We start from the raw sequence: 229,642 nt of genomic DNA on the forward strand, positions 1-229,642 counted from the left end.
CCCTCGCCTGGACGCCTGTCGACGGCGCCACCGACTACCAGATCGAGCGCACCCCGGTCGCCGCCGACGACACGGCCACCGGACCGGCGGTGATCACCGGCGTCTGGCGGCCGAACCGCCAGATCAACAACTCCTCCCCCACCTTCGCCGACGCCGGCTTCAACCCGGGCGCCCGGTTCCAGTGGCGGGTCCGCGCCCGCTTCGGCGCCACCGCCGAGCCCTACTCGGCGCCGGTCGCCGACACCACCAGGGCACCCTGGGGTGACCCGGCGGTGCCCGGCCAGAACCTCCGGACCCAGTGGGAGACCACCCTCGCGGCGCAGTACACCAGCGACGTCAACGAGTACGCGTACACGGCGGCTGTCGACGAGGCGAGCGACCGCGTCCGGGTCACCGAGATCGGCCGGACCGCGCTGGGCCGCCCCATCAACATGTTCGTCATCGGCTACCCCACCCCGCCGGCCACCCCGGCGGCGGTGGCCGCGACCTCGCCGCTGATGGTCAACTGCAACGTGCACGGCAACGAGCCCGGTGACCGGGAAGCCTGCCTCATCATGGCGCGCCAACTGGCCTTCAGCGACGACCCGCGCACGCTGGACCTGCTGTCGCACACCACAGTGCTGATCGTGCCCACCATCAACGGAGACGGCCGGGCGGCCAACACCCGGGGCAACTCCACCGGCCAGGACCTCAACCGGGACTACTCGCTGGTGCGGCAGCCGGAGACGTTCGCGCTGGTGCGGATGCTGCGCGACTACCGGCCGGTGGCCGGCTACGACGGGCACGAATTCGGCAACTCCAGCGCCGGCGACCTGCCGATGCTGCCGCCGCGGCACCAGAACGTCGCCCAGCCGATCTTCGACGAGTCGCAGCACATGATCGAGGGTCACATGTACACGCAGGGCGCGAAGGACGGCTGGTGGCCCTGCCCGTACGGGTGCAACGGCGGTGGCAACGTCGGGCTGAGCGAGGAGACCATCCTGCGCAACACGCTCGGCCTCAAGAACGTGGTGAACTCCCTGCTGGAGCTGCGCAGCGCCGGCGGCACGACCCGGCCGGACGAGGGCAACACGGCGAACAACCGGCGGCGCAAGACGTTCTCGGCGCTGTGGACGTTCCAGCAGTTCCTCGACTACCACCGGGCGAGCCTCAAGGAGATCACCACGGCGCGGGCCGACGCGATCACCTTCCAGGTGTCGAACACCGGCCGGATCGTCTTCCGCGGCTCCCGGCCGATCGCGGCGTACCCGTCGCCGCACCCGGGCGAGGCCCCGCCGCCGCTGGACGCCCCGCGTGAGGACCAGATCCTCACCGACGCGCCGTGCGCCTACCGGCTCACCGAGGAGCAGTACCACGGTGAGCGCACCGACGGCCCGGCCGGCCAGCGGACCACCGTGGCGCAGCGACTCGCCGCGCACGGCCACAAGGTGGTGAAGGTCGCCGACGGGTACGTGGTGCCCCTCGCCCAGCCCGAACGGGGGCTGATCCCGCTGCTGCTCGACGGGCAGGCCGTGGAGAAGCTGGTCGACGCCGAGCGGGTGTACCCGACGGTGACCGGCTCGCACGACGGCCCGCTCGTGGTCTCCGGCGTCACCTGCCTGCGGGACGCCACGGTGACCGGTCCGGTCCGCGTCCGGCCCGGCGGCACGCTTGTCGCCACCGGCTCCTCGATCACCGGCCCGGTGGACGCGACCGGCGCCGCCGGCGTGTTCCTGACCGACAGCACGGTCGAGGGCCCGGTGCGGGTCGCGCAGTCCAGCGGCCCGGTGGTGATCGTCGACGCGACGGTCACCGGCCCGGTCGACGTGTCGGGCAACCGCGGTGACGCGCCGCTGGTGGCGGCCAACACCGTGACCGGTCCGCTGAGCTGCGGTGGCAACACCCAGGCACCGGAGAACCTCGGGCTGAGCAACTCGGTGGAGGGCCCGAAGAGCGGCCAGTGCGCGAGCCTCTGACCCGTTGATTGTCGTACCGGCAGGTCCGGCCTGCCGGGCCTGCCGGTACGACCTGGACCGAGCGGAGAACGCCGTGGAACCGCCCGTCATGCCCCCGCGATCCCTCCCCCGGTTCCGGTGGCCGACCCGCCGGCGACGGACCGCCGCGCTCGGCGCGGTCGCACTGTCCCTGGCGCTCGCCGCCACGGGCTGCTCCGGCGCCGGCACCGCCCCGCCGGCCGGGGCCGGTGGCGGCGCCGCGCCGAAGGCGCCCCCCGCCGTGAGCGGCCCGCTGTGCGACCTGCTGCCCTCCGGCAGCGAGCCGGGCAACCCGGCGGCCCTCACCGGCCAGCCGGCCGAGGTCGCGCTGCAGTGGCTGCCCGTCCTCACCACGTTCGAGGCGGCGGTGCGGGCGTCCGGCATGTCCGCCGACCTGCACGGCGGCTCGGGAGTGACCATCCTGGCCCCGACCGACGACGCGTTCGCCGCCAAGTTCTCCGAGGACGACCTCGACCGTCTGCTCCTCGCCGACCGGGACACGCTCCGCGGCCTGCTCCGCGAACACCTCGTCGCCGGGTCGCGGTCGCTGTCCGACCTCGTGGCCGCCGGGAAGGTCACCACCCTCGCCGGCACCACGGTGACGGTCACCGGTGGCGGAGGGAGCGCCCGCCTGGCCGACCAGGCCGACACCGTGTGCGCCGACTACCAGGTCGCCGGCGCGCGGATCCACATCATCAACCACGTGCTCGGCAGCCTGCCCACCACGGGCGGGCCGGGCGGGCACCGCGCCCACTGACCCTTGCCCACCGAAACCGCAGCTCATACGTTCGATCCAGCTCGCTCGATCTGCCCCCGAGTGAAACGAGGCATCCCGATGCGCCTGTCGAAGCGTCCACGCAGGGCGGTCCCCACGAGAAGAACGGCCGGCGTCGCCGCGCTGCTCCTGCTGGCCGGCCTGACGCCGTTGCTCGGAGGCACGCCGGCCGGCGCCGCCCCCACGGCGCCCGGCTGCAGCGACGACCCGACCGCCCGGCTGTCCACGGTGCCCAGCCCCGAGTCCGCGCTGGGCTTCCCGCTCGGCACCGGCCAGGAGCGGGTCGTCACCAACGACGAGGTCCGGAGCTACCTCACTGCCGTCGACGCCGCCTCCGACCGGGTCGTCACCGGCGTCATGGCGACGAGCGTGCTCGGCCAGCCGCTGCCGTACGCCGTCGTCTCGAACGAGCGGCACGTCCGGCCGGGCGCGCTGCGGCAGATCGCCGACGACATCCGCGACCTGCGGGACCCGCGCCGGACGAAGCCGACGAAGGCCGCCGAGACCGCGACTGACCGCCCGGCCATCGTCTGGGTGACCGCGAACGTGCACGGCGGGGAGAAGAGCGGCACGGACGCCGCGCTCAAGACCCTGTACGAGCTGGCGTCCGGCCTGTCCTGCGCGGTCGCGCAGCGGAACGACAACCTGGTGACCGTCATCGTGCCGACCCAGAACCCCGACGGCCGCGACGCCGGCCGCCGGCAGAACGAGTACGGCTTCGACATGAACCGGGACTGGTTCGCCCGCACCCAGCAGGAGACCGACGGCAAGATCGAACTACTGCGCCAGTACCCGCCGCAGGTGTTCGTCGACGCGCACGAGATGGGCGGCCGGCAGTACTTCTTCCCGCCCAACGCCGACCCGATCCACCACGAGATCGCCAGCGAGAACGTCGACTGGATCAACCGGATCGGCGAGGCCAACAAGGCCGGCTTCGGCTTCAACGGCGCCTGCGGCGGCGCCGTCACCACCGAGTGCTACTTCAACTACGCCACCTACGACCTGTTCTTCATGGGCTACGGCGACACCGTCCCGGCCGCCGGCTTCGGCGCCGCCGGCATGACCTTCGAGAAGGGCAGCGCGTCGGCGGTGGCCGACCGGGTCCAGCAGCAGTTCCACACCCAGTGGTCCACCCTCGGCTGGGCCGCGGCGAACAAGCACGAGGTGCTGACCGGCTACTACAAGATCTGGACGGACGCGCTCGCCGAGGGCCGGGCCGGGACGCTGGAGCCGAACGAGGTGGTCCAGCCGACCAACACCGTCCAGTTCCCGGTGCCGGACATCAGCGTCCGCTCGTACTTCCTGCTCCCCGACCGCCAGCTCGGCGACGTGCGCCGGCTGGTCGAGCGGCTGCGCGGGATGGACGTCGAGGTCTACGAGGTGACCAGACCGACGACGGTGCCCACCGCCCGGGTCTTCGGCGGGCGCACCGCGACCGACGTCACGGTGCCCGTGGGCGCGTACTGGATCCCGATGGACCAGCCGCAGAAGCACTGGATCCAGGCGATCATGGGCGAGGACCCGTACGTGCCGTTCCCCTACTTCTACGACGTGTCGTCCTGGAGCAACCCGCTGCTCATGGGCGTGGACACCATCTACACCGGCGACGACGTCCGGCCGCACGCCAAGCTGGTCCGGCAGATCAGCGGCGGCACGACCTCGGCGGCCGGGGCGAAGGGGTCGTACGCGTACCCGCTGGACTCGGCGGCGGCGGCCGAACTGACCTTCCGGCTGCTCGGCCGGGGCGTGCCGCTCGTCCGCGACCTCGACACCGGCGTGGTCGGCTTTCCCGCGAAGAGCCTGACCCCGGAGATCGACCGGCTGGCCCGGTCGCTCGGGGTGAGCCTGAGCCCGAGCGGCGCGGCGGCCACCGGCAGCCCGGTGGACCTGCCGGACGTCGGGCTGTTCCAGGGCACCGGCATCTCCACCACCTCCGGCTCGCACGGCGAGGCACGGTACGTGCTCGGCAAGCGGTGGGGGCTCGACCTCACGCCGGTGACGACCGCCGACATCAACGACAACACCCCGGCGTTCACCGGGCGCACCGTGCTGCTCGTGCCGGACGGCAGCAGCGCGACCGGCGGGCTCACCGCCGCCGGGCAGGCCAACCTGCGGAACTGGATCGCCCAGGGTCACACCTACGTCGGCCTGCGCAACGAGGGCACCCGGATGGCCCGGGCCGCCGGCCTCACCTCCACCACGGAGAAGGCGAAGCCGGCGGACTATCGGATGATCGGGTCGCACCTGCGGGTCGACGTCGACAGCAGCAGCCCGGTCGCGCTGGGCCGCCCGGCGGAGGACTTCGAGTTCAACAACAGCGACTCGATCCTCAACCCGAGCAGCACCGGCACCAACGTGCTCAGCTACCCGTCCGGCGACACCTTCTGGGCCAACGGCTACACCGTGCGCAGCGACGTGCTGAAGGGCACCGTCGCGCTGGTGGACGAGCCCACCGGCGCCGGTCGGGCCGTGCTGTTCGCGTTCAACCCGCTGTTCCGGGCGTACAACGAGAACGGTCTGCACCTGGTGGCCAACGCGCTGCTCTACCCGTCGGGCGCGGCGGCGGACCGCGGCGCCACGCGGCGGACGACAGGTGTCGACCCCGCCCGGGCGGCCGCGGCGGCCCAGCCGGTGGCGGACGACCTGGGCGGCGAGTGGCGCCCGATCACGGTCGAGGTGGCGGCCGGTGACCGCGGTCGCGCCGAGGCGGTCGTCGCCCGGTACACCGACACCGCCCGGGTCTCCGAGGTGAACGGGTCGGCCTACCTGGTGATCCCGAACCCGGCCGGCCTCCAGGCCGACGAGCACCCGTTCCTGCGTGACCTGGTGGGCGCCCTCCGGGACGCGCGGATCCCGCTGCGTTCCCTGGTGGGCTGACGCACCGGCCCGCACAGACGAAGGCCGCCGACCCGCGCGGGGTCGGCGGCCTTCGGCGTCGGGACCGGGCTCAGCGCTCCGTCGCGGGGACGTAGTCCCGCTCGGCGTAGCCGGTGTAGATCTGCCGCGGGCGGCCGATCTTGGTCTCCGGGTCGTTGATCATCTCGCGCCACTGCGCGATCCAGCCGGGGAGCCGGCCCAGCGCGAAGAGCACCGTGAACATCTTGGTCGGGAAGCCCATGGCCTTGTAGATGAGGCCGGTGTAGAAGTCCACGTTCGGGTAGAGCCGGCGGGAGACGAAGAAGTCGTCGGCGAGCGCGATCTCCTCCAGCTGCACCGCGAGGTCGAGCAGCGGGTCCGGCTTGGCCATCCGGCCGAGCACGTCCTGGGCGGCCTTCTTCACGATGGCGGCACGCGGGTCGTAGTTCTTGTAGACCCGGTGGCCGAAGCCCATCAGCTTCACGCCGTCCTGCTTGTCCTTGACCTTCTGCACGAAGGACCGCACGTCGCCGCCGTCGGCCTGGATCTTCTGGAGCATCTCCAGCACGGCCTGGTTGGCGCCGCCGTGCAGCGGGCCGAACAGCGCGTTCACGCCGGCCGAGACCGAGGCGAACAGGTTGGCGTTGCTGGAGCCGACCAGCCGGACGGTCGAGGTGGAGCAGTTCTGCTCGTGGTCGGCGTGCAGGACGAACAGCATGTCCAGCACCTTCGACATCACCGGGTCGACCTCGTACTCCTCGGCCGGAACACCGAAGGTCATCCGCAGCAGGTTGTCGACGTAGCCCAGCGAGTTGTCCGGGTAGAGCAGCGGCTGGCCGATCGACTTCTTGTACGCGTACGAGGCGATGGTGGGGACCTTCGCCATCAGCCGGATCGTCGACATCTCCACGTGCTCGGAGTCGAACGGGTCCAGGCTGTCCTGGTAGAAGGTCGAGATGGCGCTGACGGCCGACGAGAGCACGGCCATCGGGTGCGCGTCGCGCGGGAAGCCGTCGAAGAAGCGGCGCATCTCCTCGTGCAGCAGCGAGTGCCGCCGGATCCGGTCGCTGAACTCGGTCAGCTGCGTCTGCGTCGGCAGCTCGCCGTAGATCAGCAGGTACGAGACCTCCAGGAAGGAGGACTTCTCGGCCAGCTGCTCGATCGGGTAGCCGCGGTACCGCAGGATGCCCGCGTCACCGTCGATGTAGGTGATCGCGGACGAGCAGGACGCGGTGTTCACGAAACCGGGGTCGTACGTCGTCATCCCGGTTTCCTTCAGCAGCTTGCCCACCCCGATCCCGGCGGGCCCCTCGACCGCGGGCTGTACCGGCATCGACAGCTGCCCACCGGGGTGGTCGAGCTTGACTTCCGTCATCTGTTCCTCGCTTCGCCGGCAAGATCTTCGTTGAATTGCCTTCGCTTTTACCGTAATCACGGTGGGGAGGACACCGCTCGTCATGGTTCTGTGGTGAGGTATGCGTCACCCGATTCCCGACTTGCCGACTCGGAAACCCCGTGGAAGCGCGTCCACACCGAGCTGGGAAGGCTACCCGCCGAAGCTGTGGATGATCACGACAGGGTGAGCCGGCGCAGCGTCCCGTCGGCGTCGACGCGGTAGAGGTCGAGCCGGTTGGACCCGGGGGCGAAGAGCCGGTCGTCGGGCAGGAGCGCGGCGAAACGCCGGCCGCCGGGATCGGGCCGGACCACCGGCACGACCGCGCCGACCGTGCCGTTGACCGCCACCGCGAGCCGGGTGCCGTCCGGGACCGAGGCGGGCACCGTCCCCCAGACCAGCGCGGGCAGTTCGCCGTGCGCGGGGTCGACGTCGCGGAACGCGGCGAGGTCGGCCACCGTGGCCGTACCCCCGGAAGGCTTCTCCCCCACGTGGGTGCCGAGCAGCGGGTCGGGCGGCGGTGGGGCGGGCGGGGTCGGCACGCCTCCGGTGATCGTCAGCGGCTGGCCGGGCCGGTCGTAGAAGCGCTTGTCGGCGCGCTCGCGCGGGGCCTGCCGCGCCGAGCGGCCGTCCATCCGCCAGGGGATCCGCACGTGCGTCTCGTCGGCGATGGTCGGCAGCAGGTCCACGTGCTCCCAGTTCCGGTCGTCGACCCGGCCGGTTCGCTGGCCGGGTTCCTTCACGAACATCGGCACCCAGGCCACCTGGTCGGCCGCGTGGTTGATGGCGTCCAGCCCCCGGCCCTGCCAGTCCCGGCGGAAACTCACCCCGTGGTCGGCGGTGACCAGCACGAGCGCCTTGTCGTAGAGGCCGGTGGCGCGCAGGGTGCGCAGCGTCTCGCCGATCAGCCGGTCGGTGTAGCCGAGCTGGGCGAGGTGCCGGGCCCGGGCCAGGTCCACCCAGCCGGCCCCGTCGTTGGGCAGGTCCTCCGGGGCGGCGTAGTGCGCGCCGGACGGCAGGTACGCCCACGGCGAGTGCGGCATGAGCAGGTGCAGGAAGTGCAGGGTGGGGCGGGCGGCGGGGCGCAGCCCGGCGAGGAAGGCGGTGAACCGGGCCGGCTGGTTGTCGTCGAGGGTGTCCCAGCGGAACTTCGGGTCGGCCGGCACCGGCTCGGCCGCGTCCAGCCCGGCCTCGGCCCGGGTCTGCTCCCGGTAGGAGTCCTCCGGGTCGATCCGGCTGTCCACCGGGGCGGTGACCTGCCGCAGCAGCTTGCCGCTCTCCCGGACCAGCACGCCGAGCCCCTGCTCGGGGCTGACCGGCTGTTCGCAGCGGCTGGGCGGGCAGAGCCGGGTGATGCTCTCCTCGGCCTTGATGTCGTACAGGCCGCCGAGCGCCGTGAACAGGTTGTCCGGGTACTGCGAGTAGTGCGGGGCGAACGGTTCGGCGGGGTAGCGCCCGGTGAGCATGGCCGGCAGCGCGTAGGGCGTCCAGCCGCTGACGCCGGTGGCGTTGCGGTACCAGGTCGAGCCGCCGGCCAGCTCGGCGAAGTGCGGATACCGGGTGGCGTCGATCCGGCCGTCCGGGCCGAGCAGGGAGACCAGCGGCAGCTCGTCCAGGACGATCATGACCACCGGCGGGTGGGCGCCGGCGCCGGCCACCCCGGCGGCGCCGCCGTGCCCCTTGGGCAGCACCACGGCCGAGGCCGGCGACGCGAACAGGAACAGGCCGACGAAGACCAGCGGGCCGACCGCGGCCACCCGCAGCACCCGGCCCGGGGCCCGCCACCGCCGGTGGGCGGCCGCCGCGGCGGCGCCGGCCACACCCGCCACGAGCAGCAGGGGTACGCCCCGAAGCGGCGTCACCTGCCGGCCCACCTGGACCGCGAGCGCGGCCAGCAGCAGCCCCACGACAAACGTGTGCACGGCCGCCCGGGCGAGTCGACCGGCGACCAGGCCGACCGCGCCGAGCAGGGCGAACGGCACGGTCGGCGCGATCGCGATCAACGCCACCAGCAGCAGCACGTCGGCCCGGGAGGCGCGGTGGAACAGGAAGAAGTCGGGGCTGCGGCCGAGCACGTCCAGCAGCGGCTGGGTCACCACCAGCCCGACCAGCGCCACCACCTCCAGCAGCCGGCCCGTCTCGCCACGCCAGCGGCCCCGGGGCCGGTCCGGGGTCGCCGGCGGCGCCTGCGGGGGCGCGAGCGTTCCCTCAGCCACCCACCACCACCTGGTAGAGGGTGCGGGTGCCCGACGGCAGGTCGGTGCGCGCCACGACCCGCCCGCGCGCCGCGAGCAGCGACTCGAACGCCTCCCGGTGGTAGTCCGGGAAGAGCCCGTCCGGCTTGTTGGCCAGCAGCCGGCGGGCCATCGGGTCCTCCGGGTGGACGAACTCGACCACCAGGCTGCCGCCCGTCACGGTCAGCGCGGCGAGCTGGTCCAGCACCTCGGGCAGCGGCACGTTCCGGCCGATCGCCAGGTGGTGCACCACGGCCAGCGCGAGCACCACGTCGGCCCGGGCCCGGTCGGCGAAGGAGGCCCGCTCGACGCCCCGCCAGCCGCCACCCGGGGACGGGTCGGCCAGGTCCATCACCAGCGGCAGGATCCGCCCCTCACCCTCGTCGCGCAGCGCCCGGTAGAGGGCGTCCACCACGGCGGGGTCCTGCTCGACGGCGACCACGTGGTCGGCGTGCCGGGCGGCGATCCGGGCGTACCGGCCGTCGTTGGCGCCCAGGTCGAGCACCCGGCCGGGCCCGGTCGCGGCCACCGCCCGGTCGACGAAGTGCTCCTTGGCCTGCCGGTCCGGAACCGAGTACGCGCAGGTCCGCTGGTAGTCCGACCAGTGGCTCTCCCCCGGCCGGTGGTCCAGCCGGCGGACCAGCTTCGCCAGCCCGCGCACGGTGGCCAGGGCCAGCTCGCGCGAGTAGCCGGCGGCCCGCAACTGGGCCCGCACCGCGCTGGTGCTGGCCTCGGCGTTGCGGTTCTGCATGGCGCCGTGCAGGTGCACGTGGGTGAGCACCCCGGCCCGCCAGCGCCGGGCCCCGCCGAACAGGCGGCGCATCTGGTCCGGCTCGATTCCGTCGATCCGCGCCCGCAGGAACGGCTGGAAGTCGAGCCCCAGGTGGGCCTGGACCAGCAGCGGGTAGAGCAGGGTCTGGCAGAACTGGCGGTAGCCGGCCCAGGGCTCGCCGTCGCGGGCCGCCTCGAACGAGCCGACGTCGATGAAGACCGGCGCGGCGCCCCGCCACTGCACGTTGTAGGCGGAGCCGTCCTTCGTGGTGAAGCCTGCGGCCAGCGCGGCGCGCAGCACCTCCAGGTGCAGCAGGGCGGCGTCCCGGAGCATCCCGTACGACCATTCGTAGGGGTGCGAGACGAACGGGATCCGCTCGTGCCGCAGCACCGCGGCCCAGGGCACGTCGACCGGGGTGGGGAACACCTCCTCGGTGCCGCAGACCTGACCGGTGGCGAGCAGGTCCCGGAAGAAGTCGCTGGCCGCCAGGGCGCGCCAGTCGCGCGCCGACCGCTCGTCGAGCCCGCGCAGCACCTCGCCGGCGCGGTGGAAGACCCGGTTGCCCGGGTCGCGGAAGGAGCCGGGCTCGGCGCGCAGGCCGGTGTCGGGAAGCGCCACGCCGGTCAGCCCTGGTCGGTGGGCTGCCGGCGGAACCGGGCCACCAGCCGTCGCCAGTAGAGCTTGGCGGCCACCGCCACGCCGGCCACCCCTCCGACCACCGCCTGCACGATCAGGCTGCCGGATCCCGCGTCCAGGTAGGCCAGGTGCGTCACGGCCAGCTCCCTTCCTTCGCCAGTCATCGGAGTCCGGCCCGATATGAGAGCTTTACCGCTCTAAGCCGGACTTGTCCCACACCGTACGCTCCCGCTCCCGGCCGTGAGGCCACACCGGTCACTCGTCCCCCGTCCGATCCGTTCAAGACGGCCCGGCCCGCCGGCTCCTACCGTGGCGGCATGACACCGCAGTTCGATCTCATCGGAATGGTCGTCACCGACATGGGGCGCACCCTGGACTTCTACCGCCGGATCGGGCTGCCGGTCCCACCCGGCGCGGAACACGAGCCGCACGTGGAGATCACCCTCGACAACGGCGTCCGGCTCGCCTGGGACACGGTCGAAACGATCCGCGGCTTCGACAGCGGCTACGCACCGGCGACCGGCGGCCCGCGCGCCGCCCTGGCCTTCCGCTGCGCCGACCCGGCCGAGGTGGACCGCTGGTACGCCGAGATGACCGCCGCCGGCCACCATGGTCACCTGGCGCCGTGGGACGCCTTCTGGGGCCAGCGGTACGCCGTCCTGCACGACCCCGACGGCAACGGCGTCGACCTGTTCGCCCCACTCAAGCCCGAGTGAACAACTGCCGCTGCGGCGAGCGGAGACGCTCAGGCGGCGGGCGGCAGCAGGCGGGTCGGGGGGACCCCGGCGAACTCCTTCACCTCGCGGGTGAGGTGGGCCTGGTCGGCGTACCCGGCCAGGACGGCGACCTCGGCCAGCGGGGTGCCGGCGCCGGCCAGGTCGAGGGCGCGGCGCATCCGGAGGATGCGGGCGAGGGTCTTCGGGCCGTACCCGAAGAGGAGCCGGCTGCGCCGGTGCAGGGCCCGCGCGCCCAGGCCGACCTCGGCGGCGGTGGCGGCGACGGTCGCGCCGGCCGCCAGCCGCGCGGCGACCCGGGCGCCGAGCGGGTCGGGCCCGCCCGCGGCCCGCAGCCGGCGCAGCGCCACCTCCTCCAGTACGCCGCCGACCGGCCATCCGCGCGCCTCGGCCGCCGCGACGCGGTCGGCCAGGTCGGTGGCGGCCGGTCCCCACAGGTCGTCGAGGGGCACGCGCAGGTCGCGCAGTTCGTCGGCGGGGATCCCGAACACGGCGGGCCCGATGCCCGGCGGAAGCCGCAGCCCGACCCACCGCTCCCCCGGCACGCTCACCGACAGGTGCGCCTGCCGGTCCGGCCCGGCCACCAGCAGCCCGGACCGGCTGGACCAGAGCAGGTCCAGGCACCCGTCCGGCAGCACCCGCACCGGCCCGTCGCCGCGCGAGACGCTCGCCCACCGCACGGCCCCGGGGATTCCCGGTGCCGCCTCCTCCCGGTACATGCCCCCACCCTGCCACGCCGGGGCGCGGTCGCCGCTGCGGATCGTGGCGAGTTTCCGTTCCCCACGAACGGAAACTCGCCACGATCGGGCAGTCAGGCGCGGTGGTGCATGGCGAGGCGCAGCAGGGTGAAGCGGAGGGCGGTCGCCGCCAGGTTGGCGGCGATCAGCACGGTCAGCTCCAGGGCGCGGGGCGGAGTGCCGGCGGTGGCGTGCAGCACCGCCAGGGAGCCGCTGGTCAGGGCCAGGCCGAGGGCGAAGGCGAGCAGGCCCTGAAGGTGGTGCCGGCCGGCGTGCCGGCGGCCGGTGACGCCGAAGGTGAGCCGCCGGTTGGCCGCCGTGTTGGCCACCGCCGTCACCAGCAGGGCCAGAAGGTTCGCCGGTTGCGCCCCGAGCGGGCCGCGGGCCAGCAGGAACAGCAGCAGGTACGCGAGCGTGCTGCCCACCCCGACCGCCGCGAACCGGGCGAGCTGCCGGGGCAGCCCGGCCGGCACCTGCGCCGGTGGCGCCTGCAGCGGCGCCCGGCCGAGCTGGGCGCGCAGGTCGGCCAGGGGCAGCGCCCCGGTGACCAGGGCGCGGCCCAGCCGCCAGATGCCACGCAGGTCGGCCATCGCGGTGGCCACGATGTCCACCCGGCTGTCCGGGTCGTCGACCCAGTCGACCGGCACCTCGTGGATCCGCAGCCCGGACCGCTGGGCCAGGACCAGCAGCTCGGTGTCGAAGAACCAGCCGGTGTCCTGCACCAGAGGCAGCAGCCCGGCCGCCACGTCGGCGCGGATCGCCTTGAACCCGCACTGCGCGTCGGAGAAGCGCACCGCGAGGGTGCCGCGCAGCAGCAGGTTGTAGCCGCGCGAGATCACCTCCCGCTTGGCACCCCGGACCACCCGGCTGGTCCGCGCCAGCCGGGTGCCGATGGCCAGGTCCGAGTGGCCGGAGATGAGCGGGGCGACCAGCGGCAGCAGCGCCGCCAGGTCGGTGGAGAGGTCGACGTCCATGTACGCGAGCACCGGCGCCGGCGAGGCCGACCAGGCGGCCCGCAGCGCCCGGCCCCGCCCCTTGGCGTCGAGGTGCAGCACCCCGACCTCAGGCAACTCGGCCGCGAGCGCCTCGGCCACCGCGAGGGTGCCGTCCACGCTGGCGTTGTCCGCCACGGTGATCCGGAACGGGTACGGGAAGTGCGCCGTGAGGTGCGCGTGCAGCCGCCGGACGCAGGGGGCGAGATCGGCCTCCTCGTTGTAGACGGGCACCACCACGTCCAGCACCGCCGTGGGCGCCGTGGGCCGGGCCTGCACCGCGGCCCGGGGTTCGCGCGTGTCGGTCATCGCTCAGCCCTGCTTCCCGCTGCTCAGGTCGTACACGGTCACGCCGCCGACGGTCTGCGCCGTGAAGTTCTCGGCGACCCAGCCGGCGATCTCGGATGAGGCGCTGCTGCCGCCGTTGGCCCGGAACCCGCCGCCGCCGATGAAGTAGTGGATCCTGCCCTCGGCGACGTACCGCTGGAACTGGGCGAGGGTCGGCGACGGGTCGCTGCCGTTGAAGCCGCCGATCGGCATCACCGGCTCGCGAGTGGCGAGCTGGTAGCCGGAGGCGTTGTTCGAGCCGACCGTGGCGGCGACCCAGGTGTAGTCGTCCGCGTCGGCCTCCAGCAGCGCCTTCAGCTCGGCGCTCGGCTCGCGGGCGTCGAGCAGCCCGCCCATGCCGCCGCCCTGCGACCGGCCGCCGCCGGGGAACTGCTGATTGCCGCCGCCCGGGAAGCCGGTGCCGGTCTGGCCGCCCGGGAAGCCGGTGCCGCCGCCGGGGAACGCGGGGAACTGGCCGTTCTGGCCGGTGCCGTCGGGCGCGGTCCCGCCGTTCTGGGCCGTGCCGCCGGTCTGGCCGCCCGGGAAGCCGGGGAACCCGCCCGGGAACTGGCCGCCGGGGAACTCCATGCCGCCGGGCATCCGGCCGCCGCCCGGGAACCCGCCGCGACCGCCGGGGCCGAAGCCGCCCTGCACGAACGGGCCGGCGCTGGGGATCGAGCCGGTGTGCGCGGTCGCCGCCGTCTGGAGCGAGTAGGCCACCGGGCCGGCGAGCGCGGCCGCCGCACCGAGCGCGAGCAGCACCGGGGCCACCCGCCGGGGCAGCCGGTCGGCGAGGAGCAGCAGCGCGGCGGCGGCCAGGCCGACGACGAGCACGGCCGTGCGCAGCCACGGGTACCAGTCGGCGCTGCGGCCGAGCAGGCGCCAGGACCACCAGGCGGTGACCGCGAGGGTGCCGGCCAGGATCACGGTCGCGGCGAACCCGCGCCGCCGTCCCCGGGCGAATGGCCCACCCACCAGGGCGACCGGGGCGACCGGGGTGGTCAGCGCGCCACCGGTACCGGTTGCGGGCACGCTCGACGGGTCCACGACGGGCTGGCCCGGCACTCCGGCCGGAGCGGCTGTCGCGCCACCTGGCGCCTCCGCCACGACGGCGGCCGGCGGGAGAGGGCCGGTGGCGGTTGCCGGGGCGTACCCGGGGCTGGGCGCGGCGGCGACGGCCGGTGTCGTCCGGGCGCGCCAGAGCAGGGTCGCCCCGATGCCGACCAGCGCGCCGACCGCCGGCGCGAGGGCCACCGTGTAGTACGCGTGGAAGATCCCGGACATGAAGCTGAAGATCAGCCCGGTGACCAGCAGCCAGCCACCCCAGAGCAGCAGCCCGGCCCGCGTCCGGTCGGTACGCGCCGCCCGACCGGCCAGCCACAGCCCGGCGACCAGCAGGATCAGCGCGGCCGGTAGCAGCCAGGAGATCTGGCCGCCGACCTCGGTGTCGAACATCCGCAGCAGGCCGGTCTGTCCGGAGAACGGGCCCCCGCCCCCGCCGCCCATCCGGCCGGCGCCGCCGACGCTGCCCTCCTCGTCGCCGGTGATCCGGCCGAGGCCGTTGTAGCCGAGGGTCAGCTCCAGAATGCTGTTGTGCTGCGAGCCGCCGATGTACGGGCGGGCGCTCGCCGGCACCAGCTCGACGATCGCCACCCACCATCCGGCGGCGACCACCACGGCCAGCCCGGAGAGCAGCAGCTGGCGGATCCGCCGCCAGAAGCCGGTGGGCGCGGCCAGCAGGTAGACCCCGGCGAAGACCGGGATCACCAGGAACGCCTGGAGCATCTTGGTGAGGAAGCCGAGGCCGACCAGCGCGCCGGTCAGCGTGATCCACCGGGTGCTGGCCGTCTCGACGGCGCGCACCGTCGCGTACGCGGCGGCGACCAGCAGGAACACCAGCAGGGCGTCCGGGTTGTTGAACCGGAACATCAGCGTGGCCACCGGGGTGACGGCGAGCACGGCGCCGGCGAGCAGGCCGGCGACCGGCCCGTACCAGCGGCGCACGGCGGCGTACAGGACGCCGACCGAGGCGACGCCGAGCAGCGCCTGCGGCACGAGGACGGACCAGCTGCTCAGCCCGAAGAGGCGGACCGAGAGGGCCATCAGCCAGAGCGAGCCGGGGGTCTTGTCGACGGTGATCGAGTTGGCCGCGTCCGAGGAGCCGTAGAAGAACGCCTTCCAGCTCTCCGAGCCGGCCTGCACGGCCGCCGAGTAGAACGCGTTGCCCCAGCCCGAGGCGCCCAGGCCCCAGAGGTAGAGCAGGGCGGTGGCCAGCAGCAGGCCGAGCAGCGCCGGTCGCGTCCAGCGCGGGTCGCGACGGGGCGGCTCGGCCGGCGGCGGCGCCGCGGTCGGGACCGGTTCCGGGGCGGGCGCGGGGGCCGGGTCGGTCGCGGGCGACCCGGCCGTGGGCGCGGTCAGGAGACTCTCTGTTCTGTCCATGCCGGCAAGCCTCGGGCGGCCCGCTGACCCGGCCCCGTGAGCGACCTATGCGTCGCCTGTGCGTTCGGGCAGCCGCACCGTGAAGACGGTCCGGCCGGGGCGGCTCGCCACCTCGACCTCGCCGTGGTGGGCCTCCACCACGGCGGCCACGATGGCCAGGCCGAGGCCGGTGCTGCCGTGGGCGCGGGAGCGGGAGCTGTCGCCGCGGGCGAACCGCTCGAAGACCTCCGGTTGCAGTTCCTCGGGGATCCCGGGGCCGTCGTCGCTGACGCTCAGCTCGACGCCGCCGGCCACCGGCGTGAGCCGGGTGGTCACCGTGGTGCCGGGCGGGGTGTGCACGCGGGCGTTGGCGAGCAGGTTCGCCAGCACCTGGTGCAGGCGGTGGGCGTCGCCGGTGACGCTCAGCGGCTCGTCGGGCAGGTCGAGCTGCCAGCGGTGCTCGGGGCCGGCCACGTGGGCGTCGCTCACCGCGTTGACCACCATGGCGGTGAGGTCGACCGGCTCGGCCGCGAGCGGGCGGCCGGAGTCGATCCGGGCGAGCAGCAGCAGGTCGTCGACGAGGCTGGTCATCCGGGTGCTCTCCGACTCCACCCGGCGCAGGGCGTGGGCCACGTCCGGCGGGACCTCGTCCCGGCCGCGCCGGGCCACCTCCGCGTAGCCGCGGATCGCGGCGAGGGGGGTACGCAGCTCGTGGCTGGCGTCGGCGACGAACTGGCGTACCCGCGTCTCGCTGGCCTGCCGGGCGGCGAGCGCGGCGGCGACGTGGCCGAGCATCCGGTTGAGCGCGCCGCCCACCTGCCCCACCTCGGTACGCGGGTCGGTGTCGGCCGCCGGCACCCGCACCGACAGGGCCACCTCGCCCCGGTCGAGGGGCAGTTCGGTGACCCGGGCGGCGGTGGCGGCGACCCGGTTCAGCGGGCGCAGCGCGGCCCGGACGATCAGCGCGCCGAGCCCACCGGCGATGATCAGCCCGGCGGTGACCAGCCCGGCCTGGGCGACCAGCACCCACATGACCGTCTCGTTCACCGAGGAGAGCGGGATGGCGACGGCCGCCACCACGCCGTCCGAGGGCCGATGGGCCACCGCACGGAAATCACCCCGATCGCCCAGCTCGACGGTGCGGGGCTGCCCGTCCGGAGGCACCGCGGCGAGCGCGGTGATGTCGCTGGCCGGCACCGCCTCGGCCTCCCCGGATTCGGCTCGCACCGTGGCGGTGGTGGTGCCGCAGGCCGTCCACAGGGCGATCGAGCCGGGTGGGAAGCCGCGCGGCGGCTCCGGCTGCGGTTGGTCGCAGGGGTCCGTCCGTCGCGGGTCACCGGGCGGACGCAGCCACGGCGGCATGTCACCGATGCGCCGGTCGGCCATGGTGAGCTGCTTGTCCACCTCGCCGACCAGGAAGTGGCGCAGGGCGATCGTGGTCAGGCCGCCGATGCCGACGCTGACCAGGGCCAGCAGCGCCACCACGGAGAGCACGAGGCGGCGGCGCAGCGACCAGCCGGCCAGCCGGCGCCGCAGCCGACCGCCCCGGTCACTCCGCGGGCTTGAGGACATAACCCGCGCCGCGCAAGGTGTGGATCATGGGCTCGCGGCCCGCGTCGATCTTCTTGCGCAGGTACGAGATGTACAGCTCGACCACGTTGGCCTGGCCGCCGAAGTCGTAGTTCCAGACCCGGTCGAGGATCTGCGCCTTGCTGAGCACCCGGCGCGGGTTGCGCATCAGGTAGCGCAGCAGTTCGAACTCGGTGGCCGTGAGGTTGACCAGGTCGCCGCCGCGGCGTACCTCGTGGCTGTCCTCGTCGAGGCTGAGGTCGCCGACGGTGAGCACGGCCTCCTCGCGGGCGGCGACCGCGAACCCGGAGCGGCGCAGCAGGGCGCGCAGCCGGGCGATCACCTCTTCCAGGCTGAACGGCTTGGTGACGTAGTCGTCGCCGCCGACGGTGAGCCCGGCGATCCGCTCCTCCACGGCGTCCCGGGCGGTCAGGAAGAGCACCGGCACGGTGGGGGCCTGCTCGCGCAGCCGGCGCAGCACCTGGAAGCCGTCCAGGTCCGGCAGCATGACGTCGAGCACCACGGCGTCGGGCTTGAACTGCCGGGCGGCGCTGATGGCCGCCATTCCGTTGCCGGCGGTCGTCACCTGCCAGCCCTCGTAGCGCAGCGCCATCGAGAGCAGGTCGGTGAGCGTCGGCTCGTCGTCCACCACCAGCACCCGCACCGGTTCGCCGTCGGGTCGGCGCAGCTCGATCCGGCCCTGCGCGGCCTGCCCGTTCATGACCATGACCCCCATCGTGGGCGCACCCGCTGTGCCGGTCCTGTCCTGATCCTGTGTACCAGCTGTGCGGGTCGGCCGCGGGGATCCACGCGGCGCCGCTGGGAGAACGCACAGCCGGAGCACAGGCACGGCCCACGTCCTCTCCAGCCTCGCCGGGGACGCTCGGCCCATGAGCGTGGACGGGGCCTTCGAGGTGCGCTGGTGGAGTCGTGGTGCGGCGGTCCGGGTGGCGGTGTCCGATCGTACGGCGCTGCCGGCGGCCCGCCGCGCGGTGGCGCGCCGGCTGGCCGGGCTGCGCGCGGTCGACCTGGAACTGTCCCGGGCGCACCGGGCGGCGGGCCGGGCGGTGCCGGTCGGCCCGCTGCTGCGCGACCTGGTGGCGGTGTCGCTGGGCGCGGCGGAGGCGAGCGGCGGTGCGGTGGACCCGACGGTCGGCGCGGCCCGGCTGCGCCGGTCGGTGGTCCCGCTGCCGGCCTGCGGCTCGGCCTGGGGGCGGCTGGACCGGGGCGAGGGCTGGCGGGCGGTGTCGCTGCGCGGGGACCTCCTCGCGGTGCCCCCGCCGCTCTGGCTGGACCTGGGCGCGACGGCCGGGGCGTACCTGGTGCAGCGGTGCGCCGAGCAGGTGGCGGCCCGGCACGGGGTCGGGGTGCTGGTGGCGGTCGGATCCCGGGTGGCCGTCGCGGGGCCGGCGCCGGCGGGCGGCTGGCGGGTGGCGCACGGGCCGGCCACGCTGACCGGCGGCGCGCTGGTCACCGCCGACGTCCTACGCCCGGACGGCGGCGGGGTACGCGATCCCCGCACCGGCGCCGCGCCGGACTCGCCGTGGGCCGCCGTGACGGTGGCCGCGCCCGACGCCGCGCGGGCCGCGATGCTGGCGGTGGGCGCGCTGGCCCGCGGCGCCGACGGCCCGGAATGGCTGGCCGGACAGGACGTCCGGGCCTGGCCACGGACACGCCGGACGGGCCTTCCCCAGCCTGCTACCCGGTGGTAACTTGCCGGCATGTCCATCGACGGTCGTCCCCCCGGCCGGCTGGCCGGCAAGGTCGTGCTGGTGACCGGGGCGGCCCGGGGCATCGGTGAGCACACCGCCCGGCTCGCCGCCGCCCGGGGCGCCCGGCTGGCGCTGGTCGGGCTGGAGCCCGACCGCCTCGCCGCGCTCGCCGCGGAGCTGGGTCCCGGGCACGTGTGGTTTCCCGCCGACGTCACCGACCAGGCCGAGCTGGCCGCCGCTGTCGACGGCACGGTCGCGGCGCTGGGCGGAATCGACGCCGTGGTGGCGAACGCCGGGGTGGCCAACCGGGGCACCATCGCCGTCGGCGACGTCGAGGCGCTGGTCCGCACGGTCGAGGTGAACCTCATCGGTGCGATGCGCACCGCGGCGGCGACCGTGCCGGCGCTCACCGCCCGCCGGGGCTACCTGCTGATCGTCTCCTCCGCCGCCGCGTTCGCCGCGCTGCCCGGAATGGCCGCCTACTGCGCCTCGAAGGCCGGCGTCGAGCACTTCGGCACGGCCATCCGGCTGGAGCTGGCGCACCGCGGGGTGGCCGTGGGCACGGCGCACCCGTCCTGGGTGGACACCGACCTGGTCCGGGAGGCCCGGGCCGACCTGCCGGCGTTCGAGGCGGCGCTGGCGAAGCTGCCCTGGCCGATGCGGCGGACCACCACGGTGCAGGAGTGCGCCGCGGCGTTCGTCCGGGCGATCGAGCGCCGCCAGCGGCGGGTCTACGTGCCACGAGCCGTCGGCGCCGTGCAGGCGGTCCGGTCGGTGCTGGTCAGCCCGCTCGCCGACCGGCTGATCGGCCGGACCGCGAGGGACACCGTCCCGCTCATCGAGGAGCAGGCCCGGGCGCTCGGCCGGGGCTTCGGAGCGAGCACGCCGGAGGTGCGGCGGTGAGCGCGGGGCGTGAGCCGGTCCGGCCGCGAACGGGAGGTGACACATGAGTCAGGTGGGGGTGGTCTTCGAGCGGCGCGGGGCGGGCACGCCGCTGGTGCTGCTGCACGGCATCGGGCACCACTGGGCCGCCTGGTCGCCGGTGCTGGACCGGCTGGCCGAGGCGCACGACGTGATCGCCGTCGACCTGCCCGGGTTCGGCCGCTCGCCGGTGCCCGCCGCCGGTCTGCCCGCCGACATGCCCGGCCTGGTGGCCGCGGTGGTGGAGCTGTTCGCCGCGCTCGGGCTGGACCGCCCGCACGTCGCGGGCAACAGCCTCGGCGGCGCCATCGCGCTGGAGCTGGCCGCCGCCGGTGCGGTCTCCTCGGCCACCGCCCTCTCCCCCGCCGGCTTCTGCACCCCGCGCGAGCTGCGCTGGGCGCTCACCGTGCTCACCCTGCACCGCAACGCGGCGCGGCTGCCCGAGCCGGTGCTGCGCTCACTGTTCGGCAACCCGGCGCTGCGCACGCTCGCGCTGGGCATGATCCTGGCCCGGCCGAACCGGATGGCGCTCGCCGAGGCGCTTGCCGACGCGCGGGCGCTCCGCGAGGCGCGCGCCTTCCGCGCGGTGGCCCGGGCCGGCCGCGGCTACGCGTTCGCCGGCGCGCCGACCGTGCCGGTGACGGTCGCCTGGGGCACCCGGGACCGGATCCTGCCCTACCGGCAGGCCGCACTGGCCCGGACCCGGCTGCCGGCGGCCCGGCACCTGGACCTGACCGGCTGCGGGCACGTGCCGATGCACGACGACCCGGAGCTGGTCGCCTCGGTCATCCTCGACACCACCGGCGCGCGGGCGGCCTGACCGGGCTCACTCGGTGGCGCCGAAGGGGTCGGTGCGCACGTAGCGCATCGTCCAGTCGCCCCCGTCGTGGTGGTGGTCGCGCTCGTAGAGGTGGTCCGCCTCGCCGCCGGGCGGCCGGTCCGGATGGCGCAGGATCCACCGCGGCGGCGGCGCCCCGTCCGGGTCGGCGGGCAGGTCCCGGACCAGGTCGTCGGCCGGCCCGCCGACGAACCGCACGCGCACCAGACCCACGGTCACCCTCCGTCTCGCCGTCGTCACGATCCCCTGCCCGCGAAGCTACCCCGCCCGGAGGCGGGAACCCCGGCGGTTTGCCCTGCTCGGGGCCCGGGTAGCGAGACCGGAGGTGACCGGACGAGGGCGAGGAGTGGTCGATGAGGACGCTGGGCGGGCGGTACGAGCTCGAACGGCGCGTCGGCATCGGCGGGATGTCCGAGGTGTGGCGGGCGCACGACCTCGTGCTCGACCGGACCGTCGCGGTGAAGCTGATCTCGCCGGGGCTGGACGGGGAGGCCACCTCGGTGGAGCGCATCCGGGCCGAGGCCCGGTCGGCGGCCCGGCTGGTGCACCCGAACGTGGCAAGCGTGCACGACTTCGGCACTGCCGCCCTGCCGGACGGGCGCGCGGTGCCGTACATCGTGATGGAGCTGGCCGAGGGGGAGACGCTCGCCGCCCACCTGCGCGGCGGCCCGCTCGACTGGCGGATCGCGGTGCGGGTCTGCGCCGAGGTGAGCGCCGCCCTGGCGGCCGCGCACGCGCACGGCATCGTGCACCGGGACGTGAAGCCGGCGAACGTGATCCTCACCCCGGCCGGGGTGAAGGTGCTCGACTTCGGGATCGCCACCCCGGCGGGCGCACCGGACCACACCCCGGACGGGATCGTGGTCGGCACGCCCGCGTACCTGGCGCCGGAGCAGCTCGACCGGCAGCCGGCCACGCCCGCCGCCGACATGTACGCCCTGGGCGTGCTCCTCTACTACTGCCTGACCGGTCGCCTCCCGTACGCGGCCGACACCACCACCCAGCTGCTCGGTTCGGGGCGGCGCCGGCCACCGGAGCCGCTGCCGGAGATCGACGGGTTGCCGGCCGAGGCGGCCGACCTGTGCCGGCGCTGCCTCGCCACCGACCCGACCGGCCGGCCGAGCAGCCTGATGGCCGCGCTGCTGCTCGCCGAGGTGGTGGACGCCCGTGTCTACGTGCCGATGGTCGCGACGGCTCCCCGGCAGCGGCGCGTGCCCGTGTCGCCGTGGACCGACCGGGCGGCCGCCGAGGCGACCGAGGCGATCGCCGTCGACGCGTACCCGACGGGTCGGGCCGGCTGACGCGCTGCCTGCTCAGGCGCGGTTTCGCCGGCCGGGGGCCGGGTAGCCGGGCGGGTGAGTGACGGGAGGAACGCGATGCCGGATCCGAGTTCCTGGCTGGCCGAGACGGCCACGGCGACCGCCGCGGGCGGTCACGTACGCACCGAGGACGGCGGTCTCTCCTCCGCCCTGGCGTCCCCGTTGGCGCCGCACTGCACCGGCCTGACGCCCGAACAGCTCCTGGCTGCCGCGTTCGCCTCCTGCCTGCACCACGCGGCGGTGGAGGCGGCCGGTGAGATCACCGACGAGGCGCACACCGTCGAGGTGACCGCTGCGGCGAAGCTGGGCCGCGACGACGACGGCCGCTACCGGGCCGACGTGCACGCCGAGATCTCCTCGGCCGGCCTCACCCGGGAGCAACTGGCCGACCTGGTGGCGCACGCGGACCGGCTCTGGCCGTTCTCCAGCGGCGACAACAGCCGGCACCGGCTGACGGTCACCCCGGCGGAGAACGGCCGGCACTGACCGCTCACCAGCGGAAGCCGGCGGTCACCGCCCGGTGGTCGCTGTCGGGGGTGTGCAGCACGCCGGCCGCGGTGGGGGTGAGCCCCCGGAAGAGGACGTGGTCGGGGCGGGTCACCGGAAGGCCCGCCGGCCAGGTGAAGCCGAAGCCCTGTCCGGCGTCGGCCTGGGCGTCGCGCAGCAGGTGGGTGAGCGGCGCGAAGACCCGGTCGGTGGTGGCGGTGTTCAGATCGCCGAGCACGACGAGCCGGGGCGCGTCGTCGGCCCGGACGGTGGCGGCGAGGGCGGCGACGGTCTCGTCGCGGGTGGCGGTGTGCCCGGCCCGCGCCGAGCCGAGGTGGACCACGTACACCGCGAGGTCGCCCTGCGGGGCGGCGACCACGGCCCGCAGGGCCCGGTCCCAGCCGAGGCCGGTGTCCACGCCGTGCGCCTCGCGGATGGGCCAGCGGCTCCACAGCGCGACGGTGGAGACCGTGGCCCGGTGCGGGTAGCGGCCGCCCAGCGCGGCGGCGACCCGCTCGCCGTCGTCCACCTCCTGGAGCCCGATGAGGTCCGGGTCGGCGTCGGCGAGCGCGTCGACCGTGGCGGCCGGGTCGGGGTTGCCGGAGCGCAGGTTCTGGCTGGCCACCCGCAGCGAGGTGGCGCCCGCGCCGGCGGCCTGCGGCAGCCAGGCCCCGCCGTAGAGTGCCGCCCACACGACCGCCGGCAGCAGGACCACGAGCAGGGCCGGCCGGGACCGGCGCAGCAGCGCCGCGAGCACGAGCGGGGGTACGCCGAGCCCGAGCAGTGGCGTGGCGCTGTCCACGAGGCTGCCCAGGCCGTGCACGTTGGGCACCGCGCGGTGGCCGACGAGCAGCACGGTGAGCAGGACGGCGCAGACGCTGACGACCAGTCCCCGCCGACCCCGGCGGCCGGCGGGTTCTCCGGCGGCCCGCTCATCGACCATCTGCTCCGTCACCGTCCGCATCGTAACCAGCCGCCGGCCCACGGATGGCGGCGATCCGGGTACGCCCCCGGACCCGGCGGTCTGGGCTCTCCGGCCCAGGCGGGCACCCCCAGGTGACGGGCCTGCCCCTCCCCCGAACGGAGGAGGCCGGCCGGAACCGCCGAAAAGATGATCATGCGCGCGTTCCGTCCGGGAGTTCCCGACATGACCGGAAAATGCGAAAGGCGAGAGAGATCGAATTCATGTTCTACCGAGCGTAATGCGCGGGCAGATAGCGGCAAATTGTGACGCATGCCACCAACTACCCCGATGGCAAGCGCCGGGAAGCTTTCTAGCCTCGGCGGGTGCATCCCGACGACCCCGCAGAGCAGCAGCCGACCGAGAACTCACCCGTTCGCCGTACGATCGACCCGGCATCAGCCGAACGGACGATCGGCCGGCACCGGGCCCCGGAGCCGGCACGGCGCGGGCCGATCCGCTCCACCCCCGCCCGGGTCGCCGTCGCCACCGGCGTGACCTGCTGCCTCGGCCTGATCGGGGTCGTCGGCGCACGGTCGACCGGGCAGGCGCACGAGCCGCTCCGCGAGGCGCTCGCGGACCGGGCGGCCGCCGCCAGCGAGCAGCGGGCCTCCCGCGACTTCGAGCGGAGCGCCCCGCCGGTCGCCGTGCCGGTCACCCCGATCCCGGCCGCCACGCCCAGCCCGACGCCCGCGAGGAAGGCGCCGAAGAAGCCCGTCCGGCCCAAGCACCCCCGGCCCGTCGCCGGGCTGGACCAGCGGCAGATGGACAACGCCAAGGCGATCGTCGACGCCGGCCTGGCCCTGAAGATGCCCCGCCGGGCCCTCGTCGTGGCCGTCGCCACCGCCATGCAGGAGAGCGATCTCTACAACCTGGCCAGCGACGTGCTGCCCGAGTCGTTCGACTACCCGCACCAGGGCAGCGGCTCCGACCACGACTCGATCGGCCTGTTCCAGCAGCGGCCCAGCAGCGGCTGGGGCACCGTCGCCGAGATCATGCGGCCCGCGTACGCGGCCCGCGCGTTCTTCACCGCGCTCAGGGAGGTGCCCGGCTGGACCGAGATGAGCCTCACCGAGGCGGCCCAGGCGGTGCAGGTCTCGGCCTTCCCCGACGCGTACGCGCAGCACGAGGACCGGGCCACCACCGTGGTGGCGGCGCTGGTCTGAGCGGCGCTCAGGCCGCGCTGCGCTCGGCGGCGCCACCGGTCGGCAGCCCCGCAGCGGCGGTCGGGGTCTCCGGCGGCACCACGTCGCCGCGTACCCCCGCGAGGACCTCGTCGACGCGGGCCTCGCGCCGGCGGCGGGCCAGCAGCGCCGCCTCGAAGTCGCGACGCGCACGGACCGCCTCGGCGTACGCCTGCTCGCGGACCTGGCGGGCCTCCTCCCGGGCGGCCTCCAGCTCGCTGCGGGCCTGGGCAAGCAGCGCGGCGGCCTCCCGCTCGGCGGCCGTCCCGGCGACCACCTCCGCCTCCACGACGGCGGTGCGGCGGCGCAGGAAGTCGCAGAGGTGGGTCGCGTCCTCCCGGATCTGGTCCCACTCCCGGCCCGCGCCGGCGGCGCTCTCCGCGCGGGCGGCGAGCCGGACCAACCGGATTCCCAGCTCGTCCAGGCAGGAGTCCACCTGCCGCTGGTCGTAACCGGTCTCAACCACGGAGAACCTCATGCGTGTCGCCCCCCAGGCAGCTGGTGTCACTTCCCCACCTGACGATCCTGGGCGGCGAGCGGCCACGCCCGTGGCCGTTCCCACAAAATGTTCAGCATCCGGATGCCCGGACGAAGGTGGTCAGGGGTGCTTGGGAAGCACGACCACCCGGCCGAAGAACTCGTCGATCCGCCGCACCACGTCGTTGAAGTCGTCCAGGTCGATCGGCTTCGTCACGTACGCGTTGGCCTGGAGCGTGTAGCTGCCGAGGATGTCGGTGTCGGCGTTGGAGGTGGTCAGCACGACGATCGGGATGGTGCGCAGGTTCTCGTCCCGCTTCACCTCGCCGAGCACCTGACGCCCGTCCATGCGCGGCATGTTGAGGTCGAGCAGGATGACGTCCGGCCGCTGGGCCTCGGTGTGCCGGCCCTCGCGGCGCAGGAACTCCATCGCCTCCTGGCCGTCGTTGACCACGTCGATGATCTTCTCGACGTCCGAGTCCTCGAGCGCCTCCTCGATCATCAGGACGTCACCCGGGTCGTCGTCCACCACCAGGATACGAACGGGGCTCGGGGTGCCATGACCCATGGGAAAACCTGCTTCGTCTCGGAGGTGGAGGCGTCGACGGCGAGGTCGACCACCGGCGGGGAAATCTATCCGATCAGGAGGCGGCCGGCGTGGCCGGGTCGGCCCTGCCCGCCTCGTAGCGCAGCACCTCGTCCAGCCCGGTCATCCGGAGCACCCGGGCCACCCGCCCGGTCGCCCCGGTGATCCGCAACCAGCCGCCCGCGGCGGTCGCGAGGTTGTCGCCGCGGACGAACGCGGCGATGCCCGTGGAGTCGCAGAAGGTCAGCTCCGTGAGGTCCAGCAGCAGCTCGCGGTGCCCGTCGGCGGCCAACCGGTCGATGGCGGCGGTGAGCTCCGGCGCGGTGCTCAGGTCGAGCTCACCCGCGAGCCGGAGGCGGGCCGGGCCGCCGTCCAGCCGGGCGTGCGTGACGGTGAACGTCACCGTGGCCCCCCTCGCTCCCACCGCAGGCCGACCCTTGCAGTTCAGCAAGTATACGCACGGTTCCGGGCAGCTCGGCGGTCACCGTGCCGGGGCGGCCGGCAGCCCGCTGACCAGGGCACGAGCCCGGTCGAGGAAGCGCCCGGCGCGGGGAAAGTCGCGCAGCAGGTGTCCATAGTGGTCGAGGGTGAGCCCCACGGCGCCCGCCGGGACCCGGCGGCTGACCAGGATCGCCACCAGCCACTCGACGAACTCGCCGAAGAGGGTCTCGTCGTCGACGTAGAGGGCGGCGGCGAGGAAGTCGACGATGTAGCCGAGGTCGCTCACTGTCGAGTCGAGCTGCGCCGGGGTGTAGTCGCGTACCCCCGGCACCCGCTCCCGCAGGTCGGCCAGAGCGCTGTCGATCAGCTCGCCGCGACGCTTCGTGAGGCTCGCGTACTCGTCGTCGGCGAGGTGGTCGAGCCGGGCCGGCGGCACCGCGCGCAGCGCCCGCTCGTCGGCGAGCAGGTCAGCCGCGCTGGGCGCGTCCGGCGCCCAGGCCACCCCGAGCACCCGGGCCCAGCGGCCGTCGCCGCCGAAGCCGCGCCCGCCCACCACCACCGGCACGTCCGAGCGGCGGCACGCCTCGATCATCCGGTGGGCGTGCGGCAGCCGCATCGGCAGCGCGCAGGCCAGCGCCACCGCGTGCGCGTCGTAGCGGTGCAGGTAGGAGACCAGGTGCGCGGCGGGCACGCTGGCCCCGAGGAAGGTCACCTGCCAGCCGCGCAGCCGCAGCACCTCGGCCACCAGCCGGGCCGGCAGCGCGTGCCACTCCCCGTCCATGCAGGCCACCACGATCCGGCCCCGGGTCGGGCGGGGATCGGCGTACGCGGCGACGGCGGCCACCACCCGCTCGCTGACGTGGGTGGCGGCGTGCTCCTGGGCCACGCTCCACTCGTCACGCGCCCACCGCTCCCCCACCTCGGCCTGCGCGGGGGCCACCAGGTCCAGCAGCACGCGCTCGGCCGGCACGCCGGACTCCAGCAGCCCGACGGCCACCTCGACGGCGCCGTGCTCGTCGGCCTCCGCCAGGAACTCCAGGTAGCCGGGGAAGGCGTGAGCCGGGTCGGCCACGGTGGTCGTCGCGGTCACGCGGTGGTCTCCCTCGGTCGGTCGGCGCCGGTCGGGCCCTGCACCGCGTGCAGGTGACGGCCCGGGCGGCCGGGGCCGGTGGCCCGCAGCGCGAGCACCGCGATGTCGTCGTGGTCGCCGTGGCCCAGCCAGTCGCAGGTCACCTGCTCGATCCGCTCGGCCAGTGCCGGGGCGGGCATCCGGTGGCAGCCCGTCACCGCGTGGAGCAGCCGCTCGGCGCCGAACTGCTCGTCGCCGCGCCGGCCGCCCCGCGCCTCGGTCACGCCGTCGCTGTAGAGCAGGCAGGTCTCGCCCGGCGCCAGGTGCACGGTCACCTCGCCGATTCGTGGATCCGGCACCACGCCGATCAGCATGCCGCTCAGCGGCACCACCTCGACCTCGCCGGAGGCCCGCAGCACCAGCGGCGGGAGGTGGCCGCCGCCGGCCATGGTCAGGGTGAGGCTGCCGTCGCGGTGCGGGCGGACCACACCCAGCACCATGGTGGCGAAGCGACCCTGCCCGTGCGCCTGGGTGGTCTCCAGCAGCGCGTCGTTGAGGAGCTTCAGCAGCCGTCCCGGCTGCGACTCGACCCGGTGCAGCGCGTGCAGGCACTGCCGGAGCTGGCCGGTGAACACCGCCGCCTCGACGCCCTTGCCCGAGACGTCGCCCAGGAAGAAGACCGAACCGCCGTCGACGAGCCGGTGGGAGCCGTAGAAGTCACCGCCGATCCGCAACCCGGCCTGCGCCGGCCGGTACGCGGTGCCCCACTGCACGCCGGTAGCCGCCGCCGGCTCGACGGGCAGCAGGCTGGCCTGGAGGGTGTCGGCGACCTCCGCCTGGTCGCGGTAGAGCACGGCGGTGGTCAGCGCGGCGCCGGCGCGGGCCGCGAAGGCGCGGACCAGGTCGAGGTCGGCGTCGTCGTACCAGCGGCCGGCCCGGCGGGCCACCAGCAGCACGCCGGCCGGCATCTCCCGCCCGGGCAGCGGCACCACCCGCGCGGTGGCTCCGGCCGCGTCGAGCCCCGGCAGCCAGCCGGCCTCGACGGCCTGCTCGACCAGCCAGTCCAGGGCGTGCGGCTCGGCCCCGCCGAGGCCCTCCGCGATCGCCGACGGCAGCGCCGTGGCGGCGAGCATGCCGCTGTCCACGGCGGGCGCCTCGTCGTCCGCCCGTACCGCCCGCCACCAGCGGGCCCGGCCGGAGCGCGGGGCCAGCACCAGCACGGCGGCGTCGGCCAGGGTCGGCACGGCCAGCCGGACCACCGCCGCGGCGGCCCGGTCGGGGTGCAGGGGGTTGCCGAGCTTCTCGCCGACCACGGCGAGGAACGCCGAGCGGGCCCGCTCGGCGAGCAGCGCGTCGGCCCGGCTGACGCTCTCGGTGACGTCCTCGACGTACCAGCAGCGGCGGGCCGCGGAGAGCGAAACCCGCCGCAGCCGCAGCCGACGCCCGTGATGGGCGAACTCGCCCGGGTCGGCGGCGAGCAGCGCGGGCACGCTGGCCGCGGCCAGCACCTCGCCGGCCACCACCTCGGGAACCAGCCGCTCGGCAACCGGGCTGAGGTGCCGCACCACGCCGTCGGCGTCGCAGACGATGAGGCCCTCGCGGAAGTGCTCCACCACCTCCGACCAGTCGGGGGTGGGCAGGTCGCGGTCCGGGGCCAGGGGCGGCAGGGCGGGAGCGGCGACGGACCTCGGGCGAGCCCTTCCGGCGCCCGGCCTGGAGACCCGTCCGTCGCCCGGGTCAGCACCCCTGACGTCGGCAGCAGTCACCAGATGAGCCCCACTCCTTGTCGACACCCCGCGGCGCGCCCGGAACGGCGCGTATGGTCAGATCTCTCCACCCCACCCTACGCCGGTGTGCCGGGACCGCCACCCCACGGCCTGCGCCCCGGCCTGCGGACGCGCCATCCGGCGAGGCCGTGCCGGGGTTGTTACGATCCCTGACGACCGGCCCCCGACCGGGAGCCGCGGAAAGGTGTGATGGTGGCACCCCGACGGAACACGCCCGAGGCGACGCCGCTGACCCTCTCCGTGGACCGGTCCGACCCCGTGGCCCCGGTCGTGAAGGTCGGCGGTGACCTGGCCTTCACCACGGCCACCCCGCTGCGCGTCGAGGTCGACCGGCTGCTGGCCGAGGGCCCCGCGACGCTCGTGCTGGACTTCGGCGACCTGCTCTTCATCGACAGCACCGGCCTGTCGGTGATCGTGCACGCCTGGCGGGAGGGTCAGCAGCGGGGCACCGCGGTCCTGCTCCGGGAGCCGCCCCGCTTCCTCACCACGATCCTCGACATGACGGGGGTCACCGGCCTGCTGTCCCGGCCACGGCCGGAGGACCGGCCGGCGACGGATTCGTCCGCGTTCGCGTGAGCACCCCGGGGGTTTCCCGATCATCCCGACCTGGGAACATGGCGACATGCCCTCTCAGCTGTTGACGATCGAGGTGGACCGGCTCGCCGCCGGACGTGCTCGGCTCCGGCTGACCGGCGAGCTCGACTTCGACACCGCGCCCGACCTCGTGGCCGCCGCCGCCGAGCTGCGCCGCGACGGCTGCCAGGAGCTGCTGCTCGACTTCGCCGGGGTGACGCTGTGCGACTCCTCGGGCCTCAGCGCGCTGGTGGTCGTCCACCGGGCCGGCGCCGGCGCGGTGCGGCTGGACTCCGTGAACCCGCCGGTACGCCAACTGCTGGACCGCACCGGGCTGACCGAGCTGCTGGCCGTCCCGCCGTCCACGGCGACCGGGGACGCCCGCCAGGTCGGCTGACCCCCGCCCGGAACGGGGGGTGGCCCCCGACCCTGGGACCAGGGGCCGGGGGCCGGGGAGGGTGGCTCAGGCGGCCGGGATGGCCTGCAGGCGCGGCCCGGATTCGCGCAGCTCCCCCACGGTGGGCGAGGCCGCGTCCTCGGGCGCGCCGGAATCGGGCGTCTGGAACAGGTAACGGACGAACTCCCCACCCACCTCGTTGTCGTCCGCTCCCGGCCACTGCCCCACACAGTCGACGCCGACGACCTCGCGTCCGCTGCCGTCGCTCTCCTCCAGCAGCGCCCAGAGGGTCACCGGATAGCAGCGCGTGCCCTCCGGGTCGACCTGCCACCGCGCGTACCAGCCGGGCCGGGCGGGGACGATCTCCACGATCCGTTTCATGACGACCTGCCCTTCCGCGTGCGTCGGAAGTTCTTCCGGTCCACCCCGATGGTGCGGGCCCGCCGGGTGACCGGTCCTCACCCGCAGCGAGTGAAGCTGGCCGGTCCGGCCCCGCCCGTTTCCTTCCCAGCGGCGCCGGGAAGGCGACCGGCGCAAGCGCAACCGACCAGGAACGAGGTGCGACGATGCGCAAGCAGATGGAGGGCGACAACCAGCGCCGCCGGGCCCTGGCCCGGGACGCCCGGGAACGCGGTCTGCGGCCCAGCCAGACCGGCGCCAGCCTGAGCGCGTCCAAGCAGATCACCTCGCTGGACCAGCGCGAACGGTCCGGCCCGCCGCCGGCCGGCCGGCACAAGCCGGACACCACGCGCGGCGGTCCCGCGCCGCCGCCCGCGGCCGTGGCGGAGCGCCCGCGCCCGCTGCCCGACGAGCGGCCGGCCCGGGTGACCACGATGGGCTACCGGGCTCTCGTCGACGACGTGAGCCGGCGGGCCGGGGTGGACTTCTCCACCGCCAAGGTGGCGGCCGAGGCGACAGTGCTCGCGCTGGCCCGGGCGCTCGACGAGGCCGAGCGGGAACGGCTGCTCGAGGCCGTGCCGGTGAAGCTGCACGACGTGGTGCCGGTGGACGGCATCGAGCGGCGGCAGGACCTGCCCGGCTTCCTGGCCGAGGTGGGCCGGCGCAGCCGCCTCACCCCGGAGCAGGCCCGCTACCAGGCGCAGGCCACCCTCGCCGCGCTGGCCGACGCGGACGGCGACCTCGTCGAGTCGCTGCGCGTACCGGACGGGTTGCGGGACCTGCTCGCGCCGCCGGTGGCCGGCGGCGGCCTGGTGGGTGCGACGTCCGCCACCGCTCCGCTGGACGAGCAGGAACTGCGCGACGCGCTCGCCCAGCTGCCGTACTGGTCCAGTGACCGGCAGTCCCTGGTGCGCACCATCGAGCTGCCGGCCGGCAACCTGGACCGGGTGCTCGACCGGCTCGACCAGCTCCGGGGCGAGACCGGGCGCGGCCCGCAGATCGGGCGGCCCGACCAGGACAGTGCCGTGCTCACCGTGCGCACCCAGCAGGTCGACGGGGTGACGGCGGTGGACGTGGACCTGGCCCGGCGGGTGGACGACGCCATCGACGAGGCCGGCGCCGGGATGGCCGCCGGCTGAGCGGCCTGGCGTGCGGGCCGGCGGGCGCTCCGTCCGCCGGCCCCACGCGGCCCGGGTACCGTTGGCCGCCGTGGAGAGCGACGCCGAGGCCCTGGAGATCGTCGTGGACCCGGCCCGGCCCACCGGCCGGACGCTGCTCGCCGCCGGGGTCGAACAGTCCTACGTCGACGTCACGGACCCGCGCCACCTGCACTTCGAGTACGTGCGGCGGATGGCCGCCGTTGTCGACCTGGCCGCCCCGCCGGGCCGGCCGCTGGCCGCCCTGCACCTGGGCGGCGGGGCGCTCACCCTGCCGCGCTGGCTGGCCGCCACCCGCCCCGGCTCCCCGCAGCGGGTGATCGAGCGCGACCCCGCGGTGGTCGAACTGGTCCGCCGCGATTTGCCGCCGGCACCGCCCGAGGTGGTCGTGGAGGTCGGCGACGCCCGGGACGCGGTGACCGCCGCGCCGGCCGGCGCCTACGACCTGGTGCTGGCGGACGTCTACCGCGCGGCCCGGATGCCCCGCCACGTGGCCAGCGTGGAGTTCGCCGCCGCGGTGGCCCGGGCGCTGCGCCCGAACGGCGTCTACCTGGTCAACGTCACCGACCTCCCGCCGCTGGCGCACACCCGCACCCAGGTGGCCACGCTGCGGGCGGTCTTCGCCGACGTCTGCCTGGTCGCCGACCGGCGGATGCTGCGCGGCCGGCGGTACGGCAACCTGGTGCTCGCCGCCGCGACCCGCCCCGACCGCCTGCCGGTACGCCGGCTCGTCGCCCGCGCCGCCGGCGACCCGGTGCCCGGCGGGGTGCTGCACGGTGCGACGCTCGACGCGTTCGTCGCCGGGACCCGCCCGGCCACCGACGCCACCCTGTCCGAGGGCTGACCCGGCGGGGTTCCCTAAGGGTCGACGGCGGGCGGCCGCGCCGGGTTTCCGAGGGGCGGGGGCGGGTAGCCGCGCCGGATGAGCAACGCCGACGACCGGGCCACCGCCCGCCGGGCGCTCATCGTGATCGGTCTGGTGCTCGCCACGCTTGTCGGGCTGGCGCTGCTCTGGGCGACCCGGCGGGTGCTGGTCTGGGGCCTGGTCGCCGCGTTCCTCGCGGTCGCCCTGAAACCCCTGGTGGACCGGGTGGAGCGGCGGATGGTCCGGCGCCGGGCGCTGGCCACCCTGCTGGTCTTCCTGGCCACCTTCGTGGTCCTGGCTGCGCTGGGCGCGATGATCGTGCTGCCGCTCGTCGACGAGCTGGGCCGCTTCGCCGACCGGGCTCCGGACCTGATCCACGAGGCCCGGGCCGGGCGGGGTCCCGTCGGCGAGGCGCTGAACCGCTTCCACCTGCGCCGGTACGCCGACACCCACGCCGAACAGATCCAGCGCTACGGTTCCCGGCTCGGCGAGCCGGCGGTCGGGGTGCTGCGGGGCGTGCTCCAGATCGTCGCGGCGGTGGTCACCGTGGTGGTGCTGGCCTACCTCATGGTGCTGGAGGCCCCGAAGATCATCTCAGGCACGCTCAAGCTCGTGGGCGACGGCGCGGCGGAGCGGCTGCGGCGCATCGGCCGGGACTCCTCCCGGATCATCACCGGCTACCTCAGCGGAAACCTGCTGATCAGCGTGATCTGCGGCGGGCTGACCTTCGGCGTGCTCTTCCTCCTCGGGGTCCCCTTCGCCGGGGTGATCGCCCTGGTGGTCGCCCTGGCCGACCTGATCCCGCTGGTCGGGGCGACCCTCGGGGCGATCGTCGCGGCCGGGGCCGGGTTCCTGCACTCCCCCACCGCCGGTGTCGTGGTGCTTGTCTTCTTCGTGGTCTACCAGCAGGTCGAGAACCACCTGCTCCAGCCGGTCATCATGGCCCGCGCGGTCCGGCTGAACCCGTTGACCGTGCTGGTCAGCGTGCTGCTCGCCGCCGAGCTGGCGGGACTCGTGGGCGCCCTGCTGGCCATCCCGGTGGCCGGCATCGGGCAGGTCCTGCTGCGCGAGTTCGCCCGCACCGGCCGACAGGCCCTGCCCGTACCGGCCCCCGACGTGCCGGTCCGACGTCCGGCCGGCAGACGGGCTCCCGCGGACGGGAACCCGCCGCCGGCCGGCGGGTGAGACGGGCGGACCCGGTCAGCGGCGGTGCACCACCTCGGGCGACTCGCTCTCCAGCGGCACGGCGTGCGCCGGGACCAGGCCGAGCTGCACGGCGGGCCGGGGCAGGGTGGCGTCGAGCAGCCAGTCCGCGCCGACCCGGGCCCGGTTGCTGGGCATGGCGTACAGGTGGTAGCCGCGGGTGACCACCTTGGCCGGCAGGCCGCCGAGCGGCACGTGCAGGGGGTTGGCCGCCGCCTCCTTGCCGCCCAGGTCGACCACCCAGCCCAGGTCGCGGTGCTTGTACGGCTTCCGGTTGCCCTGCCCGTAGGAGGCGGCGATGTTGTGCGCGGCGAGCTTGCCCTGCCGTTGCGCGTGCTGGGCGGTCATCGCGCAGATCTGCCCGGGGCGGGTCGGGTCGGGCACGGCAGCCGCGTCGCCGCAGGCGAACACCTCCGGGTAGCCGGGGACGTTGAGGTACTCGTCGGTCACCAGGCGGCCCTTCTCGGTGCGCAGCCCCAGCTCGGCAACGAACGGGTCCGGGCGTACCCCGACGCACCAGACCAGGCTGCACGTCGGGACGTACTCGCCGTCGGTGAGCAGCACCCCGTCCGGGGTGGCCTCGGAGACCGAGGTGCCCATCCGCACGTCGACGCCGCGCCGGCGCAGCACCCGGTCGGCGGTGGCGGACAGGCGCTGGTCCAGCTCGGGCAGGACGCGCGGGGCCACGTCCAGCAGCATCCAGCGGGGACGCACCTTGAGGTGCGGCCGCTGGGCCATCATCCGGTCGGTGAAGAGCTGCCCGTGCGCGGCCACCTCGGTGCCGGTGTAGCCCGCGCCGACCACCACGAACGTGGTCCGGGACCGCTGCTCGACCGGGTCCTCCGCCAGCTCGGCCAGTTCGAGCTGGCGGATCACGTGGTCGTGCAGGTAGAGCGCCTCGGGCAGGCCGCGGAAGCCGTGCGCGTACTCGGTCACCCCGGGGATCGGCAGCAGCTTGTTGACGCTGCCGACGCAGAGCACCAGCCGGTCGTACGCGAGCTGGCCGTGGTCCCCCTCGGCGGAGCGGTAGCCGACCCAGCGGTTCTGGAGGTCGACCCGGTCCGCCTCGCCGATGACCACGCGGACGCCGTCGAGCGTGCCGGCGAGCGGCACGGAGATCCGGGTGGGCTCGACCACCCCGGCGGCGACCTCGGGCAGCAGCGGCAGGTAGAGGAAGTAGTCGGTCGTGTTCAGCAGGACGATCTCGGCCCGCTTGCCGGCCAGCCGGCTCAACGTCTTCGCCGCGTGGTATCCGGCGAACCCGGCCCCCACGATCACCACACGAGGTTTCGTCATGCCTGCTGCCGTTCCCGTCGAGGACCCCGACAAACGTGGGCCCGCGCGCGCCGCGGCTCAGCCCGGGCTGAGCCGGACGTACCCGTCGCGGCCGACGGCCTCCATCTCCCAGCAGTGACCGAAGGCCCGGACCCGCTCGGCGGTGATCCGGCCCAGCTCGGCCGGGATGTCCGGGTCCAGGTGCAGCCGCCCGTCCACCGGATCGGCACCCAGCATCGCCCGGACCAGGGCGAGCGGGGTGCCGGTCGCCCAGGCCTGCGGGCTGCACGCCGTGGGGTAGGGCACCGCGAACGTCAGCCGGTCCCGCGGGTAGCCGCTCAGCGCCTCGGGCAGCCGGTGGCCGAACTGCTCCGCCGCCTCGAACAGCGCCAGGCTGATCCGGTTGGCCTCGGCCCGGAAGCCGTAGCGCGCCAGCCCCAGGACGGCGAGGGAGTTGTCGTGCGGCCACACCGTGCCGAGGTGGTAGCCGAGCGCGTTGTACAGGCGTTCCTCCCGGGACAGGGTCCGGATCCCCCAGCCGGAGAACATGTCGTCGGACATGAGCTGGGCCACCACCCGGCCCGCCCGCTCGGCCGGCACGATGCCGCTCCAGAGCAGGTGGCCCATGTTCGACGTCTTCGCGTCGATCCGGTTCTTGTCGCCGTCCAGGCCGACCGCGTAGTAGCCGCCCCGTTCGGGGATCCAGAAGTCCCGGTTGAAGCGCTCGTACAGCTCGGCGGCCTCGACGCGCAGCCGGTCGGCCAGCGCCGGGTCGGCGAGCGGACCGTCGGCCAGCTGCGCCAGCCGCAGCTTCGCGTCGTACGTGTAGCCCTGCAGCTCGCACGTGGCGATGGGCAGCACCGGGATGCGGCCGTCGGCGAAGCACACGCCGTCCGGCGAGTCGCGCCAGCACTGGTTGCCCAACCCCTCCGGGGAGCGGGTCCCGTACTCGACGTAGCCGTCGCCGTCCCGGTCGCCGAAGTGGTCGATCCAGTCGAGGGCCGCCAGGGCGTTGCCGCGCAGCTCGCGGACCAGGTCGTCGTTCCGGGTCCAGCGCCAGTACTCGGAGAGCAGGATCAGCCAGAGCTGGGTGGCGTCGGCGCTGCCGTAGTACGGGCCGTACGGCTTGACCCCGGTTCGGGTCAGCTCGCCGCTGCGGACCTCGTGCAGGATCTTGCCGGGTTCCTCGTCGCTGAAGTCGTCGCAGCGGGTGCCCTGCAACCGCGCGAGCGCGAGCAGGGCACCGTGGGCCAGGGACGGTCCGGCGACCAGCGTCTGGTACGCAGTGATCAGGGTGTCCCGGCCGAACACGGTGAGGAACCAGGGCAGGCCGGCTCCCGGCAGCAGGATGCGCTGCCCCTTCACCTCCAGGTCCAGCCGGAGGGCGGCGATGTCGTCCCGGGACTTCCGGACGGTCCGCTCCAGCACCTGGTTGTCGCTGCGCAGCACGGCCCGGTCGACCGCCCAGCGGCGCAACGGGTCGGCGGCCCGCCCCTGGACCACGTCGACGATGTCGCCGGTGACCGGCTCCACCACCCCGGGCCCGGGAGGCAGCGGCACGTGCAGATCCACCCGCCACTCCTGGCGCGGCTGCAACGCCACGTCCCAGACCAGTTCGTCACCCTCGATCCGGCCGGGTGCCGGCGTGGCCCGCACCTCGGTTCGCGCCGTGAAACCCTCGTTCTCGTACACGAAGGTGAGGGCCTGGCCCTCCGATGTCTGCCCGCGGGTGATCTGCGCGGACCGGTCGCGGGCGCCGGACTTCACCTCGAACAGGTCGGCGAAGTCGGCGGCGACCGCGAGCCGCGCCTCCAGCCGCACCGGTTCGGGACGGAACGACACCAACGAGATCCGCTCGTGGAAGCCGTCCCCGACGTAGCGGATCCGGTTCACCGAGATGCTGTCCGGCGGCAGGTCGGGCAGGGCGGGAGTGGTCAGCACGAACTGGGCCGAGTAGTGCTGCACGACCTGCGAGCGCAGCACCAGCAGGCGAGCGCCGTTGATGGTGAGCACCCAGCCGCTGACCATCCGGGTGTCCAGGTGGACCAGCCCGCCGATGGAGCCCGGGGGCACGTCCCCGGCGGGGTCGGAGTACATGAAGGTGGGGCCGCTGAGCACCGCGATCGACTCGCCCAGCTCCGGCGGGGCGGCCCGCTGGTCGCCGGGCCCGGCGGCGGCGGCCAGGTCGGGCGTCGGATCGGCGGGAGTCGGACGCACGGCAGCCATGCCGCCCACCGTAGGAGGAGCGCGGGCGAAGGCGGCATCACCCGTTCCGGATGATTCCGCCCGCATCCACCCCCGACTATATGGACAAACGTCGCGGTCCGGGGTGAGGATGCCCTGATGGGAACCCACGAGACCGCCGGGGGTCGGCCCACGAGGTCCACCCGGCGCACCTTCCTCACCGCCTCCGCCGCGGCCACCGCCGCCACCGTCGCCGCCCCGCTGGCCGCCTCGCCGGCCGCCGCCACCGACACCGTCACGCCGCCCGGCCCCGGCCACCCGGTCCGGCCGCAGCCGCCGGACCGCGAGCTGACCGCGCTGCTGCGCGAGATCGACCGGGACCGGATCGAGGCCACCGTCCGTCGGCTCGCCGCCTTCGGCACCCGGCACACCCTCTCCGACCAGAACGATCCGGTACGCGGCATCGGCGCCGCCCGCGACTGGATCCACGCCCAGCTCACCGGGTACGCCGCCGCCTCCGGCGGCCGGATGACAGTCGAACTCCAGTCGTACGTGCAGCAGCCGGCCTCCCGGATCCCCACCCCCACCACCATCACCAACGTGGTGGCCACCCTGCGCGGCGACACCGCGCCCGACCGGGTCTACGTGATCACCGGCCACTACGACTCCCGGGCCACCGACGTGATGGACGCGGTCAGCGACGCCCCGGGCGCCGACGACGACGCCTCCGGCGTGGCGGTGGTCATGGAACTGGCCCGGGTGCTGGCCACCCGGCGCAGCGAGGCGACAATCGTCCTGGCCGCCGTGGCCGGCGAGGAACAGGGGCTGTACGGCTCGGCGTACCTGGCCGGCCGACTCAAGGCGGCCGGCGTGGACGTCCAGGGCATGTTCAGCAACGACATCGTCGGGAGCAGCACGGCCGACGACGGCACCCGCGACCCGCGCTCGGTCCGGCTGTTCGCCGAGGGTGTGCCGACGGCCGAGACGCCGGCCGAGGCGAGCGTGCGCCAGTCCGTCGGCGGGGAGAACGACTCGCCGTCGCGGCAGCTCGCCCGGTTCGTGTCCGACGTCGCGTGCAACGGCGCGACCGGCATGCGGGTCCGGGTGATCTACCGGCGGGACCGCTACCTGCGCGGCAGCGACCACATCTCGTTCCTGCGCGAGGGCTGGCCGGCCGGGCGGTTCACCGAGCCGAACGAGGACTTCGCCCACCAGCACCAGGACGTCCGGGTGGTCGACGGCGTCCAGTACGGCGACCTGCCGGAGTTCTGCGACTTCGACTACATCACCCGGGTGGCCCGGGTGAACGGCGCGACGCTGTGGTCCCTCGCGCAGGCGCCCGGCACCCCGAAGGGGGTCACCGTCGTCACCACGAACCTGACCAACGACACCACCCTGCGCTGGCAGCGCGGCACCGAACCGGACCTCGCCGGATACGAGGTGGTGTGGCGGGAGACCACCGCCCCCGAGTGGCAGAAGGTGCTGCCGGTCGGCGACGTCACCGAGGTGACCATCGACCTGTCCAAGGACAACGTGTTCTTCGGCGTGCGGGCGGTGGACCGGACGGGGCACCGCAGCCCGGTGGCCTTCCCGAAGCCGGGCAGCTGACCGCCTGCTCACCCCGATCGGGTGAGGTGCCCTCACCCGCCTGCCCGGGACGGTGGTGAGTAGGGCGAGAGTCGATTCCGAGCGAGGGGAGCCCCGCCATGAGCATCCTGCCGTCCGACCGACGTGTCTCGCACTACCGGCAGCAGAGCGGCCGACCGCAGCTCACGCCCCGCCAGCGCCGGCGCGTCGAGCACAAGGAGGCCAAGCTCCAGCGCCTCACCGGGCAGCGGCCGCAGGATCGCGGGCCGGGGCGCTGAGCCGACGACGCCGGTGGCGGTCGCCGTTCGGCGGCCGCCACCGTGCCGTTCAGCCCGCCAACGGCGCGGTGATCGCCCAGCGCTCGTGGTCCCGCCAGGCGCCGTCGATGAACAGGTAGTCCGGCGAGAAGCCCTCCAGCCGGAACCCGAGCCGCTGGGCCAGCCGCTTCGACGGCTCGTTGCCGGGCTGGATGTTCGCCTCCAGCCGGTGCAGTCCGAGCGCGGTGAACGCGTGCTCGATCACCAGCCGGACCCCGGCGCCGGCGTGCCCGGTGCCGGCGTACGGCAGGAAGGCGGCGTAGCCGAGGTAGCCGCCGCGCAGCGCGCCCATGACGATGCCGCTGATGTTCGCGTACCCGGCGATCTCGCCGGTGGCCCGGTCACAGAGCAGGTACCCGGAGCTGTCCCGCCCCCGGATCTTGCGCAGGTAGGCGGCGTACTGCCCGGCGTCGTTCGGCGCGGCGAGCCACGGGTGGTGCAGGTCGCGGCTGCGCCGGGCGGCGGCGACGAACTCCGCCTCGTCGTCGGGGCGGGGGCGGCGGATGGCGACGCGGCCGTCGCTGCGCAGGTACCTCACGGTGATCCACTCTCGGTCACCCGCCCCGCCGATGTCCAACCGGGTTCGCGTCACGTGCGGGTGTCCCGGGTCACCGCTCAACCGCCTCCTCTCGGTCACCTTGCCGTCACGTCGGCGTAGCCCCGGCGACGGATGGCTCCACCAGCGTGGTGTCGCGCCGGGACGGCCGGCCGACCAGCGGAGGACCAGCAGTGGAACACGACGAGGCGACGCCGCCGCCCCGCGGCCGGATCGTCATGCTCGTCGACAACAAGGTCGAGGGCGACTCCCGGGTGCAGAAGATCGCCCGGTCCGCCGCCGAGGCCGGCTGGGACGTGACGCTGCTCGGCCGCTCGCCGGACGGCACGGAACGGACCTGGCGGCTCGGGGCCGCCGAGGTGCGGCTGCTGCCCGTGCCGGAGCCGCTGCACCGGCGCCGGCACGAGTTCCGCCGTTCGCTGCGCTGGCCGCTGGCGTACCGGTCGGGCGGCATCGCCGAGCACCGCGCCCAGTGGGTCCGCGCCTGGCGGGCCGACCTGGTCGTCCGGTCCGCCCTCGTGACGCGGCGCGCCGCGGCCGGTGAGCTGGCCGGCGGCCCGTTGCGCCGGGCCCGGCGGGCGCTGCGCCGGCGGGAGGTCGCCGCGCGGCTGCTGGACCGCTGGGTGTGGCTGCGCACCAAGATGATGAACAGGGTCCGGTACGGCCGCCGGTTCCGCAGCCCCTGGGACCGGGCGTACACACTGTTCTGGCAGCTCGCGCTGGGCGACCGGGCGTGGCGGCGGCTGGAGCCGGGGCTGTGGGACTACGAGCTGGCCTACGGTCCCGAGGTGGACCGGCTGCGCCCGGACCTGATCCACGCGCACGACTTCCGGATGCTCGGCGTGGGCGCCCGCGCCAAGATCCGGGCGGGCGGCGAGGGCCGGCGGGTCGCGCTGGTCTGGGACGCCCACGAGTTCCTGCCCGGCATCAAGCCGTGGCGGGACCACGCCCGCTGGCTGCCCGCCCATCGCGCCCACGAGCGGGAGTACGCCCCGTACGCCGACGCGGTCCTCACCGTCTCGGCGGACCTGGCCGCGCTGCTGCGCCGCGAGCACGGGCTCGCCGAGGCGCCTGGCGTGCTGCTCAACGCCCCCGCCGACGACCACCGCCCGGCCGACGACGCGCCGCCGCCGGACCTGCGGGCCGAGTGCGGCATCGGCCCGGACGTGCCGCTGCTGGTCTACAGCGGCGCGGCGGCCCCGCAGCGCGGGCTGGACAGCCTGGTCGAGGCACTGCCCCGGCTGCCCGGGGTGCACCTCGCGCTGGTGGTCAACCCGGCGCTGCGCTACGTCGAGCGGCTCGCCGACCGGGCCGCCCGGCTCGGCGCCGCCGACCGGCTGCACGTGCTGCCGTACGTGCCGCACTGGCAGGTGGTGCCGTTCCTGTCCGGCGCCGACGTCGGGGTCATCCCGATCCACCGCTGGCCCAACCACGAGATCGCCCTCATCACCAAGTTCTTCGAGTACGCGCACGCCCGGCTGCCCGTGGTGGTCAGCGACGTGCGCACCATGGCCGCCACCGTCCGGGAGACCGGTCAGGGCGAGGTCTTCCGCGCCGGCGACGTCGACGACCTCGTCCGCGCGGTGACCGCCGTGCTGGCCGACCCCGCCCGGCACCGCGCCGCGTACGACCGGCCCGGCCTGCTCGCCGGCTGGACCTGGTCGGCGCAGGCCGAGGTGCTGGAGGCGGTCTACCGGCGGCTGCTGCCTGACGCCCCACCCCCGCCCCACGCGGACCCGCCCGCCCCGCCGACTCCACGAGGAGCGCTCCGGTGCACACCCCCGACGTGAGCGTCGTCATCCCGGTCTACAACACCCGTCCCTACCTGCGGGCCTGCCTGGACTCGCTGCTGCGCCAGACCATCGGCCGGGACCGGCTGGAGATCGTGGCGGTGGACGACGGCTCCACCGACGGCAGCGGCCGGCTGCTGGACCGGTTCGCCGTCCGCCACCCCGGCACCGTCAAGGTCATCCATCAGGCCAACTCCGGCGGCCCCGCCGCCCCCTGCAACCGGGGCCTGGAGCTGGCCATCGGCCGGTACGTCTTCTTCCTCGGCTCCGACGACCACCTCGGCCCGGAGGCTCTCGAACGGCTGGTCGCCGCCGCTGACCGGTACGGCTCGGACGTGGTGCTCGGCAAGGTGGTCGGTGTCAACGGGCGGCACGTCTTCTCCGACGTCTTCGCCGCCGGCAACGCGGTCGACGTGAGCCTGTTCGACTCGGCGCTGCCCTGGTCGCTGGCGAACACCAAGCTCTTCCGCCGGGAGCTGGTGGACCGGCTCGGGCTGCGCTTCCCCGAGGACATGCCGGTGCTCAGCGACCAGCCGTTCACGCTTGCCGCCTGCTACCACGCCCGGCGGATCTCGGTGCTCGCCGACTACGACTACTACCACGCGGTGCGCCGCCTGGACGCCCGCAACATCACCTACCACAGCCGGATCGAGCAGCGCCTGGTCAGCGTGGAGCGGCTGTTCGCGTTCGTGGCCGGCCTCATCCCGGCCGGCCCGCGCCGGGACGCGGTGCTGCGCCGGCACGTCGGGCTGGAGCTGGCCAACCTGGTCGGCGACGACTTCCGCCGGCTGGACCGCGCCGCGCAGGAGCGGGTGCACGCGGCGGTGCGCCGGCTCGTCGAGCGGTACGTCACCGACGGGCTCCGGAACCGGCTCGACATCGAGGCCCGGCTGCGGCTCGGCGCGGTGACGGCCGGGGGCGTCGACGAGCTGCTGGCCGTCATCGACCAGGACGCCGAGCGGGGCGTCCCGGCCACGGTGGTCGCGCACGGCCGCTGGCACGCCGGCTACCCGGGGGCGCCGGCCGCCTGGACCGACGTCACCGAGGTACGCGCCGACTGGCTGGCCCGGCTGGACACCGTGACGGTGAGCTGGGCGGACGCGCACACCCTCGCGGTGACCACGCGCAGCCCGTACCCCCGGTTCGCGGCGGAGGCGGGACCGGTCCGGCTGGTGGCCGGCCCGCTCGCCGGCACCACCCTGCTGGACGCCACCGACCCGACCGGCCGGACCGTGCGGACCGACTTCCCGGTCGACCGGCTCCTCGCCGGCAGCGCGGCCAGCGGCCAGCGCCACCCGGTGCGGGCCGAACTCGACGGCGACCACGGCCGGGGCAGCGCCCCGGTCCGCGCGCCCCGGCTCGCCGCCGGCCGTCCCCGGCTGGTGCGCCGCGGCGCCCGCCTGTACGGGGTGGCCGCGACGGTCGACCCGCGCAACGGCCAGCTCGTCCTGTCGGTGGTGCCGGTGACCGTCGGGCAGCTCGTCAGCCGGCTGCGCCGCCGCTGGTGGCGGGGCGGGCCGGCGGCGCCTCGCCCGCTCACGGCCCCTCCCGTCCGGCCGGCCGGCGCCCCGGCTCCCACCGGCCCGCACCACGCCGAGCCCAGCCCGGCTCAGCTGGGCCAGCTCACCGTCGCGCCCTGACCCGCGCGGCGACCCGCACACACCGGGACGCCCGTCGACCGGCGGCGACGGTCAGAGGGGGCGGGGGTGGGGCTGGTCGAGGGGCATGGGGATCTGGAGGTAGGTGGTGCCGCGCAGGTCGAGCCAGGCGCGCTCGGGGGCGCGCACCAGGCGCACCATCACCCCGGTGCAGGCCGGGCAGCGCCCGACGAGCCCCGGGGCGTGCGAGTAGACGTGCAGCCCGGCCACCGGGCCGGTCGTGCCGCAGTGGTCGCAGCGGCCCATGGCGGAACTCAGGTCGACCGCGAAGAGCTCGCGCATCGGCCCGTCGAGCATGTTGCCGTCCAGGTAGGACATGTCGGTCATGCGCTCTCCTCGGGAGGTCAGCCGGTCGGGCCGAACCGTTCGGTCTTGACCCGCCGGGTCGGGTGGCCCAGCCCCACCAGCAGGTCCGCGACGGTCTCCACGAAGCCGGTCGGGCCGCAGACGTAGCAGAGCGGCTCCAGGTCGGGCGGCCAGCCGTGGCTGTTCACGTCGGCCAGACCGATCCGGTGCGGCTCCCCTCGCCAACCCTCCGGCGCCGCCCGGGTGTAGACGTACGCCACGTCGAGGCCCTGGTCGTCGCGGGCGCGGCGGCGCAACTCGTCGGCGTAGATGACGTCGTCGGGGGTGCGCACCGAGTAGATGAGCCGGAACGGGGCGCGGCTTCCGGCGGCGCGCCGGGCCCGGACCATCGCCATGAGCGGCACCACCCCGGAGCCGCCGCCCACCAGCAGCACGGGCGCGGTCTCGTCGGCACGCCAGACGAACCAGCCGCCGACCGGCCCGCGCACCTCCACGGGGTCGCCCTCGGCGTAGGTGTCGGTGAGGTACGGCGACACCTCCCCGTCGGGCACCCGCTGGACGGTCACCGCGATCCGCTCGCCGTCGGCCGGCCCGGCGAGGGAGTACGAGCGGGCCGCCTGGTAGCCGTCGGGGGCGGTGAGCCGGATGTCGACGTGCTGCCCGGGCTCGTGCCCCGGCCAGCCGGGCACGTCCAGCACGAGGGTCTGCGCGGTCGGCGTCTCGACCCGCCGCTCCACCAGCCGGGCCACGCGCCAGGTCAGCGGTGCGACCACGCGCCCGCCGGTCGCCGGGGCGGCCACCTCAGTCGCCCTGGTAGCGCTGCTCGCGCCACGGGTCGCCGTAGTCGTGGTAGCCGGCGGTCTCCCAGAAGCCCGGCTGGTCGTCGGCCAGCAGCCGGATGCCGCGGACCCACTTGGCGGACTTCCAGAAGTAGAGGTGCGGGACGAGCAGCCGGGCCGGCCCGCCGTGCTCTGCCGGCAGCGGGCCGCCCTCGTAGGTGTGCGCCACCCAGGCCCGGCCGCCGCGCAGGTCGTCGAGCGGCAGGTTGGTGGTGTACCCGCCGTAGGAGTGGACCAGGGCGTACCGGGCGCTGGTGTCGATGCCGTCGAGCAGGGTGTCCAGCGAGACGCCCTGCCAGTTGGTGCCCAGTTTGGACCAGCGGGTGACGCAGTGGATGTCCACGTGCGGCGTCTCCTGCGGCAGGCCCATCATCTCGTCCCAGGACCACCGGTACTCGGCGCCGCCCTCGCCGGTGACCACGAACTCCCAGGTGTCCAGCGGCACCCGGGGGGTCGGCCCGGCGGAGAGGACCGGGAAGTCCTGGGTGAGGTACTGCCCCGGCGGCAGGGCCGGTTCGGCCGTACGGGGCCGGCCCTGGAAGCCTGGCGACACGATTCCCACGCGTCAGTCGTACCACCTCGGGTGGGTCGGGGCGAGGGGTTCGGCCGGGAGCCGCCGCGGTGGGTGACCACCGCGGCGGCCGGGTCACTGCCGTTCGGTGACGACGTGCCGCTCGCCGGGGGCGCGGTCGCGGGTGGCGCGCAGGCTGGTCAGGGTGACGACCACCAGGACGCCGATGATGACGCCGAGCGAGGCGAGGGTGGGGATCTGCGGCACGCCCGGCCAGATGCCGTGCGCCCAGTGCAGGCCCAGCTTGAGGCCGATGAAGGCCAGGATGGCGGCCAGGCCGTAGCTGAGGTGCACGAGGCGGCTCAGCGCGGCGTGCAGCACGAAGTAGAGCGCCCGCAGGCCCAGCAGGGCGAAGGCGTTGGTGGCGAAGACCAGGTACGGGTCCTCGGTGATGCCGTAGACGGCGGGCACCGAGTCGACGGCGAAGACCACGTCGGTGGCGAGGACCGCGACCACCACGAGGGCGAACGGGGTGAGCGCCCGCCGGCCGTCCCGCTGGATGGTCATCTTCGGGCCGTGGTACTCGTCGACCACCGGCATGACCTTGCGGAGCAGCCGCACCGATCGCATCTTGTCGATGTCGACCTCCTGCTCGTGCCCGGTGAGGGCGTCGCGCAGCAGCTTGACCGCGGTGGCGATCAGGATGAGCGCGAAGAGCAGGAAGGCGAAGTCGAGGGTCTGGAGGGCGGCGGCGCCCAGGGCGATGAAGATCGCGCGCAGCACCAGCGCGCCGGCGATGCCGTAGAGCAGCACCCGCTGGGCCAGCACGGCGGGCACCGCGAACGCGGCCAGCAGCAGCATGAAGACGAAGAGGTTGTCGACCGAGAGCGACTTCTCCACCAGGTAGCCGGTGAGATACTGGACGCCCTGCTCGGAGCCGTAGCGGCCCCACACCCAGGCGCCGAAGGCCAGCGGCAGGGCGATGTAGAAGGCCGACCAGCCCAGCGCCTCCTTGAGGGAGACCTCGTGCGGCTTCCGGGTGACCAGGAAGTCCAGCACCAGCAGCGCGAGCACGCCCGCGATGGTCACCGCCCAGAGGGTGGGGGTGCCGACCGACGACAGGTCGGCGGCGGACAGGTACGACAACTCGGTCATGGAGCCTCCTCGAACACGGTGCCATGTCCGAGGTCTCCTTCACCCACCGATCGTGGGCAACCACCCGAGGCGAGCCCGGGGCCCGCCGTACTGACCGGAATGGTTCGTGGGAAGTACTCCCCTCGCGGCTCCAAGGTTAGGGCAACCTCAACCCGCACGCCAAGTTTCGACGCGGATGATTGCCCTGGTCAACCGCTGTGCCGGGCGGTGGGGCGTGGTGCCCGGGCAGCCGGGGCCCTATGGTGACGCGATGGACAACGGGCCCCTGACCGGCGTACGGGTGATCGAGCTGGCCGGCATCGGCCCGGGGCCGTTCGCGGCCATGATGCTGGCCGACCTCGGCGCGGACGTGGTGCGGGTGGACCGGATCGGCGGGGGCGGCTTCGGCGACCTCCCGGGTGACCTGCTGAACCGCAACCGCCGCTCACTCGCCGTCGACCTGAAGACGCCCGAGGGGCGCGAGGTGGTGCTGGCCCTGGTCGCCGGCGCCGACGCGCTGATCGAGGGCTTCCGGCCCGGGGTCACCGAGCGGCTCGGCCTCGGCCCGGACGACTGCCACGCCACCAACCCCCGACTGGTGTACGGGCGGATGACCGGCTGGGGGCAGGACGGCCCCCTCGCGCACACCGCCGGCCACGACATCGACTACCTGGCGCTGACCGGTGCGCTGCACGGCGTCGGCCGGGCCGGCGAGCGCCCGGTGCCGCCCATGAACCTGCTCGGCGACTTCGGCGGCGGCGGGATGATGCTGGCCCTCGGCGTCGTCGCGGCGCTGTACGCGGTCCGCGCCGGCGCCCCCGGCCAGGTGGTCGACGCGGCCATCGTGGACGGCGTGTCGGTGCTGGCCACCCAGATCCACGCGCTGCGCCGTGTCGGGATGTGGCAGGACCCGCGCGGGGTCAACCTGCTCGACGGCGGTGCGCCGTTCTACGACACGTACGAGTGCGCCGACGGGCGGCACCTCGCCGTCGGCGCGCTGGAGCCGCGGTTCTACGACGAGCTGGTCCGGCTCACCGGCTTCCCGCTCGACGGCGACGAGGCCCCGGACCGGCACGACCCGGCGAACTGGCCGGCGCTGCGCGCCGCCTGGGCCCGGCTGTTCCGCACCCGCACCCGCGACGAGTGGGCCGCGCTGCTGGCCGGCTCGGACGCCTGCGTGGCGCCCGTGCTCGACTGGGCCGAGGCGCCGGAGCACCCGCACCTGGCCGCCCGGAAGGTCTTCGTCGCACCCGACGGGGTTCCCCAGCCGGCACCCGCCCCGCGCTTCTCGGCCACCCCCACCTCGGTACGCCGGCCGCCGCCGCGGCCCGGTGAGCACACCGACGAGGTGCTGGCCGAGGCGGGCCTCGACGCGGCCCGGATCGCCGCCCTGCGCGCCGCCGGCACGGTCGCCTGACCGGGTCCGCGCGGCGGGTCAGCGGCGGGCCGCGGCGGGCGCCAGCGCGGGCTCCACCATGTCCCGGAAGTCGCGGGGCAGCTGGACCACCACGTCCTGGAACTCCCCGCCCGTGATCGCCTCGCGCAGCGTGCAGAACACGGCCCGCACCCCGCCCCGGGCGGTGTCCTCGTCGACGCCGGCCCGCACGGACACCCGGGCCACGAACTCGGCCGCCCCGAAGCGGTCGGCCGCCTCCTGGCGGGGGTCCGGCTTGAGCAGCCCCTGGAGGGGCTTCGGCATCTGGGCCGCCAGGTCCAGCACCTCGCCCCCGGTCAACCGGTCGGTGAGGGTCGCCAGCGTGGCCCGGGTCAACTCCGCGGCGCACTCCTGGGACGTCCCGGTCCGCCGCGCCACCCGGCCGACGAAGGTGAGGTAGTGCATGGGTGGTACCTCCTTCGCTGCTCAGCACCGCGCGGCTACCCGCCACGGCGGCCCGGAAACGGCTGCCGGATTTTCCGCCGGCCCCGTGCGTGACAGGCGGTCCGGCGGGTATCCGCCGCCGGTCGTGACCGCAACTACAGGCGCGAGGAGCCCGACCCATGGCGAGTTACACGGACGTCCTTGAGTACCTGTCGGCGCTGGACTATCCGGCCGGCAAGGACGACGTCATCCGGGAGGCCGAACGGGAGGGCGCGCCGCCGGAGGTGTTGCGGGCGTTGCGGGCGCTGCCGCCGGTGGACTACGCCAACGGCACCGAGGTGGCCCGCTCGGCCGGCATCGACGCCGCACCCGAGGTGAGCCGCTCGCAGCGCGCGGCGCAGGCCCGGGACAGGCACCCGCGGGTGTCGCAGCACCTGCGCGGCATCTGACCCGACGGTGCGGCGCCGGACGGCCGCCCGGGTCCACGGGCACGTGCCGGCGGCGGTCCAGCTCGTCGTGATGGCGCTCGTCGGCGCCGTCACCGGTGGCGCCGCCGCCGTCATGCTGGCGCCGACGCTGGCCCCGCTGGTCGGGTGGGACGGCGCCGCGCTGAGCTGGCTGGCGCTGCAGTGGGGACGGCTGTCCCGGCTGGACGCCGCCCGCACCGCGCGGCTGGCGAAGCTGGAGGACCCCAACCGGGCCACGCGCGACGCCCTGCTGCTGGCGGCCTGCCTGGCCAGCCTGGTCGCGGTCGGGCTGGTGCTGACCACGGCGCACACCATCCCGCCCGGACTGCCCCGGGACCTCTACGGGGCGCTCGGTGTGCTCAGCGTCGTGGTCGCCTGGTTCGTGGTGCACACCGTCTTCACCACCCGGTACGCCCGGCTGTACTACAGCGGCGAGCCGGGCGGGATCGACTTCCACCAGGCGGAGCCGCCCTGCTTCTCCGACTTCGCGTACGTCGGCTTCACGGTCGGCGCGACCTTCCAGGTCTCCGACACCGACCTGTGCAGCTCGGAGATGCGGCGGACGGCGCTGCGGCACCTGCTGCTGTCGTACCTGTTCGGGGCGGTCATCATCGCCGCCACCGTGAACCTGCTCGCCAGCCTCGCCCAGTGAACCCCGGAGACAGGCGGGCGCCCCGGGTCACGAACCGCGACCTGGGGCGCCACGCAGCACCTGTCCCCGCCGGTCCGCGCCCGAACCGGGTCGCGACCGACAGGCGGTGGATGTTCGCCCGAACCGGGCGGGCATCGCTGCCACGATCATCATACGACAGGACATCAGCCGAACGGGTGAGTATCGCGGGATTGTGGCGACCGGCACGTCCGCCTCAGGCGCTCAACTCCGCGTACCGCTTCTCCAGGTCCACCCGGGCCAGCGCCCCGACCAGCCACGCGAGCCGCTCCGATTCGCCGCTGCCGGCCAGCCCGGCCAGGTCGTCGGCGGAACGGCCCAACCCCAGCCGGCGGGCCGCCGCGAGGGCCCGCCGGTCGGCCACCGGCGCCACCTCCCGCCACACCGCCTGCGCCTCGCGCAGGAACAGGTCGGTCACCTCGTCGTCCACACCGGGCAGCGCGGTCAGCAACCGCCGCTCCCGGGCCGGATCCTGGTGCGCCTCGGTGCGGAGCCGCCGCAGGTCACCCCGGTACGCGTCGACCACCTTCCGCGCCAGGTCACCCAGCGTGGCGGCGAGGGTGTCCACGTCGCCGCGCTGCCCGGCGGCGCGCAGCACGCGCACCCGGTCGGCGTGCAGGGAGCGGGCCAGCCGGGCGGCGCTGTCCCAGCCGGCGTCCCGCAGGCCCGTCGCGGCGTCGACAGCCTTGTGGAAGTCGCCGCGCCGCGCCAGCAGAACGGACAGGTAGAGCACCTGGAACAGCTGGGACGGGTTGTTCGTGACCCGGAACCCGTACCGTTCGGCGAACCCCCGGCCGTCCCCGGCGAGCCGGCGGACCAGCCGCTTCTTGTCCTCGACACTGGAAATCGCACTGGTGGTGGGCATGCCCGCCGTCTACCCGGGGTGGGGCGGGGCATTCAGCCCAGGGTGCCGCCGCGCCGGTCCCGCGCCTTGAGCCGGGTGGTGGGCAGCGCCGGCGCCGGCAGCGGAGGCGCCGGGTCGTCGGCGACCGTGCCGAACCGCCGGCCCGCCATCCAGTCCTCGCGGGCGGCGGCGACCTCCTCGTGCGACCGGCCCACGAAGTTCCACCACATGACGAGCGGCTCCTCGAACGGGGTGCCGCCGAGCAGCAGCAACCGGCTGCCCGGGGCGCCGCGCAGGGTCAGCGACTCCCGGCCGGCGCCCAGGTAGAGCAGCGCGCCGGGGTCGACCGCCACGCCGTCCACCTCGGCGGAGCCGGACATGGCGAGCAGCCCGTACTCGAAGTCGTGGCGCAGCGGCAGCGTGGCCGGCGCCGGGCCGTCGACCTCGAGCTGCGCGCCGACCAGCGGGGTGTGCACCACGGCCGGGGAGCGTTCACCGGCCATCTCGCCGACGAGCAGGGTGCCGGTGAGGTCGCCGTCGCGCCACCGGGGCAACTCCGCGTGGTGGGCGAAATCGGCCGCGCCGGCCCGGGCCGGGTCGGGCAGCGCCACCCAGAGCTGCACGCCGTGCATGACCGGCGGATGCACCAGGGGCGAGCGTTCCGAGTGGGCGATGCCGTGCCCCGAGGTCATCACGTTGAGCTGGCCGGGGCGGATCGGCTGGACGTTGCCCAGGCTGTCCCGGTGCAGGATCTCGCCGTCGAGCAGCCAGGTGACCGTCTGCAACCCGGTGTGCGGGTGCGGCGGCACCTCCATGCCGGGCCGCTCGGCCACGTCGTCCGGTCCGAAGTGGTCGACGAAGCACCAGGCCCCGACCAGCCGCCGCTGCCGCTGCGGCAGCAGCCGGCGCACGGTGGTGTAGCGCCCCAGCGGCACGTCGTGCCCGGGCAGCAGCACGCTGCCCGGATCGGTGGAGCCCACGCCAGGTGGGAGGGTCTGCGCCGGCAGGGATTCGGTACGGTCCACCGCCCGACTCTACGCTCAGCCGGCCGCGACGCCCGTAGACGCCGAAGGCCGGCACCCGCTCGGGGTACCGGCCTTCGTGCGTGTGTCAGCTGTTCCAGTTGTGGGCGACGATGTCGGCGGCCTGCTGTTCCCACTGCGCGTACGCGTCCGGGTAGGCGGAGACCTGCACGGTCTGGGCGGCCTCGGTCAGCGGCATGTCCTGCCACCCGTCGACCTGCTTCAGACCCTTCAGGAACGCCAGCGTCGAGTACTCCGGGTCGGTGATCTGCTCCGGCGTGCCCCAACCCGAGGACGGGCGCTGCTGGAACAGGCCCAGCGAGTCATGGTCGTTGCGGTCGCCGAGGTGACCCAGGTTCTCCAGCTTCGACTCCTGCAGCGACGTGGCGATCGAGATGACCGCCGCCCGCTCCGGCAGACCGGCCTTCTTCGTCGCGGCGATGATCGCCTTGGCGTTGGCGGTCTGCTCATCGTTCAGGTCGATGTGCGACTGCGCACCCTGCACGCTCACCGCGACCGGCTTGCTGCCCTGCACCGGCTCGGCGGCGTGAGCGGCGATCGGACCGGCGAAGATGCCGCCGGTGAAGGCCAGACCAGCAATACCGAGAACGCTCTTACGCAGCATCGTGTTCATGGGGGAAAGCTCCATTCGGGGGTTGGCGCACAGTGCCGATGGGGGTCGGCGTGTGCGCAAGCACCGTCAGGCGCTCAAAAGGGGAAAGTCTTGGGGGATCATCCGGCGTGCGGGGCGGGGCCTCTTCGTCGCGCCGGGACCATGTACAACGACCGCCGGCCCACCATCATTCCGGGCCCGACCACCCCGCCTGGCGGGGCGCCTTCCTCGGCCGTTCACGGGGATACAACGACGCCCACCCGCCCGCCATTCCGCCGCCGGCCACCCCGGAAACGGACATCCGGCGCAGCACACCCGCGGGTCGGTGGAACACCATGGGTGTATCCGGACGCCGACGACACCCGTGGCGTCCACTCAGCGGCCGGGCTGACGGACGTTCGGCCCGGACGGGTCACGCCAGGCGGGTGCGGGCCTTCTCGGCGCAGGCCGACACCACGGTCCGGGCGTCCAGGCCGAGGCTCTCGATCGCCACCAGGGCGGTGAACGCGACGTCGGCCAGTTCGGCGGCCACGTCCTCACGGGTGTGCGTGACGCCCTTGCGGGGGTTCTGGCCGAGCACCCCGATCCAGGCGGCGGCCGCCTCCCCCGCCTCCTCGCTGAGCTTGAGCAGGCGGACGGTCACCTCGGCGTCCCCGGTGCCGTTGGCCGCGTCCAGCCAGGCGCGGGCGTCCCGGGCCGTGTCCCAGATCAACTCGTCCATCCGACAAGTGAACCGGACGGCGGTGACGATCCGTATCCGGGGGCGGTGCGGCGACGAGGCCGGCACCGGGACCCGGAAGGGGCGTGTCGGTGATGCCGGAGACCGTCGAGACGGTGTTCGCGAACGTGGTCAGGCGGAACCCGGGTGAGCCCGAGTTCCACCAGGCGGTCCGGGAGGTGCTGGAGAGCATCGGGCCGGCCCTGGCCCGCCACCCCGAGTACGCGCACGCCCGCGTCATCGAGCGGATCTGCGAGCCGGAGCGGCAGGTCATCTTCCGGGTGCCGTGGGAGGACGACCACGGCCGGGTCCGGGTCAACCGCGGCTTCCGGGTGGAGTTCAACAGCGCGCTGGGCCCGTTCAAGGGCGGCCTGCGCTTCCACCCGTCGGTCTACCTGGGCATCGTGAAGTTCCTCGGCTTCGAGCAGATCTTCAAGAACGCGCTGACCGGCCTGCCGATCGGTGGCGGGAAGGGTGGCGCGGACTTCGACCCGAAGGGCCGCTCGGACCGGGAGGTGATGCGGTTCTGCCAGAGCTTCATGACCGAGCTGTACCGGCACATCGGCGCGCAGACCGACGTGCCGGCCGGCGACATCGGGGTGGGTGGCCGGGAGATCGGTTACCTGTTCGGCCAGTACAAGCGGATCACCAACCGGTACGAGTCCGGGGTGCTCACCGGCAAGGGGCTGGCGTACGGGGGCGCGCAGGTGCGGCGGGAGGCGACCGGCTACGGGGCGGTGTTCTTCGCCGAGGAGATGCTGAAGCAGACCGGTGACAGCCTGGACGGCAAGCGGGCGGTGGTCTCCGGCTCCGGCAACGTGGCCATCTACGCGATCGAGAAGGTGCACCAGCTCGGCGGCACGGTCGTGGCCTGCTCCGACTCGGACGGCTACGTGCTCGACGAGAAGGGCATCGACCTGGCCCTGCTGCGCGAGCTGAAGGAGGAACGCCGGGCCCGCCTCGACGACTACGTGCGGCACGTGCCGCACGCCGTGGCGGTCTCCGGCCGTACCGTCTGGGAGGTGCCCTGCGATCTGGCGCTGCCCTGTGCGACGCAGAACGAGATCGGCGGCGCGGAGGCCGCGGCGCTGGTGGCCGGCGGCTGCGTCGCGGTGGTGGAGGGGGCGAACATGCCCACCACCCCGGAGGCGGTGCGGATCCTCGGGCGGGCCGGGGTGCGGTTCGCTCCCGGCAAGGCGGCCAACGCCGGCGGGGTGGCGGTGAGCGCGCTGGAGATGCAGCAGAACGCCAGCCGCGACTCGTGGACGTTCGCCCAGTCGGAGCAGCGGTTGCGCGAGACGATGCGGGACATCCACGCCCGCTGCTGGGCCACCGCCGAGGAGTACGGCCTGCCGGGCGACTACGTGGCCGGGGCGAACATCAACGGGTTCCGGCGGGTCGCGGAGGCGATGCTGGCGCACGGGCTGGTGTGAATGGCCACTGTGGGCGGACCGGGCGGACCCCGCTGACCGTTCGGTCAGTCAACGATTGACAGGCGTCGAGGCCGCGCTTAGGTTCAGGGCGCTACCGGCCGGTAGGCATCCGTCCCGCCTGGCCGCCCCCGTCCCGGGGCGGCACCCGTCCCCGGGGGAGCAACGATGCTGACCTCATCCACCCGCCTCCTGCGCCGGCTGCTCGCCGCCGGCGCGGCCCTCACCCTCACGGTCGGACTCGCCGGCGCCGCGCCCGCCCTCGCGGCGGACGACGGCGGCGAGCCGCTGCCCGGCTACACCATCAGCAACCCGCCGCTCGCGCCGCTGGTGATCGACGGCGCCGCCACCACCGTCCGGCAGGGCGTGCACGAGCACGCCGGCTACGTGATCGAGACCCCCGCCCGGTGGAACGGCGAGCTCGTGATGTGGGCGCACGGCTATCGCGGCCAGGGCACCGTGCTCTCGCCCGAGCCGCCCGGCTACGACCTGCGGCAGCGGCTGCTGGCGCAGGGGTACGCGTGGGCGTCGTCCTCGTACGACCGCAACGGCTACGACATCCGCTCCGGCGTGCTCGGCACCCGGGCGCTTGCCGACTTCTTCGCCAACACGGTGAAGCGGCCGAAGCGTGTGTACATCGCGGGCGTCTCCATGGGCGGGCACATCATCGGCCGCTCGCTGGAGCAGTACCCCGGTTACTACGACGGCGCGCTGCCGATGTGCGGTGTGCTCGGCGACCACGAGCTGTTCGACTTCTTCCTCGACTACAACCTGGTCGCGCAGGCCCTCGCCGGGGTGCCCGCGTACCCGACGCCGGACGACTACCTGACCAACGCCGTCCCGCGGATCCAGGTGGCGCTCGGGCTGGTCGGGCTGAAGCCGGGCGGCCCGGACACCACGAACGACCTCGGCAAGCAACTGCGGGCCATCACCGTCGAGCGCTCCGGCGGCCCGCGGCCCGGCGCCGACGCCGCCTTCGCGGTGTGGAAGGACTTCCTGTTCAGCATCGCCACCACCGACGGCGGCGACTCCCCCGCCCAGCGGCCCGGCCAGCTCGCCACGAACCTGCTCACCCGCTACTCCCCGAACAGCCCGGTGAACGTCAACGCCACGGTGCAGCGGGTCGCCCCGGAGAACCTGCGGCAGCGCCTCTCCCCGACCCTGACCGAGGTGCCGCGGATCAGCGGCCGGCCGACCGTGCCGGTGCTCAGCCTGCACGACCTCGGCGACCTCTTCGTGCCGTTCAGCATGGAGCAGGCGTACGCCCGCGACGCGGCGTGGCACGGCCGCAGCCGGCTGGTCGTGCAGCGGGCGGTCCGGGCCGCGCAGCACTGCGAGTTCAGCCCGGCCGAGGCCGGCGCCGCCTGGGACGACCTGGTTTCCTGGGTACGCACCGGCCAGCGCCCGGCCGGCGACGCGGTGACCGACCGAAAGGCGGTGGCGGCGCCGGACTTCGGCTGCCGGTTCAGCGACCCGGCCGCCTGGGCCGCCGGCTCGGGGACGCGTCGCCTGTACCCGCCCTGCTGACCGGTCCGTGAGACGCCGAAGGCCGGCACCCGCTCGGGGTGCCGGCCTTCGTGCGTGTGTCAGCTGTTCCAGTTGTGGGCGACGATGTCGGCGGCCTGCTGCTCCCACTGCGCGTACGCATCCGGGTAGGCCGACACCTGCACGGTCTGGGCGGCCTCGGTCAGCGGCATGTCCTGCCACCCGTCAACCTGCTTCAGACCCTTCAGGAACGCCAGCGTCGAGTACTCCGGGTCGGTGATCTGCTCCGGCGTGCCCCAACCCGAGGACGGGCGCTGCTGGAACAGACCCAGCGAGTCATGGTCGTTGCGGTCGCCGAGGTGACCCAGGTTCTCCAGCTTCGACTCCTGCAGCGACGTGGCGATCGAGATGACCGCCGCCCGCTCCGGCAGACCGGCCTTCTTCGTCGCGGCGATGATCGCCTTGGCGTTGGCCAGCTGCTCGCCGTTCAGGTCGATCTTCGACTGCGCGCCCTGCACACCGTGCGGGATCAGCTTGTCACCCTGCACGCTCACCGCGACCGGCTTGCTGCCCTGCACCGGCTCGGCGGCGTGAGCGGCGATCGGACCGGCGAAGATGCCGCCGGTGAAGGCCAGACCAGCAATACCGAGAACGCTCTTCCGCAGCATCGTGTTCATGACAAAGCTCCTTGGGGGGTTGGCGCACACGCCGACGGGGGAGGTCGGCGGCGCGCAAGCACCGTCAGGCGCTCAAAAGGGGAAAGTCTTGGGGGGATCCGGCGTGCGGGGCGGGGCCTCTTCGTCGCGCCGGGACCATGTACAACGACCGCCGGCCCACCATCATTCCGGGGGCCTGCCACCCCGCTGGGCGGGGCGCCTTCCTCGATCGTTCACGGGGATACAACGACGCCCACCCGCCCGCCATTCCGCCGCCGGGCCACCCCCGAACCGGACATCCCGCCCAGCCGACACCCGTCGGTGGAACGCCATGGGTGTATCCGGGCGTCGGTGAAACCCATGGCGTTCCACTCATGCCTGAGGTGGGGGCGGGGACCGGACATTCACCCCACGGTTCAGGACGGGTGCGGCGGCTCAGTGGTCGTCGCGCTCCTCGGGGACCCACCAGCCGCCCCGGTAGAGGGTGCCGCGGGGCGGCTCGGCCGGGGCGGGACGCGGACGGCGCGCGCGGCGTACGCGGCTCACCACGAACCAGCCGACCGCGCCCACGCAGACCACGATGACCACGTTCTGCAGCGTCCCGACGTACGCCTCGACGACGTGCCAGTTCTCGCCGAGCAGGTATCCGGCGAGCACGAAGGCGCTGTTCCAGATGAGGCTGCCCAGCGAGGTGTAGAGCAGGAAGACCGGTACGGGCATCCGTTCCACGCCGGCCGGGATGGAGATGAGACTTCGGAAGATCGGAATCATCCGGCCGAAGAACACGGCTTTGACGCCGTGCCGGAGGAACCACGCCTCGGTGCGGTCGACGTCCTCCAGCTTGACCAGCGGCAGCCGGCCCGCGAGGGCGCGCATCCGGTCCCGGCCGAGGGCCGCGCCGACGTAGTAGAGGGCCAGCGCGCCCAGCACCGAACCGAGGGTGGTCCACGCGATGGCCCCGGCCAGGCTCATCCGCCCCTGGCTGGCGGTGAATCCGGCCAGCGGCAGGATCACCTCGCTGGGGATGGGCGGGAAGAGGTTCTCCAGGGCCACCGCGAGACCGGCGCCCGGGCCGCCGAGCCGTTCGACCAGGCCGGTGACCCAGCCGACGGGTCCTTCGCCGGCCGGTTCCGCGGCCCGTGGAGCCGCGACACGGGGACCGACGAGGAGCTGTGCGTTTCCGATCATCCGACAACGTTACGAGGCGACCCGGTCGGCGACCACGGAAACCGGGGCCCACTACCCTGCGGGCATGCGTACGCCCCTGCGTCTCGCGGTCGCCCAGCCGCTCTGCCGCTCGCACGACGTCGCCGGCAACGCCGAGCGGCACGCCGCCGCGGTCCGGGCCGCCGGGGCGCGGGTGGTGGTCTTTCCCGAGCTGTCGCTCACCGGCTACGAACTGGACGCCGCGCCGCTGGACCCGGCCGACGCCCGGCTCGCCCCACTGGTGGCGGCCTGCGCCGACACCGGTGCGCTGGCGTTGGCCGGCGCGCCGGTGGCCGGGCGGCACATCGCGGTCCTCGCGGTGGACGGGGACGGCGCGCGGGTCGCGTACCGGAAGATGTGGCTGGGTGGCGCGGAGCCGCGGCACTTCCGGCCGGGGCCGGAGCCGGCGGTGCTCGAGGTGGACGGTTGGCGGCTGGGCCTGGCGGTGTGCCGGGACACCGGCGTCCCGGCGCACGCCGAGGCCACGGTGGCCCGGGGCGCGGACGCCTACCTGGCCGGCGTGCTGGAGTCGGACGACGACGCGGCGGTCCCCGAGGAACGCGCGCGCCGGATCGCCACCGCCCACGGGGTGTGGGTGGCGGTGGCCAGCTTCGCGGGGGCCACCGGCGGTGGCTACGCGCGGGCGGCCGGCGGTTCCGGCGTCTGGTCGCCGGCCGGGCTCACGGTCGTCCGGGCCGGGACGGCCGTCGGGGAGGTCGTCACGGCGACCCTCCTCTGAGGAGGGGCAGCCGGCGTCGGACCGGTCGCCTACGGTGGGGCGACGGGCCGCCGGCCCCGAGTCCGCCGCCCGGCCGATCCCTGCGGGCAGCGCGCCCGGCGCGGTGGTCAAATCCGCGCGGGCAGCGCGGCCGGCGCGGTGGTCAAATCCGCGCGGGCAGCGCGGCCGGCGGGGTGTTCGTACCCGGGCGGGAGGTGAGAGGCCGATGACGGGCGCCGACTTGGACCGCGGACCGCACGGGGTGGACCGCGAGGTCGCCGGGTTGCCGGCGCCGGCCGGGGAGACCGGCGGGCCGGTGACCGTGCGGCGTACCCCGACGACGGCGCCGCTCGCCTCGGGCCGGACCGCCGACGTCTACGCGCTGGACGGCGACCGGGTGCTGCGCCGGTACCGGGCCGGCGGCGACGTGCGCGGGGAGGCCGAGGTGATGCGACACCTGCACACCGCCGGCTACCCGGTGCCGAGGGTGCACCACGCCGACGGTCCGGACCTGGTGCTCGAACGGGTCGCCGGCCCGACCCTGGTCGAGGCGTTCGTCGCGGGCGACGTGACGCTGCCCGTGATGGCGCGTCTGCTCGTCGACCTGCACAACCGGCTGCACTCGTTGCCCGCTCCCCGGTCGGCCGACCCGGCGGTCCGGCTCCTGCACCTCGACCTGCACACGGAGAACGTGCTCCTCACCCGGACCGGGCCGGTCGTCATCGACTGGGCCACCGCCGCCGAGGGGCCGCCCGCGCTGGACCGGGCGTTGACCGCGCTGATCATCGCGGAGGCGGCCGTGGACCCCGCCCTTCCGTTGCGGGCCGCGGCCGGTGAGCTGCTGCCGGCGTACGTGGCCGAGGCGGGACCCCTGGCGCCGGTGGCGGCGGCCGTTGCCCGGCGGTCCGGGTTGGGGCCGATCGAGGCCGCCCGGCTGCCCGAGGCGGCTGCCCTGGTCGAGGCGACGGTCCGGGCAGGTCGCGGCCGGTGAGCGGGCATGTGGTGGGCATCCGGCGTTATCCGGTGAAGTCGCTGCTGGGCGAGGAGCTGGACGCGGTGGTGGTGGACGCGGCCGGCCTGGCCGGGGACCGGCGGCTGGCCCTGCTGCACCGGGAGACCGGGCGGGTGGCGAGCGCGAAGAACCCGTACCGGTGGCGGGCGTTTACCACGCTGCGGGCCCACCGGCGCCGACGGCGTCGTGCGGATCGCGCTGCCCGACGGCCGCAGCGTGGCGGCCGGCGACGAGGGCGTGGACGCCGTCCTCTCCGAGGTGCTCGGCGAGCCGGTGACCCTGGTCGACACGCCGCCGCCGGACGCGGTGCTCGAACGGTCCCGCCCCGAGGAGGTGCTCGCCGCGGGGGTGGCGGTGCCGGTGCCGGTCGACGAGGGGCGGCTCGGGGCGGCCGCGCCGCCCGGCGGCTTCGTCGACTTCGCCCCGGTGCACCTGGTGACCACGGCGACGCTGCGGCGGATCGGGGCGGAGCTGCCATCGGGGGTGGTGGACCCGGTGCGATACCGGCCGAACCTGGTGCTGGACACCGCCGGCCCGGGGTTCGAGGAGAACGACTGGCTGGGCCGGGAGCTGCGGATCGGCGCCGACGTGGTGCTGCGGGTGGTGGCCCGCACGCCCCGCTGCGCGGTGCCGACCCTGGCGCACGGTCGGCTCCCCCGCGACCCGGAGGCGCTGCGCGTGCCGGCCCGGCTGAACCGGGTGGTGCCGCTGGACGGCCTGGCGCCGCAGCCCTGCGTCGGTGCGTACGCCCAGGTGGTCCGGGCGGGGCGGGTGCGGGCGGGCGACCCGGTGCGGCTGGCGTGAGCCGGCGGGCTCAGCCCTCGTCGCGGCCGCCGACGCGCAGCACCGCGTACGCGTCGAGCAGGTTCTGGAGGGCGCCGGCCGTGGCCTCGTCGAGCTTGCCGTCGTCGGCCAGGTCGCCGATCCGCTCGCGCAGGTCCTCGACCCGCTTGGCGCGGTCCCTCGGCTTGCCGCGGTCCAGCTCGGCGGCCTTCTCGCGCAGGTCGTTCGCGGTCTTGCGGTCGATGCGCCCGTCCGCCACGGCCTGGTCGACCACGTCGGCGAACTGCGCGGCGAGCTGGCGCAGGGTGACCGGCGCCGGCAGGGTGCTGGCCGGGCCGGAGGTGGCCGGCTCGGACGGGGTCGGTTCCTCCGCCGGCGCCGTGCCGGTCGACGGGCCGGCGACCGGCCCGGTGCCCGCCGGGGTGTCGGAGTTGTCGCCGAGCAGCAGCGTGCCGGCCAGGGCGAGCAGCAGCACCACCCCGGCGGCCACGAGTGCCCCGATGAGCCGGTTCGACCGGGTGGCCGGCCCCACGGGCGGTGGTGGGACCGGGCGGGGGGCCCGCTCGACAAGCGTCGGCGGGTGCTCGGGGCGGGCCACCGTGGGCAGGATCGCGGTCGGCGGGTCGGCCGGTTGGCCGGCGCCGAGCCGGGTGGCGAGCTGGGCGGCGGTGGGCCGCCGCACCGGGTCCACGGCCAGGCAGGCCAGGGTGAGGTCGGCGATGTCGGCGGGCAGCCCGGGGACGCGCAGCGGCGGCACCGGGGGCCGGTGGGCCTGGACATCGAGCACGTCGTCCCAGGTCTGCACGGGCAGCGGGGCGCGCCCCGTGAGGGTGCGGTAGAGCAGGGCGCCGAGGGCGTACACGTCGCTGGCCGGGTTGGCCGGGCCGGGGGTCATCCGCTCCGGCGCGAAGTACGCCGGGGTGCCCATGAGCAGCTCACCGGTCTGCCCCGCGAGGGGGTGGTGGGGGCCGGCCAGCGTGGCGATGCCGAAGTCGAGCACCTTCGCGCCGGTCTCGGTGAGCATCACGTTGCCGGGCTTGATGTCGCGGTGCACCACGCCGATCCGGTGCGCGGCGGCGAGGGCGGCGGCGATCTGCCCGGCCAGCCGGACGGCCTCCGGCCAGGCGAGCGGCCCGCCGGTCAGCCGGTCGGCGAGGGTGCGCCCCTCGACCAGCTCCATGACGAGGTAGGGCGCGACCGAGCCGTCGGGCAGGGTGGCCTCGCCGTAGTCGTACACCTGGGTGACGTGCGGGTGGGTGAGCCGCGCCGCCGCGCGGGCCTCGCGCTGGATGGTGGCGCGGAGCTGCGGGTCGGCGGCGAGCTGCGTGGCGAGGGCCTTGACCGCGACGGGGCGGTGCAGGACCTCGTCGTCGGCGCGCCACACCTCGGACATCCCGCCGAGCCCGATGCGCTCGCGCAGGACGTACCGATCGTGCAGCCGGAGCGAGGGCGTGAACGGCGACATGGTGGTCCAGTGTGCCTGGCCGGTGGGGCGCCCCACCAACCCGGTGCCGGGTTCCGCGCCGTTCGGGCGGTTCCGGGTCGAACGGGGTGCCGTCCGGGTGGCGCCGGCCACCCGGACGGGCCGCCGACCGGGGTCAGGACTGGCAGGTGGGCACCCGCGCGGGGCGGGGCTCCATCCGGTCGGCGAGGCGGCGCAGCGCCGCCGCGGCGGCCAGCCGGGTGGGCGCCAGCCGCGGCTGCCGGGGCCGGTCGGTGCGGACCGGGGCGTCGGGGCGGGCGGAGTTCACGTGCCGGGTGACGGCGTCGACGGCAAGGACGAAGCCGGTGGAGTGTTCCATGGTCAACTCCTGGGGACGGGACCGGTGGAGGTCCGGACGACAAGTTCGGTGGGGAGCAGGAGCTGGCCGTCGGCCGGGTCGGCCGGCGGCTCCAGCAGCAGTGCGGCGGCGAGCCGGCCCTTGTCCTCGGCCGGTTGCCGGACGGTGGTCAGCCCCGCGGCGGCGGCCTCGGCGACGTCGTCGAAGCCGGTGACCGAGAGGCCGGAGTCCGGGCCGGCCGCGTCGAGCACTCCGAGCGCCAGCACGTCGGAGCAGGCCAGCACGGCCGTGGGCGGGTCGTCGCCGGCCAGCGCCGGTGCGACGGCCGCGGCGGCCGCCGCCCGGCTGTTGCCGGTGGCGTTGAGCACGGTGATGGCCGGCCACGGGACGCCGACGGCGGCGAACGCGTCGGCGAAGCCGGCGAGCCGGTCGCGGGTGGTGGGTCGGGGCGCGTCGCGTGGGTCCGCGAGCCGCAGGGGCCCCGACGGCGCGTCGGGCAGCACGGTGTCGCCGAGCAGGGCCACCCGCCGGTGCCCGAGGCCGGCGACGTGCGCGGCGACGGACCGGGCGGCGGCCCGCTCGTCGATGCCGACGAAGCGGTCGGCCGGGCCGGCGGCGCCGGGTGCGGTGGTGACGAGGGGCAGCCCACGGTCGCGGATCGCGGCGAGCACGTGCTCCTCGTCGCCGACGCAGTAGACGCAGAACCCGTCGACCGCGGCGTTCTCGACGGCGGCCCGCGTCCGGTCGCGGTCGCCGGACAGCGGCACCAGCAGCAGGCTGGTGCCGTGCCGCTCGGCGGCCTGGCCGACGCCGGCGAGGAAGCGCACGGCGAACGGGTCGGTGAACGCGTAGGAGAGGTCGGAGGTGAACAGGACGCCGATCGCGCCCACGAAGCCGCGGCGCAGCGAGCGGGCGGTCGGGTCGGGGCCCGGGTAGCCGAGGCGGCGAGCGGCGTCGAGGATCTTCGCCCGCAGCGTCGCGGAGAGCTGGTCCGGCCGGCTGTAGGCGTTGGAGACGGTGCTGCGGGACACGCCCACCGCGTTCGCGACGTCCTGCAGGGTCGGCTTCGCCACCGGTCTGCCCTTCTGGATCGATTCAGTGCTGTATCGATTCAGAAGCTACTCCGGCGATCGGCGGGAGTCAACGGGAGACGGTCAGGCGGGGTACAGCTCGTCCCGGATCCGGGCCAGCAGCTCGGGGGTGCGCTCCGGCGGCGCGGCCTCGCCGCAGAGCCGGTCCATGGCCCCCGCGTAGTGGTCGAGGTCGTCGCGCCGGTCGAGGTAGACCGCGCTCGTCAACTGCTCGATGTAGACGATGTCCGGCAGGTCCTGGTCGCCGAAGCGCAGGATGCTGAAGGCGCCACCCGCCGCGGCGTGCCCGCCGGCGTCGAAGGGGACGATCTGCAGCCGGACGTGTGGCGCGCCGCTCGCCTCGATCAGCGCGTCCAACTGCCCGCGCATCACCTCGCGGCCACCGACGGGCCGGCGCAGGGCGGCCTCGTCGACCACCGCCCAGAGCTGCGGCGGGTCGCTGCGGCGCAGCAGCTCCTGGCGTTCCATCCGCAGGCTCACCCGCCGCTCGACCTCCGCCGGCGGGGCGCCGCGGTGGCCCAGCAGGATCACCGCCCGGGCGTACGCGGGGGTCTGGAGCAGGCCCGGGACGAACTGCACCTCGTACGTGCGGATCAGCGCGGCGGCGGCCTCGAGCCCCAGGTAGGACTGGAACCAGCCGGGCAGCACGTCACCGTAGCGGTGCCACCAGCCGGGGCTGTTCGCGTCGCGGGCGAGCGTGAGCAGCGCCGCCCGCTCGTCGGGCGCGGTGACGCCGTAGAGGGTGAGCAGGTCGGCGACGTCGCGTTCCTTGAAACCGACCCGGCCGAGCTCCATCCGGCTGATCTTGGATTCGGAGGAGCGGATCTCCCAGCCGGCGCTCTCCCGGCTCACCCCGGCGGCCTCGCGGAGCCGGCGCAGCTGCGCCCCGAGCAGCATGCGCAGCACGGTCGGGCCGCTGGTCGGGCCTCCCTCGACGGGCACCGTCGTCACCTGGCCGTCCTTCGCATGCCGACTGTCCTGACCGGACGCCCCAGCCCGGCCGAGGAGTAAGCATGTCATGGACCGACAGTGATGGGTACTCCCCCGGACGGAGGATTCGGTCCCGTCAGCGGGACGGCGACCGGGCGATCAGGTGGTCGAAGTCGCCGTCGCGGGCACCCAGCACGAACGCGGCGATCTCGTCGACCGTGTAGATGAGCGCCGGGCCCTCCGGGTGCCGGGAGTTGCGTACCGCGATGCCGCCGCCGTCGGGCAGCTCGGCCAGCTCGACGCAGTTGCCGCTCGGGTTGCTGCGCCGGCTCTTGAGCCACCGCACCGGCGGCAGGTCGGTGGTGGGTACGCCGTTCGGCGGCTGCTGCATGGGGGCGTCCTTCGCGGGAGAGCCAGCCGATGCCGCGGGGAGGAGCGGTGGGTGGCGACGGGGTGCTGTCGACTGTAGACGGAGATGCACGTGCATCTGCTATTGCATCTGCAATGGACAGCGAGCATGATACTGCACAGTGCGGTGTACCCGGACGTTCACGCTCGGTTACCCGGATCCCGGTTGCGAGCAGGGCGAACATCCCGGCCGACGCCGTCCGGCGCGGCCCGTGGACTGCGGTGAGGGAGGGCGCGTGCCGGATCCGATGACCGTCGCCTCCGGCATCTCCGCGATCGGCGCCCTGGCCTCCGCCTGGCAACTGCGCCGCCGGGCCGTCCGCGCCGAGGCCGAGATCCAGCTGCTCCAGGCCGAGCTGGAGGCCGAGCGGCACGCCGCCAGCCACGACCCGCTCACCGGTCTGCCGAACCGGCGGGCCTTCTTCCGGCTCGCCGCCACCCTGCTCACCGACGCCGCCGGCAAGCCGCTCGTGGCCATCGTGCTGGACCTCGACGACTTCAAGCAGGTAAACGACCGCTACGGGCACGCCGCGGGCGACCAGGTGCTGGTCAGCGTGGCGCAACGGCTCGCCGCGTTCGCCGGGGACAACCTCGTCGCCCGGCTGGGCGGCGACGAGTTCGCCGGCCTGCTGGTCAGCCCGACGGTGGACCGGCGCTGGATCGAGCACGCCACCCGCCGGCTCTGCGAGGCGCTCGCCGCGCCGATCCCGCTGGGCGCCCGCAGCATCCGGGTGACCGCCTCGGTCGGGCTCGCCCCGGTGCACGGCCCGACCCAGCTCACCGACGCGCTGTGCCGGGCCGACGCGGCGATGTACCAGGCGAAGACGGTCGGCGCGGCCCGCGCGGCCCGCCAGCTCGTCGCCGAGTGCTGAGCCGGCCGGCCGGTCACCGGAGTCGCAGCCTGTGCCCCGACCGTGACCGGGCGCTGGTCAGCGCCAGCCGTAGCCGGCCCGCAGCGCCTGGCCCACCCGGTCGAACCGGCGCCGGTCCAGCACCGCGCCCTCGCGGCGGATGCTGTCCTCGCGCATGGTGAGCACCCGGTCCAGGCGGACCCAGCTCGGCCGCTGGTCCCGGTCCCACTCCCCCGGGCCCAGCGCCAGCCAGTGCCGCTGGCCGTCGCGGTCGCTCTGGCTGGACAGCATGAGCCCGAACAGCGTGCGGCTCTGCCGGCCCACCACCAGCACCGGACGGTCCTTGCCCTGGCGGGGGTCGTCCTCGTACGGCACCCAGGTCCAGACGATCTCGCCGGGGTCGGCCTGCCCGTCCAGCTCCGGCGCGTACGCCAGCTCGCGCCGCTGCAACGCGGTGACCTGGCGGCGCCGGGCGACCTGGGCCGGAATCGGCCGGGCGGTACGGGTGGGCGCGGCCGCGCCCCCGGCGATCCGGCCGAGCCGGGACGCCACGTTCCTCAACAGACCTGCCACGGCGGGCAGCCTAATCCGGGTCCCACCCGGGCGCGCGGCGGGGAGGACCCAGGGCAGCAATTGGGTTGTCCGACGGTGGCGCGCGGGTGACCATGGCCGGCATGGTGGGGGATCCCGGTGTGCGGACGCCGCTCCAGGGCGGGCTCCCGCCGATCGGCGCGGTGGTCGGCCCGGTGGTGGAGATCGCCTGTGACGAGTCCGGATTCTCGGGCACCAACCTGCTCCACTCGACCGCCCCCGTCATCACGCACGCGAGCGTCGACCTGGGCGTGGACGAGGCCGTCGGGCTGATCACCGCGCTGCGCTCCGGGTTCCGGTTCGCACCCCACGAGTTCAAGTCCGGGCAGTTCCTCCGCGGTCCGGGCGCGGCCGAGGCGCTGGAGTGGTTCCTGGGGGCGCTGTGGGGCCGCGCGTCCGTCCACCTGGTCGACAAGGAGTTCTTCCTCGTCACCCGGATCGTCGACCTGCTGCTGACCGAGCCGTCGTACGCGGCCGGCACCCGCCTGGCGCAGGAGCACCGGCCGGCCGCTCTCGCCCTGTACCGGGCCGGGCGCGCGGCCGGAAGCCAGTGGGACGTCTTCCTGGCGGCCTTCGTCGACCTGGTCCGGACCAAGCGCCGGCAACCGGACCACCGGATCGTGCAGCGGTTCTTCGACGCCCGGGACGCGCTGGCACGAACCGGCCTGGGCACCCGGGCCGAGGCCGTCCTCGACGGGCTCAGCACGGCCCACGTGTGGTCCGTGGTGACCAGGCTCGACAACGAGGACCGGTCGATCCCGCCACCGCTGGAACCGCTGCTGCCGGCGCTGGCGGAGACGGTCCTGACCTGGAGCGGCGGACGGCGGCAGGTGCTGGTGGTCCACGACGAGCAGAGCGCCCTCACGGCCGACCGGTTGACGCGTCTCCAGCGGGCGCTGGCCGATGACGGCACCGCGCCAGCGGCCGCCACGGTCGGGGCGTTGCCGGCCGGCGTGTCGCCCCTGGCCGGGCTCGTGATGGTCGACTCCCGCGACGATCCACGGGTCCAGGTCGCCGACCTCCTCGCGGGGGTGGCCCGGAGGTCGCCGGAGATCAGGAATGACGCCCTGCTCCAGCCGCTGTTGTCCCCGACGTCACTGCACGACCCCGAAGGGTGAGGCTCGCCGACGTCCGGGGCCACGGGACGACAAGGTGACTACCGGGCTGTCGTTGATCCGTCTCCGGGCGCCCGCCCGGCACCGCACACTGACCCCCATGAACCCTCCGGCCGCGTTCCTCGCCGATCCGCCGCAGAGTCCGTCGGTGACTGCCGCCTACGAGGGCGACCTCACCTCCGACGGTTACGTCAACAACCTCACCCGGGTCTGGTGCTGGCGTCCTGACGTGCTGGCGTCCTTCCAGGCCCTGCGGGCCGACCTCCTGGCCGGGTCGGGCCTGTCGCCCCGTGAGGTGGCCGTGCTTGTCGCCGCCACCGCCGCCGCCCGCGGCGACGCCTACTGCGCGCTGGCCTGGGGCGCCCGGCTGGCCGACCTCAGTGACGAGGCGACCGCGGCGCACGTGCTGCGCGGCGCCGACGGTGACCTGTCCGAACGGGAGAACGCGCTGGCCGCGTGGTCCCGTCAGGTCGTCCGGGATCCGAATGCCGCGACCGAGGCCCACGTGGAGCGCCTCCGCGCCGCGGGTCTCGGTGACCAGGAGATCTTCGAGGCGACCACGTTGATCGCGTTCCGGCTGGCGTTCTCCACCGTCAACGACGCGCTGGGGGCACGCCCGGATCCGCAGCTCGCCGAGAAGGCGCCCCGGCTCGTCCGCGAAGCCGTCACCTTCGGCCGCCAGGTCCAGTCGCACCCGGCCCCGGCTCCCAGGGACAGTGGCGTCGGGTGACGCGCGTGCCCGCGCCGGCAGCGCGGGCGTGGCCGGGTCAGGCGGGGCGGCGGGCCAGGACGAGGGTGGTGCGCAGGTCGAGGACGACGGTGCCGCCGAACCCGTCGATCGCCGCGCGGACCGCGGCGAGCACGCGGTCGCGCAGCGCGGGCGGGCGGCGTAGCTGCGGCGAGAACGTGCCGAGCAGCCGCAGGTAGGCCGCGGTGTCCAGCGGCAGGTCGCGGCGGAAGACCGGCACCCGCAGGTCGGTGAAGAGGCCACTGCCGGCGATGTCGTCGTGGAACCAGCCGTCGGGTCGGTCGTTCCGCTGGTGCGGGTCGACCGACTCGAACGCCGCCCGGATGGCGGCCCGCTGCCCGGGGTCGACGTAGTCGTAGCGGTGACCGAACACGGCGAGGGTGCCGCCGGGACGCAGGGCGTCGTGGGACCGGCGGTTGCGGGTGGCCGGGTCGAGCCAGTGCCAGGCCATGGCGCAGGCCAGCACGGACACACCGCCGGGCGGCGGGGTCCACTCCTCGAAGGGCGCGGTGACCACCTCGACCTGGGGGAAGCGTTCGGCCAGCACCCGGGCCATCCGGACGTCGGGCTCGACGCAGGTCGTCGGCGCACCCAGGCCCAGCAGGGTGGCGGTGGCCAGGCCGCTTCCGGCGCCCACCTCGACCAGTGCGTCGGGCGGTCCGCCATGGTATGCCCGGATCGCCGCGACGATCTCGGCCGGATAGCCTGGGCGGGCCTCGTGGTAGGCGCCGGCCACCTCGCCGAAGAGCTGCGACATGACCGCCATCCTCGCAGCGCCGGCCGGTCGCCGCCGCCCCGTCGGGAGGAGTGCCGTGGATCCGGAGATACCCCGCGACCTGCCGCTGTTCGAGCGGACGGCCGTCCGGCTCGTGGTGCTGGACGACACCGACCGGGTGCTGCTGTTCCACACCCGCGACCCGGACCACCCCGTGCTGGGCACCTGGTGGGAACTGCCCGGTGGCGGGCTCGACCCCGGGGAGACGTACCTGGAGGCGGCGGTGCGGGAGCTGCGCGAGGAGGCCGGCATCGTGGTCGCGCCGGCCCAGGTGGGTGCGCCGACGTGGCGGCGGCGGGCCAGTTTCCGGCACCGGCAGCGGCGGCACCTCCAGGACGAGGTGGTGGTGGCGGTGCGGCTGCCCGGCCCAGGGCCGGACGTGGACGAGGCGGACCGGCTGGACTACGAGGTGGAGGACTATTTCGGGTTCCGCTGGTGGCCGGTGGCCGAGGTGGTCGCCGACCGGCCGCGCTGCTACCCGGGGCGGCTGCCGGAGCTGCTGCCGGCGTTCCTGGCCGGCGAGGAGATCGACGAGCCGTTCGAGTTGTGGTCGTGACCGGCGTGCCGGACGCGACGCCGACCGGCACAGTGGAGCGGTGAATCCTCTCCACGCACCCCTGGCCCACTACGCCGAGCGGCTGCACCGCGCCGCCGGCGACGCCCACCACGTCGCCTCGCCGCTGGGCGCCTGGCTGCTGCTCGCGCTGACCGGCCCGGCCGCCACCGGCGAGGCCCGGGCCGCCCTCACCGAGGCGCTCGGCACCGACGCGGACGACGCCGCCGCGGCGGCCCGCGCGCTGCTCGCCGAGCCGCACCCGCTCGTCGCCGCGGCCACCGCCCTGTGGGAGCGGACCCCGTTCGAGGAACTGGCCGCCTGGCGGGCCGCCCTGCCGGACCGCACCGAGCGCGGCCCGCTGCCGGACCAGGCGACGCTGGACGCCTGGGCCCGGGAGCGCACCGGCGGCCTGATCGAGCGGTTCCCGCTCGCCGTCGCACCGGACACCCTGCTCATCCTGGCCAGCGCGCTGGCCACGCGGGTGTCGTGGGCGGACCCGTTCCAGGTGGCGCCGGCCGCCGATCTGGGGGCCGGCAGCGCGTGGGCCGGCCGGCTGCGGCGGGTGCTGCGGACCCCGCCGTGGGGGCACCGCTGCTGGGTGGGGGCCACCGAGCGGGCCGGCGACGTCGCGGTGCACGCCGCGCCGGCCCGGCCGGCGGACGGCGGGGCCGGCCTGCTGGTGGTGTCGGTGGCCGCCGCGCCCGACGTGCCGGCCGCGGACGTGCTGGCCGCCGCCCAGGAGCTGGCCGCGACGGCCGCCACCGCCCCGGAGGGCGTCGAGCCCGGCCGGCGGTCGCTGTTCGACCTTCCGCTGGGCGAGACGCCGCTGTGGACGCTGCGGGAGGAACCGACCCGGACGTTCGCCGCGGACGGCCGGGTGGAGCACGCCTCGGCCGTCCTGCCCTGCTGGTCGGCGGAGAGCCGGCACGACCTGACTCCGGCCGGGTTCGGCTTCGACGGGGCCGCCCGGGCGCTGGGCGCGCTCCTCGGGCTGGCGGAGCCGCCGTTCGAGGCGGTGCAGTCCGCGGTGGCCCGCTTCGGCCGGTACGGCTTCGAGGCCGCCGCGGTGACCGCCTTCGGGATGGCGGCCGGGCTGCCACCGGAGGGCATCGCCCGGCTCGCGGAGCTGCGGTTCGGGCACCCGTACGCGGTGGTGGCGGTGGCCACCGACGAGGCGGGCGGTCCGTGGCACGGGCTGCCGGTCTACTCGGCCTGGGTGGCCGAGCCGGCGGAGCTGCCCGAGGACGAGGTGGCGGACCCGCCGGAGCAGTGGTGAGCGCGGGGGCCTCCGGTCGCGGCCGGAGGCCCCCACCCGCCTAGGCGGCGACCTTCTCCCGCTCCGCAGCCCGAGCGGCGAGCCGCCGTTCCCGCTCCTGCGCGCCGATGAGGTCGTCGGGCAGGGAGTCCTCGACCTCCAGGTCGAAGCGGCGCAGCAGCCGGATCGCGAAGCCGCCCAGGGTGATCAGGATCAGGACCAGCCCGAAGCAGACGTACGCGAAACCGATGCCGCGGCCCGGCCCGGTGCCGATCACCGCGCCCACCGACCCGGCGAGGGCCCCGCCCGGGGCGAGCATCGGCTCGAACAGGGCGGTGGCGCCCGGCGCGAGCAGCGCGAACCCGATGGGCAGCGTGGACCAGGCGATGGTCTGGTTGAGGCTGAACACCCGGCCGTGGAAGCGCTGCGGCACCTTGACCTGCACGATGGTCGCGTAGATCGACTGCGCGGTGGTCATGGCCATCGCGAGCCATGCCATGCCCACGCAGATCATCGCCACCGAGGCGTCCAGGCCGATGAGCACGCAGCCGATCGCGGTGCCCAGGTTGCCGATGAGCACGCCGATCATCCGCCGCTTGCGCGGGCCGCCCCAGAGCGACATGAGCACGCCGCCGGCCACCGCGCCGACCGCCTCGGCCAGTGCCACCTGGGCCACCTGGGTCGGGCTGCCGAAGGAGAGCACCAGCGGGGTGGCGAGCACCAGCGCGGGGGCGAGGAAGATGTTGCCCAGCGCGAAGTAGCCGAGCATCAACCGGAAGCCGCGGTGCTGCCAGGAGTAGCGCAGGCCGTTGGCGATGGCCACCAGCAGCCGTTCCCGGGGCCGCCAGCCGAGCAGGTCGGGGAAGCGGACCACGGCCAGGGTGAGCACCGCCACGACGTAGCTGGCCACGTCGATGAGCAGGATGCCCTTCAGCTCGATGGCGGCGAGCAGGCCGGCCGCGAAGACCGGCATGAGCAGGGTGGCCACACCGGTGGAGAGCTGGGTGATGCCCATGGCGTGGCCGAGGTAGCGCTTCGGCACGAGCTGCGGCACCGCCGACTGGAACGCGATCCGCTGGAACGACCCGGCGACCGAGCTGAGCGCGACCAGCAGGTAGATGTGCCAGAGCACCAGGTTGTCGGTCCACAGCAGGGCTGCCAGGACCAACTGGACGGATCCGGCCGCGGAGCTGGCCAGCATCATGATCCGGCGCCGGCTGACCCGGTCCACGATGGCGCCGGCCACCGGGAGCATGAACACGCCGCAGATCAGCGCGAGCGCCCAGAGCAGGCCGAGGTCGGCCACCGACCCGGTGCGGTTGAACAGCCAGATCGGCAGGGCGAACGCGGTCAGCGCCGACCCGGTGCTGGAGACGAGCTGCCCCACGGTGATCGCCAGGAAGCGGCCCATGCTGGGCTTGACCGTCTTGGCGGCCGGCCGCTCCGCGGCGCCGACCGCCAGCCGGTCGAGCACCGCCCAGCCGGCGTCCTCGCCCCGCGCCTGCGGGCCGAGGTCCGCGACGTCCCCGGCGACCACCGCCGGGTGCACCCGGGTGACGATCTCGGCCAGTTCCTCGGCGCGGTACTTCAGGAAGAAGTGCCCGGCCTGGTCGAGCACGACCAGCCCGAGGGTGTCGCTCAGGAACTGCCACTCGGCGTACCGCTCGCGGTAGTAGTCGGTGACCGGGTCCTCGGAGCCGACCACCGAGATGATCGGGGCGCGCAGCTTCGTGGCCCGCTGGTCGAGCAGTCGGGTGAAGTACTCCTCCGAGGCGCGGGAGTCGGCCCGCATGTTGCTGATGATGCGGTCGGCCTGCTCCGGGTCCAGCTCGTCGGTGTCCACGCCCATCGACTTGAGCCAGCTGGCGTAGTGCTTGTTGCTGCGCAGCTGTTCGAGGCGGTTGCGGGCGGCCGCGAAGAAGCCCTTCGGGCGGGCGAACGGGAACATCGCGCCGATGTAGACGGCGTCGAGGTCCCGCCCGGCCGCCTCGACCTTGCGGGCCACTTCGGCCACGATGGCGCTGCCCACGCCGCAGTGGCCGTAGAGGGCCAGCGGGCCCTCGACGCGCTCCAGGATCTCGTCGGCCACCCGGGTGGTCAGCTCGTCGAAGGGCAGCGCGTCCTCGCTGAGGCCGACGTCGTGGCCGGGGATGGCCAGGGACCACAGCGTGTGCCCGGCCGGCAGGGCGTCGGCGAGGGGCTGGTAGACAATGGCGCTGCCGCCGCCGTACGGGACGCAGACGTAGCTGAGCACGCGCTGGGCGGCGGAGATCGGCTTGGTCAGCTCGTAGAGCAGCCGGCGCGGACCGGCCTCGGCGGCGTCGCCGGAGATGTACGCGCCCAGCTCGCGGATGGTCCGCTGCTGGAACAGGTCCATGACGCCGACGGCCCGGCCGCCCAGCTCCGCCTTGCGGATCTTCGCGACCACCTGGGTGGCGAGCATGGAGTGCCCGCCCAGGTCGAAGAAGTCGTCGTCGATGCCGAGCGTGTCGACGCCGAGCACCTCGGACCAGATGGCGGCGAGGGCCCGCTCGGTGTCGTCGCGCGGCTCGACAAGCGCCACCGACGCCTCGCGGGTGACCACGGGCGCGGGCAGCGCCCTGCGGTCGAGCTTGCCGTTCGGGGTCAGCGGCAGCGCGTCGAGGGTGACGAACGCGGCCGGCACCATGTATTCCGGCAGGGTCTCCTTGAGCGCCGCCTTCAGCGCCGCGTGCTCGGCCGGCCCGACCAGGTACGCGGTGAGCCGCTTGTCGCCGGGGCTGTCCTCGCGGACGATCACCGCGGTCTCGGTGACCCCGGGCTGCTCGCGCAGCGCGCTCTCGATCTCACCCAGCTCGATGCGCAGGCCGCGCAGCTTGACCTGGTGGTCGATCCGGCCGAGGAACTCGATGACCCCGGTGCCGTCCGGTGCGACGACCCAGCGGGCCAGGTCGCCGGTGCGGTAGAGCCGGGCGCCCGGCTCGCCGGAGAAGGCGTCGGGCACGAACTTCTCGGCGGTCAGTGCCGGCCGGCGGTGGTAGCCGCGGGCCAGCCCGACGCCGCCGATGTGCAGCTCCCCCGCGACCCCGACCGGGCACTCCGCGCCGGCTGGGTCGAGCACGTGCAACCGCAGGTTGGCGATGGGCGCGCCGATCGGCACGCCGGTCACCTCCGCCAGCCGGGCCGGGTCGCAGTGCCAGGCCGTGACGTCGATGGCCGCCTCGGTCGGGCCGTACAGGTTGTGCAGGCCGCACCAGGGCAGCCGGGCCGTGAAGTCGACAGCGGAGGCCAGCGGCAGCTCCTCGCCGGAGCAGATCACCCGGCGCAGCGCGGTGGCCGCCTCGACGCCCTCCTCGGCCAGGAAGACGGTGAGCATGGACGGCACGAAGTGGGCCGTGGTGATCCGCTCGGCGACCAGCAGGTCGCGCAGGTAGCCGGCGTCCTTGTGGCCGCCGGGCTTCGCGAGCACCAGCCGGGCGCCGGTGCGCAGCGGCCAGAAGAACTCCCAGACCGAGACGTCGAAGCTGGCCGGTGTCTTCTGGAGCACCGCGTCGTCGGCGCCGAGGCCGTACGTCTTCTGCATCCAGTCGAGCCGGTTGACGATGCCCCGGTGGGTGTTCGGCACGCCCTTGGGCCGGCCGGTGGAGCCGGAGGTGTAGATGACGTACGCCAGGTGTTCCGGGCCGGCGGTGGGCGCCGGGTCGGTCGCCGGCTGGTCGGCCCAGACCGTGGCGTCGTCGAGGGCGAGCACGGTGGCGGCGGTGGCCGGCAGCACGTCCCGCAGGTGCTCCTGGACCAGCACCACGGGCGCGTCCGCGTCGGTGACCATGAAGGCGAGCCGGTCCGCCGGGTACTCCGGGTCCAGCGGCAGGTAGGCGCCGCCGGCCTTGAGCACGCCGAGCAGGCCGGCGACCAGCTCGACGGAGCGTTCCGCGCAGACACCGACCAGGGTCTCCGGGCCGACGCCGGCGGCGCGCAGCCGGTGCGCGATCCGGTTGGCCGCGACGTTCAGCTCGGCGTACGTGAGGCTGCGGCCCTCGATGGTGACCGCCACGGCGTCCGGGGTGGCGGCGGCCCGATCCTCGACGGGGCCGTGCAGCGTCTGGTCGCGCGGGAAGTCCGCGGCCGTGTCGTTCCACAGGCCCAGCAGCGCCCGCTCGTCGGCGGGGAGCAGCTCCAGCCGGGAGACCGGGGTGTCCGGCGCGGCCACGACGGCGGCCAGCAGGATGGTCCACCGCCGGGCCATCCGCTCGACGGTGTCCCGGGTGAACAGGTCGGTGTTGAAGACCAGCTTGCCCCAGAGCCCGTCGACGGTCTCCACGGCGTGCAGCTCGAAGTCGAACCGGGTGGCCCGCAGTTCCATGGGGGTCCACTCGAAGCTGACCTCGTCGCTGCGGGACACCCCGCGGAACCGGCCCATCTCGTAGTTCTGGAGCACGAACATGGTCTGGAACACCGGGGAGCGGCTCACGTCGCGGGGCAGCCCCAGCTCGTGCACGACCTTGGCGAACGGCACCTCGGCGTGCTCGAAGCCGTCCAGCACGCTGCGCCGGGTGCGCTCCAGCAGCTCGACGAAGGTGGGATCGCCGCCCAGCTCGGCGCGCAGCGGCAGCATGTTGATGAACATGCCGACGACGTTCTCCAGCTCCGGCGCCGACCGGCCGGCCACCGAGGCCCCGACGGCGAAGTCCTCCTGGCCGGCGTGCCGGGCCAGCAGCACCTGGTACGCGGCGAGCAGCGTCATGAACAGGGTGCCGCCGGTGGCCCGGGTGAGCGCGTTGAGCGCCTCGGTCTCCGCCGGGTCGAGCTGGAACTCGACGAAGTCGCCCCGGTAGGTCTGGGTGGCCGGGCGGGGCCGGTCCAGCGGCAGTTCGAGGGGGGTGATCCCGGCGAGGCGCTGCTTCCAGTAGTCGACGTGCGCCCGGGCCTGCGGGCCGTCCAGCTCCTCGGCCTCCCAGACGGCGAAGTCGCCGTACTGGATCGGCAGGGCGGGCGGCTCGCCGCCCCGGTAGAGGGTGATGAGGTCGCGCAGCAGCACGTCCACCGACCAGCCGTCACCGACGATGTGGTGCTGGCCGAGGAACAGCACGTGGTCATCGTCAGCCAGCCGGATCAGCAGGGCCCGCAGCAGCGGCCCGTCGGCCAGGTCGAACGGTTCGGCGGCGGCCGCGTCCACGAGCGCCTGCGCGCTCGCCTCGTCCGGCGCGTCCACGATGGTCAGCGGCACCTCGACGGACTCCTCCACCACCACTGTGGGGCGGCCGTCGGAGTCGGCCGGGAAACGGGTGCGCTGCGACTCGTGCCGGGCGCTGAGCGCGGCCAGGGCCGCGCGCAGCGCCTCGACGTCGAGCGGGCCGCGCACCCGCAGCGGCACCGCGATGTGGTACGCCGCCTCGCCCGGGGCGAGCTGGTCCATGAACCAGACCCGTTCCTGGGCGTACGACAGCGGCACCTCGGCGCCGGCGGGCCGGGGGGTGATCCGGGCCGCCGGGGCGGCCTGGCGGGCGCGCAACCGCTTCGCGATCAGCGCCTGCCGGGCCGCCTCGCGGGCCGGGTCCTTCAGGTCGGTCATCAGCTGCTTTCCTCTTCCGCCGCGAGCAGCGCGGCGACCTCGCTGTCGGAGAGCCCGTCGAGTTCCGCGGCGATCCGCTCCTCGATCTGGGCGGCCAGGTCCGCCACCACGGGGCTGCTGAACAGCGCCCGCATGGGCAGGTCGACGTCCACCTCGGCGCGGATCCGGGCCATGGCCCGCATGCCGCGCAGCGAGTTGCCGCCGAGGGTGAAGAAGTCGTCCAGGGCGCCGACCTTCTCCACCTGGAGGATCTCGGCGTACACCTCGGCGACCAGGGACTCGGCCTCGGTGCGCGGCGCCACGTAGGCGTCCTCGGCCGGAGCGGCGGCGGCCGGTGCGGGCAGCGCGGCCCGGTCCAGCTTGCCGTTCGGCGTCAGCGGCAGCGCGTCGAGCCGGACCAGGGCCGCCGGCACCAGGTGCGCGGGCAGTTCCCGGGCCAGCTCGGCGCGGACCGAGTCCTCGTGGGCGGGGCCGACCAGGTAGCCGACAAGGGTCGGCTCGCCGCCGTCGGTGCGCACCGCCGCGGCGGCCGCCCGGACGTCCGGGTGGGCCAGCAGGGCGGCCTCGACCTCGCCCAGCTCGATCCGCATGCCCCGCACCTTGACCTGGTCGTCCCGGCGGCCCAGGTAGTCCAGGCTGCCGTCCGGCCGCCAGCGGGCCAGGTCGCCAGTGGCGTACATCCGCGACCCGGGCGGGCCGTACGGGCAGGGCAGGAAGCGCTCGGCGGTGAGGCCGGGACGGCGGTGGTAGCCGCGGGCGAGCTGCGCGCCGGTGACGTACAGCTCGCCGACCACGCCCGGCGGCACCGGCTGGAGGGCGGCGTCGAGCAGCAGCGCCCGGGTGTTCCAGGTGGGCGTGCCGATCGGCACCGGCCCCGGCGGGACGGGCTCGCCCGGGGCGATCCGGGCGGCCACGCAGCCCACGGTGGCCTCGGTCGGGCCGTACTCGTTGACCACCGCCACGTCCGGGTGGGCGGCCCGCCAGGCGGCGAGCTGCTCGCCGGTCAGCGCCTCGCCGCCGATCACGAGGTCGGCGGTGGGCGACAGCTCGCCGTCGAGCAGCGGCAGGTGGCTCGGGGTGACCTTGAGGAAGGCCGGCCGGCCACCGGCCCGCGCGGCCGGCTCGTCGACGGCGGCGAGCCGGACCGTGCCGCCGGCGGTGAGGGTGCCGAGCAGGCCGGTGACGGTGAGGTCGAAGGAGACCGGCGAGTGCAGCAGCGCGACGCCGGCCAGCCCCGGGTAGGTGTGCCGGGCCCAGGCCAGGTAGGCGGTCACCGCCCGGTGCTCCACCACCACGCCCTTGGGCCGGCCCGTCGAGCCGGAGGTGTAGAGCACGTACGCCGGGTGCCCGGGGCGCAGCGGGCTCCGCCGGTCGGCGTCGGTGAGGTCGCCGTCGGGCTGGTCCGCGCCGAGTTCCCCGTCGAGGACCAGCGCGTCGCCCGGCACCAGGGCAGCGGTGTCCGGGGTGGCCACCACCAGGGCCGGCGCGGCGTCCTCCAGCAGGTAGGCGATCCGCCCGGCCGGGTAGCCGGTGTCCACCGGCACGTACGCGGCGCCGGACTTCAGCACGGCGAGCATCGCCACCACCAGCTCGCAGGAGCGGGGCAGGGCGAGCGCCACCCGGGTCTCCGGGCCGGCGCCGCGGGACACCAGCAGCCGCGCCAGCCGGTTCGCGGCGGTGTTCAGCTCGGCGTACGTGAGCGGCACGCCGTCGCAGACCAGCGCCGTGGCGTCCGGGGTGGCCGCGGCCTGCCGCTGCACCTCGTCGACCACGGTGGCCGCCGGCACCTCGTGCGCGGTGTCGTTCCAGGCGCCCAGCACCAGGTCCCGCTCGGCGTCGGTGAGCAGCGGCAGCGCGGCGACGGTGCGCTCCGGGTCGGACACGGCGGCAGTGAGCAGCGCGACGTACCGCCGCACCACCGTCTCGGCGGTGGCCCGGTCGAACAGCGCGGTCCGGTAGACCAGCCGGCACTCCCCCGCCGTGATGTCGAAGGCCAGGTCGTCCTTCGTGGTGCCCAGCTCGACCGGGTCGAGGCCGGAGTCCGGGATGTAGTTCAACGCGGTCTGGAAGATCGGCTGCACCGACGGGTCCCGCTGCGGGTCGACCGCCTCGACGATCTTCTGGAACGGGGTCTGCCCGTGTTCCATGGCGTCGACCAGACCGTCGCGGACGCGGCCGAGCAGCGCCACGAAGGACGGGTCGCCGGAGACGTCGCAGCGCAGCGCCACCGGGTTGACGAACATGCCGATCAGCGGGGCCAGCTCGGGGGTGTCCCGGCCCGCCGTGGAGACGCCGACCACCACGTCGCTGTCACCGGAGATCCGCGACAGCAGCGCAGCGAAGCCGGCCAGCAGCACCATGTACGGCGTGGCCGTCGCACCGGCGGCCAGCCGGCCGATCCGGTCCAGCAGCCCGTCGGGCAGGTCGAAGCGCACCTCGTCGCCGGCGAAGCCGAGCTGGGCGGGGCGGGGCCGGTCCAGCGGCAGGTTCGTCACCGGCGGCGCGCCGGCCAGGTGCCCGGTCCAGAACGCGAGCTGCCGGTCCAGTTCCGCCCCGGCGAGCTGGTCGCGCTGCCAGACCGCGAAGTCGGCGTACTGGATGGGCAGCTCGGGCACGGCGGGCTCGGCGCCGGTCTGCGCGGCCGCGCAGAACGCGGTGAGCTCGGCGTGGAACAGCACCGCCGAGTGGCTGTCGAAGACGGCGTGGTGCACCACGAAGACCAGCGCCCACGAGTCGTCGATACGGACCAGCCGGGCCCGCCACAGCGGCGGCGTGTCCAGCGGGATCGGGGTGCGGGCCAGCTCGGCCCGGATCTCCTCGAACGCGGCCAGCCGCTCGGACTCGGGCAGGTGGCGCAGGTCGGTGGTGGGCAGCGGTACGGGCTCGTGGGCGCGGACCACCTGCACCAGCGCGCCGTCGTCCTCCCGCAGGTGGGTGCGGAGCGCCTCGTGCCGGGCCACCACCCGGTTGACCACGTCGGTGGCCGTGTCGGCGTCGACGCCGGCGGGGAAGCGCCACGGGATGGACACGTTGAACACCGGCGAGCCGGCGTCGAGCTGGTTGGCCATCCACACCCGCTCCTGGGCGAAGGAGGCCGGGAAGGTCCACTCCTGGCTCATGAGTGGGCCTCGCGTACGGAGCGGGGGCGCATGTCGGTCCAGACCGTGTCGATGTGGGACAGGCACTCCTCGCGGGTGCCGGCGAAGCCGGTGTCGTGCCAACCGGCGGGGAGGTCCCGGTCGGCCGACCAGATCGAGTACTGCTCCTCGTCGTTGCGGACGACCAGGAATCGGGGTTCGGCCATCTCAGTTCACTCCAGGGGTGTCGGGGGTGTGCGGCTCGGCCATCGCCACGGCGATCTTGCGGGGGCCGGTGAACGGCTCCCGGCCGTGGGCGGCGGTCATGTTGTCCACCACCAGCACGTCGTCACGCTGGTAGTCGAAGCGGACCGTGGCCGCCCGGTAGGCGGCGCGCAGGTGGTCCATGACGTCGGCGGGGATCTCGCCGCCGTCGCCGTAGTAGGTGTTCGACGGCAGCCCGTCGGCGCCGAACATCGCCAGCAGCCCTTCCTGGTAGTCCGCCGGCAGGGTGCTCACGTGGAAGAAGGTGGCGTGGTTGAACCAGCGCGGGGTGTCCGAGCCGGGCCGGTGGTGCACCACGTCCCGCACCGCCCGGGTGCGCAGCCCGTCCTTGCCGACCCACTCCACGGTGATCCCGTTGGCCGCCGCGTACGCCTCGACCTCGGCCCGGTTCTCGGTGTTGAACACCTCCTGCCAGCGGGTGCCGAAGTCGCCGTGGAAGTTGCGCACCAGCATCCAGCGCCGGCGGACGAACTCCTCGCGCACCGCCGGGTCGATCAGCTCGTACACCCGGCGGACGTCGGCGAGCGGGGTGGCGCCCTGGGTCTCCGGCGCCGTGATGCAGTAGAAGAACAGGGTCAGCGGCCAGCGCGCCTGGTACGAGTTCTCGTTGTGCAGGAAGATCTCCTCGTCCGGCGGGTAGTCGGTCGAGGTGTACACCCGGCCCTTGATGGAGTGCCGGGGCGAGGAACGCTCGGTGTAGGTCAGCGGTTCGCCGGACAGGGCGCGGACCACCCCGTCGAAGCCGTCCACCCCGCCGACGTCGAAGCCGCGGAACAGCAGCCCGCCGTGCTCGACGAGGGTGGCGCGCAGCTCGGCGCGCCGGGCCCCGATGAGGTCGGTCAGCGCCCGGCCGTCGTTCTCGACGACCACCGGAAGCGTGGCGATCGTGTCGCTCATGATGCGGTGTCTCCTGTTCTTCGTGGTCAGGCGCGGGGCAGCCGCGGGATGGCCGGGATCGCCGCCGGCGCGGCCGGTTCGTCGGTGGGCTGGTCGGCCCGCAGCTCCTCGATCCGGGCGGCCAGCCCGGCGACCGTGGGGGTCTCGAAGAGGCTGCGCATGGGCAGCCGCACCCCGGTGGCCTTGCGCATCGCGGCGATCAGCTGCACCGCGACCAGCGAGTTGCCGCCGAGGGCGAAGAAGTCGTCGTCCACGCCGACCTCGGTCACGCCGAGGCCGTCGCGCCACACCTGGGCGATGGTCTTCTCCAGCTCGGTGGAGGGCGCGGCCGAGCCGCCGCCCGCGCCGGTCGCCGCGGCGGCCGGGGCGTCGGTCTCCGCCTCCAGGCTGTCCGTGGTCACCCGGGCCGAGCGCCGCCGGATGTCGGCGACGGTGCGGGTGGTGATGACCACCTGCGCACCCAGGCCGGCGGTGAGGCTGCGGCGGAACGCCTCCGCCCCGTCGACCGGCCGGATGTCCTCGGTGACCGGCGCCGGCGTGGCCTCGGCGGCGGCCGGGGTGTCGGCCAGGCCGCCGGTGACCGCGCCCTGGTCCACCTTGCGCAGCACGAAGTCGCTGATGGCGACCAGTTCCCGGCCGTCGGTGTCGCGCAGCGACAGGTCGGCCGCCACGACCTCCTCCGTGGCGCTGGGCCGGTGCCGCAGGTGGCTGTGGAAGGTCGCCGGCAGCGACCCCCGCACCACGATCCGGCCGTACGACAGCGGCAGGTAGGTGCCGGAGCCCTGGCCGCGGCCGAACGCGGTGGCCACGTCCAGCAGCGCCGGGTGCAGCCCCCACGACGGCAGGTCGCCCAGCGCGGCGGCGGGCGCCTCCACCCGGGCCAGCTCCTCCCCCTCGGCCAGGTGGTGCTCGGCCAGCGCGGCCCAGCGCGGCCCGAAGGTGAGCATGCTGGTGCGGCCCCGGCCGAACGAGGCGTCGTCGTCGACCCGGCGCCCGGCGACGGTGGGCGTGCCGGCCGGCAGGGCCGGCTCGGTGGTCCAGCCCGCGGCGCCGCGTACGTGCGTGCGGAGCTGGCCGGCGGCCAGGCTGGCCACGGTGAAGTCGACCCCGTCCTCGGCCGGGGTCAGCTCGACCCGGTACTGGGCGACAGTGCCGTCCGGCACCGAGAACGGCTCCAGGAAGACCACGTCGCGCAGCTCCACGGCGGCGTCCGGACCGGGCGCGGGCAGCGCGGCGGTCACCGCGGCCCGCACCGACTCCAGGTGGGCGGTGCCCGGCACCACCGGCACCCCGCCGATCCGGTGCTCGTCGAGCAGCCAGTGGGTGGCGGCGGAGACCAGGCCGTGCAGCACGGTGCCCTCCGGGCCGGTCACCTTGGTGGTGAGCACCGGGTGGTCCACCGGGTTGGTGACGGTGTCCCGCCCGGCGGCCCGGAAGGCGGCCGGCGCGTTGGTCTCCACGGCCATGCCGACCTCGGCCCAGCCGCCCCAGTTCTGCGACACCACGGGGGCGCGGAAGCCGGCGCCGGAACGCGCCCAGGCGTCCAGGAAGTTGTTCGCCGCGCAGTAGTCGACCTGGCCGAACCCGCCGATCACCGCGGTGATCGACGAGCAGAGCGCCACGAAGTCCAGCGGCAGGTCACCGAAGACCTGGGCCAGGGCGAGGGTGCCGGCGAGCTTCGGCGCCAGCACCCGCTCGGCCTCGGCCCGCTCCTTGATCTCGGCCATGCCGCCGCCGGGCAGGCCGGCGGCGTGCACGATGCCGTCCAGCCCGCCGAACCGGGAGATCGCCGCCTCGCGTACGCGGCGGAGGTCGTCCGGGTCGGTCACGTCGGCGGCGAGCACCAGCACCTCGGCGCCGGCCGCCTCCATCCGGCGGATCGCCGCGATGGCCCGGCCGGCCCGGTCCGCGCCGCCGTGCACCGCCAGGTGCTCGTCCCAGCCGTCCCGCTCGGGCAGGCCGGAGCGGGCCAGCAGCACCAGCTTGGCGCGGGCCCGGCGGGCGAAGTCCTCGGCCAGGGTGACGCCGATGCCGCCGAGACCGCCGGTGATCAGGTAGCGGCCCGCCTCGCGCAGCACGCCCGGCTCGCCCTCGGCGTCCACGGTGACCTGCTCGTAGCCGGCCACCCAGCGCCGGTCGCGGCGCAGCGCCACCTCCGGGTGCTCCGGGTCGACCGGGGCGCGCAGCTCGGCCGCGAGCGCGGCGACCCCGCGCGCCGCGGTGTCCGCGTCGACCAGCCGGACGGTGAGCCCGGGCAGCTCGACCGGGAGCACCCGGGCCAGGCCGGCCAGGGTCGCGTGCTCCGGCCGGACCAGGTCGTCGCCGCGGACGTCGCCGGTGCCGGCGGTGACCAGGTCGAGGCGGATGCCCTCCTCGTCGGCGGTCAGCCCGGCGCCGGCGAGGGCCTGCACCAGGTGCAGCGCGCTGAAGAAGCCCCGGTCCTGTGCGGCCCAGGCCGCGGCGATGTCCGTGCCGGCCGGCTCCCCGTCGAGGGCGTACGCGTGCACGATCCGGCGGGGCAGGTCGGCGCCGAGCGCGGCGACCAGGGCCTCGTGGTCCTCGCGGACACCGGGACGCAGCCGGAAGCCGGCGCCGGTGGCCGCGAAGGCGGTGCCGGCGCGTACCTCGACCGGGTCGTCGCCGGCGGCCCGCAGCGCGGCGACGAGCGCCTCGCCGCGCGGGCCGTCGGCAAGCACCAGGCACCGGCCCAGCGGGACGACGGTCCGCGCCGGGGCGGCCTGCCGCCACACCGGCACCGCGAACCACTCCGGCAGCGGCCGGGGCCCGGTCTCGACCGGCGCGGTCACCTGCTCCACCGGGTCCGGCTCGACCCAGTAGCGACGCCGCTCGAAGGGGTACGTGGGCAGCGGCACCCGCCGGGCGTCGGGGTCGACGGCCAGGGTGACCGGCACCCCGGCGCACCAGAGCGCCCCGGCGCCGCCGAGCAGGGTGGCCAGGTCGCCGACCGGTTCGCCCGGGCCGGGCAGGCTGCCCAGCGGGGTCAGCTTCCGCTGCGCCTCGGACGCCTTGGCGACCTGCATCCGGGCCAGGTTGGCGAGCTGGCGGCCCGGGCCGCACTCGACAAGCGCCCAGGTGCCCTCGGCGAGCAGCGTGCCCACGCAGGCGCCGAAACGGACCGGCCGGCGCAGGTGCGCCGCCCAGTACGCCGGGTCGGTGGCCTCCGCCTCGGTGATCCAGGTGCCGGTCACGTTGGACAGGAACGGCACGGCCGGCGGGCGCAGCGGCACGCTCGCCATCAGCGCGGTGAACTCGTCGAGGATCGGGTCCATCATCGGCGAGTGGAAGGCGTGCGAGGTGCGCAGCAGCTTGGACTTGTTCTTGCCGCCCAGGCTCGCCGCGAACTCCTCGACCAGCGCGGTCTCGCCGGCCACCACGCAGGTGCCCGGGCCGTTGACGGTGGCCACCGAGAGCCCGGCGGGCAGCCGGTCGGCGACGGCCGACTCGTCCAGCGTCACGGCGAGCATCGAGCCGGCCGGCAGCGAGTGCATGAGCCGGCCCCGGGCGGCGACCACCCGCAGCGCGTCGGGGAGGGTGAGCACGCCGGCCACGGTGGCGGCGACGTACTCGCCGATGGAGTGGCCGAGCATCGCGGCCGGGGCGACCCCGGCGCGCTGCCAGGCGGTGGCGAGGGCGTACTCGACGGTGAACAGGGCGGGCTGGGTGTAGCGGGTCTGGGTGAGCTTCTCCCCCGCCTCCGGGTCGCGGCCGAGGATCAGGTCCCGGATGTCCAGGCCCAGCTCGGGGCGGAGCAGCTCGGCGCACTCGTCCACGGTGGCCGCGAAGGCCGGGTCCTCGGCGTAGAGCTCGGCGCCCATGCCGGCGTACTGGGAGCCCTGGCCGCTGAACAGGAAGGCCACCCGCGGGGCGGGACCGTCGGCGGCGCCCCGGTGACCCTTGCGCCTGTCCCGCAGGGCGGCCGCGGCCATCGGCAGGTCGGTGGCGACGACGGCGGCGCGGTGCGCGTACTGCTGGCGGCCGACGCGCAGGGTGTGCGCGACGTCGGCGAGGAGTTCGGGGCCGCCCGCGGTGCCGCTCTCCAGGTGGTCGGCAAGCCGCTTCACGGCGGCGTCCAGGGCGGTCGGGGTCTTCGCCGAGACCTGGAGCAGGTGCGCCGGGCGGACCCGCCGCTCGGTCCGGTACGCGGCCGGCGCCTCCTCCAGCACCACGTGCGCGTTGGTGCCACCGATGCCGAAGGAGCTGACCCCGGCCCGCCGCGGCCCGCCGTCGGTGTCCCACTTGGTCAGCGTGTTCGCCACGTAGAACGGGGTGTCGGCGAAGTCGATGGCCGGGTTCGCGGTCTCGTAGTTGATGGTCGGCGGGATGAGGCCGTGCTCCATGGCGAGCACCGTCTTGATCACGCTGACGATGCCGGAGGGCTGGCTGAGGTGGCCGATGTTGGACTTCACCGAGCCGATGCCGCACCAGCCCCGGTCGTCGGTGTCCTTCGTGTACACGGCGGAGAGGGCGGCGACCTCGATGGGGTCGCCCAGCGCCGTGCCGGTGCCGTGCGCCTCGACGTAGCTGATGGTGCGCGGTTCGATGCCGGCCAGGCCGACCGCCTGGGCGACCGCCTCCATCTGCCCGTCGATGCTGGGGGCGGTGAAACCGACCTTGCCGGCGCCGTCGTTGTTGATGGCGTTGCCGAGCACCACGGCGCGGATGGCGTCGCCGTCGGCGATCGCGTCGGAGAGCCGCTTGAGCAGGGTCACCCCGACGCCGCTGCCCCAGACCGTGCCGTTGGCGCCGGCGTCGAACGGGCGGCACCGCCCGTCCGGCGAGGTGAAGCCGTCCATGCCGAGGTAGCCGACGTGCGGCAGCTCGATGTTCACGCCACCGGCCAGGGCCATGTCGCACTCGCCGTTGCGCAGCGCCTCGCAGGCCAGGTGGAACGCCACCAGGGAGGTGGAGCAGGCGGTGTGCACGGTGAGGCTCGGCCCGCGCAGGTCGAGCCGGTAGGAGACGTTGGTGGCCACGTAGTTCGGCGAGTTGCCGGTGGCCAGGGAGACCGCGCCGTGCGGGCTGCCGCCGACCCGCTTGTTGCGCAGCACGTTGCGGTGCAGGTAGGTGTTGCCGCCGGTGCCGGCGTAGACGCCGACCGCGCCGTCGTAGCGGGCCGGGTCGTAGCCGGCGTCCTGGAGCGCGGTGTAGCAGCTCTCCAGGAAGAGGCGGTGCTGCGGGTCGGTGATCTCGGCCTCGCGGGCGGTCATCCCGAACAGGCCGGCGTCGAACTCGTCGTAGCCGTCGACAAGCGGGGCCCGGTTCACCCAGCCGGGGTCGTCGACCTCCTCGGGGGTGGCGCCACGGGCGAGCTGCTCCTCGCGGGTCAGCTCGGTCACCGACTCGACGCCGTCGATGAGGTTCTGCCAGAACTCGTCGACGTCGGCCGCGCCGGGCAGGCGGGCGGCGAGCCCGACGATCGCGATGGGTTCGATGCCGTCGTCGGTGGAGGGAAAGTCGTTCTGCATCGGGGTTGTCCTTAGCTCACGCGGTACGTCGGGGAGGGGTTGCGGCGTCATGGCTGGTTCGGTCGTCGGGGTGGGGTACGGCGGGCGCGGCCCCGCCGGGCGGCGGCCCGCAGCGCGGCGCGGGCCAGTTCCGGCCGGTCGGCGGCGCCGTCGAGGCTGGCGGCGAGAGCCCGCACGGTCGGGTGGCGGAACAGGTCGAGCATGGTGAGGGAGCGGCCGGTGGCCTCGGTGAGCCGGGCGTGCACCGCGGCGAGCGCCATCGAGTGGCCGCCGATGTCGAAGAAGTTGTCGGCGACACCGACGCGGTCCCGGCCGAGCACGTCCCGCCAGATGCCGGCGATCAGCTCCTCGGTGGCGGTGAGCGCGTCCGGCCCGGTGGGCAGCGGTGCCCGGGCCGGCTCGGCGGCGGCCACGGTCATGGCGCCCAGCGCCGGCACCCGTACCGCCGGCCGGGGCAGCTCGGGAGCCACCTGCTCGGCGGGCGCGTCCGGGTCGGCCGCGAGGGCACCGACCAGGGCCGCCAGGTCGGCCAGGAGCGCCTCGATCCGGTCCGCGTCGAACAGGTCCGGGTTGTGCACCACCTCGACGCCGGCCCGGCCGTCCCGTTCCACCACGTAGACGGTGATGTCGAAGGGCGAGCCGGGTTTCGGCACGGGCACCGGCTCGACGGTCAGGCCGGTCAGCGCGAGCCGGGGCGGGACGAAGTTGAGCACGTTGAACAGCACCTGCACGAGCGGGGCGCGGGAGGTGTCCCGGCCGACGCCGAGCGCCTCGACGATCCGTTCCAGCGGGGCGCCGGGGTGCTCGGTGACCGCGTGCAGCTCGGCGGCGCACCTGTCGACCAGCCCGGCGAAGGTCGCCCCGCCGGTGCGGACCCGCACCGGCACGGTGTCGATGAAGAAGCCGATGACGTCGTCGAAGGCGGCCAGCCGCCGGTCGGCGACGATCGCGCCGAGCACGTGGTCGTCGCCGCCGGTGAGCCGGCGCAGCAGCTCGCCGAAGCCGGCCAGCAGCACGGCCGCCACTGTGGTGCCGCGCCGGGCGGCCAGCTCGCGCACGGCCCGGTCGGCCGCCTCGGTGAGCCGCACCGCGGCCTCCACGCCGGCGTAGGTCTGCACCGCCGGGCGGGGCCGGTCCCGGGGCAGGTCCAGCACGGTCGGCGCGCCGGCCAGGTGCTCGGTCCACCAGGCCAGGTCGGCGTCGCCCCGGCGGCGGTCCCGCTCGGCCCGCCAGACCGCGTAGTCGGCGTAGCCCGCGGCCAGCGGCGGCCGGGCCGGCGGCGCCCCGGCGACCGCCCGGGCGTACGCGCCGGACAGCTCGTCGTAGAGCAGCGCCTCGGACCAGCCGTCGAAGACCGCGTGGTGCACCGTGATGGCGAGCACGTGGGTGTCGGCGGACAGCCGGTAGACGGTGACCTGCCAGGGCGGCCCGGTGGCCAGGTCGAAGGAGTGCCCGGCGCCGGCCGCGAGCATGCCGGCCAGCTCCGCCTCGGCGTCGGCGGCGCCGGTCAGGTCGACCACCGGCAGGGCCACGTCGGTCGGTTCCTCGCGGACCGCGTACGGCACGCCGCCGGTCTGCGGGATCCGCCAGCGCAGCACGTCGTGCCGCTCGGCCACGGCCCGCAGCGCGGCGCCCAGCGCGGCGGTGTCCAGCGGCCCGTGGAGCCGGTGCGCCACCGCGATGTTGTAGGGCGCGCTGGACGGGGCGAGCTGGTCCATGAACCAGAGCCGCCGCTGCGGCGGGGAGAGCGTGGGCGGGTTGCCGGTGGTCAGCCCGTCGCCGTCGGCGGGGGCGGCGGCGCGTACCCGGTCGACCAGCGCGGCGAACGTGCGGTCGGTGAACAGCACCCGGGTGTCGACCCGCCGGCCCAGCTCGGCGCGGAGCGCGGCGACCAGCCGCATGGCCGCGATGGAGTTGCCGCCGGCGGCCAGGAAGTCGCTGTCCGGGCCGGGGGTGGCGCCGAGCAGCCGGGTCCAGAGCCGCCGGACCGCTGCCTCGACCGGGTCGCCCCCGTCGACCTCCTCCACCGCGTCCGGGGCGGCCGCGGCGAGGGCCCGCAGCGCCGGCCGGTCCAGCTTGCCGCTGGTCGGGCTGACGGGCAGCGCGGCCAGCCGCACCGTCCGGGCCGGCAGCATCGCGGCGGTCAGCCGGGGCCCGGCGTACGCCCGCAGCGTCTCGTCGTCGGGCGCGCCGGCGGGGGTGAGGAAGGCGACCAGCTCGGTGCCGGCCGGCCCGGGCACGGCCTCCACGGCGACCCGGTCGACGCCGGGGTGCCCGGCCAGCACGGCCTCGACCTCGCCCAGCTCGATGCGCTGGCCGCGCACCTTGACCTGCCGGTCGGCGCGGCCCAGGTAGACGATCCGACCGTCGGGCGCCTGACGGACCAGATCGCCCGTGCGGTAGAGCCGCTCGCCGGGCCGGTCGCCGATCGGGTCGGGGACGAACCGCTCGGCGGTCAGCCCGGGCCGGTTGAGGTAGCCGTCGGCCAGCCCGGGCCCGCCGATGAGCAGCTCCCCGGTCTCCCCCGGCGGCACCGGGCGCAACTCGGCGTCCACCACGTACGCGCGGTGGTTCGGCAGGGGGCGGCCGATCGGCACCGGGTCGGTGTCGGCGGCGGTGAGGTCGCCGCTGACCGCCAGCACTGTGGTCTCGGTGGGGCCGTAGCCGTTGAGGAAACGCCGGCCGGGGGCCCAGCGGGCGACCAGCTCGGCGGGGACCGCCTCGCCGCCGCAGAGCAGCACCCGCCAGGACGGCAGCTCCGCCGGGTCGAGCAGGGCGAGCACGGTCGGGGTGATGAAACCCCAGGTCACCTCGTGCGCGGCGACGAACCGGGCCAGCCGGACGGGGTCGGCCCGGTCGTCGGCGCCGAGCAGCTGCACCGCGCCGCCCAGCAGCAGCGGGACGAACAGGTCCATGGTGGCCGCGTCGAAGCCGAGCGAGGCGATGCCGAGGCTGCGTACCGAGGCGTCGGCGCCGGTCAGCGCCACGACGCCGGTGACGAACTCGACCGCGTTGCGGTGGGTGGTGAGCACGCCCTTGGGCCGGCCCGTCGAGCCCGAGGTGAACAGCACGTACGCCGGGTCACCGGGGCGGGCCGGGCAGGGGACGAGGGGGGCCGGGCCGGTCAGCCCGACCGTCTCGACGCCGGGCTCGTCGCCGAACTCGGCCGCCGCGGCGTCGCCGGCCACCACCCGGATCCCGGCGTCCCGGGCGATCTCCCGCAGCCGCTCGCGGGGGCCGCCCGGCTCCAGCGGCACGTACGCGGCCCCGGCCAGCAGCACGCCGAGCACGGTGACCACCAGGTCGGGGGTACGCGCCCCGCAGACCCCGACGCGGTCGCCGGGGCCGGTCCCGCGCTCCCGCAGCGCGGCGGCCAGCCCGGCGGCCCGGTCGACGAGCTGCCGGTAGGTCAGCCGGGTGTCCCACTGGCGTACCGCCACCGCGTCGGGGGTGCGGGCGGCCTGCGCGGCGATCAGGTCGGCCAGGGTCGCGTCGGGCCAGGGCAGGTCCGCCCCGTACGCGGCGCTTGCGGTCATGAGGTCGGTCACCCGTGGTCTCCCCGGTGCTCGGTCGGGTCGGTGATCTGGAGGCGCAGTTCGCTGACGTAGCCGCGGCCCTGCGCGTCGGTGACCCAGGACCGGTCGGGCGCGGGCAGCAGCTCGGAGACCACGATGGGGACGTCCGGGCTGGTGCGGTGGGCGGCGTCCACCATGGCGCAGAGCGACTGCGCGTAGAGCGGGCCGGTCAGGTCGACGTAGCAGGGCTTGATCTCGGTGCCCACCTTCACGAACACCCGCTCGGGCAGCCCGGCGGCCGCCCGCCAGCGGCGTACGGCGAGGTAGCGGGCCGTCTCGTCGGTGTGCCCGGCCAGGCCGCACCCGCCCGCCGTGCTGCGCCAGGTGCGGCGGGCCACCACCAGCCGGTCGATGGTGATCCGGGGCGTGTGCGGGGCCGGATCGAGCAGCTTGAAGGCGTCGATCAGCAGCGAGTCGAGCAGACTGGCGAAGACCTCCATGAGCGACCAGCGCCCGCCGTCGGGGAAGACCGCGACGAGCTGGCCGGCGACGACCTCAACGGTGACCGCGGTGGCCGGCACCAGCTGGTCCGGGTCCGCGCCGTGCGCGCTGTCGATGCCGAGCTGGCGGTCGGCGGGCCCGGTCAGCCCGTACGTGGTGCGGGTGGTCCGGCGCGGGTAGCTGTCCGGCCACAGGAGCCGCAGCCGGGCGGGGCCGAGGTCGGCGTCGCCGGCGGCCCGCAGCGCGGCCGGGTCGCGGTGGAACGGGCCGAACACGGCGCTGTCGTAGGCGACGTGGGCCGGGTGCAGCTCGCCGAGCACGAGCAGGAACTCGCCCCGCCGGATCGCCTCCGCTGACGCCGCGCTGAGCTGGACGTCCGGGTTGTGCAGCCGGGCCGACGGCCAGCCGGGGCGCTCCGCGGGAAAGAGCTGCCGGACCCGCTCGGCCAGGTCCTCGGCGCGCAGGAGCAGCTCCGCCTGGTCGGCGGGCAGGTCGCGCAGGCCGAACAGCTCCGCCCACCGCTCGGTCAGGGCGGCGCCGGCCCGGCCGATGGGGCCCTCCGGGGAGACGAGCGTCCCCTGGGCCAGCGACCAGAGGTCGGCCAGCCGCACCGGGCCGTCGGCGGCCAGCTCGTCGTGCAGCTCGGCGAAGAGTTCGGCGCACCGGGCGGCGACCTCCCCGGTGAACCACCGGGCGGTCTGGAGCACCAGCGCCAGCGGGCCGGCCAGCGCGTCCAGGACGGCCGAGCCGACCGTGAACTCCAGGTCCCGGGCGGTCTCCTCGTAGCAGACGGTGCGGCCCACGTACATCTGGCCGCCCTGCCGGGTGGCCGGCCGGCCGGTGACCGCCGTGAACTCGGTGTTCAGCGCGGCCAGGGCGGCGCCGAGCCGGTCCGGGTCGCCGGCGGCGGCGGCCACCGCGTCGCGGGCGGCCCGGAGCCGGTCGAAGCCGGCCGCCACCTCGGCCCGGACGCCCTCGTCACCGATGAGCGCGATCCGCTCGAGGAGCACCCGCTCGGCCTCGGGGCTGACCGGCAGGTTGGCGCCCCAGATGAGCTGGCCGCGGTCCGCCCACCGGTCGAGCAGCAGGTAGACGTCGTCGACGCCGTGCACCTCGCCGTCGGCGTGCAGCCGCTCGGCCAGCGCGACCGCGGGCGTCCGCCCGTCGCAGGCGGCGAGCAGCCGGGCCTCGGTCGGGGTCAGCGCGATCGGCGGGTGCAGCGGCCAGCGCAGCTGGCGCCCCTCGACGGTGAGGTGCGGTTGCAGCGCGGGAGCCCACCAGCGTCGCACCGCCAGGTCGTCACCCAGCCGGTCGGCGTACGCGATCAGCGCCCACGCCTCGAAGAACACGTGCCGCCGGTTGACCAGCGACGGGCCGGGCGACAGCCGGACACCCGGCTCCGCCGGGTCGAAGGTCCCCCAGCAGACCGGCCCGAAGAAGCCGATGGTCTCCGCCTTGCCGCAGTACCGCTGCCAGTAGCGCAGCAGGCTCAGTTCGCGCTTGCGCCGGCGGACGTTGCGCACCTCCGGATCGGTGCGGAGCAAACCGTCGAGCGCGACGAGCATGTCCGGGTTCTGCCAGGTGACCGCCTCGCGCAGCAGCGGGTCGGCGGCGAGCTCGTTCACCACTGCGGACGACTCGGCGAACGCCTCGCGCAGCACCTTGTCGAGCAGTTCCGGGCCGCTCCCGCCGGTCAGCACCGCGTCGGCGACGGCCGCGGCCTCCGGCGCGGCGAACCGGTCGAGCCCCGCCGCCGGGAACCCGGCGGTGCGCAGCACCACGTCCCGCCAGACCGACCAGCCGGTCTCCCCGAGTGGCAGCAGGTGGCTCATCGGTGCTCCGTTCCCTGGGTGTCCACGAGGTGCAGGCGCAGCTCGCTGAAGTAGCGGCGGCCCGCGCCGTCGGGCACCCACGCCTGGTCGGTGGTGGGCAGCATCTCGCTGACGGTGAGCGAGACGCCGTCGCCGCCGTCGACCCGGGCGGCCCGGACCATGGCGCAGAACATGTTGGCGAACGCCGGGCTGGCCAGGTCCACGAAGCAGGGCTTGGTCTCGGTGCCGAGCTTCACGTAGACCTGCTCGGGCAGGCCGAGCCGGCGGCGCCAGTCGCGGACGGCCAGGAAGCGCTGCCGCTCGCCGGTGGCCGTCGCCAGGCCGCTCTCCCCCACCGTGGTCCGCCAGGTCTGCCGTGCCACGACCAGCCGGTCGAGGGTGATCCGGGGCGTGTACGGCGCGGCGGCGACCAGCTTGAAGCCGTCCACCGCGTGCGCGCTGAGCAGCTCCGCGAAGACCTCGGTGAGGGGCCAGCGCTGCCCGTCGGAGGCGGTGGCCACGAGCCGGCCGTCCACCTCGGTGACGGTGAGGTCCACGGTGGGCAGCACCCGGGCCGGCTCGGCGCCCGGCGCGTCCTGGAACGCCAGGTGCCGGTCGGTGGGCCCGGTCAGCGACTCGGCGGTACGGCTGGTCCGGCGCGGCCACTCGGCCGGGAAGAGCAGCCGGACCCGCCGCTCGCCCAGGTCCTCGGCCAGGGCGGTGCGTAGCCGCTCGACCTCGGGGTGGGACGGGGTGAAGACCGCGCAGTCGAACGAGGACCAGGCGGCGTGCAGCTCGCCGAGCACCACTGTGTACTCGCCCCGGGCCAGCGCCGCCGCGTCGGTGGCGCAGATCTGCAGGTCAGGGCTGTGCATCACGGCGTTGGACCAGGTGGGCCGGGCGCCGGGGAAGGCCGCGTCGACCCGGTCGGCCAGATCGGCCGCCCGCAGCCGCACGTCGGTGGTGCCCGGCGGCAGCGCGTCCAGCCCGAACAGCCCGGCCCAGCGGGCGGCGAAGTCGGCGGCGACCGCGTCGACCGGCCGCTCGCCTCCGCCCCAGAACAGGCCCTGGGCCAGGAACCACAGGTCCGCCAGGGCCACCGGGCCGGTGCCGGCCTCGGCGCGCAGCTCCTCGTAGAGCCCGCGGAACACCTCGCCGTACGCCTCGGCCAGGGCGTTGCCCATCCAGCGGGCGGCCCGCAGCAGCACGTCCAGCGGGGTGGCCAGCTCGGCCAGCAGCGGCGCGCCGAAGACCACGTCGAGGTCGCGGGCGCTGTCCTCGTAGCAGATGGTGCGGCCGGCGTACATCTGGCCGGCGCGGCGCACGGCGGGGACGCCGGTCAGCTCGGTGAAGGTGGCGTCGAGCGCGTCCAGGGCGGCGCGCAGCCCCACCGGGTCGCCGGCCGCCTCGGCCACCGCGTCCCGGGCGGCGCGCAGCCGGTCGAACCCGGCCCGGGCGGCGCTCCGGGCGGCCTCGTCGCCGATCCCCTCGATCCGGTCGGCCAGCACCGCCTCGGCGTCGGGGCTGACCGGCAGCGCGGCGTCCCAGCTGATCAGTTCCCGCTCCACCAGCCGGTCGAGCAGGGCGTACCCGTCCTCGGGGCGGCGCAGCCCGATGGCCGGGTCGGCCACCAGGTCGGCGGCGCAGCGGCGGCCGTCGGCGGCGGCGAGCAGCGCCGCCTCCACCGGGTTCAGGGTGAGCGGCGGCCGGCCGGGGCGCAGCACGGTCCGGTCCCGGACCGCGAGGTGCGGGCGCAGCACCGGCGGCCACCACCGGCGGACGGCCAGGTCGGCGCCGACCCGCTGGGCGTACGCCGACAGCGCCCAGGACTCGAACCAGACCCAGCGCCGGCGGGTGAGCCGCCCGCCGGGACGGATCCGGACGGTCTCCGGCTGGTCCGGGTCGACGGTCACCCAGCAGCTCGGGCCGAAGAAGCCCACCGTCTCGTTCTTGCCGCAGTAGCGCTGCCAGTACTTGAGCAGCGCCCGCTCCCGGTCCCGCCGCCGCACGTTGCGGGCCGCGTCGCCGCCGCCGCGGGCCAGCCCGTCCAGCGCGACCAGGGCACCCCGGTTCTGCCAGGTGACCGCCTCGCGCAGCAGCGGGTCGGTGGCCAGCTCGCTGATCCGCTCGGCGGCGCCGCGGACCGCCTCGTCGAACTCCTTGTCGAACCGGTCCTCGCCCGCGCCGGTGGCGAGCAGCTCGTCGGCCGCCGCGGCGGCCCGGGGCGCGGTGAACAGGTCCAGGCCGTCGGCGGGGAATCCGGTGGTCCGCAGAATGGCGTCGCGCCACACCGACCACGCGGTGTCGCCGAGCGGCACCCGGTGCGCGCCGCCGACGGTCCCGCGATCGGCGGCGCGCACCGGGAAACTGTGCGCGACCGACCCGCCAACCAGGACGGTCCCGCGATCGGCGGCGCGCACCGGGAAACTGTGCGCGACCGACCCGTCTGCGCCCGTGCTCGCGGCGCCGGCGCCCTCCGCGCCGGTGGTCCCGGCGGCGAGCGCCCCGGCCAGGTCGGCGCGGATGAGGGCGAGCAGCTCGGGAAGCTGGTCGTGCAGGAAGAAGTGGCCGCCGGCCAGCTCGTGCAGGGTGAAGCCGGCGGCGGTGTGTTCGGCCCAGGCGGCGTTCTGCTCGTGGGTGACCGCCCGGTCGTCCCGGCCGCTGAACGCGACGATCGGCACCGGCAGCGGCTCGCCGGGCACGTACCGGTAGCCGTCCACCCGGCCGAAGTCGGCACGCAGCAGCGGCAGCAGCAGTTCCACCAGCTCCGGGTGCGCGAACAGCTCGGCGGGGAGGCCGCCGCCGTCGGCGAGGCGGCGCAGCAGCTCGTCGTCGTCGGCCCGGGACAGCCCGTCGAACAGGCCGGGCGCGGTGACGTGCGGGGCGCGGGCGCCGCCGACGTAGAGCCGCAGCGGCAGCGCCCGGCCGGTCCGGCGCAGCTCGCGGACCACCTCGAAGCCGAGCCGGCCGCCCATGGAGTGGCCGTAGAGGGCGTACGGGCGGTCGGCCCGGGCGGCGATCGCCTCGGCCACCTCGGCGACGTCGAAACGCGGATCCTCGTTGATCCGGTTCTCCCGGCCGGGCAGCTGCACCGGGAGCACCTCGATGTCCGGACCGATCCCCTCCTGCCAGCGCCGGAACGCGCTCGCGCCGGCGCCGGCGTAGGGCAGGCAGAACAACCGGACCGGAGCCTGGGGTCGGCTTCCGGCGGAGACGAACCAGTTCACCGCGGACCTTTCTGCACGGGGTCGATCCAGTACCGCTGGCGCTGGAACGGGTAGGTGGGCAGGCCGGTGCGCCGGACCGTGCCCTCGGGGTGCAGGGCGTCCCAGTCGACGTCCCGCCCGGCGACCCAGTCGGCCGCCAGCTCGCGCAGCGGGCCACCGTCGCCCGTGACCCGGGCGTCGGTGTCGAGCAGCGCGTCCAGTCCGGCAAGCGCGCCGGGCAGGTCGGCGGCGACCACTGCGGCCCGGTGGGCGAAGGCGCGCCGGCCGAGCGCCAGGGTGGCGGCCACGTCGGGCAGCGCCGGGGCGTCGCCGGCGAGGTGGGCCCGCAGCCGGGCCAGCGCGGCCCGCAGCGCCGCCGGGGTACGCGCCGACACCGGCAGCAGCCACGGCCCGTCACCCGGCGGGTCGGCCGGGTCGGCCGGCGGCGGCTGCTCCACCACGACGTGCGCGTTGGTGCCGCCGAGGCCGAAGGCGCTGACCCCGGCCACCCGGCGCGGCCCCTCGGGCCAGTCGCGCGCCTTGGTGGGCACGTAGAACGGGCCGGCCGACAGGTCGATCTCCGGGTGCGGGCGGGTGAAGTGCAGGTTCGGCGGGATCACCCCGTGCCGCACGGCGAGCACCGCCTTGATCAGTCCGGCGATCCCGGCGGCGGCGTCGAGGTGGCCGATGTTGGTCTTCACCGAGCCGAGCGCGCAGGTCTCGGCGGGCGCGGCGCCGGCGTACACCTCGTGCAGCGCGGCGACCTCGATGGCGTCGCCGAGCGGCGTGCCGCTGCCGTGCGCCTCGACCAGGCCGACCTCGCCGGGTGCGACCTCGGCGGTGGCGAGCGCGTTGGCCACGGCGGCGGCCTGGCCGGCCGGCCCGGGCACGGCGAAGCCGGCACGGTCGGCGCCGTCGTTGGTGACCGCCCAGCCGGGCAGGACGGCGTAGATCCGGTCGCCGTCGGCCTGCGCGTCGGCGAGCCGGCGCAGCGCGACCACCCCGACGCCGGAGCCGAAGCCGGAACCGTTGGCGCCCTCGTCGAAGGCGCGGCACCGGCCGTCCGGGGAGGCCAGCCCGCCCGGGGTGTGCCGGTGCCGCGGCCAGGTGACGGTCACCCCGCCGGCCAGCGCGAGGTCGCACTGGTAGTCGGCGAGGCTCTGCGCGGCGAGGCAGACCGCGACGAGCGAGCTGGAGCAGGCGGACTGCACGGCCAGGGCCGGCCCGGTGAGCCCGAGCCGGTAGGCGACCTGACCGGGCAGGTGGTCGGTGAACTGCCGGCCGATGAGCCGGGCCTCCCAGTCGTCCGGGTCGACGTCGCCGACCACGGCCGGGTTGTCCATGAGGTGGAACAGGAAGTACCGGTTGGCGGAGGTGGCCGAGTAGACGCCGACCAGGCCGGGGAAGCGGTCCGGGTCGTGCCCGGCGTCCTCCAGGGCCTCCCAGGCGGTCTCCAGGAACAGCCGGTGCTGCGGGTCGGTCCGGGCAGCCTCGTCGGCGCCGAACGAGAAGAACCCGGCGTCGAAGTCGGCCACCCCGTCGAGCCGGCCGACGGCCCGCACGTGCCGGGGGTCCGCGCGCAGGCCCGGCCCGACGCCGAGGGCGGCAAGCTCCTCGTCGGTGTGCTCGTGGACGGAGTCCACGCCGGTGCACAGGTTCCACCAGAAGGTGGCCACGTCCGGCGCGCCGGGGAAGCGGCCCGCGAGGCCCACCACGGCGATCTCGTCGCCGGTGTACTCGCGGGCCGCGGCGGCGGGCGCGGCCGGCGCGGGCAGCACCGGGGCGCGGACCGCGTCGGGCGGGGTGTCGAGCAGCGCCGCCTGGGCGGCCACCGTGGGGTGGTCGAAGAGGCGCAGCAGGGGCAGGCGTACGCCGAACCGCTCGGCGAGCCGCTGCTGCACCTGGCCCAGCAGCAGGGACTGCCCGCCGACGTCGAAGAAGCTGTCGGTGCGGCCGACCGCCGGGCGGCCGAGCACGGCGCACCAGATGTCGTGCACGGCCCGCTCGGTGTCGGTGGCGGGCGCCTCCCCGCCCGGTGCCTCGGCCGCCGGGTCGGGCAGCGCCCGCTCGTCGACCTTGCCCGTGACGGTGAGCGGGAACTCGTCGAGCAGCACGACGGCGCGGGGCAGCGCGTACCCGGGCAGCGCGGCGGCCAGCGCGGCGCGCAGCGCGGCCGGGTCGGGCCGCCGGTCGCCGGCCGGGCGGGCGTACGCCAGCAACTCGCCGTCGCGGGCGATGGCGCGTACGCCGGCCACGCCGGGCTGGGCCGCGAGCACGGTCTCGATCTCGGTCAGCTCGACCCGGTGCCCGCGCACCTTGACCTGCCGGTCGAGCCGGCCGAGGCAGACCAGCTCGCCGCCGGGCAGCCGCCGGCCGAGGTCGCCGGTGCGGTACGACCGCACCCCGTCGGCGTCCACACCGAACCGGTCGCTGTCCTGGTTGAGGTAGCCGGGGGCGAGGTGCCGGCTGCGGACCACCAGCTCGCCGGTGTCCGGGGCGAGGTCGACCCGGTAGCCGGGGAACGCCGTGCCGATCGGCAGCGGGCCGGTGGCGGACGGGTCCACCGTGGACAGCGGCAGCGCGTGCCGGGCCACGAAGGTCATCTCGGTGGCGCCGTAGCCGTTGACAAGCACGCAGTCGGGGGCGAACCGGTCCCGGCCGCGGACCGCGTCGGCGTACGTGGCCTGCTCGCCGCCGAGCAGCACCACCCGGACCGCGTCGAGCCGCCGATCCCCGAGGGTGTCCAGCAGGTACCGGTAGACGGTGGGCGTGCAGTGCAGCACGGTGGCCCGGTGCCGGTCGAGCTGCTCGACGGCGTGGGCGAGCCCCTGCCGGCGCAGGTCGACCGGGACGACGGCGGCGCCGGTGAGCAGCGCCGGGTAGAGGTCGGGGATGGCGGCGTCGAAGCTGAACGAGGCGAGCAGGCTGAGCCGGTCGGCCGGGCCGATCGCCAGGGCGTCGATCTGGTTGTCGACCACGTGCGCCAGGTTGCGGTGGGTCTGCCCGACCGCCTTGGGCACGCCGGTGGAGCCCGAGGTGAACAGCACGTACGCCAGCGCGTCGGGGTCGACCGGCACGGGCCGCAGCGGGGCGGGCGGCACCTGGTCGAGCGGCACCACGGTCCGCCCGTCGGCGAGTGCCCGGGCCAGCTCGCGGTGCTCGGCGGCGCAGGCGACGGCGGCCACCCCGGCGGCGGCCAGCATGTGGCGCAGGCGGTCGACCGGGAAGCCCGGGTCCAGCGGCACGTACGCGCAGCCGGCGGCCAGGGCGCCGAGCAGCGCCGCGACGGTCGGTGCGCCGTGCGCGGTGAGCAGGGCGACGCGGTCGCCGGGTCGGACGCCGGCGGCGACGAGCGCGGCCGCGTGCCCCCCGGCCGCACCGGCCAACTCGGCGTAGGCGACCTCGTGGGTCTCGCCGAGCAGAGCCGGACGTTCACCGTGTTGCGCCGCGACCTCGCCGAAACGATTGATGATCATCGGCTGTGCCATGTCAGCGGGCTGATGTTTCCCCGTGGACGGCAGGCGCGCAGCGTTCGGTGACTGTGATCATGATCCCCCCCAGGACTTCACACTGGAGGCAGAATAAAGCTCAATCTCTCGATGGGGAGGGCATCGATACAGGTCAAGCCGAAGGGATGACGGCACGTGGAACTCCGGACGAAGGAATTCGTCCGATCATCCCCCTAGCGCGTAGACGATTTACCGCGTAGGTGTCTACTCGCGAGTTATTTTACGGTGAAAATACTTCCTGGCCGTGGAATTTCCGCCGTACGGCCCCTTTGCCGCAGCTCAACCCGGGTCTCGGGGAGCCTGCCTACACATCGTACGGTGGGCGCGGGATCGGGTCGACCATCGCGTCGAATCCCTTGGGGAGTTGTGCCACGAGATCCTGGAACTCGCCGACCGTGACCGTCTCGCGCAGCGTGGCCAGGACCGCCCGGGCCCCGACCTCGGCGACCGCCGGATCCACGCCGGCCCGCTCCGCGACCCGGTACAGGAAGGCCACCGCGCCGCCGGTCGCGCCGCCCTCGCCGGGGGCCGCCAGGTAGCTGCCCACCTCGTCCGGAAGCTGCGCGGCGAGGTCCGCCGACTCGGTGGCGGTGATCCGCTCGGCGAGGGTCTGGAGCACCGCCCGGGAGATCGTGGCGGCCTGCTCGGTGGGCAGTTCGGCGCGGCGGGACACCGCGTCGACGAATCGGGGAAACCGCACAGCCGCACTCCTGTCGTCGCCGGCCGCCGCCGGGTGTCCGACCCGTCCGCGCCGCACGGCCCGGAACGTCGCGCCCGCGGTTACCCGCGCCCGACGGCGGCAAACAGCGGATCGCCCACGGAGGTCAGCGCAGCGCGCCGACGGTCCGGAAGTGGTCGAAGATGAGCTGGTCCACCGGCGAGACGCGGTCCCGGTCGGCGTAGCCGAGCCAGGCCAGCTCCGCGATCTCGCTCGCCGGCCGTAGCGTGCCCCGGTAGTCGGCGGCGTAACAGGTCATCCGGACCAGCGTGCCGGCGGCGTGGCCGTGGGCCTGCGCGGTGAAGACGCCCACCGGGACGGCGGACTCCGGCACGACGGTCACGGCCAGTTCCTCGGCGATCTCCCGGACCAGGGTGGCCAGATCGCTCTCGCCGGCCTCCCGCTTGCCGCCGGGCAGGTACCAGACGTCCCTGCCCCGGGACCGGGTGCTCAGCACCCGGCCGTCCTCGATCCGGATCCAGGCGACCTTGTCGATCTCGGGCATGGCGCTCCTCGGTCTCCTCTCCAGCGGCGGCGACGGCCGGACCGCGGTGAACGGCGGTTCCCCGCGAACCACCGCCCCGGAAGGGTAGTGCCGGCCAGACCTCCCGTCGGCTGCCGGGAATCCGCGGCCGCAGGGTTTGCCGCCGCCACGCGACCGGGCACATCCGCCCCGACGCCCGGGACGCCGGGCGCCGGCGCGGGACGGAGTTCTCGGATGGGATGGCTGGACAGACTGCTGGGTGGGCCGGAGTCCGCCCGGCAGGACGTCGCGGAGCGGCTGACCACGTACGGCCCGTTCCGGACCACCACCGAGACGGTCGGGCTGGACGACCGGGAGACCGTCCGGCGGTGGCTGCGGGACCTCGACCCGGATCTCCGGCAGCAGGTGCACGTGCGCCGGCCGTGGGGCGTGATCGCCGCGGTGAGCGACCACCGCGACCCGGTCGGTGTGGTCATGCAGGAGCCGGGCGGCCGGGCCTGGGGCGCCTACGTGCCGGGCGCCGACCGCCGGGAACACCTGACGCCCGAGCAGGTCGAGGCCGTGATGCTCGCCGCGCTGACCTCGACCGGACGGCCCGACGGGCCGGACTGGCGACCGATCGGCTGATCGGGCCGGCCGCCGCGGCGGGATCCGGGCCGGCGCCGCCGCTCGGTAGGCTCGCCGCATGGCCCGCACCACCCATCCCGGCGCCTGCCCGCTGGACTGCCCGGACACCTGCGTCTGGCAGCTCACCGTGGAGGACGGCCGGGCCGTCGCGCTGCGCGGCGACCGCGACCACCCGTTCACCCGGGGCGCGCTCTGCGGCAAGGTCAACCGCTACCTCGACGCCGTCAACGGCCCCGACCGGCTGACCACGCCCTACGTGCGCACCGGCCCGAAGGGCGCCGGGCGGGTCGCGTACCGGCCGGCGAGCTGGGCGGAGGCGGTCGACCGGGTGGCCGCCGGGCTGCGCGCCAGCATCGAGCGGGACGGCCCCGAGGCGGTGCTGCCCTACTACTTCGCCGGCACGATGGGCCACGTGCAGGGCTGGACGATGGGCCAGCGGCTCTTCGCCCACCTGGGGGCGTCCCGCCTGGACACCACCATCTGCACCGGCGCGGCCCGGGCGGCGCTGCGCTCGATCTACGGCGGCTCGGTCGGCTTCGAGCCGGAGTCGATCGTGGCGGCGAGGCTCATCGTGCTCTGGGGCGCCAACCCGCTCGCCACCAACCTGCACCTGTGGCCGTTCGTGCAGCAGGCCCGGGAGCGCGGGGCGTACCTGGTCACCATCGATCCGCTGCGCACCGACACGGCGGCACGCAGCGACGAGCACCTGGCCCCGCTGCCCGGCACCGACGCGGCGCTCGCCCTCGGCCTCATGCGGCACGTGCGCGACGCCGGGGCGGCCGACGAGGAGTGGCTGGCCGCGCACACCGTGGGCTGGCCCGAGCTGAGCGCCCGGCTCGACGAGTGGCCGGTGGAGCGGGCCGCCGCCGAGTGCGGCCTGCCCGTCGAGGTGCTCCGCCGCCTCGGCGACCGGATCGCCACCACCCGCCCCACCGCCGTCCGGGTCGGCCTGGGCCTGCAACGGCACCGGGGCGCCGGTCAGGCGCTCCGGGCGATCTGCGCTCTGCCGCTGGTCACCGGCGACTTCCGGTACCCGGGCGGCGGCGCCCTGGTGTCGACCGGCGGGCACCACCCGATCGACGAGGACCCGGTGGTCCGGCCGCCCGGCATGCCGGCCCCGCCGGCCCGCTCGGTGAACATGAGCCGGCTGGCGACAGTGCTCACCGGGGAGGCCGACCCGCCGGTGACCTCGCTGGTCGTGTTCAACGCCAACCCGGCCGCCACCGCCCCGGACCAGAACCGCCTCCTCGCCGGCCTGCGCCGCACCGACCTGTTCACCGTGGTGCTGGAACAGCGCTGGACCGACACCTGCGACTACGCGGACGTGGTGCTGCCGGCCACCATGCAGCCCGAGCACCTCGACCTGCACTCCTCCTACGGCCACCACTACACGACGCTGAACCTGCCGGTCACGCGGGCGCCCGGCGAGGCGCTGCCGAACACCGAGATCTTCCGGCGGATCGCCGCGGCGCTCGGCCTCGACCATCCCCGGTTCTCCGACAGCGACGAGGACCTGGCCCGGCAGTTGCTGGCCGGCACGCCGGTCACCTTCGAGGAGCTGCGCGAACGGACGTACGCCCGGACCACCGGCGTGCCGGTCGGCGCCGCCCCGTTCGCGGCGGGCGGCTTCCGCACCCCGGACGGCCGGGCCCGGCTGCACGACCCGGCGCTGGCCCGGCTCGGGGTGGACCCGCTGCCCGGGCACACCCCGCCGGCGGAGGCCGCCGACCCCGAGCTGGCCCGCCGGTTCCCGCTGGTGCTGCTCGCCCCGGCCGGCCGCTTCCTCATGAACTCCACCTTCGCCTCCCTGCCCTGGCACGCCCGGCGGACCGGGCCGCCCCGGGTGCACCTGCACCCGGACGACGCGGCGGCGCGCGGCCTCGCCGACGGCGACGCGGTGCGGGTGCACAACGACCGGGGCGCGTTCCTCGCGGCGGTCGCCCTGGACGAGGCGACCCGGCCGGGGTTGGCGTTCACCTACAAGGCGTACTGGGCTCGGCTGAGCCCGGGGCGGTCCACCGTCAACGCGGTCACCGCCGTACGCGACACCGACCTGGGCGAGGCGCCGACGTTCCACGACTGCCGTGTCGAGGTCGCGCCGGTGCCGGCCGAGCTGCTGGTCCCCGAGCCGCCCGCGGACACGGCGACCGTGCCCGCGCCGGCCGCGCCCGCCGAGGCGACGGCCGTACCGGCCGGCTGAGCCGGGACTTCCGGCCCGCCGGCGGGGTCCCTGCGCCCCTGCTCGCGACCACCTCCCGTCCGTAGCGTGAGGGGCGGAAAGAGGGAGGTCGCCATGCGTACGTGGCAGGTGCGGGACGTGATGACCATCGACGTCGCGACGGTACGGGAGGGCACGGCGTACCGGGAGATCGTCGACGTGCTGACCGGCCGGCACGTGACGGCGGCGCCGGTGGTGGACGGGGCGGGGCGCGTCCTCGGGGTGGTCTCCGAGGCGGACCTCATGTACAAGGTGGAGCTGCAGGGGCAGCCGCAGCCGCGGCGGATCCTGCCGGACCGGCACCGGCGCGAGGCGCGGGCGAAGGCCGGCGCGACAGTGGCCGCCGACCTGATGACCGCTCCCCCGGTGACCGTCACGCCGGACGCGTCGTTGGTGGAGGCGGCCCGGGCCATGGACGCCCGGGGCGTGAAGCGGCTGCCGGTGGTCGACGACCTGGGCCGGCTGGTCGGCATCGTGACCCGCGGCGACCTGCTCAAGGTGCACCTGCGGCCGGACGCAGACATCCGGCGGGACGTCCGCGACGAGGTGCTGCGCCGCACCCTGGGCGTGCCCGACGGCGTGGTGGACGTGACAGTGCACGGCGGCGTCGTCACCCTCACGGGGCAGCTCGACCGCTGGTCCACGGTGCGCCTGGCGCTGCGGCTGGCCCGGCAGGTCAGCGGCGTGGTCGAGGTGGTCGACGCGCTCGGCTACGCCATCGACGACGCGCCGATGGCCGCGCTGCGGGCCGGCGGCGCCACCCCGGCCGGCATCGCCTGAGCCCCGCCGGCCCGGCGTCGCCCCCCCCCCAGGGCGACGCCGGCCGGCTCAGCCCTCGTCGAGGGCGTCCAGCACCAGCGCGGCCGTCCAGCTGAACGCCGGTGACCCGAGCCCCGTCCCGGTGTCCGGGTGGAAGTACTCGTGGCAGCCGGCCGCGTCGACCAGGTCCAGCATGGACTCGCGGAGCCCGGCGGCCAGGTCGGCGCGGCCGTGTGTGCGCAGCCCCTGCCACAGGATCCAGCTGGTGCTCAGCCAGCTCGGCCCGCGCCAGTAGCGCAGCGGCTCGAAGTCCGGCGCGGTGCGGTCGTGGGTGGGCAGCGGGCGGTCCATCCGGGCGGCCAGGCCGAACCGGGGCGAGCACGCCTCGGCGAGCACCGCCCGCACGTGGTGGGCCGGCAGGTCGGGCAGGACCAGCGGCATCAGCCCGAGCACTGTCCGAGCCGGGACGAGCCGGTCGGCCCGGACGTCGCGCGGGCGGAACGTGCCGGTGACCGGGTCGAAGAGCCGGTCGACCAGGGCCTCGGTGAGCCGCACCGCGCGGTCGCGGTGCGGCCCCGGGTCGGCGCCGACCACGGCGGCGATCCGCGCGAGCGCCCGCTCGGAGACCCCGAGCGCCGCGTTGACCAGCGGGCACTCCACCAGGAACGGCTGGCGGCCGAGCAGCCCCTCGTCCCGGTAGCGGCCCGCCCGGTAGGTGTCCACCAGCGCGACGTAGCGCGCGTAGTCCAGGTCGGTGGGGCGGTGCGCCGCGTCGGCGTGCGCGGTGTCGTGCCGGCGGTACGCCCGCATCACCGCCTCGTCGGCGGGCACCGCGGCCATCGGGGCGTCCCAGGCGGGGCTGTTGTCCAGGCCGGACTCCCACGGGTGCACGATGGCCGCCAGCCCGCCGCCGCCGACGTCCCGCCGGCCGGTCAGGTAGCGCTGCTGGGCGACCAGCCGCGGGTAGAGCCAGCGCAGCGCCGCCACCGACGCCTCGGAGGGGGCGCGGCGGTGCACCAGCCAGGCGGCCGGGGCGTGGACCGGCGGCTGGACGATCCCCGAGGTGGCCGCCGCCGGGGCGCCGCCGGCCCGGGCCGAGTCCCAGAACTCGGGCCCGGGGAAGTAGGCGCCGGCCCGCAGCGCCGGGTTGAACACGATGTGCGGCACCCGCCCGTCGGCCCACTGCGCGGCGAACAGGCTGCGCAGCTCCCGCCAGGCACGGTCGGGGCGGGCGTGCGCCAGCCCGACCGCGATGAACGCCGAGTCCCAGCTCCACTGGTGCGGGTAGAGGGTGCGGGACGGGACGGTGTGGTCGTGCTCCCAGTTGGCGTCGAGAGTGGTGAGCGCGAGCCGGCGCAGCCGGGCGGCCCGCTCGGGGTCGGCGCGGCCGGAGCCGCCGGCCCGTACCGGGGCCGCGCCGCCGGGGGCGGTCACGCCGCCGCCCGCCGGGGCCCGGGCTGGGCGAGAACGGTGGCGGCCTGGCGCAGGGCGGCGACCGGTTCGCCGCGCAGCCGGCACTCCAGCGCCAGCCAGCCGGGGTAGCCGATCCCGTCCAGGGTGGCCAGCAGCGCCGGCCAGTCCAGGTGCCCCGCCCCCGGCTGGTAGCGGTTGGAGTCGCTGACCTGCACGTGCCCCAGGTACGGCGCGGCCGCGCGGAGCGCCGCGCAGGCGTCGTCCTCCTCGATGTTCATGTGATAGGTGTCGGCGACGACCCGGACCGAGGGCAGGCCGACGGCGCGGCACAGGGCGACCGCCTCGTCGAGCCGGTTGACCATGTGGTCCTCGTACCGGTTGAGGGGTTCCAGGAAGAGGGTGACCCCCTCGGCACGGGCGTGCTCGCCCAGCTCGCCCAGGGCGTCGACGAGCACCTGCCGGTCGCCCTCGGGCGGCCGGGGCGGCTCGAACGGCGGCAGCCGGCGGGAGAACATACCCCAGGCGGCCGGGGTCATGGCCCCGATGCCGCCCAGCTCGGCGATCACCGAGAGCTGGGAGCGCAGGTTGCGCACCGCGTCCCGGGAGCGGGCGGGGTCGAAGTCGCCGATGAAGTGGTCCATCTCGACGCAGACGGTCGGCATGACCACGCCCTCGGCGCGGGCCCGGCGCAGCTCGGGCAGCCGCCGGGCGAGGGCCAGGTCGCCCCGCCCGCGCAGCTCGATGCCCTGGTAGCCGAGGGAGACGGCGAGGGCGTACTTCTCGGACAGGCCGGCGCCGGGGAGCAACTGCTCCTGGCAGGCGAGTGGGATCGTCATCAGAACCTCAGCACCACTTGGAGGACGTCACCGTCACCGCGGTCGAGCAACGCCAGCGCGTCGGCCACCGCGCCCGCGTCGACGACGTGGCTCACCAGCGGCAGCGGGTCGACGCTGCCCTCGGCCACCAGGTCCATGAACGTGTGCGCGATCCGTGACCCGGTCCACCGGCCGGCCGTGCCGGGCGCCGGGGCGGGACCGGAGACCTGGGCCGCCACCAGCTGGATCCGGTTGTGGTGGAACTCCTCGCCGAGTCCCAGCCCGTGGGCGTACCCCTGGTAGAAGCCGGCGGCCACGACGCGGCCGGCGTGGGCGGTGGCGCGGATCGCCTCGTGCAGCGCCGGGTACGACCCGGACAGCTCCAGGCAGACGTCCGCGCCGCGGCCGCCGGTGGCCGCGTGCAGCGCGGCGGCGGCGGAGTCGACGGCGGCGTCGACGACCCGGCGGGCGCCGAGCCGGGTGGCGTGCGTGAGCCGGTCCGGCACCCGATCGACGGCCACCACCCGGGCTCCGGAGAGGACGGCGAGCCGGGTGCCGAGCAGCCCGATCACCCCCTGCCCGAAGACACCGACCCAGTCGCCGAGGTGCAGGTCGCCGGCGAGCACGGCGGTCAGCGCGATGGCGCCCGGGCGGGCGAAGACGGCGACCAGGGGGTCGAGCCCGGGGGCGAGCGGGGTGACGGCGCCGGCCGCCAGCACGGCCTCCGCGCGGTGCCCCCAGATACCCCAGACGACCTGGCCGGGCCGGCGGTCGGCGACGTCGGGTGCGACCTCGACGATCTCGCCGACCTCCTCGTAGCCGAAGCCCACCACCGGGTACGCGGGCGCGGCCTGCCGGGGCACGAACATCCGGGTGGCGTCGTCCCAGTCCTTGCTGAGCCGGGGGTTGCTGCCCCGGTAGAGGGTCAGCTCGGTGCCGGCGGAGATCCCGGAGTAGCAGGTGCGGACGCGGACCTGGCCCGGGCCGAGCCGGTCCGGGGGGCAGGGCTCCAGGCTCACGCGCCGGGGCCCGGCCAGAGAGACAACCCAGTTGCCCATGGCGTCGCTCCGAGGGAAGTGCCGGACCCGATCCTACCCTGAAATATCGATAAATGTCTTGTAAATGATCAATCGAGGGCGTTGAATCCCTGATGTACCCTTCGAGAGGAGTGCCACCGATGTCATCACCCTCGATGCGGATGCTCGCCCCCACCCTGATCATGGCACTTGCCGGGACAACCCTGCTGGCCTGCGGTGACGACGAGCCGAAATCCGACAGTTCCCAGATAACCGTGTGGAGCCTGGAAGACGTGGCGGACCGGGTGAACGCCACGAAGGCGATCATCGCGGACTACACCGCCAAGACCGGCGTCAAGGTCAACCTGGTCGCCGTCAACGAGGACCAGTTCCCGTCCCTCATCGCCTCCAGCGCCGCCGCCGGCGACCTGCCCGACGTGGTCGGCTCGGTCTCCCTGGCCGGGGTGCGCACCCTGGCCGGCAACGACCTGCTCGAACCCGACGCCAACAAGCGGGTCGTCGACAAACTCGGCCGCGACACGTTCTCCCCGCGCGCCCTCGAACTGACAAGCGAGAACGGCAAGCAGCTCGCCGTGCCCAGCGACGGGTGGGGCCAACTCCTGGTCTACCGCAAGGACCTGTTCGCCGCGGCCGGCCTGCCCGCCCCCGACACGTACGAGAAGATCGCCGCCGCGGCGGCGAAGCTGAACACCGGCGGCGTCGCCGGCATCACGGCGGCGACCGCCCCCGGCGACGTCTTCACCCAGCAGACCTTCGAACACCTCGCGCTGGCCAACAACTGCCAGCTCACCGACGACGCCGGCAAGGTCACGCTCGACTCCGCCGAGTGCGTCGAGGCGTTCCGCTTCTACGGCGACCTCATGCGGAACAACTCGGTCAAGGGCGCGCAGGACGTGGACACCACCCGGGCCACCTACTTCGCCGGCAAGGCGGCCATGCTGATCTGGTCCCCGTTCATCCTCGACGAGCTGGCCGGGCTGCGGAACGACGCCAAGCCGACCTGCCCGCAGTGCCAGTCCGACCCGGCGTGGCTCGCGAAGAACAGCGGTTTCGTCACCGCCATCAAGGGCCCGAACGGCGCCGAGCCGGCGCAGTACGGCGAGATCAGCTCGTGGGCGGTGCTCGACGGCGCGAGCGACCCCGCGTCGTCCTTCGTGGAGTACATGCTCTCCGACGGCTACCCACGCTGGTTCGGCATGTCCCCCGAGGGGCGCTTCCCGGTGCGCACCGGGACGGCGGAGGACAAGCAGAAGTTCCTCACCGCCTGGAACACCAGCCCGGCCGGGGTGGACCGCAAGCAGCCGCTGTCGGCGGTCTACGGCGAGGACGTGCTCGCCACCCTGCGGAAGAGCCCGGACACCTTCCAGCGCTGGGGCCTGACCCAGGGCCAGGGGAAGCTGGTCGGTGCGATCCTCGGCGAGCTGCCCGTACCCAAGGCGCTCGCCGACGTGGTCGGCGGGAAGTCCGACGCCCGGGCCGCGGCCGAGCGGGCGAAGAAGGACGTCGACGCGATCGCCAAGGGCGTCAATTGACCACCACCGCGCCGGAGGCCGGCCGCTCCCCCACCGGGGAGCGGCCCCGCCGGCCCGGCCGACGCCCGCTCACCCTGCGCCGCCGCGAGTCCCGCGCCGGGCTCGCGCTGGTCACCCCCACGCTGCTCGTCGTGGTCGCGGTGATCGGCATCCCCATCGTCTGGACCGTGGTGCTGGCCTTCCAACGGGTACGCCTCGCGACCCTGCGCCGGACGGGCCTCTTCGGCGAGCTGACCCTGGACAACGTCGACCGGGTGCTGCACACCCCCGGCTTCGCCGACACGCTCTGGACCACCGTCGTCTACAGCGCCGGCGGGACGGTCGGCTCCATCCTGGTCGGCCTCGTGGCGGCCCTCGTCGTCCGCCGGCCGTTCCGGGGCCGCACGATCGTCCGCGCGTCCATGCTGCTGCCGTACGTGGCGCCCGTGGTCGCCATGACGTTCGTCTGGCAGGTGATGCTCGACCCGCAGATCGGCTTCGTCAACGACTGGGGGCGGCGGTTCCTCGGCTGGGACGCGCCGATCCCGTTCCTGTCCCAGGAGTCCACCGCGCTCTGGACGGTCATCGCGTTCGAGGCGTGGCGCTACTTCCCGTTCGCCTTCCTGTTCCTGCTGGCCCGGCTCCAGGCCGTGCCCGGCGAGCTGGAGGAGGCCGCCCGGGTCGACGGGGCCACACCGACCCAGCGCTTCCGGCACATCCTGCTGCCCCAGCTCATGCCGGTGATCGCGCTCATCGGGGTGCTCCGGTTCATCATGACCTTCAACAAGTTCGACGACGTCTACCTGCTCACCGGCGGCTCGGCCGGCACCGAGGTGGTCAGCGTCCGGGTCTACCAGTTCCTCACCGCGCGCACCGACATCGGCGCGGCGGCGGCGCAGGCGGTCGTGCTGGCCGTCGTGCTGATCGTCTTCGTCGCGATCTACCTGCGCTTCTTCAGTGGCCGACGGGAGGAGGCGTGATGGACCGGGACCGGATCGAGACGGTGAGCCTGCGCTGGCTGCGCCGGCTGGTTATCGCCGGCTTCCTGATCGTCACCCTGCTGCCGTTCTGGTACATGCTGGTGCTCTCGGTACGCCCCATCGAGCGGCTGCTGCTCGACCCCGGCTCGCTGCTCGTGCCGTTCGGCGAGCTGACCGTCGCCACCTACGCCGAGGTGCTGAAGTCCGTCGAGGACGGCGGGCAGGGCTTCCTCGCCTTCATCCGCAACAGCGGCATCGTGGCCCTCTCCGCCACCGCGCTCACCCTGGTGATCGCCATCCCCGGCGCGTACGCGGTGTCCCGGCTGCGGTTCTTCGGCCGGCGGCAGGTCAGCGCGCTGTTCCTGGCGGTCTACCTGTTCCCGTCGATCGTCATCGCGATCCCACTGTTCGTCGTCTTCACCCGGGCCGGGCTGCGCGGGTCGCTGGTCGGGCTGGTGCTGGTCTACATCTCGCAGACCCTGCCCGTCTCGGTCTACATGCTGAAGAACTACTTCGAGACGATCCCGGTCAGCCTGGAGGAGTCCGCGGCCATCGACGGGGCCGGCCGCCTCGGCATCATCCGCCGGGTCAGCCTGCCGCTCGCCGCGCCGTCGGTGATGGCGGTCGCCCTCTACGATTTCATGATCGCCTGGAACGAGTTCCTCTTCGCGCTGCTCTTCCTGGTCGACCGGCCCAACCGGTGGACGGTCTCGCTGGGCCTGTCGCTGCTCTCCGACGGCGTCGAGGTGCCGAAGACGGTGCTGATGGCCGGCTCGGTGATCCTCACCCTGCCCATCGTGATCCTCTTCTTCGCCAGCGAGCGGCTGCTCACCGAGGGCCTCACCAGCGGCGCGGAGAAGGGATAGTTGACCTTGAGGCAAGGCTCCACCAGGATGACCCGGTGCGGGCGACCCGGGAACGGACGGTCAGCGGGCGGCTGGCCCGGCTGATCACCGAGGTCCTCGCGCCGGGCGTCCTGGTGACCGCCCTGCCGCTGGTGGCGGCGGCCCGGGTCAGCCGCTCCCCGCAACAGTTCCTGCTCTGGGGCGGCACGGCCCTGCTGTTCTGCGCGGTGATCCCGGTCGGCGTGATCGTCCACGGCGTACGCCGCGGCCGGCTCACCGACCGGCACGTCGGCGACCGCACCCAGCGGGCCCGCCCGCTGCTGACCGGCCTGGCCTCGGTGGCGGTCGGCACGGCGCTGCTGGCCGCGCTGCGCGCGCCCGCGGAACTGTTCGCCGCCATCGTGGTGATCTTCGTGGTCGGCGCGGCCTGCACCCTGGTGAACCACTGGTGGAAGCTGAGCATCCACGCCGCTGTCGCGGCCGCCACCACGGCCGTCCTGGTGCTGCTGTTCGGCCCGGCGCTGCACGCCGGCTGGCTGCTGGTGGCCGCGGTCGGCTGGTCCCGGGTGGTGCTGCGGGACCACACCTGGCCGCAGGTGGTGGCCGGCGCCGGCACCGGCGCACCGCTCGCCGCCGCCGCCTTCCTCGCCCTCGCCTGAGGTTCCCCCGACCCGGCCGCACAAGATCAGCTACCGTTGGCGGCATGGGCAAGCCGACCCGCTGGGTGACCGAGACCAAGCCGGGACACTCGCAGTGGTACGTCGACCGGTTCCGCCGACTCGCCGCCGAAGGGGCCGACCTGGCCGGTGAGGCACGGCTGCTGGACACGCTCGTCCCGCCGGGCGCCCGGATCCTCGACGCCGGTTGCGGCACCGGCCGGGTGGCCGCCGCGCTGGCCGACCGGGGCCACACCGTGGTGGGCGTGGACGCCGACCCGGTACTCATCGACGCCGCCCGCGCCGACCATCCCGGCCCGCGCTTCCTGGTCGCCGACCTGGCCGACCTGGACCTGGCCGCGCAGGGCGAGCCCGAGCCGTTCGACGCGGCAGTGGTGGCGGGCAACGTGATGGCGTTCGTCGCCCCCGGCACCGAGCGCGCCGTGCTGACCCGGATCGCCGCGCACATCCGGCCGGACGGCCCGGTGGTGGTCGGTTTCGGCACCGACCGCGGCTACCCGCTCACCGAACTGGACGCCGACGCGGTGGCCGCCGGACTCCGCCTCGAACACCGCTTCGCCACCTGGGACCTGCGTCCCTGGCACGACGACGCGGAGTTCGCGGTGACCGTGCTCCGCAAGCCGGCCGCCTGAGCCTTTCCGGGCCGTCGCGGTCGGAGCGACCGGAGACCCGCCTCGTGGAGACCCGGGATCAGGCTGGGGCGACCGTGCGGGCGGCGGCCGGGTCGAGCGGGCTGCCGGCCGGCACCAGGCTGACCAGGCCCGCCGGCAGCCGGACCGGGCGCACCCCGGCGTAGCCGAGCATGCCCGGCACCTCGGCGCCGGCCAGCACGTAGCGCCGCCCGAGGTCGGTGACCAGGCAGACCGCGCCGCCGCCGGCGCCGGGGGCGGCCACCGACTCGACCAGCGCGCCCCGCCCCGGCTCCACCAGCACCTGGTCGGCCAGCCCACCCCGACCGGACGGCGTCCGGGCGGCGGCGGAGAGATCCGGCGGGGTGACCCCGAGCCGGACCTCACGTACGCCGGTGTCGTCGCCGGCCCGGGCGCAGAGCGCGCCGCCCTCGGCGGTGGCCAGCCGGGGCGGGACGGCGGGCGGAGCGGTCGGCCCGGTGGGCACCAGGTCGGGGAGCTTCGGCAGGGCGGCGAACCGGCCGAGGGTGATCGGCTCCGGCTCACCCTGACCGGTGCGGGCGAGCAGGAGGGCGGCCTGCAACTCGGTGATGCCGGCGAGCCCGGCCCGCCCGGCCACCGCGTACTGGCGGCCGCCACCGGTGTTGCGGACCAGGTAGACGTCGCCGACGGTGGCGCCCGTGACCCGCTCAGACGGGGCGCCGAGGTCGCGCAGCGGGGGCGGCGCCAGGTCGGCCCCGGCCGGCACGGTGTTGAGCAGCGCCGGGGCCGCCGGCACCGCCCGTTCCCGGGTGGCGGCCAGGGCGGCGAGCACCCGGTCGGTGTCGCGCAGCAGGTAGCGCCGCTCGTGCCAGAGCAGGTGCAGGCTGCCGTCCGGGTGGCGCAGCAGCAGGCCCTCGTCGCCGAGCGGCCGGCCGCCGGTGGCGTCCCGCCCGATCAACACCGCCGACCGGGCCTGCGTGCGGCCCGCCTCGGCGGCGGTGACCGAGCAGACCGTCCACGCCCCGCCGGCGAGCCGCCCCCGCGCGGGCAGCGAGTCGGGAGCGTCGGCGATGCCGAGTGGCAGGCCGCGCGGCACCCCCTCGACGGAACGGCGGGAGACCAGCACGGTCTTCGGCCGTTCCGCCCCGATGACCAGCAGCGCCGAGGCGTAGTTGAGCACCGGGTGCAACTTCTCCTCCCGGTAGACGAACCGCGCCCCGGACTCCTTCTCCACGATCACCGCGCCCGTGTCGCGCCAGGCGCTGCCACCACCGGCGAACAGGCCGTAGAGGGCGACCCCGCCGAGCGCGATCACCGCGACCAGCACACTGGCCAGGCCCGCGCCGGCCAGCCGGCGGAACGGCGACTGCGCAGGGTCGGTCTCCCGCATCACCAGCGCGGCGACCGCCCGCTGGACGGTGAACTGGTAGGAGTGAAGCTGGTCCTGCCGGGACGGCATCGGGTCCCTTCCGAGAACGATCGTCGGCGCACAGGATAAGCGTTCCGTCGATCTCCCGGGGACCCTCCGTGTCGGCGGACGGTCTCCCGGGGCACCGGAACCGCTATCCCCTGGGGGGTATGTTGGACGCCAGGAGGTGCACGGTGAAACTTCGACCCGAGATGACAAGCGACGCCCTGACCCGACTCAAGCGGGCCCGCGGCCAGCTCAACGCGGTCATCGAGATGATCGAGAACGGCGAGGACTGCCGCGCCACGCTGACCCAGCTCGCCGCCGTCTCCAAGGCGATCGACCGGGCCGGCTTCAAGATCATTGCCTCCGGTATGCGGCACTGCGGCACCGCCCGGGACCGGGGCGAGGAACCGGAGATGACCGAGGAGGAGTTGGAGAAGCTCTTCCTCGCCCTGGCCTGACCGGGCGGACCACCGCCCGCGCGCCTGATCCCGGCGCAGGCGGGTACCTCCGCCCCTGGGTACGTGGGGACGGAAGGGAGCACCACCGTGGCAGTCGAGGTTTCGGTGATCGCGACGTCGTCGTTGGGTGACCGGAGCTATCTGGCTTCGGACGGGCAGGTGGCGATCGTGGTGGACCCGCAGCGGGACATCGACCGGGTGCTGTACCTGGCTGGTGTGAAGGGTGTGCGGATCGCGCATGTGGTGGAGACGCATATCCATAACGACTACGTCTCCGGCGGTTTGGAGCTGGCCCGGGTGACCGGGGCCCGCTATCTGGTGGCGGCCGCGGACGAGGTGGGTTTCGAGCGTGTGCCGGTCTCCGACGGTGACCAGGTGGCCGTGTCGGACTCGGTGCGTTTGCGGGTGGTCGGCACGCCGGGTCACACCTTCCACCACCTGTCGTACGTCCTCGACGAGGCCACCGGCGGCGGCTGGCAGGCCGTCGGGGTGTTCACCGGCGGGTCGCTGCTGTTCGGCACCACGGGCCGCACCGACCTGCTCGGCGGCCGGCACGCCCACGAACTGGCCCACCAGCAGCACGCCTCGGCGCGGCGGTTGGCGGACCTGCTGCCCGACGGCGCGCAGGTGTGGCCGACACACGGGTTCGGCAGTTTCTGCTCGGCCAGCCAGTCCGACGCTCCCGAGTCGACGATCGGTCGGGAGAAGGCGAAGAACCCGGTGCTGCGGCTGGCCGCCGAGGAGTTCGTCGCGGAGACCCTTGGCGGTCTGGACGCGTACCCCGCCTACTACGCCCACATGGGGGTGGCGAACACCGCCGGCGCGGCACCGGTGGACCTGACCCCGGTGACCCGCGCCGACCCGGCCGCGTTGCGGGAGCGGATGGCCGCCGGGCAGTGGGTGGTGGACCTGCGCCACCGCAAGGCCTACGCCGCCGCACACCTGGCCGGCACCGTCAGCCTCGGCCTGGACGGGCCGATGTCGACCTGGCTCGGCTGGCTCATCGACTGGGGCACCCCCATCACCCTGCTCGCCGACACCCCGCAGCAGGTCGCCGACGCCCAACGCGAACTGGTCCGCATCGGCATCGACCGCCCGGCCGCCCACGCCACCGGCGGCGTCGAACAGTGGACCACCGAACCGGGACAGCTCCGCGAACTGCCCATGGCCGACTTCCCCGCCCTCGCGGCGGCCCAAGCAGGGAACGCCCGCGCCGGCCTGCCCGCCCCCGACGTGGTCCTCGACGTACGCATGACCAACGAATGGAAGGCCGGCCACATCGCCGGCGCGGTGCACACCCCGCTGCCCGACCTGCCCACACGACTGGCCGACGTGCCGCCCGGCGCCATCTGGGTCCACTGCGGCTCCGGCTACCGCGCCACCGCCGCGGCATCACTGCTCGCCAACGCCGGCCGCACAGTCGTCGTCATCAACGACAAGTTCGACCAGGCCGAACCCGCGGGCGTCGCCATGGCCGACCAGGGCTGACCCCCGCGAGCCGCGCGACTCCGCCGCTCTGCGCGGCCGCTCGACGTGCGCCTTCGCCGACTTCGAGTCTTCCTGGTCGGGCTGGACCCGGATCGCGCTGGGCGTGCGACCGGAGGCCGCGACCGAGCCCTGCTCGTGGCGCGGCGCGCCACCCAGGGCCGACGCACTGGTGGCGGTGCTGCTCGGGCACATCCGGTGGACCTGCCGATGCCCCCCGTTCGCGGGACTCGCCCTGGGAGCGCTTGCCGGAGCCGGTACGGTCACCAATGGCGGAGGTGCGGCCGCCGAAGGAGGGACACAGTGGACAGCAGTGCCTGGGACACCCGGTATGCCAGCACACCGGGTCTGGTCTGGAGCGCCGAGCCGAACCGGTTCGTGGTCGAGTCGGTCACCGGGCTCACTCCCGGCGCAGCGCTGGACCTCGCCGCCGGCGAGGGGCGCAACGCGGTGTGGCTGGCCGAGCAGGGCTGGCGGGTGACCGCTGTGGACTTCTCACCGGTCGCCGTCGCCCGGGGACGCGAACTGGCCGCGGGCCGGGACGTCCCGGTGGAGTGGCGGGTCGCCGACGTCACGGCGTACCGGCCGGTGCCGGGCAGCTACGACCTGGTGCTGATCAGCTACCTGCAGCTGCCCGCCGACGACCTCGCCGGGGTGCTGGCCGCGGCCCGGCAGGCCCTGCGTCCCGGCGGCAGCCTCGTCGTGGTCGGCCACGACCTGGCGAACCTGACCGGCGGCACCGGCGGGCCGCAGGACCCGGCCGTCCTGCTCACCCCGGAGGCCGTGGTCGACGGGCTCGCCGGGCTGCACATCCGGCGCGCCGAGACGGCCCGCCGCCCGGTGTCCACCACCGACGGCGGCACCGTCGACGCGCTCGACACGGTCGTCGTGGCCACCCGGCCCGCCGACTGACCCGCCCCACCGGCCGGCGTGGGCGTGCACGGGTGGCCCGCCGGGCCGGCTGCCGACTGCCGGCTCACGGCTCACGGCTCACGGCTCACGGCTCACGGCTCACGGCTCACGGCTCACGGGCGCAGGATCAGCCGGATCGGGTTGCCCACCTTCTCCTTCACCCGACGCACCGCCTCTGGCGCGTCCGCCAGCGGAAGCACGTCGCTGACCGACCCGGACAGGTCGAGCCGGCCCAGCCCGGTGAGCGTCACCAACTGCCCGACGTGCTCGGCCTCGGAGCCGTAGTGGCCGAGGACCGCCTGCCGGTTGTAGGTGAACCGGCTGTCCGACGGGATGCTTATCGGCTGGTTCGCGATGCCGGCGAGCACCAGCCGGCCGTGCCGGCCGAGCACGGTCATGGCCTGCTCCCGGACCGCGTTGACGCCGGCGAAGTCGAACGCCACGTCGAGCCCCCGGGTGCCGACCAGTTCGAGCACCGCGTCCTTGAAGCCGTCGTCCGCCGGGTCGATGGCCAGGTCCGCGCCGAGGGCGAGCGCCCGGTCCCGGGCCGCCGGCAGCGGGTCCACGGCGATCACCGGGGCCGCGCCGACCAGCAGCAGCAACTGCACCGCGTGCGCGCCGAGGCCACCGACGCCCCACACGGCGGCCGCCTCCGCCGGCCGGACCCGGCCGGTCTCGGTCACCGCCGCCCACGGCGTGGAGACCGCGTCGGGGATGATGCAGGCCTGCTCGAACGAGATCAGATCGGGGACGGGGACCAGGGTGTCCTCCCGGGCCAGTGCGTACTCGGCCCAGCCACCGTCGTAGTCGACACCCCGGGTGAGCACGAGCCCGAACCGGTCCCGCTCCCCCGCCTGGAGCAGCACGCGCTGGCCCGGTTCCCAGCCCCGCACCCCCTCACCGAGCGCGTCCACCGTCCCGGCCACCTCGTGGCCGAGGGTCACCACGTCCCCGGCCAGGTAGAGCGGGGTCAGGGTTCCGTCGATCAGGTGCACGTCCGACAGGCACACCCCGGCCGCGGCGACCCGGATCCGCACCTGGCCGCGCCCCGGCTCGGGCACCGGCACCGATTCCATCCGCAGTGCCCGCTCGGTCACGTGCAGCCGTCCGGCCAGCATCTCCGCCACGCTCGCTCCCCTCTCCGGCGTCCTCGACCTCACCAGCCGCGCCACGCTGGAGCCGTCGGCGTACCCGCCGCCGGCCCGCCGATGCGCCCCACCGGGAAAAACGGCGGCGCGGCCCATAACCGCGGGCCGCCGGGCGGCCGGCCGGTAGCATCCGGTCACGGACCGGCGGAGAGGACACCCGTGGGCACACGCTTCGAGGAACTGGCCTGGCGGGAGACGCCGATCGGCGAGATCAGCCTGCGCCGGCGCCGCGACCCGTCGCTCGACGTCGACGTGTACGAGGTGAAGCTCGACGACGAGTTCCTGATGTCCAGCCTCTTCCCGGTCGCGGAGATCGAACTCGCCCGGCTCGGGCTGGCCCCGCTGACCGCCGGGGACCTGGACGTGGTGGTGGGCGGGCTCGGCCTCGGCTACACGGCGCGCACCGCGCTGGAGGATCCCCGGGTGCGCTCGCTGCTGGTGGTCGAGGCGATCGAGGACGTGATCGACTGGCACCGCCGCGACCTGCTGCCGTTCGCCGCCGGGCTGGCCGCCGACCCGCGTACCCGGTTCGTCCGGGCCGACTTCTTCGCGGCGGTCGCGAGCGGCGCCGGGTTCGACCCGGAGGCGCCGGAGCGGCGGTTCCACGCGGTGCTGCTCGACGTGGACCACTCGCCGCGCCAGGTGCTGCACCCCAGCCACGCCGACTTCTACACGGTGGAGGGGCTGCGCCGGCTCGCCGCGCTGCTGCACCCGGAAGGGGTGTTCGCGCTCTGGTCGAACGACCCGCCCGACCCGGCGTTCCAGCGGACGCTTACCGAGGTGTTCCCGACGTCGGTGGCGCACGTCGTCCGCTTCCCCAACCCGTTGCAGGGCCGGGAGGCCGCCAACACCGTGTACGTGGCCCGGCACTGACCCGGCCCGGGCAGGCATGGCGGGAGCCGGAGCGGGAAAGCGGTCGGCCCACCGTACTCCCGGGAGGGTGACATGCGGGCTTTGCTCTGGATCGTCGGTGTCGTGGCCGGCGTGCTCATCCTGCTCGGGCTGCTCCTGGAGGCGGCCCGCTGGCTGCTCATCATCGGCGCCATCGCCGTGGTCGTCCTCCTCGTGCTGGCCTTCCTGCGGGGCCGCGGGGTGGTGCGACGCGAGGGCGCTCCACGCCGCTGACCCGCCGCCGTGTGACGAAGTCAGCAACTTACGCCGACGTAGGTTACCGGTTGGTTAAGTTAGGCTGAGGACCGTCATCCGGCAGCGAGGAGACGGTGATGGACGCGACCGCGGAGCGGCCCTGGACGCGCAGCTACGCCCCCGGTGTACCGGCCGAGATCGCGGAGCCGACCGGCTCGCTCGTGGATCTGCTCACCGACGCCGCCCGGCGCTTCGGCCCCCGGGTGGCGCTGGACTTCTACGGCGCCACGACCACCTACGCCGACCTGGCCGACCAGGTGGCCCGGGCGGCCGAGGCGCTGCGCCGGCTCGGTGTCGGCCCTGGCGACCGGGTGGCGCTGGTGCTGCCGAACTGCCCGCAGCACGTGGTGGCCTTCTACGCGGTGCTGCGCCTCGGCGCGGTGGTGGTCGAGCACAACCCCCTCTACACCGCCGACGAACTGGCCCACCAGCTCACCGACCACGGCGCCCGGGTCGCGGTGGTCTGGGACAAGGTCGCGCCGCTGGTCGCCGGGCGGGGCGCGGTGGAGACGGTGCTGGCCGTCGACCTGCCCGGGGCGCTGCCCCGGCTCAAGCGCTGGGCGCTGCGGCTGCCGCTGCCCAAGGTCCGCGCCGCGAGGGCCGCCATGACCGCCCCGGCCCCCGGCACGCTCTCCTGGTCGGCGCTGGTCGCCGACGCCGCCCCGCTGGCCGCCGACCACCCCGCGCCCCGGCCCGCCGACACCGCGCTGCTCCAGTACACCGGCGGCACCACCGGCGTCCCGAAGGGCGCCGTCCTGACCCACCGCAACCTGCGGGCCAACGCCGCGCAGGGCCGCGCCTGGGTGCCCGGCCTGCGCGACGGCGCCGAGACCGTGTACGCCGTGCTGCCGCTGTTCCACGCGTACGGGCTGACCCTCTGCCTGACCTTCTCGGTGAGCATCGGGGCCACCCTGGTGCTCTTCCCCCGTTTCGACCTCGACCAGGTGCTCGACGCGGCGCGCCGCCGCCCGCCGACCTTCCTGCCCGCCGTCCCGCCGATCTACGCGCGGCTCGCCACCGCGGCCCGGGAACGCGGCGTCGACCTCACCTCCGTCCGGTACGCCATCTCGGGCGCCATGGCGCTCCCGCCGGCCACCGTGCAGCTGTGGGAGTCGGTGACCGGCGGACTGCTCGTGGAGGGCTACGGGATGACCGAGACCTCCCCCATCACCCTGGGCAACCCGGTCGCCCCGACCCGCCGCCCGGGCACGGTCGGGGTGCCGTTCCCCTCCACGGAGGTGCGCCTCGTCGACCCGGAGGACCCGACCCGGGACCGTGCCCCCGGCGAGGCCGGCGAGCTGCTGGTCCGCGGCCCGCAGGTGTTCTCCGGCTACTGGAACCGCCCCGAGGAGACCGCCCGCGTGCTGCTGCCCGGCGGCTGGCTCCGTACCGGGGACGTGGTCACCATGGACGCCGACGGCTTCGTCACCGTGGTCGACCGGATCAAGGAGCTGATCATCACGGGTGGGTTCAACGTCTACCCGTCCGAGGTGGAGGAGGCGCTGCGCCGCATCCCCGGCGTCCGCGAGGCCGCCGCCGTCGGCCTGCCCACCGCGGACGGCGAGGAGGTGGTGGCCGCCGTGGTGCTCGACCCGGGGGTGGGCGCGGACTGTGACTCGGTCCGCTCGGCCTGCCGGCGGCACCTCGCCGGCTACAAGGTGCCGCGCCGGGTGGTGGTGGTCGACGACCTGCCCCGCTCCCAGATCGGCAAGGTCCTCCGCCGCGAGGTCCGCGACCGCCTCCTCGCGGAGGGCTGAGGGCTGACCGGCCTCAGGGCCGGCTTGCGTCAGCGCACGGCGTGTTCCGCGGCCAGGATGGCACCGCTCAGCTCGGTCACGAACTCCCGCACCTCGTCGGCACGGCCCGGATCGGTGTCCGAACCGGACCCGTACCACCAGTCGCGTGCCCAGACGATGAGGCCCACCCACCTGGGACAGGCGGCGACGGTCCGGTCCGCGGCCCGCCGCTTGGACAGCTGCCTGCCGTGCCGGAGGCGCTGCCAGGCCCGGCAGAGGGTGAGCACCGCGTAGGACTGGGCTCCGGGAGTGGTCATCCGGGTCACCCAGGTCGGCCAGTCGCGGACGTGGTCCAGCAGAGCCGAGCGGACGAGACCGGCGTCGACCGCGGGCAGCAGGTCCCCGGCCGGCGGTCCCAGCAGGCTGCGGCCGTGGTCGTGCACCGTGGACCAGGTCACGACGCGGTGCGTGGTGGCGGGCAGCGGGTGCAGCGACTCACCGGGGCTGACCCGGGCGATGACGTGGTCGTGACCGGCGCGCCCCTGCGCGGCGTCGCGCACGGCGCCCAGTGACACGTACTCCACCTCGATCCTGCCGGCCCACCGCGGGTGCCGCCGGTCGAGGTCCGCATGCAGGCCGGCAAGCACGTCGAGGAGGTTCTCGTCGGGGTCGGCGTCCAGCACGGCGAGCAGATCGAGGTCGCTGCGGTCCGGCGCGAAGTCACCGGCGATCAGCGATCCGTGCAGGTAGAGGCCCAGGAGCCTGCCGTCCAGGGCGGAGCCCCAGGCGTCACGAAGATCAGACAGGACCGTCTCGGGGGTCGGCACCCGGTCATCCTGCGCCGCGGGCCCCAGCTCCGCCATCGAGTAAGGCCCGCGGCCCTGACCCGGTCCGCGCCCGCGTCAGGTGGCGGCCATCGGTGCCACGGCGAACAGGGGCGGCGTCGGATGGGCTGCCCGGATCGCGGCGACGACCTCCGTCAGTTGCGGGTAGCCGCCGCCGGCCGCCCTGACGAGGGCGTCCGCGTCGGCGTGGTTGCCGAGCTGACACTCCGCGACGGCCCGCAGGAGAAACGCGATGTCGCACAGGTCCGGCGGGTCGACGCCCGGCCGGATGTCGACAAGCAGCGACCGCGCCTGCTCCGGGCGGTGGTTGAGCAGGTGGGCCAGGCTCATGGCGACACGAGCGGACATCAGGTGCGGCTGCACGTGGAATGCGATCTGCGCCAGTTCCGCGATCTCCAGCACCTCTCGGCGTTCGACAGGCGCGCCGTTCACCACCGCGCCGTACAGGTACCACAAGCCGAACTGGACGGTGAGCACCTGCCCGATCGCGGCAGCGGCCACGGGGTCGGTGGTGTCGGCGCGAGCCAGCGCCGCGAGCCGCTCGGCGTCGGCGACGAGGTCCGCCGCCGACTGCGCCCGTCCCGTGCTCCAGCGCTGCTGGAACGCGGCGAGCGCGCCTCGGGGGTCCTCACCGTCGCGAACCGGACCGCCGGGCGGAGGGCTGACCGCTCGCACCGTCCTGTTGATCTCCTCCTGGTAGTGGGCCGCCCGCAGCCCGGCGCGGGTGGCCGTCGGCGCCGAGAGCCAGCGGAGCAGGTTGCGGCCGTCGCTGCGGGGCGACGTCCCGGGAATGAGGTTGAGCACCCCGAGCAGCGCCGCGACGAGCGCCGCGCCGAGCAGTGCGAGGCGCGTCATCGGCGTGCTCGTCGACGCCCCGGCGACGGCGAGCGCCGCCGCGGCACACATGTTCGCCACCGGACCAGCGAGGTAGAACAGCACCATCCGCAGTGGCAACGCGGTCGCCGACGGCGCCGGCCGGACCACCACCTCGTTCCGCCGCCCGGTGAAGGGCGCGATACGGACCGCGACGATCGGCAGGCGCAAAAGCTTCGCCGCGACGAGGTGCCCGCACTCGTGCAGGACGACGTGCACCCACACCGACAGGCAGGTGAAGCCGACAGCGGCGATCGCACCCGTCACGGACTCGGTGACGAACAGCGCGAACACCACCGCCTCCAGCGCCAGGAGGACGGACGCGGCGACCGGCCGCCGGCGGGAGGAGATCACCGGCAGATGGTACGGCCGGATGAACCGAGCCTTGTGACGCCGGCCGCGGGTGGCCCGACAACCCGGGTGCGGGCGTCGACGGACTGGTGTTGACTCTGCCGGTGGATCGTCAACGGCTCAGCAGCATCGCGCACACGCGCCACCCGATCGCGGCCCCGATCTTCGGTGTGACCCTCAACCGGCTCCTGCGCCGGGCGGGCCGCCAGCCGACGGCTCGCGTCCTCGACCTCGGTTGCGGGGAAGGAGCCTGGGCGCTGCAGGCGCTCGCCCACTACCCCGACGGGCACGCGGACGGCGTGGACATCAGCGCGTACGCCCTCGACCGCGCCGCCGGTGCCGCCGCCGCGCGCGGCCTCGCCGACCGGCTCACGCTGCACCAGCGGGACGCCCGGACGTACGTGCCCGACGGCGACTACGACCTGGTGCTGTGCGTCGGGTCGACCCACGTGTTCGGCGGATTCGGCCCGACGCTGGAGCTGGCCGGCCGGCACGTGAACCACGACGGCGTCCTGATGGTCGGTGAGGGGTTCTGGCAGGTGCCGCCGACCCCGGAGGCGCTCGCGGCCCTAGACGCGAAGCCGGAGGAGTTCACCGACCTCGCCGGCCTTGTCGACGCCGCCGAGCAGGCCGGCTGGACGCCGGTGTACGCCCACGTCAGCGACGCCGCCGAGTGGGACGACTACGAATGGTCGTGGGTGGGCTCGCTCACGGAGTGGGCGTTGGACAACCCCGGCCATCCGGACGCCGCCGAGGCGCTCACCGCGGCGCGGGAGCACCGCGACCAGTGGTTGCGCGGGTACCGCGACGTCCTGGGCTTCGTGACGCTGGTGCTCCGCCGCACCTGACCGTGGTGCGGTTCCACTCTCGTGCCGACAAGTAGACGACTGTAGAGGCAGACGTTCCTCAGTTTGGCTTGACGCTGAGATGCACATCGTCCGCGTTCACCAAGTAGAAATACTTAGTCCGCCGACAGAATAGGACGTGTTGGCCCTCGGCTGTCCCGAGCACGAGGAATTCATCGGGCGAAGCCCACGCAATCTTGGCCTCTCCACTCCCGGGCGGCAGCTTGTTGAGCAGTTCCTTCTTTTTTTCTGCGTCAATCAGAGCGCCTGGCACCTCTCGAAGGTCGCTCCATTCGACGCTCGCAACCGGCGGAGTGAAACCAATCAGGAATGTTGCTCTACTTGGTTCACCCTGCCGCAACTGGAGTCCGATTCCGTAGGACCAAGCATTCGTCATGACGCCTGCGTCGCCGATCAGGACGACGGCCATGACGAAAAATGCGGCGGCTCGGCGGTTGGGGTTCCGAACCGCATGCTGCCAGCCAGCAAGGAAAGCGACAAGTCCAAGGCAGCAGCCCACGGCGAGCGTTTCCCAACGTGGCTGCCACCGGCTATCGAGGACGGCTTGCAGGACGAGGCCGGCCATGACCGTCAGCGTGACAAGAAATGCATACAACACGGCCCGATGACGAAACTGATTCTTCTTCAGCATATACCAGCCCTTTGCTACCTCCGGAAGCCTGCCCTTCTTTTGATGCCGCCATACTCGGACCGCCTTCCGCGCCCCCACCCCTATGCCAGCTAGGCCGAGGAACAGCACGGCTGAAATGAAGCACACGTACGCGGCGCCAATACTCAGCTGGACGGCCGAGCCTCCTTTGATTCCCACCCGGTCCGGCGTCACCGAAAAGGCGCCGTAGAAGCCCGCCTGCTGACACCAGAAGAGGAACAAAACGCTACCCACCACGACGCCTGCCGTCGCCGCCGCGATGATCGGTTCGACGGAGTTGCGTTGCTGAGTGTTTCCGCTGACCGCGTGATCCATCCCACCATCGTGGGCGATGACGGCAAACAATGGAAGCGACCCATCTGTCGCTAATCAATCCCGACGCCCGGCGATGGGAGGGCACGGCGACAACTTCCCGTCACAGCGGCACGCTCCTAACGGCTGGTGAGTTCCTGCTCGCCGCTCACACTGGCCGAACAGTCAGCCGAGGCCGCGGTCAGCGGCCCACAGGGCACTGGCGCGGCTGGCCGCCCCGTCGACCAGTGCCACCAGCTCGGGCCGCTCGGGCACGGGGAACGAGACGTAGGTGCCAAGGCCGCCGGCGGTCGGCCGGCCGTACGCCTTCGCCGCGAGGCGACCGTCGGGCAGGAGCCGGACGTTGAGCGTGGTCAGCGTGAACTCCTCACCGCGTCGGGTGTCGATCCAGCGGAGCCCCTCGGGGATCGTGACGTTGATGGCCAGGGCGCTGACCTCGAGGGGGACGTCGCTGTTCATGGGCGAATGTTCTCACGCGGGCGAGGCACGGGGCCCGCCGCCGATGGCCGTTCCCGCACGGGTCGGGCCGAGCGGGTCCGGCCCGGGGCCTCAGGCACGCCGGCGCCACCAGGGCAGCTCGGGTGACGCCTGCGGGTCATGGATCGTGCGACGCTCGAAGATCTCGTCCAGCGGACGGAGCCGTTCCCGGAGCTCGCGGCGCGCCCGGGGGCCCAGTTGCCGCCATCGCTGCGGCCAACACGTCGCGGTGCTTCAGCGGGTCGCAGCAGGGGCAGCCGGCCTGCGCGGCATCCTGGAGGGCTGCGACCGGCCGATGAACAGTTCGTTTCCACCCGGTCGGCACACGGGCCACGGCAAGGGGCGCAAGGCCGAACGCTCGTACCGCGAGATCTGTCGGGCGGCCGCGATGGGAATTCCGTCCACCTCGGGCGACCTCCGGAGGCGGTCGGTTCGCGGTGGAGACGCGGCGCGTACCGCCGCCGGTGGCCTACGCGCCACGGCCCTTTCTGATCATCGTCATGCCCGCCATGCTCGCATGAGACCACGCCGTCCCCAACCAGATTGACGTCGTCCGTTCCGGCGATCGGATCGCCCGCCGCTCACCACCGTTCGACCAGGTGTTCGCGGCCCGGCGGCGGATCGTACGGTTCGGGCCAGTGGTCGACGATCCGGCTGATCGGTCCACGCTCGGACATCTCCAGCCAGACACACGCGTCCTGCTGCTCGACGCCCACCCGGACGTCGAGCCACAGGGCGGCCGAGCGGCCGTCCGCGACCAGCCGGCGCACCCGCAGGTGCCAGTCCCCGGGGTATTCGGCGTTGAACCGGAGGAACGCGTCCCTGCCGCGGATGCGCTCCCGGGTCTGCGGCATCTCGTAGACCACGTCGTCGGTGAGCAGGCCGGCCAACCCGGGCCAGTCGCGGCGTTCCAGACGATCGACGTAGTCCCGGGCGGTCTGTCGCGTCATGGCGGTGTCGCTCACGGCGCGGACCCTAGCGCCCGGCACCGACATCCTCGGGATTTGCCGAAACAGCAAGAAAGTTTGTCGGCCTCCCGGAGCGTTCAGGATGCTTGTGGCACGGAACGTCAACGAGTCCTGCGGCCTGTTCGCCGCCGGGCAACCGAAGGGAAGCGATGTCGTGAGCGGACACGGACACCACCTCACCGAGGAGGAGGCCGCCGCCATCTTCGAGCCGCCGGCCTGGGACGAGCGGTACTCCGGTGCGGAGAAGGTCTGGAGCGGGAACCCCAATCCGCAGCTCGTCGCCGAGGCGGCCGGGCTGACGCCGGGCACGGCGCTCGACGTCGGTTGCGGCGAGGGCGGCGACGTGATCTGGCTGGCTCGCCAGGGCTGGCGGGTGACCGGCGCCGACTTCTCCGCCAACGGCCTGGCCCGCGCCGCCCGGCACGCCGAGGAGGCCGGCGTCGCCGACCGCACCGACTGGTGGCAGGTCGACGCCCGGACCTTCACGGCGGACGGCCGGTCCTACGACCTGGTCACCAGCCACTTCCTGCACCCGCCGGAGGGCGGGATGGTGGAGGTGACCCGCCGGCTGGCCGGGGCCGTGGCGCCCGGCGGGCACCTGCTGGTCGTCGGCCACGCGCCCCACGAGGCGTTCAGCCACCTCACCGCGAGCCAGAGCCGGGCCATGTTCGTCGCCGAGGAGCTGCTGCCCGGCCTGCCGGACAACTTCGAGGCTCTCGTGGTCGAGCAGCGGCCGCGGACGGTGACCCGCGACGGCGTGACTGTCGACATCCAGGACTCCACGCTGCTCGCTCGCCGCACGTCCTGATCGCCGCTCTGGAGACTGCAAGACTCCCGAGCCGATACCGGAAGTTTCACAAGGAGTCCGCCGCACGAGCCCACATTCGTCCCCTCACGCCACGTGACGGGAGATCCGCAGGAAGTCAGGGGAACTGCTGACAGAAGGACGAACCCATCCACACGTAGCCGCGAATCGGGTTTTCGGAAGTGTTCCGGAAGTTGTTGTTTCCACGATGTTGCCGTGCCAGCATGACGTGGCATCGAAGCCCATCGTTCATCGGTTCGGAGGTCATCGTGGCAACGACTTCTCCCGTCCACTCCCCTGGCTCCCCGCGGAGTCGCTCGTTACGGGTTCGACTCCTGATCAGCGGCACCGTCGCCGCCGTCGCGGCGCTCGGTGTGGTGATGGTGATCCCGACCGCGAACGCCGCCGCGTCCACGCTGGGCGCGGCGGCGGCGCAGTCGGGCCGGTACTTCGGCACGGCGATCGCGGCGGGCCGGCTCGGTGACTCGACGTACACCACGATCGCCGGGCGTGAGTTCAACATGGTGACCGCCGAGAACGAGATGAAGCCGGACGCCACGGAGCCCCAGCGGGGCCAGTTCAACTTCAGCTCCGGCGACCAGATCTACAACTGGGCCACCCAGCGCGGCATGAAGGTCCGCGGCCACACCCTCGCGTGGCACGCGCAGCAGCCGGGCTGGATGCAGAGCCTCAGCGGCAGCAGCCTGCGCCAGGCGATGATCGATCACATCAACGGCGTGATGGCCCACTACAAGGGCAAGCTCGCCGCCTGGGACGTGGTGAACGAGGCGTTCAACGAGGACGGCAGCCGCCGTCAGTCGAACCTGCAGGGCACCGGCAACGACTGGATCGAGGTCGCGTTCCGCACCGCCCGCACCGCCGACCCGTCGGTGAAGCTCTGCTACAACGACTACAACATCGAGAACTGGTCGTACGGCAAGACGCAGGGCGTCTACCGGATGATCCAGGACTTCAAGTCCCGCGGCGTCCCGATCGACTGCGTCGGCCTGCAGACCCACTTCACCGGCGGCAGCTCGCTGCCCAGCAACTTCCAGACCACGCTGTCCAGCTTCGCCGCGCTCGGTGTCGACGTGGCGCTCACCGAGGTCGACGTCACGAACGCGTCGACCAGCCAGTACGCCGGGCTGACCCAGGCGTGCATGAACGTGCCGCGCTGCATCGGCATCACCGTGTGGGGCGTCCGCGACAGCGACTCCTGGCGATCCAGCGAGAGCCCGCTGCTGTTCGACGGCGGCGGCAACAAGAAGGCCGCGTACACCTCGGTCCTCAACGCCCTCAACGCCGCCGGCCCGACGGCCACGTCCTCGCCGACCCCGACCGGTGGCACCGTCTCCCCGTCGCCCACGGCCACGCCGGGCGGAGCGAAGCGGATCATCGGCGCCCAGTCGGGCAGGTGCGTCGACGTGCCGAACGCGTCACGCACGAACGGCACGCGGGTCCAGCTCTACGACTGCAACGGCCAGATCAACCAGGCGTGGACCCTCACGTCGAGCAGGCAGCTGACCGTGTACGGCAGCATGTGCCTGGACGCCGCCGGCTCCGGCAACGCCTCGGCCGTGCAGATCTACAGCTGCAACGGGCAGGCCAACCAGCAGTGGAACGTCAACAGCAACGGCACCATCACCGGTGTGCAGTCCGGGCGCTGCCTGGACGTGTGGGGCACCGCCAACGGACAGCAGATCCAGATCTACGACTGCAACGGGCAGGCCAACCAGCGGTTCAGCCTGAGCTGACCGAAGGCGTTGGTCGCGGTGTGGCGGCGGTACCGCCGCCACACCGCGCCGCCGGTCAGAACCAGGTGTCCCGGGTGTCCAGGGTGGTCCGGTCCAGGCTCTCCAGCAGGTCGAACTGCGGGCCGGTCCGGGGCAGCTCGTAGCGGAAGAAGTACCGGGCGGCCTGCCGCTTGCCGGCGAGGAAGTCGGCGTCCGGGCCGTCCGGGTCGCCCAGCGCCTCGACGGCGAGCAGCTGCTCCAGCCACATCCAGGCGATCACCACGTGCCCGACCGCCTCCAGGTAGACGCTGGCGTTGGCCAGGGCCAGTTCCGGGTCGCCGGCGCCGTGCAACCGCCGGGTGACCACGGCGATCCGGTCGACCGCCGCGCCGAGCCGGCCGGCCAGCTCGGCCGCCTCACCCTCGGCCTTCCAGGCCCGGGTCACGGTGGCCCGGATGGTCTCCAGCAGCAGCTCCAGCCCGGCGCCCCCGCGCATGGTGACCTTGCGGCCGAGCAGGTCCAGCGCCTGGATGCCGTGGGTGCCCTCGTGGATGGGGTTGAGGCGGTTGTCGCGCCAGTGCTGCTCGACGTCGTAGTCGCGGGTGTAGCCGTACCCTCCGTGCACCTGGATGGCCAGGTCGTTGGCGGCCAGGCACCACTGCGACGGCCAACTCTTGGCGATCGGGGTGAGCAGGTCCAGCAGCAGGTGCGCCCGGCTCCGGTCGGCCTCGGCCGGAGCGGTCTTCTCTTCGTCGAGCAGCCGCCCGCAGTAGAGGATGAGGGCGAGCGCGCCCTCCACGTAGCTCTTCTGGGCCAGCAGCATCCGGCGTACGTCGGCGTGCGCCACGATCGGCACCTGCGGCGCGGTGGGGTCCTTGTCGGCGACCGGGCGGCCCTGCGGGCGCTGCCGGGCGTACGCCACAGACTTCAGGTAGCCGGTGTAGCCGAGCGCGGTGGCGCCGGCGCCCACCCCGATGCGCGCCTCGTTCATCATGTGGAACATCTGCGCCAACCCCTGGTGCGGCTCCCCCACCAGGTAGCCGACCGCGCCGGGCCGCCCGTACGGGCGGTGCACGCCCTCGCCGAAGTTGAGCAGCGTGTTGGTGGTGCCCCGGTAGCCCAGCTTGTGGTTGAGGCCGACCAGCACCACGTCGTTGCGCGGGCCGAGCGCGCCGCCGGCGTCGAGGAGCACCTTCGGGACGATGAACAGCGAGATGCCCTTGACCCCGGGCGGCCCGCCGGGGATCCGGGCGAGGACCAGGTGGACGATGTTCTCGGCCAGGTCGTGCTCACCGCCGGAGATCCACATCTTGGTGCCCACCAGCCGGTACGTCCCGTCGTCCTGCGGCTCGGCCCGGGTGGTGATGTCCGCCAGTGAACTGCCGGCCTGCGGCTCGGAGAGGCACATGGTGCCGAAGAACCGGCCCTCCACCATGGGCCGGACCCAGGTGTCGATCTGCTCGGCGCTGCCGTGGGCGAGCAGCAGGTTGGCGTTGCCGAGGGTGAGGAACGGGTAGGCGGCGGTGGCCACGTTGGCGGCCTGGAACCAGGCGAAGCAGGCGGCGGCCACGGCGTGCGGCAACTGCATGCCGCCGACCGACTCGTCCATGGTGGCGGCCAGCAGGCCGGTCTCGGCGAACACCTCCAGGGCGGCCTTGACCTGCGGGATGGTGCGTACCCGCTGCCCGTCGAAGCTCGGTTCGGTGGCGTCGGCGGCCCGGTTGTGGGTCGCGAACCGCTCGGCGGCGACCTGTGCGGCGAGGTCGAGCACCGCGTCGAAGGTCTCCCGCGAGTGCTCGGCGTAGCGGGGCCGCTCGGTCAGCCGGCCGACGTCCAGCCAGTCGTGCAGCAGGAACGCCAGGTCGCGACGGGACAGCAGGGTGGACGACGACACGGGTCTCCTTCCGTGGGCCGTCGTCAGCCGCGGCGCAGCCCGGCGACGGCCTCTCGGAGGTCATCCTGACTGATCGGGGCGGGCGGCGCACCCTCCGTGGCCTCTCGGAGCGCCTTGGCGAGTTGCACCCGCCGCAGCACCTCCCGCAGGTCGGCGCCGGTGAGCCCGGGGGTGTCGGCGGCGAGCGCGGCCGGGTCGACGTCGGCGGCGAACATCCGGAAGCCGGGCCGCTCGTGCCTGTCGATCAGCTCCCGGATCATCTTGGCGAGGATCTCGGCGCGCCCGGACTCGTCCGGCGCCGGGATGGCGATCTTGAGGTCGAAGCGGCCGGAGCGGGTCAGCGAGGCGTCCACCCGCTGCGGGAAGTTGGTGGTGGCCACCACGATGACGTCGGGGTTCTCCTCGATCAGGGTGTTCATCTCCTGCTTGAAGATCCCGGCCACCGCGTTGACCGCCTGGCTGGCCGCGTCGCCACCGGCGCCGGCGTAGCTGATGATGCTGTCGAACTCGTCGAAGAGCATGACGGTGGGCCGCCGGTAGCGGCGCGCCTCCCGGAAGATCCGCTTGATGTTCCGCTCCGAGCCGCCGAGGTACTTGTCGAGGATCTCCGGGGTGCGGATCTCCACGAAGTCCGCGCCGATCTCGTTGGCCAGGGCACGGGCCAGCATGGTCTTGCCGGTGCCGGGCGGCCCGTACAGCAGGATGCCCTGCGGCCGGCGGGCGCCCCAGCGGGCCATGGCCTGCGGGTGCCGGAACGACACCGCCACCTCGCGGAACCGCGCGACCACGTCAGCCAGGCCGCCGACCTGGTCGAGGGTCACCGCCGCACTGCGCGGCGCCGCCGCGGCCGCGCGCTGACCGACGGTGTACGACCGGCCGCGCAGCAGCGTCGGCTCGGGGGTGTCGCCGGCGAGTTCCCGGACGGTCTGCAGCACCACCCCGAGCATGGCGGTGAGGTGCGCCGGCGTCACCTCGGCGCTGGGCACCTCGGCGCGCACCCGCACCGTCCCGCCGTCGTCGTGGCTGACCTCGGGGCGCAGGCCGGCCTCCTCGGCGACGCGCAGCACCGTCCGGCCGGCCTGGTCGCGCGGCGCCTCGGCCAGCGCGGCTCCGGCGGGACGCAGCCCGAGGCGGCGGCCGGCCTCGGCAGCGACCCGGCCGACGGCGGCGGCCGGCCCGTCGCCACCCCGGGCGGCGAGCCGCTGGGCGAGCAGCAGCCCGACCGGTCCGGCCAGGCCGAGGGCGAACAGGCCGGCGCCCGGCAGCGGGGCGTCGGCCCGCAGGTACGCCTCGAAGCGGTGCACCTGCCGCCCGTCGCGGCTGTCGGCGCGCACGGTGCAGCGCACCTCCCGCACCGGCGCGGGGAAGTCCCCGCCGGCCAGCAGTTCCACCGGCCCGTCCTGGGCGGCGGCGAGCAGCGCGGCGGCGCCGGTGACGGTGACCCGGGCGCCGAGCAGCGTCACGGTCTCGACGTCCGGCCGGACCTCGTATCCGGTCATGCGACCACATCCCTCGCTGCGAGCGGTCTCCGCTGCCGAGTCTGACACCGGGTCACCGCCACGGCCACCGCGCCGGTCAGGCCGCCTCCGCGAGGAGGCCGTCGACCAGGTCCCGGGGCAGCCCGTGGGTGTCGTGCAGCCAGTGGTAGTCGCGCTCGGTCAACGGCCCGCGCGCGCGTACCCGGTCGACAAGTGGCCGGCCCCGGTCCAGCAGGCCGCGGAACCTCCGCTCCTCCTCCAGCAGCAGTTCGCGCAGCGGACCGACCTCCGACTCCTGCCGGAACCGGCGCAGCGTGTCGCGGTACGCGTCGAGCGGCAGGCCGGTCAGGCCGCGCGCCGGGTCGTCGCGCCACAGCACGGTGAGCGCCCGCCGGACCAGCCGGCGCAGCACGTAGCCGCGGCCGGTGTTGCCGGGGCGTACCCCGTCGCCGAGGACGACCACCGCGGAGCGCAGGTGGTCGGCGACCACCCGCAGGTCCTCGCCGCGCAGGTCCCACCGGTCCCGCACCGCGCCCACCCACGGGGTCAGGCCCGCGCCCTCGAAGACGGACCGGCCGCCGCGCAGCACCATCTCCAGGCGCTCCAGACCCATCCCGGTGTCGATGCTGGACATCGGCAGCGGCGTCAGCCGGCCGTCGGGGTGGCGGTGGTGACGCATCTGGACGTGGTTCCAGACCTCCATCCAGCGCTCGTCGGTGCCCGGGCTGCCGGACGGCGGGCCGTCCCCGGTCCACACGAAGATCTCCGAGTCGGGCCCGCACGGGCCGGTCGGGCCGTTGGACCACCAGTTCTCCGCGCCGGTGGACTCGACCGGCACGCCCAGCCCCGTCCAGGTGTCGAGCGCGGTCTCGTCCGGGCCGACCTGATCGTCGCCGCCGAAGACGGTGGCGTGCAGCCGCCCCGGGTCGATGCCGAAGCCCTCGGTGAGCAACTCGTAGCCCCATCGCAGGCTGGTCGCGATGTCGTAGTCGCCGAGCGACCAGGACCCGAGCATGTCGAAGACGGTCAGGTGGGTGCGGTCACCGACCTCGTCGAGGTCGGTGGTGCGCAGGCAGCGCTGCACGTTGACCAGCCGCCGGCCGCCGGGGTGCGGGCGCCCCAGCAGGTACGGGGTGAGCGGGTGCATGCCGGAGGTGGTGAAGAGCACCGGATCGCCGGGTGGCGGGACGAGCGAGCTCTCCGGCGCGTCCCGGTGGCCCCGGCGGTGGTAGTGGTCGACGAAGGTGCGGACGATCTCATCGGGTGTCACGGCAGGTGCCTTCCGGTTCGATCGACGACCGGACGGTCCGCCGCACGGGCGGTGGCGTGACACGACGACGCCGGCGGACCGTTTCCGGTCGCCGGCGGGAAATGGGGCAGGTCAGGCGGCGGCAACCGGCGAGCGGGAAGCTCGCGCGGCCGCGGCGGTGGTGCTGCGCCTGAATTCCATGCCGACAACGGTAGCCGGAAGGCGAGGTCACGGCCACCGGAAAACCCGGCGGGTCGACCCGGTGAATCGACGTATTGACATGCGAAGGCAACCCGTCGGTAACATTCCGGCACCTCGGACGGCCCGGGCCACCCCCGTACCCGGGCCGATCCCCCACCGAGGCGCCGAACAGGCACGTGGACGGCTCGTGGGTGGACCCCGCCGACCGGCGGGTCCCCCGTCACCCCCGGAAGGAACCGCCCCGTGAAATCGCTGATGACCCGTGCCCTGCTGGCCCTCGCCCTCGCCGTGACGACGCTGGTCGGGCTCCCCTCCCCGGCCCGAGCGGGCACCTGGACGCCGTCGAGCAACCCGGTCCTCTTCGTGCACGGCTGGAACAGCAGCGCCTCGACCTGGAACACGATGATCGGCCGGTTCCAGGCCGACGGCTGGCCGTCGAGCCACCTGCGGGCCTTCTCCTACGACACCAGCAGGTCCAACGCCACCACCGCCCAGGTGGTGGCCCAGGAGGTCGACAAGCTGCTCGCCGCGACCGGGGCGTCGAAGGTCGACATCGTCACGCACTCGATGGGCGCGCTCTCCTCGCGCTACTACCTGAAGTACCTGGCCAGCAGCGGGAAGGTGGACCGCTGGGTCTCGCTCGGCGGTCCGAACCACGGCACCAGCTCGGCGAACACCTGCTCGAGCACCGCCTGCGTGGAGATGCGGGTCGGCTCGACCTTCCTGGCCGACCTCAACGCCGGCGACGAGACACCGGGCGCCTTCGGCTACGGCACCTGGCGCTCCCCGTGCGACGGCGTGATCAACCCGGTGGACAGCACGGTCCTGGCCGGCGCGACCAACACCCGGACCGCCTGCGTCTTCCACACCAACCTGCAGAACGACGCCACCATCTATGGGCAGGTGCGCGACTTCGTCAACTCGTGAGGGTGAGCCCGCCGGTCCGGCGTGCCGGGCCGGCGGGCGCCTCCTGTCGACCGGTTCCGGTCAGGCCGTCCCGGAGGAGACCAGCGGGGCCGGGGCCACCGGCTGGCGGCGGTCGGCACGCCGGTTCGGCAGCGACAGGCGGATCACCTTCCACCAGGCGGAGGCGACCTGCTTGGGCAGTGGGCCGGTGGTGTACTTCAGCCCGTACCTGTCGAACAGCGCCCGGACCTGCGGGGCGATCTCCTGGTAGCGGTTGCTCGGCAGGTCGGGGAAGAGGTGGTGCTCGATCTGGTACGACAGGTTGCCGGTCATGATGTGCAGCAGCCGGCTGCCGCTGATGTTGGCCGAGCCGAGCATCTGCCGCAGGTACCACTCGCCACGGCTCTCGCCCTCGATGGAGGTCTTCTCGAAGGTCTCCACGCCGTTCGGGAAGTGCCCGCACATGATCACCGAGTGGCTCCACAGGTTGCGGATCAGGTTCGCGGTGAAGGTGGCGGCGAGCGTGGACAGGAACGACGGGCCGGACAGCAGCGGGTGCAGCACGTAGTCCTTGAGCACCTGGCGGCGGATCTTGCGGCCGACCGCCCGGGCGCGGGCCCGGAACGCCGGGTCCTTGTGCCTGCCGTTCTTCAGGTTGTTCCCCAGCTCCAGGTCGTACGCGGCGATGCCGTACTCGAAGAAGCAGGCGTTGACGAAGTTGTAGAAGGGCTGGCCCAGGTACGCGGGGTGCCAGGGCTGGTCCTCGTCGACCCGCATGATGCCGTAGCCGAGGTCGTTGTCCTTGCCGAGCACGTTGGTGTACCGGTGGTGCAGCTCGTTGTGGGAGTGCTTCCACTGCTCGGGCGGGGAGACGTGGTCCCAGTCCCAGGTGGTGGAGTGGATCTTCGGGTCGCGCATCCAGTCCCACTGCCCGTGCAGGACGTTGTGCCCGATCTCCATGTTGTCGAGGATCTTGGCGACCGCGAGCCCGGCCGTGCCGACGATCCAGGCCGGCGGGAACAGCGAGAACAGCAGAACCGCGCGGCTGCTGATCTCCAGGGTCCGCTGGGTCTTGATCACCTTGCGGATGTAGCGGGCGTCCCGCTCACCCCGGTCGGCGATCACCCGGTCCCGGATCGCGTCCAGCTCCTTGCCGATGATCTCGATGTCCGCGGCGGTGAGATGGGCGATCGGGTTGTCGGCCTTCTTCTGGATCACGGTCACGTCGGGTGGCCTCCTGTCAGAGTTCGATGTCGCAGGTACCGGCGGCCGCCGACACACAGGTCTGGACGAGCACACCGTCCCCCGGGACGGCGGTGGTGAGATCCCCGTTGCGCAGGTCGCGTACCGCGCCCTCCCGTAGCGGGACGACGCAGCCGAAGCAGATGCCCATCCGGCAGCCCGAGGGCATCAGCACCCCGGCCTGCTCGCCGGCGTCGAGGAGCGGGGTGGCCCCGTCGGCCTCGACGGTCACGCCGGCCCGGGAGAACGTCACGGTGCCGCCCTCCCCCGGCGAGATCACGGTGGGCCGGAACCGCTCGGTGTGCAGCCGGTCGACCAGCCCGTTGGCCTCCCAGTACCCCTCGATCGCGTCGAGCATGCCGATCGGCCCGCAGGCCCACGTCTGGCGGTCGAGGTGGTCGGGCACCAGGCCGGCCAGCTCGTCGACGCCCAGCAGCCCGTCGGTGTCGGTGTGCCGCTCGACCAGCCGCAGCGCGCCGGCCTCGGCGAGCGCCCGCAGCTCGGGGCCGAAGATGACGTCGTCGCGGGCCGGCGCCGAGTGCACCAGCACCACGTCGGCCCGCTGGTGCAGGCCGGCGCGGAGCATCCCCATGACCGGGGTGATGCCGCTGCCGGCGGTGAGGAACAGGACCCGTCCCGGGGTCTCCGCCGGCACGACGAAGTCGCCCTGCGCCTGGTCGAGCTGGACGATCGTGCCGGGCCGCACCCGCCGCACCAGGTGGTTGCTGACCTTGCCGTCGGGGATCGCCTTCACGGTGACGGTGATCCGGCCGTCCGCGGCGCCCGGCACCGAGGTGACCGAGTACGCCCGCCACTGGCGCACCCCGTCGACGTCCACGCCGAGGCGCACGTACTGTCCGGGCCGGTGCCCCTGCCAGCCGCGGCCCGGCTGGATGACCACTGTCGCGGCGTCCCGGGTCTCCGGGCGGACGGCGAGGATGCGCCCGCGCAGCGGGGCGCCGGCGCGCAGCGGCGCCACGAGGTCGAGGTAGTCGCCCGGCAGCAGCGGGGTGGTGACCGCGCCGGCCAGCCGCAGCAACCTGTCCCGGAAGGAGACCTTCTGCGGGCGGCGGGAGGCAGTTGTGGTCATATGACCAGCTTGACTGCGTGATCGCATAACATCTTGACCGGCAAAGGTGAAACGGTCGCAGGTTCTTGTTCGGGGAGAACAAAATGTCGGACGCAACGCACCATCGCGCCCATCTCGAACTCGACGAGCAGGTGGCGGCACAGCTGCGGGACCGGCTGCCCGTGGTCGCCGAACGGACGGTCACCGCGATCACCGCCGAGGTCCCCGACTACTCCGGCGCGCTCACCGGCACCATGCGCGAGAAGATCGAGAACGCCGTACGCATCGCGCTGGGCACCTTCCTCCAGCTCATCGAGGGCGCACAGGCCATCGACCCGAGCACGCCGCTGGCGCCGGCCCTGGAAGCCGCGTACGCGCTGGGCAGCGGCGAGGCCCGCTCGGGGCGGAGCATGGACGCGCTGCTGGCCGCGTACCGGGTGGGGGCGCGGGTGGCCTGGCGGGAGGTCTCCGCCACCACGGTGCGCAGCGGGCTGGCCGCCGAGACGGTCGCTGAGTTCGCCGAGCTCATGTTCGCGTACATCGACGAGCTGTCGGCGGCCAGCGTGGCCGGGCACTCCGACGAGCTGGCCAGCGCCGGCCGGGTCCGCCGCCGGGACCTGGAACGCCTCACCCAGCAGCTGCTCGCCGCGGAACCCGAGGAGATCCTGCGGCGCAGCGCGGAACGGGCCGACTGGCCGTTGCCGCAGACCCTCACCGTCGTGCTGCTGCCCCGCCGCAACCTGCGCGCGGTGCTCGCCCTGCTCGGCCCGTACACCCTCGAGAGCGGCGAGGACATGCCCGGCATGGACCCCGCCGACGACCTGGCCGTCCTGCTGGTGCCGGACATGCACGGGGTCCGACGCCGCCAGCTCACCCGGCTGCTGCACGGGCACCGGGCGGTGCTCGGGCCGGCCCGTCCGTGGCACCGGGTCGCCGCCTCCTACGAGCGGGCCACCCGGGCCCTCGCCCTCGGCCTCGGCGAACCGGACGCCGGACCTGTCGACACCGAGCGGCACCTGGCCGAACTGCTGCTCAGCATGGACCCGGAGGGCCTGGCCGACCTGCGCGCCCAGGCCCTCGCGCCGCTCGCCGGCCTCCCGCCGGCCACCGCGCACCGGCTCGCCGAGACGCTGCGCTCCTGGCTGCTGCACCAGGGCCGCCGCGACGACGTCGCCGCCGACCTGTTCGTCCACCCGCAGACCGTCCGCTACCGGATGGGCAAGCTCCGCGAGCTGTACGGCGACCGCCTCCACGAACCCGCCACGGTCCTCGACCTCACCATCGCGCTGGCCGTCCCGCCCGCCCCGCCGGAGGCGGAGTCCCCAGGCGCGTGAGGGCGGCAGGCCGGCGGTCAGGCGGCGGCGTAGACGAGGTCCATGGTGTCGGTGCGGCCGGACCAGCGGAGGTCGAGGTGCCAGCAGCCGGCCCGCGGCACGTCGACGATGGACGGGCCGGGACCACCGGCGACCTCCCGGGTCACCCGGGTCGTGGTGCCGTCCAGGGTCGCGGTGATGACCAGGGTGGCCGGCGCGCTCGGGTCGGGCGACGGCGTGGCCGCCGGCCGGGCCACCCAGAGGATCTTGTTGCTGGGTCCCTCCGTCCGGCCGACGGTCAGGGGCTGCCCGAACAGCACGGCGACGATCTCGCCCTTCGCGCCGAACACGTGCGGCATGCGGGTGTCGCCGCTGAACCCGGCGTCCGCCCAGTCGGGCAGCCGGCCCTCCTCGACCCGGGCCGCACAGCCGGTCGGCGCGCTCGCCGCCGGGGTGGCCGGCGTGACCGGCGCGCCGGCGGCGGTGCAGCCCGCCAGCAGGACCACCGGCGCCAGCAGGAGCCTGCCCCACGAACCCATCCCACACCTCCGGGCCGACGTGTCGGTGCCGGTCGACGGCACCCCTGCCCTGACGACACCGGCCGGGCGGCGCGGGTTCCGTCCGCCGTCCCGCCCGCCAGCCGCGCCTAGTCCAGGGACCCGGCGATCCCGATCGCGGCGTCCCTGGTCAGCTGGCCCTCCAGGCGGTAGCTGACGCCGGCGTCCTCCCAGATCAGGGTGGCCGCGGCGAGCCGTGCGGTCTCGACGCGTTCCACGCCGGCCCGGTCGATGTACGCCAGCTCGTGCGGACCGCCGATCCAGACGGCGAAGTCGCCGTCGACGGTGACCCACTCCACGCCCGGACCGCCGCCGAGCTGCTTGTGGAAGACCGGGTCGAGGCGACCGTCGAAGGCGTCGAGGCGCAGCGCGCCACCGCGGTAGAGCAGCGTCGCCACCCGGTACGTGCCGGTGCCGTCCGGATCGGCGACCAGCACCTGCTCCGGGGCGCCCAGAGCGGCGGGCACGCGGATCGGGAAACGTACGTGCCGCCGCGCCTCGTCGAGAGAGACGGACCGCTGCGAGGGCAGCGGCGACGGCGCCCCGGTGGGCGGGTCTGACGCCGGGGTGGTCTCGACGACGACCCCGGAGAAGCGGAGCAGCCCCGCCACGGCGTCGGCGATCGCGGCCCGCCCGGGCGGCAGCGCGGCGACGAGCAGAGCGGCCAGCGCCGCGGCCAGCCAACGGCGCCAGCGCCGCCGCCGTGCCGGGGCGGACAGGCGGGCGCGTACCCGGTCTCGCACGTCGGGTACGTCGGGGGTCTCCAGCCAGGTGGCGAGGTCGCGCAGCTCGCGTTCGAGGTCATCCACGGCGCACCTCCTCGCGGTCGAGCAGGCCGCGGAGCTTGGCCAGCGCCCGGGACGTCCGTGACTTCACGGTGCCCCGGGGCCAGCCGAGCGTCGTCACGGTCTCCTCCTCGGTCAGGTCGAGAAGGAACCGGCACACGATCACCTCGCGGTCCTTCACCGGCAGCTGCCGCAGCGCCGCCACCAGCGCGGCCCGGCGCTCCGCCGCGAGAACTCCGCCGACGGCGGCGTCCTCGCCCGCCTCGGACCCGTCCTGCGCCGCCGCGGCCCGCAGGGCGAGCCCGTCCCGCCGGCTGCGGGACCGGTGCAGGTTGCGGGTCTCGTTGGCGACGATCGCGAGCAGCCACGACCGGAAGGACGACTCGCCGCGGTAGCGGGACAGGTTGCGGAACCCCTTCACGAACGCCTCCTGGATGACGTCCTCCGCGTCCGAACCGGCACCCAGCAGCACCGCCGTCCGGTACGCGGACGCGGTGTGCCGGGCGACCAGGAGGTCGTACCCCTCCAGGTCACCGGCCCGGGCGCGGGTGACAAGCTCGTCGTCGTCCAGTGGAGACCTCCGCTTCGATCACCCTCATGACACCGGCCGCGCCCCGCGGGTTCCATCCTCGCCGGCAGGGAACCCCGGCGGCGTCGACGGTGTCACCCGGGCATGGCCGTCACCATGTCGCGTCGCCGCATCCTGACCCTGCTGGCCGGCGCCGGCGCCACCGCGCTGGCCGGCTGCGAGCCGGCCCGGGGCCGGGCGCCCGCACCTGCCGTTCCCGACCCGCTGCTCGTCCGGGTGGACGAAGGGCTGGGCCTCCTGCGCGGGGCAGACCGGCGAACGATCCCGCGTGCCCTGGCTACCACGGACGGGACGTTTGTGTTCGCCACCGCCCCCGAGGGCCCCGACACCGCCTGCTGGCGGATCGACACCGCGACCGGCGGCACCTCCCCGAGGACGGTGCTGCCCGGGCGCTGGGTTCCCCAGGCGGTCTCGGCCGACGGTACGAGGGTGGCGCTCACCCCGACCGGGATGCCGGTGAACGGCGGTCGCCCGTCGGGGCGCGAGGTGACGCCGGTGCTGGTCGCCGACGCCGGCGGTGTACGCCACCGGCTGGACCTGCGCGGCGCCGTCGTCCCGGAGGCGTTCACCGCGGACGGCACCGGGCTGTTCGTCCTGGACTGGCTCCCGGCCACCGCACCCGACCGCTACCGGGTCCGGGTCGTCGACCTCGCCACCGGTACGCCCGGCCCCCTGGCCACCCGCACCAAGACGCCGGTCCCGCCCGGCGCCGAGGAGGAGATGCGCGGCGACGGGCGCCAGGCGGTGCTCGCACCGGACCGCACCGTCCTCTACACGCTCTACACCCACCAGCCCGGCCACCGGCACACCCGGGACCTCGTCAGCGGTCGGCCCGGCGACGCGCACGCGTTCGTCCACACCCTGCACCTGCGGGACCGGTGGGCGTACTGCGTCGACCTGCCGCACCCGTTCGGCGAGGCCGCCGCGGCCGGCCACGCCATGGCGATCACCCCCGACGGTGGCCGGCTCCTCGTCCTCGACGTCGCGTCGGGCGCCGTGGCGGACGTCGCCACCGAGGATCTGACGGTACGCCGCACCGTCCCACAGCCGCGCGGCACGGGCGCCGCGCACGCCGCCACCGGCCACGACCGCCTGTACCTGGCCGCCGGCACGACGGTCCGGGCCCTCGACCTCACCCGCCTGACCGGCACGGTGGACTGGCCGGCCCGCGAACCGGTCACCGGCCTGGTGTCCAGCCGCGACGGCAGCCGCCTCTACGTGGGCCAGCGCGACGCGGTGAGCTGGCACGATCCCGCCACCGGCCGGGAACTCGGCCGCGTCCCGGTCCCCGGCCTGGTCGGCGTCCACGGTCTGGCCGGATCCGCCTGACCGGCTGCGAGCGCGTCCGGCCGTCCTGCCCTCGGAGGCCGACCGAGCACCGGCCCACCGGCCCGGGCATCCCGGGTCCTCCGGCCCTGCCCGCCGCCGGTCGGGCCGGGAATTGTCGAAGGGGGACCAGCAACGAGGAGGCGACACCATGAGCCAGCCGGCGACCCGGACGGAGCAGACCCCGACGGTACGGATGCTGGAGGCGGCGGCCCGGCAGGCCCTGCACGCCCCGTCGGTGTTCAACACCCAGCCCTGGCGCTGGCGGATCACCCCGGACACCCTCGAACTGCGGGCCGACCCGGACCGGCAGCTCGCCGCCACCGACCCGGACGGCCGGCTGCTCACCCTCAGCTGCGGCGCGGCCCTGCACCACGCCCGGGTGTTCCTCGCCGCCGCCGGCTGGGCGGTCACCGTCGAGCGGCGGCCCGACCCGGCCGACCCGGCGCTGCTGGCCCGGCTCCGCGCCACCGGCCCCGCCCACCTCGACGTCGCCGCCGCACGCCTGGTCGACGCGATCCCGCGCCGCCGCACCGACCGCCGTGCCTTCGGCGACCGCCCGGTGCCCGAGCCGGTGCTGGCCCGGCTGCGCGCCGCCGTCGAGTCCGAGGACGCCCACCTGCACATCGTCCGGCCCGACCAGATGCCGATGCTGGCCGTCTCCACCGGCCGCGCCGCCGACGCCGAACTGGCCGACCCCGCGTACCGGGAGGAGCTGCGCCGGTGGACCGACCGGCCGGCGGGCAGCGGCGACGGCGTGCCCACCGCCACCGCCGTCCGGCCCGGGCCCCGCCGGGTGCCGCTGCGCGACTACGCACCGGGCGGGGCGGCCGGGCTGAGCGCCGGCGCGGACTTCGACCGCGGCGCGGCGTACCTGATCCTGTTCGGCGAGCAGGACGAGCCGGCGGCCTGGCTGCGCGGCGGCGAGGCGCTGTCGGCGCTGCTGCTCACGGCCACCGCCGAGGGCCTGGCCAGCGCGCCGCTCAGCGACGCCATCGAGGTCGCCTGGCCGCGCCGGATGATGCGCGACCTGCTCGCCGGGATCGGCGACCCCTACCTGCTGGTACGGGTCGGCTGGGGACCCGACGACGACCTGCCGCCGGCACCGCGCCGGACGCCGGCCGACGTGATCGAGATGACCGGCTGACGGCCGGCGTATCGTCGGCCAGGTGTCCTCTTCGGATCCGCCCGGCGACCTGCCGTTCGTCGACGAGCACCGCGCCCTCGTGGCCGCGCCGCAGGCCGACGTGTGGCGGTCGCTCGGCGCGCAGTTCACCCACCACCGCGTGTCCGGCGCCGACCTCGTGGCGCACCTGTTGGGCACCGTCCCCCGCCGCGCCGGCGGTCCGCCCCTCACCGAGGGTGCCACCGTGCCCGGGTTCGCCGTGGCGGAGGCGGTGCCGGAACGGCGGCTCCGGCTCGCCGGGCGGCACCGGTTCTCCCGGTACGTGCTCCAGTTCGACCTCGCCGACCGGGCCGGCGGAACACTGGTGAGCGCCCGGACGTACGCGGTGTTCCCCGGGCCGCACGGGGCTGTCTACCGGCTGCTGGTGATCGGGTCGGGCGGGCACCGGCTCGCGGTCCGGCGGATGCTGCGCGACATCCGCGCCCGCGCCGAACGCGCCAGGGCCTAGCTCGCGCCGGCGGGGCGGCGCACCGGCCCGCCGAGGACCGCGTAGGCGGCCAACGCGGCGGCGAGAACCGCGCTCACCGCGAGGACGAAGCCGCGGTCCGTCCCGTCCGGGGCGAGCACGAGCCCGGTCGTCAGGGCGGCGATCGCCGCCAGCAGCGTCGCGCCTCCCGCGACCCCGCGCGCGATCCCACCGGCTGGCAGGAGGCCCGTGACGGTCGAGAGCGCCCGGACCGCCCCCGCGACACCGACGATCAACGAGGGTACGGCCAGGGCGGGCGCGTCCTGAGCGAGCCCGACCACGCCCGACCAGGCGAGCAACCCGAAGATCACCACGGCGAGGACGTGCAGTCGGACGTCACGGGAGCCCTCCCGCGACGGATCACTGTGCTCTGCCACGACGAGCCTCCCATCCGTTGCCGGCACCGTCGAGTATCACCCCGGCTCGGCGGGTCACCTAGCCCCTCGGGCCCCACCGGCCGCTGACGTCGCCACCTGTCGTGTCGCCATGATCCTTCGCCACCTGACGATCGGCTGTGAGCCCCCCGTGGGCGCAGGTCAGGAAGGGGCGCCCGGACCTGCCGGGGCGCCCCTCCCCCCTGTCCGAGGGTCAGCGACGGGACGCTGATCCGACCGGCACCGGGGCGGCCGGCTCGCGCCGCGGTGCCGGCTTCCTCCGGCCCCGCAGCACGGTCAGCGCGGCGATGACCGCGGCGGCGACGCCGACGCCGGTCCAGAGCAACGGGCTGGTCCGCAGTGCGTCGGGCAGCTGCTGGCCGAGGACGAAGACGCCCATCACCACGACGAACCAGCCGAACGCCTTGCGCAGGATCTCGGCGGGGATCCGTCCGGCCAGCCGCCCGCCGGCGAAGCTGCCCGCGACGGCGGCGACGGTCACCGCCGCCGCGAGACCCCAGTCGATGTTCACGCTCGACAGGTAGCCGGCCAGGCCGGCGAAGGACTTCATGGCGATGACCACCAGTGAGGTGCCGACCGCGACCGGCATGGGCAGGCCGCCGAGCAGCGCCAGGGCGGGCACCACCAGGAAGCCGCCACCGGCGCCGACCAGACCCGTGACGAGTCCGACCACCACGCCGTCGAGGACCACCCGCAGCACCGGCAGTTCGTGCGGCACCGGCCGCCCCTCGGCGGCGCGCCGGCCGCGGATCATCGCCACCGCGGTGGCCAGCATCATCACGGCGAAGCCGGTGAGCAGGAACCCGGCCGGGATGAACTCGGCCAGTCGGCCGCCCGCGTAGGCGCCGGTCATGCCGGCGACGCCGAAGATCAGACCGGTGCGCCAGCGCACCCGGTGGGCCCGGGCGTGCGGGATGACGCCCACCGCGCTGGTGGCGCCCACGACGAGCAGGGAGGTCGCGATGGCCTCCTTCGGGGGCAGGTCGGCGACGTAGACCAGCAGCGGCACCGCGAGGATCGATCCGCCCCCGCCGAGCAGGCCGAGGCTGACGCCGATCAGGACGGCCAGTCCGACGGTCAGCGCCAGGGTGGCGGTCATGCCCGTCCCCCGGTCTCGCGCAGCTGGCCCACGATGGTGTCCAGGTCACAGCTGGCGCCCCGGTTGTAGGGCAGCTTGCCGAGCATCATGCCCATGGCACACGTGTTGGTGACCGCGGCGAAGGTGAGGCCGGCGCCGATGAATCCGGCCACCCACTTCAGCTGCGGCACGAACACCGAGCCGAGGACGCTGGCCAGCACGATCGAGCCGGCAACGAGGCGCACCTGGCGTTCGAGGTCCCAGCGGGGTGCGCCCCGCTTGATCGGCGCGTTGGCCGCCTGCCAGGCCATGATGCCGCCGTCCAGGACCTTGAGGTTGGGCAGGCCGACGCCGGCGAGGGCCTGCTCGGCCTGGGTGGCGCGGGCGCCCGAGCGACAGACCAGCACGACGTCCTCGTCGAGGTGGTTGCGCAGCTCCTCGCGGTGCTCCTTGAGCAGGTCCAGCGGCACGTTGTAGGAGCCGGGGATGTGGGACGTCTCGAACTCCGCCGGGGTACGCACGTCCAGCAGGCGCGGCGCGTGGCCGGCGTCGATCAGCTCCCGCAGGCTGACGGCGTCGAGGGTGGCGGGGCGGGCGGTCTCCGAAGTGCTCATTTCTCCTCTTCCTGCGCAAAGCGCCACGGTTGATGGCGCGGGGATACCGGCCGGCGCCGGGGTGGCGCCGGCCGGGTCGTGCTCATGGGGTCAGGCTTCGGTGACGATCTCCAGGCCGGCGGCCGCGGCCCGGCCGAACATGTCGTCGATGACGACTACCGTGCGGCCGGCGTTGGTGAGCAGTGATGCCGCGGCGGTGGCGCGGTAGCCGGATCCGCAGTGCACCCAGATGGCGCCGGGCGGCACGTCGGCCAGTCGTGTGGGCAGGTCGGGCAGCGGGATGTGTACCGCGCCGGCGATGTGGCCGGCCTTCCATTCGTTTGTCATGCGTACGTCGAGGACCACGTCGGGGGCGGGCAGGCCGCCGGGCGCGTTCCCCGCACGGGCCGCCGCGAGGGCCGGGAAGTCCGCCATGGACAGCTCCCGGAGCTGCCCCGGCTCGTCCGTCCACTGCTCAACCCCGCCGGCAGCCTGGGCGGCCGGGCGGTCGATGCCGATGCGGACCAGCTCACGCTGGGCGTCGGCGACCTGCTGCGGGGTGTCGGCGAGCAGGGTGATGGGGGTGCCCCAGTCGATGAGCCAGCCGAGCCAGGTCGCCATCGGCCCGTCCAGGCCGAGGCTGACGGTGCCGGCGAGGTGTGCGGTGGCGTAGGCCTTGCGGTGGCGTAGGTCGACCACCCACTGCCCGGCGGCGATGCGCTCGCGCAGTTCGCCGGCGTCGGCGCGGGTCACCGGGGTGAGGTCCACCGGGGCGGGGCCGGCGGTGTTCGCCACCCCCATGTGGGCGTAGTACGCGGGGTAGGCGTCGAGGTCGGCGAGGGTTTCGGTGACGAACTGCTCGGCGGCCAGCCGCAGCACCGGGTTCTTCGCCTTCTCCCGGCCGATCGTCGACTCGGGGGCATCGGCCTGGCTGGCGGAGCAGAAGCTGCCGAACCCGTGTGTCGGCCACACCTGGGCGCCGTCGGGCAGCAGGTCCGCCAGCCGTTTGGCCGAGGCGTGCTGCTGGTGGGCCAGTTCGTGGGCGTGCCGGCCCCCGAGCAGATCGGTGCGGCCCGTCGTGCCGAACAACAGCGATCCGCCGGTGAACACCCCGACGGCCTGCCAGCCGCCGCCGGTGGCCTCGTCGAGGACGTACGACAGGTGGTGGAAGGTGTGACCCGGCGTGCCGACCACCCGCAAACGCACCGAGTCCGACACGGCCACCTGGTCGCCGTCGGAGACCGGCACACGCTCGAAGCCCACCTCGTCCGCGGCCGCCACCAGATAGCGGGCCCCGGTCACCCGGGCCAGCTCCAGACCGCCGGAGACGTAGTCGTTATGGATATGCGTCTCCACCACATGCGCGATCCGCACACCCTTCACACCAGCCAGGTACAGCACCCGGTCGATGTCCCGCTGCGGATCGACCACGATCGCCACCTGCCCGTCCGAAGCCAGATAGCTCCGGTCACCCAACGACGACGTCGCGATCACCGAAACCTCGACTGCCATGCGCCCTGCTCCTTCCGATGTCTCGCAAAACCTATATACCCCGGGGGGTATGTGGAAAAGACACTGCGACCCCGGTCTCAAGCGGCCGCCACTCACGCCGCGGCGACGCGGTGCGAGTGGCGCCGGACCTGTCTCAGGCGAGAGCCAGGAAGAGCTTCTCCAGCTCCTCCTCGGTCATCTCCGGCTCCTCGCCCCGGTCACGCGCGGCCCCGCAGTGCCGCATGCCCGATGCGATGATCTTGTAGCCCGCACGGTCGATCGCCTTCGACACGGCGGCGAGCTGGGTCAGGGCCTCGCGGCAGTCCTGACCGCTCTCCATCATCTCGATGACCGCGTTGAGCTGCCCGCGGGCCCGCTTGAGCCGGGTCAGCGCATCCGACGTCATCTCCGGTCGAAGCTTCATCGGCACCTCCTGTCAACAGGATACCCCGGGGGGTACCCACCTCGCACGGGGATACCCCCACGGGTATCGTCAACCCTACCGGCGCGAGGCGCATTCCCCAGCCGAGCCGGCCCGGCCCCGCCGCAGCGGGGCGGCTTTTGCCGAATCACCCACGCCGGTCGCGTCACGGCCGGCACCATCTCACCTGAGGGAGAGCAGAGAGCATGAGCTACGCGATCACCGTCCGGCTGCCCGCCGGGTTCGCTCCGACCGTCGAGCGGGTCCGGGCGGCACTGAAGGAACAGGGCTTCGGCGTGCTGACCGAGATCGACATGCGGTCGACGCTGCGCGAGAAGCTCGGGGTCGAGATCGAGGACTACGTGATCCTGGGCGCCTGCAACCCGCCGCTGGCCCACCGGGCCGTGGAGGCCGACCGGAACATCGGCCTGCTCCTGCCCTGCAACGTCGTGGTACGCGCCGACGGCCCGGACGCCACGCTCGTGCAGGCGCTCGATCCCCAGGTGATGGTGCGGTTGAGTGATGCGCCCGACCTCCAGGGGGTCGCCGACGAGGCGACCCGGCGGCTGCGGACGGCCCTGGACGCGCTGTCGGGCTGAGACCCGGCATGGACGGACATCCGTCGCGGTCGCCGGGGCGGGAATGCCCCGCCGGCGCGGCGCGCTATGGTCGACATAGATACCCCCCGGGGTATGTCGATCTGGAGGATGAGATGCACGAGGTGAACCTGGCGGACTTCGCCGCCGCACACGCCGAAGGCGCCGCCGTGGTGGACGTCCGGGAACCGTTCGAATACGCCGCGGGCCACGTGCCCGGGGCCCGCTCGGTGCCGCTCGCGCAACTGCCCGCGGTGGTCGGGGATCTCCCCCGCAACCGTCCGGTCTACGTCATCTGCGCCAGCGGCAACCGCAGCCTGGCGGCCGCGCAGTTCCTGGCACGCGCCGGCATCGAGGCCCGGTCCGTCGCCGGCGGAACCGGCGAATGGCTCCGCACCGGCCGCACCGTCGCGACCGGCGCGGACGCCTGAACCCCCCGCCGGCCCACCTGAGCCGGCCCGCCCAGACGGGCGCCCGCGCACCAGAGACCCCGGGGAGCATGGGCCTGTTGCATACCCCCGGGGGTATAAGGTCACATCGTCTGAAGGAGTTCGCACATGCTGTTCACCCAGTACTACCTCGACTGCCTGTCCCAGGCCTCGTACCTGATCGCCGACGAACGCACCGGCCGCGCCGTGCTTGTCGACCCGCGCCGCGACATCGGCGAGTACCTGGCCGACGCCCGGTCGCACGGCCTGACCATCGAGGGCGTCATCAACACGCACTTCCACGCGGACTTCCTCGCCGGCCACCTCGAGGTCGCGGACGCGACCGGCGCGTGGATCGGCTACGGCCGCCGCGCCGAGACCGAGTACCCGATCCGCAAGCTCGCCGACGGTGAGCGGATCGGCCTCGGCGACGTCACCCTGGAGATCATGGAGACTCCGGGCCACACCCCGGAGTCGATCAGCGTGCTGGTGTACGAGCACACCGGCGACACCGTGCCGTACGGCGTGCTGACCGGTGACGCCCTGTTCATCGGCGACGTCGGCCGTCCCGACCTGCTCGCTTCCTTCGGCGTCACCGCCGACGAACTCGGCGCCATGCTCTACGACAGCGTGCAGCGCAAGCTGATGAGCCTGCCCGACGAGGTGCGCGTCTTCCCGGCCCACGGCGCCGGCTCCGCCTGCGGCAAGAACCTCTCCACCGAGCGGCAGTCCACCATCGGCGAGCAGCGCCGCACCAACTACGCCTGCGCGCCCATGAGCCAGGACCAGTTCCTCGCGCTGGTCACCGGCGGCCAGCCGTCGGCGCCGGGCTACTTCGCCTTCGACGCCGTACTCAACCGCAAGGCACGCCAACTGTTCGACTCCGACGCGGCCGCCCGCCCGCTGGCCACCGCCGAGTTCGCCCGCGCCCGCGCCGGGGGCGCCGTCGTCGTCGACGCCCGCGACCCGCAGGAGTACGCCGCCGGGCACGTGGTCGGGTCGATCAACATCCCGGCCGACGGCCGCTTCGCCGAGACCGCCGGCAGCGTGGTCGCCCCGGACCGCGCGGTGCTCGTGGTGGCACCGCACGATCGGGAGGAGGAGATCGTCGTACGGCTCGCCCGGATCGGCTTCGACCGGGTGGCCGGTTACCTCCGCGACGCCGAGACCGCGCTGGTCGAGCTGGCGGCCGAGATGACCCCGGCCAGCCGCCTCACCGCCACGGAGCTGCGCGACAGGCTCGACGGCGCCGAGCCGCCGGTGGTCCTCGATGTGCGCAACGCCGGGGAACGTGACCAGGGCGTCGTCCCCGGGTCGCTGCACATTCCCCTCGCGGAGCTGACCCGCCGCCTCGACGAGGTGCCGGCGGACCGGCCGGTGGTCGTGCACTGCGCCGGCGGCTACCGCTCCTCGGTCGCCGCCAGCCTGCTGCGCAACGCGGGCCGGCAGGACGTCTCCGACCTGCTCGGCGGCTACGGCGCCTGGCAGACGATGCTCGACCCGGCCGCCGCCTGAGCCGAGCGGCCGAGATCCCCGGGGACGGGTGACCGCGGGCACCCCCTGCGGTCGCCTGTCCCCTCGTCGCCCCGGAGAGCACGGAGGGATTCGTGACCACGTCGGCACTTCGGCTGGGCCTGCGGGCCAACGCCGCCCAGTTCACCCTGCTCGTCGCGGTCAACGCCCTCGTCGGCGGGCTGCTCGGCTCCGAGCGCACCGTCCTGCCCCTGCTCGCCGAGCGGGAATTCGACCTGACCGCGTACACCGCGGCGCTGACGTACATCCTCGCCTTCGGTGCGACCAAGGCCGTGACCAACTTCCTCGCCGGCGCCCTGTCCGACAGGTACGGACGCAAGCCGGTCCTGATCGCCGGGTGGCTCGCCGCCATCCCCGTACCCCTGATGATCATCTGGGCGCCGTCCTGGGGATGGGTGGTCGGCGCGAACGTCCTGCTCGGGGTCAGCCAGGGCCTGGCCTGGTCCACCACGGTCATCATGAAGATCGACCTCGCCGGTCCCGCTCGACGGGGACTGGCCATGGGGCTCAACGAAGCGGCCGGCTACCTGGCCGTGGCCACCACGGCCCTGGCCACCGGCTGGCTCGCGGCCGCGCACGGGCTGCGTCCCGTCCCGTTCCTGCTCGCCCTCGCCTACGCCGGCCTCGGCCTCGGCCTGTCCCTCGCCTCCGTCCGCGAGACCCACGGCCACGCCCGGCGGGAAGCGGCCACCCACGTCACCGGAACAGCCGAGCAGCACCACGGGCTCTCCACCGGCCGGGTCGCCGCCCTGACCTCCTGGCGGGAGCCGGCGCTCTCCGCGGCCAGCCAGGCTGGCATGGTCAACAACCTCAACGACGGCCTCGCCTGGGGTCTGTTCCCCCTGCTGTTCGCCACCGCCGGGCTGTCCCTGACCCAGATCGGGATCCTCGCCGCGCTCTACCCGGCGGTGTGGGGGCTCGGGCAGCTCGTCACCGGGCAGGCGTCCGACCGATACGGCCGCAAGCCGTTCGTCGTCGCCGGCATGCTCGCCCAGGCCGTCGCCCTCGCCTGGATCGCCCGCGCCGACGGCTTCGCCGGCTGGGCCGCCGCCGCGGTACTGCTCGGCGCCGGCACCGCCGCCGTCTACCCCACCCTGCTCGCGACCGTCGGCGACGTCGCCCACCCCGCCTGGCGGGCCCGCGCCGTCGGCGTCTACCGGCTGTGGCGCGACGGCGGCTTCGCCGTCGGCGCCCTGCTCGCCGGCGCCGTCGCCGACCTCGCGGGCGTCCGCGCGGCCGTGTGGGTCGTCGCGGCCCTCACCGCGGCCTCCGGTCTCCTGGCCTGGATTCGCATGTACGAGACGCACCCGCGAGCGGCTCGGCTGCCGCGGCCGGACGTGGCCCGCCCGGGCCCGCGTCCGGTCGCGTAATCAGCCGGCCCGTTCGTCCGCTCGGGACTGGTCCGGGTGCCGTCCGGCCAGGTGCGCCCGGGCACGCCCGTGCTCCTCGGCGTCGATCTCGCCCAGCGCGAACCGGCGGTCGAGGATCTCCTGCGGCGTCTCCCGCACCTGCCGGCCGTGGTCGGCGGGGCGTTGGACGAACCTGGCCACCGCCCAGACGATCACGGCGATCAGAGCGATCCACACCACCGGCATGAGTGTCATCCAGATCCAGCCGGAGCCGTATCCGTACATCATCGTGTCACCTCCGCCACGTAGGCCCCTCTCCCTAGAGCGTCACTCGTCGTAGGTGCTCCGGCCAGAGACTTACGGCCCGTCCCGTGATGCCCTCCGGCAGCGCGGGCGCCCGCCGTCGGCGGGTGGGACGATGGCGACCGTCCAACTTGCCCGACCCGGGTGGTGCGGTTGTTGCGCGGCAAGTTTTGCCTGTTCCGGGCGGGGGTAGCGGTCGCCTGAGTCAGGGACGAGGCATCGAACAGACGGGGACGATCCGGTGGACGAGATGACCGCACGGCTGGATCTTCCAGTCGGGGCCGAGGCCCTCGCCTCCGCCCGCCAGGTCGTGCACTCGGCCCTGGTCGGATGGGGGTTCGAGGACCTCGAGGACGTGGCGGACGCGGTGCTGGTCGCCGACGAGCTGGTCGCCAACGCGGTGCGCCACGGCGGCGGCTGCCTGAGCCTGCACGTCCACGCCCGCGGCGACGAGGTCACCGTCTGCGCGGTGGACGGCTCGGCGGTCGTTCCGCGCCGGCGCGAGCCGGACGGCGACGGCGGCCGTGGCCTGGCGATCATCGAGGCCCTCTGCCAGGCGTGGGGAATCGAGGACCTTCCCGACGGCGGCAAACGGGTGTGGGTGCGCCTCGTCCGGTCGAGGTAGCGGACATTCCCGGTCAGCCGCGCTTTCCTCTTCCGTCCTGCCTTCCTACTGTGAGGAACCACCGCCCCTCGAAGATCGCGAGAGTCACATGAGCATCCGCGTCTACCGCAACGCCGCCATCCACACCGGAGACAGCGGCAACCCGCTGGCCACCGCCATGGCCGTGGACGGCGACCACCTGCTGGCCGTCGGCGACGAGGCGCAGGTACGCGACGCGGCGGGCCGGGGCGCGGAGCTGATCGACCTGGACGGCGCGGCGGTGCTTCCCGGGCTCTACGACGCCCACATCCACACCGCGCAGTACGCGCAGAGCCTCGGCGCCGTGGACCTGCGCGGCGTACGCGGCCTGGACGAGGCCCTGTCGACGGTGGCCGCGCACGCGGCGCGGCTGCGGCCGGGCGCCTGGCTGTTCGGCGGCCGGTGGAACAGCAACACCTGGGATCCGCCGGCGCAGCCGGACCGGTACGCGCTGGACACGGTCTGCCCGGAGCTGCCGGTGGCGCTGCCCAGCGTGGACGGCCACACGGTGTGGGCCAACTCGGCGGCGTTGCGGCTGGCCGGGATCGACGCGAACACCCCCGACCCGGTGGGCGGCGAGATCGTCCGGGACGCCGACGGCGAGCCGACCGGCATCCTCCGCGAGACGGCCTCGGACCCGCTGCGCGACCTCATGGTCTCCCCCGACCTGCGCGAGCTGCTGAAGGCCGGGCAGGAGGAACTGCTCGCGCTCGGCCTGACCAGCGTGCACGACATCGACGGCGAGGACTGCCGGGCCGCCTACCTGGCCCTGCGCGACGCCGGCGAGCTCAAGCTGCGCGTCCACAAGGCGATCCCCATGGGTCACCTCGAGGCGGCCATCGCCGAAGGCCGCCGGACCGGGCAGGGCGACGAGTGGTTCCGCACCGGGCCCGTGAAGATCTTCAGCGACGGAGCGCTCGGCTCGCACACCTGCCACATGAGCCGGTCCTTCGCCGGCGAGCAGGGCAACGTGGGCATCGCGGTCACCCCGTACGAGGACCTCGTCCGGCTGTTCGCCCGGGCCGCGGGGGCCGGCATCGCGGTGGCCACGCACGCCATCGGCGACCGCGCCAACCACCTGGTCATCGACGCCTACGAGGCGGTCGGGCGTACGCCGGGGCTGCGGCACCGCATCGAGCACGCGCAGCACCTGCGGCCCGCCGACCTGGCCCGGATGGCCGGCCTGGGCATCGTCGCCTCGATGCAGCCGGTGCACTGCACCAGCGACATCGATCTCGTCGACTCCCTGCTGGCCGGCCACGACCTCGCCTCCTACGCCTGGCGCGGGATGCTGGACGCCGGCGTGCTGCTGGCGTTCGGCTCCGACGCCCCCGTCGAGAGCCCCGACCCCTTCGCCGCGCTGTACGCCGCGGTGACCCGTGCCCGTCCCGACGGCACCCCCGCCGGCGGCTGGCAGCCGGAGCAGCGGCTGAGCATGGCCGAGGCCGTCACCGCCCACACCCTGGGCGCCGCCCGCGCCGCCGGCGAGGACGACCGCAAGGGCGTCCTCGCGCCCGGCAAGCTCGCCGACTTCATCGCGGTGGACACCGACCCCTACCGCGAATCGCCGGACGCCGTGCGGCGTACCCGGGTCCTGACGACAGTGGTCGGCGGCGAGATCCGCTGGCAGCGGAGCTAGCGGAGCCCGGTCAGCGGCCCAGGGCCAGCTCCGCCACCTCGGCGGCGCACCCCCAGGACAGGGTGACCCCCGCCCCGCCGTGGCCGTACGCGTGCACGAGCCGGCTGCCGCGCGGGCCCGCCGGGTCCGGGTCCACCTCGACCCGCGGGCCGCCGTGCCGCGCCGGACGCAGCCCGATCCGCTCGCCGAGCACCGGCGCGCCGGCCAGCTCCGGCACCAGCGCCACGCAGCGGGCCCGGATCGCCGCCGCCGTGTCCGGGTCGGGCCGGGTGTGCCCCACCCCCGGCTCGTACGTGCCGCCGAGCACCACGTCGTGCCGGCGCGGGTGCACGTACGTGATCCCGGCCGGATCGTCCTCGTCGCGCATCGACACGGTCAGGCCCGGGTTCGCCACCAGCACCACGTGCCCGCGTGCCGGGTGCACGGCCGGGTCGGCGGCGAGCCGGCCGGCGGCCAGGCCCGTGGCGTTGACGACGGTCGGGGCGAGGTCGAAGGCGTCGGTGAGCCGCCGCACCGGGTGGCGCAGCACCCGCCCGCCGCCGGCCTCCAGCCGCTGCCGCAGCCAGGCCAGGTACGGCGTCATCTCCACCGTCGGCGCCGTGAACCTCAGCACCGCCGTGTACGGGGGCGCCAGCGGCTCGGCTACCAGGCCCCCGCACGCCTCCGCCCACCACGGCGGGCCGTCGTACGGACGGCGCAGCAGCATCCGGGTCGGCCGGTCGACCACCCCCGGCACACCGTCCGCCGCCTGGCGGCCCAGCTCCGTGTGGGTCTCCCGCGCCCAGCGCAGCACCCGCGGGTCCTGGTCGGTGTGGCTCGGGTACCAGACCGCCGCGGCCACCGTGGACACCGTGTCCGCCGGGTCGTGGGCGGTCAGCACGGTCACCCGCGCGCCCCGCCGCTGGAGCGTGAGGGCCGCCGTCATCCCGACGATCCCACCGCCGACCACCACCACGTCCGGCCCTGCCGTCGTCGTCCGCACGCCTGCCAGTGTCCGACGTGCCTCCTCCTCCGGACAAGATCGCGGACCCAGCAAGCGGTGCCCTACTCGTCCGGGCAGGTCAGTCGAGCACCTGGACGGTGTCGCCGACGCTGATCATGCGAGCTTCGCCCGGCTCGGCCCGCACCGTCATCTGGAGACCGAAGAGGAGCTTCTGGCCGACCTTCCGCCGCGCGGCCAGCATCCACAGCGGCTCCCGCCCCCGCTCCCCGGTCTCCTGGTCGATCGTCGCGACCAGACAGCGACCACACTCGCCCACGCCGTGGAACACGGCCCCGCCGATCCTGATCCGCCGGCCGACCCACCCGCCCTCGGCCCACGGCGCCGCGCCGCTGACCACCACGTTGGGGCGGAACCGGTCCATCGGCAGCGGCCCCTCGGCGCTCCCCGACTCCAGCAGCCAGCCGTTGAACGCGTCCAGCGACGCGGTGTTGGCCAGCAGCAGCGGGCTGCCGTCGGCGAAGCTCAGCTCGGCGCCGGAGCCGGCCGGGACCGGCCAGGGAACGCGGTTACCGGTGGGGTCACCGAGCCAGACCAGGCGGGCGGCGCGCCCCAACAGCCGGTGCAGCCACTCGTCGGCCTCGGGGCCGGCGGCGCGTACCGGTGCGGTTGGCCGCCCCCGGAACACCCGGACCTGAATCTCCTCGCCGCCCGTCGGTTCGGCCAGGTCCAGCGGGGCCAGCCCGGGCGCATCCAGGGTGAGCCCGCCCGGTCGGGACACCGCCCGCACCGTCACCAACTCCCGGTGCTGGCGCTGGGTCAGGCCGATGCCCTGTTCGTCCACGATGAGCCAGCGCCGGTCGCCGGCCAGGCCCCACGGCTCGACCCGCGCCGTGTCGCGGTCCGTCCGCCGGCACCCCTTCAGGGGGTACGTGTGGATCGACGCGACTCGCATCCCGCCAGGATCACACGACCCGACCGCCGACGGAAGCGGGCCTTCTGCCGATCGCGGATCGGCACATCACAGGCTGTCGAGGCTGACCTCGTGCATCGTCACGTCGGGTCCGATCCGGAACAGCCGCGGTGGGCCCGTGAGCCGTCGTGCCTCCGCGTACTCGGTCACCCGCGCAGCCTGTTCCTCGCCGGACGGGTCGGTCACCCGGAAGCCGCGCAGGTGAACAGCTTCGGTGTCGATGTCGTCAGCTCGAAGTCGTACGGCTCGCCGGTGTTCTCCCGGATGCCGGCGTCCGGCGACAGGGTCAGCGACCGGACGAGCTCGCCGTCCTCCCAGACCGCGAAACCGAGCCACTCCACGGCCGAGTGCATCCCGTGCATGACGATCCGCCGGCCCGCTCCCGCCCGGCGCAGGTGTTCCGGCAGCTCAGACGGCCGGTCGCCCCGGTGAGCGCTGCCGCAGCATGCGTCTGTCGCCAATGGACTGGGTATGAGAGTGGAGTGCCGAACGACCGGGAGCATGGTGGCGCGGAGGTGCTCCTCGCCTCGCAACTCTGGCCGGCGGTGCTCATCCCAGCAGGTGCGCTCGCCACCCTGGTCGCCGCCGGCATCTGGCTGATGCCCTCCTTCCCGTTCGCGCCGGCCGGTCTCCTGCTCGCCACGGTCGTCGTGGCCTGGTCGCAACGGGGCGACGCTCTGCTGGCCGACGAAGCCGGTCTGCTGGTCCGACACCGCGGCCGCGTCACCCGTCGCTACCACTGGGAAGAGATCCGCGAAGCTGAACTGACCCGACCCGGGTTCGGCCAGGTCGCCCTGGCCGTCTACCCCCACGGCGGTCCGTGGGACGTCCCCGGTCCTAACAGCGCTGTCCTGGTGGGCCGCGTCTGGCGGCTGCGCATGCCCGATCGGGAAATCCAAGATCGGATCCACGCGCTCCTGCGCTCCCGAGGAGTCCGTACCACCCACTGATCCGGCGCGGTCGCCATGGATCGGATATTCGGCGCTGAAGCGTGGTCACTCAGCTACGAGCAGAGGGCATATCCATCAACCGGATATGCCCTCTGAATGTGTCGGGACGGCCGGATTCGAACCGACGACCCCTTGACCCCCAGAGATCGGCAATACGGTCCGGCGCGGCTGGCGCCGCCGGTCGACGGCCTGATGGTGGTCACCGTGGTCCCGCTCGGGCTCGTCGGTTGCTGTACTCGCTGCTGTACCCGGCCCCGCTGCCGACAGCGCTCCGATCGCCCTCAACGGTTGCCCCGCCAGGGACTTCACGCACGAATCTGTCTTCGGGTCAACGGATCAGCCGCATTGGGACGGATCGGCGCCAGGAGTTGGGCGACAACTTGCGTCCTCTGACGACGGCTGACGGCCCCTTGTCGGTTGAGCTGTGCCGGACCTGTGCCGGATGACCTTCGGGTGGCCGTGCCGCCCTCATCTGAGCTAGGGCAGCGGCATCAACGATCGTCAGTGGTGTTGATCTATGCGGGCGATGATCTCCTGCGACAGGGATGTCATGACCCGGCGGGCTGGACGCCCCATGCCAGGATCAGGCGTGACCGAGACCACCCCCAGGGACATCTCCCCTCCGAGCCGCAGTGACGTTCCACCGGCCGGCACCAGCCCAGATGACCTGGTGCCAGTCGAAGAGATGATTGAGGCCGGCGTGCAACGACTTGCTGAAGCCGTGGCGCTAAACCCTAACGTCGAAGCCGCCACGAACACGAGCATCCAGGCTCATCTTTCGACCCTCCGAACGGCAATCTCAGAGGTGTTCTATAACGATGATGAGTCCACCCAAGCCGACATGCTGCTCATGCAGCTCGACAAGCGGGTTTACTTGGCCCAGAAAGTCGCCCTGGGAGGAACCTCAGAACGAGTCATCGAGACACTGTGGGAAATATTCAAACAGGCGATCGCGGCAGTGACCGCCTCGATCTCCTTCACCGACCACATGGAGAATGGTCGACGCGCGTGTGAGTTTGAGCGCGAGAAACTGGTAAGCGCAGCTGCGGGCCTGGACGTGATGCTGACGCAGTCGCAAGTGTCCGCAACGGCTCAGGAGGTGCGCCGCATCGCGGATGATGTTCAGGAAGCAGCGGGGGACGTTGCACAGAGCCAGCTCGCGGCGCACTATCAGGAAGGTGCGGAAGCCGAGGGTCGTCGCTACCTGTTTTGGAATCTTCTCTTTGGGGGTTCGGTCCTCGCATCTGTTGCACTCGCCTCATTCCTGATCGCCCAGAGCCCTCAGTCAAATTGGACTGCCCAAGAAGCGACCAGGATAACGCTCGCAATCCCTTTGCTCGCCTTTGCCGTCCACGCCGCCCGGCAATCCCGGTTTCACCGGGACGCCCAGGCCAGCCTGTCGCTAGTGGCTATCAAACTGAAGACTGTGCGGGCATTTGCGGATTCGTTGGAATTCGAGAATAGACAAGAGCTACTTAAGATGTTGGGCGAGGCGATTTTCAGCGCTCCGGGTCAATCCAATGCGACGACAGAGGGCGCGGATTCCCTCCCGATAAGCATGCCTGACCTCACCGAGCTTCTCAGGTCACGCGGGACCGCTCAGAACAACGCAGGCGACAGCACCAGGTGAGTCCTCACCTGGACGAGTCCCCTCTGCGCTTCCAAGCCATCCCGTCGGCCTTCGTCCGCACCCCGTGGAGTGGGTGGGGCCTGCCCGGTCAAGGTGGAGCACACCACCGTCTGAACGACCTTGACCGGGCAGGCCCCACCCACTCGGCTCTGCCCGGACGAAGGGTGTCGGGATGGCGACAACCATCCTGGAGCGCCCGAGCGCCCCGCCGGAGGCGCTTGCTTGTCGCGTGATCGGGTGGCTTGGGAGAGAATGCCTCATGACCTGGGAGTGGCTTGCCCCGACCGCGACTGCCGTCGTGGGTCTAGCTGGTATCGCTGGCACGGTGGGTGCCGCCACCCTAGCTAGACGGACGCAGATCGAGACCGCCCGAATGGCCGCCGTGAATGCACTGCTTCAAGAGAAGCGTGCGTTATACGCCAGGTATCTGCACGCCGCCGAAGACTTCAGAGACGCGTCGACCGAGCTGCTACGCCTCAACGAAGCTAAGGATGCGATGTTAGAGCGCCTTCGGAGCCACCTAGATCTCGACGACCAACCTATACCTGACGAACTTAAAGCTGAGATATCGGTGCTCGCCTCGCGGGCCGAAGTCATGCAGAGGGATCTACATGCTTCAGAGAAGCACCTCCGACGCCTGCGCGCAGAACTCGCGGTCATCGGCGGGACAGCGCTATCAATCATCGCCGTTAGGCTTGAGTCCAAGCTCACCGCGGTCGCGCTCGGCACCGCAAGAGAGGACGACGACATAAGTGGGGCGATGGGCTACTTGACGACCGCGATGCATGCTGATGTCGACCCCACCAACGACGAAAGCGAACGGCTGATACGAGAGATTGCGGGACTCCATAAATAGCCTGCTCAAGCCCCGGGAAACTGCCCTGATTGGCGGTCCGGGGCTTCGTCGTATGTCGCGCCGCCGGCGGGCTATCACCGACGCGCTGGCGGCCGAAGGCCAGAGGCGCGGCGGCGGGCCATCGGCCCGGCCCAGGTTCGGTGGCGCGCGCGGCCTGCGAAGCGGGCCACCTTGAAGGCGTGCAGCACGTTCTCACCGGAAGCAGCTACCTGACCTCTTCGGTGTGAACGTCGATCTGGTCTGCCACCGCACCTCAACCGATGCCAACTGGTGCTGTCAAGTGCACTTCGGTTGCCGTTGAGGGCCCTTCGATGGTGGACGCCGTCGGGCCGTCCGCTGACTTCATGCTGACACAACCACCTAATCCCGTGCAGGCTGCTCGATGATGGTGGGGTGGCTCAGGTGTTCCGCGTCGATGGCGGAAGCGCAGCGTCCTGCTCGCCACGGTGGCTCTTGGGTGTGGCTTGGTGGCCACTTGGGCTTGGCTTCATCCGACCGGTTGGCGGTTGCCTCGGGTGGGTTGGGCCGGCACGGAACAGGCCGGCTGGATCGCCGGAATCCTCGGCGGGTTGTTCGGTCTGGCGTCGTTCGTTTCCGACCGAATCGACAGTCACCGGGACAATAGTCCGAGATCCGCTTCCGTCGATGGGGTGGTACGGGTCGGCAGGGTGCCGCGGCCGGCTGCCTGGTTCCAGGACCGCCATACTCGTACTGATCTGGCAAAGGCGGCCAGGGCCGGCCGCGCAGCGGTACTGACTCAAGCGGTCAGGCTGGCCGGAGCCGCCGGTTACTTCGTCCCGAACGCGGTTGGACGGCATCATCGGTTGTCGTCCGGCGTTGGCTCACGCCAAGGATCGTGTTTATCCTGCTTGCTCCTGCGGTGCGTTGTTAACCTCTGGCGATGCTTCCGCTGCCTTCTCGCTGCTTGGTATGACGCCAATCGCCTGCTGGTGACTGGCTGCGACCGTTCGGGTTAGCTGATTCGCATTGAAGTGGGCTCGCCGCCGGTCGGCCACCACCTGCTCGAACAGGGGGATGGCCTCATCGGTACGCCCCGCCAACCGGTAGGCGCTGGCCAGTCCGTAAACCGAATTCAGAGTGTTCGGGTGGTCGTCGCCGAGAACCCGCCGCCGGTCGGCCACCACCTGTTCGAACAGGGGGATCGCCTCATCGGTACGCCCCGCCAACAGGGAGGCGCTGGCCAGTCCGTGAACCGAATTCAGAGTGTGCGGGTGGTCGTCGCCGAGAACCCGCCGCCGGTCGGCCACCACCTGCTCGAACAGGCGGATCGCCTCATCCGTACGCCCCGCCAACCGGTAGGCGCTGGCCAGTCCAAAGACCGAGTCCAGGGTGTCCCGGTGGTCGTCGCCGAGAACCCGCCGCCGGTCGGCCACCACCTGCTCGAACAGGCGGATCGCCTCATCCGCACGCCCCGCCAACAGGGAGGCGTAAGCCAGTCCCTGAACCGAATTCAGAGTGTTCGGGTGGTCGTCGCCGAGAACCCCCCGCCGGTCGGCCACCACCTGTTCGAACAGGGGGATCGCCTCATCGGTACGCCCCGCCGACCGGTAGGCGCTGGCCAGTCCGTGAACCGAATTCAGAGTGTGCGGGTGGTCGTCGCCGAGAACCCGCCGCCGGTCGGCCACCACCTGCTCGAACAGGCGGATCGCCTCATCCGTACGCCCCGCCAACCGGTAGGCGCTGGCCAGTCCAAAGACCGAGTCCAGGGTGTCCCGGTGGTCGTCGCCGAGAACCCGCCGCCGGTCGGCCACCACCTGCTCGAACAGGCGGATCGCCTCATCCGCACGCCCCGCCAACCGGTAGGTGTTAGCCAGTCCCTGAACCGAATTCAGAGTGTTCGGGTGGTCGTCGCCGAGAACCCGCCGCCGGTCGGCCACCACCTGCTCGAACAGGCGGATCGCCTCATCCGTACGCCCCGCCAACCGGTAGGTGTTAGCCAGTCCGTGAACCGAATTCAGAGTGTGCGGGTGGTCGTCGCCGAGAATCCGCCGCCGGTCGGCCATCACCTGTTCGAACAGGGGGATCGCCTCATCCGCACGCCCCGCCAACAGGTAGGCGCTGGCCAATTCGTGAACCGAGTGCAGAGTGTGCGGGTGGTCGTCGCCGAGAACCCGCCGCCGGTCGGCCACCACCTGCTCGAACAGGGGGATCGCCTCATCCGTACGCCCCGCCGACCGGTAGGTGTTAGCCAGTCCATGGACCGAGTGCAGGGTGTCCCGGTGGTCGTCGCCGAGAATCCGCCGCCGGTCGGCCATCACCTGTTCGAACAGGGGGATCGCCTCATCCGTACGCCCCGCCAACAGGTAGGCGCTAGCCAGTCCAAAGACCGAGTCCAGGGTGTTCGGGTGGTCGTCGCCGAGAACCCGCCGCTGGTCGGCCAGCACCTGCTCGAACAGGGGGATGGCCTCATCCGTACGCCCCGCGAAATGGTAGGCGTAAGCCAGTCCCTGAACCGAATTCAGAGTGTTCGGGTGGTCGTCGCCGAGAACCCGCCGCTGGTCGGCCACCACCTGCTCGAACAGGGGGATCGCCTCATCCGTACGCCCCGCCAACAGGGAGGCGTAAGCCAGTCCCTGAACCGAATTCAGAGTGTTCGGGTGGTCGTCGCCGAGAATCCGCCGCCGGTCGGCCATCACCTGCTCGAGCAGGGGGATCGCCTCATCCGCACGCCCCGCCAACAGGTAGGCGCTGGCCAGTCCAAAGACCGAGTCCAGGGTGTCCCGGTGGTCGTCGCCGAGAACCCGCCGCCGGTCGGCCACCACCTGCTCGAACAGGGGGATCGCCTCATCCGCACGCCCCGCCGACCGGTAGGTGTTAGCCAGTCCCTGAACCGAATTCAAAGTGTGCGGGTGGTCGTCGCCGAGAACCCGCCGCCGGTCGGCCACCACCTGCTCGAACAGGGCGATCGCCTCATCCGCACGCCCCGCCGACCGGTAGGTGTTAGCCAGTCCCTGAACCGAATTCAAAGTGTGCGGGTGGTCGTCGCCGAGAACCCGCCGCCGGCCGGCCACCACCTGCTCGAACAGGGCGATCGCCTCATCCGTACGCCCCGCCAACAGGTAGGCGCTGGCCAATTCGTGAACCGAATTCAGAGTGTGCGGGTGATCGCCGCCAAGAACCTGCGGGTAGCTGGCCACCACCCGCTCGAACAGGGTGATCGCCTCATCCGTACGCCCCGCCGACCGGTGGACGAGAGCCAGGTTGTAAACCGAATTCAGAGTGTGCCAATCGTTATCGCCAAGGACCCGCTGGTAGTCGGCTACCACCTGCTCGAACAGGGGGATCGCCTCATCTGTACGCCCCGCCGACTCGTAGGCGTTAGCCAGTCCATGGACCGAGTGCAGGGTGTCCCGGTGGTCGTCGCCGAGAACCCGCCGCCGGTCGGCCACCACCTGCTCGAACAGGCGGATCGCCTCATCCGCACGCCCCGCCGACTCGAAGGCGCTAGCCAGTCCAAAGACCGAGTCCAGGGTGTCCCGGTGGTCGTCGCCGAGAACCCGCCGCTGGTCGGCCAGCACCTGCTCGAACAGGGGGATGGCCTCATCCGTACGCCCCGCCAAATGGTAGGCGTAAGCCAGCATGTGGACCGAGTTGAGGGTGTCCTGGTGGTCGTCGCCGAGAACCCGCCGCCGGTCGGCCAGCACCTGCTCTAACAGGGTTAGGGCGGTGGCATATTGACCTTGGGTTAGTAGGAAGTACGCAGCTTGGTCGGCTAGCTTCAGTTGCTCAGGTGTGTGCGCTTCGGCGCGGGCGGCGCCAACAAGGGTGTCGATGTGCGGTACCAGCGTCGCCCATCGAGGCCAGCCTGCCTGGTTTTCCACCGGATGACTAGGGATGGCTGTCAACAGCAGTCTGGTCGCTGCGGTTACCGGACTGTCGGGGCCGTCGGCGTGCTGGTTGGCGCGGGTGACTGCTTGCACCAGGCGGTGCACCCCGATCGTTGCGTCGGCGCGGCTGATCATGCTGTAGGAGGCGAGCAGGGCTATCGCATCTCGGACGTCGTCGGGGTCGTCGGCCAGTGGATACAGCACATCCGCCGGTAGTCCGTCGGGCGCCAGCCACGCGAGTACGTCTAATACCCGCAAGGCCAACGGTGACTGATCGGCGACGGTTTTCATGGTGATCTGCCATACCTCGGCGATTGTCCGCTCCGACCGGCCGCTAACCCCGCTATGGGCAGCGGTGCGGGTGAACCGGTCGGTGAGTCGTTGCCGGTAGCCGTCGAAGTCGACATCCGGATGGTGGCTGATGTAGGCGGCGGCCTGCTCCAATGCCAACGGCAGATCGCCCAACTCCTCGGCCAGCCTGCCCGCACCCTCCGAATCGTCCAGGCCAGTTAACCGGTGCAGCAGATTTACACTGGCCGGACGGGCGAGTTCTCTCAGCTGCAGTGGTGCTAACCCCGAACGACGCCACCACGCTCCGCCCACGTCCCGGCGGGTTGTCACCAACACGTCGCCCCGCCCACGGACCAGCCCGAGTAGGCCGAGGATGTGGTCGATGTCCTCGACGTTGTCCAATATCAACAGCCAGCCCGGGTTGGTCTGCAACCAACCAACCGCCCACTCATGCGCGTCCGCCAACGTCGCCGCCGGATGCAGCCGCCGTGTCAACCCACCCAACCCCACCGCGAGCGCGTCCGGGCTGTCCGCGGTCACCCACCACACCAGCCGATAACGCTTCAACCGGTGGCGGGCGTAGTGCAGCACCAACTCCGACTTACCGATCCCGCCCAGACCATGCACCGCGGCCTGCCCGACCGCCACCCCCGACGCGTCACCGGCCAGCAACGCGTCGAGCTGCTCCAGGTCCCGGCCCACGAACACCCGCGACTCGGCCGGCAGATTGTGCACCACCACGCCACCACCGACCGGGCTGTCACCAACCCGCTGCGGCGGCGGCAACCCTGCGGCGTCCACCCCCACATTCGTCTGCGTGTTGTGGTTACCGATCTGTGTCCCCGATGCGTTTTCCACCCGGACCGACCGTGGCACACCATCCGGTGGTGTGGTCACCGTCGGCCGTCCGGGTCCGGGCCGAAGTTATTGGTCTGCGTGTTGTGCGACCCCACCTGCACCCCCTGCGACCCCAACACTGTGACCGACCAACCCGACACCCCAGCGTCGGCCAAGATCTGCGCCACGTCCTTAGCCAGCTGAGCGTCCTCGGACAGCGCCTTAACCACCACCGCCCGTAGCAGCTCTCGGCTAGCCGCATCGTCAGGCTGCTCACCGACCTCCGTTACCGCCTGGCCGATCTGCGCCGACCGGCTCGACCCCAACAACCGCTGAAACAAGCGCCGACCTACGCCCAACCCGGCGTCCGCCGTCGCGTCAGCAGACTGATCCACCACCCGCTGCATCACCGCCCCGCCATACGCCCCTGCCACCGCGGTCAGGTACGGCACCACCACACCCGTCAACTCAACAACACTCACCGCCCCCCCCTTCGACCATCAGCTATGAGCAACACGAACCACGATTACCATCCACAACCATCGGCGCGACGAACAGACAGAAACCCGACTCACCGCCACTCGCCCCCTCGCTGCCATCCCGTCTGCCGCCGACCCACACACCGTGGAGCGGGCCAGGGCCAGGGTGACAAGGTGGAGCGCCCTACTGGACGAACGACCTTGTCGCCCTGGCCCTGGCCTGCTCGGCTTGCCTGGGTCGGCGGCAGACGGGATGGCATCCCTCAACCACTACCACCCACGGCCGCAACCGTTCGGCAACTCCATCCCGGAGTCGTCTGGCCCCCGCCGGAGGCACAATCTCTGACCCCAACCCCCGCCCCTTCCACCTTCACCTCTTCCCCACCTCCGACCCCGTGAGCGGCTGGCGTGATTCCGTTCGGCAACTCGCCCGGCCGGGCCGTCGACCGGTCGGCGGTTCCTGTCGTGAGGCTGAATGCGTGACGTGAGGAAGGACGCTGTCGTCCTGGTTTCGGTCGACCTCCGAGACTCGTCACCGGGTCACCTTGCTGACCCACGGGTGACGCGGGGCGGGCGTGGCGTTCGGGCCGGCTGACTTACCGCCCGCCGCCGAAGGCGGGCGGGGCGGCGGCTCCGTCAGGAGCCGGTTACCGCGCCCGGCCCGCGCCGCGCGGAGCGCGCTTGATCTAGTACAGGCCAATTCGGCAACAGATCACAGGCTGCGTCCGGTCGAACTAGCCGGCATGGACACAACTCCTCCCCCGGCCGCCGTCGTCCGGTGACACATGAGGGATCGCTGTGGCTCACCCAGCGCGCGAGGCTGGCTGCCTCGTCCGCTCCGCTCGCGGTCGCCTGCACCCTCACCTTCATCGGCCCTTAAGGTTCCCTTCCGGCCCTCGGGCTCCGGCTTCCTTCCCCCCCACCACCCCCTTCGAACGCCTGTACGATCAACCAAGTGGGGAAAGACCTGGTGGCGCGCTGGTGGAATGGCACGTGGGGTCGGCTGACCGGCGTGACGTGTGGCTCGCCCGAGAGGTTCGTTGGCACGTCGTCGCCAGGGCAGGCGACTCCGAGACCGGCACGGTGCTCCGCTGGGAGTTTGACTCCGAGGACAAGGCACGGCAGATGGTAAAGCCGCATCGCCCGCGCGGGCGTCCCGAAGATCACGGTCCACGACGCCCGGCGCACCTGCGGTTCCCTGCTGGTCGACCTGGACGTGCATCCCCGCGTCGCCATGGCGATCCTGAGACACGCCGACTTCTCGATCACGATGGAGATCTACAGCCAGGTCTCGTCTAAGGCGACCCGGGAGGCCCTGCGGAAGCTCGGTCAGAGCCTCGATCAATGAGCCGTTGCTGTACTTCACTGCTGTACAAGATCAGAAAAGGCCATCCGGAAGATTCCGAATGGCCTCTGACCTGCGTCGGGACGGCCGGATTCGAACCGACGACCCCTTGACCCCCAGTCAAGTGCGCTACCAAACTGCGCCACGTCCCGATGCCCCCGCGTGGTGTTCCCCACGGCAGCCGGTACAGCTTAGCGCAAGATCCTCAACCCCGCGCACAGGCCCCACCGGGTGCCGCACCCCACTCCCCCTAGAGCGTCCTAGGAAAGAAGCCGCCGGGAATCGGAGGATCCCCGGCGGCTTCTTCAGGGACGGCTCAGCCGTGGGCCTTGCCCCGGCCACCCGGGCCGAGCTTCTTGCGCGGGCGGACCGAGATGTCGATCGGGGTGCCCTCGAAGCCGAACTCCTCGCGGAGCTTGCGCTCCACGAAGCGCTGGTAGCCGGCGTCGAGCGGGCCGGTGGTGAACAGCACGAAGCGCGGCGGGGACACGCCGGCCTGGGTGGCGAAGAGGATGCGCGGGGCCCGGCCGCCGCGCACCGGGTGCGGGGTGGCCTGGACCAGGGCGGTGAGCCACTGGTTGAGCTGCGCGGTCGGGATGCGGGTCTCCCAGCTCGCCAGGGCCTTGCGCAGCGCCGGGGCGAGCTTGTCGACCGCCCGGCCGGTCTTCGCCGACAGGTTCAGCCGGATCGCCCAGGGGATGCGGCGCAGCTCCCGGTCGATCTCCTTGTCCAGGTAGTAGCGGCGGTCGCCGTCCACCAGGTCCCACTTGTTGAAGGCGATCACCAGGGCCCGGCCGGCTTCGACCACCATCGTGAGGATCCGCTGGTCCTGCTCGCTGATCACCTCGCTGGAGTCGAGCAGCACCACGGCCACCTCGGCCGCCTCGATCGCCGAGGCCGTGCGCAGGCTGGCGTAGTACTCGGTGCCGCTGGCCTTGCCCACCCGCTTGCGCAGGCCGGCGGTGTCGACGAGCTGCCAGACCTCGCCGCCGATCTCCACGAGGCTGTCGACCGGGTCGACGGTGGTGCCCGCCACCGCGTCGACCACCGCGCGCTCCTCGCCGGAGAAGCGGTTGAGCAGGCTGGACTTGCCGACGTTGGGGCGACCGACCAGGGCGACGCGGCGCGGGCCGCGCGGGCGGTTCTCCACGATCTTCGGCGCCTCGGGCAGCGCGTCCATGATGGCGTCGAGCAGGTCGCCGGAGCCGCGGCCGTGCAGCGCGGAGACCGGGTACGGCTCACCGAGGCCGAGCGACCACAGCGCGGTCGACTCCATCTCGATGGCCGTGTTGTCGGCCTTGTTGGCCACCAGGATCACCGGCTTGGCGCTGCGCCGCAGCATCTTCACGGCGGCCTCGTCCACGTCGGTCGAGCCGACCATGGCGTCGACCACGAAGACCACCACGTCGGCGGTGGCCACGGCCGTCTCGGCCTGGGCGGCGATGGCCGCGGCCCGGTCCTTGGCGTCCGGCTCCCAGCCGCCGGTGTCCACCACGGTGAACGCCCGGCCGTTCCACTGCGCGTCGTACGGCACCCGGTCCCGGGTCACGCCGGGGATGTCCTCGACGACCGCCTGCCGGCGGCCGATGATGCGGTTGACAAGTGTGGACTTGCCCACGTTGGGGCGGCCGACCACGGCCACCACCGGCTGCGGGCCGGTCGGCTCGCCGGGCTCCAGCTCCGGCTCGCGGAGCTCGACCCAGCCTCCGAATTCGTCGGTCACGCCACACCCCGCTCGGTGAGCAGCGCGCGCAGCCGGTCGACGACCTCGTCGATGCCCAGCTCGGTGGTGTCCAGCACGACCGCGTCGGCGGCCTGCTGGAGCGGGTTGACCTTGCGGGTCGAGTCCAGCTTGTCCCGGCGGGCCAGGTCGGCGGCGGTCGCCGTGACGTCGGCGGCGTCCTCGGCGCTGCGCCGCAGGGCGCGGGCCGCCTCGGAGGCGGTCAGGTAGACCTTCAGGTCGGCGTCGGGCGCCACCACCGAGCCGATGTCGCGGCCCTCGACCACGATCCGGCCGGCGTCGGCGATGAGCTGCCGCTGCCGGGCGACCAGCAACTCGCGGACGGCACCCACGGCTGCCACCGCGGAGACCGCGCCGGTCACCTCGGGACCCCGGATCTCCTTGGCCACGTCGACGCCGTCGGCGGTCACGCCGTACCCCTGGGGGTCGGTGCCGATGCGCAGGTCGACCTCGCCGGCGACCTTGGCCACCGACTCGATGTCGGTCAGGTCGACCCCGGAGCGCAGCACCGCCCAGGTGAGCGCCCGGTACATGGCGCCGGTGTCGAGGTAGCGGGCGCCGAGGCTGACCGCGAGCCGCCGCGACACGGTGGACTTACCCGAACCGGACGGCCCGTCCACAGCGACCACGCAGCGCCCGGCCCGTACGTTTTCCTCCACCGTTGTCCTCCTCAGCCCGTACCTCGCGGGTCGCCGGTGTCTCCGGCGCCGTTGAGCGGTTGGCGTTTCCTCATCAATAATCCCGCGCCGCGCGGGTCGGCCGCGCGCCATGGCGCCGCGGGCCGCGTCGAAGCCTACCGGGAGCCGTACCCCGATCGCCGGGGTCAGTCACCCACGGCCTTGAACAGGGCGGCGACCTCCGCGTTGGTCAGCCGGCGCAGCCGCCCGGTGCGCAGGTCGCCGAGCTTGATCGGACCGATCGAGGTACGGATCAGCCGGGACACCGGATGTCCCACCTCGGCCATCAGGCGCCGGACGATGTGCTTGCGCCCCTCGTGCAGGGTCAGCTCCACCTGGGCGGTTCTGCCCAGGGTGCCCACCACCTTGAAGGCGTCGACCTTCACCGGCCCGTCCTCCAGCTCGACGCCGGCCGTCAGCCGCTTGCCCAGGTTGCGCGGGATCGGCCCGGCGACCTCGGCGAGGTAGGTCTTGAGCACCTCGTACGACGGGTGCATGAGCTTGTGGGCGAGGGTGCCGTCGTTGGTGAGCAGGAGCAGGCCCTCGCTGTCCGCGTCGAGCCGCCCGACGTGGTAGACCCGCTGCTCCAGCCGCGCGCCGATGAAGTCGGCGAGCTCGGTGCGGCCCTTCTCGTCGGCCATGGTGGTGACCACCCCGCGCGGCTTGTTCATCGCCACGTAGACCAGGCGGACGTCGGCCTGGAGCCGTTCGCCGTCGACGTGGATCACGTCGCGCGTCGGGTCCGCCTTGTCGCCGAGCTGGGCGACCCGGCCGTTGACGGTGACCCGGCGCCGGAAGATCAGGTCCTCGCAGGCGCGCCGCGATCCCACCCCCGCGGCGGCGAGCACCTTCTGGAGGCGCTCGGCGCCCTCGTACACGGGGGCGTCGGGCTTCGGGGCACGGTCATCGCGTCGCATCGGCAAGCTCTTCTACGTCGTCGGGGAGGAAGGGGGCCAGGGGCGGGAGGTCGTCCACCGAGTTCAACCCCAGCTTCTCCAGGAACATCGTGGTGGTCCGGTAGAGGAACGCCCCGCTGTCCGCCTCGGTGCCGCACTCCTCGACCAGGCCCCGGGAGACCAGGGTACGGATCACGCCGTCGCAGTTGACACCCCGGATCGCGGAGATCCGCGACCGGGTCACCGGCTGCTTGTAGGCGATCACCGCGAGGGTCTCCAGCGCGGCCTGGGTCAGCCGCACCGACTGGCCCTCCAAGACGAACCGCTCGACGTAGGTCGCGTATTCCGGCCGGGTGTAGAGACGCCAGCCACCCGCGGCCCGGCGCAGCTCGAAGCCGTGCCCGGCCGCCGTGTAGCCGGCCGCGATCTCGTCGAGCATCGGGCCGATCCGCTCCGGGGACTGCTCCAGCACCTGGGCCAGGGTCAGCTCGCTGACCGGCTGGTCCACCACCAGCAGGATGGCCTCCAGGGCGCCGCGCAGCTCGGCGTCGTCGAGCACGGGCGCGGGCTCCGGCACGGGCGCCGGCCGCCGTCGTCCCCGCTTCCCGGGTACGCCACCCGCGCCGCCCTCCCCCTCCGGCTCGCCGGGCCGGGCGTCGCCACCGACAGCGTCCTCGCCCGCCTCGCCGGGCCGGGCGTCGCCACCGCCGACGTCGTCCTCGGCCACCCGGGCCGGCTCCACCGCGTCAGGGACGGCCTCCGGCTCGCCCGCGCTCTCCCCCGCCTCCGCGGCAGGCGCCTCCTCGGCGATCTTGGTACGGTCCGGCCTCTCAAGGGGCGCGCTCGTACCAAGATCGGCATCGGCGGCGGGCTCGGCGTCGGCGGCGGGCTCGGGCTCCGTCTCGGTGCGGGGCTTCGGTGGGGTGGGGCGCTCCCACGGGGGGATCCAGGCGGCGGCCTGGTCGGCCAGCGAGTCGCGGCGTTCCTCGTCGCTCATCGGGTCACTCCTGCGGGGTTGCCGGGTCGTCCGCCGCGGGGGCGGGCGGGGTGGCCGGCTCGGGGTTGCCGGCGTACTCGTCGATGGTCAGCTCGGTGCCGCCGTCGGCGGAGCCGGTCCAGCGCACGGTCAGCTCCTCCAGCGCCTGCTCCTGGACGAAGGCCACGAGGCCCTGCCGGTAGAGCTCCAGCAGCGCCAGGAAGCGGGCCACCACCTCCAGGGTGATCTCGCAGTCGGCGCAGAGCAGCGAGAAGCTGGCCGTGCCGGCGCGGCGCAGCCGCTCGGAGATGATCTCGGCGTGCTCCCGGACGCTCACGCGGACCATGTGCACGTGCGCGATGGACACCTCGGGCACCGGCTTCGGGGTCATCGCCTTGAGCGCCAGCTTGAGCAGCCGCTCCGGGCCGATGCCCAGCACCAGGTCGGGCAGCGCCTCGGCGTACCGGGGTTCCAGGGTGACCGCGCGCGGATAGCGCCGCCCGCCGACCGACTCCAGTTCGGCGATGTGGGCCGCCGCCTCCTTGTACGCCTTGTACTGCAACAGCCGGGCGAAGAGCAGGTCCCGGGCCTCCAGCAGGGCCAGGTCCTCCTCGTCCTCCACCTCGGCGGCGGGCAGCAGCCGGGCCGCCTTGAGGTCCAGCAGCGTGGCGGCGACCAGCAGGAACTCGCTGGTCTCGTCCAGGTCCCACTGGTCGCCCATGGCCCGCAGGTACGCGATGAACTCGTCGGTGACCTTGTGCAGGGCCACCTCGGTGACGTCCAGCTTGTGCTTGCTGATGAGCTGGAGCAGCAGGTCGAACGGGCCGGTGAAGTTGTCCAGCCGGACGGTGAAGCCGCTGGTCTCCTCGACGGTGGCCGGGGCGGCGGGCACCACGCCGTCGACCTCGGCGGCCAGCTCTGCGGCGGCCACCGGATCGGCGGCGCCGTGCGGCGGATCGAGGGGCGGTGCGGTCACCGGCAAACCGTAGTCCACGACCCGGGCACCCGGCGTGCGGCCTACCGCTCCGCCTGGGCGGCGATCACCTCGCGGGCGAGCTGGCGGTAGTTGCGCGCGCCCGAGGAGGCCGGGTCGAGGGTGGTGATCGGGGCGCCGGCCACCGTCGACTCGGGGAACTTGACGGTCTTGGTGATCACCGTCTGGTAGACCTTGTCGCCGAACGCCTCCACCACCCGCTGGAGCACCTGGCGGCAGTGGGTGGTGCGGCTGTCGTACATGGTGGCGAGGATGCCTTCGAGCTCCAGGTCGAAGTTGAGCCGCTCGCGCACCTTGTCGATGGTGTCCAGCAGCAGCGCGACACCGCGCAGGCTGAAGAACTCGCACTCCAGCGGGATGAGCACGCCGTGCGCCACGGTCAGCGCGTTGATCGCCAGCAGGCCCAGCGAGGGCTGGCAGTCGATCAGGATGAAGTCGTACTCCTTGCGGATCGTGCGGAGCACCCGCGCCAGGGCCATCTCCCGGGCGACCTCGTTGACCAGCTGGATCTCGGCGGCGGAGAGATCGATGTTGGCGGGCAGCAGGTGCAGCCCGGCCACGTCGGTCTTGATCAGGACGTCCTCGGCGGTGACGTCGTCCTGCATGAGCAGGTTGTAGACCGACAGGTCCAGGTTGTGCGGGTTGACGCCGAGGCCCACCGAGAGGGCACCCTGCGGGTCGAAGTCGACGAGCAGCACCTTGCGGCCGTACTCGGCGAGCGCCGCGCCCAGGTTGATGGTGGTCGTGGTCTTGCCGACGCCACCCTTCTGGTTGGCCATCGCGATGATCCGCGCCGGGCCGTGCCGGTCGGTCGGCATCGGCTCCGGGATCGGCTTACGCATGGTGTACGCGGCCGGGTCGGCGGGGCCGAGATCGGCGCCGAGCGTCGCCTGCTGCTCACGGAGCTCCGACGTCCAGGTCTCGGCACGGTCACCGTTTCCTGCCATGTCCTCGTTGCCCCCTCCCGACGACCACCCGGCGTCGGAGCCGTCCGACGTCCCTCGCGGCGCCGCTGCGCACCCCCGGTCCGTCACCCCTGGAGGCCCGCGCCGATGCCGACTGTACGCCACGTGCCAGCAGCGCGTTCGGTAGCGGGTCGGCGTGTCGGAGCCGGTGGTCAGCCGCGGGCCCGGGGGTGGGCGGTCGCGTAGACCTCCCGCAGCCGCTCCACGGTGACCAACGTGTACACCTGGGTGGTGGTCACCGAGGCGTGACCGAGCAGTTCCTGCACGACCCGCACGTCGGCGCCGCCGTCGAGCAGGTGGGTGGCGTACGAGTGGCGCAGGGTGTGCGGGGAGACCGCGTCGGGCCCGTCGACGGGCAGGCCGGCCCGCCCGGCCGCGGCGCGCAGCACGGTCCAGGCGCCCTGCCGGGTGAGCGGGCCGCCGCGGGCGTTGACGAAGACCGTCGGGGTGCCGCGGCCGGCGGCGAGCAGCGCCGGCCGCCCGCGGACCAGCCAGGCGCGCAGCGCCTCGGCCGCGTACCCGCCGACCGGCACGAGCCGGGTCTTCCCGCCCTTGCCGTGCAGCAGCACGGTTCCGGCGTCGAGGTCGAGGTCGTCCACGACCGCGCCGACCGCCTCGGAGATGCGCGCGCCGGTGCCGTACAGGAATTCCAGCAGCGCCCGGTCGCGCAGCGCCCGGGGCGCGTCCTCGCCGGTGGCGGCGACCGGGCCGGCGGTCTCCAGCAGCCGGACCACGGCGTCGACCGGCAGCGCCCGGGGCAGCCGGCGCGGCGGGGTGGGCGGGCGGACGTCGCGGCTGGGGTCGGCGCCGGCCGTGCCCTCGCGCAGCGCGAAGCGGTGCAGGCCGCGCACGGCGCTGGCCGCGCGGGCGGCGGAGGACACGGCGAGCGGCGGGTGGTCGGCGTCGCCGGCGCGCAGCCGGGCCAGGTGCGCCTCGATCTCGGCGGGGCCGACGGCGGCCAGGTCGGTCACGCCGGCGGCGGCCAGTGTGGACAGGTAGCGGTCCAGGTCGCGACGGTACGAGGCGAGGGTGTTCGTGGACAGTCCCCGCTCGACGGTGAGGTGGTCCAGGTAGCCCCGGACGGCACGGCGCAGGGCCGGCGCGGGCTCGACGCCCGCACCGGCCCGTTCGACCGTGGAGTCGGTCAGCCCAGCACCTCGGCCAGCGGCAGCACGTCCATGCCGTGCGCCTCGGCGACCGGGCCGTAGACGACCTGGCCGGCGTGGGTGTTCAGGCCGAGGGCGAGCGCCGGGTCGTTGCGCAGCGCCTGCTGCCAGCCCTGGTTGGCCAGTTCGAGGGCGTACGGCAGGGTGACGTTCGTCAGCGCGTAGGTGCTGGTGTTCGGCACCGCGCCGGGCATGTTCGCCACGCAGTAGAAGATCGAGTCGTGCACCTTGTAGACCGGGTCGGCGTGCGTGGTCGGGCGCGAGTCCTCGAAGCAGCCGCCCTGGTCGATGGCGATGTCGACGAGCACGCTGCCCGGCTTCATGCGGGAGACCAGCTCGTTGGAGATGAGCTTCGGGGCCTTCGCGCCGGGCACCAGCACCGCGCCGATGACCAGGTCGGCGTCGAGCACGGCCCGCTCGATCTCGTACGCGTTGGACGCGACGGTCTGCAGGTGGCCCCGGTAGATGGCGTCGGCCTGGCGCAGCCGGGCGACGTTCTTGTCCAGCAGCAGCACCTCGGACTGCAGGCCCAGCGCGATGGCGGCGGCGTTCAGGCCGGACACGCCGGCGCCGATGACCACGGTCTTGGCCGCGTACACGCCGGAGACGCCGCCGGGCAGCACGCCCCGGCCCCCGCCGGTGCGCATCATGTAGAAGGCGCCCACCTGCGGGGCGAGCCGGCCGGCCACCTCGGACATCGGGGCGAGCAGCGGCAGCGAGCGGTCGGGCAGCTCGACGGTCTCGTACGCGATGCCGGTGACCTTACGGTCCAGCAGCGCGTCGGTGCACTCCTTCGAGGCGGCCAGGTGCAGGTAGGTGAAGAGCACCTGCCCCTCGCGCATCCGGTGGTACTCCTCGGCGATCGGCTCCTTGACCTTGAGCACCAGCTCGGCGGTGTCCCAGACCTCGTCGGCGGTGGCCAGGATCTTCGCGCCGGCGGCGGCGAACTCGTCGTCGGTGATGCTGGAGCCGACGCCAGCGCCGGACTCGACGAAGACCTCGTGGCCGTGGCGGGTGAACTCGTTGACGCCCGCGGGCGTGATCGCCACGCGGTACTCGTGGTTCTTGACCTCGCGTGGGATTCCGACCTTCACGATGCAGACACCTTCCTCCGGGGCAGCTCACCCCCGACTGCGCGGCGCCGCGACGGCCCCTTTGCCGACGCGGTCCACCGGTCCCGCCGGCGGCAGTCTAGGCGCGTGGGAACCCCACGGAGGCCAACACAGTGACATCCGGTGCCCGGTCGTGCTGACGGTGTGTCAGGCATCGACCGGGCTGGGCGGTGGAGACCGCCTCAGCCGTCAGGACAATGTTCGGTAAATATCCTTCCACCGTATGGGCGTCGGTGCGGACAGGACGCCAGTCGATCACTAAGGTGTCCGCTCATGACCACTCCTCCTTACCAGCAGTACCCGCAGGGCGTCTCCGACAAGAGCAAGGTCGTCGCGGGCATCCTGGGCATCCTGCTCGGCTTCTTCGGCGCCGGGCGCTTCTACATGGGCGACACCAAGACTGGCGTGCTCCAGCTCGTGGTGAGCGTCGTGACCTGCGGCGCCGGCGCCCTGTGGGGCACCATCGACGGCATCCTGATCCTGGTCAACGGTGGCGTCGACGGGCAGGGCCGCCCGCTGCGCGACTGAGCGTCGAGACAGCGGAAAGGGGCCGCGCGGTGTACGCACCGCGCGGCCCCTTCGTCGTCCGGTCCGGTCAGCGGGGCAGCGGCGCCTCCGCGCGGCGCAGCTCGGCGAAACCGGTCTCCCGGGCGCGGGCGGCGGCCAGCAGCCCGGCCACGCAGGAGGCGTTGGTGATCTCACCGGCGAGGACCATCCCGACCGCCTCGTCGAGGTCGACCCGGACCACCTGGAGGTCGGCCTCCTCGTCGCGCCGGTCGTGGCGCTGCTCGGCCGGCACGTCGGCGAGGTCGCGCGCCAGGAAGACCCGGACCACCTCGTTGCTGAACCCGGGCGAGCTGTGCAGGTCGACCAGGACGTCCACGCGGCCGGCGGTGAGGTCGGCCTCCTCGGCCAGCTCCCGGACCGCCGCGGCGGCCAGGTCCTCGCCCCGGACGTCCATCAGCCCGGCCGGCAGCTCCCACAGGTGCCGGCCCACCGGGTGCCGGTACTGCCGGATGAGCACCACCTGGCCGGCGTCGTCGAGCGCGACCACGGCCACCGCGCCCACGTGCGTCACGTAGTCGCGGGTGGCCGTGCCCCCGCCGGGCATTGTCACGTCGTCGCTGACCACCGAGAAGATCCGGCCCGACCAGATCTCCCGGTGCCCGGTCACCTCGTACCGGTGCTCGACAGCGCTCACGACGCGGACGCCGCCTTCGCCGCCGCGGCGCCGCCGTTGCGGGCCGCCTTCTTCGCCGCGGCGGCCTCCGCCGGGGCGTCCAGGTCGACGGGGAGCTGGTCGGCCTCGGAGTACGCCACGGCGGCCTTCACGAACGCGGCGAACAGCGGGTGCGGCCGGGTGGGCCGGCTCTTCAGCTCCGGGTGCGCCTGGGTGGCCACGAAGAACGGGTGCAGGTCCCGGTCCAGCTCGACGAACTCGACCAGCCGCCCGTCCGGCGAGGTGCCGGAGATCGACAGGCCGGCCTTGGTGAGCTGGTCGCGGTAGGCGTTGTTCACCTCGTACCGGTGCCGGTGCCGCTCGCTGACCTCGGTGCTGCCGTACGCCTCGGCGACCAGCGAACCCTCGGCCAGCTTCGCCGGGTACGCGCCGAGCCGCATGGTGCCGCCCAGGTCGCCCTTGCCGGCGACGATGTCCTCCTGGTCGGCCATGGTGGCGATGACCGGGTGGGTGGCCTCCTCGTCGAACTCCAGGGAGTTCGCCCCGTCCAGGCCGGCCAGGTGGCGGGCCACCTCGATGGTCATGCACTGCAGCCCGAGGCAGAGGCCGAGCAGCGGGACGCCGTTCTCCCGGGCGTACCGGGCGGTGCCGATCTTGCCCTCGATGCCGCGGACGCCGAAGCCGCCGGGGATCACGATGCCGTCGACGCCGGCCAGGGCCGCCGCCGCGCCGGCCGGGGTCACGCAGTCGTCGCTGGGCACCCAGCGCAGCTGCACCCGGGCCCGGTGGCCGAAGCCGGCGGCCCGGATCGCCTCGCTGACCGACAGGTAGGCGTCGGGCAGGTCGACGTACTTGCCGACAAGCGCCACGGTCACCGTGTGGCGCGGCTGGTGCACGCGGTCGAGCAGGTCGTCCCAGCGGGTCCAGTCCACGTCGCGGAAGGAGAGGCCGAGCCGGCGCACCACGTACGCGTCGAGGCCCTCGCGGTGCAGCACCTTCGGGATGTCGTAGATGCTCGGCGCGTCCGGGGCGGCGGTGACCGCCTCCCGGTCCACGTCGCAGTAGAGCGAGAGCTTCTCCTTGACCTTGTCCGGGATCTCCCGGTCGCAGCGCAGCACGAGGGCGTCCGGCTGGATGCCGATGCTGCGCAGCTGGGCCACCGAGTGCTGGGTCGGCTTGGTCTTCAGCTCGCCGGACGGCGCCAGGTAGGGCACCAGCGAGACGTGCAGGTAGAAGCAGTTGTCCCGGCCCAGGTCGTGCCGGACCTGGCGGATCGCCTCCAGGAACGGCAGCGACTCGATGTCGCCGACCGTGCCGCCGACCTCGGTGATCACCACGTCGGGGGTCTGGCCGTCGGCGTCCGGATCGGCCATGCCGAGGATCCGCGCCTTGATCTCGTTGGTGATGTGCGGGATGACCTGGACGGTGTCGCCCAGGTACTCGCCGCGCCGCTCCTTGGCGATCACCGCGGAGTAGATCTGCCCGGTGGTGACGTTCGCCTTGCCGGACAGGTCCCGGTCGAGGAACCGCTCGTAGTGGCCGACGTCGAGGTCGGTCTCGGCGCCGTCCTCGGTGACGAAGACCTCGCCGTGCTGGAACGGGTTCATCGTCCCGGGGTCGACGTTGAGGTACGGGTCGAGCTTCTGCATCACCACGCGCAGCCCGCGCGCGCTGAGCAGATTGCCGAGGCTGGAGGCGGTGAGGCCCTTACCCAGCGAGGAGGCGACGCCCCCGGTGACGAAAATGTGCCTGGTCGTCCGTGCTGAAGGGGCCAAGGCCTGCTCCCGTGTCGTCCGTAGCGGTCGTGCGAACCGCCGTGCCGATCAGCCAAGTGATCACGCGATCCACGGGATTCCACGGTAACACCTCCCCGGCCCCGCAGCGGTGCCGCACCCACCGTCGGCGCACGTGAAGCCGTGTCCGGCTCAGCCGGCGGGCACCTCGGTCGATGCCGGACCCGGCTGGGCCGGCACCCGGGGCGCCCGGCCGGCGGCCGCGTCCGGCGCCGGCGTGCCCCGGCCGGACTCCGCCGGCGCGCCCTCCGGGGCGTCGGCGGCCTCCGGGTCGGGCCGGATGGAGCGGCCGGTGGCCCCGGCCGCGCGTCCACCGCTGGGCCCCTCCCCCGTGGGGCCGTCGGGCGGTGCCGCCCCGCCCTCGTCGCCCGGACGGCCGCTGCCGGGCTGGGTGCGGTCGGTGGAGTGGTCGAGCACCCGCAGGGCCGCGAGGGCCGCCATGGGCACCACGAGGGCCCCCGCCGCCCCGGCCACGTCCAGGGCCGAGCCGCCCAGCACGCCGCCGAGACCGGCGGCCACGCCGGTGCCGGCCATCGCCGCCCGGATCGCCGGGTAGATGCCGAACAGCCGCATGAGCCCGCCCCACGGCTGGAGCAGGGCGAACCAGACCAGCGCGGCGCCGGCCAGGGCCAGCACGGTGAGCGGGCTGTTCACCAGGGTCTGGAAGTTGGCGGCGCTGGACCGGTGCACGGTGAGCCCGCCGGTGCCGTCGCCGAGGGCGGCCAGGAACCGGCCCAGGCTGCCCCGCTCGGCCTCCGGCCGGCCCGCGTCGACCACGGCGAAGCCGATGGTGACCGCCAGCCCGGCCATGGTCGCCCAGGCCAGCCGGCTCACGGTCAGCCAGCCGCCGGAGCAGATGGCCGCGGCGACGCTCACCCCGGCGGTGAGCGCGATGGCACCGATCGAGTCGGCGCCCAGGTAGGGGCTGCCCACGATCACGACCGCCGCCCCGCCGACCGCGACCATCACCGCCGGGCGCCACGCCCGGCGGACCCGCTGGGCCAGCCAGCCGCCGCAGAGCAGCGACCCGGCGATGAACACGCCCAGCCCGACGGTGCCGAGGCCGGCGTACCTCCCGCCCTCCAGGGCGGAGTAGCCGACCACACCGTTGAGCTGCAACCGGGAGCCGGTGAGCACGTCCACCCCGACCACCAGGGTGGCCAGCCCGGCCACCGCGCCGAGGGGACCGAGGGTGCGCTCGTGGCCGGGGCTGAACCGGACCGCGGCGGTGCCACCCACGATCAGCAGGGCGGTCACCGAGGCGAACCACCAGCCGGCGTGGTGCCCCCGCCACCAGGGCACGGCGTCGGCGAGCAGGGCGGCCGGCACGGCGAGCGCGGCGCCGATCAGCAGCAGTTCCACGACGGCCACCACCCGCCGGGACACCGGCTCGGGCCCGTGCGGGCCGGCGTGCCGGCGGGCCCGGCGCAGCAGCGGCAGCACCGCCACGGCGAGGGCCACCTGCGCGGCGGCCAGCAGGGTGAAGAACCAGCCGGCGACCCGGCGCTGGGCGGCGGCCTCGCGGTCCGCGTCGGCCGGTGCGTCGATCGCGGCCCGCAGGTCGTCGGGGCGCCCGTCGACCGACAGGGCGGGCCGGCCGAGGAAGAGCCGCTCGGGCATCGGCCGGCCGAGGGCCGCCAGCGCGGTGGGGGCCAGGTCGACAAGTTGCAGGTAGCCCTCGCGGGCGGTGCTCGGCGAGGTGAGCCAGCCCCGCTCCCAGCCCGGGCCGTCGGCCACCGCGACGTGCAGCCGCGACGGCGTGTCGGTGTCCGACACCCCGGCGACCAGGACCAGCGAGCGCGGCGGCCGGGCGGCGAGCACCCTGGCGAGCTGGGCGTCCACCTGACGGGCCTGGGCGGCCCGGCTGGCCGGGTCCTCACCGTCGACGGTGCCCAGGTCGACGATGCTCAGCACGCACGAGCCGAGCACCTTCGCCGGGTCGGCGGGAAGCACCGGCGCGTACCTGTCGACCCGGCCGAACGGGCGGGCGGCGGCCACCGCGGCGCCCGGCCCGACCGCCACCGAACACCGCACCGACTCGGCGAGCGCCCCCGGGGTGGCCCCCCAGGAGAGCCGGTCCTGGTTGTACGCGACCACGCCCTCCTGGTCCGGCAGGTTCGCGCCGATCCCGTCGGGCTGCTCGACGGTCACCCCGGTGGCCGGGCAGCCCTCGCCCGACCGGCTGCCGTTCCAGGCGGCGAAGTTGCCGGCGCCCAGCGTCAGCCACCCGTCGACGGGGCAGGTGGGCCGGTGCGCGGAGCGTACCGAGAGGGAGCCGATGGAGCCCTGCTCCGCCATCCGCCACAGCGTGGGGGTGGTCTGCGGGTCGACGTCCTCCCAGCGCAGACCGGCCGCCCCGGCCAGCACCACGAAGTCGGCGCTGCGCTCGGCGGCGCCGTTGTCCGGGCGGGCGGCCAGCGCCGTGATGCCGAGCACCACCACGGCAAGGGTCAGCAGCACCGGGGTCAGTCTGCGCAGCATCACCGGGTCCCCGTCGAGTGCTCGGGCGTCAGCTCGGCGTAGAGGTCGACCAGGGCGCGCGTGGTGTCCGCCTCGGTCGGCCAGGTCGCGGCCCGGGCGGCGCCCCGCCTGCCCAGCTCGGCCCGGCGGGTCTCGTCGTCCAGCAGGTCGCGCACCGCCGCGTCGACGGCGTCCACGTCACCGGCGGGGACCAGCACGGCGGCGTCGCCGACCAGCTCCGGCAGGCCGCCGACGGCGGTCGCCACCAGCGGTACGCCGGCACCCAGCGCCTCCTGCGCGAAGAGCTGGCGGGCCTCCCAGTCGCTTGTCACCACGGCGAGGTCGGCGCCGGCCAGCAGGTCGGCGACGTCGGTGCGGTGCCCGAGCAGGGTCACCGGCGCCCGGGCGGCGGAGATCCGCGCGGCGAGCTGGAGGTACGCGGGCCCGCTGCCGGCGATCACCACGAGCGGCGCGGGCTGCCGGGCCCGCCACCGGGCGGCGGCGTCGACCAGGATGTCGTACCGCTTCTGCGGGTGCAGCCGGCCCACCGAGAGGATCAGCGGGCGGTCGGCGCCGACGCCGAACTCGGCGCGGACGGCGGCCCGGCGGCGGCGCGGCGCGGGCAGCGCCGGCGCGGCGACCGGGGCGAGGCGGGCGTCGGCGGCGCCGAGCGCGGCGGCCCGGTCGACCAGGTCGGCGGAGGCGCCCAGGGCGACCCGGACGTTGCGGGCGACGATCCGTTCGGCGAGCCGGGACAGCCCGCCGCGCAGCCCGCCGGCGAGCACGGCGTTGTGCCAGGTGACCACGAGCGGGGCGGCCGGGCGGGCGAGGACGGCGACCAGGCCGGCCCGCAGCCCGTGCGCGTGCACCACGTCGACCGGCGTGTCGGCGAGGGCCCGGCGCAGCGCGGTGACGGCCCGCGCGTCGGCCGGGGTGGGGCTGGCCGGGATCTCCACCGGCGTGAACCGGGCGCCGGCCCCGGTGAAGTCGAACTGGTCCTGGGTGGCGGCCGGGCCGCAGACCAGCACGGACGCGCCGGCCTCGGTGAGGCCCCGGGCGATCGAGCGGATGTGCTGCCCCACCCCGCCGGTGCTGGAGGCGAGCACCAGGGCGACCGAGCCGGGCCACCGGGGCGCCGACGAGGCGTCCGTCATGAGGAAACGGTCTCCTTTCCGTCGCCCCGCTCGCCGGGGTGCTGGTCCGTCCGCGGGCCGTCGCTCCCGCCGGGCGGGCGGCGCCGGCCGAGCCGGCGGGTCACGGCCGCGAGCAGCGGCCGGAGGTCGCGGGCGTCGGTCAGCCAGGCGACGGCGAGGAACAGGGCGCCGACCACGACCCCGGACAGCATGCCCTGCGCGAGGGCCTCCGCCGTCGTCGGGGTGCCGTCGGTGAGCCCGGCGAGTCCCCGGGCGGTGGCCGCGCCGCCGAGCGCGGCGACCGCGGCGGCGAGCAGGCCGGCGGTGCCGGCCCGCCCGACGCCGGCCAGGGCGGCGGGCCCGGCGGAGCGCCGCACGGCGGCGATCAGCAGCCCACCGAGGAGCAGCATGCCGGCGGAGGTGGCCAGGGTCACCGCGAGCACCCGGTCGGCGAGGGGCAGGAGGCGCCCGAGCAGCAGGGCCAGCGCCGGCACGCTGAGCCAGCCGAGCGCGGTGGCGACGGTGGCCGACCGGGTCTCCCCGCGTGCGTAGAGGGCCCGGGTGAGCACCGCGAACAGGCCGTAGCCGAGCAGGCCGGGGGCGAAGCCCGCGATGCCCGCCGCGGCCGTGCCGGCGTCCGCGGGATCGAAGAAGAAGTGCCCGACCGGGACGGCCGTGCCGGCCAGCGCGGCGGCCCCGAGCAGGCTGAACAGCACCACCCCGCGGACCGCCGGCGCGAGCGTCTCCCGGTAGGCCCGCTCGTCGCCGGCCGCCCGGGACGCCACCAGGGTCGGGTACGCGGCCACCGCGACCGGAACGGCCAGCACGGCCCACGGCAGGAAGTAGATCGTCTGGGCCAGGTTGTAGACGCCGACGTCGGCGGTCCGGCCGTAGGTGACCTGGTTGAGCGCGACGACCAGGGCGATCTGCTGGGCGGCGACGGTGACCACCCCGGCCACCGCCAACCCGCCGACCCGGGCCCGGGCGTCGGCGGGGAACCGGAAGCCGGGACGGGGCCGCAGCCCGAGCCGGCGCAGCGGGACGAGCAGGGACAGCGACAGCACCACCACGCCGAGCGTCGTGCCGCCGGAGAGCAGCAGCTCGCCGCCCCGGCCGACCTCGGCGACGCGGGCCAGCCGCCCCTCGGCGGCCGTGAAGCCGAGGTAGACCAGGATCACGGTGACGCTGGACAGCAGGGGGGCGATCACCGGCCAGGCGAACCGTCGGTGCGCCTGGAGCACGCCGGTGAGCACGATGCCGACGCCGTAGAGCGGCAACTGGGGGGCGAAGACCCGCAGCATCCGCGCCCCGGCCTCCTGCTGGGCGGCGTCCAGGCCGTGGCCGAGCAGCCCCATCAGCGGGTCGGCGAGCAGCGCCACCAGCACGGCCAGGGGCACGAGCAGGCCGAGCGTCCAGGTGAGCAGCGCCCCGGTGGTGTCGGCCACCGCCCGCCGCTCCCCCGCCTCGACGGCGCCGGCCAGCAGCGGCACGACGAGGCTGGCCAGCGCCCCGCCGGCGACGATCTCGAAGATGAAGTTGGGGACGTAGTTCGCCACCAGGTACGCGCCCCCGAGGTCGGTGGGGGCGAGCGTCCAGGTGAAGACGGCGGTGCGGCCGAAGCCGGCGAGCCGGCTGACCACGGTGAGGACGGCGATGAGGGCGGCCGCCCCGGCCACGCGGCCGGCGACGGCGACGGGTGCCGGTTTCGTCACGTCAGTCGGCGAGCCGGCCCAGCTCGTCGAGGTGCCGCAGCCCCGGGGTCCGCTGGATCACCTGGGTGAAGCTCACCTTCTCGCTGGCGGCGGTGAGCGCGGCGAGCACGGCCAGCACGCCGGCCCGGCCCAGCGGCCCGGTCCGCGCGGCCAGGCTCACCCCGAGCAGGGCGCCGAGCGCGTTGGCGCCGCTGTCGCCGAGCATCACCCGCTCGTCGAGGTCCTCCCGGACCAGCCCGGCGGCCGCACCGACCGCGCCCGCCGCGATGCCCCCGTACGGGCCGGTGGCCAGCGGGGCGCCGAGCAGCATGCCGGACTTCAGCGCCCGGCCGGGGCGCAGGTCGAGCAGGTTGACGAGGTTGGCCGTGCCGGCCACCACGCCGGCGCCGAGCAGCACGTCCAGCCCGCGCCCGAAGGCGCCGGCGCGCTGCCGGCGGGGGTGCGCGGCGACCCGCTTGTCGGCGGCGAGCAGCGCCGCGGCGCCGAGCCCGGCCGCGCCCACACCGGCGATCTTGACCAGCCCGGCGGTGACCCGGCCCTCGCGCAGCGCGGCCAGGTGACCGGCGAAGCCCTTGGCGGCCTTCTGGTCGGGGCGCGCGCCCACGATGTCGTCGTAGAGGCCCACGGAGCCCGCGCCCACCCCGGCGAGCAGGGCGGCGGCGCCGGCCGGGGCGCTGCCCGCGCCGAGCGCGCCCGCGGTGGCCGCGCCGACCGCGAGGGCCGGGCCGGCGGCCAGGGTGACGGTGCGGCCCCGGAAGTTGGTGCGTTCCAACGCCGGCGCGCCCGGCGAGCTGCGCACCTCCCGCAGCACGTAGCGGGCGGCCAGCGCCCCCGCGCCGACGGCCAGCAGCCGACCCAGTCTCACGCGACTCCTCCGATCCGGATGTCCAGCGCGACGCGGTACGGACCGGACAGACGCCGGCCCAGCGGTCACTGGGGCAGTTTAGGCAGCAGCGCGGCGGCGTTGTCGCCGACGCCGTACTGGCCGGCCTTCTTCTCGGCCAGCTGCTGCACCAGCGCCAGGCTGGTGACCAGCTGCCCCTGCACGGTGTTGGCGTTGTCGACCGTCGAGATGGTCTGGGCGAGCACCGGGTCGCCGCGCACCACGGAGACCACGTTGCCGCCGGCCGAGCCCATGCCCGCGACCACGATGGCGCCGCTGCGATCGAACTGCTCGGCGATCTTCACCACCGACTCGTCCTTCTCCGCCGAGAACTTGTCGACGTACGGCTGGCCGCTGACCAGCACGACCGCCTCGGCGGCGCCGGAGATCTTGTTCTCCGAGGTGAGGTAGCCGGAGGTGACGTACTGCTGGACCACCGCCCGGCGGTCCGCGTCGGTGACGGCCGGCTGACCCTGCGGCCGGTCCAGCAGCACGCTGGCCAGCAGCGCGCTGGAGGTCTCCACGCCGTGCCCGTTGCCGGGCAGGCCGGAGGTGGGCACGCTGTTCGGGCGGGCCGCGGTGACGGCCAGCTCCAGCAGGTTGTTGTTGCTGTCCGGGTTGACGAACTTGTCCTGCACGTCGATCCGGCCCGTGACGTTGGCCCCGGCGAGCTGGAGCATCTTCACGACGCCCTCGGTGTGGTCCCGGCCGCTGGGCAGGCTGAGCACCAGCACCCGCCGGCCGCTCAGCTTGCCGGGGAGGACGACCTGCGCCATCTCGGCGGCGAAGTCCTCCTCCATGTCCAGTTCCTTCTGGAGGTTGTTGACCGACTGGCGCATCAGCGAGTTGTCCTTGCTGAGGCCGTTGACCCGCTCCTTGAGCGAGTCGGCCACCGGCCCGTTGAGGGCGGCGGTGCCGACCACCAGGCCGATCGCCAACGCCAGGAAGACCGCGGTCAGGGACACCACGTGGTAGCGGAAGTTGATCACGCTTGCAGCCTCTTGATCGTCGGGGAGCTAGAAGAGCTGGCCGAGCTGGAACACGAAATTGTCCCACCACTCCGACACCACGCCCAAATACGCCTTGCCGACCGTGGAGACCGCCACCGCGGAGGCCATCGCGGCCACCGCCGAGAGGATGAGCAGCAGCAGCGAGGACCCGGAGATGCTCTGCCGGTAGAGCCGGCTGACGCCCTTGGCGTCGACCAGCTTGCCGCCGACCTTCAGCCGGGTCAGGAAGGTCGAGGCCATGCCGCCCCGGCCCTTGTCGAGGAACTCCACCAGCGTGGCGTGCGTGCCGACGGCCACCAGCAGCGAGGCGCCCTTCTCGTCGGCGAGCAGCATGGCCAGGTCCTCGCTGGTCGCCGCGGCCGGGAAGGTGATCGCCGGCACGCCGAGGCCGTTGACCCGGGGCAGGCCCGGCGCCCGGCCGTCCGGGTAGGCGTGCACGATCACCTCGGCGCCGCAGCGCAGCACGTCGTCGGTGACCGAGTCCATGTCGCCGATGATCATGTCCGGGGTGTAGCCGGCCTCGACCAGTGCGTCGGCGCCGCCGTCCACGCCGATCAGCACCGGCTTGAACTCGCGGATGTAGGGGCGCAGCACGTCCAGGTCGGCCTTGTAGTCGTAGCCGCGGACCACGATGAGGCAGTGCCGGCCCTGGAGCTGGGTCTGGATCTCCGGCACGCCGACGCCGTCGAGCAGCAGGTCGCGCTCCTGCTTGAGGTAGTCCATGGTGTTGGCGGCGAACGCCTCCAACTGCACCGACAGCCCCTCCCGGGCGTCGGCCATCGACTTGGCGACCGTCTCGGCGTCCTGGAGGGCGCCGTGGGCGACCGGCTCCTCGCCGACGAAGACCGTGTTGCCCTCGATGCGTACCTGGTCGCCCTCGCGGATCTGCTCGAAGACGCTCTCGCCGAGGTCGTCCAGGAGCGGGATGCCGGCCGAGATGAGCACCTCGGGGCCGAGGTTCGGGTAGCGCCCGGAGACCGACGGCTTCACGTTGAGCACGGCGGCGACACCGACGGCGACGAGCGAGTCGGCCGCCACCCGGTCCAGGTCGACGTGGTCGATCACCGCGATGTCCCCCGGGCGCAGCCGGCCGACCAGGCGTTTCGTCCGGCGGTCGAGGCGCGCGGTGCCGAGGATCGAGCCCGGTTCCGCGGTCCGGGTCCGGCGCAACGTGGGTAGACGCATCGTGACCATCCTGGCATGTGAGGCAGGTTTTGCTGTCGCGACATGCCTGAGCAGGGCCGCCTACCCAGGGAAGCACACCGGAGCGCACGCCGGTGTGCTTGCGCTCACAATCTCGGGATCACGGACGCCTTTCCTTGGCCGCCACGGCCAGGAGTTCCTCGGCATGGGCGATACCCAGATCGGAGTCCGGCAAACCGGCGAGCATCCGAGCCAGCTCCCGGGCCCGCTCAGTGTCCTCCACCACCCGCACGCCGCTGGTGGTGACCGCTCCCCCGGTGTCCTTCGCCACCACGAGGTGCCGGTCGGCGAACGCAGCGACCTGGGGCAGGTGGGTGACCACGAGGACCTGGTGGCTGCGGGCCAGCCGGGCCAGCCGCCGGCCGATCTCCACGGCGGCCTGCCCGCCGACGCCGGCGTCCACCTCGTCGAAGACCAGGGTGGGCGGGCCGCCGGAGCCGGCGAACACCACCTCGATGGCGAGCATGACCCGGGACAGCTCGCCGCCGGAGGCGCCCCGCTGCAACGGCAGCGCCGGCGCGCCCGGGTGGGCCAGCAGCCGCAGCTCCACCTCGTCGGCGCCGTCCGGCCCGACGCCGGCCTCGACCCCGTTGACCGGCAGGCTCGGCTCCGACCGGCCGACGGGACGGGGCAGCACGGCCACCTCGATCCGGGCGTGCGGCATGGCCAGCCCGGCCAGCTCGACGGTGACCTGCTCGGCGAAGCGGACCGCGGCCTCCTGGCGGGAGGTGGAGACCCGGCCGGCCAGGTCGGCCACCTCGCCGGCGAGCCGGGCCGCCTCCTTGTCCAGCTCGTCCAGCAGCTCGTCGGAGGTGTCCAGGTCGGACAGCCGGGTGCGGGCCCGCTCGGCCCAGGCGATCACGCCGTCGACGTCGTCGGCGTACTTGCGGGTGAGCCCGCGCAGCGCGGCCCGGCGCTCGTAGACCGTCTGGAGACGGGCCGGGTCGGCGTCGAGCGCGGCGAGGTAGGTCGACAGCTCGGCGGAGACGTCGGTGACCAGGGTGGCCGCCTCCTCCAGCCGGGCGGCCAGCTCGCCGAGGGCCGGGTCGGTGCCGGCCTGCGCCTCCAGCGTGCGCCGGGCGGTGCCGAGCAGCGCCGTGGCGTCGGGGGTGTCGTCGGCCGCCTCCACGCCGCCGGCCACGCACTGCTGGGCCACCTGGGCCGCGGTGCGCAGCCCCTCGGCGTGCTCCAGCCGCTGCGCCTCCGCCTTCAGCTCGTCGTCCTCGCCGGGCTGCGGGTCGACCCGGGTGATCTCGTCCAGGCCGAGCCGGAGCAGGTCGGCCTCCTGGTTGCGCTCACGGGCGTTGCGCCGCCGGTCGGCCAGGTCGTCGACCACCGCCCGCCACCGGGTGTACGCCTCGCGCAGCGCGTCGAGCAGCTTCTCGTGCTCCGGGCCGGCGAACCGGTCGAGCGCGGCCCGCTGCTCGGCCGGGCGCAGCAGCCGCAGCTGGTCAGACTGGCCGTGCACGGCCACCACCTGCTCGCCGACCTCGCCCAGCATCGACACCGGCATGCTGCGGCCGCCCAGGTGCGCGCGGGACCGGCCCTCGACGGTGACCGTGCGGCTCAGCAGCAGCGAGCCGTCCTCGTCGGGCTCGCCGCCCGCGTCGGTGATCCGGGCGTGCACCGTCTCGGCCACCCGGCCGAGCAGGCGCAACCGGCCCTCCACCACGGCGCGGCCGGGCTGGGCGCGGACCCGGCCCGCGTCGGCCCGACCGCCGAAGAGCAGGCCGAGGCCGGTCACCACCATGGTCTTGCCCGCACCGGTCTCGCCGGTGATGACGTTCATCCCGCCGGTCAGCGGCAGCGTGGTGTCCTCGATGACGCCCAGTCCGGTGATGCGCAGCTCTTCCAGCACAGCACCCGACAGTAGACGCGTCCTCCGACACTTGACCAGCCGGCGCGGGGCAGCCGGTGGGGTCGTACAGTTCTGCCCCGTGCTGGACGTGATCGGCCTGACCCCGGACGAGGAGCAGCTCTACCGCTGCCTGGTGCAGCTCACGACCGCCCGGGTCGGGGAGCTGGCCGAGCGGCTGGGCCGCCCGCGCGCGGACATCCTGGCCCAGCTCGACACCCTGCGCGGCAAGGGACTCGTGCCGCCGGTCGGGCCGGACCCCGACGCGCCGCTGCGGCCGCTGGCGCCGGACGTCCCGCTGGGCGAGGCGCTGCTGCGCCGCCAGGAGGCCCTGGAGTCGGCCCGCGCGGCGGTCACCCAGCTCACCGAGGAGTACCGGGCCGGGATGCGCCGGCACGACGCCGCACACCTGGTCGAGGTGGTCACCGGCGCCCGGGCGCTCCGCGAGCGCCTGCGCGACCTGCAGAACGGCGCCCGGTCCGAGGTGCTGTGGTTCTGCCGGGCCAATCCCCTGGCCATGGCGGGCCAGGAGAACGTCGAGGAGTTCGACGCGTTGGCGCGCGGGGTCCGCTACCGGGCCATCTACGAGCGCGAGATGCTCCTCGAGCCGGGCGCGCTCGCCGACGTCGAGCAGGGCGTACGGGCCGGCGAGCAGGCCCGGGTCCTCGACCGGCTGCCCGTCCGGCTGGCCATCGTGGACGGTCGGACGGCGGTCTGCCCGCTGGTGCCGGAGCGGGGCAGCGGCGAACCCACCGCCGCGGTGATCGGCCGCAGCCAGCTGCTGGACGCGCTGCTCGCCCTCTTCGAGAGCCACTGGCTCATGGCCACGCCGGTGAGCTCGTCCGCCGCGCCGATCGAGGGCCGGGCGGGCGGGGGGTACCGGCCGGACGCCGAGGAGGTCCGGCTGCTGTCGCTCTTCGTGGCCGGGGTGCCGGACAAGTCCATCGCCTCGCAGCTCGGCGTGAGCCGCCGCACGGTGCAGCGGCGTCTCGCCGACCTGATGACCGTGGCCGGGGTCGACACCCGGCCAGGTCTGGCCTACCAGGCCGCCCGCCGCGGCTGGCTCTGACCTGCCCGGCAACCCCGCCACCGGCCGCGCCGCCGCCGGCCCCGCTTCCCGAGTGCGGGTGCCGGCGGCGGCCACGGCCGCGGCGCCGTCCGGGGCGCCCACCGCCGTAGTAGGCGGGCACCCCGGACGGACGGGGGTTGACGTCCGCGCGGGCGAGGGGGGGTCCGTCCCGCGCGGACGTCGGCTCAGCGCAGGCCGTACGCGTCGAGCACGGTCTGGTCGACGCTGTTGCCGGCCCGGTCGCCGGCGTGCACCCGCAGCGACACCGTGCCGCGGCCGGCCGGCACCGTCGCGGTGAACCGCGCGCCCGTGCCGCGCACCGGCACGCTCCGCCAGGTGCGTCCGCCGTCGAACGACACCTCCACCCGCACCCCGACACCGGTGGGCGCCGGTACGCCGGCCGGCTGGCGCAGGGTCAGCCCCACCTGGTGCGGCCGGCTGCCGGGCACCTCGCCCCGCAGGTCCGCGGGGACCTGGTAGTCGACCTGGAGCAGCGACAGCGGCCGGGCCGCGTCACCGTCCGGCCGGGCCGAGGTGAACTGCCAGGCCGTCTCGGTACGCGTGGCCCACCGCCACTCGTCCGAGGCGCGCCGGGTGGTGACGTCCAGCCGGTACCGGGCCGCGCCCGACGTGGTCGCCACCGGCGCCCAGCCGTCGGAGAGGTCGGCGATCTGCTGCCCGTCCCGGCTCAGCCGGCGCTCGACGGTGTCCTGTTCCTCGCCCCAGCCGGCCGCGGCGTAGTGCCCGTCGGCGTCGACGAACTCGGCCATCCGCAGGTTCAGGGTGTCGCCGGTGCGCGTGGGCACCGGCGCTCCGGCGCCCGCCGGCACTGCCGGCCGGACCACCGGGGCGTGCCAGGTCTCGGTGACCCGGTCGTCGGCGGCGTACCGCCGGGGCTGCTGGGTGAGCCCGCCGAGCAGCGGCCCCCAGGACCAGGTGAGCCGGTGCAGCACCCGCTGCTGCCACCAGTTGTCCCCGGCGCTGACGAACTCCTGCCGGGTGGTGCCGGTACGCACCGTCCGCTGGTCGTCGTTCCAGGAGTACTCCTGCCAGGGGCGCCAGCCGAACCGCTGCTCGGTGGCCCAGTCGGACCCGCCGGTGTCGGCGTAGCGGGTGGTCACCTCGGCGGTGTTGTCCGCCGTCACCCGGTGCACGATCCGCTCCGGGACCCGCCCCTTCGACACCTGCCACACGTCGTACAGGTAGGGGCTGTCGACGGTCAGCGTCACGTCCAGGGTGGCGCGGCCGCGCTTCGCCGCCGCGATCATCGGCTGCCCGTCGTCGTACGCGACCACCAGCGACGGGATCGGCAACCGGTCCCCGTCCGGACGCCAGACCGTCCACGCGCTCCGGTCCGCCGGGCGGACGACGAGCACCATGGCGGCGCCGGCCGCCGCGGCGTCGGCGATCTGGTCCTCCTCGGCGCGGTCGTAGCTGCCGGCCACCAGCGCGGCCGCACCCCGGACCCCGGCCCGGGCCAGCTCGGCGGCGGTGCCGTCGCCCGCCCACACCAGCGGGAGCTTGCGCCGGCCCTCCGGAGCCGGCGACTGGCCGAGCAGGTTGATGTCCAGCGGACCGGAGACGTCGCTGACCTGGGCGTCCACCATGGGCGCGACCAGCTGCCAGCGGGAGGCGAACTCGAACTCGCCCCGGCTCACCTGCCGCGTCGGGGTGACGTTGACCTGCTGGGTCGTGCTGAAGTTCATGACGCCGTGGTCGACCTGCCGCCCGTTGCCGAAGATCCGGTGCTCGTAGAAGCTGATCACCGCCCGCTGCTCGGTCGGCTTCGGCGTCTCGATCCGCACCGGGGTGCCCTTGCGCGGGTCGAGCACCACGGTGAGGTCGCGATCCACCATGAGCTCGGGGTCGGTGACCAGGGTGATCTGCTCGTCCAGCGGGGCGCCGTGCTCGATCAGCCCCTCGAGCAGGTACGGGCCCTCCTCGACCTGCACCTGCACCTCGCCGGGGATCCACCCGAGGTGGTCCGACTCGGGGTGCTCACCGAAGAGGGTGAACACCGACGCCAGGCCGGGCTGCCCGGCCATGTCCAGCGCGCGCAGGGTGACGGTGTGGATCGGGCCGCTCAGGGTGAGCCCGACGGCCGTCCGCACCGCGACGCCGTCCGCGCCGGTGGCCACCAGCCAGCCCCCGTGGACTCCCCGGTCCAGCTTCGCCGGGTCGGCGTGCAGCGGGACGGCCACGCTGCCGCCGGCCGGCACGGTCACCTCGGTGCCGTCGAGCGACACCCCGTCCGGCTCGGTGGCGCCGCTGTCCAGGTTGCGCAGCTCGAGGGCCAGCCGCAGGGTCTGCGGGGAGGACGTGCCGTTGGTGTACGTCACGGTGCGCTCCGCCACCGCACCGCCGGTGTCGACCCGGCCGAAGTCGGCGGTGGCCGACCCGTACACCCGCTGGCTCAGCGCGCGGGCCACGTCGACCCGGCCGGCGCCCTGCTCGAAGACGGTCAGCGAGGGGTTCGCCTTCGTCGTGCTGACCAGCGCGTCCTTGAGCTTGCCGGCGGTCCAGTCCGGGTGCTCCTGGGCGAGGATCGCCGCCGCGCCGGCCACGTGCGGGGTCGCCATCGACGTCCCGGACGCCCGCGTGTACGTCTCGTCCACCGGCGTACCCATGGTCGTGCCGGAGGCCCGGGCCGCGGCGATGCCGACGCCCGGCGCGGTGATCTCCGGCTTCAGGCCGTTGTCGCCGACCCGGGGGCCGCGGCTGGAGAAGTCGGCCAGGTTGTCGTCGCGGTCCACCGCACCGACGGTGAGGGCGGCGCCGGCCGCACCCGGCGTCCCGACGGTGCCCGCGGCGCCGCTGTTGCCGGCGGCGATCACGAAGAGCGTGCCGGTCTCGGCGGTGAGGTCGTTGACCGCCTGGCTCATCGGGTCGGTGCCGTCGGTGGCCGGGCCGCCGAGGCTCATGCTGACCACCTTCGCGCCGGAGTGGCTGGCCCACTCCATGCCCGCGATGATGGACGAGTCGTAGCCGCTGCCGCCGTCGTCCAGCACCTTGCCGATCAGCAGCTGCGCGCCGGGCGCGACGCCCTTGCGCAGCCCGTCGGACGCGGCGCCGCTGCCGGCGATGGTGGAGGCCACGTGGGTGCCGTGGCCGTGGCCGTCCCGGGCGCTGCCGCTGCCGGTGAAGTCCTGCGCCTCGGCGATCCGACCGGCCAGGTCGGGGTGGCCCGCGTCGACGCCGGTGTCGAGCACCGCCACCCGGACGCCCGTGCCGTCCCGGCCGGCCGCCCAGGCCGCCGGGGCGCCGATCTGCGGCACGCTGTGCTCCAGATCCGCGTGGACCCGCCCGTCCAGCCAGACGCGGGCGATGCCGGCGCCGAGCCGGGGCGCGCCGCCGGTGGTCCGGGCCTCCGGCGTGCCCCGCAGCGTGGTCCACAGGCCGCCGAGGTCGCTCTTGCCGACCCGCAGCGCGGCGCCGTTGATGCTCTCCAGCGGGCGGGCCGCGGTGGCGCCGGCGAGCGGCCGGACCCGGCCGGCGGCGGGCTGCTGGTAGCGGACGATCAGCGGCAGCGCGCCCTGCGCGGCGTCGCCGTACCCGTCGGCGACCAGTTCCTGCACGTCGAACAGGTCGGCGTCGAGCACCCCGGCGGAGACGTACGGCACGACGTCGCTGGGCAGCACCCGCAGCCCGCCGTCGACCTCCAGCGTGTGGAAGGTGATCCGCTCGCGGCCGGGACCGGGACGGACCGTGGCGGCGACCCGGCCCGGCGCGGCCGGAGCGAGGTCGACCTGGTCGCCCGTGATCAGGGTGATGCGGACGGGTGCGGCGGCCGGGGCGGGCGTGGCCGGGCTCGGGCCGGTGGGCCGGGCGGGCGGGTCGGCGGACGCCGGTACGGCGAGTCCGACCACCAGCGCGCCGACCGCGCCGGCGGCGAGCCAGCGTGGGGACCGGTGCATGCGATGCGCTCCTCTACTCGGGTGGCCGGCCTCGGGGGGGATTGAGGCCGGCCGACCGGAGTCTGCGACGGAGATCATCGGTCGGTCACTAGGTACGCAGCGCCGCACCGGCGACATGTCGCCAGGTGGACACGGGTCGACCGCGGTCGGACCAGCGGATGTCGGGCGGATTGCCGGGAGCGGCGGCGTCGGATGCGGGCGCGGTCGATGGCCGGGGTGCCGGAACGAGTGCGTCGCCGCCCGGTTCGTGAGCCGCCGTTTCCTCCGACGGCGGCTCGTCGACCCGGTCGACCCGACCGGGGTCGAAACCCGGCCGGGCGCGGCTCGCCGTCCGCCCGCCGCGGCCGGCCGCGACTCCCTCCGACACCCCGACCGTCGTGGACCCGACCACCCCCTGGCCAGGGCCACGACCGTCGGACCGCGCGGTCCGGGCGGGCACGGCCTCGCCGCACCGCCCGGACTCCACCTCGACGCAGTCCGGACGCCCCGAGCGCCGTCCCGGAGGACGGCGTTGCCGGCCCCGACGAACCCGCCCCGCCGCGAGGGCGGGACCACCCGCCGAGCGGTGCCGGCGGGCTACGCCGGGACCGGCGCGGCGTGCCGTCGTCGGGGGAGGCTCCTACCGTAACCCGCCCGCGGCCCCACCCGGGTACGCCGAACGGGCCGATGCCCGGCCCGACGGGTCTTCGCTGAGCCGCCGGTCAGCGACGGCTGCCGCGCCAGCCCTGCACGGGCAGGTCGAACTTGGCGACGAGGCGGTCGGTGAACGGCCGCTCGCGGAGCCGCACGATGCGCACCGGCAGCGCGCCCCGGCGCACGGTGACCCGGGCGCCCGGGGGCAGGTCGTAGACCCGCCGGCCGTCGCAGCAGAGCACCGCGAGGGTGGTGAACGGGTCCACGGTGATCGCGAAGGTGGACGTCGGCGCGGTGACGAGGGGGCGGCTGAACAGCGCGTGCGCGCTGATCGGCACCAGCAGCAGCGCCTCCACCTCCGGCCAGACCACCGGCCCGCCGCCGGAGAACGCGTACGCCGTCGAGCCGGTGGGGGTCGCGCAGACGACGCCGTCGCAGCCGTAGCGGGACAGCGGCCGGCCGTCGACGTCGACGAGCAGCTCCAGCATCTGGGCGCGCTCGCCCTTCTCCACGCTGATCTCGTTCAACGCCCACGACTCGATGGTCGGGCCGCCCTCGAACTCGGCGGTGACGTCGAGGGTGAGCCGCTCGTCCACGGTGTAGTTGCGCCCGACCACGTCGCGCACCGCGCTGTCCAGGTCGTCGATCTCCGCCTCGGCCAGGAAGCCGACCTTGCCCAGGTTTATGCCGAGCAGCGGCGCCTTGGCCGGGCGGGCCAGCTCGGCGGCGCGCAGGAAGGTGCCGTCACCGCCCAGCGCGAAGACGATCTCCGCGCCCTCGGCGGCCTCCGGGCCGGTCACCGGCACCACACCGGGCAGGTCCAGGTCGTCGGCCTCCTCGGCGACCACCCGCACCTCGAAGCCGGCCGCGATGAGGTCGGCCGCCACCGCGCGGGCGTGCTCGGTGCTGCGCCGACGGCCCGTGTGCGTCACCAGCAGAGCGGTCCGGCTCACCCGGACACCTCCTCAGTCGTGCCCTCCGGCCCGGCGGCCGCAAATCCCTGCGGGCCGGCGGCCACCACCGCGCGCACCCGGTTAGGGTCGGCGGCGGCCGCGTCCCCGCGTAACCATACGAAGAACTCCACGTTGCCGCTCGGCCCGGGCAGCGGGCTGGCGGCCACCCCGGCCAGGCCCAGCCCGAGCCCCGCCGCCGCGGCGGCCACGTCGAGCACGGCCTCGGCGCGCAGCTCGGGGTCGCGGACCACCCCGCCCGCGCCGACCCGCTCCTTGCCGACCTCGAACTGCGGCTTGACCATGAGCGCCAGGTCGCCGTCGGGCCGCGTGCAGCCGGCCAGCGCGGGCAGCACCAGCCGCAACGAGATGAACGACAGGTCGGCCACCGTCAGGTCGACCGGGCCGCCGATCGCCTCCGGCGTGAGCGTACGCACGTTGGTGCGCTCGAAGACGTGCACGCGGTCGTCGTTGCGCAGCGACCACGCGAGCTGCCCGTAGCCGACGTCGACCGCCACCACCTCGGCGGCGTCGGCGCGCAGCAGCACGTCGGTGAAACCGCCGGTGGAGGCGCCCGCGTCCAGGCAGCGCCGGCCGGCCACGGTCAGCCCGCCGGGGGTGAACGCGGCGAGCGCGCCGGCCAGCTTGTGGCCGCCCCGGGAGACGTACTCCGCGGCGGGGTCCTCACCGGTCACCAGCAGCGGGTCCGCCGGGTCGACCATCGCGGCGGCCTTGCGGGCCGGCACCCCGCGCAGCTGGACGCGACCGGCCTCCACCAGCGCGGCGGCCTGCTCACGGGAGCGGGCCAGGCCACGGCGGACGAGTTCGGCATCCAGCCGGGTACGACGTGCCATCGGTGGTTCTTCTCCGCCTCGGGTCAGGCCTGGTCGATGCTGGCCAGGGTCTCGCGCAGCGTCTCGTACGCCGCCTCGTACTGGGCGATCTGGTCCGCCGGGGAGAGCGCCTCGGCATTGATCATGGCTTGGACGGCGGCGTCCACCGCGGGGTGCCGCGCCTCACCGACCTCCTCGACCGGCGCCGGCCGGACGCCCGGGGGCGGGCCGGGCCGGGGACCGGCCGGCGGCGGCCCGGGGCGCGGGCCGGGCGGCGGGCCCGGGCGGAACGGCGCGGTCACGAGCCCGTACCGCCGGAATCCTTGCGGCCGGCGGCCTTCCGGACCGGCCGCGTGGGGCTGGCCGGCGACTCCTCGGCGGGAGTCCGGGCGACAGTGGCGGCCGGCTTCCTCGCGATGGCCTTCTTCGCCACGGCCTTCTTCGCGACCGCCTTGGTCCGCGCGGGCACGGGCGGCGCCGACACCGGCTCCCCGGCGGCCGGCGTGGCGGGCCGCCCGGCCGTGGGCGCGGTCGGCTGCTCGCCGGTCGGCGTGGTGCGCTGCCCGGCCGTCGGCTGCTCGGCGGCCTGCTCGCCGGAGGGCGTCACCTCGCCGGCGCCCGCGGTCTCGGCAGCCGGGCCGAGGCCGTCCGCCGCGGGCGGGGCGGCGGCGGTCGTCGGGGCGGCGGCCTCCGGCGTGCCGGTGGCCTTGGCCTCGCGCAGCTGCCGCTCCAGGTCGTGCACGCGGCGGGTCAGCTCGGCGACCTCGTCGGCGGTGGCCAGCCCGACCGCGCCCAGGGCGCGGTCCACCTCGAAGCGGACCAGCTTGGTCAGCGCCTCCCGGTTCGCCAGGCCGGTGGAGACCAGCTCCTCGGCGAGCGACTGGAGCTGGGCGGCGGTCGCGCCGCCCTGGCCGACCACGCGTTTGACGGCGTCCTGGGCCTTCTTCCGGGGCGCCTCCGTCAGGCCCATGGCCAGCTCGAGGTAGGCGCGCCACGCGTCCTGCATGCCTGAGTCCTTCCGCGGGGCGGGGTGTGCAGGTGTCACGCTACCGGGCGCCCCGGACGTCCCATTGCGGTACGGTGCCGGGAACGGCGTGGCGCGTGGTGAGGAGACGATGTGGCCAGCGTGGACGAGTGCCGGCAGGCGTTGCGGGATCTGGCCGCCCGGCTGGACCGGCACGCCGACGTGCAGGGCCGGATCGACCTCGACCGCACCCTGGCCTGCCGGGTCACCGACCTGGACACGGCGTTCCACGGGCGCCTCGATGGCGGCCGGCTGGTCGACCTGGCCGACGGCGACGACCCGAAGGCGAAGATCGCGCTGACCACCACCAGCGACGACCTGGTCGCCCTGGTGCACGGTCAGCTCGACATCATGAAGGCCGTGGGCGCCCGGCGGGTGTCCATCAAGGCCAACCCGTTCGACCTCATGAAGCTCCGCAAGCTGCTCTGACCGGGCAGGTCAGTCGGCCAGGCCGAGCGCCGCCAGGGCCTCCCCCGCCGCCTCGGACGCCGGCCGCACCCGCGGGCCGGCACCCGTCGACCAGGCCACCGCGCAGAGCGCCGCGAGGGCGTCCAGCGGGCGTCCCGCGCCGTCGAGGGCCAGCCCCACATCCGTCACGCTCGCCGACCAGCCGCCGGCGTCCGCCGCGCCCGGCACCCGCACCACGGCCGCCGGGTCGAAGAGCCCGGCAAGGTCGAAGGAGACGTACGCGGGCCGGCGCGCCTCGGGCGCGGCCAACAGCTCGGCCACGTCGCTGACGCCGGTGAGCACCAGCAGACTGTCCAGGCCGGCCCGGCGGGCGCCCTCGATGTCGGTGTCCAGCCGGTCGCCGACCACCAGGGTCCGCCCCTCACCGGCCCGCCGGGCGGCGGTGGCGAACAGCGCCGGCTCCGGCTTGCCCACCACCACGTCGGGGTCCCGCCCCAGCGCCGTGCGCAGTACCGCGACAAGCGACCCGTTGCCGGGCAGCGGGCCGCGCGGGCTGGGCAGGGTGCGGTCGGTGTTGGTGGCGTACCAGGGCACGCCCGCCCGGACCGCCAGCGACGCCTCGGCAAGGTCGGACCAGCCGACCTGCGGGCCGTAGCCCTGGGCCACGGCGGCGGGCTCCTCGTCCACCGTCGAGACCGGGCGCAGGCCCACGGCGCGCAGTTCGGCACGCAGCGCCTCCGCACCGACCACCAGCACCGGGGCGCCGGCGGGCAGCCGGTCGCGCAGCAGCTCGGCCGTGGCGGCCGCGGAGGTGAGCACCTCTTCGGGCCCGGCCGGCACGCCCATGCCGGTGAGCAGGTCGGCCACCTCGCTGGAACGGCGCGAGGCGTTGTTCGTCGCGTAGGCGACCGCCCGGCCCTCCGCGTGCAGCCGCCCCACCGCCTCGACCGCGCCGGGGATCGGCCGGTCGATCAGGTAGATCACCCCGTCCAGGTCGAAGACGACCAGGGCGTACCCGTCGACCAGCCGGCCGGCCGTTCCGGCCCGGTCGCGTTCCCCGCGATCCGGACCGGAACCCGCGTCCCCGGCGCTCCCGGTCACCGGCGCTCCGGCGCCCCGTCGCCCGTCGCGTCGTCGCCCGAGGCGTCCGGGCCGGCGGCGTCGACGGCGGCGGCACGGGTGTCGGCGGCCAGGGACCGCGCCTCCGCGTCGGTCAGCTCGTCGTCACCCAGGTCCGCCGCGTCCCGGTCCCGGTACCCGGCGCCCTCGCCGTCCGCCACCGCGTCGGCGGAGTCGGCGGCCACGGCGTCCGCCACGTCGGCGTCGGCCCGCAGCCGGGCGTCCCCGTCGAGCTCGTCGTCCCCGTCGCGCCGGTCGTCGTCCTCGTCGTCCTCGTCCGCGTCGCCGTCGAGGTCATCGTCCTCGTCGTCGAGGTCGTCCTCGTCGCCCTGATCGTCGTCCGCGTCGTCGTCGAGGTCGTCCTCGTCGTCTTCGTCGTCGAGGTCGTCGTCCTCGTCGTCTTCGTCGTCGAGGTCGTCGTCCTCGTCGTCGTAGGCGTCGTCGTCCTCGTCGTCCTCGTCCTCGTCCTCGTCGTCGAGGTCGCCGGCGTCGCCGGTCAGGTCGGCGTCGGGACGGGCCGGCACGGCGCCCGGGCCGCCCGGACCGGCGGCGAACTCCTCGTCCACCTCGTCGTCACCCTCGATGACGACGCCGTCCAGCTCCAGCAGCCGCTCGGCGGCGTCGGTCTCGCCCTCCGCGTCCATGTCGGCGGCCCGGGAGAACCACTCCCGCGCCTCCTCGCGCCGGCCCACCGCCAGCAGCGCGTCCGCGTACGCGTACCGCAGCCGCGCCGCCCACGGCTCGGTCGACTCGGCGGTCAGCTCGGGCACCTGGAGCATGGCCACGGCCGCGTCCTTCTGCCCGAGGTCGCCCCGCGCCCCGGCGGCCACGATCAGCAGCTCGATGGCGACACCCTGGTCGAGCTTGTCCCGGTCCGCCCCGCGGAACAGGTCGATGGCCCGCTCCGGACGGCCCAGCGCCCGCTCGCAGTCGGCCAGCACCGCCAGGTGGCTCTGCAGCCCGGTCATCCGGTGGTACGTGCGCAGCTCGGCGATGGCCGTCTGCCACTCTCCCGCGTGGTACGCGGCCAGCCCGACCGCCTCCCGAACCGCGGCGATCCGCGAGGCGAGCCGGCGGGCCGCCATGGCGTGCGCCAGCGCCTCGGCCGGGTCGTCGTCGATCAGCAGCCCGGTCGCGACCAGGTGCCGGGCGACGGTCTCCGCCACCGGCTTGGCCAGCGACAGCAGCTCCGCCCGGACGGTCGAGTCGAGGTCGGTGGCGACCACCTCGTCCGGCAACGCCGGCGCCTCACCCGTGCGCCCCTCGGCGCGCTCGTCCTGCCGCTCGCGGTACGCGGGGCCCTGCCCACGGTCGTCCCGGCCGTAGCCACCGCGCTCACCGTCCCGCTCGGTACGCTCCCGACCACCGCGGAAGCCACCCTCGCGCTCGTCGCGGCGGAAGCCACCGGGCCGCTCGTCGCGACGGAAGCCCTCGCGGCGCTCGCCGCCGGGGCCACCTTCGCGGCGTTCACCGCCACGGAAGCCACCCTCGCGGCGGTCGCCCCCACGGAAGCCACCCTCGCGGCGGTCGCCCCCACGGAAGCCACCCTCGCGACGGTCGCCCCCACGGAAGCCACCCTCGCGGCGGTCACCGCCAGCGAAGCCCTCGCGGCGCTCGCCACCGGCAAACCCTTCCCGACGCTCACCGCCACGGAAACCGCCCTCACGACGGTCGCCACCGCGGAAGCCGCCCTCACGGCGCTCACCGCCACGGAAGCCCCCCTCACGGCGCTCACCGCCACGGAAGCCACCGCCCTCACGGCGCTCACCGCCGCGGAAACCACCCTCACGGCGGTCGCCGCCAGCGAAGCCCTCGCGGCGCTCGCCACCGCGGAAGCCGCCCTCACGGCGCTCACCGCCGCGGAAGCCACCGCCCTCACGGCGCTCACCGCCGCGGAAGCCACCGCCCTCACGGTCACCACCGCGGAAACCACCCTCGCGACGCTCACCACCGCGGAAGCCACCCTCACGGCGCTCACCGCCGCGGAAGCCGCCGCCCTCGCGGTCGCCGCCGCGGAAGCCGCCGCCCTCGCGGTCGCCGCCGCGGAAGCCGCCCTCGCGGCGCTCCCCGCCAGCGAAGCCCTCGCGGCGCTCGCCACCGCGGAAGCCGCCCTCACGGCGGTCGCCGCCGCGGAAACCGCCCTCGCGGTCACCACCGCGGAAACCACCCTCGCGGCGGTCGCCGCCGCGGAAGCCACCCTCGCGGCGGTCACCACCGCGGAAACCACCCTCACCGCGGTCACCGCCACGGAAGCCACCCTCGCGGCGGTCACCGCCACGGAAGCCACCCTCACGGCGCTCGCCACCGCGGAAGCCACCCTCGCGGTCACCACCGCGGAAACCGCCTTCGCGGTCACCACCGCGGAAACCGCCTTCGCGGCGCTCGCCCCCGCGGAAGCCACCCTCGCGGCGCTCACCGCCGCGGAAGCCGCCTTCACGGCGTTCACCGCCGCGGACGCCACCTTCGCCGCCTTCGCGGCGGAAGCCACCCTCGCGGCTGCCACCGCGGAAACCGCCCTCGCGGTCGCCACCCCGGAAGCCACCCTCGCGGCGGTCGCCGCCGCGGAAGCCACCCTCGCGGCGTTCGCCACCACGGAAACCACCCTCACGGCGGTCGCCACCGCGGGAGCCGCCGTCGCGGTCGCCGGCGCGGTAGCCGCCTCGCGGGCCGCCCGAGCGGTCGTCGCGGTCGCCCCGGTACGAGGGACGGTCGTCGCGGCGGGCGTCACCACGCCCCTGCCCACGCTCGGCGCGGTCCTCGTAACGACGGGGGCGATCGTCGCCCTGCGGTCCTGAACTCACAGGTACATCCTTCCTCATTGCGTCTCCGAAGACGCTAACGCAGTCGAGGGCCGACCCTGCTGGGGCGGCCCTCGACTGGAAGATTGTCCGGCGGTGTCCTACTCTCCCACACCCTCCCGAGTGCAGTACCATCGGCGCTGGAGGGCTTAGCTTCCGGGTTCGGAATGTGACCGGGCGTTTCCCCTCCGCCATGACCGCCGTAACTCTATGAACATGTCAAACACACACGTGGGTGTTCGAGTGTTCAGAGTTGCACAGTGGACGCGTAGCAGCTTCGTAGTCAAGTCCTCGGCCTATTAGTACCGGTCAACTGAACCCGTTACCGGGCTTACATTTCCGGCCTATCAACCCAGTCGTCTAGCTGGGGGCCTTACCCACTCAAAGAGTGGTGGGATACCTCATCTTGAAGCGAGCTTCCCGCTTAGATGCTTTCAGCGGTTATCCCTTCCGAACGTAGCTAACCAGCCGTGCCCCTGGCGGGACAACTGGCACACCAGAGGTTCGTCCGTCCCGGTCCTCTCGTACTAGGGACAGCCCTTCTCAAGTATCCTACGCGCACGGCGGATAGGGACCGAACTGTCTCACGACGTTCTAAACCCAGCTCGCGTACCGCTTTAATGGGCGAACAGCCCAACCCTTGGGACCTGCTACAGCCCCAGGATGCGACGAGCCGACATCGAGGTGCCAAACCATCCCGTCGATATGGACTCTTGGGGAAGATCAGCCTGTTATCCCCGGGGTACCTTTTATCCGTTGAGCGACACCGCTTCCACATGCCAGTGCCGGATCACTAGTCCCGACTTTCGTCCCTGCTCGACCTGTCAGTCTCACAGTCAAGCTCCCTTGTGCACTTGCACTCAACACCTGATTGCCAACCAGGCTGAGGGAACCTTTGGGCGCCTCCGTTACCCTTTAGGAGGCAACCGCCCCAGTTAAACTACCCACCAGACACTGTCCCTGAACCGGATAACGGTCCGAAGTTAGATACCCAAATCAACCAGAGTGGTATTTCAAGATTGCCTCCACCCATACTGGCGTATGAGCTTCACCGGCTCCCACCTATCCTACACAAGCTAACTCAAGTACCAATGTCAAGCTATAGTAAAGGTCCCGGGGTCTTTCCGTCCTGCCGCGCGTAACGAGCATCTTTACTCGTAATGCAATTTCGCCGGGCCTGTGGTTGAGACAGTGGGGAAGTCGTTACGCCATTCGTGCAGGTCGGAACTTACCCGACAAGGAATTTCGCTACCTTAGGATGGTTATAGTTACCACCGCCGTTTACTGGCGCTTAAGTTCTCCGCTTCGCCCCGAAGAGCTAACAGGTCCCCTTAACGTTCCAGCACCGGGCAGGCGTCAGTCCATATACATCGAATTACTTCTTCGCATGGACCTGTGTTTTTAGTAAACAGTCGCTTCCCCCTGCTCTCTGCGGCCATACAACGCTCCACCCGCGCGGGGCTTCACGTCTCCGGCCCCCCTTCTCCCTAAGTTACGGGGGCAATTTGCCGAGTTCCTTAACCACAGTTCGCCCGATCGCCTCGGTATTCTCTACCTGACCACCTGTGTCGGTTTGGGGTACGGGCCGCTAAGAACTCGCTAGAGGCTTTTCTCGGCAGCATAGGATCACTGACTTCACCTGAATCGGCTCGGCATCACGTCTCAGCCTATATGCACCGCGGATTTGCCTACGGCACGGCCTACACGCTTACCCCGGCACAACCACCGGCCGGGCTCAGCTACCTTCCTGCGTCACCCCATCGCTTGACTACTACCCGCCAGGTTCCCACGCTCCCCAACCTCAGTCCGAAGACCTTGGCTGGTTTGGGTGGTTAGCACAACGAGGTTCGTCAGGGTCGCTCTTTCGCGGGTACGGGAATATCAACCCGTTGTCCATCGACTACGCCTCTCGGCCTCGCCTTAGGTCCCGACTCACCCAGGGCGGATTAGCCTGGCCCTGGAACCCTTGGTCATCCGGCGGAAGGGTTTCTCACCCTTCTTTCGCTACTCATGCCTGCATTCTCACTCGTGCCGCGTCCACAACTAGGTCACCCCGTTGCTTCACTCGCGGCACGACGCTCCCCTACCCATCCACACACCTGCACAAGGAATCAAGTCCAAGCGAGGTTAAAATGTGAATGCCACAGCTTCGGCGGTGTGCTTGAGCCCCGCTACATTGTCGGCGCGGAACCACTTGACCAGTGAGCTATTACGCACTCTTTAAAGGGTGGCTGCTTCTAAGCCAACCTCCTGGTTGTCTATGCGACCCCACATCCTTTTCCACTTAGCACACGCTTAGGGGCCTTAGCTGGTGATCTGGGCTGTTTCCCTCTCGACTACGAAGCTTATCCCCCGCAGTCTCACTGCCGCGCTCTCACTTACCGGCATTCGGAGTTTGGCTGATTTCGGTAAGCTTGTGGGCCCCCTAGACCATCCAGTGCTCTACCTCCGGCAAGAAACACGCGACGCTGCACCTAAATGCATTTCGGGGAGAACCAGCTATCACGGAGTTTGATTGGCCTTTCACCCCTAACCACAGGTCATCCCCCAACTTTTCAACGTTGGTGGGTTCGGCCCTCCACGCGGTCTTACCCGCGCTTCAGCCTGCCCATGGCTAGATCACTCCGCTTCGGGTCTAGAGCATGCGACTATATTCGCCCTATTCAGACTCGCTTTCGCTACGGCTCCCCCACACGGGTTAACCTCGCCACATGCCACTAACTCGCAGGCTCATTCTTCAAAAGGCACGCCGTCACCCCGCAAGGCTCCGACGGATTGTAGGCGAACGGTTTCAGGTACTATTTCACTCCCCTCCCGGGGTACTTTTCACCATTCCCTCACGGTACTCGTCCGCTATCGGTCACCAGGAAGTATTTAGGCTTACCAGGTGGTCCTGGCAGATTCACGGCAGATTTCAGGGGTCCGCCGCTACTCGGGAACACCCACAGAAGGTCAGCAACTTTCACCTACCGGACTCTCACCGTCTACGGTCAGCCTTTCCAGACTGTTCGACTAGCCACTGACTTTGTAACTCCTCGAACGAGTGTCAGCTCGTTCAGCGGGGTCCCACAACCCCGACCACGCAACCCCTGACAGGTATCACACGCAGCCGGTTTAGCCTCAATCCGCTTTCGCTCGCCACTACTCACGGAATCACTTGTTGTTTTCTCTTCCTACGGGTACTGAGATGTTTCACTTCCCCGCGTTCCCCCCACACACCCTATGTGTTCAGGTGCGGGTGACACCACATGACTGGTGCCGGGTTTCCCCATTCGGACACCCTGGGATCACAGCTTGGTTGACAGCTCCCCCAGGCCTATCGCGGCCTCCCACGTCCTTCATCGGCTCCTGGTGCCAAGGCATCCACCGTTCGCCCTTGACAACTTGACCACAAAGATGCTCGCGTCCACTGTGCAATTCTCAACAAACGACCAACCCACAACCCGACACGCCCCACACCAAACCCGACAACCGCCGGCGGTATGCGAGGCCAGGCCATGCCTGGCGCCTCGACGAGCACACGCTCGCCTCAAGGCTCTGAAAGACAACCACGGGTTGTTCTTTCAGGACCCAACAGGGTGCTTTACATCCTCCCCCAGCCGCACCAGGACTTCGTTCCACACCACCCGAAGGTGGCCGTACTAGAAGGATCCCAGCCGTTGCCAGGGAAAGACTCGCCAGTGTCTCCGCCATTGAGCACCCCGACCCGACATTCGCGGGCCGCGGGCTCCTTGCACCCTTTCGGGTGAAGGTGCTCCTTAGAAAGGAGGTGATCCAGCCGCACCTTCCGGTACGGCTACCTTGTTACGACTTCGTCCCAATCGCCAGCCCCACCTTCGACGGCTCCCTCCACAAGGGTTGGGCCACCGGCTTCGGGTGTTGCCGACTTTCGTGACGTGACGGGCGGTGTGTACAAGGCCCGGGAACGTATTCACCGCAGCGTTGCTGATCTGCGATTACTAGCGACTCCGACTTCACGGGGTCGAGTTGCAGACCCCGATCCGAACTGAGACCGGCTTTTTGGGATTCGCTCCACCTCACGGTATCGCAGCCCATTGTACCGGCCATTGTAGCATGCGTGAAGCCCTGGACATAAGGGGCATGATGACTTGACCTCATCCCCACCTTCCTCCGAGTTGACCCCGGCAGTCTTCGATGAGTCCCCGCCATTACGCGCTGGCAACATCGAACGAGGGTTGCGCTCGTTGCGGGACTTAACCCAACATCTCACGACACGAGCTGACGACAGCCATGCACCACCTGTGACCGCCCCCGAAGGACCTCACATCTCTGCGAGTTTTGCGGCCATGTCAAACCCAGGTAAGGTTCTTCGCGTTGCATCGAATTAATCCGCATGCTCCGCCGCTTGTGCGGGCCCCCGTCAATTCCTTTGAGTTTTAGCCTTGCGGCCGTACTCCCCAGGCGGGGCGCTTAATGCGTTAGCTGCGGCACAGGGAACCGGAGAGGCCCCCCACACCTAGCGCCCAACGTTTACAGCGTGGACTACCAGGGTATCTAATCCTGTTCGCTCCCCACGCTTTCGCTCCTCAGCGTCAGTATCGGCCCAGAGACCCGCCTTCGCCACCGGTGTTCCTCCTGATATCTGCGCATTTCACCGCTACACCAGGAATTCCAGTCTCCCCTACCGAACTCTAGCCTGCCCGTATCGACTGCAGGCCCGCAGTTGAGCTGCGGGTTTTCACAGTCGACGCGACAAGCCGCCTACGAGCTCTTTACGCCCAATAAATCCGGACAACGCTCGCGCCCTACGTCTTACCGCGGCTGCTGGCACGTAGTTGGCCGGCGCTTCTTCTGCAGGTACCGTCACTTACGCTTCGTCCCTGCTGAAAGAGGTTTACAACCCGAAGGCCGTCATCCCTCACGCGGCGTCGCTGCATCAGGCTTCCGCCCATTGTGCAATATTCCCCACTGCTGCCTCCCGTAGGAGTCTGGGCCGTGTCTCAGTCCCAGTGTGGCCGGTCGCCCTCTCAGGCCGGCTACCCGTCGTCGCCTTGGTAGGCCATCACCCCACCAACAAGCTGATAGGCCGCGAGCCCATCCCAGGCCGAAAAACTTTCCACCCAACCTCATGCGAGGCCAGGTCCTATTCGGTATTAGCCCCGGTTTCCCGGGGTTATCCCAAAGCCTAGGGCAGGTTGCTCACGTGTTACTCACCCGTTCGCCGCTCGAGTACCCCGAAGGGCCTTTCCGCTCGACTTGCATGTGTTAAGCACGCCGCCAGCGTTCGTCCTGAGCCAGGATCAAACTCTCCAACAAAAATCTTTGTTGAACAATCATCCTGACAACAAAAGTGTTGCCAAAGGAATCCCAACCAGCCAGAACAAAGCCTGACCAGTCCGGGGTATAAATCAATTTGGCACTGGCTTAACAAGCACCCTGTTGAGTTCTCAAAGAACAACCACACACCATCCGGAAACCCCACACCGTGGAGCCCCCGTCCGGGGCATTTCGTTCGTCCCGCACCCACCGCTCTCGCGCCGGGCACTTTTACTACGTTACCCGGTGGTTTCTGCCGTGTCAAACCGGTGTTTCGCGGTTTGTCGCGCCTTCCACCCTTTTGCCGGGCACCACTATTCGACCGGCTCGCGCCGGGCGCTTCGTGGAATTCGGCAGGACGGCCGCTGCGGTTTCCCGCTCGCTCGTCCGCGTCCCTGCCGGTCGACAACCTTACCCGGTCGGTTCCGCCTCGCCAAATCCGCCTCCCGGCGAATCCGGGGCACCGCCCGGTCCAGGTTCCGATGGGGTCAACCATCCTCGCCCGGTCGTCATTCCCGCGCTCCGGCCTTCAGGTCTTTCGCCTGTTTCGTCCGTTCCGCGCTGGCAGAGAGAAAGTTACGCGCCCGGCGGATTGATCGTCAAATCCGCGGGGCGCGTCCCGCGTCACACCGTAGACGTGGAGCTATCTGCCCAGCTCAACGCCGGCGAAGTTGCGCTTGCCGCGGCGCAGGACGAGGTAGCGGCCGTGCAGCAGGTCCGCCGGCGACACCGTCGCATCCACCTCGGCGATGCGCACGTTGTTGACGTACGCGCCGCCCTCGGCGATCACCCGGCGCGCCTCCTTCATGCTCGGCACGAGGCCCGACTCCTTGAGCAGGCCCGCGACGTCGGGCAGCTCGTCGAGGTGCACCAGACCGGCCTCGGTGAGCGCGGCGCGCAGCGTCTCCGGGGACAGCTCGTCGAGCGACCCCCGGCCGAAGAGCGCCTGACTGGCCGCGACGGCCTGGGCCATCTCCCGCTCGCCGTGGACGAGCGTGGTCAGCTCCTCGGCGAGCGCCCGCTGGGCGAGCCGCGCCTGCGGCCGCTCCGCGGTGGCCTTCTCCAGCTCCTCCAGCTCCTCACGGGAGCGGAAGCTGAAGTACCGCAGGTAGCGGCTGACGTCCCGGTCGTCGGCGTTGACCCAGAACTGGTAGAAGGCGTACGGGCTGGTCATCTGCGGGTCGAGCCAGACGGCGCCGGTCTCGCTCTTGCCGAACTTGGTGCCGTCGGACTTGGTCACCAGCGGCGTGGTGAACGCCTCCACGGGGCCGGCGCCCCGGCGGCGGATGTAGTCCACGCCCGCGGTGATGTTGCCCCACTGGTCGGAGCCGCCGTACTGGAGCTGGCAGCCGTGCCGGCGGTGCAGCTCGAAGAAGTCGTTGGCCTGGAGCAGCTGGTAGCTGAACTCGGTGTAGCTGATGCCGGTCTCCAGCCGGGCCTTGACCACCTCGCGGGCCAGCATCTTGTTGACCGGGAAGTGCTTGCCGACGTCGCGGAGGAACTCGACCACCGACATCTCGCCGGTCCAGTCCAGGTTGTTGACCAGTTGCGCCGCGTTCTCCCCGGTGTACGAGACGAACGGCGAGAGCTGGTCGTGGATGCGCCGCACCCAGCCGGCGATGACCTCGGGCGGGTTGAGGGTGCGCTCGGCGCTCTCCTTCGGGTCGCCGATCTGGCCGGTGGCACCACCCACCAGCAGCAGCGGCCGGTGCCCGGCCAACTGGAGCCTGCGGGCCATCACGACCTGCATGAGGTTGCCGACGTGCAGGCTCGGCGCGGTCGGGTCGAAGCCCACGTAGAAGGTCGCACTCCCGCCGTCGAGCAGCGCGCGCAGCTCGTCGAGGCCGGTCGAGTCCTGGATCAGGCCCCGCCACAGCAGTTCGTCGGTCAGGGAGTCCCGCCCCTGCGGGAGGTTGCTGTCGGTCACGGTCACCGATTCTCCCCCATCACCGGGCCCGGCCCGTACCGGGTTTGCCACTCGGGGCCGCGACTAGGCTGGCGGCGGCGTCGCGCGAGAGGGAGGGGTCGCCGTGGAGGAACCGGATCTGACCGGGGGCTTCGTCGCCCTGCTGGGCCTGAAGTTCGACGAGGTGAGCGGGGACCGGGTGGTGATCCGCTGGCAGGTCCGTCCCGAGCTGCACCAGCCGTACGGGATCCAGCACGGCGGGGTCTACTGCTCGGTGGTGGAGACGGCGGCCAGCATCGGCGGCGCCCTGTGGCTGGGTGACAAGGGCAAGGTCGTCGGGGTGTCCAACCAGACCGACTTCCTGCGCGCCGTCCGCGACGGCGAGCTGACCGCGGTCGGCACGCCGATCCACCGGGGCCGCAGCCAGCAGCTCTGGCTTGTGGAGATCACCGACGAGGGTGGCCGGCTGGTCTCGCGCGGTCAGGTGCGGTTGCAGAACCTCACCGGCGCCTGATTCCGGGCTGTTCGATTCGCCCGAAAAGAGGATCTGACGCCGATATCGTCGCGTCGATGAGACAGTCCGCTCCCGACCCGACGTGAGGAAGCTCCTCGCCGCCACACTCGGCGTGCTGTCCGCCATCGGCGGCTTCGTCGACATCGGCGACCTCGTGGCGGCGAGCCAGGCCGGCGCCCGCTTCGGGATGGCCCACGCCTGGGTGCTGCTCGTCGGGGTGGTGGGCATCTGCGCGTACGCCGAGATGGCCGGACGGATCGCGGCGGTGAGCGGCCGGGCGGTGTTCGACCTGGTGCGGGAGCGGCTGGGGCCGCGCGTCGCGCTGCTCAACCTGGTCGCCTCCTGGCTGGTCACGGTGATCACCCTCGCCGCGGAGCTGGGCGGGGTGGCGCTGGCGTTGCAGCTCGCGACCGGGCTGAGCTACCTGCTCTGGGTGCCGGTGGCCGCGGTGGCGGTCTGGCTGGTGCTCTGGCGGATGCGCTTCGAGGTGATGGAACGGGTCTTCGGCCTGGCCGGGCTGGCCCTGCTGGTCTTCGCGGTCGCGCTGTTCGCGCTGCCCACCGACTGGGCGGAGCTGGGGCACGGGGCGTTGCGGGTGAGCCCCGGGGGCGAGACCTGGTCGGTGTACTGGTTCGTGGCGGTGGCGCTGTTCGCCTCGACGGTCAGCCCGTACGAGGTGTTCTTCTTCTCGTCCGGCGGGGTCGAGGAGCGGTGGAGCGCCGCCGACCTGGCGCACGCCCGATCGAACGTGCTGATCGGCTTCCCGGTGGGCGGGTTCCTGGCGCTGTCGCTGATCGCCGTGGCGACGGTGGCGTACCACCCGTCCGGGGCGTCGCTGGACACCCTCGACCAGGTGGCCCGGCCCGTGCTGACCGCGCTGGGCGGGGCCGGGCTGGCCGCCGCGGTGCTGGCGTTCTTCGCGGTGACCTTCGGGGCGGCCCTGGAGACCGGGCTGTCGGCCGCGTACGCGGCGTCGCAGTACTTCGGCTGGCAGTGGGGCAAGCGGGTCAGCCCGCGGGAGGCGGCCCGGTTCCACAGCGTGCTGCTCGTCGGGCTGCTGCTCGGTGTGCTGCTGCTGATGACCGCCGTCGACCCGGTCCGGCTCACCGAGTACATGCTGGTGCTCAGCGCGGTGGTGCTGCCGCTGACCTACCTGCCGATCCTCGTGGTGGCGAACGACCGCAACTACCTCGGCGACCGGGTCAACGGGTGGTGGACGAACCTGCTCGGGGCGGTGTTCCTGGTGCTCATCGTCGCCGCCTCGGTGGCGGCGATCCCCCTGGCGATCGTCACGAGGATGGGGCGATGAGGATCCAGCTCGCCAAGCAGCTGCTCGACCGGCAGATCGTCGACGTCGACGGCCGGCTCGTCGGCCGGGTCGACGACATCGCGTTCGCCGTCGACGAGGAGGGCTACCCGTACGTGGACTGCCTGCTCACCGGGCAGGCGGCGCTCGGGCTGCGGATCGGCGGCCGGATCGGGCGGATCATGACGGCCGTGGCCGACCGGTTCACCGACGACCCGCCGGTGCCGCCGCTGCGCGTGCCCCTCACCCAGGTCGACCGGGTGGACAGCGTCGTGCGGCTGCGCTGCGCGGCGGCCGACCTGCCGCCCTCGCCGGTGGAGTCCTGGCTGCGCCGGCACCTGATCGACCGGATTCCGGGAGCCAACCGTGCGAGCGGGTGAGCTGCTCGGCCGGACCGCGTACGACCTGCGCGGGCGCCGGTTGGGCCGGGTGGTCGACGTGGTGGTGCGGGGCGGCTGGCCGCCGGAGCGGCTGCGGATCACCGACGTCATCGTGGCCGGCCACTGGTGGGCCCGGGTGGCCAGCCGGCTGATCGGGCCGGAGCGGCACCCGTCGGGGCCGTGGCTGCTGCGCGCCGTGACCCGGGTGCTGAGCCGGAGCACCCGCCAGTTCCCCGCCGACTCGGTGCAGCTCCTCCCGCCGGTGCCCGGCTTCCCGTTCGGGTCACCGGCCGACCGCAGCTGAGGGCGGGGGGCGCCCGCCGCGGCCGGGTCAGCCCCGCGCCTGGTCGAGGAGCGGCGCCTCGGCCTCCTCGGATTCGTCGCGCCGCTCGTGCCGGCGGTGGCGGCGGACCCGGACCTCGGTGATCGCGTGGTGGTCGACGCCGGCCACCGCCAGGTCCCAGCCGTCGACGCGGACGCTCTCCCCCGCCACGGTCGGGATGTGCCCGAGGCAGATGAGCACCAGCCCCGCGATGGTGGTGTAGTCGCCCGCAGGGCGGTTGGGCAGGTCGACGCCCAGGTCGGTGAGGTCGTGCACCGGGAAGGTGCCGGGCAGGACCAGCGTCCCGTCCTCCTCGGTGCGGATCGAGCTGAGGTCCCGGTCGGTCTCGTCGTAGATCTCGCCGACGATCTCCTCCAGGATGTCCTCCAGGGTCACGATGCCGTCGACCGCGCCGCGCTCGTCGACCACGAGCGCGATGTGCTGGCGTTCCGCCTTGAACTGGCGCAGCGCGTCGACCACCGGCAGCGAGTCGGGCAGCAGCATGGGAGGCCGGGCGATCTCGTCGACCGGCCGGTCGTCGGGGACGCCGACCAGGTCGCGCAGGTGGATGACCCCGACGGCGTCGTCCAGGCCGCCGTGCCGGACCACCGGCGCCCGGGAGTGGCCGGTCGCGGCGAGGACCAGCCGGGCGGCCTCCGCGGTCGTCCCGCTGTCCAGCGTGAAGACCTGCAACCGGGGTACGAGCACCGCGCGCAACTGCCGGTCGGCGATCTCCACGGCGCCGGCGATGATCGTCCGCTGCTCCTTGGTGAAGCCGTGGTTGCCGGCCACGATGTCGCGCAGCTCGTCCGGGCCGATCTCCTCCGGCTCGTGTTTCGGGTTGAGCCCGAAGAGGCGGACCACCAGGTCACTGGTGGCGCCGAGGGCCCAGACCGCCGGCCGGGTGACGCTGGCCAGCAGGTCGAGCGGTCGGGCCACGACGAGTGCCCACCGCTCGGCGGACTGCATGGCGATCCGCTTCGGGGCCAGCTCCCCGAAGACCAGGGTGACGAAGGTGAGCGCCAGGGTGACCCCGACGATGGCGACCGTCTCGGCGGCGTCACCGAGGGCGCCGAGCAACGGGACGAGGGGCTTGGCCAGCGACACCGCGGCGGCGGCGGAGGCCAGGAAGCCGGCCAGGGTGATGCCGATCTGGATGGTGGCCAGGAACCGGTTGGGGTCCTTGGCCAGCCGGGCCAGCGTGCGGCCGGCGCGGCTGCCGCGTTCCAGCCGCTGGAGCTGGCTGTCCCGCAGCGACACCAGGGCCATCTCGCTGCCGGCGAAGGCCGCGTTGACGATCACCAGAACTCCGACCAGGGCCAGTTGGCTCCAGTAGCTCTGCACGCGCGGTTCTCTCCCTCGGCCCGACCCGGGCCGGCCGCCGTGGCCGTCCCGTCGCCGCCCGTGGCCCGGGCGGCGTGGCCCCTCTGTGCCCCGCGGGCGGGCCGCGCAATCCTCGGGCGGCGGGTCAGGCGGGAGCGGGCAGGTCCAGCACGTACGCGTCGCCCTCGCGGCGGAAGCCGAGCCGGTGGTAGTAGGGGGCGACCATGCCGTGCGGGCTGACCACCCGGCGGAAGCCCCGGTCGGTGAACAGGCGGCTGCGCCGGTAGACGAACTCGCCCGGGGTGAAGTCGCGGAACGGCGGGGTCACGTAGTCGAGGTCGATCTGGGCCACCCCGCCCGCCTCGGCGTGCGAGACCACCACGCCGACCACCTCGTCGGCGCGGACCACCAGGAACGCCGACCGGTCGGCGGCGCCCGGGTCCCAGCGGAAGTCCGGGTTGAACCGGGCGATGTCGGCGGCGTGCACCCGCAGGGTGTGCGCGAGGAAGGCGTCGCCGGTGCCCACCTCGACCACCTCGTAGGTCTGCGCGTCGTGCCGGGTGGCCAGCATCTTCCGCAGGTACCAGACGTTGATCACCGCGAGCACCACGTTCAGCCCCACCATGGGCCACACGTGCACGGCGGCGTTGTAGCCGATGAGGATGAGGCAGCCGAGCAGGTTGAGCGCGCGCAGCCGCAGGATGCGGGTCTGCAGGAGCGACCAGACCAGCAGCGCGGAGCCGGCCCAGCCGACGAGTTCCAGCCAGTTCACCCCGGGGAGATTAGTGGCCGCCCTGGTCAGTCGCCTCGGCGGGCAGCTCCAGCACGTACTCCTCGACCTCGGCGCCGCGGCCCGCGGCGTACCCCGAGTCCTCCCCGATCACGACGAAGCCGCACTTGCGCAGCACCGCGAGGGAGGCGGCGTTGTCCTTGGCGGCGCGGGCGTGCACCGGCCGCTGGGGCAGCTCGCGCAGCAGCGCGGCGAGCGCCGCGGTGGCGTGGCCGCGCCCCCAGTGGGCGGAGTCGATCCAGTAGCTGACCTCGGTGCGCTCCCCCACCGGGAAGGCGGCCACGCGCCCGACCACCACGCCGTCGACGGTCACGGTGCGGTTGACGATGCGCGGGTCGGCCCGGATGCGCGCCCAGTGGGCGTCGAAGGCGGCCCGGTCGGCCGGGTCCTTCGGGCCGAACGCGGCCATCCAGTTGGCCTGCGGATCCTGCTCGTGGGCGAAGAACGCCGGCAGGTCCTCGTCGCGGACGGGGCGGAGCCGCACCTCAGTGGTCACCCGGCGGACGATACGCGGACCCACCGACAGGTTCGGGACCTCCGGCCCGGCCCGGGTTCCGTCCGGCCCTGCCGCGGGGGCCGGTCGCACCGGTTACCTGGGGGTGGGACACCGGGTCCCGTGCTGAGCCGAGGAGGCCGGACATGGCCAGGTACGTCTACGACTTCATCGAGGGTGACCGGAGCCGGGCCGACGTGCTCGGCGGCAAGGGCGCCAACCTGGCCGAGATGACCCGGCTCGGGCTGCCCGTCCCGCCCGGATTCACCGTCACCACCGACGCCTGCCGGGCCTACCTCGCCACCGGCGCTCCGCCCGCCGGTCTGTTCGAGGAGGTCAACGCCCACCTGCGGGAGATCGAGGCGCGGCTGGACCGGCGGCTCGGCGACCCGGTCGATCCGCTGCTGCTGGCCGTCCGGTCCGGCGGCCGGTACTCGATGCCGGGGATGATGGAGACGATCCTCGACATCGGGCTCAACGACGCCACCGTCGGCGGGCTGGCCGCGCGCAGCGGCGACGAGCGGTTCGCGTGGGACTCGTACCGGCGGCTCATCCAGATGTTCGGCCACACCGTGCACGACATCCCGCCCGAGGAGTTCGCCCACGAGCTGGCGGCGGTGCGGGCCACCGCCGGGCCGGCCGGGCCGAGCGCCGGGCAGCTGCGGGACCTGGTCGACACGTACAAGAAGATCTTCGCCCGGCACGTCGGGCACGACTTCCCGCAGGCCCCGCACGAGCAGCTCTTCCTGGCGATCCGCTCGGTGTTCGCGTCGTGGAACTCGGAGCGCGCCCGGATCTACCGGCGGCAGGAGCGCATCCCGGACGACCTGGGGACCGCGGTGAACGTGATGGCCATGGTCTTCGGCAACCTGGGCCCGGACTCCGGCACCGGGGTGGCGTTCACCCGCGACCCGGCCACCGGCGCCCCCGGCGTGTACGGCGACTACCTGGCCGACGCGCAGGGCGAGGACGTGGTGGCCGGCATCCGCAACACCGTCCCGCTGGCCGAGCTGGGCCGGCTGGACCCGGTGAGCTTCCGCCGGCTGGGCGAGATCATGGCGACGCTGGAGCGGCACTACCGGGACCTGTGCGACATTGAGTTCACCATCGAACGCGGCCGGCTCTGGATGCTGCAGACCCGGGTTGGCAAGCGGACGGCGGCGGCGGCGTTCGTGATCGCCGCGCAGCTCGTCGACGAGGGGCTGATCACCGCGGACGAGGCGCTGACCCGGGTCACCGGGGCGCAGCTCGCCCAGCTCATGTTCCCCGCGTTCGACCTGACCGGCGCGCCCGAGCCGCTCGCGGTCGGGGTGGGCGCCTCGCCGGGCGCGGCCGTGGGGCGGGTCGTGTTCGACTCCGCCGCCGCCGCGGCCGCCACCGGGCCGGTGATCCTGGTACGCCGGGAGACCAACCCCGACGACCTGCCCGGCATGATCGCGGCGGCCGGTGTGCTCACCTCCCGCGGCGGCAAGACCTCGCATGCCGCCGTGGTGGCCCGCGGCATGGGTCGGACCTGCGTGTGCGGGGCGGAGGCGCTGCGGATCGACAGCGAGCGCGGCGAGGTGGCCGTCGGCGACCGGGTGGTCCGGGCCGGCGAGGTGATCTCGATCGACGGCGACAGCGGCCGGATCTGGCTCGGTGAGATCCCCGTGCAGCCGTCGCCGGTGGCCCGCTACCTGGCCGGCGAGCTGGACGCCGAGGCCGACCCGCTGGTCGCCGCCGTGCACCGGCTGCTCGGCCACGCCGACGCGGTGCGGAAGCTGGGCGTACGGGCCAACGCGGACACGCCGCGGGACGCCGGCCGGGCCCGCCGCCTCGGCGCCACGGGCGTCGGGCTGTGCCGCACCGAGCACATGTTCCTCGGCGAACGCCGGTCCCTGGTCGAGCGGCTGATCCTGGCCGACGGGCCGGCCGAGCGGGAGGCCGCGCTGGCCGCGCTGCTGCCGTTGCAGCGCGCCGACTTCGCCGGCATCCTCGCCGCGATGGACGGGCTGCCGGTGACCATCCGGCTGCTCGACCCGCCGCTGCACGAGTTCCTGCCCCCGCTGGCCGAACTGACCGCCCGGGTGGCCCGTGCCGAGGCGCTCGGCGAGGACCCGGGCCGGGACGGCACGCTGCTCGACGCGGTGCGCCGGATGCACGAGGCCAACCCGATGCTGGGACTGCGGGGCGTCCGGCTCGGGCTGGTGGTGCCGGGGCTGTTCGCCATGCAGGTGCGGGCGGTGGCCGAGGCGGCCGCCGAGCGGGTCCGGGCCGGGGGCGACCCGCGCCCGGAGATCATGGTGCCGCTGGTCGGGGACGTACGGGAACTCGCCGCGGTCCGGGACGAGGCCGAGCGGGTGCTCGCGGGCGTCGACGGGGCGCCCGAGATCCCGATCGGGACCATGATCGAGGTGCCGAGGGCGGCGCTGACCGCCGGGGAGATCGCCGCCGAGGCGCACTTCTTCTCCTTCGGCACCAACGACCTGACCCAGACCACCTGGGCGTTCTCCCGGGACGACGTGGAGGGTTCGTTCTTCGGGGCGTACCTGGAGCGCGGGATCTTCCCGGTGTCGCCGTTCGAGCGGATCGACGCCACCGGCGTCGGGCGGCTGATCCGGCTGGCTGTCGCCGAGGGCCGGGCGGCCCGGCCCGGCCTGACCGTCGGGGTCTGCGGGGAGCACGGCGGCGACCCGGACTCGGTGGCGTTCTTCGCCGAGGCCGGCCTGGACTACGTGTCCTGCTCGCCCTACCGGGTGCCGATCGCCCGGCTGGCCGCCGGCCGGGCGGCCGTCGCCCCCACCACCGGCACGTCCGACTCCCGCTAGGAGGGCAGCTGCGATGACCGCCATCTTCAACCCGACGGGTCCGGCCCCGGCCCCGGTGCCGACCCGTCCGCTCCCCACCCCCGTGTCCACGCCGGCGCCGGCCGGGCCGGTCGGCCCGGTGCTGGAACTGCCCGGCACGCCGGCCGCCGCGCTGGTGCCGGTCACCCACGCGGGCCGGCCGGTCGGTGCGTTCGTCGTGGCCGGCGGGCGGGTCCGCTACCGCCGGCTGGCCGACCCGGACCGGCTCGTCGCGGCCGCCGCCGGGGCCTTCGCCGTGGCCGCGCTCGTCACCGCCGTGGGCGTGGTGGCGGCGGCCCGGCGCCGGCCGCCGGCGATCCGCACGGTCACCATGGGCCCGGGCGGCTGGGTCAGCCTGCGCGGCGCCCCGCTGCCGCCGCTGCGGCCGGACCGGCGGCCGTGGTGGGCGCGGGCGCTGCGGGCCCGCCGCCTGGTCGTCGACCGCTGACCCGCACGGGGTACGGCCGCCGCCTCCGTCGAGGCCGGCGGCCGTACCCGGTCCTGGTGCCCCAGCCCGTCGGGAGGGGGCCGTCACGTCACACGGCGGGTGGACCGGCGTCCCGACCGGCACCGGACGGACCGGGCGGGGCGGAGGATCGTCGGGGTGAACAGGATGCTGCAGCGCCCGCGGAGCCGGGCACTTCCGATGCATACCCTCCGGGCCCGCGTCGTCGGCCCGACGGCGGCCGGCCCGCGCGCGCTGGGCCCGACGGCGGCCGCGCCGCTGGCGCTCGCCGCGGCCGCGCTCGGCGCGGTGGCGATCGGCCGGCTCATGATCGCCCGCCTGGCGGTCAAGCGGGCGGTGATCCGTGAGCTGCGGATCGGCCGGCTGGAGGTGGACGACCTGGTCGTCCGCCGGCACACGGTCGGTCAGCCGGTTGGCGGCAGCACCGCGGGAAGGTCGTAGAGGTCGAGCAGGCGGACCCGGGCGGCGTGGAGCCGGTCCACCACGACGCTCATGAAGCGGGTGGTGAGCTGCCGGCCCAGCGCGTCGTCGGACTCCATCAGCCGGCGTACGCCCGCGGCGCTCAGCTCGACAGCCGTGCTGCGCTGGACTGCGACCGCGCCGAACTGCCAGCGGTAGGGCGGGAAGAGCCACGACCAGCCGAGCACCCCGCCCGGGCCGATCGTCTCGATCCCCACGTCACCGCGGCCGGGCACCGGGAAGTCCAGCGCCACCTGGCCGCCGCGGACCAGCCAGAACCGCTCGGCCGGCTGCCCGGCCCGGAACAGCCGGTGCCCGGGGTGCCAGACCACCGGGCGGGCGTAGCCGGTCAGCGGGGGCAGCCACTCCTCGGGCAGCCCGGCGAGGAAGGGGTGTACGCGGAGCATCTCCAGCGGGGTCATCGGTCGCTCGCCTCCCAGGGTCGGACGGGAAACCCCGGCCGGCCACCGGGTCCCGGTGCGCACGCGTCACGGGGCGGATCGTCCCGACTCCATCGGACACCCGTCCGGCCCGGACCGTCAGGGCCGTTGGTCCCGAACCGCCCGGGTGCAAGGCCTCTGCCGGTGCGGCGTCCACCGGAGAACCCTGGAGGTGGACGAAGGAGGACGTGATGACCGACAGATCCGGTGCCCCCGTTGTGGTGGGCGTGGACGGTTCCGCCACCGCTCTGGACGCGGTCCGGGTGGCCGCGCGGGAGGCGGTGGCCCGGCACCGGCCGCTACGGGTGGTGCACGCGTTCCTGTGGCCGGTGCTCGGCACCCCGCTCGGTCCGGTGGTGGCCACCCTGCCCCACGAGGACCTGCGGCGCGAGGCGGACAAACTCGTCGCCGAGGCCGTCGACGAGGCCCGCAAGGTCGACGCCGACCTGCCGGTGACCGGCGTGGCGCGCGACGGCGGCGCCGTCGCCGTGCTGCTGGAGGAGAGCCGGGACGCGGCGCTGCTGGTCCTCGGCCACCGCGGACTGGGCGGCTTCGCCGAGCTGCTTGTCGGCTCGGCGGCCGTCGGGCTCTCCGCCCGGGCGGACTGCCCGGTGCTGGTGGTGCGGGGCGAGCCGCGCGCCGACGGTCCGGTGATGGTCGGGGTGGACGGCTCCGCCCTCTCCACGGAGGCGATCGGCTTCGCGTTCGCCGAGGCGGCGCAGCGCGGCGCCGACCTCGTGGCGGTGCACGCCTGGCTCTACCCGGCCCCGGTGGGACCCGGCGACATCGTACCGCTGGTCTACGACCCGGAGCAGTTGCGCGCGGAGGAGGAGCGGGTGCTCGCCGAGGCCGTCGCCGGCTGGGCCGAGCGCTACCCCGAGGTCCGGGTACGGCGGAAGCTCGTCGCCGGCGCCCCGGCGCCGGTGCTGGTGGCGGAGTCCGCCGACGCGCAGCTGGTCGTGGTCGGCGCGCACGGCCGGGGCAGCCTGGGCGGGCTGCTGCTCGGCTCGGTCAGCCACGCGGTGCTGCACCACGCGCGCAGCCCGCTGGCCATCGTCCGGCACCGCCGGGGTCACGCCGCGAGCTGACCCCGCACCCGTCCGCGCCGGCCACTTCCCCCCTCGGCCGGCGCGGACGGCCGTCGGCGTTCGGACGCCACGGGCCGGGTCGTGGTCGACAATGGGCGGAACCGACCGGAAGGATGCCGATGAACCGACCTGTCGTGGTGGGTGTCGACGGATCGTCGACCAGCCTCACCGCCGCCGAACACGCCGCCCGGGCCGCCGTGGCGCGGTCCCGGCCGCTGCACCTGGTGCACGGCTACCTGCATCCCCTCGGCTACGGCGTGCCGCTCAACCCGTACGACCTCGGGGTGCCGGGGCCCACCGAGGAGTCGCGGAAGATGTTGGAGCAGGTGGCCGCCGACGTGGTGGGCCGGCATCCGACGCTGCGGGTGGAGGTGCGCCAGGTGGCCGGTGGCCCCGGCGCCACGCTTGTCGAGGAGTCCCGCCGGGCGGAGCTCGTGGTGGTGGGCAGCCGGGGGGTGGGCGGCTTCGCGGGGCTGCTGCTCGGCTCGGTCAGCAACCAGGTGGCGCAGCACGCCCACTGCCCGGTGCTGGTGGTCCGCCCGGCGGAGCAGCCGATCCCGGTGCGGGGCCCGGTGCTGGTCGGGGTGGACGGGTCCGAGGTGGCCGGGCACGCCGTCCGGCTCGCCGCCGACGAGGCGGTCCGCCGGGACGCCGACCTCGTGCTGGTGCACGTGCGCACGCCGGAGCGGGGTGCGGTGGCGCCCGACGCCGCGGCGGAGGCCACCGCCGCCGGGCAGGCCGAGTCCGCCGAGCTGCTGGCCGGGGCGGCCGCCCGGATCCGCGCGGACCATCCGGTGCTGAGCGTCGTCGAGCGGCCGGTGGTGGGCGCCTCCCCGGAGCAGGCGCTCATCGAGGCGAGCGGGGAGGCGGCGCTGGTGGTGGTCGGCTCCCGGGGCCGGGGCGGCTTCGCCGGGCTGCTGCTCGGCTCGGTCAGCCAGGCGCTGGTGCAGCACGCCCACTGCCCGGTGCTGGTGGCGCACCCGTACGAGCCGGCCGACGACTGAGTCGCCGGCCGGCTCGGGGGGGCGGTCGGGCTCAGGCCGGGTCGCGGCCCGCGAGCAGGTTCTCGAAGCTGGTGGTGAGGGCGAACGGGTCGGCCGGGCCGGTGGCCGCCGGGCGGCGGTCGACCTGCTCGGCCAGCTCCGTGCCGGCCCGCCGGATCCGGGCCCGCAACGCGCTGTCGTCGCCGTCGCCGGCCCAGTCCTCGGGCGCGGCGAAGACCGCCGTGGGCAACACCACGGCCCGCAGGTACGCGAACATCGGCCGGACCGCGTGCTCCAGGGCGAGCGAGTGCCGGGCGGTGCCGCCGGTGGCCCCGATGAGGACCGGCCGGTCGGCCAGCGCCTCCTTCTCGACCACGTCGAAGAACGACTTGAACAGCCCGCTGTACGAGGCGTTGAAGATCGGGGTGACCGCGATCAGCCCGTCCGCGCCGGCGACGGTGTCCAGCGCCTCGCGGAGGGCGGCCGGCGGGAAGCCGGTGAGCATGTGGTTCACCACGTCGTGGGCGTGCTCGCGCAGCTCGACCGTGCGGATCTCCACCTCGGCGCCGCGCCGGACCAGCTCGTCGCGGGCGGCCGCGGCGAGCTGGTCGGCGAGCAGCCGGGTCGACGACGGCTGGCCGAGGCCGGCGGAGACCACGGCCAGGGTACGGCGGGTCATCGGGCCTCCTCGGGCGCCTTACCGGTGACGTCGTCGACGGCGTGGACGGTGCTGTCCTTGGCGCCGCCCGCCGCGGCGAGCAGCGAGGCGTGCGTGGGCGCCTCGGGCACGTGCGCGGGGCGCAGCGAGTCGAACTCCTTGCGCAGCACCGGGACGACCTCCTCCCCCAGGATGTCGAGCTGCTCCAGGACGGTCTTCAGCGGCAGTCCGGCGTGGTCCATGAGGAAGAGCTGGCGCTGGTAGTCGCCGACGTACTCGCGGAAGCCCAGCGTCCGGTCGATGACCTGCTGCGGGCTGCCGACGGTCAGCGGGGTCTCCCGGGTGAACTCCTCCAGCGACGGCCCGTGCCCGTAGACCGGGGCGTTGTCGAAGTACGGCCGGAACTCGCGCACCGCGTCCTGCGAGTTCTTCCGCATGAACACCTGGCCGCCGAGGCCGACGATGGCCTGGTCGGCGGAGCCGTGGCCGTAGTGCGCGAAGCGCTGCCGGTAGAGCGCGACCATCCGCTGGGTGTGCTCCTTCGGCCAGAAGATGTGGTTGGCGAAGAAGCCGTCGCCGTAGTACGCGGCCTGCTCGGCGATCTCGGGGCTGCGGATCGAGCCGTGCCAGACGAACGGCGGCACGCCGTCGAGCGGGCGCGGGGTCGAGGTGAACGACTGCAGCGGGGTGCGGAACCGGCCCTTCCAGTCGACCACGTCCTCCCGCCACAGCCGGTGCAGCAGGTCGTAGTTCTCGATGGCGAGCGGGATGCCGTTGCGGATGTCCTGCCCGAACCAGGGGTAGACCGGGCCGGTGTTGCCGCGGCCCATCATGAGGTCCACCCGGCCGTCGGCCAGGTGCTGGAGCATCGCGTAGTCCTCGGCGATCTTCACCGGGTCGTTCGTGGTGATCAGCGTGGTCGCGGTCGACAGCAGCAGCCGCTCGGTGCGGGCGGCGATGTGGCCCAGCATGGTCGTGGGCGACGACGGCACGAACGGCGGGTTGTGGTGCTCGCCGGTGGCGAACACGTCCAGCCCGACCTCCTCGGCCTTGAGCGCGATGGCCACCATGGCCTTGATCCGCTCATGCTCGGACGGCAGCCGCCCGTTGGTCGGGTCGACCGTGACGTCGCCGACGGTGAAGACTCCGAACTGCATGACCAGCTCCTCGCGTGGGGCCCGGACCACTCCGGCCCGGGATCGCTCCGCACAACATATTTGACGAGTCAACTATTCCGGAGCGACCCCGTCCCCACGTGGCCCACCTCACGACGGCGCCGCCGCCCGAGCCTCGTCGCGGGGTCAGCCGCCGGCCACCGACGGGAGGATCTGGATCTCGGCATCGTCCGGGACCTGGGCGTCCAGGCCGCCGGCGTGGCGGCAGTCCTCGCCGTCGACGTAGACGTTGACGTAGCGGCGCAGCTCGCCCCGCTCGTCGCGGATCCGGCGGGCCAGTCGGGGCCAGGTGGCGGCCAGCTCGTCGAGGACCGCCCCCAGGGTGCCGGCGGCGGCCACGGTCAGGCGGCTCTCCCCGCCCGCCTCGGGCCGGAGCGGGCCGGGCAGCAGCACGGTGACCACTCAGACCTCCGCGGCCCGGACACAGAGCACGTCGGGCAGGTGCGCGGCGACCCGCGACCAGGAGTCGCCGTCGTCGGCGCTGGCGTAGACCTCGCCCGAGCGGGTGCCGAAGTAGACCCCGGCGGGGTCGTGGTCGTCGGCGCACATGGCGTCGCGCAGCACCGAGGGGTAGAACGGCCCCTCGGGCAGGCCGGCGGTCAGGGGCTCCCAGCTCTCCCCGGCGTCGGCGGAGCGGTAGACCCGGCAGCGCCGGTCGGTCGGGAACCGCTCGCCGTCGGCGGTCAGCGGGAAGGCGTAGACGGTGCCGGGGCGGGACGGGTGGGCGACGATCGGGAAGCCGAAGTCGCTGGGCAGGCCCGCGGCGATCGAGGTCCAGCTGAGCCCGTCGTCGTCGGAGCGGTAGACCCCGTGGTGGTTCTGCGCGTAGAGGCGCTCGGGGTCGCCGGCGTCCCGGGCGATCTTGTGGACGCACTGGCCGAACTCGGGCCACTCGTCGGGGAGGAAGTACGCCCGGATGCCGGTGTTGCCCGGCGCCCAGCTCGCCCCGGCGTCCTCGGTGCGGTAGACCCCGCCGGTGGACATCGCCACCGCCATCCGGCCCGGGTCGCGCGGGTGCGGCAGCACACTGTGGACGGCCTGCCCGCCGAAGCCGGCGGCCCACTGCTCGCGGTGGGGGTGGTCCCAGAGCGCCCGGACCAGGCTGAAGCTGCGCCCGCCGTCCTCGGAGCGGAACAGCGCGGACGGTTCGGTGCCCGCCCAGACCACGTCGGGCTGGTCCGGGCCGGCCGGGGTCAGCTGCCAGACCCGCCCCAGGCTGGCCCCGGTGTCGGCCGGGAACGCCACCGGCGCCTGCTCGGGCTCCTGCCACGAGCCGCCCAGGTCGTCGCTGGTGGCCACGCTGGGGCCGAAGTGCGAGCTGGTCATTCCGGCCAGCAGCCGGGGCCGGCCGGAACGCTTGTCGACGGCGACCGCGTACACCCCGGTCATGGGGAAGTGCGGGCCGCTCACCGTCCAGTCGCGCCGGTCGGTGCTGGTGGCCAGGAAGAGTCCCTTGCCGGTGCCGATCGCGAGCAGCGTCGTCATACCGGTCCTCCCTCGTCGACGGGTGCCGTGATTATCGCCACACCCACCGACAGGATTCCCACCCGGCGCGCCGAGCGCCGGTCAGTCAGCGTCGGGTCCGGGGCACGTGCCGGCGGTACGCGCTCACCGTCGGGTCGCCCGCGATCCAGAAGCGCCACGGCACGTCGTGGGCGCCGGTGACGCCGACCCGCGGCCCGGCGGTGACCGCCGCCTCCGGCACGGGCGCGAGCGGGGGCCGCAGGCGCACCGGACCGTCGCCGAGCAGGTAGGCGCCGTAGACGGTCCGGTCGATGCCGAGCGCCGCGCAGAGCCGGGCCGGCCCGCGTGCGAGATCGACATCTTTGCGTACGGCCGGCCGGCGCTCCCGGGCGACGTCGAGGCCGTCGACCACCTCGCCGGCACGCAGCAGCACCGCCGAGGCCTCGCCGTCCGGCCCGGTCACCACGTTCACGCACCAGTGCATGCCGTAGGTGAAGTAGACGTAGGCGTGGCCGGCCGGGCCGAACATCACGGCGTTGCGCGCGGTCCGCCCCCGGTGGGCGTGCGAGGCGGGGTCGCCGGCGGTGCCCGCGTACGCCTCGACCTCGGTGATCCGGACCGTGACCCCGTTGCCGCCGAGCCGGCAGCCGAGCAGCCCCCGGGCGGCGGGAACCACGGGGCCGGCGAGCAGGTCCGAGAGAGCGGAGAGGTCGGTGGCGGTCACCGGAGAACCCTAACCGGATCCTCGAAGGTGAGCACGAATTGCTTTCAACGGGGCGTTGACAAAATGTTGTTCAAGGGTGTGGGATGGACGACATGGTCACGCTGGACAACGACCCGTTCACCGCTCCGGATGCTGCCCAGGCGCGGGCCCACCGGAACTACGCGGCGCTGCTGCGGATCGCCGAGCGGCACGCCGGCACCGACGCCCGGCGCCGGCGCTACGCGCACCCCGACGTCCCGGACGCCTACGAGGCGGCGACGCTGGTGATGGCCCTCGCGGGCGGGGCGGAACTGGCGGAGGGCGAGGAGCCGGTCGACCAGGCCGATCTGATGGCCGCGCTGACCCTGATCCCGCACGTGCGCGCCGAGGTCGACGCGCTGGAGGCCGGCCTGCTCCAGGTGGCTCGCGGTCGGGGGCTGACCTGGCAGGCCATCGCCTTCGGGCTGGGGCTGGGCAGCGCCCAGGCGGCCCGGCAGCGCTACGAGCGGCTCACCGTGCGCACCGGCACCGGCGACTGACCACCGCCGGAGGAGTCACAGCGGCGGGCGAGACTGTCCCGGACGAGGCACGGGAGGACGCGATGACGCGCGAGGAGATGCTGGCCTACTGCCTGGCCAAGCCGGGCGCCTGGCTGGACCGGCCGTGGGAGGGCGACGAGGTGGTGAAGGTGGGCAGCCGGATCTTCGCCTTCCTGGGCGCCCCCGAGGGCGAGGGCCGGGTCGGGGTCAAGTGCGGCCCGTCCCGCGAGGTGGCCGACGAGTGGCTGCACCGGTTCCCCGACGACGCCCGCTCCTCCCCCTACATCGGCCGCTCCGGCTGGAACACGCTGCGGCTCGGGGGCGGCATCCCGGATGACGAGCTGATCGAGGCCGTCGACGGGTCGTACGACGCGGTGGTGGCGAAGCTGCCCAAGCGCGAGCGGCCGACGGTCTGACCCCGCGCGGCGGCCGGGGCCACCGCGCGGGGCGTCGGACTCAGCGGGGGACGACCCGCTCGGCGGTCCAGTCCCGCCAGCCGGCCAGCCGGTCCGCGGCGGCCGCGAGCTGATCGGCCACCGGCCCGGGGCCGGTCGAGCCGGGGGTGGTGCGGGCGGCCAGGGCGGACCGCACCGAGAGCACGTCCCGCACCGACGGGTCGAGGTGCTCGCTGACCGCGGCCAGGTCGTCGTCGGAGACCTCGTCGAGGGCGCAGTCGCGGGCCACGCAGAGCGCCACCAGCCGGCCGGTGATCTCGTGCGCGTCGCGGAACGGCACGTTCCGGCGGACCAGCCAGTCGGCGACCTCGGTGGCCAGCGAGAAGCCGACCGGCGCGGCGGCCACCAGCCGGTCGACCCGGACCGTCATCGTGGAGATCATTCCCGCGAGGGCGGGCAGCAGCAGCTCCAGGGTGTCGACCGCGTCGAAGGCCGGCTCCTTGTCCTCCTGCATGTCCCGGTCGTAGGTCATCGGCAGGCCCTTGAGCATGGTGAGCACGTTCATGAGACCACCGACCAGGCGGCCGGACTTGCCCCGGGCCAGCTCGGCGATGTCCGCGTTCTTCTTCTGCGGCATGATCGACGACCCGGTGGCGAACGCGTCGTCCAGCTCGACCCAGCCGAACTCGTGCGACGTCCAGAGCACCACCTCCTCGCCGAGGCGGGACAGGTGCACGCCGATCATCGCGGTGACGAAGAGGAACTCGGCGACGAAGTCCCGGTCGGCCACCGCGTCCATCGAGTTGGCGAAGGACGTGCGGAAGCCCAGCTCCTTGGCGACCGCCACCGGGTCCAGCGGCAGGCCGGACCCCGCGAGCGCGCCCGCGCCGAGCGGGCTCACGGCACACCTGTGGTCCCAGTCGCGCAGCCGCTCCAGGTCCCGCAGCAACGGCTGCACGTGGGCGAGCAGCCAGTGCCCGAAGGTGACCGGTTGGGCGTGCTGGAGGTGGGTCATGCCGGGCGCGGCGGTGTCCACGTGCCGCTCCGCCTGCTCGACCAGGGCCTCGGCCAGCTCGACCAGCCGGGCGGCCACGCCGCGGGCGTGGTCGCGCAGGTAGAGCCGCAGGTCGGTGGCGACCTGGTCGTTGCGGGAGCGGCCGGCGCGCAGCTTGCCGCCGAGGCTGCCGAGCCGCTCCAGCAGGCCGCGCTCCAGAGCCGTGTGCACGTCCTCGTCGTCGACCGTGGGCCGGAACGCCCCGGAGGCGCAGGCGGCCTCCAGGTCGTCCAGCGCGGCCAGGATCTTGCCCAGTTCCTCCGGGTCGAGCAGGCCGGCGCCGGCCAGGACCCGGGCGTGCGCCCGGGAGCCGGCGATGTCGTACGGGGCGAGGCGCCAGTCGAACTGGACGCTCACCGACAGCCGCGCGAGCGCCTCGGCGGGCCCGCCGGCGAACCGGCCTCCCCAGAGGCTCGTCCGGTTGGCGGGGGCGCTGTTCTCGGTCAGGCTCTTGTCGTCCACCCCACCCATTGTGCTGTTCACGATCAGGAGCCGCCCAGCCGGGCGTCCCGCGCGGCGGCCATCTTGCTGGGCAGGCCCCAGAGCTGCACGAAGCCCTTGGCGAGGGACTGGTCGAAGGTGTCGCCGGTGTCGTAGGTGGCCATGCCGAAGTCGTAGAGGCTCGCCTCGGAGCGCCGGCCCGTGACGGTGGCCCGGCCGCCGTGCAGGGTGAGCCGTACCTCGCCGGAGACGTGCTGCTGGGCGTCGTCGATGAACGCGTCGAGGGACTTCTTCAGCGGCGAGAACCAGAGGCCGTCGTAGACCAGCTCGCCCCAGCGCTGGTCGACGCCGCGCTTGAACCGGGCCAGGTCCCGCTCGACGGTGACCGCCTCCAGCTCCTGGTGGGCGGCGATGAGGGCGATCGCGCCGGGGGCCTCGTACACCTCGCGGCTCTTGATGCCCACCAGGCGGTCCTCGACCATGTCGAGCCGGCCGACGCCCTGGGCGCCGGCGCGCCGGTTCAGCTCCAGGATCGCCTGGTACGGGGTGACGGTCTCGCCGTCGACGGCGACCGGCACGCCGGCGTCGAAGGTGATGACCACCTCGTCGGCGTCACGGGGCTCGGCCGGGTCGGCGGTGTACGAGTACAGGTCCTCGATGGGGCCGTTCCAGATGTCCTCCAGGAAGCCGGTCTCCACCGCGCGTCCCCACAGGTTCTGGTCGATGGAGTACGGCGACTTCGCCGACACGTCGATCGGCAGGCCCTTCTCCTCGGCGAAGGCGATCGCCTTGTCCCGGGTCCAGGCGAAGTCCCGGGCCGGCGCGATGATCTTCAGGTCGGGGGCGAGCGCGTTCAGCCCGACCTCGAAGCGGACCTGGTCGTTGCCCTTGCCGGTGCAGCCGTGCGACACGATGGTGCCGCCGTGCTTCTTGGCCGCGGCCACCAGGTGCTTGACGATCAGCGGCCGGGACAGCGCGGAGACCAGCGGGTAGCGGTCCATGTAGAGGGCGTTGGCCCGGATCGCCGGCAGGCAGTACTCGGCGGCGAACTCGTCGCGCGCGTCGACCACCTCGGACTCGACGGCGCCGCAGTCCAGCGCGCGCTGCCGGATGGCGTTCAGGTCCTCGCCGCCCTGCCCGACGTCGACCGCCACCGCGATCACCTCGGCGCCGGTCTGCTCGGCCAGGTAGGGAATGGCGACGGAGGTGTCGAGACCCCCGGAGTACGCCAGGACGACCCGCTCGGTCATGGTGTGGTGCTCCCTTCAACGTTCTCTTCCCGGCGGGCCCACGCGGCGAGCTTCTCGCCCAACGCGGCGCCGCCGACGGCCTCGCGGGCCACGACGAGGATGGTGTCGTCGCCGGCGATGGTGCCGACGATCTCGGACAGGCCCGCTCGGTCCAACGCGCTGGCCAGATAGTGGGCTGCGCCCGGCGGGGTGCGCAGCACGGCGATGTTGCCGCTGGAGTCGACCCCGTTGAGCAGCTCGCGCAGCAGCCGGACGAGGCGCGCCGGCGCCGCCTCGGCCTCGCGCAGCGGCCGGTGGCCGTCCTCGGGGATCAGGTAGACGCCCCGCCCGTCGCCGCCGCGCGCGGTGACCGCCCCGAGTTCCTTGAGGTCCCGGGAGAGGGTGGCCTGGGTGACCTGGATGCCGTCACCGGCGAGCAGGTCGGCCAGCTCGGTCTGCGAGTGGATGGCCTTGTCGCGGATCAGCTCGACGATGCGGGCGTGCCGCGCGGCACGGGTCAGCGGGGCGGTCATGATGCCTCCAGGAGAAACGTCAGCAGCGCCTTCTGGGCGTGCAGGCGATTCTCCGCCTGGTCGAAGACGGCGCTGTGCGGCCCGTCGAGCACCTCGTCGGTGATCTCCTCGCCCCGGTGGGCGGGCAGGCAGTGCAGCACCATGACGTCGGCCGCGGCGTGGCCGAGCAGCGCGTCGTTGACCTGGTACGGCAGGAACGGGGTGATCCGGTCCTGGCCGTCGGACTCCTGGCCCATCGAGGTCCAGGTGTCGGTGGCGACCACGTCGGCGGCGCGGACCGCCTCGACCGGGTCGGTGAGGACCCGCACCGAGCCGCCGGTGCCGGCGGCGATCTTCTCGGCCCGGGCGACGATCTCGGGATCGGGCTGGAATCCGGCCGGCCCGGCGATCCGCACGTGCATCCCGGCGGTCGCCCCGGCCAGCAGGTACGAGTGCGCCATGTTGTTCGCCGCGTCCCCGACGTACGCCAGGGTGCGCCCGGCCGTGGCGCCGCAGCGCTCCCGGACGGTGAGCAGGTCGGCGAGGAGCTGGCAGGGGTGGTAGGTGTCGGTGAGCGCGTTGACCACCGGCACGGTGGCGTGCGCGGCGACCTCGGCGATCCGGTCGTCGCCGTGGGTGCGCAGCACGATCGCGGCGACGTAGCGGGACAGCACCCGGCCGGCGTCGGCGAGGGTCTCGCCCCGGCCGAAGTGGGTGACCTGGGTGTCCACCACGAGCGGGTGCCCGCCCAGCTCGGCGATGCCGGCGTCGAAGGAGATCCGGGTGCGCAGGCTCTGCTTGTCGAAGAGCACCGCCACCGACCTCGGCCCGGCGAGCGGCTTGTGGGCGAACCGGTCGGCCTTCATCCGGGCGGCCAGGTCGAGCACGGTCGCCTGCTCGGCGGGCGAGAGGTCGTCGTCCCGCAGGAAGTGCCGGATCATGCGGGGACCTCCGTGGCGGTGGTGGGGGCGGGCGCCGCGGCGTCCAGGGCGGCGGGCAGCGCGGCGAGGAAGGCGTCGGCCTGCCCGGCGGTCAGGATCAGCGGCGGGGCGAGCCGGACCACGCCCGGCTGCACCGGGTTGACCAGGAACCCGGCCTCGCGCAGCGCGCCGGCCACCGCGCCGGAGACCGGAGCGTCGAGCACGATGCCGAGCAGCAGGCCGGCGCCGCGGACCTCGGTGACGAGCGGGTGGCCGAGCCCCTCGACGCCGCGCCGCAGCCGCTCCCCGATCCGCTTCACGTGGTCGAGCAGCCCCTCGTTGGCAATGGTGGCGACCACGGCGAGCGCGGCGGCGCAACTGACCGGGTTTCCCCCGAACGTGGTGCCGTGCGAGCCGGGCGTGAGCAGGTCGGCGGCCCACCCGAAGGCCACGCAGGCGCCGAGCGGCAGCCCGCCGCCGAGCCCCTTGGCCAGGGTGACGACGTCCGGCTCCACACCCTCGGCCTGGTGGGCGAACCAGTGCCCGGTGCGGCCGACGCCGGTCTGCACCTCGTCGAGCACCAGCAGCGCGCCGTGCGCGGCGGTGATCCGGCGGGCCTCGGCCAGGTAACCGGGCGGCGGGACGACGACGCCGTTCTCGCCCTGGATCGGCTCGACGATCACCATGGCGGTGGCGTCGGTGACCGCCTCGGCCAGGGCGGCGGCGTCCCCGTACGGCACGTGGGTGACCTCGCCGGGCAGCGGGCGGAACGGGTCGGCCTTGGCGGGCTGGCCGGTCAGCGCCAGGGCGCCCATGGTGCGGCCGTGGAAGCCGCCGTGCGTGGCCACCACGTGGGTGCGCCCGGTGAGCCGGGAGAGCTTGAACGCCGCCTCGTTGGCCTCGGCGCCGGAGTTGGCGAAGAACACCCGGCCGGGGCGGCCGGCGAGGGCCAGCAGCAGCTCGGCCAGGGCCACCGGCGGCTCGGCGACGAACAGGTTCGACACGTGCCCGAGGGTGGCGACCTGCTTGGACACGGCGGCCACCACGGCCGGGTGGGCGTGGCCGAGGGCGTTGACCGCGATGCCGCCGAGCAGGTCGACGTACTCCCGGCCGGTCTCGTCGACCACGACGGCGCCGGAGCCCGCGACGAGCGCCAGCGGCGGCGTGCCGTAGTTGTCCATCATGGCCGCGGACCAGCGTTTCACCAGGGCACTCATCCGGCGCTCACCATCGTTCCGAATCCTTCCGACGTGAACACTTCGAGGAGCGTGGAGTGGGCGACCCGGCCGTCGACGACGTGCGCGGCGGGCACTCCCCCGCGCACCGCCCGCAGGCAGGCCTCCATCTTCGGGACCATCCCGGACTCCAGGGACGGCAGCAGCTTCGCCAGGTCGTCGGTGCTGATCTCGCTGACCAGGCTGGCCGTGTCCGGCCAGTCGGCGTAGAGGCCGGGCACGTCGGTGAGGACGACCAGCTTGCGGGCCTCCAGGGCGACGGCGAGCGCGGCGGCGGCCGTGTCGGCGTTGAGGTTGTGCAGCACCCCGTCGGCGTCCGGCGCGACAGTGGAGATGACCGGGATCCGGCCGGCCGCGATGAGGTCGGCCACCGCGGAGACGTCCACCGACTCCACGTCGCCGACCTGCCCGACGTCGACCGGCTCCCCGTCCACGTACGCGGGGCGGCGCACCGCCGTGAACAGGCCGGCGTCCTCGCCGGAGAGGCCCACGGCGAACGGGCCGTGCGCGTTGATCAGCCCGACCAGCTCCCGGCCGACCTGCCCCACGAGGACCATCCGGACCACGTCCATGGCCTCGGGCGTGGTGACCCGCAGGCCGCCCTTGAACTCGCTGGCGATGCCGAGCCGGCCGAGCATGGCGGAGATCTGCGGGCCGCCGCCGTGCACGACGACAGGCTTGAGGCCGGCGTACCGGAGGAAGACCATGTCCGCGGCGAACGCCCGCTGGAGTTCGGGGTCGACCATGGCGTTGCCGCCGTACTTGACCACGACGGTGGCGCCGGAGAAGCGGGCCAGCCAGGGCAGGGCCTCGATCAGCGTCTCGGCCTTGGCCTGGGCCCGGGTGAGGTCGGCGGTGAGGCTCATGTCGAGTACGCCGAGTTCTCGTGCACGTACGCGTGCGACAGGTCGTTGGTCCAGATCGTCGCCGCCGCCTCGCCGGCGTGCAGGTCGATCCGGATGGTGACGTCGCGGCCGGTGAGGTCCACCTTGGCCCGGTCCTCGGCGGCCGCGCCGCCCCGGCACACCCAGATCCCGTTGACCGCCACGTCCACGCCGTCCGGCTCGAACGCGGCGGTGGTGGTGCCCACGGCGGCGAGGATGCGCCCCCAGTTCGGGTCGTTGCCGAACAGCGCGGTCTTCACCAGGTTGTTCCGGGCCACCGAGCGGCCCACCTCGACCGCGTCGTCCTCGTCGGCCGCGCCGACCACGTCGATGGCGATCTGCTTGGTGGCGCCCTCGGCGTCGGCGACGAGTTGCTGGGCGAGGTCGTGGCAGGCGGCGGTGACCGCGGCGGTCAGCTCCGCGACGCTCGGCTCGATGCCGGAGGCGCCGCTGGCCAGCAGCAGCACCGTGTCGTTGGTGGACATGCAGCCGTCGGAGTCGACCCGGTCGAAGGTGACCCGGGTGGCGGCGCGCAGCGCCGCGTCCAGGGTCTCCGGCCCGGCCACCGCGTCGGTGGTGAGCACGCAGAGCATGGTGGCCATGGCCGGGGCGAGCATCCCGGCGCCCTTGGCCATGCCGCCGACGGTCCAGCCGCTCCCCCGGGCCACGGTGGTCTTGGGCCGGGTGTCGGTGGTCATGATCGCCTCGGCTGCCGGGTGGCCGCCGTCGCGGGACAGGCCGCGCACCGCGCCGCGGACGCCCGGGAGGAGCTTGTCCATGGGCAGGCGCTCGCCGATGAGGCCGGTGGAGCAGACCGCCACCTCGCCGGCGCCGACCATGAGCCGCGGGCTGCTGGCGGTGAGCACGGCAGCGGTGTGCTCGGCGGTGGCGTGGGTGTCCTGGAAGCCGGCCGGGCCGGTGCAGGCGTTGGCGCCGCCGGAGTTGAGGACCACGGCGCGGACCACGCCGCCGCGGACGACCTGCTGGGTCCAGAGCACCGGCGCGGCCTTGACGCGGTTGGCGGTGAAGACGCCGGCGACCCCGGCGTCGGGGCCGTCGTTGACGACGAGGGCGATGTCGCCGGCGCCGCTGGCCTTGAGGCCGGCGGCCACGCCGGCGGCGCGGAAGCCCCGGGGGGTGGTGACGGTCACTGAGCCGTCCTTTCGTTCGCGACTGCGGGGCTCCGCTTCGCTGCACTCCTCGCGCTCACGGTGCCACTCCGAAAACAGGAAGGCCGGTGGTCTCCGGGAGGCCGAACATCAGGTTGGCGTTCTGCACGGCCTGGCCGGCCGCGCCCTTGCCCAGGTTGTCGATGGCGCTGACCACGATCACCCGGCCGGAGTCGACGTCGACAGTGGCCTGGAGGTGGCAGGAGTTGCCGCCCGCCGTGGCGGCCGTGTGCGGCCAGGCCCCCTCGGGCAGCACGTGCACGAAGGGCTCGTCGGCGTACGCGGCGGCGAGAACCTCGCGCGGGTCGGCGTCGCCGGTGGGGACGGCCGTGACGGTGGCCAGGATGCCCCGTGGCATGGGTGCCAGGACCGGGGTGAAGGAGAGGCTTGTCGCCCCCGTGGCCTGCTTGATCTCCGGCACGTGCTGGTGGGCGCCGACCTTGTAGGGCGACAGGTCGCCCATCACCTCGCTGCCCAGCAGGTGCGGCTTGGCGGCCCGGCCCGCGCCCGAGGTGCCGGAGGCGGCGACCACCACCACGTCGGCGGGGAAGACCGCGCCGGCGGCGATCAGCGGGGCGAGCGCCAGGGTGGTGGCGACCGCGTAGCACCCGGTGCTCGCCACCCGGTCGGCCGCGGCGACGGCGGCCCGCTGGCCGGGCAGCTCGGGCAGCCCGTAGGTCCAGGCGCCGGCGTGGTCGCCGCCGTAGTAGCGGGCCCAGGCGTCGGCGTCGCGCAGCCGGTGGTCCGCGCCGAGGTCGACCACCTTGACGGGGCCGGGCAGGGCCGCGGCGAGGGCCGCCGACTGCCCGTGCGGCAGGGCCAGGAAGACCAGGTCCGCGTCGGCCAGGGTGGCCGGGTCGGTCGCCCCGAACACCAGGTCCAGCCCGGCGAGCTGCGGGTGTACGGCGGCGACGGGCCGGCCGGCCGAGGCGTGGGCGGTGGCGGCGACCAGGTCGAACTCGGGGTGCCCGGCGAGCAACCGGAGCAGCTCGCCGCCGGCGTACCCGCTCGCGCCGGCGACCGCGACTCGGATGCCCATACTCACCTCCGCATGAATATGCAACGAAGGCTAGTCGGCGACGTGGCAGCCTGCAAGTTCATGCGTC

Annotated in this window: 196 protein-coding genes, 1 tRNA gene, 3 rRNA genes and 4 pseudogenes (1 of these 204 only partly in view); 80 read left to right on the plus strand and 124 right to left on the minus strand. The window is 73.9% G+C overall.

Annotated features, from left to right (window positions below):
- The 3 genes from GA0070603_RS07285 to GA0070603_RS07295 form a co-directional block, all read left to right on the plus strand.
- On the plus strand, positions 1–1,955 hold the 3' portion of the coding sequence (locus GA0070603_RS07285) for a M14 family metallopeptidase (RefSeq protein WP_091309029.1). 148 nt of this gene lie to the left of the window's left edge; 1,955 of the gene's 2,103 nt are visible here — the last part of the coding sequence; its start codon lies off the left edge, out of view; it ends in the stop codon at positions 1,953–1,955.
- 88 nt (positions 1,956–2,043) lie between these two features.
- Positions 2,044–2,730, plus strand: a complete 687-nt coding sequence (locus tag GA0070603_RS07290; RefSeq protein WP_167544514.1) for a fasciclin domain-containing protein — start codon at positions 2,044–2,046, stop codon at positions 2,728–2,730.
- Positions 2,731–2,808: 78 nt separating this feature from the next.
- Entirely contained in the window at positions 2,809–5,625 is a 2,817-nt protein-coding gene (locus GA0070603_RS07295) for a M14 family zinc carboxypeptidase (protein WP_091309035.1), read from the plus strand.
- Positions 5,626–5,695: 70 nt separating this feature from the next.
- Here GA0070603_RS07295 and GA0070603_RS07300 read toward each other — a convergent pair whose 3' ends face one another.
- From GA0070603_RS07300 to GA0070603_RS31445, 4 genes and pseudogenes are all read right to left on the minus strand, one after another.
- On the minus strand, positions 5,696–6,979 hold the full coding sequence (locus tag GA0070603_RS07300) for a citrate synthase (RefSeq protein ID WP_091309039.1): 1,284 nt from the start codon (positions 6,977–6,979) through the stop codon (positions 5,696–5,698).
- Between the two features lie 194 nt (positions 6,980–7,173).
- Positions 7,174–9,190 (minus strand): annotated as a pseudogene (locus GA0070603_RS07305) (sulfatase-like hydrolase/transferase); the annotation flags it as partial.
- A 15-nt stretch (positions 9,191–9,205) separates the two neighbouring features.
- Complete coding sequence (locus GA0070603_RS07310; RefSeq protein ID WP_091309046.1) at positions 9,206–10,621, minus strand: class I SAM-dependent methyltransferase; 1,416 nt, start codon at positions 10,619–10,621, stop codon at positions 9,206–9,208.
- A gap of 5 nt (positions 10,622–10,626) precedes the next feature.
- Positions 10,627–10,776, minus strand: coding sequence for a hypothetical protein (locus tag GA0070603_RS31445; RefSeq protein WP_167364301.1), 150 nt, complete (start codon positions 10,774–10,776; stop codon positions 10,627–10,629).
- A gap of 180 nt (positions 10,777–10,956) precedes the next feature.
- On the opposite strand from GA0070603_RS31445, the gene GA0070603_RS07315 reads away from it, so the two are divergent.
- On the plus strand, positions 10,957–11,355 hold the full coding sequence (locus GA0070603_RS07315; RefSeq protein ID WP_091309051.1) for a VOC family protein: 399 nt from the start codon (positions 10,957–10,959) through the stop codon (positions 11,353–11,355).
- A gap of 29 nt (positions 11,356–11,384) precedes the next feature.
- Here the strand turns inward: GA0070603_RS07315 and GA0070603_RS07320 are convergent, their stop codons facing one another.
- The 5 genes from GA0070603_RS07320 to GA0070603_RS07340 form a co-directional block, all read right to left on the minus strand.
- Positions 11,385–12,092 (minus strand): AraC family transcriptional regulator, encoded by a 708-nt coding sequence (locus GA0070603_RS07320; RefSeq protein ID WP_091309055.1) that lies wholly within the window; start codon positions 12,090–12,092, stop codon positions 11,385–11,387.
- 92 nt (positions 12,093–12,184) lie between these two features.
- Positions 12,185–13,411, minus strand: coding sequence for a bifunctional glycosyltransferase family 2/GtrA family protein (locus GA0070603_RS07325; protein WP_091309058.1), 1,227 nt, complete (start codon positions 13,409–13,411; stop codon positions 12,185–12,187).
- 3 nt (positions 13,412–13,414) lie between these two features.
- The gene (locus GA0070603_RS07330) at positions 13,415–15,868 is read right to left on the minus strand and encodes an ArnT family glycosyltransferase (protein WP_091309061.1); all 2,454 of its coding nucleotides are present in this window, start codon (positions 15,866–15,868) and stop codon (positions 13,415–13,417) included.
- A gap of 45 nt (positions 15,869–15,913) precedes the next feature.
- A complete protein-coding gene (locus tag GA0070603_RS07335; protein ID WP_091309063.1) occupies positions 15,914–17,419 on the minus strand; it encodes a sensor histidine kinase in 1,506 nt (501 codons plus the stop codon).
- Positions 17,397–18,137, minus strand: a complete 741-nt coding sequence (locus GA0070603_RS07340; RefSeq protein WP_091321662.1) for a response regulator transcription factor — start codon at positions 18,135–18,137, stop codon at positions 17,397–17,399. Before GA0070603_RS07340 ends, GA0070603_RS07335 begins: the two co-directional genes overlap by 23 nt.
- A gap of 169 nt (positions 18,138–18,306) precedes the next feature.
- Here GA0070603_RS07340 and GA0070603_RS07345 point away from each other — a divergent pair, with 169 nt between their 5' ends.
- From GA0070603_RS07345 to GA0070603_RS07355, 3 genes are read left to right on the plus strand one after another with little or no spacing between them, the layout of a single operon-like run.
- Complete coding sequence (locus GA0070603_RS07345) at positions 18,307–19,128, plus strand: FAD:protein FMN transferase (protein WP_091309068.1); 822 nt, start codon at positions 18,307–18,309, stop codon at positions 19,126–19,128.
- 9 nt (positions 19,129–19,137) lie between these two features.
- Positions 19,138–20,031 carry an SDR family oxidoreductase gene (locus GA0070603_RS07350; RefSeq protein WP_091309072.1) on the plus strand — a complete coding sequence of 298 codons (894 nt, stop codon included), beginning with the start codon at positions 19,138–19,140 and terminating at the stop codon, positions 20,029–20,031.
- Positions 20,032–20,074: 43 nt separating this feature from the next.
- A complete protein-coding gene (locus tag GA0070603_RS07355) occupies positions 20,075–20,869 on the plus strand; it encodes an alpha/beta fold hydrolase (protein ID WP_091309076.1) in 795 nt (264 codons plus the stop codon).
- Between the two features lie 6 nt (positions 20,870–20,875).
- On the opposite strand, the gene GA0070603_RS07360 is transcribed toward GA0070603_RS07355, so the two are convergent.
- On the minus strand, positions 20,876–21,100 hold the full coding sequence (locus GA0070603_RS07360) for a DUF8847 domain-containing protein (RefSeq protein ID WP_091321664.1): 225 nt from the start codon (positions 21,098–21,100) through the stop codon (positions 20,876–20,878).
- A gap of 140 nt (positions 21,101–21,240) precedes the next feature.
- Between GA0070603_RS07360 and GA0070603_RS07365 the strand changes: the two genes are divergently transcribed.
- Together GA0070603_RS07365 and GA0070603_RS07370 are read left to right on the plus strand one after the other, a co-directional pair.
- On the plus strand, positions 21,241–22,188 hold the full coding sequence (locus tag GA0070603_RS07365) for a serine/threonine-protein kinase (protein WP_091309079.1): 948 nt from the start codon (positions 21,241–21,243) through the stop codon (positions 22,186–22,188).
- A gap of 75 nt (positions 22,189–22,263) precedes the next feature.
- The gene (locus tag GA0070603_RS07370) at positions 22,264–22,692 is read left to right on the plus strand and encodes an OsmC family protein (RefSeq protein WP_091309083.1); all 429 of its coding nucleotides are present in this window, start codon (positions 22,264–22,266) and stop codon (positions 22,690–22,692) included.
- Between the two features lie 4 nt (positions 22,693–22,696).
- Here GA0070603_RS07370 and GA0070603_RS07375 read toward each other — a convergent pair whose 3' ends face one another.
- Positions 22,697–23,647 (minus strand): endonuclease/exonuclease/phosphatase family protein, encoded by a 951-nt coding sequence (locus GA0070603_RS07375; protein WP_244282440.1) that lies wholly within the window; start codon positions 23,645–23,647, stop codon positions 22,697–22,699.
- A gap of 332 nt (positions 23,648–23,979) precedes the next feature.
- Between GA0070603_RS07375 and GA0070603_RS07380 the strand changes: the two genes are divergently transcribed.
- Positions 23,980–24,819 (plus strand): hypothetical protein, encoded by an 840-nt coding sequence (locus GA0070603_RS07380; RefSeq protein WP_167544515.1) that lies wholly within the window; start codon positions 23,980–23,982, stop codon positions 24,817–24,819.
- Between the two features lie 7 nt (positions 24,820–24,826).
- Here the strand turns inward: GA0070603_RS07380 and GA0070603_RS07385 are convergent, their stop codons facing one another.
- The 5 genes from GA0070603_RS07385 to GA0070603_RS07405 all read right to left on the minus strand — a co-directional run bounded on the left by GA0070603_RS07385 (position 24,827) and on the right by GA0070603_RS07405 (position 29,176).
- On the minus strand, positions 24,827–25,315 hold the full coding sequence (locus GA0070603_RS07385) for an ATPase (protein WP_091309087.1): 489 nt from the start codon (positions 25,313–25,315) through the stop codon (positions 24,827–24,829).
- A 120-nt stretch (positions 25,316–25,435) separates the two neighbouring features.
- On the minus strand, positions 25,436–25,882 hold the full coding sequence (locus GA0070603_RS07390; protein WP_091309090.1) for a response regulator: 447 nt from the start codon (positions 25,880–25,882) through the stop codon (positions 25,436–25,438).
- Between the two features lie 73 nt (positions 25,883–25,955).
- Positions 25,956–26,303, minus strand: coding sequence for an STAS domain-containing protein (locus GA0070603_RS07395; protein ID WP_091309092.1), 348 nt, complete (start codon positions 26,301–26,303; stop codon positions 25,956–25,958).
- 78 nt (positions 26,304–26,381) lie between these two features.
- Positions 26,382–27,431 (minus strand): cobalamin B12-binding domain-containing protein, encoded by a 1,050-nt coding sequence (locus GA0070603_RS07400; protein ID WP_091309096.1) that lies wholly within the window; start codon positions 27,429–27,431, stop codon positions 26,382–26,384.
- The gene (locus GA0070603_RS07405; RefSeq protein WP_091309099.1) at positions 27,428–29,176 is read right to left on the minus strand and encodes a PP2C family protein-serine/threonine phosphatase; all 1,749 of its coding nucleotides are present in this window, start codon (positions 29,174–29,176) and stop codon (positions 27,428–27,430) included. Before GA0070603_RS07405 ends, GA0070603_RS07400 begins: the two co-directional genes overlap by 4 nt.
- 210 nt (positions 29,177–29,386) lie before the next feature.
- Between GA0070603_RS07405 and GA0070603_RS07410 the strand changes: the two genes are divergently transcribed.
- Positions 29,387–29,773 carry an STAS domain-containing protein gene (locus tag GA0070603_RS07410; RefSeq protein WP_208862835.1) on the plus strand — a complete coding sequence of 129 codons (387 nt, stop codon included), beginning with the start codon at positions 29,387–29,389 and terminating at the stop codon, positions 29,771–29,773.
- A 46-nt stretch (positions 29,774–29,819) separates the two neighbouring features.
- Positions 29,820–30,167 (plus strand): STAS domain-containing protein, encoded by a 348-nt coding sequence (locus GA0070603_RS07415; RefSeq protein ID WP_208862836.1) that lies wholly within the window; start codon positions 29,820–29,822, stop codon positions 30,165–30,167.
- Between the two features lie 66 nt (positions 30,168–30,233).
- Here GA0070603_RS07415 and GA0070603_RS07420 read toward each other — a convergent pair whose 3' ends face one another.
- Positions 30,234–30,548 (minus strand): hypothetical protein, encoded by a 315-nt coding sequence (locus GA0070603_RS07420; RefSeq protein WP_091309108.1) that lies wholly within the window; start codon positions 30,546–30,548, stop codon positions 30,234–30,236.
- A gap of 185 nt (positions 30,549–30,733) precedes the next feature.
- Here GA0070603_RS07420 and GA0070603_RS07425 point away from each other — a divergent pair, with 185 nt between their 5' ends.
- From GA0070603_RS07425 to GA0070603_RS07435, 3 genes are all read left to right on the plus strand, one after another.
- A complete protein-coding gene (locus GA0070603_RS07425; RefSeq protein WP_091309112.1) occupies positions 30,734–31,705 on the plus strand; it encodes a DUF2267 domain-containing protein in 972 nt (323 codons plus the stop codon).
- A 61-nt stretch (positions 31,706–31,766) separates the two neighbouring features.
- Positions 31,767–32,567 carry a spermidine synthase gene (locus GA0070603_RS07430; RefSeq protein ID WP_425270420.1) on the plus strand — a complete coding sequence of 267 codons (801 nt, stop codon included), beginning with the start codon at positions 31,767–31,769 and terminating at the stop codon, positions 32,565–32,567.
- Positions 32,568–32,645: 78 nt separating this feature from the next.
- Positions 32,646–33,773 (plus strand): AI-2E family transporter, encoded by a 1,128-nt coding sequence (locus GA0070603_RS07435; protein ID WP_091309119.1) that lies wholly within the window; start codon positions 32,646–32,648, stop codon positions 33,771–33,773.
- Positions 33,774–33,788: 15 nt separating this feature from the next.
- Here the strand turns inward: GA0070603_RS07435 and GA0070603_RS07440 are convergent, their stop codons facing one another.
- Positions 33,789–35,087, minus strand: a complete 1,299-nt coding sequence (locus GA0070603_RS07440; RefSeq protein ID WP_091309123.1) for an NAD(P)/FAD-dependent oxidoreductase — start codon at positions 35,085–35,087, stop codon at positions 33,789–33,791.
- Between the two features lie 57 nt (positions 35,088–35,144).
- Positions 35,145–37,292, minus strand: coding sequence for an amylo-alpha-1,6-glucosidase (locus GA0070603_RS07445; RefSeq protein ID WP_091309126.1), 2,148 nt, complete (start codon positions 37,290–37,292; stop codon positions 35,145–35,147).
- Between the two features lie 117 nt (positions 37,293–37,409).
- On the opposite strand from GA0070603_RS07445, the gene GA0070603_RS07450 reads away from it, so the two are divergent.
- Together GA0070603_RS07450 and GA0070603_RS31450 are read left to right on the plus strand one after the other, a co-directional pair.
- Positions 37,410–38,858 (plus strand): M20/M25/M40 family metallo-hydrolase, encoded by a 1,449-nt coding sequence (locus GA0070603_RS07450; protein ID WP_091309129.1) that lies wholly within the window; start codon positions 37,410–37,412, stop codon positions 38,856–38,858.
- 98 nt (positions 38,859–38,956) lie between these two features.
- Positions 38,957–39,115 carry a hypothetical protein gene (locus GA0070603_RS31450; protein WP_167544517.1) on the plus strand — a complete coding sequence of 53 codons (159 nt, stop codon included), beginning with the start codon at positions 38,957–38,959 and terminating at the stop codon, positions 39,113–39,115.
- 49 nt (positions 39,116–39,164) lie between these two features.
- Here the strand turns inward: GA0070603_RS31450 and GA0070603_RS07455 are convergent, their stop codons facing one another.
- Positions 39,165–39,692: a GNAT family N-acetyltransferase gene (locus GA0070603_RS07455; protein ID WP_244282442.1), complete on the minus strand. Its 528-nt coding sequence runs from the start codon at positions 39,690–39,692 to the stop codon at positions 39,165–39,167.
- Between the two features lie 236 nt (positions 39,693–39,928).
- On the opposite strand from GA0070603_RS07455, the gene GA0070603_RS07460 reads away from it, so the two are divergent.
- Positions 39,929–41,500, plus strand: coding sequence for a glycosyltransferase family 4 protein (locus GA0070603_RS07460; protein ID WP_091321673.1), 1,572 nt, complete (start codon positions 39,929–39,931; stop codon positions 41,498–41,500).
- Positions 41,482–43,140 (plus strand): glycosyltransferase family 2 protein, encoded by a 1,659-nt coding sequence (locus GA0070603_RS07465; RefSeq protein WP_091309132.1) that lies wholly within the window; start codon positions 41,482–41,484, stop codon positions 43,138–43,140. Before GA0070603_RS07460 ends, GA0070603_RS07465 begins: the two co-directional genes overlap by 19 nt.
- 51 nt (positions 43,141–43,191) lie before the next feature.
- On the opposite strand, the gene GA0070603_RS07470 is transcribed toward GA0070603_RS07465, so the two are convergent.
- The 4 genes from GA0070603_RS07470 to GA0070603_RS07485 form a co-directional block, all read right to left on the minus strand.
- Positions 43,192–43,485 carry a DUF6510 family protein gene (locus GA0070603_RS07470; protein ID WP_091309135.1) on the minus strand — a complete coding sequence of 98 codons (294 nt, stop codon included), beginning with the start codon at positions 43,483–43,485 and terminating at the stop codon, positions 43,192–43,194.
- A 17-nt stretch (positions 43,486–43,502) separates the two neighbouring features.
- Entirely contained in the window at positions 43,503–44,264 is a 762-nt protein-coding gene (locus GA0070603_RS07475) for a ferredoxin reductase (RefSeq protein WP_091309139.1), read from the minus strand.
- Between the two features lies 1 nt (position 44,265).
- The gene (locus GA0070603_RS07480; RefSeq protein ID WP_208863009.1) at positions 44,266–44,856 is read right to left on the minus strand and encodes a sulfite oxidase-like oxidoreductase; all 591 of its coding nucleotides are present in this window, start codon (positions 44,854–44,856) and stop codon (positions 44,266–44,268) included.
- A gap of 93 nt (positions 44,857–44,949) precedes the next feature.
- Positions 44,950–45,969, minus strand: coding sequence for a TerC/Alx family metal homeostasis membrane protein (locus GA0070603_RS07485; RefSeq protein WP_091309147.1), 1,020 nt, complete (start codon positions 45,967–45,969; stop codon positions 44,950–44,952).
- Positions 45,970–46,219: 250 nt separating this feature from the next.
- Here GA0070603_RS07485 and GA0070603_RS07490 point away from each other — a divergent pair, with 250 nt between their 5' ends.
- Positions 46,220–47,365, plus strand: coding sequence for a CaiB/BaiF CoA transferase family protein (locus GA0070603_RS07490; protein WP_091309151.1), 1,146 nt, complete (start codon positions 46,220–46,222; stop codon positions 47,363–47,365).
- A gap of 18 nt (positions 47,366–47,383) precedes the next feature.
- Here GA0070603_RS07490 and GA0070603_RS07495 read toward each other — a convergent pair whose 3' ends face one another.
- Positions 47,384–47,788: a DUF2267 domain-containing protein gene (locus GA0070603_RS07495; RefSeq protein WP_091309153.1), complete on the minus strand. Its 405-nt coding sequence runs from the start codon at positions 47,786–47,788 to the stop codon at positions 47,384–47,386.
- Positions 47,789–47,946: 158 nt separating this feature from the next.
- Here GA0070603_RS07495 and GA0070603_RS07500 point away from each other — a divergent pair, with 158 nt between their 5' ends.
- Positions 47,947–48,216, plus strand: coding sequence for a DUF2795 domain-containing protein (locus GA0070603_RS07500; RefSeq protein ID WP_091309157.1), 270 nt, complete (start codon positions 47,947–47,949; stop codon positions 48,214–48,216).
- A 7-nt stretch (positions 48,217–48,223) separates the two neighbouring features.
- Complete coding sequence (locus tag GA0070603_RS07505; RefSeq protein WP_208862837.1) at positions 48,224–48,886, plus strand: DUF1345 domain-containing protein; 663 nt, start codon at positions 48,224–48,226, stop codon at positions 48,884–48,886.
- A gap of 214 nt (positions 48,887–49,100) precedes the next feature.
- Here the strand turns inward: GA0070603_RS07505 and GA0070603_RS07510 are convergent, their stop codons facing one another.
- The 4 genes from GA0070603_RS07510 to GA0070603_RS07525 form a co-directional block, all read right to left on the minus strand.
- On the minus strand, positions 49,101–49,769 hold the full coding sequence (locus GA0070603_RS07510; RefSeq protein WP_091309160.1) for a hypothetical protein: 669 nt from the start codon (positions 49,767–49,769) through the stop codon (positions 49,101–49,103).
- Between the two features lie 32 nt (positions 49,770–49,801).
- Positions 49,802–50,773: a pirin family protein gene (locus GA0070603_RS07515; RefSeq protein WP_091309164.1), complete on the minus strand. Its 972-nt coding sequence runs from the start codon at positions 50,771–50,773 to the stop codon at positions 49,802–49,804.
- 85 nt (positions 50,774–50,858) lie between these two features.
- The gene (locus GA0070603_RS07520; RefSeq protein ID WP_091309169.1) at positions 50,859–51,404 is read right to left on the minus strand and encodes a hypothetical protein; all 546 of its coding nucleotides are present in this window, start codon (positions 51,402–51,404) and stop codon (positions 50,859–50,861) included.
- 391 nt (positions 51,405–51,795) lie between these two features.
- On the minus strand, positions 51,796–52,104 hold the full coding sequence (locus GA0070603_RS07525) for a pyrophosphohydrolase domain-containing protein (protein ID WP_091309172.1): 309 nt from the start codon (positions 52,102–52,104) through the stop codon (positions 51,796–51,798).
- A 92-nt stretch (positions 52,105–52,196) separates the two neighbouring features.
- Between GA0070603_RS07525 and gdhA the strand changes: the two genes are divergently transcribed.
- Complete coding sequence (gene gdhA, locus GA0070603_RS07530) at positions 52,197–53,534, plus strand: NADP-specific glutamate dehydrogenase (RefSeq protein WP_091321677.1); 1,338 nt, start codon at positions 52,197–52,199, stop codon at positions 53,532–53,534.
- Positions 53,535–53,699: 165 nt separating this feature from the next.
- On the plus strand, positions 53,700–55,058 hold the full coding sequence (locus GA0070603_RS07535) for an alpha/beta hydrolase family protein (protein ID WP_091309176.1): 1,359 nt from the start codon (positions 53,700–53,702) through the stop codon (positions 55,056–55,058).
- 59 nt (positions 55,059–55,117) lie between these two features.
- Here GA0070603_RS07535 and GA0070603_RS07540 read toward each other — a convergent pair whose 3' ends face one another.
- Positions 55,118–55,693, minus strand: coding sequence for a hypothetical protein (locus tag GA0070603_RS07540; protein ID WP_091309180.1), 576 nt, complete (start codon positions 55,691–55,693; stop codon positions 55,118–55,120).
- 414 nt (positions 55,694–56,107) lie between these two features.
- Entirely contained in the window at positions 56,108–56,860 is a 753-nt protein-coding gene (locus GA0070603_RS07545; RefSeq protein ID WP_091309184.1) for a DedA family protein, read from the minus strand.
- Positions 56,861–56,924: 64 nt separating this feature from the next.
- On the opposite strand from GA0070603_RS07545, the gene GA0070603_RS07550 reads away from it, so the two are divergent.
- The 4 genes and pseudogenes from GA0070603_RS07550 to GA0070603_RS07560 all read left to right on the plus strand — a co-directional run bounded on the left by GA0070603_RS07550 (position 56,925) and on the right by GA0070603_RS07560 (position 59,412).
- On the plus strand, positions 56,925–57,617 hold the full coding sequence (locus tag GA0070603_RS07550; protein WP_091309187.1) for a carbon-nitrogen hydrolase family protein: 693 nt from the start codon (positions 56,925–56,927) through the stop codon (positions 57,615–57,617).
- Positions 57,618–57,822: 205 nt separating this feature from the next.
- Positions 57,823–58,587, plus strand: coding sequence for a phosphotransferase (locus GA0070603_RS07555; protein WP_091309190.1), 765 nt, complete (start codon positions 57,823–57,825; stop codon positions 58,585–58,587).
- 32 nt (positions 58,588–58,619) lie between these two features.
- Positions 58,620–58,679 (plus strand): annotated as a pseudogene (locus tag GA0070603_RS32605) (hypothetical protein); the annotation flags it as partial.
- A 115-nt stretch (positions 58,680–58,794) separates the two neighbouring features.
- Entirely contained in the window at positions 58,795–59,412 is a 618-nt protein-coding gene (locus GA0070603_RS07560) for an MOSC domain-containing protein (RefSeq protein ID WP_208862838.1), read from the plus strand.
- A gap of 10 nt (positions 59,413–59,422) precedes the next feature.
- On the opposite strand, the gene GA0070603_RS07565 is transcribed toward GA0070603_RS07560, so the two are convergent.
- The 5 genes from GA0070603_RS07565 to GA0070603_RS07585 form a co-directional block, all read right to left on the minus strand.
- Entirely contained in the window at positions 59,423–60,856 is a 1,434-nt protein-coding gene (locus tag GA0070603_RS07565) for a serine/threonine-protein kinase (RefSeq protein ID WP_091321678.1), read from the minus strand.
- Between the two features lie 133 nt (positions 60,857–60,989).
- Complete coding sequence (locus tag GA0070603_RS07570; RefSeq protein WP_091309193.1) at positions 60,990–61,193, minus strand: hypothetical protein; 204 nt, start codon at positions 61,191–61,193, stop codon at positions 60,990–60,992.
- A 2-nt stretch (positions 61,194–61,195) separates the two neighbouring features.
- Positions 61,196–62,245, minus strand: a complete 1,050-nt coding sequence (locus tag GA0070603_RS07575; RefSeq protein WP_091309197.1) for a LacI family DNA-binding transcriptional regulator — start codon at positions 62,243–62,245, stop codon at positions 61,196–61,198.
- Between the two features lie 81 nt (positions 62,246–62,326).
- Complete coding sequence (locus GA0070603_RS07580; RefSeq protein ID WP_091309200.1) at positions 62,327–63,214, minus strand: Sco1979 family transcriptional regulator; 888 nt, start codon at positions 63,212–63,214, stop codon at positions 62,327–62,329.
- Positions 63,215–63,329: 115 nt separating this feature from the next.
- Positions 63,330–63,584: a DUF397 domain-containing protein gene (locus GA0070603_RS07585; protein ID WP_091309203.1), complete on the minus strand. Its 255-nt coding sequence runs from the start codon at positions 63,582–63,584 to the stop codon at positions 63,330–63,332.
- Positions 63,585–63,837: 253 nt separating this feature from the next.
- Between GA0070603_RS07585 and GA0070603_RS07590 the strand changes: the two genes are divergently transcribed.
- Positions 63,838–64,473, plus strand: coding sequence for a GGDEF domain-containing protein (locus GA0070603_RS07590; protein ID WP_091309206.1), 636 nt, complete (start codon positions 63,838–63,840; stop codon positions 64,471–64,473).
- 57 nt (positions 64,474–64,530) lie between these two features.
- Here GA0070603_RS07590 and GA0070603_RS07595 read toward each other — a convergent pair whose 3' ends face one another.
- Positions 64,531–65,025, minus strand: coding sequence for a type II toxin-antitoxin system PemK/MazF family toxin (locus GA0070603_RS07595; RefSeq protein WP_091309209.1), 495 nt, complete (start codon positions 65,023–65,025; stop codon positions 64,531–64,533).
- A 101-nt stretch (positions 65,026–65,126) separates the two neighbouring features.
- Between GA0070603_RS07595 and GA0070603_RS07600 the strand changes: the two genes are divergently transcribed.
- Positions 65,127–66,161, plus strand: a complete 1,035-nt coding sequence (locus tag GA0070603_RS07600) for a hypothetical protein (RefSeq protein WP_091321680.1) — start codon at positions 65,127–65,129, stop codon at positions 66,159–66,161.
- 97 nt (positions 66,162–66,258) lie between these two features.
- Positions 66,259–66,888 (plus strand): carboxymuconolactone decarboxylase family protein, encoded by a 630-nt coding sequence (locus GA0070603_RS07605; protein WP_091309213.1) that lies wholly within the window; start codon positions 66,259–66,261, stop codon positions 66,886–66,888.
- Between the two features lie 37 nt (positions 66,889–66,925).
- On the opposite strand, the gene GA0070603_RS07610 is transcribed toward GA0070603_RS07605, so the two are convergent.
- Positions 66,926–67,663: a class I SAM-dependent methyltransferase gene (locus GA0070603_RS07610; RefSeq protein ID WP_167544518.1), complete on the minus strand. Its 738-nt coding sequence runs from the start codon at positions 67,661–67,663 to the stop codon at positions 66,926–66,928.
- 55 nt (positions 67,664–67,718) lie between these two features.
- On the opposite strand from GA0070603_RS07610, the gene GA0070603_RS07615 reads away from it, so the two are divergent.
- Both GA0070603_RS07615 and GA0070603_RS07620 read left to right on the plus strand, forming a co-directional pair.
- Positions 67,719–68,237 (plus strand): NUDIX hydrolase, encoded by a 519-nt coding sequence (locus GA0070603_RS07615; RefSeq protein ID WP_244282443.1) that lies wholly within the window; start codon positions 67,719–67,721, stop codon positions 68,235–68,237.
- Positions 68,238–68,277: 40 nt separating this feature from the next.
- Positions 68,278–69,513, plus strand: a complete 1,236-nt coding sequence (locus tag GA0070603_RS07620; RefSeq protein WP_091309223.1) for a hypothetical protein — start codon at positions 68,278–68,280, stop codon at positions 69,511–69,513.
- A 40-nt stretch (positions 69,514–69,553) separates the two neighbouring features.
- On the opposite strand, the gene GA0070603_RS07625 is transcribed toward GA0070603_RS07620, so the two are convergent.
- The 11 genes from GA0070603_RS07625 to GA0070603_RS07675 form a co-directional block, all read right to left on the minus strand.
- On the minus strand, positions 69,554–75,043 hold the full coding sequence (locus GA0070603_RS07625; RefSeq protein ID WP_091309227.1) for a non-ribosomal peptide synthetase/MFS transporter: 5,490 nt from the start codon (positions 75,041–75,043) through the stop codon (positions 69,554–69,556).
- Positions 75,043–78,162 carry a non-ribosomal peptide synthetase gene (locus tag GA0070603_RS07630; RefSeq protein ID WP_091309231.1) on the minus strand — a complete coding sequence of 1,040 codons (3,120 nt, stop codon included), beginning with the start codon at positions 78,160–78,162 and terminating at the stop codon, positions 75,043–75,045. Before GA0070603_RS07630 ends, GA0070603_RS07625 begins: the two co-directional genes overlap by 1 nt.
- The gene (locus GA0070603_RS07635; RefSeq protein WP_091309234.1) at positions 78,159–78,347 is read right to left on the minus strand and encodes an MbtH family protein; all 189 of its coding nucleotides are present in this window, start codon (positions 78,345–78,347) and stop codon (positions 78,159–78,161) included. The genes GA0070603_RS07630 and GA0070603_RS07635 overlap by 4 nt, the downstream gene beginning before the upstream one ends.
- A gap of 1 nt (position 78,348) precedes the next feature.
- Positions 78,349–79,302, minus strand: coding sequence for a TauD/TfdA family dioxygenase (locus GA0070603_RS07640; protein ID WP_091309239.1), 954 nt, complete (start codon positions 79,300–79,302; stop codon positions 78,349–78,351).
- A 26-nt stretch (positions 79,303–79,328) separates the two neighbouring features.
- A complete protein-coding gene (locus GA0070603_RS07645; RefSeq protein WP_091309243.1) occupies positions 79,329–84,788 on the minus strand; it encodes a type I polyketide synthase in 5,460 nt (1,819 codons plus the stop codon).
- Positions 84,789–84,835: 47 nt separating this feature from the next.
- A complete protein-coding gene (locus tag GA0070603_RS07650; RefSeq protein ID WP_091309246.1) occupies positions 84,836–88,336 on the minus strand; it encodes a non-ribosomal peptide synthetase in 3,501 nt (1,166 codons plus the stop codon).
- Positions 88,333–90,636 carry a lantibiotic dehydratase gene (locus GA0070603_RS07655; protein ID WP_091309249.1) on the minus strand — a complete coding sequence of 768 codons (2,304 nt, stop codon included), beginning with the start codon at positions 90,634–90,636 and terminating at the stop codon, positions 88,333–88,335. The genes GA0070603_RS07650 and GA0070603_RS07655 overlap by 4 nt, the downstream gene beginning before the upstream one ends.
- On the minus strand, positions 90,633–93,842 hold the full coding sequence (locus tag GA0070603_RS07660) for a thioesterase domain-containing protein (protein ID WP_091309252.1): 3,210 nt from the start codon (positions 93,840–93,842) through the stop codon (positions 90,633–90,635). The genes GA0070603_RS07655 and GA0070603_RS07660 overlap by 4 nt, the downstream gene beginning before the upstream one ends.
- Positions 93,839–97,297, minus strand: coding sequence for an AMP-binding protein (locus tag GA0070603_RS07665; RefSeq protein WP_244282444.1), 3,459 nt, complete (start codon positions 97,295–97,297; stop codon positions 93,839–93,841). The genes GA0070603_RS07660 and GA0070603_RS07665 overlap by 4 nt, the downstream gene beginning before the upstream one ends.
- Before the next feature lie 337 nt (positions 97,298–97,634).
- On the minus strand, positions 97,635–98,030 hold the full coding sequence (locus GA0070603_RS07670) for a DUF2267 domain-containing protein (RefSeq protein ID WP_091309258.1): 396 nt from the start codon (positions 98,028–98,030) through the stop codon (positions 97,635–97,637).
- A 124-nt stretch (positions 98,031–98,154) separates the two neighbouring features.
- On the minus strand, positions 98,155–98,553 hold the full coding sequence (locus GA0070603_RS07675) for an NUDIX hydrolase (protein ID WP_091309261.1): 399 nt from the start codon (positions 98,551–98,553) through the stop codon (positions 98,155–98,157).
- Positions 98,554–98,766: 213 nt separating this feature from the next.
- On the opposite strand from GA0070603_RS07675, the gene GA0070603_RS07680 reads away from it, so the two are divergent.
- The 3 genes from GA0070603_RS07680 (at position 98,767) to GA0070603_RS07690 (ending at position 102,157) form a co-directional block, all read left to right on the plus strand.
- Complete coding sequence (locus GA0070603_RS07680; RefSeq protein ID WP_091309264.1) at positions 98,767–99,159, plus strand: hypothetical protein; 393 nt, start codon at positions 98,767–98,769, stop codon at positions 99,157–99,159.
- A gap of 58 nt (positions 99,160–99,217) precedes the next feature.
- Positions 99,218–101,359 carry a molybdopterin-containing oxidoreductase family protein gene (locus GA0070603_RS07685; RefSeq protein ID WP_091309267.1) on the plus strand — a complete coding sequence of 714 codons (2,142 nt, stop codon included), beginning with the start codon at positions 99,218–99,220 and terminating at the stop codon, positions 101,357–101,359.
- A 93-nt stretch (positions 101,360–101,452) separates the two neighbouring features.
- Complete coding sequence (locus GA0070603_RS07690; protein ID WP_091309271.1) at positions 101,453–102,157, plus strand: CBS domain-containing protein; 705 nt, start codon at positions 101,453–101,455, stop codon at positions 102,155–102,157.
- Between the two features lie 48 nt (positions 102,158–102,205).
- Here the strand turns inward: GA0070603_RS07690 and GA0070603_RS07695 are convergent, their stop codons facing one another.
- Genes GA0070603_RS07695 through GA0070603_RS07705 form a run of 3 tightly spaced genes read right to left on the minus strand, consistent with a single transcriptional unit; the run spans position 102,206 to position 105,422 of the window.
- Positions 102,206–103,570 (minus strand): MGH1-like glycoside hydrolase domain-containing protein, encoded by a 1,365-nt coding sequence (locus tag GA0070603_RS07695; RefSeq protein ID WP_091309275.1) that lies wholly within the window; start codon positions 103,568–103,570, stop codon positions 102,206–102,208.
- Positions 103,567–104,385 (minus strand): sugar phosphate isomerase/epimerase family protein, encoded by an 819-nt coding sequence (locus GA0070603_RS07700; RefSeq protein WP_091309278.1) that lies wholly within the window; start codon positions 104,383–104,385, stop codon positions 103,567–103,569. Before GA0070603_RS07700 ends, GA0070603_RS07695 begins: the two co-directional genes overlap by 4 nt.
- Positions 104,385–105,422, minus strand: a complete 1,038-nt coding sequence (locus tag GA0070603_RS07705) for a zinc-binding dehydrogenase (protein ID WP_091309280.1) — start codon at positions 105,420–105,422, stop codon at positions 104,385–104,387. Before GA0070603_RS07705 ends, GA0070603_RS07700 begins: the two co-directional genes overlap by 1 nt.
- A gap of 119 nt (positions 105,423–105,541) precedes the next feature.
- Here GA0070603_RS07705 and GA0070603_RS07710 point away from each other — a divergent pair, with 119 nt between their 5' ends.
- The 5 genes from GA0070603_RS07710 to GA0070603_RS07730 are packed head-to-tail and all read left to right on the plus strand — an operon-like array spanning position 105,542 to position 110,046.
- Positions 105,542–106,933, plus strand: a complete 1,392-nt coding sequence (locus GA0070603_RS07710) for an ABC transporter substrate-binding protein (protein ID WP_091309283.1) — start codon at positions 105,542–105,544, stop codon at positions 106,931–106,933.
- Entirely contained in the window at positions 106,930–107,892 is a 963-nt protein-coding gene (locus GA0070603_RS07715; protein ID WP_091309286.1) for a carbohydrate ABC transporter permease, read from the plus strand. The genes GA0070603_RS07710 and GA0070603_RS07715 overlap by 4 nt, the downstream gene beginning before the upstream one ends.
- On the plus strand, positions 107,892–108,758 hold the full coding sequence (locus tag GA0070603_RS07720; protein ID WP_091309290.1) for a carbohydrate ABC transporter permease: 867 nt from the start codon (positions 107,892–107,894) through the stop codon (positions 108,756–108,758). Before GA0070603_RS07715 ends, GA0070603_RS07720 begins: the two co-directional genes overlap by 1 nt.
- A gap of 35 nt (positions 108,759–108,793) precedes the next feature.
- Positions 108,794–109,396 (plus strand): phosphoesterase PA-phosphatase, encoded by a 603-nt coding sequence (locus GA0070603_RS07725; protein ID WP_091309293.1) that lies wholly within the window; start codon positions 108,794–108,796, stop codon positions 109,394–109,396.
- A 44-nt stretch (positions 109,397–109,440) separates the two neighbouring features.
- Positions 109,441–110,046 carry a class I SAM-dependent methyltransferase gene (locus GA0070603_RS07730; RefSeq protein WP_091309296.1) on the plus strand — a complete coding sequence of 202 codons (606 nt, stop codon included), beginning with the start codon at positions 109,441–109,443 and terminating at the stop codon, positions 110,044–110,046.
- Positions 110,047–110,104: 58 nt separating this feature from the next.
- Here GA0070603_RS07730 and eccB read toward each other — a convergent pair whose 3' ends face one another.
- Positions 110,105–111,484 carry a type VII secretion protein EccB gene (eccB, locus tag GA0070603_RS07735; protein WP_091309300.1) on the minus strand — a complete coding sequence of 460 codons (1,380 nt, stop codon included), beginning with the start codon at positions 111,482–111,484 and terminating at the stop codon, positions 110,105–110,107.
- Between the two features lie 143 nt (positions 111,485–111,627).
- Here eccB and GA0070603_RS07740 point away from each other — a divergent pair, with 143 nt between their 5' ends.
- The 3 genes from GA0070603_RS07740 (at position 111,628) to GA0070603_RS07750 (ending at position 114,294) form a co-directional block, all read left to right on the plus strand.
- Complete coding sequence (locus GA0070603_RS07740) at positions 111,628–111,897, plus strand: metal-sensitive transcriptional regulator (RefSeq protein ID WP_091309304.1); 270 nt, start codon at positions 111,628–111,630, stop codon at positions 111,895–111,897.
- Positions 111,898–111,984: 87 nt separating this feature from the next.
- Complete coding sequence (locus tag GA0070603_RS07745; RefSeq protein WP_091309307.1) at positions 111,985–113,385, plus strand: MBL fold metallo-hydrolase; 1,401 nt, start codon at positions 111,985–111,987, stop codon at positions 113,383–113,385.
- Positions 113,386–113,685: 300 nt separating this feature from the next.
- The gene (locus GA0070603_RS07750; protein WP_091309311.1) at positions 113,686–114,294 is read left to right on the plus strand and encodes a class I SAM-dependent methyltransferase; all 609 of its coding nucleotides are present in this window, start codon (positions 113,686–113,688) and stop codon (positions 114,292–114,294) included.
- Positions 114,295–114,407: 113 nt separating this feature from the next.
- Here GA0070603_RS07750 and GA0070603_RS07755 read toward each other — a convergent pair whose 3' ends face one another.
- On the minus strand, positions 114,408–115,412 hold the full coding sequence (locus GA0070603_RS07755) for a zinc-binding dehydrogenase (RefSeq protein WP_208863011.1): 1,005 nt from the start codon (positions 115,410–115,412) through the stop codon (positions 114,408–114,410).
- 189 nt (positions 115,413–115,601) lie between these two features.
- Here GA0070603_RS07755 and GA0070603_RS07760 point away from each other — a divergent pair, with 189 nt between their 5' ends.
- The 3 genes from GA0070603_RS07760 (at position 115,602) to GA0070603_RS07770 (ending at position 118,345) form a co-directional block, all read left to right on the plus strand.
- Complete coding sequence (locus GA0070603_RS07760) at positions 115,602–116,315, plus strand: polyamine aminopropyltransferase (protein WP_091309317.1); 714 nt, start codon at positions 115,602–115,604, stop codon at positions 116,313–116,315.
- A gap of 72 nt (positions 116,316–116,387) precedes the next feature.
- Positions 116,388–116,567: a hypothetical protein gene (locus GA0070603_RS07765; protein WP_091309321.1), complete on the plus strand. Its 180-nt coding sequence runs from the start codon at positions 116,388–116,390 to the stop codon at positions 116,565–116,567.
- A 95-nt stretch (positions 116,568–116,662) separates the two neighbouring features.
- Positions 116,663–118,345 (plus strand): long-chain-fatty-acid--CoA ligase, encoded by a 1,683-nt coding sequence (locus GA0070603_RS07770; RefSeq protein ID WP_279627481.1) that lies wholly within the window; start codon positions 116,663–116,665, stop codon positions 118,343–118,345.
- 29 nt (positions 118,346–118,374) lie between these two features.
- Here GA0070603_RS07770 and GA0070603_RS07775 read toward each other — a convergent pair whose 3' ends face one another.
- The gene (locus GA0070603_RS07775) at positions 118,375–119,151 is read right to left on the minus strand and encodes an aminoglycoside adenylyltransferase domain-containing protein (protein ID WP_244282445.1); all 777 of its coding nucleotides are present in this window, start codon (positions 119,149–119,151) and stop codon (positions 118,375–118,377) included.
- Positions 119,152–119,226: 75 nt separating this feature from the next.
- Positions 119,227–120,396 carry a zinc metalloprotease gene (locus GA0070603_RS07780; protein WP_244282446.1) on the minus strand — a complete coding sequence of 390 codons (1,170 nt, stop codon included), beginning with the start codon at positions 120,394–120,396 and terminating at the stop codon, positions 119,227–119,229.
- Positions 120,397–120,497: 101 nt separating this feature from the next.
- On the opposite strand from GA0070603_RS07780, the gene GA0070603_RS07785 reads away from it, so the two are divergent.
- Positions 120,498–121,241, plus strand: coding sequence for an SAM-dependent methyltransferase (locus GA0070603_RS07785; protein ID WP_091309331.1), 744 nt, complete (start codon positions 120,498–120,500; stop codon positions 121,239–121,241).
- Between the two features lie 58 nt (positions 121,242–121,299).
- Here GA0070603_RS07785 and GA0070603_RS07790 read toward each other — a convergent pair whose 3' ends face one another.
- The 3 genes from GA0070603_RS07790 to GA0070603_RS07800 form a co-directional block, all read right to left on the minus strand.
- On the minus strand, positions 121,300–122,223 hold the full coding sequence (locus GA0070603_RS07790; RefSeq protein WP_091309334.1) for a hypothetical protein: 924 nt from the start codon (positions 122,221–122,223) through the stop codon (positions 121,300–121,302).
- Positions 122,224–122,385: 162 nt separating this feature from the next.
- Entirely contained in the window at positions 122,386–122,679 is a 294-nt protein-coding gene (locus GA0070603_RS07795; RefSeq protein WP_091309338.1) for a hypothetical protein, read from the minus strand.
- A 599-nt stretch (positions 122,680–123,278) separates the two neighbouring features.
- Positions 123,279–123,692: a nuclear transport factor 2 family protein gene (locus GA0070603_RS07800; protein WP_091309341.1), complete on the minus strand. Its 414-nt coding sequence runs from the start codon at positions 123,690–123,692 to the stop codon at positions 123,279–123,281.
- Positions 123,693–123,819: 127 nt separating this feature from the next.
- Here GA0070603_RS07800 and GA0070603_RS07805 point away from each other — a divergent pair, with 127 nt between their 5' ends.
- Together GA0070603_RS07805 and GA0070603_RS07810 are read left to right on the plus strand one after the other, a co-directional pair.
- Positions 123,820–124,473, plus strand: a complete 654-nt coding sequence (locus GA0070603_RS07805) for an SAM-dependent methyltransferase (protein WP_244282448.1) — start codon at positions 123,820–123,822, stop codon at positions 124,471–124,473.
- 377 nt (positions 124,474–124,850) lie between these two features.
- Positions 124,851–126,224: an endo-1,4-beta-xylanase gene (locus GA0070603_RS07810; RefSeq protein WP_244282449.1), complete on the plus strand. Its 1,374-nt coding sequence runs from the start codon at positions 124,851–124,853 to the stop codon at positions 126,222–126,224.
- A 55-nt stretch (positions 126,225–126,279) separates the two neighbouring features.
- Here the strand turns inward: GA0070603_RS07810 and GA0070603_RS07815 are convergent, their stop codons facing one another.
- The 3 genes from GA0070603_RS07815 to GA0070603_RS07825 all read right to left on the minus strand — a co-directional run bounded on the left by GA0070603_RS07815 (position 126,280) and on the right by GA0070603_RS07825 (position 130,845).
- The gene (locus tag GA0070603_RS07815) at positions 126,280–128,097 is read right to left on the minus strand and encodes an acyl-CoA dehydrogenase (protein WP_091309351.1); all 1,818 of its coding nucleotides are present in this window, start codon (positions 128,095–128,097) and stop codon (positions 126,280–126,282) included.
- Positions 128,098–128,120: 23 nt separating this feature from the next.
- The gene (locus GA0070603_RS07820; RefSeq protein ID WP_091309354.1) at positions 128,121–129,596 is read right to left on the minus strand and encodes an ATP-binding protein; all 1,476 of its coding nucleotides are present in this window, start codon (positions 129,594–129,596) and stop codon (positions 128,121–128,123) included.
- Between the two features lie 76 nt (positions 129,597–129,672).
- The gene (locus GA0070603_RS07825) at positions 129,673–130,845 is read right to left on the minus strand and encodes an alanine--tRNA ligase-related protein (RefSeq protein ID WP_091309358.1); all 1,173 of its coding nucleotides are present in this window, start codon (positions 130,843–130,845) and stop codon (positions 129,673–129,675) included.
- A 423-nt stretch (positions 130,846–131,268) separates the two neighbouring features.
- On the opposite strand from GA0070603_RS07825, the gene GA0070603_RS07830 reads away from it, so the two are divergent.
- Positions 131,269–131,952 (plus strand): esterase/lipase family protein, encoded by a 684-nt coding sequence (locus GA0070603_RS07830; protein WP_244282451.1) that lies wholly within the window; start codon positions 131,269–131,271, stop codon positions 131,950–131,952.
- A gap of 60 nt (positions 131,953–132,012) precedes the next feature.
- Here GA0070603_RS07830 and GA0070603_RS07835 read toward each other — a convergent pair whose 3' ends face one another.
- Both GA0070603_RS07835 and GA0070603_RS07840 read right to left on the minus strand, forming a co-directional pair.
- A complete protein-coding gene (locus GA0070603_RS07835) occupies positions 132,013–133,155 on the minus strand; it encodes a fatty acid desaturase family protein (RefSeq protein WP_091309365.1) in 1,143 nt (380 codons plus the stop codon).
- A 16-nt stretch (positions 133,156–133,171) separates the two neighbouring features.
- Positions 133,172–134,263 (minus strand): ferredoxin reductase, encoded by a 1,092-nt coding sequence (locus GA0070603_RS07840; RefSeq protein WP_091309370.1) that lies wholly within the window; start codon positions 134,261–134,263, stop codon positions 133,172–133,174.
- Positions 134,264–134,346: 83 nt separating this feature from the next.
- On the opposite strand from GA0070603_RS07840, the gene GA0070603_RS07845 reads away from it, so the two are divergent.
- Positions 134,347–135,576 carry a PucR family transcriptional regulator gene (locus tag GA0070603_RS07845; protein ID WP_091309374.1) on the plus strand — a complete coding sequence of 410 codons (1,230 nt, stop codon included), beginning with the start codon at positions 134,347–134,349 and terminating at the stop codon, positions 135,574–135,576.
- Positions 135,577–135,593: 17 nt separating this feature from the next.
- Here GA0070603_RS07845 and GA0070603_RS07850 read toward each other — a convergent pair whose 3' ends face one another.
- The 3 genes from GA0070603_RS07850 to GA0070603_RS07860 all read right to left on the minus strand — a co-directional run bounded on the left by GA0070603_RS07850 (position 135,594) and on the right by GA0070603_RS07860 (position 137,369).
- Complete coding sequence (locus GA0070603_RS07850) at positions 135,594–136,094, minus strand: hypothetical protein (RefSeq protein WP_091309377.1); 501 nt, start codon at positions 136,092–136,094, stop codon at positions 135,594–135,596.
- A 107-nt stretch (positions 136,095–136,201) separates the two neighbouring features.
- Positions 136,202–136,921 carry a hypothetical protein gene (locus GA0070603_RS07855; protein WP_091309381.1) on the minus strand — a complete coding sequence of 240 codons (720 nt, stop codon included), beginning with the start codon at positions 136,919–136,921 and terminating at the stop codon, positions 136,202–136,204.
- On the minus strand, positions 136,914–137,369 hold the full coding sequence (locus tag GA0070603_RS07860) for an RNA polymerase sigma factor (RefSeq protein WP_244282452.1): 456 nt from the start codon (positions 137,367–137,369) through the stop codon (positions 136,914–136,916). Before GA0070603_RS07860 ends, GA0070603_RS07855 begins: the two co-directional genes overlap by 8 nt.
- 201 nt (positions 137,370–137,570) lie before the next feature.
- On the opposite strand from GA0070603_RS07860, the gene GA0070603_RS07865 reads away from it, so the two are divergent.
- The 3 genes from GA0070603_RS07865 (at position 137,571) to GA0070603_RS07875 (ending at position 140,446) form a co-directional block, all read left to right on the plus strand.
- Positions 137,571–138,815: a YncE family protein gene (locus GA0070603_RS07865; RefSeq protein WP_244282453.1), complete on the plus strand. Its 1,245-nt coding sequence runs from the start codon at positions 137,571–137,573 to the stop codon at positions 138,813–138,815.
- A gap of 148 nt (positions 138,816–138,963) precedes the next feature.
- Complete coding sequence (locus GA0070603_RS07870; protein WP_091309387.1) at positions 138,964–139,959, plus strand: Acg family FMN-binding oxidoreductase; 996 nt, start codon at positions 138,964–138,966, stop codon at positions 139,957–139,959.
- A gap of 22 nt (positions 139,960–139,981) precedes the next feature.
- Complete coding sequence (locus GA0070603_RS07875; RefSeq protein WP_091309390.1) at positions 139,982–140,446, plus strand: hypothetical protein; 465 nt, start codon at positions 139,982–139,984, stop codon at positions 140,444–140,446.
- Here GA0070603_RS07875 and GA0070603_RS07880 read toward each other — a convergent pair.
- The 5 genes from GA0070603_RS07880 to GA0070603_RS07900 form a co-directional block, all read right to left on the minus strand.
- Entirely contained in the window at positions 140,443–140,841 is a 399-nt protein-coding gene (locus GA0070603_RS07880; protein ID WP_091309394.1) for a hypothetical protein, read from the minus strand. The genes GA0070603_RS07875 and GA0070603_RS07880 overlap by 4 nt on opposite strands.
- A 211-nt stretch (positions 140,842–141,052) precedes the next feature.
- Positions 141,053–141,958 carry a sulfite exporter TauE/SafE family protein gene (locus GA0070603_RS07885; RefSeq protein ID WP_091309398.1) on the minus strand — a complete coding sequence of 302 codons (906 nt, stop codon included), beginning with the start codon at positions 141,956–141,958 and terminating at the stop codon, positions 141,053–141,055.
- Positions 141,955–142,551, minus strand: a complete 597-nt coding sequence (locus GA0070603_RS07890) for a rhodanese-like domain-containing protein (protein ID WP_091309401.1) — start codon at positions 142,549–142,551, stop codon at positions 141,955–141,957. Before GA0070603_RS07890 ends, GA0070603_RS07885 begins: the two co-directional genes overlap by 4 nt.
- 90 nt (positions 142,552–142,641) lie before the next feature.
- Entirely contained in the window at positions 142,642–144,042 is a 1,401-nt protein-coding gene (locus GA0070603_RS07895; protein WP_091309404.1) for an MBL fold metallo-hydrolase, read from the minus strand.
- Between the two features lie 133 nt (positions 144,043–144,175).
- Positions 144,176–144,445 (minus strand): metal-sensitive transcriptional regulator, encoded by a 270-nt coding sequence (locus tag GA0070603_RS07900; protein ID WP_091309408.1) that lies wholly within the window; start codon positions 144,443–144,445, stop codon positions 144,176–144,178.
- 203 nt (positions 144,446–144,648) lie between these two features.
- Here GA0070603_RS07900 and GA0070603_RS07905 point away from each other — a divergent pair, with 203 nt between their 5' ends.
- From GA0070603_RS07905 to GA0070603_RS07920, 4 genes are all read left to right on the plus strand, one after another.
- Complete coding sequence (locus GA0070603_RS07905) at positions 144,649–145,041, plus strand: DUF302 domain-containing protein (RefSeq protein ID WP_091309411.1); 393 nt, start codon at positions 144,649–144,651, stop codon at positions 145,039–145,041.
- Positions 145,042–145,154: 113 nt separating this feature from the next.
- Positions 145,155–145,469 carry a rhodanese-like domain-containing protein gene (locus GA0070603_RS07910; protein ID WP_091309414.1) on the plus strand — a complete coding sequence of 105 codons (315 nt, stop codon included), beginning with the start codon at positions 145,155–145,157 and terminating at the stop codon, positions 145,467–145,469.
- Between the two features lie 126 nt (positions 145,470–145,595).
- Entirely contained in the window at positions 145,596–146,981 is a 1,386-nt protein-coding gene (locus tag GA0070603_RS07915; RefSeq protein WP_091309418.1) for an MBL fold metallo-hydrolase, read from the plus strand.
- Between the two features lie 92 nt (positions 146,982–147,073).
- The gene (locus GA0070603_RS07920) at positions 147,074–148,369 is read left to right on the plus strand and encodes an MFS transporter (protein ID WP_091309422.1); all 1,296 of its coding nucleotides are present in this window, start codon (positions 147,074–147,076) and stop codon (positions 148,367–148,369) included.
- Here GA0070603_RS07920 and GA0070603_RS07925 read toward each other — a convergent pair whose 3' ends face one another.
- Entirely contained in the window at positions 148,370–148,636 is a 267-nt protein-coding gene (locus GA0070603_RS07925) for an SHOCT domain-containing protein (protein WP_091309425.1), read from the minus strand. It lies immediately after the preceding gene.
- 265 nt (positions 148,637–148,901) lie between these two features.
- On the opposite strand from GA0070603_RS07925, the gene GA0070603_RS07930 reads away from it, so the two are divergent.
- Entirely contained in the window at positions 148,902–149,276 is a 375-nt protein-coding gene (locus GA0070603_RS07930) for an ATP-binding protein (protein WP_139131840.1), read from the plus strand.
- A gap of 88 nt (positions 149,277–149,364) precedes the next feature.
- Positions 149,365–150,933, plus strand: coding sequence for an amidohydrolase (locus GA0070603_RS07935; RefSeq protein WP_091309432.1), 1,569 nt, complete (start codon positions 149,365–149,367; stop codon positions 150,931–150,933).
- Positions 150,934–150,943: 10 nt separating this feature from the next.
- On the opposite strand, the gene GA0070603_RS07940 is transcribed toward GA0070603_RS07935, so the two are convergent.
- The 3 genes from GA0070603_RS07940 to GA0070603_RS32610 all read right to left on the minus strand — a co-directional run bounded on the left by GA0070603_RS07940 (position 150,944) and on the right by GA0070603_RS32610 (position 153,349).
- A complete protein-coding gene (locus GA0070603_RS07940) occupies positions 150,944–151,915 on the minus strand; it encodes an FAD-dependent oxidoreductase (RefSeq protein ID WP_244282454.1) in 972 nt (323 codons plus the stop codon).
- A 79-nt stretch (positions 151,916–151,994) separates the two neighbouring features.
- Complete coding sequence (locus GA0070603_RS07945) at positions 151,995–152,828, minus strand: MOSC domain-containing protein (RefSeq protein WP_091309435.1); 834 nt, start codon at positions 152,826–152,828, stop codon at positions 151,995–151,997.
- 200 nt (positions 152,829–153,028) lie between these two features.
- On the minus strand, positions 153,029–153,349 hold the full coding sequence (locus GA0070603_RS32610; RefSeq protein ID WP_425270422.1) for a DUF6928 family protein: 321 nt from the start codon (positions 153,347–153,349) through the stop codon (positions 153,029–153,031).
- Between GA0070603_RS32610 and GA0070603_RS07955 the strand changes: the two genes are divergently transcribed.
- From GA0070603_RS07955 to GA0070603_RS07965, 3 genes are all read left to right on the plus strand, one after another.
- Entirely contained in the window at positions 153,329–153,796 is a 468-nt protein-coding gene (locus GA0070603_RS07955) for a hypothetical protein (RefSeq protein ID WP_091309438.1), read from the plus strand. The two genes, GA0070603_RS32610 and GA0070603_RS07955, sit on opposite strands and share 21 nt — an antisense overlap.
- A 589-nt stretch (positions 153,797–154,385) precedes the next feature.
- The gene (locus GA0070603_RS07960; RefSeq protein ID WP_091309441.1) at positions 154,386–155,426 is read left to right on the plus strand and encodes a hypothetical protein; all 1,041 of its coding nucleotides are present in this window, start codon (positions 154,386–154,388) and stop codon (positions 155,424–155,426) included.
- A gap of 172 nt (positions 155,427–155,598) precedes the next feature.
- Entirely contained in the window at positions 155,599–156,282 is a 684-nt protein-coding gene (locus tag GA0070603_RS07965) for a hypothetical protein (RefSeq protein ID WP_091309445.1), read from the plus strand.
- 860 nt (positions 156,283–157,142) lie between these two features.
- Here the strand turns inward: GA0070603_RS07965 and GA0070603_RS07970 are convergent.
- Together GA0070603_RS07970 and GA0070603_RS07975 are read right to left on the minus strand one after the other, a co-directional pair.
- Positions 157,143–161,279 (minus strand): tetratricopeptide repeat protein, encoded by a 4,137-nt coding sequence (locus GA0070603_RS07970; RefSeq protein WP_167544519.1) that lies wholly within the window; start codon positions 161,277–161,279, stop codon positions 157,143–157,145.
- A gap of 35 nt (positions 161,280–161,314) precedes the next feature.
- Positions 161,315–161,740: an RIP homotypic interaction motif-containing protein gene (locus GA0070603_RS07975; RefSeq protein ID WP_091309450.1), complete on the minus strand. Its 426-nt coding sequence runs from the start codon at positions 161,738–161,740 to the stop codon at positions 161,315–161,317.
- 1,129 nt (positions 161,741–162,869) lie between these two features.
- Between GA0070603_RS07975 and GA0070603_RS07980 the strand changes: the two are divergent.
- Positions 162,870–163,085, plus strand: a pseudogene (locus GA0070603_RS07980) (site-specific integrase); the annotation flags it as partial.
- Between the two features lie 75 nt (positions 163,086–163,160).
- Here GA0070603_RS07980 and GA0070603_RS07985 read toward each other — a convergent pair.
- The 9 genes from GA0070603_RS07985 to ald form a co-directional block, all read right to left on the minus strand.
- Positions 163,161–163,234: transfer RNA gene (locus GA0070603_RS07985), tRNA-Pro, on the minus strand.
- Positions 163,235–163,398: 164 nt separating this feature from the next.
- Positions 163,399–164,805, minus strand: coding sequence for a ribosome biogenesis GTPase Der (gene der, locus GA0070603_RS07990; protein WP_091309454.1), 1,407 nt, complete (start codon positions 164,803–164,805; stop codon positions 163,399–163,401).
- Entirely contained in the window at positions 164,802–165,482 is a 681-nt protein-coding gene (cmk, locus tag GA0070603_RS07995) for a (d)CMP kinase (RefSeq protein WP_091309459.1), read from the minus strand. The genes der and cmk overlap by 4 nt, the downstream gene beginning before the upstream one ends.
- Positions 165,483–165,646: 164 nt before the next feature.
- Complete coding sequence (locus tag GA0070603_RS08000) at positions 165,647–166,417, minus strand: pseudouridine synthase (RefSeq protein ID WP_091309463.1); 771 nt, start codon at positions 166,415–166,417, stop codon at positions 165,647–165,649.
- Positions 166,404–167,393, minus strand: a complete 990-nt coding sequence (scpB, locus tag GA0070603_RS08005) for an SMC-Scp complex subunit ScpB (RefSeq protein WP_091309467.1) — start codon at positions 167,391–167,393, stop codon at positions 166,404–166,406. Before scpB ends, GA0070603_RS08000 begins: the two co-directional genes overlap by 14 nt.
- A 4-nt stretch (positions 167,394–167,397) precedes the next feature.
- Positions 167,398–168,288 (minus strand): segregation and condensation protein A, encoded by an 891-nt coding sequence (locus GA0070603_RS08010; RefSeq protein ID WP_425270501.1) that lies wholly within the window; start codon positions 168,286–168,288, stop codon positions 167,398–167,400.
- A 101-nt stretch (positions 168,289–168,389) separates the two neighbouring features.
- Positions 168,390–169,313, minus strand: coding sequence for a ParA family protein (locus tag GA0070603_RS08015; protein ID WP_091266519.1), 924 nt, complete (start codon positions 169,311–169,313; stop codon positions 168,390–168,392).
- 170 nt (positions 169,314–169,483) lie between these two features.
- A complete protein-coding gene (locus tag GA0070603_RS08020; protein ID WP_091309474.1) occupies positions 169,484–170,479 on the minus strand; it encodes a site-specific tyrosine recombinase XerD in 996 nt (331 codons plus the stop codon).
- Complete coding sequence (gene ald, locus GA0070603_RS08025) at positions 170,476–171,591, minus strand: alanine dehydrogenase (protein ID WP_091309477.1); 1,116 nt, start codon at positions 171,589–171,591, stop codon at positions 170,476–170,478. Before ald ends, GA0070603_RS08020 begins: the two co-directional genes overlap by 4 nt.
- Positions 171,592–171,819: 228 nt before the next feature.
- On the opposite strand from ald, the gene GA0070603_RS08030 reads away from it, so the two are divergent.
- Positions 171,820–172,137 carry a TM2 domain-containing protein gene (locus tag GA0070603_RS08030; protein ID WP_308210894.1) on the plus strand — a complete coding sequence of 106 codons (318 nt, stop codon included), beginning with the start codon at positions 171,820–171,822 and terminating at the stop codon, positions 172,135–172,137.
- Between the two features lie 67 nt (positions 172,138–172,204).
- Here the strand turns inward: GA0070603_RS08030 and GA0070603_RS08035 are convergent, their stop codons facing one another.
- The 9 genes from GA0070603_RS08035 to recN all read right to left on the minus strand — a co-directional run bounded on the left by GA0070603_RS08035 (position 172,205) and on the right by recN (position 184,841).
- On the minus strand, positions 172,205–172,810 hold the full coding sequence (locus GA0070603_RS08035; RefSeq protein WP_091309481.1) for an NUDIX domain-containing protein: 606 nt from the start codon (positions 172,808–172,810) through the stop codon (positions 172,205–172,207).
- Complete coding sequence (locus tag GA0070603_RS08040; protein WP_091309484.1) at positions 172,807–174,564, minus strand: CTP synthase; 1,758 nt, start codon at positions 174,562–174,564, stop codon at positions 172,807–172,809. Before GA0070603_RS08040 ends, GA0070603_RS08035 begins: the two co-directional genes overlap by 4 nt.
- A 150-nt stretch (positions 174,565–174,714) precedes the next feature.
- Positions 174,715–177,063, minus strand: a complete 2,349-nt coding sequence (locus GA0070603_RS08045) for a hypothetical protein (RefSeq protein ID WP_091309485.1) — start codon at positions 177,061–177,063, stop codon at positions 174,715–174,717.
- The gene (locus GA0070603_RS08050; protein ID WP_091309488.1) at positions 177,063–178,196 is read right to left on the minus strand and encodes a glycosyltransferase family 4 protein; all 1,134 of its coding nucleotides are present in this window, start codon (positions 178,194–178,196) and stop codon (positions 177,063–177,065) included. The genes GA0070603_RS08045 and GA0070603_RS08050 overlap by 1 nt, the downstream gene beginning before the upstream one ends.
- Positions 178,193–179,887 (minus strand): murein biosynthesis integral membrane protein MurJ, encoded by a 1,695-nt coding sequence (gene murJ, locus GA0070603_RS08055; protein WP_091309492.1) that lies wholly within the window; start codon positions 179,885–179,887, stop codon positions 178,193–178,195. The genes GA0070603_RS08050 and murJ overlap by 4 nt, the downstream gene beginning before the upstream one ends.
- A 1-nt stretch (position 179,888) precedes the next feature.
- A complete protein-coding gene (locus GA0070603_RS08060; RefSeq protein ID WP_091309496.1) occupies positions 179,889–180,752 on the minus strand; it encodes a hypothetical protein in 864 nt (287 codons plus the stop codon).
- 65 nt (positions 180,753–180,817) lie between these two features.
- Entirely contained in the window at positions 180,818–181,759 is a 942-nt protein-coding gene (locus tag GA0070603_RS08065; RefSeq protein WP_091309500.1) for a copper transporter, read from the minus strand.
- 27 nt (positions 181,760–181,786) lie between these two features.
- Complete coding sequence (gene steA / locus GA0070603_RS08070; protein WP_091309504.1) at positions 181,787–182,965, minus strand: putative cytokinetic ring protein SteA; 1,179 nt, start codon at positions 182,963–182,965, stop codon at positions 181,787–181,789.
- A gap of 118 nt (positions 182,966–183,083) precedes the next feature.
- On the minus strand, positions 183,084–184,841 hold the full coding sequence (gene recN / locus GA0070603_RS08075; protein ID WP_091309509.1) for a DNA repair protein RecN: 1,758 nt from the start codon (positions 184,839–184,841) through the stop codon (positions 183,084–183,086).
- Between the two features lie 79 nt (positions 184,842–184,920).
- Between recN and GA0070603_RS08080 the strand changes: the two genes are divergently transcribed.
- Positions 184,921–185,907 carry a helix-turn-helix domain-containing protein gene (locus GA0070603_RS08080; protein WP_091309512.1) on the plus strand — a complete coding sequence of 329 codons (987 nt, stop codon included), beginning with the start codon at positions 184,921–184,923 and terminating at the stop codon, positions 185,905–185,907.
- Between the two features lie 185 nt (positions 185,908–186,092).
- On the opposite strand, the gene GA0070603_RS08085 is transcribed toward GA0070603_RS08080, so the two are convergent.
- The 5 genes from GA0070603_RS08085 to GA0070603_RS08105 form a co-directional block, all read right to left on the minus strand.
- Positions 186,093–189,821, minus strand: a complete 3,729-nt coding sequence (locus tag GA0070603_RS08085) for a S8 family serine peptidase (RefSeq protein ID WP_091309515.1) — start codon at positions 189,819–189,821, stop codon at positions 186,093–186,095.
- 701 nt (positions 189,822–190,522) lie between these two features.
- Positions 190,523–191,407: an NAD kinase gene (locus GA0070603_RS08090; protein WP_091309519.1), complete on the minus strand. Its 885-nt coding sequence runs from the start codon at positions 191,405–191,407 to the stop codon at positions 190,523–190,525.
- Entirely contained in the window at positions 191,404–192,258 is an 855-nt protein-coding gene (locus tag GA0070603_RS08095) for a TlyA family RNA methyltransferase (protein ID WP_091309523.1), read from the minus strand. The genes GA0070603_RS08090 and GA0070603_RS08095 overlap by 4 nt, the downstream gene beginning before the upstream one ends.
- A 23-nt stretch (positions 192,259–192,281) precedes the next feature.
- Positions 192,282–192,539: a hypothetical protein gene (locus GA0070603_RS08100; protein WP_091309526.1), complete on the minus strand. Its 258-nt coding sequence runs from the start codon at positions 192,537–192,539 to the stop codon at positions 192,282–192,284.
- Positions 192,536–193,243 carry a phasin family protein gene (locus tag GA0070603_RS08105; protein WP_091309530.1) on the minus strand — a complete coding sequence of 236 codons (708 nt, stop codon included), beginning with the start codon at positions 193,241–193,243 and terminating at the stop codon, positions 192,536–192,538. Before GA0070603_RS08105 ends, GA0070603_RS08100 begins: the two co-directional genes overlap by 4 nt.
- A 111-nt stretch (positions 193,244–193,354) precedes the next feature.
- Here GA0070603_RS08105 and GA0070603_RS08110 point away from each other — a divergent pair, with 111 nt between their 5' ends.
- Positions 193,355–193,690 carry an SCP2 sterol-binding domain-containing protein gene (locus GA0070603_RS08110; protein WP_091309534.1) on the plus strand — a complete coding sequence of 112 codons (336 nt, stop codon included), beginning with the start codon at positions 193,355–193,357 and terminating at the stop codon, positions 193,688–193,690.
- A 9-nt stretch (positions 193,691–193,699) separates the two neighbouring features.
- Here the strand turns inward: GA0070603_RS08110 and GA0070603_RS08115 are convergent, their stop codons facing one another.
- Entirely contained in the window at positions 193,700–194,695 is a 996-nt protein-coding gene (locus GA0070603_RS08115; RefSeq protein WP_244282689.1) for an HAD-IIA family hydrolase, read from the minus strand.
- A 541-nt stretch (positions 194,696–195,236) separates the two neighbouring features.
- Positions 195,237–195,954 (minus strand): annotated as a pseudogene (locus tag GA0070603_RS31455) (tetratricopeptide repeat protein); the annotation flags it as partial.
- Between GA0070603_RS31455 and GA0070603_RS08125 the strand changes: the two are divergent.
- On the plus strand, positions 195,931–197,583 hold the full coding sequence (locus GA0070603_RS08125) for a hypothetical protein (RefSeq protein ID WP_091309543.1): 1,653 nt from the start codon (positions 195,931–195,933) through the stop codon (positions 197,581–197,583). The pseudogene GA0070603_RS31455 and the gene GA0070603_RS08125 sit on opposite strands and share 24 nt — an antisense overlap.
- A gap of 91 nt (positions 197,584–197,674) precedes the next feature.
- Here GA0070603_RS08125 and rrf read toward each other — a convergent pair.
- The 4 genes from rrf to tyrS all read right to left on the minus strand — a co-directional run bounded on the left by rrf (position 197,675) and on the right by tyrS (position 204,790).
- Positions 197,675–197,791, minus strand: a 5S ribosomal RNA gene (rrf, locus tag GA0070603_RS08130).
- Between the two features lie 74 nt (positions 197,792–197,865).
- Positions 197,866–200,976, minus strand: a 23S ribosomal RNA gene (locus GA0070603_RS08135).
- Positions 200,977–201,348: 372 nt separating this feature from the next.
- Positions 201,349–202,863 (minus strand): 16S ribosomal RNA (locus tag GA0070603_RS08140).
- Together the 16S, 23S and 5S rRNA genes form the textbook arrangement of a ribosomal RNA operon.
- A 643-nt stretch (positions 202,864–203,506) precedes the next feature.
- Entirely contained in the window at positions 203,507–204,790 is a 1,284-nt protein-coding gene (gene tyrS, locus GA0070603_RS08145; RefSeq protein ID WP_091321689.1) for a tyrosine--tRNA ligase, read from the minus strand.
- Between the two features lie 103 nt (positions 204,791–204,893).
- Here tyrS and GA0070603_RS08150 point away from each other — a divergent pair, with 103 nt between their 5' ends.
- The 4 genes from GA0070603_RS08150 to GA0070603_RS08165 all read left to right on the plus strand — a co-directional run bounded on the left by GA0070603_RS08150 (position 204,894) and on the right by GA0070603_RS08165 (position 207,273).
- Positions 204,894–205,283 (plus strand): PaaI family thioesterase, encoded by a 390-nt coding sequence (locus GA0070603_RS08150; RefSeq protein ID WP_091309546.1) that lies wholly within the window; start codon positions 204,894–204,896, stop codon positions 205,281–205,283.
- 82 nt (positions 205,284–205,365) lie between these two features.
- Entirely contained in the window at positions 205,366–206,592 is a 1,227-nt protein-coding gene (locus GA0070603_RS08155) for an NRAMP family divalent metal transporter (protein WP_091309550.1), read from the plus strand.
- Complete coding sequence (locus tag GA0070603_RS08160) at positions 206,589–206,969, plus strand: hypothetical protein (protein ID WP_091309554.1); 381 nt, start codon at positions 206,589–206,591, stop codon at positions 206,967–206,969. Before GA0070603_RS08155 ends, GA0070603_RS08160 begins: the two co-directional genes overlap by 4 nt.
- Positions 206,956–207,273 (plus strand): hypothetical protein, encoded by a 318-nt coding sequence (locus GA0070603_RS08165; RefSeq protein WP_091309558.1) that lies wholly within the window; start codon positions 206,956–206,958, stop codon positions 207,271–207,273. Before GA0070603_RS08160 ends, GA0070603_RS08165 begins: the two co-directional genes overlap by 14 nt.
- 27 nt (positions 207,274–207,300) lie before the next feature.
- Here the strand turns inward: GA0070603_RS08165 and GA0070603_RS08170 are convergent, their stop codons facing one another.
- From GA0070603_RS08170 to GA0070603_RS08180, 3 genes are all read right to left on the minus strand, one after another.
- Complete coding sequence (locus GA0070603_RS08170; RefSeq protein ID WP_091309562.1) at positions 207,301–208,635, minus strand: hemolysin family protein; 1,335 nt, start codon at positions 208,633–208,635, stop codon at positions 207,301–207,303.
- A 124-nt stretch (positions 208,636–208,759) separates the two neighbouring features.
- The gene (locus GA0070603_RS08175) at positions 208,760–209,386 is read right to left on the minus strand and encodes a hypothetical protein (protein WP_091309566.1); all 627 of its coding nucleotides are present in this window, start codon (positions 209,384–209,386) and stop codon (positions 208,760–208,762) included.
- 10 nt (positions 209,387–209,396) lie between these two features.
- Positions 209,397–209,900: a GNAT family N-acetyltransferase gene (locus tag GA0070603_RS08180; RefSeq protein ID WP_091321691.1), complete on the minus strand. Its 504-nt coding sequence runs from the start codon at positions 209,898–209,900 to the stop codon at positions 209,397–209,399.
- Between the two features lie 143 nt (positions 209,901–210,043).
- Here GA0070603_RS08180 and ppdK point away from each other — a divergent pair, with 143 nt between their 5' ends.
- The 3 genes from ppdK (at position 210,044) to GA0070603_RS08195 (ending at position 213,629) form a co-directional block, all read left to right on the plus strand.
- Positions 210,044–212,704, plus strand: a complete 2,661-nt coding sequence (ppdK, locus tag GA0070603_RS08185) for a pyruvate, phosphate dikinase (protein WP_091309569.1) — start codon at positions 210,044–210,046, stop codon at positions 212,702–212,704.
- A gap of 13 nt (positions 212,705–212,717) precedes the next feature.
- Positions 212,718–213,170 (plus strand): hypothetical protein, encoded by a 453-nt coding sequence (locus tag GA0070603_RS08190; protein ID WP_091309573.1) that lies wholly within the window; start codon positions 212,718–212,720, stop codon positions 213,168–213,170.
- Between the two features lie 198 nt (positions 213,171–213,368).
- Positions 213,369–213,629: a hypothetical protein gene (locus GA0070603_RS08195; RefSeq protein ID WP_091309576.1), complete on the plus strand. Its 261-nt coding sequence runs from the start codon at positions 213,369–213,371 to the stop codon at positions 213,627–213,629.
- On the opposite strand, the gene GA0070603_RS08200 is transcribed toward GA0070603_RS08195, so the two are convergent.
- Positions 213,593–214,069 carry a cyclic nucleotide-binding domain-containing protein gene (locus tag GA0070603_RS08200; RefSeq protein WP_091309580.1) on the minus strand — a complete coding sequence of 159 codons (477 nt, stop codon included), beginning with the start codon at positions 214,067–214,069 and terminating at the stop codon, positions 213,593–213,595. The two genes, GA0070603_RS08195 and GA0070603_RS08200, sit on opposite strands and share 37 nt — an antisense overlap.
- A gap of 209 nt (positions 214,070–214,278) precedes the next feature.
- Here GA0070603_RS08200 and GA0070603_RS08205 point away from each other — a divergent pair, with 209 nt between their 5' ends.
- Positions 214,279–215,175 (plus strand): universal stress protein, encoded by an 897-nt coding sequence (locus GA0070603_RS08205; protein WP_091309584.1) that lies wholly within the window; start codon positions 214,279–214,281, stop codon positions 215,173–215,175.
- Positions 215,176–215,288: 113 nt separating this feature from the next.
- Complete coding sequence (locus tag GA0070603_RS08210; protein WP_167544520.1) at positions 215,289–216,179, plus strand: universal stress protein; 891 nt, start codon at positions 215,289–215,291, stop codon at positions 216,177–216,179.
- 31 nt (positions 216,180–216,210) lie between these two features.
- On the opposite strand, the gene GA0070603_RS08215 is transcribed toward GA0070603_RS08210, so the two are convergent.
- The 5 genes from GA0070603_RS08215 to GA0070603_RS08235 all read right to left on the minus strand — a co-directional run bounded on the left by GA0070603_RS08215 (position 216,211) and on the right by GA0070603_RS08235 (position 220,179).
- Positions 216,211–216,837, minus strand: a complete 627-nt coding sequence (locus GA0070603_RS08215) for an FMN reductase (protein WP_091309592.1) — start codon at positions 216,835–216,837, stop codon at positions 216,211–216,213.
- Complete coding sequence (locus GA0070603_RS08220) at positions 216,834–217,973, minus strand: LLM class flavin-dependent oxidoreductase (RefSeq protein ID WP_091321693.1); 1,140 nt, start codon at positions 217,971–217,973, stop codon at positions 216,834–216,836. Before GA0070603_RS08220 ends, GA0070603_RS08215 begins: the two co-directional genes overlap by 4 nt.
- Before the next feature lie 144 nt (positions 217,974–218,117).
- On the minus strand, positions 218,118–218,393 hold the full coding sequence (locus GA0070603_RS08225) for a ubiquitin-like small modifier protein 1 (RefSeq protein ID WP_091309595.1): 276 nt from the start codon (positions 218,391–218,393) through the stop codon (positions 218,118–218,120).
- Positions 218,394–219,476, minus strand: a complete 1,083-nt coding sequence (locus tag GA0070603_RS08230) for a WD40/YVTN/BNR-like repeat-containing protein (protein WP_091309599.1) — start codon at positions 219,474–219,476, stop codon at positions 218,394–218,396. It lies immediately after the preceding gene.
- 85 nt (positions 219,477–219,561) lie between these two features.
- Positions 219,562–220,179 (minus strand): DNA-3-methyladenine glycosylase, encoded by a 618-nt coding sequence (locus tag GA0070603_RS08235; RefSeq protein WP_091309603.1) that lies wholly within the window; start codon positions 220,177–220,179, stop codon positions 219,562–219,564.
- 83 nt (positions 220,180–220,262) lie between these two features.
- Between GA0070603_RS08235 and GA0070603_RS08240 the strand changes: the two genes are divergently transcribed.
- Positions 220,263–220,697, plus strand: a complete 435-nt coding sequence (locus tag GA0070603_RS08240; RefSeq protein WP_244282457.1) for a DNA-binding protein — start codon at positions 220,263–220,265, stop codon at positions 220,695–220,697.
- A 62-nt stretch (positions 220,698–220,759) separates the two neighbouring features.
- Positions 220,760–221,113 carry an MmcQ/YjbR family DNA-binding protein gene (locus GA0070603_RS08245; RefSeq protein WP_091309606.1) on the plus strand — a complete coding sequence of 118 codons (354 nt, stop codon included), beginning with the start codon at positions 220,760–220,762 and terminating at the stop codon, positions 221,111–221,113.
- 40 nt (positions 221,114–221,153) lie between these two features.
- On the opposite strand, the gene argH is transcribed toward GA0070603_RS08245, so the two are convergent.
- The 8 genes from argH to argC are packed head-to-tail and all read right to left on the minus strand — an operon-like array spanning position 221,154 to position 229,575.
- Entirely contained in the window at positions 221,154–222,617 is a 1,464-nt protein-coding gene (gene argH, locus GA0070603_RS08250) for an argininosuccinate lyase (protein ID WP_091309610.1), read from the minus strand.
- Positions 222,618–222,631: 14 nt separating this feature from the next.
- Positions 222,632–223,837 (minus strand): argininosuccinate synthase, encoded by a 1,206-nt coding sequence (locus GA0070603_RS08255; RefSeq protein WP_091309613.1) that lies wholly within the window; start codon positions 223,835–223,837, stop codon positions 222,632–222,634.
- On the minus strand, positions 223,834–224,349 hold the full coding sequence (locus tag GA0070603_RS08260) for an arginine repressor (protein WP_091309618.1): 516 nt from the start codon (positions 224,347–224,349) through the stop codon (positions 223,834–223,836). Before GA0070603_RS08260 ends, GA0070603_RS08255 begins: the two co-directional genes overlap by 4 nt.
- The gene (gene argF / locus GA0070603_RS08265; protein ID WP_091309621.1) at positions 224,346–225,269 is read right to left on the minus strand and encodes an ornithine carbamoyltransferase; all 924 of its coding nucleotides are present in this window, start codon (positions 225,267–225,269) and stop codon (positions 224,346–224,348) included. The genes GA0070603_RS08260 and argF overlap by 4 nt, the downstream gene beginning before the upstream one ends.
- Complete coding sequence (locus tag GA0070603_RS08270) at positions 225,266–226,465, minus strand: acetylornithine transaminase (protein WP_091309623.1); 1,200 nt, start codon at positions 226,463–226,465, stop codon at positions 225,266–225,268. Before GA0070603_RS08270 ends, argF begins: the two co-directional genes overlap by 4 nt.
- Complete coding sequence (argB, locus tag GA0070603_RS08275; protein WP_091309627.1) at positions 226,462–227,349, minus strand: acetylglutamate kinase; 888 nt, start codon at positions 227,347–227,349, stop codon at positions 226,462–226,464. Before argB ends, GA0070603_RS08270 begins: the two co-directional genes overlap by 4 nt.
- Positions 227,346–228,518, minus strand: coding sequence for a bifunctional glutamate N-acetyltransferase/amino-acid acetyltransferase ArgJ (gene argJ, locus GA0070603_RS08280; RefSeq protein WP_091309630.1), 1,173 nt, complete (start codon positions 228,516–228,518; stop codon positions 227,346–227,348). The genes argB and argJ overlap by 4 nt, the downstream gene beginning before the upstream one ends.
- A 55-nt stretch (positions 228,519–228,573) precedes the next feature.
- Entirely contained in the window at positions 228,574–229,575 is a 1,002-nt protein-coding gene (gene argC / locus GA0070603_RS08285; protein WP_091309634.1) for an N-acetyl-gamma-glutamyl-phosphate reductase, read from the minus strand.
- Positions 229,576–229,642: the final 67 nt, after the last annotated feature.

It is taken from the genome of Micromonospora chersina, from assembly GCF_900091475.1.
Taxonomy (GTDB): Bacteria; Actinomycetota; Actinomycetes; order Mycobacteriales; family Micromonosporaceae; genus Micromonospora; species Micromonospora chersina.

Excerpts from the sequence above, each read along its gene's own strand:
- GA0070603_RS07290 (WP_167544514.1), top strand. The coding sequence starts at position 2,044 with ATGCCCCCGCGATCCCTCCCCCGGTTCCGGTGGCCGACCCGCCGGCGA.
- GA0070603_RS07295 (WP_091309035.1), top strand. The coding sequence starts at position 2,809 with ATGCGCCTGTCGAAGCGTCCACGCAGGGCGGTCCCCACGAGAAGAACG.
- GA0070603_RS07300 (WP_091309039.1), bottom strand. The coding sequence starts at position 6,979 with ATGACGGAAGTCAAGCTCGACCACCCCGGTGGGCAGCTGTCGATGCCG.
- GA0070603_RS07315 (WP_091309051.1), top strand. The coding sequence starts at position 10,957 with ATGACACCGCAGTTCGATCTCATCGGAATGGTCGTCACCGACATGGGG.
- GA0070603_RS07320 (WP_091309055.1), bottom strand. The coding sequence starts at position 12,092 with ATGTACCGGGAGGAGGCGGCACCGGGAATCCCCGGGGCCGTGCGGTGG.
- GA0070603_RS07325 (WP_091309058.1), bottom strand. The coding sequence starts at position 13,411 with ATGACCGACACGCGCGAACCCCGGGCCGCGGTGCAGGCCCGGCCCACG.
- GA0070603_RS07330 (WP_091309061.1), bottom strand. The coding sequence starts at position 15,868 with ATGGACAGAACAGAGAGTCTCCTGACCGCGCCCACGGCCGGGTCGCCC.
- GA0070603_RS07335 (WP_091309063.1), bottom strand. The coding sequence starts at position 17,419 with ATGTCCTCAAGCCCGCGGAGTGACCGGGGCGGTCGGCTGCGGCGCCGG.
- GA0070603_RS07340 (WP_091321662.1), bottom strand. The coding sequence starts at position 18,137 with ATGAACGGGCAGGCCGCGCAGGGCCGGATCGAGCTGCGCCGACCCGAC.
- GA0070603_RS07345 (WP_091309068.1), top strand. The coding sequence starts at position 18,307 with ATGAGCGTGGACGGGGCCTTCGAGGTGCGCTGGTGGAGTCGTGGTGCG.
- GA0070603_RS07350 (WP_091309072.1), top strand. The coding sequence starts at position 19,138 with ATGTCCATCGACGGTCGTCCCCCCGGCCGGCTGGCCGGCAAGGTCGTG.
- GA0070603_RS07355 (WP_091309076.1), top strand. The coding sequence starts at position 20,075 with ATGAGTCAGGTGGGGGTGGTCTTCGAGCGGCGCGGGGCGGGCACGCCG.
- GA0070603_RS07365 (WP_091309079.1), top strand. The coding sequence starts at position 21,241 with ATGAGGACGCTGGGCGGGCGGTACGAGCTCGAACGGCGCGTCGGCATC.
- GA0070603_RS07370 (WP_091309083.1), top strand. The coding sequence starts at position 22,264 with ATGCCGGATCCGAGTTCCTGGCTGGCCGAGACGGCCACGGCGACCGCC.
- GA0070603_RS07385 (WP_091309087.1), bottom strand. The coding sequence starts at position 25,315 with ATGAGGTTCTCCGTGGTTGAGACCGGTTACGACCAGCGGCAGGTGGAC.
- GA0070603_RS07390 (WP_091309090.1), bottom strand. The coding sequence starts at position 25,882 with ATGGGTCATGGCACCCCGAGCCCCGTTCGTATCCTGGTGGTGGACGAC.
- GA0070603_RS07410 (WP_208862835.1), top strand. The coding sequence starts at position 29,387 with ATGGTGGCACCCCGACGGAACACGCCCGAGGCGACGCCGCTGACCCTC.
- GA0070603_RS07415 (WP_208862836.1), top strand. The coding sequence starts at position 29,820 with ATGCCCTCTCAGCTGTTGACGATCGAGGTGGACCGGCTCGCCGCCGGA.
- GA0070603_RS07420 (WP_091309108.1), bottom strand. The coding sequence starts at position 30,548 with ATGAAACGGATCGTGGAGATCGTCCCCGCCCGGCCCGGCTGGTACGCG.
- GA0070603_RS07425 (WP_091309112.1), top strand. The coding sequence starts at position 30,734 with ATGCGCAAGCAGATGGAGGGCGACAACCAGCGCCGCCGGGCCCTGGCC.
- GA0070603_RS07435 (WP_091309119.1), top strand. The coding sequence starts at position 32,646 with ATGAGCAACGCCGACGACCGGGCCACCGCCCGCCGGGCGCTCATCGTG.
- GA0070603_RS07440 (WP_091309123.1), bottom strand. The coding sequence starts at position 35,087 with ATGACGAAACCTCGTGTGGTGATCGTGGGGGCCGGGTTCGCCGGATAC.
- GA0070603_RS07445 (WP_091309126.1), bottom strand. The coding sequence starts at position 37,292 with ATGGCTGCCGTGCGTCCGACTCCCGCCGATCCGACGCCCGACCTGGCC.
- GA0070603_RS07450 (WP_091309129.1), top strand. The coding sequence starts at position 37,410 with ATGGGAACCCACGAGACCGCCGGGGGTCGGCCCACGAGGTCCACCCGG.
- GA0070603_RS31450 (WP_167544517.1), top strand. The coding sequence starts at position 38,957 with ATGAGCATCCTGCCGTCCGACCGACGTGTCTCGCACTACCGGCAGCAG.
- GA0070603_RS07460 (WP_091321673.1), top strand. The coding sequence starts at position 39,929 with ATGCTCGTCGACAACAAGGTCGAGGGCGACTCCCGGGTGCAGAAGATC.
- GA0070603_RS07470 (WP_091309135.1), bottom strand. The coding sequence starts at position 43,485 with ATGACCGACATGTCCTACCTGGACGGCAACATGCTCGACGGGCCGATG.
- GA0070603_RS07485 (WP_091309147.1), bottom strand. The coding sequence starts at position 45,969 with ATGACCGAGTTGTCGTACCTGTCCGCCGCCGACCTGTCGTCGGTCGGC.
- GA0070603_RS07490 (WP_091309151.1), top strand. The coding sequence starts at position 46,220 with ATGGACAACGGGCCCCTGACCGGCGTACGGGTGATCGAGCTGGCCGGC.
- GA0070603_RS07495 (WP_091309153.1), bottom strand. The coding sequence starts at position 47,788 with ATGCACTACCTCACCTTCGTCGGCCGGGTGGCGCGGCGGACCGGGACG.
- GA0070603_RS07500 (WP_091309157.1), top strand. The coding sequence starts at position 47,947 with ATGGCGAGTTACACGGACGTCCTTGAGTACCTGTCGGCGCTGGACTAT.
- GA0070603_RS07510 (WP_091309160.1), bottom strand. The coding sequence starts at position 49,769 with ATGCCCACCACCAGTGCGATTTCCAGTGTCGAGGACAAGAAGCGGCTG.
- GA0070603_RS07520 (WP_091309169.1), bottom strand. The coding sequence starts at position 51,404 with ATGAACACGATGCTGCGTAAGAGCGTTCTCGGTATTGCTGGTCTGGCC.
- GA0070603_RS07525 (WP_091309172.1), bottom strand. The coding sequence starts at position 52,104 with ATGGACGAGTTGATCTGGGACACGGCCCGGGACGCCCGCGCCTGGCTG.
- gdhA (WP_091321677.1), top strand. The coding sequence starts at position 52,197 with ATGCCGGAGACCGTCGAGACGGTGTTCGCGAACGTGGTCAGGCGGAAC.
- GA0070603_RS07535 (WP_091309176.1), top strand. The coding sequence starts at position 53,700 with ATGCTGACCTCATCCACCCGCCTCCTGCGCCGGCTGCTCGCCGCCGGC.
- GA0070603_RS07540 (WP_091309180.1), bottom strand. The coding sequence starts at position 55,693 with ATGAACACGATGCTGCGGAAGAGCGTTCTCGGTATTGCTGGTCTGGCC.
- GA0070603_RS07545 (WP_091309184.1), bottom strand. The coding sequence starts at position 56,860 with ATGATCGGAAACGCACAGCTCCTCGTCGGTCCCCGTGTCGCGGCTCCA.
- GA0070603_RS07550 (WP_091309187.1), top strand. The coding sequence starts at position 56,925 with ATGCGTACGCCCCTGCGTCTCGCGGTCGCCCAGCCGCTCTGCCGCTCG.
- GA0070603_RS07555 (WP_091309190.1), top strand. The coding sequence starts at position 57,823 with ATGACGGGCGCCGACTTGGACCGCGGACCGCACGGGGTGGACCGCGAG.
- GA0070603_RS07565 (WP_091321678.1), bottom strand. The coding sequence starts at position 60,856 with ATGTCGCCGTTCACGCCCTCGCTCCGGCTGCACGATCGGTACGTCCTG.
- GA0070603_RS07570 (WP_091309193.1), bottom strand. The coding sequence starts at position 61,193 with ATGGAACACTCCACCGGCTTCGTCCTTGCCGTCGACGCCGTCACCCGG.
- GA0070603_RS07585 (WP_091309203.1), bottom strand. The coding sequence starts at position 63,584 with ATGCAGCAGCCGCCGAACGGCGTACCCACCACCGACCTGCCGCCGGTG.
- GA0070603_RS07600 (WP_091321680.1), top strand. The coding sequence starts at position 65,127 with ATGGTGGGGGATCCCGGTGTGCGGACGCCGCTCCAGGGCGGGCTCCCG.
- GA0070603_RS07605 (WP_091309213.1), top strand. The coding sequence starts at position 66,259 with ATGAACCCTCCGGCCGCGTTCCTCGCCGATCCGCCGCAGAGTCCGTCG.
- GA0070603_RS07610 (WP_167544518.1), bottom strand. The coding sequence starts at position 67,663 with ATGTCGCAGCTCTTCGGCGAGGTGGCCGGCGCCTACCACGAGGCCCGC.
- GA0070603_RS07625 (WP_091309227.1), bottom strand. The coding sequence starts at position 75,043 with ATGACCGACCTGAAGGACCCGGCCCGCGAGGCGGCCCGGCAGGCGCTG.
- GA0070603_RS07630 (WP_091309231.1), bottom strand. The coding sequence starts at position 78,162 with ATGAGCCAGGAGTGGACCTTCCCGGCCTCCTTCGCCCAGGAGCGGGTG.
- GA0070603_RS07635 (WP_091309234.1), bottom strand. The coding sequence starts at position 78,347 with ATGGCCGAACCCCGATTCCTGGTCGTCCGCAACGACGAGGAGCAGTAC.
- GA0070603_RS07640 (WP_091309239.1), bottom strand. The coding sequence starts at position 79,302 with ATGAGCGACACGATCGCCACGCTTCCGGTGGTCGTCGAGAACGACGGC.
- GA0070603_RS07645 (WP_091309243.1), bottom strand. The coding sequence starts at position 84,788 with ATGCAGAACGACTTTCCCTCCACCGACGACGGCATCGAACCCATCGCG.
- GA0070603_RS07655 (WP_091309249.1), bottom strand. The coding sequence starts at position 90,636 with ATGAGCCACCTGCTGCCACTCGGGGAGACCGGCTGGTCGGTCTGGCGG.
- GA0070603_RS07665 (WP_244282444.1), bottom strand. The coding sequence starts at position 97,297 with ATGATCATCAATCGTTTCGGCGAGGTCGCGGCGCAACACGGTGAACGT.
- GA0070603_RS07675 (WP_091309261.1), bottom strand. The coding sequence starts at position 98,553 with ATGCCCGAGATCGACAAGGTCGCCTGGATCCGGATCGAGGACGGCCGG.
- GA0070603_RS07680 (WP_091309264.1), top strand. The coding sequence starts at position 98,767 with ATGGGATGGCTGGACAGACTGCTGGGTGGGCCGGAGTCCGCCCGGCAG.
- GA0070603_RS07685 (WP_091309267.1), top strand. The coding sequence starts at position 99,218 with ATGGCCCGCACCACCCATCCCGGCGCCTGCCCGCTGGACTGCCCGGAC.
- GA0070603_RS07690 (WP_091309271.1), top strand. The coding sequence starts at position 101,453 with ATGCGTACGTGGCAGGTGCGGGACGTGATGACCATCGACGTCGCGACG.
- GA0070603_RS07700 (WP_091309278.1), bottom strand. The coding sequence starts at position 104,385 with ATGACGATCCCACTCGCCTGCCAGGAGCAGTTGCTCCCCGGCGCCGGC.
- GA0070603_RS07705 (WP_091309280.1), bottom strand. The coding sequence starts at position 105,422 with ATGGGCAACTGGGTTGTCTCTCTGGCCGGGCCCCGGCGCGTGAGCCTG.
- GA0070603_RS07710 (WP_091309283.1), top strand. The coding sequence starts at position 105,542 with ATGTCATCACCCTCGATGCGGATGCTCGCCCCCACCCTGATCATGGCA.
- GA0070603_RS07720 (WP_091309290.1), top strand. The coding sequence starts at position 107,892 with ATGGACCGGGACCGGATCGAGACGGTGAGCCTGCGCTGGCTGCGCCGG.
- GA0070603_RS07730 (WP_091309296.1), top strand. The coding sequence starts at position 109,441 with ATGGGCAAGCCGACCCGCTGGGTGACCGAGACCAAGCCGGGACACTCG.
- eccB (WP_091309300.1), bottom strand. The coding sequence starts at position 111,484 with ATGCCGTCCCGGCAGGACCAGCTTCACTCCTACCAGTTCACCGTCCAG.
- GA0070603_RS07755 (WP_208863011.1), bottom strand. The coding sequence starts at position 115,412 with ATGCTGGCCGGACGGCTGCACGTGACCGAGCGGGCACTGCGGATGGAA.
- GA0070603_RS07765 (WP_091309321.1), top strand. The coding sequence starts at position 116,388 with ATGCGGGCTTTGCTCTGGATCGTCGGTGTCGTGGCCGGCGTGCTCATC.
- GA0070603_RS07790 (WP_091309334.1), bottom strand. The coding sequence starts at position 122,223 with ATGGATCACGCGGTCAGCGGAAACACTCAGCAACGCAACTCCGTCGAA.
- GA0070603_RS07795 (WP_091309338.1), bottom strand. The coding sequence starts at position 122,679 with ATGAACAGCGACGTCCCCCTCGAGGTCAGCGCCCTGGCCATCAACGTC.
- GA0070603_RS07800 (WP_091309341.1), bottom strand. The coding sequence starts at position 123,692 with ATGTCGGTGCCGGGCGCTAGGGTCCGCGCCGTGAGCGACACCGCCATG.
- GA0070603_RS07810 (WP_244282449.1), top strand. The coding sequence starts at position 124,851 with ATGGTGATCCCGACCGCGAACGCCGCCGCGTCCACGCTGGGCGCGGCG.
- GA0070603_RS07820 (WP_091309354.1), bottom strand. The coding sequence starts at position 129,596 with ATGACCGGATACGAGGTCCGGCCGGACGTCGAGACCGTGACGCTGCTC.
- GA0070603_RS07840 (WP_091309370.1), bottom strand. The coding sequence starts at position 134,263 with ATGACCACAACTGCCTCCCGCCGCCCGCAGAAGGTCTCCTTCCGGGAC.
- GA0070603_RS07845 (WP_091309374.1), top strand. The coding sequence starts at position 134,347 with ATGTCGGACGCAACGCACCATCGCGCCCATCTCGAACTCGACGAGCAG.
- GA0070603_RS07850 (WP_091309377.1), bottom strand. The coding sequence starts at position 136,094 with ATGGGTTCGTGGGGCAGGCTCCTGCTGGCGCCGGTGGTCCTGCTGGCG.
- GA0070603_RS07865 (WP_244282453.1), top strand. The coding sequence starts at position 137,571 with ATGGCCGTCACCATGTCGCGTCGCCGCATCCTGACCCTGCTGGCCGGC.
- GA0070603_RS07870 (WP_091309387.1), top strand. The coding sequence starts at position 138,964 with ATGAGCCAGCCGGCGACCCGGACGGAGCAGACCCCGACGGTACGGATG.
- GA0070603_RS07885 (WP_091309398.1), bottom strand. The coding sequence starts at position 141,958 with ATGACCGCCACCCTGGCGCTGACCGTCGGACTGGCCGTCCTGATCGGC.
- GA0070603_RS07890 (WP_091309401.1), bottom strand. The coding sequence starts at position 142,551 with ATGAGCACTTCGGAGACCGCCCGCCCCGCCACCCTCGACGCCGTCAGC.
- GA0070603_RS07895 (WP_091309404.1), bottom strand. The coding sequence starts at position 144,042 with ATGGCAGTCGAGGTTTCGGTGATCGCGACGTCGTCGTTGGGTGACCGG.
- GA0070603_RS07900 (WP_091309408.1), bottom strand. The coding sequence starts at position 144,445 with ATGAAGCTTCGACCGGAGATGACGTCGGATGCGCTGACCCGGCTCAAG.
- GA0070603_RS07905 (WP_091309411.1), top strand. The coding sequence starts at position 144,649 with ATGAGCTACGCGATCACCGTCCGGCTGCCCGCCGGGTTCGCTCCGACC.
- GA0070603_RS07910 (WP_091309414.1), top strand. The coding sequence starts at position 145,155 with ATGCACGAGGTGAACCTGGCGGACTTCGCCGCCGCACACGCCGAAGGC.
- GA0070603_RS07915 (WP_091309418.1), top strand. The coding sequence starts at position 145,596 with ATGCTGTTCACCCAGTACTACCTCGACTGCCTGTCCCAGGCCTCGTAC.
- GA0070603_RS07925 (WP_091309425.1), bottom strand. The coding sequence starts at position 148,636 with ATGATGTACGGATACGGCTCCGGCTGGATCTGGATGACACTCATGCCG.
- GA0070603_RS07930 (WP_139131840.1), top strand. The coding sequence starts at position 148,902 with ATGACCGCACGGCTGGATCTTCCAGTCGGGGCCGAGGCCCTCGCCTCC.
- GA0070603_RS07935 (WP_091309432.1), top strand. The coding sequence starts at position 149,365 with ATGAGCATCCGCGTCTACCGCAACGCCGCCATCCACACCGGAGACAGC.
- GA0070603_RS07945 (WP_091309435.1), bottom strand. The coding sequence starts at position 152,828 with ATGCGAGTCGCGTCGATCCACACGTACCCCCTGAAGGGGTGCCGGCGG.
- GA0070603_RS32610 (WP_425270422.1), bottom strand. The coding sequence starts at position 153,349 with ATGCTCCCGGTCGTTCGGCACTCCACTCTCATACCCAGTCCATTGGCG.
- GA0070603_RS07965 (WP_091309445.1), top strand. The coding sequence starts at position 155,599 with ATGGCGACAACCATCCTGGAGCGCCCGAGCGCCCCGCCGGAGGCGCTT.
- GA0070603_RS08000 (WP_091309463.1), bottom strand. The coding sequence starts at position 166,417 with ATGCGACGCGATGACCGTGCCCCGAAGCCCGACGCCCCCGTGTACGAG.
- scpB (WP_091309467.1), bottom strand. The coding sequence starts at position 167,393 with ATGAGCGACGAGGAACGCCGCGACTCGCTGGCCGACCAGGCCGCCGCC.
- GA0070603_RS08015 (WP_091266519.1), bottom strand. The coding sequence starts at position 169,313 with ATGGCAGGAAACGGTGACCGTGCCGAGACCTGGACGTCGGAGCTCCGT.
- GA0070603_RS08045 (WP_091309485.1), bottom strand. The coding sequence starts at position 177,063 with ATGCTGCGCAGACTGACCCCGGTGCTGCTGACCCTTGCCGTGGTGGTG.
- GA0070603_RS08050 (WP_091309488.1), bottom strand. The coding sequence starts at position 178,196 with ATGACGGACGCCTCGTCGGCGCCCCGGTGGCCCGGCTCGGTCGCCCTG.
- steA (WP_091309504.1), bottom strand. The coding sequence starts at position 182,965 with ATGCGTCTACCCACGTTGCGCCGGACCCGGACCGCGGAACCGGGCTCG.
- GA0070603_RS08085 (WP_091309515.1), bottom strand. The coding sequence starts at position 189,821 with ATGCACCGGTCCCCACGCTGGCTCGCCGCCGGCGCGGTCGGCGCGCTG.
- GA0070603_RS08095 (WP_091309523.1), bottom strand. The coding sequence starts at position 192,258 with ATGGCACGTCGTACCCGGCTGGATGCCGAACTCGTCCGCCGTGGCCTG.
- GA0070603_RS08105 (WP_091309530.1), bottom strand. The coding sequence starts at position 193,243 with ATGCAGGACGCGTGGCGCGCCTACCTCGAGCTGGCCATGGGCCTGACG.
- GA0070603_RS08160 (WP_091309554.1), top strand. The coding sequence starts at position 206,589 with ATGAGGATCCAGCTCGCCAAGCAGCTGCTCGACCGGCAGATCGTCGAC.
- ppdK (WP_091309569.1), top strand. The coding sequence starts at position 210,044 with ATGGCCAGGTACGTCTACGACTTCATCGAGGGTGACCGGAGCCGGGCC.
- GA0070603_RS08190 (WP_091309573.1), top strand. The coding sequence starts at position 212,718 with ATGACCGCCATCTTCAACCCGACGGGTCCGGCCCCGGCCCCGGTGCCG.
- GA0070603_RS08195 (WP_091309576.1), top strand. The coding sequence starts at position 213,369 with ATGCATACCCTCCGGGCCCGCGTCGTCGGCCCGACGGCGGCCGGCCCG.
- GA0070603_RS08200 (WP_091309580.1), bottom strand. The coding sequence starts at position 214,069 with ATGACCCCGCTGGAGATGCTCCGCGTACACCCCTTCCTCGCCGGGCTG.
- GA0070603_RS08205 (WP_091309584.1), top strand. The coding sequence starts at position 214,279 with ATGACCGACAGATCCGGTGCCCCCGTTGTGGTGGGCGTGGACGGTTCC.
- GA0070603_RS08210 (WP_167544520.1), top strand. The coding sequence starts at position 215,289 with ATGCCGATGAACCGACCTGTCGTGGTGGGTGTCGACGGATCGTCGACC.
- GA0070603_RS08215 (WP_091309592.1), bottom strand. The coding sequence starts at position 216,837 with ATGACCCGCCGTACCCTGGCCGTGGTCTCCGCCGGCCTCGGCCAGCCG.
- GA0070603_RS08220 (WP_091321693.1), bottom strand. The coding sequence starts at position 217,973 with ATGCAGTTCGGAGTCTTCACCGTCGGCGACGTCACGGTCGACCCGACC.
- GA0070603_RS08230 (WP_091309599.1), bottom strand. The coding sequence starts at position 219,476 with ATGACGACGCTGCTCGCGATCGGCACCGGCAAGGGACTCTTCCTGGCC.
- GA0070603_RS08240 (WP_244282457.1), top strand. The coding sequence starts at position 220,263 with ATGGACGACATGGTCACGCTGGACAACGACCCGTTCACCGCTCCGGAT.
- GA0070603_RS08245 (WP_091309606.1), top strand. The coding sequence starts at position 220,760 with ATGACGCGCGAGGAGATGCTGGCCTACTGCCTGGCCAAGCCGGGCGCC.
- argH (WP_091309610.1), bottom strand. The coding sequence starts at position 222,617 with ATGGGTGGGGTGGACGACAAGAGCCTGACCGAGAACAGCGCCCCCGCC.
- GA0070603_RS08255 (WP_091309613.1), bottom strand. The coding sequence starts at position 223,837 with ATGACCGAGCGGGTCGTCCTGGCGTACTCCGGGGGTCTCGACACCTCC.
- GA0070603_RS08260 (WP_091309618.1), bottom strand. The coding sequence starts at position 224,349 with ATGACCGCCCCGCTGACCCGTGCCGCGCGGCACGCCCGCATCGTCGAG.
- argF (WP_091309621.1), bottom strand. The coding sequence starts at position 225,269 with ATGATCCGGCACTTCCTGCGGGACGACGACCTCTCGCCCGCCGAGCAG.
- GA0070603_RS08270 (WP_091309623.1), bottom strand. The coding sequence starts at position 226,465 with ATGAGTGCCCTGGTGAAACGCTGGTCCGCGGCCATGATGGACAACTAC.
- argB (WP_091309627.1), bottom strand. The coding sequence starts at position 227,349 with ATGAGCCTCACCGCCGACCTCACCCGGGCCCAGGCCAAGGCCGAGACG.
- argC (WP_091309634.1), bottom strand. The coding sequence starts at position 229,575 with ATGGGCATCCGAGTCGCGGTCGCCGGCGCGAGCGGGTACGCCGGCGGC.